This is a genomic window from Alphaproteobacteria bacterium PA2 (assembly GCA_002256425.1).
Taxonomy (GTDB): Bacteria; Pseudomonadota; Alphaproteobacteria; order Caulobacterales; family Caulobacteraceae; genus Phenylobacterium.
On record NKIZ01000001.1, the window covers coordinates 1,071,397 to 1,295,021 of the forward strand.

Consider the following 223,625-nt stretch of genomic DNA (forward strand, 5'->3'; position numbering starts at 1 on the left):
ACCGTAGCAGCGTCGAACTCATCGGGGGTCTGGGGACCAGTTCCGAAAATGAAGATCTGCTCGCGGAACCTCCGAAGGACAGCGTGAGCCACTTCCTGGCCCTGAAGCTCCGCCGCCTTGACCGCCTGGCCAGCCGGGTCGGTAGACTGCAACATCAGCTTCATGGGGTTGGGGTAGGGCATGCCGGTCAGATGCCAGACCCGCTTCCAGTAGGCGCGCATGGGTTCGGCGGCGCTGATCCGGTCCCATCCTTCCTTGCCGGTCGCGGCATTGCCGACGAGACCGCCCATGACCTTTCGCCAGGTCATGTGATGGCCGTGTCGCCAGTCCAGCAGCCTCAGTTGGGGTTCGGCGCCCCAGGCGGTGGAGCAGACGCAATCCGTGTACTCGACGACTTCAACCCTGGTCATGGCGGCCTCCCGATCCGGTTTTTCCTCTCCAGCCTCAACCGGTCATGGCGGCTTGGCAAGCGAATCCACACACTGTGTCCCGGCAGGAGACCATTCGGAATGTCGGGCTGGGTGATTGGCGTCATGGTGGAGATGGCGGAGGAGCCGGCGCCCGTGCGCTGCTATTTCGCGGTCGGCTTCGAGGACCGCGCTAAAGCTGAATGGACCGCCATTGATGGGGCGGCCGGGCTTGGTGACGTAACCTACAGCCCGGTCGGTGGACTGGAGCCTGTTCAGGCCCTGGCCGCCCTGACCCCCGCCAGGATGAAACGCCTGGGTCTGGCTTCGGGTGAGGTGCGGCCCCTTGGCCGTGTCCTGCCGCGCAAGTGGCTCTGACCAAGCAGCATTGACGGGGGGGGCTTGGGGCCCTATCTGCCCGGCCTTCGATCACGAGGGACTTGAGGTCCATGCGACGACTGCGACGAACGGCGCCCTGCGCTGCCTGATCCTCCGCCCCCGGACCGCCTGAGCGCGCCGGGTTCGTCGTCCTTCGGTTTTCGAGTTGCCCATGTCCCCTAACGCCAAGCCCGTTTCCGGGTTCGTCATTGTCCCTGAACAGATCTCGGACACATCTGCCATCGAAGTCCTTCTGGACCACGCCTTCGGGCCAGGAAGGTTCACCAAGGTCTCCGAGCGTGTCCGGGAAATGGCGCCCCTTCGCCGTGACCTTTCCTTCTGCGCCTGGGATGAGGGTCGACTGGTCGGATGCGTGCGGATGACCCAGGTCCAGGTCGGTGAGACACCGGTCATGTTCCTGGGGCCCCTGGCCGTCGAAGCTGACCAGAGGAAGTCCGGAACCGGCGGCGCCCTGGTTCTCGAAGCCTGTCAGGCTTCTGAGGCGGCAGGATTTCCGGTTGTCCTGCTGGTCGGCGACGAACCCTATTTCACCCGGTTCGGCTTTTCATCTGCCCCTACCGCAGCCGTGAAGCTGCCCGGCCCGGTAGATCAGCGCCGTGTGCTCGCCAGGGGGGCGACCGGGCCTCTTTCCGGCCCTGTGCGTCCCTGATGGCGGGAGGTGGTTGAGGCCAGCGCCGAGCAGGCCTAACCTGACGCCATGACGGAATCTCCCAAATCCCAGGGCCTGGATGGCGTGATCGCCGCGGCCAAGCAGGCGCCGGGGCGCGGCCTGCCGCCTGTACACCTGTGGAATCCCCCGCACTGCGGCGATATCGACATCGTCATCCGCAAGGATGGCCTGTGGTTCCATGAGGGCACGCCCATCGGCCGCGAGGCCCTTGTCAGGCTGTTCTCGACGGTGCTGCGCAAGGACCCTGACGGCTACCATCTGGTGACGCCGGTCGAGAAGATGAGGATCACGGTTGAAGACGCCCCGTTCATCGCGGTGCGGGTCGACCGGACGGAAACGGGCCTGACCTTCCTGACCAATGTTGGCGACGAGGTCACGGCTGGACCAGAGAACGCCATCCGTGTCGAAATGGACGGGAAGACCGGCGAGCCACGCCCTTACGTGCATGTGCGTCGGGGCCTTGAGGCGCTGATCGCCCGGCCTGTCTTCTATGAGCTGGTAGAGATGGCTGAAGAGCGGGAAACGCCCAAGGGTCCCGAGCTCGGGGTCATGTCCGGGGGCGTCTGGTTCCCCCTCGGTCCAGCCGGAGTTCATTGCCCGTGAATGGCGGCCTGCGGAACTGGATCAGCGACCGGCTGGATCCCCTGGAAGATCGACCGCCGGCCCTGATCACCTCGGACTATGACCTGTCGACAGCGGCGGTGCGACCCGACGACCTTGAGCAGCTGACTCCGGCCGCGGTGCTGATCGGTCTCATCGAGCGGGAGGAGGGGTATTCCGTCCTGCTGACCCGCCGGGTAGACACCATGCGTCGGCATGCGGGGCAGGTGGCCTTTCCAGGCGGGCGGCGTGATCCGGGCGAAACCCCCTGGCAAACGGCCCTGCGTGAGGCGGAGGAAGAGGTCGGGCTCAGTCCCGAGCTGGTTTCCCTGGTTGGCCTGTCATCACCCTATCAGACCGGGACCGGCTATCTGATTACGCCGGTGGTCGGATTCATCGCTCCCGGCTTTGACCTGATCCCCAACCCCGATGAAGTCGCCGACATCTTCGAGACCCCCTTCGACTTCCTTATGAATACCGACAATCACGAAGAACATGAAAGGACCCTGCCCAGCGGTGAGGTCCGCAGGTTCTACGCCATGACGCACGGCGACTTCTACATCTGGGGCGCGACCGCCGGCATGCTGAGGGCCCTCCGCCGCCGCCTTTATGATGGTCCCCAAAGCCTGGAGGCGGTCAGGTGACTGACACCGTCGGGGTGCAGTCCTGGATGACCACGCCTCAGGTCACGGCCCTGTTTGACGCCCTCGAGGCGAGGGGCCGTCGAGGCTGCGCGCGGTTTGTTGGCGGTTGCGTCCGCAACACCCTGCTGGGGGCGCCCATCGGCGACATCGACATAGCCACCACCCTGACCCCGGACCTTGTCACCGTCGCGCTCAAGGCTGCTGGAATCAGGGCGGTTCCGACAGGCATTGACCATGGGACGATTACGGCCGTGATCGATGGCCTGCCCTTCGAGGTGACGACCCTGCGCAGGGACGTTTCCACGGATGGTCGCCGCGCCGTGGTGGCCTTCACCCAGGATTGGGCACTGGACGCCCAGCGCCGGGACTTCACCCTCAACGCGGTCTATTCGGATCGGGAAGGTGTCCTTTTCGACCCCACAGGTCGGGGAATCCCTGACGGAAGGGCCGGGGCGATCATCTTCGTCGGTGAGGCCAGGACGCGGATCGAGGAGGACAGTCTCCGGATCCTGAGGTTCTTCCGGTTCCTGGCCTGGTATGGCCGGGGCGACCCTGATGCGGAAGCCCTCGAGGCCTGCCGCGCCCTGGCTGACGCCATCAGGAACCTACCTGCCGAGAGGACGTCGAAGGAGCTGCTCAAACTCCTGGCCGCCGATGACCCCCGAATGGCCGTTGATCTCATGGCCAGGACCGGGGTCCTGGATATCATACTGCCAGACCATCGGGATCTGGCTGACTTCAGCGCCCTGGTCTGTTTGGCGGTTGAAGGGCGGATACAGTCTGATCCGGTCCTGCGTCTCGCCGCCCTCCTGCCACAGGACAGGGAGGCCGTGCGCAGGACCGCGGACACAATGCGGCTGTCCAACGCGGAGCGCGGCAGGCTGGTGGCGGCGGCGGAGGCCTCATTGGACTTGCGCCCCGACATGTCCCCGAAGCTTGCCAGACAGGCCCTCTACCAGATGGGTGCTTCGACATTCGTTGACCGCGTGACCCTCGCCTGGGCGGCATCAGGCTCGACAACCAGCCGGGCGGCATGGGCCGACCTCCTGGAACTGGCTTCAGCCTGGGTTCCACCGGTTCTTCCGGTCAACGGTGATGACGCTGCTGCAGCAGGCCTTCCCCGCGGTCCCCTGATCGGCAAGGCCCTGGCCGAGGTCGAGGCCTGGTGGCTGGATCGTGACTTCACGGACGGCAGGGCGGAGGTTCTGGAAAAACTGGGCGTCGTTGCGGCGTCCCTGGGAGGCGCGCCATGAAGCTGGCCATTCTGGAGACGGGCCGCCCACCGGAAGATATTGTCGACCGGTTCGGCGACTATCCGTCCATGTTCCGCACCCTTCTGGGCGAGGGGGCGCATGACTATGCGACCTACGATGTCTCGGACGGGCAGTTTCCGGCCGAGGTCGAGGACCACAGGGCCTACATCATCACGGGATCCTCGGCAGGGGTCTACGAGCCCCATCCCTGGATCGATCCGCTCAAGGGCTTCCTTCAGGCCGCCAAGGGGCGCACGGCCCTGGTCGGCGTCTGTTTCGGGCACCAGATCATGGCCGAAGCCTTCGGCGGCAAGGTAATCAAGTCGCCCAAGGGATGGGGTGTGGGTCTGCATCGCTATGAGGTGGCGACCCGGCATGCCTGGATGGACACAGCCGCGACCATTGGTGTGCCGGCATCCCATCAGGATCAGGTGGTGGAATTGCCGCCTGGCGCGCAGGTTGTGGCCGCCAATGACTTCACGCCTTTCGGCATGCTGGCCTATGGGGACCAGAGAGCCATTTCGATCCAGTTGCACCCCGAGTTCACCCCCGACTACGCCAGGGCCCTGATCGAGACCCGCCGGGGAACGCGCTATACGGACGCCCAGGCGGAGGCCGCCCTTGCATCCTATGCCCAGGCCGACGACCGGTCCCGGGTCGGCGGCTGGATCGCAGAGTTCCTGGCCCGGAACGCCTAGCCTGCGGCCCGGGCCATCCAGACCGTCGCTCCGGCGTTTTCAATGTCCAGTCGGTCCCAGCCACAACCTTCGTAAAAGCGAAGGGCGCGATGATTGTCTGCGCTGCATCCAAGATGGACCCGGTCCGCCCCGGCCCTGGATACAGCCTTCATCCAGGTCTCCAGCAATGGACGCCCCAGATGCACGCCCTGTAACCTGGGCAGCAGGTTTATGTGCAGGTGGGCGGGGTGGTCGGCGACTACGGACTGAGGCGTGGGTGGGGGGTAGTGTATCTGGGCGGCCCGCCATTGATCAGCTGTCCAGCCACTTTGGGAGGCGCCTTCAGGATAGGGATACAGTTCGCGGACCCTGGGCCACCAGACTTCACGGCACTGGGCTTCAAAGGCCCGGGTGTCTTCGGTTCCCAGGACGTAGCCGCCTACGCCCAATTCATCCTCGACGACGAAGGTCAGGTCAGGTCGGAGCGTTGCATAGGGCGCTGCGTAGATCTCGCCGATGATCCTTGGATTTTCATAGAGGTGGGAACCGTCACGGCCGCTGTCCCCGGTCTTCAGACAAATCTCGTAAAGCGCGTCGATATCCTCGGGCCGAAAGGGTCGGATGTGAGGCATGTCGTGCGCTCCGCGATCAGGGCCAGGCGACCATGGGCGGCATGGAGCTGAGAATGCTCTCGATGTTTCCGCCGGTCTTCAGTCCAAACATGGTGCCCCGATCGTAGAGGAGATTGAACTCCACATACCGGCCGCGCCGCACAAGCTGCTCCGCCTTGTCTGAATCTGACCACCCTTCATGCATGTGTCCACGGGCAATGCGCGGATAGACATCAAGAAAGGCCTCACCCACATCCTGGGTGAACTGGAAGTCGCGCTCCCAGTCGCCGGAATTGTGGTGGTCATAGAAGATGCCGCCAATGCCCCGGGGCTCATTGCGGTGCGGCAGGAAGAAATACTCGTCGCAGCGGGCCTTGTACTTCGGGTGCCAGGTCGGGTCGTGCCGGTCGCAGGCGGCCTGCATCGCCGCATGGAAGGTGATGGCGTCGGGGGCTTCCTGCGTCCGCTGGACATCGAGGGTCGGGGTCAGGTCTGCCCCGCCGCCGAACCAGCTCTGGGTCGTCGCCAGGAACCGGGTGTTCATATGAACCGCCGGAACCTTGGGATTGTGCATGTGGGCGATCAAGCTGATGCCCGTGGCCGTGAACCGGGGATCCTTGTCGGCGCCTGGCATGGTCGCGGCCATTTCCGGCGTGAAGGTTCCATGCACCAGCGAGATGTGGACGCCGCACTTCTCGAAGAACCGCCCGCCGCGCATGAAGCCCATGACGCCGCCGCCGCCCGCCGGTCTGACCCAGGGCTTCAGCTCGAAGCGGCCGGGCGCGCCGGGGTAGAGGTCGGCGGGCGCCTCGTCCTCCATGGCTTCGAACTCAGCGACGATCCGGTCCCGGAGGGAGTCGAACCAGGCGCGGGCGCGGGTGTTGTAGCTTTCAAGGGTTGCGGCGTCGGTCATGGGACCACGGGATTAGGGAAAAGCGAGGTCTGACGCAACGCTTCGGAAAGTCCGATGGCGGCCGAGACCGTCACATTGAATGACCTGCGTCCCGGGCTGAGGGGAATGATGACCCTCGCGTCGGCGGCTTCCGCGACCTCGTCGGGCACCCCAAGGCTTTCCCGTCCGAACAGCAGGACGTCATCAGGCCGGAACCGGAAGTCATGGAGAGGCGTGGCGCCCTTGGTGGTGAACAGGATGATTCGCCCGAGGTCCGCCGCAATGAAGTCGGACCAGCCCGCATGGCGGGTAACTTCTGCCGGTTCGCCATAGTCCATGGCGGCCCGCCGGATGGCTTTGTCCGAGAGCGGAAAGCCGCAGGGCTCGATGACATGCACTTTTACCCCCAAACATGCCCCTAATCTGAGGGCTGCTCCAAGGTTTTGCGGAATGTCCGGTTGAAAAAGCGCGAGCAGCATTCTAAGCGGTCCAGCCACGGGATGCATGGGGCTAATCCGAATCATCGAAATGGTGGAGTCGCAAATTGCGGCGACGGCGTTTCCAAAGTTCGGGGCCGGCTCTACAATGTGTTTTGAGGGACCCAAGCCAGAATCTCTGACTGGGTCGAAGTCGGGCGGGAGCCATCCGGTTTCAGCCCCAACCGAAGGGTAGCTTAAAGGTGGCCAGCACCGTCATGGGCGCAACTCCCGAACACCATACCGGAGGGGAAGACCCCAACCGGCGTGATTTCATTCATATCGCCGCTACCGTCGCCGCCGTCGGCGCCGTCGGTGGGCTAGCGTGGCCGTTCATCGATCAGATGAACCCTGCCGCAGACACCCTGGCCCTGGCCTCGGTGGAATTCGACCTGTCCAAGGTCGAACTGGGGCAGCAGGTGGTGATCAAGTGGCGCGGAAAGCCGCTGTTCATCCGCCATCGCACCGGCAAGGAGATCGCTGCGGCGATCAAGGACGACAACGCGGCCCTGCGCGATCCCCAGACTGACGAGGAACGTCACAAGGCCGGCAAGGCCGAGTGGCTGGTCCTGATCGGCACCTGCACCCACCTGGGTTGCGTGCCGACCTTCGGCGGCGGCGATTTCGGCGGCTGGTTCTGCCCCTGCCATGGTTCGCACTACGACACCTCGGGTCGTATCCGGAAGGGCCCTGCGCCAAAGAACCTGGCGGTGCCCGAATACACCTTCCTGTCTGACAGCAAGGTCAAGGTGGGCTGAGGATCATGAGCGGACATTCAAACTACGAACCCAAGAGCGGCTTCGAGAAGTGGCTCGACGTGCGCCTGCCGATCATCCGGTTTGGCCATGACACCATTGTCGACTTCCCGACCCCGAAGAACCTGAACTACTGGTACACATTTGGCGGCATTCTTGCCCTTTGCCTCGGCATCCAGATCGTCACCGGCATCATTCTGGCCATGCATTATGTGGCCCATGTGAAGTTCGCCTTCGACAGCGTCGAGCACATCATGCGCGACGTGAACTATGGCTGGCTCATACGCTATGTGCACGCCAACGGCGCCTCGATGTTCTTCCTGGCCGTCTATGTCCACATGTTCCGCGGCCTGTACTACGGCTCCTACAAGGCCCCCCGCGAAGTGCTTTGGCTGCTGGGCTGCGTGATCTACCTGCTGATGATCATCACCGCCTTCATGGGTTATGTCCTGCCCTGGGGTCAGATGAGCTTCCACGGCGCGGTGGTCATCACCAACCTGATCGGCGCCATTCCGGTGATCGGCCAGTCCATCACCACCTGGCTGTGGGGCGGCTTTGCGGTGGATAACCCCACCCTCAACCGCTTCTTCTCACTGCACTATCTGCTGCCCTTCATGATTGCGGGCGTTGTCGCCCTGCACATCTGGGCCCTGCACGTCCCGGGCAACAACAACCCGACCGGCGTGGATGTGAAGTCCAAGGAAGATACCGTCCCCTTCCATCCGTACTACACGGTGAAGGACGGCTTCGCGATTTCGGTCTTCCTGCTGATGTTTGCGGCCTTCGTGTTCTTCAACCCGAACGCCCTGGGCGACGCGGTGAACTATGTTCCGGCAAACCCGCTGGTGACGCCTGCGCACATCGTGCCCGAATGGTACCTCCTGCCCTTCTACGCCATCCTGCGGGCCGTTCCGGACAAGCTGATGGGCGTGATCTTCATGGGCGGCGCCATCGCCATGCTCTTCCTGCTGCCCTGGCTCGACACCTCCAAGGTCCGGTCCATGCGCTATCGCCCGACGGCCAGGCTCTACTTCTTCATCTTCGTGGTGGTGACCCTGGTTCTGGGCTATTGCGGCGGCCAGCTGCCGGACAACAAGATCATTCCGGGACTTACGACGTTCCAGGTGATCGACGCAGACCTCAACTCGGTGGTCTGGTTGTCTCGCATGGCTACGGCCTACTACTTCGCCTACTTCCTGATCATCCTGCCGGTCCTGGGCCTCACCGAGACCCCTCTGCCCCAGCCGGAATCGATCAGCGAGCCTGTGCTTTCACATCCCGCCAATGCGCCAGCCGGTGCTGCGGCTTCGCCTGAAAAGAGGGGTTGAGCCTCGATGCTGCGCAAAGGTTTCGCTCTCGCGGCGCTGGGGCTTGCTTTCATCGGCGCCCCCGCCCTCGCGTCCACAACCGAGGAAGAGCCCAGGGAAGTTCACTGGAGCTTCCAGGGTCCGCTCGGCAAGTTCGACCAGGCCCAGCTTCAGCGGGGCTACAAGGTCTATCGGGAGGTCTGCTCGGCCTGCCACTCGATGAACCTGATGTCCTTCCGCAATCTGGGACAGAAGGGCGGGCCGTTCTACGACCCCGAATTCAAGAACCCGAATGACAACCCCTATGTGAAGTCCATCGCCAAGGAATATCAGGTCGACGATATCGACTCTGAAACCGGTGATGTGGTGAAGCGTGCGGCGACATCGGCTGACGCCTTCCCCAATCCCTTCCCCAACGAACCTGCCGCACGGGCTTCAAATGGCGGGGCTCTGCCGCCGGACCTGTCCACCATGGCAAAGGCACGGGAGGGCGGACCGGCCTATATCTACTCCCTGCTGGTTGGCTATGAAGAAGCGCCCAAGGGCATGACCGTTCCGACCGGCCAACACTACAATCCCTATATGCCCGGCGACATGAGCAGCTACTGGACGGGTGATCCGAAGAAGGTGCCGATCGGCGGCTTCATCGCCATGCCGCCGCCCCTGGCGCCGGACAAGGTCACGTTTGATGATGGCGCCAAGTCCACCATCGAACAGCAGGCCCTGGATGTGACGGCCTTCCTGACCTGGGCCAGCGATCCCAAGATGGAAGAGCGCAAGTCCTTCGGTCTGGCCGCCATGATCTATCTGCTGATCTTCTCGGGCCTGCTCTATGCAAGCTACCGGCGGATCTGGGCCAATGTCAGCCACTAGGCTGCCCAGGCTGCATTGACGACCGAAACAGAAAAGGCCCCGGTTTCCCGGGGCCTTTTTTTGGTCTGCCGATCTGGAAGCTGTCAGACGTTGAAACGGAAGTTCATGACGTCGCCGTCCTGGACGATGTATTCCTTGCCTTCCGAGCGCATCTTGCCGGCTTCCCTCGCGCCAGCTTCGCCGTTCAGCCGGACATAGTCCTCAAAGGCGATGGTTTCGGCCCGGATGAAGCCCTTTTCGAAGTCTGTGTGGATGACCCCCGCCGCCTGCGGCGCTGTGGCGCCCACAGGGATTGTCCAGGCGCGGGCTTCCTTGGGGCCAGCGGTGAAATAGGTCTGCAGACCGACAAGTTTGTAGGCCTCGCGGATCAGCTTGTTCAGGCCGGGTTCTTCCAGACCCAGGGTCTCCAGGAATTCCCCACGCTCAGCGGGATCCAGCAGGGCGATCTCGCTCTCGATCTGAGCCGAGATGACCACGCAGTTGGCGTGGTCCCGCGCCGCCCGCTCGGCCACTGTGGCGGAGTGACCGTTGCCGGTTGCGGCGGAACCTTCCTCCACATTGCAGACATAGAGGGCTGGTTTGGAGGTCAGGAGTTGAAGCATCTCCCAGGCCTTGCCGTCTTCCTTGGGAACCTGAACGATCCGGGCAGGGCGCCCCTCGCGCAGTTCGGCCAGGGCGAGATTGACCAGCTTGAGGGTGAGCGCACTTTCCTTGTCGCCGGTCTTGGCGCGCTTATCGAGATTGACCACCCGCTTTTCCAGACTTTCCAGGTCGGCGAGCATCAGCTCGGTCTCGATGATCTCGAGGTCTGAAATCGGGTCAACACGGCCTTCGACGTGGGTGATGTCGTCGTCCTCGAAGCAGCGGGCGACAAACGCTACGGCGTCACAGTCGCGGATATTGGCCAGGAACTGGTTGCCCAGGCCTTCGCCCTTGGACGCGCCGCGCACCAGGCCGGCAATGTCCACGAAGTTGATCCGGGCAGGCAGGATTTCCTTTGACCCTGCAACCCGCGCCAGATCGTCGAGACGGGGCTCGGGGACGGCCACGTCGCCCACATTGGGCTCGATGGTGCAGAACGGGTAATTGGCCGCCTGGGCGGCTGCCGTCTGGGTCAGGGCGTTAAACAGTGTCGACTTGCCGACATTGGGCAGGCCGACGATGGCGACTTTGAGGGCCATGGGGATTTCAGTTTCCTGGTACGGGGCCAGGGCGGACGCCCGGGCGGTTCAGATATGAGTTTAGCCGTTGATGGCTGATGCGGCGAGATCGCGCCACCTGCGGCCTTCCTTGCGGAATTGGGGGTTGGTCTTGGCGAGTCGGCGATCCATCTCGGCGAGTAGTTCCTGTGCCTGCGCCTTGCGGCCGGTTCGGGCCAGAAAGGCCGCCTGACGCCCCAGGCCTTCCAGGCCGGGCAGGCGGCCTGCAGCCCAGTCATAGGCCGCCTCAGCCTCGGAGACCCGCCCAAGGGCCTCATAGACCCTTCCCTGGGCCAGGGAGGCTGCCGGCGTGCGCCCTTCCGGATCCAGGCTCAGTTGCTGAAGCAGTCGCAAGGCCTCCTCGGCGCGATCAAGCTCCAGCAGGGCGTTGGCGCGGCCGAGGAGCAGAACAGGGTCTTCGGCATGGACTCCATGGGCGGCCTCGGCATAAAGCCGCTCGGCTTCGGCATAGCGACCAAGCTGGGCCTCTGCCGCGGCGAGGCGGGACTGGTTGCGCACGGTCGGCGTTTCAGCAAAGGCCGTCCTGGCCTCCCGGTACTCGCGGTGGGGATCCAGGGTTTCCCGGGCGGCTTCCCCGAACCGTCGCGCCGTCCGCCCGCCAAGCAGTTCTGGCCCAATGACCGCGACCAGATAGACCACACCGCCCAGCGGCTGGAACATCAGGATGATCCATAACCAGAAGGTCTGCTGGCCTGACCGCACCACGTGGACGCAGAGGCCTATGGAGAAGATCAATGAAAGGCCAAGAAGTTCCAGGGGCATGGGCTATTGGTCTCCCTGCTTGGGATCAGACTTCTCCGCCGGCGCCAGACGCAGGACTTCAGTCTGATAGCGTTCATCCTCGCCCGCCGCCATAAGGGGTGCGGCATCGGCAACTGCCGAAATCAGGGCCGAAAGCCAGTTCTGGTCGACCTTGTGGAAGTCGGAAAGAACATGGCCCTGGACCCGGTCCTTGTGGCCAGGATGGCCTACCCCCAGTCGGGCCCGGCGGAATTCGGCAGTGATATGGGCTGTGACCGAGCGGACGCCATTGTTTCCCGCGGCGCCCCCGCCTGTCTTCATGCGGAAGCGGCCCGGCGCCAGATCGATCTCGTCATAGAACAGCACGACATCACGGGGGGCCAGTTTGTAGAACTTCATGGCCTGGGACACGGATTGCCCGCTGTCATTGTAGAAGGTCTGCGGCTTGAGGATCAGGGCGCGCACAGGTCCTCCGGGGGTGGGGATGTCACCCTCCCGGATCAGGCCCTGAAACTTGGATCTCTCCGGGCCGAAGCCCCACCGGCGCGCAATGGCGTCCACGGCCATGAAGCCGATGTTATGCCGGTTGCCGGCATAACGCGCGCCGGGATTCCCCTGTCCCGCAAGTATGAGCATCTAGTCCTCCGGGGGCTGGAGGCAGCGGAGCCTTGATCAGGCGTCCGCGTTCTCTTCACCGGCGGCGGCCGAAGCCGAAGCCGAAGAACCAGCCACGGTCGCAATCACCAGATCAGCAGGCAGAGCCGCGCTGGTGCCGGCCGGCAGGGTGAAGGCCGAAACCCGGATGGCGTCGCCGATGTCCAGACCGGTCAGGTCGAACACCAGTTCTTCCGGGATATGGTCTGCCGGGCAGTTCAGGTCGATTTCGTGACGAACGATGTTGAGCGTGCCGCCGCGCTTCAGGCCAGGAGACGCTTCCTGGTTCTTGAAGTGAACCGGAATGGCGATCTTGATCTGCTGATGCTCATCAACCCGATAGAGGTCGAAGTGCCAGGGCTGATCGGTGACCGGATGCATGTCCACCGCCTTGGCGATGACCGGCTGGGTCTCGTCGCCGTACTTCAGGGTCACCAAGTGACCCAGAAGCTTGCCGGTGTAGAGCGCCTTGCGGAACTCGTTTTCCTTCACCGCGATGGCCACAGGATCCTTGGCGCCGCCGTAAAGCACGCCGGGAACCTTGCCGGAGCGGCGGGTTTCACGTGCGCCGCCCGTGCCGGTGCGGTCGCGGACTTCAACGTTCAAAATGATATCGGCCATGGCCTTGCCTCAAAACGAAGTCGCCGCGCGAATGTCACGCGCGGCGGCGGACGACCCGTCAGGGCCGAAAGGTGGCGGTTGATACACAAAACCTGCGCCCATGGCAACGGGCGCAAGCCATGAGTCTTAGCGACTCTTTGAAGTCTTCTTCCGAACAGGCTTCTTTGGCTGGTTGTAACCGATGTCGGAGCGCACCACCGGGATGAATTTCGCCTCGAAGGGCTCGGCCTGACCGGACGCCTTGATGACGCAGCGGCCGGTGTCCATCATCACATGCTGGCCCAGACAGAAGATGTCCTCATAGTTCGGTCGGGACACCGCAAGACACTGATAGAGATTCAGTTTCGACATGGTCATGCAGAAGCTGACATTGCGGTCTGCCATGACCGCATCGATCGAGGCCATGTCAGCCGTGTCGGCCTGATTGAGAACGGCGAGGGCGGCCACAGCCAGGCTGCGGACGACCACTTCCGTATTGGCCCCCGCTGCCGTGGCAGGCGTGAGTCCCAGATTGACGGCGCCGACAGAGGCCTGCTGCAGGCGCGCCGTGACAGCGGATTCCCCGGGAGGGAGGGCCGAAGACAGTTCCTTGGCCCTGGCCAGGCGACCTGGACGGTCTGCGACCTCGGCCTTGGACCAGGGTTGCTTCTGGAGATCATAAGCCGACTGCTTGACCGCCTTGCCCGCGTTGTAGAGGGCCTGGCCGTCGGCGTTCAGCGCCTGAACCACCAGACCCTGGGCGGAAATCGAGCCCGGCAGACCGAGCACATAGCTCGGATTGCGCAGGATCTCGTAGGCCAGCTGTCGCCGCTGTTCAGCGCCGCTGCCGAAGCTGCGGATACCGGCGACGAAGGCCTGATCCTGCAGGGCTGCGATGGCCCCATAGGCCATGGCGCCCCTCACAAGGGCGGTCGGCTCATAGGCGTCTGCAGATTGCAGGGCCGCGGCGATATCTTCGCCCGACTGGAAGCCGCCCGTAATGGCGCTGGTGCGGTCCATATAGGTCCGGTAGGCGCTGGCCTGTTCCAGAATGGCGGGCGCCAGACGCACGACGGCGGGCGGGGGCGATGGCGCCACGGCCAGGGGTGTTCCGGGGTCTGAAGCGCAGCCCGCCAGGAACAGGACGGCGAGGGCGGCGGACGAAGCGATCGACGCCTTGAAAGATTTACGCATTGCGGCGGTTTTCCCGGTTGGTCTGGGTCGGCCAGGGCGGCAGACGGGCGCGGACGATTTGGTAACCCTAGACCAGTTCGGTCAGGGACGGAATCCTTCGCAGACTGCGGTAAGTCCGTGTCGAAACTGCGGCCGGGAAGCCGTTCAGTCGAAGAGCTTGGAGACCGATTCCTCGTTGGCGATCCGGCGGATGGCTTCGCCGATCAGGGTGTCGCAGCTCACCTGGCGGATCTTGCTGCACTTGGCCACCAGATCGGACGCCTCGATGGAATCGGTGATGACAAGTTCCTTCAGCACCGAATTGGCCACTCGCTCATGGGCGGCGCCAGACAGGACGCCGTGGGTCACATAGGCCGAGACCTCGACGGCGCCGGCGTCCATCAGGGACTTGGCCGCGTTGCAGAGTGTGCCGGCCGAATCGACAATGTCATCGAACAGGATCAGTCGCCGGCCTTCCACGTCGCCGATGATGTTGGCGACCTCGCTCTTGCCCGGACCTGACCGGCGCTTGTCGACAATGGCCAGGTCGGCATTCAGGCGGCTGGCGACGGCCAGGGCGCGGACCACGCCGCCGACGTCGGGCGATACGATGAGCAGTTCGTGAGTGTTCTGGTAGTGGGCCTTGATATCGCCGGCCACCAGGGGCGTCGCCGCCAGGTTGTCTGTGGGGATATCGAAGAAGCCCTGGATCTGCCCCGAGTGCAGATCCATGGTCAGGACCCGGTCGGCGCCCGCCCGGGTGATCAGATTGGCGACCAGTTTGGCGGAGATCGGCGTCCGGCCTCCGGTTTTCCGGTCCTGACGCGCATAGCCGAAATAGGGCATGACCGCCGTGATCCGCCGCGCCGAAGCCCGCTTGAGAGCGTCGATGCAGATCAGCAGCTCCATCAGGTTGTCATTGGCCGGGTAACTGGTGGACTGGATGACGAAGACGTCTTCCCCGCGGACATTCTCGTCAATGGTGACGAAGACCTCATTGTCGGCGAAGCGTTTTACCTGGGCCCGGGTCAGGGGCAGGTCCAGATGGGAGGCGACGGCCTCGGCGAGGGTGCGATTGGAGTTGCCAGCCAGCAGCTTCATGGAACCCTCGAGGTCTTGATTTCACCAGATGGCGCGGCTTGTAGCAGCCCCTTGGCGGGGGGCAAGTGCTGGCAGTTCAAACAAGCGTAATAGCTGAGAGCAGGCGGCCAAAATCGGGTTCGCCGCGACGAAAGGCCCGTCGGTTGGAGTAGAATTGCTGCTCATCGGTGCAAGTGTCGGCTCCGATCCAGGCGCAGGTTTCGACTCCGCTGCGCTGAAGACGGGACAGGACGAAGCCCGGCAGATCGAAATGCCGTTTATCGGCCGACTCACCAGCCATGAAGAAGGTGGAATTGCCAGTGTCGGCTGCAATGAACCGGGCCTCGAACTCCAGGCCTACCTCGTAGGAGGTCTGGCTGATGCAGGGACCTACTATGGCGACGATGTTTCCAGCCCTGGCGCCCCTTGCGATCATGGCATCAACCGTGGCCTCGGCAATTCCCGCGAGCGCGCCTTTCCACCCCGCATGGGCGGCGGCGACGGTCCGCGACTCTGGATCAGCGAGCAGGATCGGCGCGCAGTCGGCCGCCAGGGCGCCGCAGATCACTCCGGTTGCGCCTGTCACGACGGCGTCGCCCTCAGGCCGTTCAAGGCCCCAGGGGGCGTCAGCAACAAGGGCTGTGGCTGAATGGATCTGGTAACAGTTTGAAAGGGCGTCTACCGGCAGATCGAAATGGGCGGCCGCCAGCCGGCGGTTCTCCGCCACGTCTTCGGGTCGGTCACCAGACCCCTGACCGACATTGAGACCTGCATAGATCCCTTGGGACACGCCGCCCTGACGGGTGAAGAAGGCATGGCGAACGCCCGGCAGATCCAGCAGCGGCGATGTCAGAACCTGCAGCATCAGAAGGCCTCGAAAGCAGGCGGCGTCAGTCCCGGCTGGGCCAGACAGACCACCTTGAAAAGGTCGCCCATTTCCTGTGGGGAGAGCAAGCGGTTCAATTGTCGCTCCAGGGTATCGAACCGCCCGGGCTGTGCCGCCGCCAGGGCTTCCGCCCGTTCCATGACGCCCATCTTCACCAGGAATGTCGCCTGGGTCAGGATCGGCCATTCCGGCAGGCCCTCGCTGGCTGCAGCGGCGACCACCGCCGGGAAGTCAGCATGAACCGTCAGGTCGGCGGCGCCCGGATCGGTCAGGGGGGAAACTTTTTCATGGGCCTTCAGGGCCTGAAGCGTGTCGCCAGGTCCCGGTTCTGAACGTCCATAGTCGATGAGCAGGGCCGCGCCTCCGTCTGCCTGGATCCGCTGGGCCAGGGTGCGGGCCAGCTCCTGCTGGGCGGCGGAGACTTCGATCAGAACCCCAGCTGGAGCGTCCGGAAAGGCGCCCGCCGGCAGGGAGCCCATCAGGCCGAAGGTCAGGTTTCCGGCATCATCCAGGCCGACCCCTCGCTCCGACCAGCCTGCAGGCGTTCGGACAAACTGGCTGGCAGGCAGGCAATCCAGCAATTCATTGGCGACAACCAGCAGGGGCGCACCGGTGGGGACCTCGGAAAGTGAGGCGGCCCAACTGCCAGCGTCGTCCAGCTTTTCAGCCTGCAGGAATTTCAGCGGGGTCGATGTCTCCACCAGCCACAGATCCTGGGCGGCCAGGAAGCCTGCGTCCGTCCTGACCGTCCTCTGGATATCGACCATGAGGGTTCCGTCCCCTGGCCCCATTTCCACAAGCCGGAAGGGTGTGGGCCGGCCCAGGCGGCGCCAGGTCTCGATCAGCCAGACACCGATGATCTCGCCAAACATCTGGCTGACCAGAGGGGCCGTGATGAAATCGCCCTGGGCGCCAAGGGCCGGACGGGTGGCGTAGTACCCCTCCTGCGGATCATGCAGGCAGAGGTCCATGTATTGCGGGATGCTGAGCGGTCCTGTGGCTGCGATCAGGGCCTTGAGCCGGTCAAGCAGGGCCATGGGGCGTCGCCGGGATTTCTTCCTTCATGCCGCGCCAGATCAGCCAGGCGCCGCCAAGGATCATGGGCAGGCTGAGGATCATGCCCATGGTCATGCCGAGGGGGAAATCAGGCATGCCCTCGTCGGGTTCACGGACATTTTCCAGGGCTGCCCTGAAGAGACCGTATCCCAGGAAGAACAGACCGGCGATGACGCCCCGCCGGCGCAGGAGCTTTGCCCCATGGGTTCCCCAGCGCAGGATCAGGAAGAGGAGCACCCCCTCAAGGGTCGCCTCATAGAGCTGGCTGGGATGGCGGGTCAGGGGGCCGGCCCCTGGAAACACCATGGCCCAGGGAACATCGGTCACCCGACCCCAAAGTTCGGGCTTGATGAAGTTCGCCAGCCGCCCGAACAGCAGACCGATCGGTGTGGCCGCGCAGATCAGGTCTCCGAGCTCATAGAGGTCGAGCTTGTTGCGCCAGGCAAACAGCAGGGTCGCGACGAGCACGCCAAGGGTTCCGCCATGGAAACTCATGCCGCCGTGCCAGACCATGAAAATTTCCAGGGGGTCGGCCAGAACGATCTGCGGTGTGTAGAACAGGACGTGGCCGATCCGGCCTCCGAGGATGATGCCCAGGGTAATCCAGAGAATCAGGTCGTCCAGCTGGATCGGACTCAGCAGGGGCTTGCGGCCGCCCCAGAGCTTCTCGGACTTCAACAGGTCGAGGATGTATCGCCAGCCCAGAAGTATACCCGAGATGTAGGCCAGGGCGTACCAGCGGATCGGCAGGGGGCCGATATTCACCAGGACAGGGTCAATCACCGGATAGGGCAGGGCCACCAAGAACTCTCCATCCACACGATGCTATGCGCTTTAGACGAGAACCCCCTCGCATTCATCCCCTGAAGGGCCATATTAGGGCCATGCAGACACAGAACCCCTTTCTCGACGAAATGGCCAAGCTGACCAACGCAGCCATGGGCCTGGCTCAAAGCGCTGGCGAAGAGGCCAGGGCGGCCTTCCGCGCCCAGGCCGACCGCATGGCGGCCGAGCTGGATCTGATCCGGCGCGAGGACTTCGACGCCCTGAAGGCCGAGGTGGCGGCGCTTCGGGCCGAGGTGGCGGAATTGAAGGCTGCCCAGGCTCCCGCCAAGGCTCCGGCCAAGCCCGCTGCAAAGAAGTCGCCCAAGGCCGGCGCCTAAACAGCGCCAAACACGCGATTGTGGCTCGCTTGCCGGAAGAAGCCGGTGACAGGGCGCGCGCGAAGCAGATTACTTTCACCATCGCACGGTGATTCGTGGGAAAGCCCACGCCCGCTGCGAGGAGACCCACGGTCTTATGGAAACGCCCCTTTCCGACGACGACATCATCCTGGCCCATGATCCCCTGGATGTGGTCGAGCATGTGCTTGCGGCAGAAAACCTCCAGTTCGACCGTACGGAGGAGGGCGACCTCGCCTTCACCCTTTCCGGCGACTGGAAGGATTTCGAGCTGTGGTTCGCCTGGCGGCCGGAAGCTGACTGCCTGCAGCTCTGCCTGTCTGTCGACCTTCAGGTGAAGCCGGATCAGCGGCCTGCGGCCTTTGAACTGGCCTCGACCATCAACCAGCGGGTCTGGCTGGGCCATTTCGAGGTCTGGGATGACGGCGAGATCGTCTTCCGCCACGCCATGGCCCTGACAGGCGGCGAGCGCCCAAGCCTGGCCCAGGCCGCGGCGATGATCGATGTGGCCATGGAGGCCGCCGACCGCTTCTACCCCGCCTTTGATTTCCTGACCCAGGGCGGCAAGACCCCGTCCCAGGCCATCGAGGCCTGTATGTTCGACACGGTCGGCGAAGCCTAGGGTCAGCCGGAGTTCCCGATGTCCGCAACGCCCATTCTGATGCTCGGCGCAGGCCGGATGGGCGGCGCCCTGATCGAGGGCTGGCGCCGGAGCGGGGCCTTTGCGCCCTCCGACCTGATCATCCGCGATCCCCACCTGTCGGAAACCGCCCGCGCTGCCGGCGGGCTGGGGGCCCTGCTCAACCCCGGGCTGGAAGACCTCGCCAGGGCAAAAACCGTCCTGCTGGCCGTCAAGCCGCAGATCTGGCGCGAGACCGCTATCGAGGTGGGCGATCATCTGGCGCCCGACGCCATCATGATTTCAGTGGCCGCGGGGGTCAGGTCCTCGGACATCTCCTCAGCTTTCGGCGGGCGCCGGACCGCCCGGATCATGCCGACCACAGCCGCCGCTATCGGCCAGGGCGTCGCCAGCATCTTTGCCGACGACCATGAAGCCCGGGCCAGAGCCCGCGCCCTGTTCGCCCCTGTGGGGACTGTGGTCGATCTGGACGACGAAGAGCTGCTCCACGCCGCAACCGGCGTCTCAGGGTCTGCTCCGGCCTATTTCTACGCCTTTGTGGAAGCTCTCGAGAAAGCAGGGGTTTCTGTGGGTCTGTCGCCGGAGGCGGCCCGGGATCTGGCGCGCGCCACCATGACCGGCGCGGCGGCCCTGCTGGCCCAGTCCGGGGAAAGCCCCGCCGATCTTCGCAGGCAGGTCACCTCGCCCAATGGCACAACCGAAGCTGCCCTCAGGATCCTGATGGGAGAGGGCGGACTTGAACCCTTGCTGCGGGACGCGGTTATCGCGGCGACCCACAGGTCTGTGGAACTGGGCGGCTAGAGCGCGTTCCCTTTAGACGGAACCGTCCAATGGGTAAAAGTGCGCTATAATTCAAAGGTTTATGGCACGTTCGTTGCGATAACCGGTTCCCACTTATCGCCGCGGCTCTAGTCCGCCGACGACCAGATCTGCCCCTGACAGACCACTGAAATGCAGCCTTCAACCTTCAGGGTTCCCTTCGGCGTCAGGGCGATCTTCGACACATAGGTCTTGCCCACCTTGGGATCATAGATGGTTCCACCGGTCCACTTGCCGTCGGCCGATGGTGAGAAGTTACGGAGCAGCTGCAGGCCGACAATGGGCCTGCTGCGAAGGCTGGGGTCTGGGTTCTTGCTGTCCACTGGTGGCAGGCCGGTCGCCTTGTCGATCTTGTCGCTGATCCAGACAACGGTCCCACACAGCTTCTGACCGCAGGGGGCGATGCGCACCTTGGCCGACCGGTCCTGAACATACCAGACGCCTTCGGGAGGGCTGGCGGCGACAGCCGGAAATGCAGCGACAAGGGTTGCAGCAAGGACAAGTTTCTTCAGCATTGCAGGTTCCGGCAGGTGTTGATCTCGGGGAGTGGAACCCCGCAGATGCCAAGGCCTCATGGCGATTTTGCGACAGTCAGAGGCGGGCTTCCACCGACCCTGGCAGGCGCACGGTCGCCTTCAGGCCGCCCAGGGCGGACCTGGCCAGCAGGATGTCGCCCCCATGGGCCCGGGCCACATCCCTGGCAATGGCCAGGCCAAGGCCCACGCCCTTTTCGTTCTGGTTCCTGGCCTCATCCAGGCGGTTGAAGGCCTTGAAGGCGTCCTCATAGCGTTCGGGGGCTATGCCGGGGCCATTGTCTTCCACCACGATCTGCACCCAGCCCTCCGGCAGGGGCGCGGCGGCGATATGCACCCGGTCCGCATGGGCGGCGGCGTTCATGATCAGGTTGGACAGGGCCCGCTTCAGGGCGTTGGGGCGGACCTGGACGGTCAGGGCCTCGTCCACGGTGACCCTGGCTTCTACCCCGGCCCGGCGAGCGCCTTGCTCCACATCATCGATCAACTGACCAAGGTTCACCGACTCGACGATCTCGCCGCCCTCGCCGCGGGCGAAGGCCAGATACTCGTCGATCATGTGCTCCATCTCGGCGAGGTCCCGCTTCATCTCAACGGTGCGGCTGCTGGGTTCGGCCAGGGCCAGCTCCAGTTTCAGGCGAGTCAAGGGCGTGCGCAGGTCGTGGCTGACCGAGGCCAGCAGGGATGTGCGCTGCTCGATGTGGCGCTGGATCCGGGACTTCATGGCCAGGAAGGCCCGGGCCGCCTGCCGCACCTCCCTTGCGCCGTGAGGCTTGAAAGCCGCTGAGTCCACGCCCCTGCCGAAGTCGTCTGCGGCGTCGGCCAGCCTCTCGATCGCCCGGACCTGGTTGCGGATGAACAGTATGGAGATGGCGGTCAGCAGAAGGGTGGCGATGGTCATCCAGAGAACGAAGATGTGGCCCTGGGTCGCCACGGCCCTTTCCCGCGGCGCCAGGACTCGCATGACGCCGTTCGGAGTCTGGACGCGGATGTCCACATAGGCTGGATAGCGGGTCGTATCGAACCAGAAGGGCGCATCCAGACGAGCGGCCAGGGCCTTGTCCACCACGCGGTCCACCACGCCGAAGGGGTTATGGCGGCGGCGTTCAGGCAGGGTGCGGCCAGGCTGCAGGGCGATGGAAAGGCTCATGGACCGTTCGGCCCGATCGGTCAGCCGGGCCAGGGCCGCCGGGCTGGGGTCGTCATTATAGCTCTCCACCGCCCAGGCGATGTCGCCGGCCAGGCCTTCGGACAGGCGGCTGGTCACGGTCTGCCAGTGGGCGTCGAAGAACACCCAGGTGACCGCGATCTGCATGATCGCCACTGGCAGTATGATGATCAGCAGGCTGCGGCCGAACAGGGTTGTGGGCAGGCTGCGCTTGATCAGCCTTTGCCAGCGCGCCGATGAAAAGACCCTCAGGCGCATCAGTCGGGTGCCAGCAGATAGCCCACGCCCCGCACGGTCTGCAGATAGCGGGGGGTCTTGGGATCGGTTTCGATCTTGCGGCGAAGGCGTGTGACCTGGACGTCCACGGCCCGGCCCGAGGCGTCGACGGTCTCCTTGGCCAGCTCCATCCGCTCCACCGGCTCATGGGGACTGCGGGCCAGCCGACGCAGGAGGGCGATCTCGGCTTCGGTCAGGCGGATGAGGACGCCGTCCCGGGTCAGTTCTCCACGGTCAATGTCGAACCGGCAGGCGCCCAGAGCCACCGGCCCGGCGGCGGCCAGGGTCGGGCGCGCGTCGGACCGGCGCAGGATGGCCTCGATCCGCAGCAGTAGCTCTTCGGGCTCGAAAGGTTTGGCCAGATAGTCGTCTGCGCCCAGCTTCAGGCCCTCGATCCGGTCGCTGGGTTCACCCCGGGCGGTCAGCATCAGCACCGGGGTGCGCCCCGCCGCGCCCTTGCGCTCCCGCAGCCAGCGGGTGAGGGAAAAGCCGTCCTCGCCGGGCATCATCACGTCAAAGACCGCCAGGTCGAAATCCAGGGAGTCCAGCAGGCCCCGCGCTGCGGCTCCGCCCGAGGCGGCGGAAACCCGGAACCCGGCCCGGGACAGGTATTCCTTCAGCAGCTGGCGAATGCGGTCGTCGTCATCCACCACCAGAAGGTGGCGGTCAGCGGCGTAGCTGGAGGTCATCGACATCAGGCCATGGCTCCAAAATGTTTGACGCGACGCGCCCGGAGGTCTGTAAGGGGATTTCCTTGAAAGGAGGAACTTTCCCCATGACTCTCGTTCCCTTCGATGATCGCGATGGTTGGATCTGGCTGGACGGCCAGTTTGTTGCCTGGCGCGAGGCGAAGGTGCACGTATTGACCCATGGCTTGCACTACGCCTCGGCGGTGTTCGAGGGCGAGCGCATGTACGGCGGAGAGATCTTCAAGCTGACGGCGCATACCGAGCGTCTGTTCAAGTCGGCGGAGATGTTGGATTTCGAAATCCCCTTTACCGTCGCCCAGATCGATCAGGCCTGCAAGGAGACCTGCGCCAAGAACGGCCTCAGCTACGCCTATCTGCGTCCGATCGCCTGGCGCGGCACGGAAATGATCGGGGTCAGCGCCCAGAATACCAAGATCCACGTGGCCATCGCCGTGTGGGACTGGCCGGACTATTTCAAGCCCGAGGAAAAGGCCAAGGGCATCCGCATGTGCTGGGCCAAGTACAAGCGCCCGTCGCCCGAGACCGAACCGGTCCACGCCAAAGCCACCGGCCTCTACATGATCTGCACCATCTCCAAGCACGCAGCGGAGAAGGACGGTTATACCGACGCCATGATGCTGGACTATCGGGGCTATGTGGCGGAATCCACGGGCTCCAACGTCTTCTTCGTCAAGGACGGCGCCCTGCACACCCCGACGCCGGACTGCTTCCTGAACGGCATTACCCGTCAGTCGGTCATCGAACTGGCCCGCAGCCAGGGCGTGACCGTGACCGAGCGTCACATCATGCCCGAGGAACTGTCGACCTTCACGGAATGCTTCGTGGTGGGCACGGCGGCCGAGGTCACCCCGGTCTCGCAGATCGGCGAGTACACCTTCACCCCGGGCGCCCTGTCCCTGGGTCTGATGAACGACTACGCCAAGATGGTCCGGCGCCAGCTGGTTCCGGCTTAAGTCGCCTTACATCGTCGAATGACATGGCGGGATGGGGCATGCCCCATCCCGTTTTTCGTCAGAGGATATAGTTCTGCGGGGTCGGATAGGCCTCGTTCTGCAGGGCCTTGAGCAGGCCGACAATGCAGCGCAGGCCATACCAGATTGAGCTCAGGCCGAAGACCAGCTTGCCCAGGATCAGCACCGGAATGCCGATCAGTATGACGCTGAGGATTGCGCCCCAGAACAGCATGGCGCCCGCCGCCAGCATGATGGCCGCCCCGATCCAGAAGGTGCGGATCAGGAAAGTATAGTGCGACTGGGCCCGCGGTGACGCCGAGCTGCGGTTGGCGTAGGCGAGGATCAAGCCGATGATCGCGCTGACCCCGCCGGAGACGAACCCCCCGAGAAACAGGGCGTAGGTCACGACCGTCATGGTCTTGTCCTCGACGGCAATCGTAGGGGCGCCTGCAGGGGTGACGCCCGAATGTTCGTCGGGGGCAGGGCTGCTGTTGGTCTGGTCGCTCACTGCGGCCTCCTGTGAAATAGTCCTACAGGATGTGGGGACTTTTTGCCGGATATCCAGCTTAATTCGGTGTCATGTTTGGGGGGCTGGGAAACGCACCTCACAGCAGATTACCTTGGTGACAAGGCGGGGGATGCGATTGATCTTTCAGATCTGCGGGCATCGAGCCAGGCCAGAGCCATCAAGGCGGAAATCGAAGGCGCAGGGGAGCACAACTGGATGTTTTCAAGTTCCGGGACGAACAACGCGCATCCCGATCCCGCAAGGCGAACACTGGCCGCCGGGCTTCTGGGGCTTGGCCTGTCGCCTGCCCTCGCCGGAGCCGGTCCAAAGGTCGTTCAGGGGGAACGGACCTGGAGCGAGTCCGCCATGGTTCTCTATTTTGACCCGGCAGTGGAAAACGGGTTCAGCCTGAGGATTTCCCGGTACCCGGAACGCAATGCGACTTGGGTCTGGTGTCATTTGCTTCTCGACGGAAGCCTGTACGCCTTCACAACCCGAATGGCGCCGTGTGAGTCCAGTCGCACCGATCCAGATCAGCCAACGGCATTCTATACTGCGCCAGGGTTGCGCGTGGGAATCTCCAGACTGGGGACTTCGGCCCATCTCCAGGCCCTGTCCTTTCAGGCCGATGTCCGGGCGCATCAGAACTCAGGCGGTCGGGACGGCGATGGCCCCAATAGGGTGAAGCTTGAGGGGATCTTCCGGCCCGGTCCGCTGAAGACCGGATCACCAAAGGGCCGATTTGAACGGACCGGCCGTATCGAGGCCCGCCTACAGGCGGGCGGCCGCATTGCGGAATTGTCGGGTGTCGGCAAGGCTCACGAGCAGACCCAGACCGACCCGAGGTTCACCGCGCCTTTCACCTACGCCATGCTCTGGGGTCCTTCGGCGTCCCTGGTGGGCCTGATGTCCCCCGAAAGGCAGTACGGCGACTTCGAATTCGCGGGTCTCGATACGAAGATGTCCAGCTTTCAGATTGGTCAATGGGCGCAGATCCGTAGGTTTGAAGCCTCTCTGGCTGATGGCCGCCGGATTGGGGGCGAGGCCGAAACCGTAAGACAATTCAAGGTGCCGATTTTCGGCCACCAGTGGCTCGGGCGCATTGTGCGGGCCAAGGTCGAAGGGCAGTCCATGGTAGGAATGATCAACGACTGGCGGCCTGAAGATCAGGCTTTCAGGTGATCCAAAGTGGAAGGCTCCAGCAATGACTGACCGCCCATTCTCCAGATTCCGTAACCCCCGCCGCCGGGACCTGCTGAAGGCTGGCCTTGCCTCGCCAATCTGGGCGATGTCGGTCGCAGGGGATGCAACCGCCGACAGCCTTGGCGCCTTCCAGACCGAAGTCGTGGACCTGGACCTTGCCGACCGCATCCGCAGCAGGATCGTGAAGACACGCTGCTACATTCCTGTCGGCGCTGGCAGGCGCCCGGTCATAATTTTCAGCCACGGCTTTGGCGGTTCATCCGAAGCCTTTCCCAACACCTGTCGCGCCTGGGCCAGCCAGGGCCATGTAGTGCTGGTCCCGACCCACTCCGACTCCATCACCGCCCAGGATGCGGACTCGGGCCAGCGCCGTCGCATGATCATCCAGAGCGTCATCGCGGCCCGACGCAGCGCCGCGGAAGGTCGGCAGCGGCAATTCAGAAGGTCGAATGCAGAGGCAGTCGACCGCGGAGCCTCCCTAACAGACATGCTGGAGGACCCCAAATATCTGTCCAGCAGGCTGGAGGATGTCGCCTTTCTCAAGGCCGCGTTGACCGATCCCAGGCTTGGTCTGGACGCAAGAGTTCTGGCTGTGGCGGACCCGTTGAGGATGGGCATGGCAGGGCATTCCTATGGCGCCTACACCACCCTGGTCATTGGCGGCGCTGAGCTGTCGCCGCAGCCTCAGGCGCCTGTCCCGAAGGGGTTCCTCGGGCATCTGGCGATCAGCGGTCAGGGGCCGGGGAGGATGGCCCTGACAGAGTCCAGCTTCAGGTCCATGACCGGTCCGCTCTTCGCCGCCACAGGTACAGAGGACTTCGGCGCCGCCGAGGAGACCCCGCCCTGGAGATTGACGGCCTTCCACAAGAGCCCGCCCGGCCACAAGTACGCAGCGGTGCTCAAGGGCTTCCGGCACATGGACTTTGACCCATCGCCGACCGACCCGGAGCATGGCGCCCAGGGCGAAGCCTTCAGGGCGCTTCAGATGGCGTTCTGGAAGGCGACGCTGCGTGGTGACAACTCTGGCTTTGCACGGCTCAACCAGGTTGCACGAGGTTCCCGGGTCACCGACCCTGTCTGGTTCAGGTCACGCTAGGGCTGACGGCGGCCAGCCCTGCACAACCGTGATCTCTACTTCCGGAAACTGGAGGCAGGGCATCACTTGCACAGCCAGCGCGCAGCCCGTATCCGCACGCCATGACTACGGACCCGGCCAAGCCGCGATCACCCCGCGCCCGGCGCGCTCCGCCCCCTGAACTGGACGGGCGCATGGCGCGGAGCCGTGTAACCCGCGGGAAGATAGTCGCCGCCCTGCTGGACCTCATTCGCGCGGGGAATCTCAGTCCGACGTCCGAAGATGTGGCTCAGTATGCCAAGGTCGGACATCGAACGGTTTTCCGCCACTTCCAGGATATGGAATCCCTGTTCGATGAAATGAACACCAAGGTCGGAACCCTGGTGCAGCCCTTGCTGACGCAATCCTCCTGGGAAGGGCCTCTGGCGCAGAGGATCGACCAGCTTGTTGCGGCCAGGGCGGCCATATTCGAGCAGATCACGCCCTATTTCCTATCCGGGGAAACCCGGCTCCATACTTCGCCGACCCTACAGCGCGCCAGGGCGCAGTTCGCGAAACAACAGCGCCGCCAGCTTCTCGCCTGTCTCCCAGAGGCCGGAGAACGGCCGGATGCCGCCGCAGCCATTGACCTGCTGACGTCCATGGAAGGTTGGCTGCGACTTCGTCGCGCGCAGGGCCTCAGCGCCGCCCAGGCCAAGCAGATCATCGTCGCCGCCATGAGCCGCCTCCTCGCCAGTTGAGCGTGATTTGAGGGGCGGCTCCCCTTGTCAAACCTCACCACAGCATATATTGACATAGATAGTGTCAATATATGCTGTGGGCGCGGGAGGCCGGGCAATGGTGGGTTTCGGGGTTTGGGCCGTCACACCCGCCGCAGCATTGGCGCCGAAGTTTCAACCTCATTTTCAGACCAGAGCAGCTTCATGAAAATCATCCGCACCCCCGATGAGCAGTTTGAAAACCTGCCTGATTTTCCCTGGGCGCCCCACTACCTGACCGTTCAGGATGAAGACGGAACGGACATCCGCATCCATTGCATTGATGAGGGTCCGCGCGACGCGCCGCCGATCCTCTTGATGCATGGCAATCCGACCTGGGCCTATCTCTATAGGCACATGATCCCCGGGCTGCTGGCGACGGGTCGCCGGGTCATCGCCGTCGACCTGGTCGGCTGTGGGCGGTCGGACAAGCCTGCGGCCAAGAGCGACTACACCCTGGCGCGGCACTATGACTGGATGGGCAAATGGCTCACCCAGATGGATCTGACGGACATCACCCTGTTCTGCCAGGACTGGGGTGGCAATATCGGCCTCTATCTCGTGGCGCAGCACCCGGAGCGCTTCGCCCGCGTGATCGCCTCCAACACCGGCTTGCCGCTGGGCGAGGGCGAAAGTGAATTCATGAAGATGTGGGTCGGCATGATGCGCGAAGCCACGGCCTTTCCCTGGCAGATGCTGGAAGCCGGCATGCAGCGCAAGCTCAGCGAAGGCGAACTGGCCGCCTATCACGCGCCTTTCCCGTCATCGGACCATGAAGCCGGGATCATCCAGTTCCCGGTCCTCATCGCCGTCCAGACCGACAATCCCGGCGCCCCGTTGAACCGCGCGGCCTGGGCGAAACTGGCGTCCTTTGACCGCCCTTTCCTGACGATTTTCGGAGACCTCGATCCGGTCGCCAGGGGGTGGGACAAGCGGGCCCAGGCGTATATTCCGGGCGCGGCCGGTCAGAAGCACCACAACATCCCCACGGCGAACCACTTCATCCAGGAAGACGCACCGGAGGAACTGCTCGCCCACATCATCCCCTTTCTTGACGTGAATTGAGGAGGCCGGTCCCATGGCCCTGCTGCCCCCCAGCACCAACGCCGACTATCGCGGCTCGCGCTTTTCCGCCTGGTTCCTCTGCCTCTCAGCAGTGCTGACCATCGTCCCGGGAATGATCCACTATTTCCTGCCCGACGGCGGCGCCGGGGTCATCGCCCACATGGATCTGACGACCCGTGCAGATGTCATAATCTCCCTGTTCGCCTGGAATGGCGCGCTACAGATCCCATACGGGATCCTCACCCTGGTCATCGCCTTGAGATACCAATCGCTAGTGCCCCTGGTCCTGCTCGCATTGATCCTCATGCAGTCCCTGGCCACCTTTTCCGCCTGGTTCTGGAAAGGCTCCCATGGCGGTCATCATCCGCCAGGGCACTATGGCCACGCCGTGTTTCTTGTGTTGAGCGTCATCTTCCTCATTCTTTCGCTGCGCCCGCAGCGCGCCCAATCGGAGTTGAGCGCATGATCACCCAGGTTCAGGTCCGTCGGGCCTCGTTTGCCGAAACCCGGGTCGTCTCCCTCGACACGCCGGATCTGGCGGAGGGTGAGATCCTTGTGGCCATCGACAAGTTCGCCATGACCGCGAACAATGTCAGCTACGCCCTTTCCGGCGATATGATCGGCTACTGGAAGTTCTTCCCGGCCGAAGAGCCCTGGGGGATTGTCCCTGTTTGGGGCTTTGCTGATGTCGTGGCTTCGCAGGCGCCGGGCATAGCCGTCGGTGAGCGCATCTGGGGATTTCTGCCCATGGCCAGCCATCTGGTCATGCGCCCGTCTGCAGTGACTGACCGATCCTTTTCGGACGGCGCCGCCCACCGTGCTGAACTGCCGGCGCTCTACAACAACTATCAGCGCACCAGCGGCGATCCGGCGGAGCTGACCGCCCTGGAAGACGAGCGGTGTGTGCTCTTCCCGCTCTTTTCAACCTCTTATGTCCTCTACGACTATCTGGTGGACAATGCCTTCTTCGGCGCAGGGCAGGTGCTGGTCGGCAGCGCCTCGTCCAAGACCGGCCTTGGCCTGACCAACCTGCTTGCACGGCACGGCGAAGGACGCCCCCGGGTGGTCGGCCTGACCTCGCCCGGGAATGTCGGCTTCGTAAAAGGCCTCGGGACCTGTGATGAGGTGGTGACCTATGACGCCATCGGCGCCATGGACCCGACCATCCCGACCGCCTTTGTCGACATGTCCGGTGCGGGCGAGGTCGTCAGCGCCATTCACGGGCAATTTGGCGCCCAGCTCAAACTCAGCTGCGCCGTCGGCGCGACCCATTGGGGCGCCGGCCGGTATCGCCCGGACCAGCCCGCCATACCACACGCCTTCTTCTTCGCCCCGGCCCAGTTCGCCAAGCGTGATCTGGATTGGGGACCCGGCGAAATCATGCGTCGCGCCCAGGCGGAGTCTGCCCGTATTTCGGCCGAAATGAAGGGCAGTCTGGAGACGCGTCACGAGCTCGGCCCGGACGCCGTGACAAGCGCCTGGCGTGGCCTCGTTGAGAACGCCATCGCGCCGAGCGTGGCGATCATGGCTTCACTGCGTTGATTGACAGACTCTCCGGTCGGCGCGGTCCGGACAGAGCGCCTAGCCGCGCACGACCGTAATCTCCACCCCTGCCGACTGGGCGTGTGGGGCCAGGGCCATGGGCTTTTCCACCCGCACCCTAGCGCGCAGGACCTTGGGGTCTGACAGGCAGGCGCGGGCCAGGCGTTCGGCGAAGGTTTCAACCAGGCCGATATGGCCCTCGGCCAGAATGGCCTGGGCGGCCTGGCCGACCATTTCATAGTTCACCGTGTCGGCCAGCCGGTTGAAGGCGGCGGTGGCCACATCCAGCTCGGCGTCGATGATCAGGGGCTGGGCCCGGCCCTTTTCGTGGGCGTAGACGCCGATATGGGCGTCAACCTTCAGGCCTGTGACGAAGATCTTGGTCATGACCATACGGCCGGGATCGGCGGTCACGGCCTCTGGCTCGTCGGGGCTTGCGGCGGTGTCCGGGGTCTGGGCCATGGGATCCTCAAGCCAGATGCTGACCGGCGTCGACGATGATCATCTGTCCGGTGACCGAAGGCGCGTCAATGAGATAGGCCATGGCCTGGGCGATCTCTTCAGGCGCCGCTGCTCTTTTGAGCGGCGTGGAGGCTGCTTCGTCGGCAAAGTCCTCTTCCGACTGGTGGATGGACCGCAGGACAGGTCCGGGGCCGACGGCATTGACCCGGATGCGCGGCGCCAGGTCCCTGGCCAGCATGCGGGTGGCGTCCCACAGGGCGCTCTTGGACAGGGCGTAGCTGAAGAAGGCCGGGCTGGGGTTCATCACCCTCTGGTCCAGCAGGTTGAGGATCATGCCGTTCCGGTCGGCTGGCAGGCGCCGGGCGAAGGCCTGGGCCAGGACCAGGGGCGCGCGCAGATTGGTCTCCATGTGGAGGTCCCAGGAGGCGCGGTTCATTTCGGAAAAGGTCTCGTCCTCGAAGACCGAGGCGGAATTGACCAGCAGGGTCACAGGGCCCAGCTCGGCTTCGGCCAGACCGACCAGGGGTGCGGTCTCGGCCTCGTGACGCAGGTCGGCGGTGAGGATCACGGCCTTGCGGCTCAAGGCCCGCACTTCAGCGGCTGCGGCGTGGGCGTCGTCATCGGCGCTGCGGCAGTGGATGGCCACGTCAAAGCCCAGGCCGGCACAGGCGCGGACAAGGGCCCGACCTATGCGGCGCGATCCGCCGGTGACCAGGGCCGCGCCGCGGCTGCTCATGGTTTGGACCTAGTCGAGACGACCAAAGTCCTTCCAGTTCAGGGCCAGCATGATGATGAAGAACGGGATGATGATACCAAGCGGGCTCATGGACGCCTCATAGGGATAGTGTTCGTCTCCGGCTTTAGCGGGGTCGGCTGCGTCGGGCAAGGAGTCACCGCCGCTTGCACGCCCCCGGCGGCGAAGGCAGTGTCGGGAAAAGACCAGAGGAAACGACCATGCCGCTTGCCCCCATCCCAGCCGAGGCCTTTACGAAGATCGCCGTTGGCATAGACCGTCCAGAGGATGTGGTGGTCTCGAAGACCGGGCGTGTCTTCGCCAGCGACCATCAGTGCGCCGTGGCCGAGATCTTTCCTGACGGGTCCTTCAAGCGGATGGGGCCAAGGGGCGGCGCGCCAAATGGCATCAACATGGATCCCCAGGGCCGCATCCTTATCGCAAATTTCGGCATTTATGACCGGGAGGAGGGGCCCCTGCAGAGGTTCGACCCCGCCACTGGCGCCCACGAGACCCTGGTCGCCGAGGTGGATGGCAAGCGTCTGACCAGCGCCAACTATCCAGTCATGGACCGGGACGGGAACATCTGGTGCGCCAATTCCACCCATGCCGAAACCTGGCCCCAGGCCCTGGACGGCCGGACCGATGGCTTCATCTTCGTCCTGCGGCCTGACGGCTCGACCAGCATTGTCGCCGAGGGCCTGAAGTTTCCCAATGGCATGGCGCTCAGCGCCGACCACAAAACGCTCTATTGCGCCCAGACCTCGGGCGCCGATGTCATGGCCTTTGACATAATGCCCGGCGGCAAGCTCGGCCCTGGCCGGCGCTATGGCCCCCAGCTGGGCGCACTTCAGGAAGCTGGTGCAGCCGCGGCCGATCCTCACACCCTGGGCTATACTGACGGCGTGGGCATGGACGCCGAAGGCAATCTCTGGGTCTGCCTGCCCGCCGCCGACAAGGTGGTGGCGATCACGCCGAGCCTTGAAGTGGTGACCGTGATCCACGACCTGAAGGGCGACACCGTCAATCACCCGACCAATGTCACCTGGGGCGGGCCGGACCTGAAGGACCTCTACATCGGCTCGATCCGGGCGGGATATGTGCTGAAGGCCCGCAGCCCGGTTGCAGGACTGCCTTTGGTCCACCAGCTATAGGAGCGGAATTCGCGCCTCTGTGGCGTGAATCCGGAAAAACGGCTTTCACAGTTATCAGCGATCACTAAAATGGTTCGCTGAAGCCCGGCGGGGCGCGTCCCGTCGGTGCGGCTTACCAACATCGATCCGGGAGGACGCCATGCGCGAGTACCTAAAGTTCTATATCGACGGCCAGTGGGTCGAGCCGACCGAGTTGAAGACGCTGGACGTCATCAACCCGGCTACGGAAGACGTCTGCGGCAAGATCGCCCTGGGCGGCGCTGCTGACGTGGACAAGGCCGTCATGGCCGCCCGCAAGGCCTTCGCCTCCTGGTCGCAGACCAGCCGCGAAGAGCGCCTGGACGTCCTGAACCGCATCCTGGCCGAGTACCAGAAGCGCTTTGGCGATCTGGCCACGGCCGTCACCGAGGAAATGGGCGCTCCGGCCTCCCTGGCCCAGCGGGCCCAGGTTCCGATCGGCATGGGCCACCTGGGCACCGCCGTCGCTGTCCTCAAGGACTTCAAGTTCGAGGAAGATCGCGGCCCGACCCGGATCGTCAAGGAGCCGATCGGCGTCTGCAGCTTCATCACCCCCTGGAACTGGCCGCTGAACCAGATCGTCTGCAAGGTGGCTCCGGCCATCGCCACGGGCTGCACCATGGTGCTGAAGCCTTCGGAAGTGGCGCCTTTCTCGGGTCAGATCTTCGCAGAAATCATGCACGCCGCCGGCGTTCCGGCTGGCGTCTTCAACATGGTTCACGGCGATGGCCTCGGCGTGGGCGTGCCCATGTCCAGCCACCCGGAAGTGGACATGGTCTCCTTCACCGGCTCCACCCGCGCCGGCATCGAAGTGGCCAAGAACGCCGCTCCGACCGTCAAGCGCGTGGCCCAGGAACTGGGCGGCAAGAGCCCGAACATCGTCCTGGACGATAGCGCCTTCGCCAAGGGCGTCGCCCGCGGCGTGGCCACCATGATGACCAATTCCGGTCAATCGTGTAACGCCCCGACCCGCATGCTGGTGCCTTCCAAGCGCATGGATGAAGCCATCGCCGTGGCCCGTGAAACCGCCTCCACCGTGACCGTTGGCGACCCCAACGGCAATTCGCAGCTGGGCCCCGTGGTTTCCGAAGTCCAGTTCAACAAGATCCAGAAGCTGATCCAGGCCGGCATTGACGAGGGCGCGACCCTGGTCGCCGGCGGCGTCGGTCGTCCGGAAGGCCTGGACAAGGGCTATTATGTGAAGCCCACCGTCTTCGCCAACGTGACCAACGACATGACAATCGCCAAGGAAGAGATCTTCGGCCCGGTCATCTCGATCCTCGGCTACGAAACCCTGGATCAGGCCATCGAGATCGGCAACGACACCGAGTACGGCCTGGCGGCCTATGTCCAGGCTGAAGACATCGCCAAGGCTCGTGAAGTGGCTTCCAAGCTGCGCGCTGGCCAGGTGTCGATCAACGGCGGCGGCGGCGACATGATGGCCCCCTTCGGCGGTTACAAGATGAGCGGCAACGGGCGCGAGTGGGGCGATTTCGGCTTCCACGAGTTCCTCGAAACCAAGGCCATCCTGGGCTATGCGCCCAAGGAAGCGGCTGAGTAAGTAAGACGGACCACCCCCTCCCTGGAAACGGGGAGGGGCAATCCCTCCGCGAGAGAGGGGCTAATGGGAGGGTAGATGGACATCCAATGTGTCGCCGATGTCGCGCGGGTTCATGCCCGGCAGCGACCAGACTCCCAGGCCCTCTGGTTTGAGGGCGAGGCCGTAAGCTATGGCCAGCTCGACGCCCTTTCCTCACAATGCGCCCAGGCCCTGATTGCGGCCGGCGTCCAGCCCGGCGACCGGATCGGCGTGCTGGCCAAGGGCAATGCCGACTTTTTCATTCTGTGGCTGGGCTGCGTGAAGGCCGGCGCCTGTCTGACACCGGTCAACTGGCGGCTGGCCGCGCCTGAGGTGGCCTTCATTTTGGGCGATGCCGGATGCCGTCTGGCGGTCATTGGCGCCGACTATGCGGGATTGGTCTCGAATCTGGACCTGCCCGCCCTGGCGACCCGGATCCAGTTCGAGCCCGGCCATGCCGAGTGGCCCGGATTCCGCGACTGGATCGCCGGTTTTCCCGCCAATGATCCCATGCGGGCAGTGGCGGCGGACGAAGACGTCATCCAGCTCTACACCTCTGGCACCACCGGTCTGCCCAAGGGCGTCCAGCTGACCGAGCAGAACTATGCCGCCTGCTTTGACGGGGCGGTGCAGGCCTGGGCCAGTTTTGAACCCGGCGATGGCGTGCTGGTGGCCATGCCGCTCTTCCACGTGGCGGGCGCCAATCTGGGCATGCTGGGCCTGTTGCAGGGCGCCCGGATCGTGGTCATGCGCGAGGTCGATATCGGCCAGATGCTGCGCCAGATCGAAGACCACAGGATCGCCCACGCCTTCATGGCGCCAGCCATCATCAACATGCTGTTGCAGCATCCCGACCAGGCCGGCGCTGACCTTTCCAGCCTGACCCATGTCTATTATGGCGCCTCGCCGATCTCGGAAGAGGTCCTGACCCGGGCCCAGGCGCGGCTGGGATCGCGGTTCATGCAGCTCTATGGCCTGACCGAAACCATTGGCGGCGGCACCTACCTGCCCCCAGAGGCCCACGACCCGGCCCTTGGCAAGCTGAGAGCCTGCGGCATTCCCAGCCCGGGATACGAGGTCCGTGTCATGGTCGAGGGCCGGATCGCCGAAGTGGGCGAAGTGGGCGAGATCGAGATCCGGTCGGCCGGCATCATGAAGGGCTACTGGAACCGGCCCGACGCCACCGCCGAGGCCATCGACGCCGAGGGCTGGTTCCGCAGCGGCGACGCCGGCTTCTTTGATCAGGATGGCTACCTCTTCATCCACGACCGGGTGAAGGACATGATCGTTTCAGGCGGTGAGAACATCTATCCGGCCGAGGTCGAGAACGCGCTGATGTCCCATCCGTCCGTCGCCGACGCCGCCGTGATCGGCGTGCCGGACGACAGGTGGGGCGAAGCCGTGAAGGCCATTGTCGTCCTGCGGTCAGGCGCCGAACTGGACGCGGCAGGGGTCATCAACCACTGCCGCACCCTCATTGCCGGCTACAAGACCCCCAAGTCGGTGGAGACCATTGCCGTCCTGCCGCGCAATCCCTCCGGCAAGGTCCTGAGACGTGAGCTCCGGGCGCCCTATTGGGAAGGTCGGACACGGCAGGTCGGCTGACCCCTATTCTTCAGGAAAGAGACCCCATGGATCCGCGCTTCAAGGCCCTGATGGACGCCCAGGCCGCCGCCGCTGCAGGACAGGAGGCGCCGCCCCTGGACGCCATTCCGCCAGACATGGTGCGGGCCGGCTATCGCATGGAGCGGACCAGCCAGAACCAGAATGCGCCCAAGGATGTGGAGGTCCGCGACCTTCAGGTTGACGGAGCCGCCGGCCCGATCGGCGCCCGGCTCTACACGCCCAGGGGCGCGGCGGCTGTGACCCCGGGACTGGTCTATTTCCATGGCGGCGGGTTCGTCATCGGCGATCTGGAGACCCATGACGGCCACTGCCGCCGGCTGGCCGCCTATTCAGGCTTCCGGGTCATGGCCATCGACTACCGCCTTGCGCCCGAGCATCCCTTCCCGGCCAGCCATGACGACAGCCTGGCGGCGACGAAATGGGCTTTCGATCACGCCGCCGAAATTGGTTTTGATCCGAAGCGCATCGCCGTGGGCGGCTGTTCCGCAGGGGGCAATCTGGCAGCCTCCATCTCCATCGACCTGAAGGACGATCCCCAGCGCCGTCTGGCCTGGCAGATGCTGCTTTATCCCTTCATCTGTCCCGATGAGGACACCCCGTCCCGTAAGGCCCTGGACGGGCCCCTTCTGACCAAGGCCGCCATTGCCTGGTTCGTGAAGAACCTGGCGGCTGAGGGCCATCCCCAGGCGGCTCGCGCCATTCTGGGCGCCAGGGCTGACGTATCGGGGACCCCAGCAGCCCACATCGTCACCGGCGGCTATGACCCGCTGCAGGACGAGGGCCGCGACTATGCTGACCGTCTGGCGACGGCGGGCGTGCCGGTCGAGCATGTGCATTACGCGGACCTGATCCACGACTTCTACGTCATGGGCGATGTCTCGCCGGCGGTGGAGGATGCGGCCCGGGAACTGGCCGCCGCCATGCAGAAGGCCCTGGCCTAATCCTCAACCGGGACGTGGCGGCTCTGGCTCCAGGTCAGGACCGCCAATCCTACAAGAGCTGAGAGCAGGGAACCTGCGACCACGCCCATGCGGACCTGGCTCTGGGCGGCGTCAGGCCCGAAGGCCAGGGCGCCGATATAGAGGCTCATGGTGAAACCGACGCCGCACAGGACGCTGACGCCATAGATGTCGATCCACTTCGCGCCGGTGGGGCGACGGGCGAGCTTCAGGCCCATGGCCAGGCTTGCGGCGCCGAAGACCCCGACCTGCTTTCCGACGAAGAGACCCAGAGCCACCCCCAGGGTGACCGGGCTGAAGACGTCACGCAGGGACAGGCCGCTGAAGGAAAATCCCGCCGCCACAAAGGCGAATGCGGGCAGGATCAGGAAGGCCACATAGGGGTGAAGGCTGTCCATGAAGTAGTGAAGCACCCCGACCTGACCCGTCCGGCGAGGCTCCAGCGGAATGGTCATGGCCGCCGCCACGCCGGCGAGAGAGGTATTGACCCCGCTCTTCAGGGTGAAGGCCCATGCTATGGCGAAGAGGACCGCATAGAAGAAGTAGGGCGCATTCCGCCAGCGGCCCATCAGGGCCATGATGGCGATGGCCGAGGCGGCGCCCGCCAGATCCCACATGGCGACGTGGTCGGTGAACATCAGGGCGATCAGCACTACCGCGCCCAGGTCATCGACTATGGCCAGGGTCAGCAGAAAGGTCCGCAGGGAGGGCGGCAGGTTCGGGGCGGCTATGGCCAGGGCCGCCAGGGCGAAGGCGATGTCGGTCGCCACAGGAGTCGGCCATCCGGCTGGAACCCCATCGGCGCCCATATTGAAGGCCAGGTAGACCATGGCCGGAACGATCATGCCCCCAAGGGCCGCGAGAATGGGCAGGGCCAGACGACGGGGATTTGAGAGTTCGCCCCGCAGGATCTCGAACTTGATCTCCAGCCCGACCACAAAGAAGAAGATGGTCATCAGGCCATCCTTGACCCACTTCAGGACGGACTCCGTTGCGCGGAACTCGCCGACCTGCAGGGTGAAAGGCATGGAGATGAAGTCGAAATAGCTGGCCGACCATGGCGAATTGGCCAGGAGGACAGCCATCAGGGCGGCAAGACCCAGAATGACGCCTGACGCCGCTTCGGTCTTCAGGAAACTCAGGGTGATGCGTCGGGCCATGGGCCTAAATTACCATGCGCTCTGTGATCGGAACATGACAATCGGCGCCTTGCGGGCGTTCTCCGGCCAGTCCATCTGAGGGGCATGAGCCTTTCTCCCGACTACCGCCCCGACCCCCGCCTGCCGCGCCTGGGACCCGACTTCGCCGATCCGGTTGAAGCTGCGGACTTTCCGGAGACAAGGCTGCGCTATCGCAATCAGAGGGCGGCGGCGACCGTAGGGCTGGATACCCTGAGCGATGAGGAATGGCGGGACCACTTCGGGCGGTTCAAGCCCCTGCCGGGCAATCTCGAAGCGCCTTTGGCCCAGCGTTATCACGGCCATCAGTTCCGTGTTTACAACCCGGATCTGGGCGACGGCCGGGGCTTCACCTTCGCCCAGATGCGCGAAGTCGGATCGGACCGCCTGCTGGACCTGGGGACCAAGGGTTCAGGGCCCACGCCCTGGTCGCGCCAGGGCGACGGACGACTGACCCTAAAGGGCGGGGTCCGCGAGGTTCTGGCCACCGCCATGCTGGAGGCCGTGGGGGTAAACACCAGCAAGACCTTTTCCCTGATCGAAACCGGCGAAGACCTTCAGCGCAATGACGAGCCGAGCCCGACCCGTTCAGCTGTGATGGTCCGGCTCAGCCATGGGCATGTCCGGTTCGGCACCTTCCAGCGTCAGGCCTTCCTGGAGCGGCCCGACCAGATCACCCGCCTGGTCGATTATGTGATCGAGACCTACTACCCCGAACTGGAGGCTGCTGCGGACCGTCGGGCCGCGCTTCTGGAGGCCGTGATTGTGCGGACCGCGGCCATGTGCACGGGCTGGATGGCGGCCGGGTTCGTTCATGGCGTGCTCAATACCGACAACATGAACATTACTGGCGAGAGCTTCGACTACGGCCCCTACCGCTTCCTGCCGCGCAATGACCCCAACTTTGTCGCCGCCTATTTCGACCAGAACGGTCTCTACAGTTTTGGACGGCAGCCCGAGGCGGTGTTCTGGAACCTGCAGCAGCTGGCGGGGTGCCTGGCCTTGGGCGAGGCGGACCAGGAGCCCTTGGTGGCGGCCCTCAACACCTTTGGCGGCGTCTACCGTAACGCTCTTGCTGCTTCCATGCTCCGTCGCCTGGGGATAGCGCCTGAAAGTCCGGAGGCTGATTTCGCCCTCGCGGGATCGGCCTTCCGGGCCCTGTCGGTGGGCGGCGATGTCCTGAGGTGGGAGCCCTTCTTCTTCGACTGGTTCTGTGGCGACACCGGTCGCGCCATGGCCAGTCCCCGGCGGGAGGTCTATGAGGCGCCGGAGTTCGCAGACTTCCGCGCCCTGATCCATGGCCGGACTGCCGACAGACCGGAGCGACTCGACGCTCCCTATTTTTCGAACCCCGACCCGCAGGAACTGATTGTCGAAGAGATCGAGGCGATCTGGGCCGATATTGCGGCACGGGACGACTGGTCGGCGTTTGATCAGAAGCTTGTGGATCTGGAGGCCACCCGCACGGCCTGGGCGCTCTAGGCCTTTGGTCGGGCCGACCATTGGGCCAGAACGACCCCGCACAGGGCGATGGCCCCGCCCAGGGCCTGCATGGGTCCGAAGACTTCACCGAATATGCTCCAGCCCAGCAGGGCCGCAACGACGGGCTGCACAAGAACGGTGACCGAGGCCGTGGCGGCGGGCAGGCGCCCCAGTGCCCAGGCGATGGAGCCCTGACCCGCCACGTGCATGACCCCAAGACCGATGCAGGCCGCCCAGCCGGTGAGGCTCGCAGGGATCAGTTGCTCATGCAGGCCCAGCCCCGCCAGGAGAAGAATCGGAGCTCCGGTCAGGCTTGACCAGAACATCAGCCTGGAAGCCCCCATGGTCCGCCGCGCAGAGCTGACCCCAAGGAAGTAGAGGGCGTACCAGAAGGCGGTCGCGGTGGAGAGGATGTCGCCCAGAAGGGGTGACTTGCCGGCGAACCCAGCGTCCCGCGCCATGGCCATGATCCAGGCGCCCGCCACTGCAAGGGCCACAGCCACCAGGAAGAGGGGGCTGGGCTTCTGTTTCAGAACCACCCAGGCCACGGCGGTGACCACAACCGGTGTCAGGTTGGACAGGACAGTCGCCTTGGCGACAGACGTGAAGGCGATGCCATAGTGCCAGAAGCCCAGGTCCAGGGCGAAGGCCAGGCCGGTGAGCAAGGCGATGGGGGCAAAGCCCGAAATGGCGCCTTCAGCCCGGCGGGTCAGGAGCGCCAGCAAGGGCAGGGCGAAGGTCAGTCGCCAGAAGCCAGCCATGACGGGTCCGACATCCGAAAGGCGGACCAGGATCGGGCCAACGCCTATGACGCAGGCGCCCAATAGCAGAACCAGCAGGGCCCGGCCTCGATCTGACTCGTGGGATTGCACAACGGTCTCAGTCAAACCCGAGGTCCTTTCGAAGGGTTCCGGGTTTCATCCCCGCAGTCCGGAGACTTTGCAGGGTCTCGGCGTTGTGGCGTTTTGCCAGACGCACGCCGTCGGCGCCACGCAAGAGTGCGTGGTGCCTGTAGACCGGGGTGGGCAATCCAAGCAGGGCCTGGAGCAGGCGCTGGATATGGGTAGCCTCGAACAGGTCTTCACCCCGGATGATGTGGGTAACCCCCTGCAGGGCGTCATCCACCGTCACGGCCAGATGGTAGGCGACCCCCACATCCTTCCGCGCGAGGATGATGTCGCCCGCCAGATCGGGCAGGGCGGTGATGAGTCCATGCTGACCTTCCGGGCCGGCGCCTTCCTCTTCAAAGGTCAGGTCTGTGAAGCTGCCGAGTTCTGATCTGGCGGCCTCGAGGGAGAGCCGCCAGGCAAAGGGTTCTCCCCGGGCGAGGCGTTCGGACTCTTCGGTTGGCGATAGGGCTGCGCCCCGAAATGCGGGGGCTGTCCCATGGGGCGCGCTGGCCATTTCCTGCGCCACTTCCCGACGGGTCCTGAAACATCGATAGGCCAGCCCCCTGTCGCAGAGCCTCTCCAGGGCGGCGTGATAATCGGCCATATGCTCGGACTGGCGGCGGACCGGCTCTTCCCAGCCCAAGCCCAGCCAGGACAGGTCTTCCAGAAGATCAGCTTCAAAGGCTGGACGACAGCGGGTGGTGTCGATGTCTTCAATTCGGAGAATGAATCGCCCGTCCGCCTCCCGGGCGGCGGACCAGGCTTTCAGGGCTGAATACGCATGCCCGCGATGCAACAGTCCCGTCGGGGAGGGTGCAAAGCGGGTTGTAAATCCGGGCACCTTGACGGCTATTTCGGGGTCAGGTCCGCAAACACCCGCATGTGGGAGAAGATCCCCCGGAAGAAGGCCTCTTCGCCGCCGACCGCGTCCTTCAGGTGTTCAAACTGTTTGAATGAGGCCATTTCCGCCAGGCCGTGGGCCGCGCACCAGGCTGCACTGGTGGCCAGTTCCAGACCGATTTCGTCACTGGGGTCAGCGCCAGCTTCGACCAGGGTGTCCCGCACCTGGCAGTAGGCGCTGTCATCCTGCATGCGGGCATGTTCGGGCAGGTCGTCCTTGTCCCGGGAGCCGTCATACATGACGCGGTACAGGCTTGGATTGTCCCGCGCGAAGCAGACATAGGCGACGCCCAGGGCCACCATGCGGTCACCAAGGGATGAAGCTTCCGCCCGGGCCTTGGTCATGGCCTGGTTCAGCATTTCCCAGCCTTCATGGGCTACGGCGTCCAGCAGCTCGCCCTTGTCCTTGAAATGATGATAGGGCGCCGCAGGGCTGACGCCGGCTTCCCGGGCGACAGCGCGCAGGGAGAGGGCGGAGGGACCGTCGCGTTCCAGCAGGCGACGGGCCGCATCAATCAGGGCGCGGCGGAGATCGCCGTGGTGATAGGGCCGGGCTTCGGCTGCGACAGTTTCTCTCATGGCTGGCACCGTAATTCTATATCGCTGCCCCGTAAAGGCATCTTGACAATGCTTAGATATCGGCTATCTTAGCATTGTTCAAATAACAGATCTCCCCACTCCCCTGGGGCTCAAACTGAAAGGTGTGTGTCATGTCTCTCGCCAACTTCGAGCGTCTCGTCGACCGGATCGTTCCGGCCTTCCTTCTGGCGCTGGGCCTCGGCGTCGCGGCCGCAATGGCCGGCGCTGTCTAGGCTCCTGAAAACTCCGCAAGGAACGGGGCCCCGAAAGGGGCCCTTTTATTGTCCACGAAATCGACCTCAGCCCATACAAAAATGCATGTCGTACATTGTAAAATGTAACTGTACACCGTTCAGATTGGCGCTATCCTGCAATTGTCCAGACGGACAAAGGGTTCGGATCCCCCGGCCCAACCCACAGGAGACTTCACATGACCAACCGTTCCATCCCCGCCTTCGCCCGCGCCGCCGATCTGCTCGTCGCCATTCTGTTCGTGTCCATGAGCCTGGCCATCGCCGGCGCCTCTACGATCATTGGCGCCTGATGCCGGAAGATTGTCCTCGCTTGCCCTATTGAGCGGCGGTCGCCAGGCAAGCGAGGACCTGATCTGCCAGGAGGTGAAATTTTGACAGACCGTCATTCAAGCGCCAAAGAATCAGGCCTATCCTGAACCAGGCTCAACCGGACACCGACTGTCCGGGACGCATATTGGACCTCGGGAGACCCGTCTTCAGGCACAGGCTTTCGTTCAACAGCGCGCCTACGCGCACCGGGAGGCCCAGCCATGGAGGTGCTTAGTCATCCGCCAACTGGGTGGCCGGCCCTTGTGCTGAACGCCGACTTCAGGCCGTTGAGTTATTATCCCCTGTCGCTCTGGCCCTGGCAGGATGTGATCAAGGCGGTGTTCCTTGATCGCGTTGACGTGGTCTCGACCTACGATCAGACCATCCGGTCACCGTCCTTTGAAATCCAGCTCCCCAGCGTTGTGGCGCTGAAGAGCTATGTGGCCCAGGACCGGGCTCCGGTCTTCACCCGATTCAACCTGTTTCTCCGGGACTCGTTCTGCTGCCAGTACTGCCGCAGGGCCGAGGACCTGACCTTTGACCATGTGACCCCCCGGTCACTCGGTGGCCGGACGACCTGGGAGAACATCGTCACCGCCTGCGCCCGGTGCAATTTCATCAAGGGCGGCAAGACGCCTGCCCAGGCCAACATGCATCCCTTCGTCAGGCCACGTCAGCCCACCACCTATGAGCTGCAGGAGCGTGGACGGAAGTTCCCGCCCAACCACCTGCACCGCAGTTGGATGGACTTTCTCTATTGGGACACTGAGCTGGAGGCCTGATCCTCTGATCAGGCGACGTCGAACCTGACGGTCGATCGCCCGAAGTCCAGGGCGACAGCATCAAACTGCGCCAGAAGGTCCACGCCCAGAATGATGGCGGGCTTGGTCGTGAGATCCCACACCTTGAAGACGCTGGCTTCGGAGAAGACCACCGGCACATTGCCCAGGGTCAGGCCGCCCAGCCGAAGGAAGGGCAGGTATCCCATTTCCCCAAGAAACTTCTCGCCCACCAGGGAGGTCAGTTCGACCTGTTCCACATGGGTCCTTCCCGCATCAGCACGGTTCAGAAGCCGCCGCAGCGCCGCATTGCCAATGGAGACCTGCGATCCCGAGTCGATCATGGCGCTGATCGGGGCGCCGCTCATGTCGGCGTCCACCATGGTCAACTGACCGGAACGTCGGCGGGCCGGCACCACAACCCGATTGAAGGAGCTGGTCTCGTGCTTAGGCGGGGCGATCTCGAGGCTCTTGCCCTTGAAGTCCAGGACCAGTCGGCGTGATTTCAGCCAGTCGACTCCCAGAACGCCCCGGGATTCCTGCGAAGGCATGGGCAGGACGGGAATATTGATCCGCCTCTGGCTCCTGCCGGCAATCTCAAGGCGCTCCACCCGCGCCGTTGGTCGGGGGTGACTGCTGACCATGGTGCGAATGGCGACCATGGGGCCCTCAGGAAGATCCAGTTCGTCGGCCAGCTCCCGGGAAATGCAGGAGCGGTTGGCCCCGGTGTCGACCAGGAAGTTGAAAGGACCCTTGCCGTTGATCAGGACCGGCGCCACCAGACGTGTCGCCTTGTCACGGGTAGCCGGAACCCGGCTGGCGGTTTCATTGGGCGAGACCTCGTCCTGCTCCTGGGCGAAAGCCGTCAGGGGCGCGAGGGCGCCTGTCGCTGCGAGCATGTGGGCGAGTGAACGTCGACTGATCGTCATGTCCGAAAACCCTTTTTGATACCGCAGCCTAACTTCGAATGGCCGACCATTCAAATTAAACTCCGGCAAGGCCGTGCGCTATGGCATCGCAGGCCGGGCCTCGCGCCACATGGCGAAGAGGGGAGGGGCGTCAGGTCGGGCCCTGTATTCCTCCACCACTTCAAATCCGTGGCGTTCGTACAGGGGAACATTGGCGGGGTTCGAGCTTTCGAGGAAGGCGTGACGGCCCTGGGCGTCGACCTCTCTCAGGCCCGCGGCCAGCAGGCGCGAGCCGACCCCATAGCCCTGGGCCTCGGGCCGGACACCCAGAAACCAGAGGTAGGCGTGTGGTCGGTCCTTTGGATGATGGGCCTCCATGGCGTTGCGCATGGCGATCATCCTCGGCAGGCGGGCGAGGCCTGTGAGGGCTGCGATCCTGGGCAGGCTGCGAAGGGATTCCAGCAAGGGGGTAGGGCCCAGAGCGTCAGATGGCAGCCAGATCGCTGCGGCGCCCCCTGTGGCAGGGCGCTGCACCACGCCGTCCGGCAGGGCTGATCCCAGCAGGAGCCCATAGAACAGCCGGAGCCTGGCGGTGTCATGCCCAGCATCTGGCCTGAGGAACCAGAGAAACTGCGGGTCCTGGGCGAAGGCTGCGGAGAGGTCGTCGGCGACCTGGCCAACCTGGTCGCGGCTAGCGCGAACCGGCGCTTCTGCGGCAAGTCGCAGGGCGACGATCTCCGCCTCGGTCACAGCTTTTCGCTGATCTTGATGGCGGTCAGGCAACCGGCCTTGATGACGGCCGCCAGCACCGGATAGCCGGGGGTCGACGTCGCCCCCTCGGCCATGGCGTGATCACGATGGGACAGTTCCTCATCGCGGAACTGACTGAGCTCGGCCGCGAGTTCGGGATCGGAACCCGAGATTTCGGCGATCTGTCCGGCATAGTGCTTTTCGATCACGCTCTCGACAGCGACGGTGCAGGCGTGGGCGGCCTTTTCGCCCATCAGGGCCGTGCCCGCGCCCAGGGCATAGCCAGCCAGTCGCCAAAGGGGCGCCATGAGGGTGGGCCGGACCTGATGGGAGTTCAGAAGGGCGTCGAAGCGGGCCAGGTGCACCGCTTCATGGCCCTCCATCTCGGTAAGCTGCTCGACAATGCGCGCCCGACCGGGCGCTGCCCCCAGCACGGCGCGTTGGCCGCGATAGATGTGGACGGCGGCCAGTTCGCCCGCGTGGTCAACTCGAAGCATCTCTGCCAGCCGGGCCTTGGCGGCGCCCCTTCCGGGGCGGGCTGGAATGGGCTTTTCAGTCATGCAAACTGCCGTCGGCTGGTGGCCGCCATCAAGCTCAGAATGGTGAGCTTCAGGGAAATCAGGACGTTGTATCCGGCCATGGAAATGCCGAAGAGCCGCCAGGCAGCTTCATCGCAGGACGGAGGCTTGATCTTCGCCGTGCCCTCGGCGATGGCCGCCAGGGCGCCCAGGTCGACCTTGCCGCCTGACGAGGCGCAGGTTGTCGGCCCTGGCCACCACTTCCATTCAGCGCCCGAATGGTAGATGGCGATGCCCATCCCAATGGCGAATGCGAGGGCCAGGGCGATATTGAAGGCCCAGCGGAAGCGTTTCATGCCTGGCCGGGAGGTCAGCACCATGCCGACCAGGGCTATGGCGCCCGCCGCCCAGTAAACCGTCCTCTGATGCAGGCAGAGCGTGCAGGGCGCATATCCGCCAAAGGTCTCAAAAGCATGGGCTATGGCCAGCATGAGGGCGGACGAAAACAGCGCCCACCCGAGCCAGCGATCAAGGAAATAGCCGATGAGTTTGGACATGATGCGATTAGACCCGAAAATGGCGCCTAGCCCAAGACCTTGATCGCAACCACGGCTCCGACCAACAGGGTGAGGCCGAGGATCGAATAGAAGGTCAGTCGCCTTTCAAACTCTTCCCGGATGGCCGGACCAAAATACTTCAGAAGGGCGGCGGCAAGGAAAAACCGGGCGCCGCGGGTAACCACCGAGGCCCAGACAAAAGTCACGAAGGAGAAGTGAGCAAGGCCCGAGGCAATGGTCACCAGCTTGTAGGGAATGGGCGTAAGACCCTTGATCAGTATGACCCACAGGCCCCACTTGCTGAACCAGGCCTGGAAGGCCTGCTGGCCATCGGCATGTCCCAGCAGGGCCAGAAGCCATTCGCCAAATCCGACCAGATAAAAGCCGATGGCGTAGCCCAGGCACCCGCCCAGGACGGAGGCGGCCGTGCAGATCCCTGCATAGACAAAGGCCCTCTCCCGGCGCGCCAGCACCATGGGCGCCAGCATGACATCAGGCGGTATGGGAAAGAACGAACTTTCCGCAAATGACACCACCGCCAGGGCCCAGGGGGCGCGGGGGGAACCAGCGAGGTTCATGACCCCGTCGTACAGCTTTCGAAACATCAGGATTCCGATTCCAACTCGCCTGCTTGCTAGCAGGACGGCGGCCCCTTGTCTCTTGTCGCGCACTGGGGCATTTAGTTACAAATGATACGAATTCACCCGATCAGGACCTGCCACTGATGAACGCCAATTCGCGCGACCTGTTTGAAAACCCCCTCGGCACAGACGGCTTCGAGTTTGTGGAGTTCACCTCGCCTGAGCCGGACAGGCTGAAGGCCCTGTTCGAGCAGATGGGTTTTACGGCGACGGACCGTCACCGTTCAAAGAACGTCCTGAGGTTCCGGCAGGGGGACATCAACCTGATCCTGAACATGGAGCCCAATGGCCAGGCTGCCGATTTCCGGCAGGTCCATGGCCCTTCGGCCAACGCCATGGCCTTCCGGGTCAAGGATGCGGCAAGGGCGCTGCAGCTGGCGGTCGAGCGCGGCGCCGAGGCGGTGCAGGGGCCGGTCGGGCCGATGGAGCTGAACATTCCCGCCATCAAGGGGATCGGGGGCTCGAACCTCTATCTGGTGGACCGGTACGGGGCCCAGGCCATCTATGATGTGGACTTCCTTCCGATCCCCGGCGCAGTGGAGCAACTGCAAGCCAACAGCCTGGGCCTGACCTATCTCGATCACCTGACCCACAATGTCTTCCGGGGCCAGATGGGCGCCTGGGCGGGCTTCTATGAGCAGATCTTCAACTTCCGGGAAATCCGCTATTTCGACATCGAGGGCGCCCAGACGGGTCTTGTCTCGAAGGCCATGACCAGCCCCTGCGGCAAGATCCGGATCCCCCTGAACGAGAGCCAGGACGACCACTCCCAGATCGAGGAGTTCCTGCGGGACTATGGTGGCGAGGGCATCCAGCATATCGCCCTGGGATCCGATGACATCCATGCCAGCGTCGAGGCGATGAAGGCTCGTGGCGTCCACTTCCAGGATACCATCGACACCTATTTCGACGGCATCGACGCCCGGGTTCCGGGGCACGGCGAAGACGTCGCTCGGCTGCGGGCCAACCGCGTCCTGCTGGATGGCGCGCCGACGGAGGGACAGGGACTGCTGCTGCAGATCTTTACCGAGAACATGATCGGCCCGATCTTTTTCGAACTGATCCAGCGCAAGGGAAATGAAGGTTTCGGCGAGGGCAATTTCAAGGCCCTGTTTGAGTCGATTGAACTGGACCAGATTCGCCGCGGGGTGTTGCCTAAGGCCGACGCGTAATCTCCCCCCCCTGCTTCTGGCGCTGCATCTGGATTCCCAATGACTGACCCGTCCTCACGCCGCTGGTCCATCGCCATCCATGGGGGCGCGGGCGCCATAACCCGCGACCGGCTCAATCCGGAACAGGACGCCGCCTATCGTCAGGCTCTTGCACGGGCGGCGGAAGCCGGTGCTGCGGTGCTGGCCTCTGGTGGGCCTGGTCTCGATGCCGTTGAGGCCGCCCTGCACGTCCTTGAGGATGATCCCCTGTTCAACGCCGGCCGGGGCGCTGCCTTCAGCGCCGGGGGTCGCAATGAAATGGATGCGGCCATCATGAATGGCGCCAATCTCCAGGCAGGGGCTGTCGCCGGAGTCACCGAAACCCGCCATCCGATCACCCTGGCCCGGGCTGTGATGGAAAAATCGGATCATGTCCTGCTCACAGGTGATCAGGCCGACGCCTTCGGCCGGTCCGTTGGCGTCGAGGCCATCGATCCGGCCTTCTTCTTCGTGGAGCGCCGCTGGCGCAGTCTGGAACGCTACCTGCAGGCTCAGGGCCTTGCGGTTCCACCTCGCCCGGCGGGCGCCAGCCCGGACGCCCAGGGCCATCTGGTTCATGACGAGGGAAAGCACGGCACAGTCGGCGCTGTGGTCCGGGACATGGAAGGCCATGTGGCGGCAGGCACTTCAACGGGCGGCACCACAGGCAAGCGCTGGGGCAGGGTCGGAGATTCGCCGATCATCGGCGCCGGAACCTATGCCGATGACCGGTCCTGCGCCGTCTCGGCCACTGGCGTGGGAGAATACTTCATCCGCCTGGCCGTCGCCCATGACATCAGCGCCCGCGTGCGGTTCGCCGGCATGAGTCTTCAGGCGGCGGTGGACGCGGTCATTCAGCAGGAACTCACCGACCTTGGCGGCGAGGGCGGGGTAATCGCCGTCGCGCCGAGCGGCGAGATCGCCTGGAGCTTCAACACCACGGGAATGTACCGGGCCAGCCAGACGGCGGGCGGGCCCCTGCAGGTCAGCATCTACAAGGACGAACCCTGATGGCCAGAAACTGGATCCCGGTCCGCGGCGCGCAGGGAACCCATTCCCGGCAGGCTCATGCCGACATGCCTCCGGGAACCTATGAGCGGGAAATGTCCAAGGAGGGGTTCTTCGGCCCGGCCGCCTTCCTGCATCACGCAAACCCGCCTACGGGCTGGGTGGATTTCCAGGGTCCCCTGAGGCCCCGGGCCTTTGATCTGGCCCGCCTGGAAGAAGGGGCGACCTCGCCCTGGTCTGCCCCGGTCATCCTGCACAATGCCGCCACCGAAGTCCGGTTCTGGAAACTCAGCGCGCCCATGGCTGACCTGGCCCGCAATGGCGATGGCGACCAGCTGCTCTTCATCCATCAGGGGCAGGGCGAACTGTTCTGCGACTTCGGCCGTCTGGCCTATGCCGCGGGAGACTATCTCTACCTGCCCCGTGGAACCATGTGGCGGCTGATCCCGGCAGCTCCCACAGCCATACTGATGATCCAGGCGACCAACACCCACTTCACCCTGCCGGACAAGGGCATGCTGGGCGGGCACGCCCTGTTCGACCCCGCCATGCTGGACATACCGCAGATGGATGAGGCCTTCCGCGCCCATCAGGCCCTGCCCGGGGCCTGTCGCATAGAGATCAAGAAGCGGGGTCAGGTCTCCGTCGCCACCTATCCCTACAATCCCCTGGACGCCGTCGGCTGGCACGGCGAGCTGGCGCCGGCGCGGATCAATGTGAAGGATCTGAGGCCGGTGGTCAGCCTGCGCTATCACCTGCCGCCCAGTGTCCACACCACCTTCGTCTCGGATCGCTTTGTGGTCTGCACCTTTGCGCCGCGGCCCTTCGAGACCGATCCCGGAGCCCTCAAGGTGCCGTTTTTCCATAACAATGACGACTATGACGAGGTCCTGTTCTACCACGCCGGCGACTTCTTCAGCCGCGACAATATCGATGCCGGCATGATGACCTTCCACCCTTCCGGGTTCACCCACGGGCCACATCCCAAGGCCCTGAAGAACATGTTGGTTCAGCCCAAGACCGCCACGGACGAGTACGCCGTGATGATCGACACCCGCGACCCGCTGGATGTGGGCGAGGCCGCAGGTTCGGTGGAGAACCTCGCCTATGTCGACAGCTGGAAAGCCTGATGTCCTTCATCGCCATTGACGCTGATCTGGCCGCTGCGGCGGACGAGGAACTGGACCGGGCCTGCGACCTGTCCTGGCGGGACCTGTCAGGCATCATTCCCTGGGGGGACAGCTATGAAGGCGTCACGCCTGGCGGACGGGATGCGGTTTTCGAGCGCAACTACATCTGGGCCGAGGCGCCGCGCGGCGACATCTGCGTCGAAGTCCTTGTCCACCTGCCACGCAATTTCGAGCAGGGCGCGAAACGCACTCGCCTGATCAAGCGTTAGGGGACATGCTCCTGCCAACAAACAAGACAGAGGAAACGCAATGAAGCTGGCGTCATTGAAGTGGGGGCGTGATGGCCGCCTCGTCGTCGTGTCCCGGGACCTGGCCTGGTGTGTCGAAGCCGGCGAGTTCGCGCCGACCCTGCAGGCAGCCCTCGACGACTGGGACCGCTGCGAGCCCCTCCTGCGCGGCCTGGCCGAGGGTCTGGAACACGGCTCCATCCCCCGGGTGCGCTTCCACGAACATGACGCCGAAAGCCCCCTGCCCAGGGCCTATCAGTGGGCCGACGGCTCGGCCTATGTGAACCACGTGGCCCTGGTGAGGCAGGCGCGGGCCGCCGACATGCCCGCCAGCTTCTGGACTGACCCCCTGATGTATCAGGGCGGATCGGACAGCTTCCTGGCGCCCCGCGACCCCATTCCCCTGGCCGATGAGGCCTGGGGCTGCGACATGGAAGGCGAGATCGCCGTGATCGTCGGCGACGTGCCCCAGGGCGCCACTCGGGAAGAGGGGCTGGCGGCGGTCCGTCTGGTCCTGCTGGCCAATGACGTCTCCCTGCGCAACCTGATCCCGGGCGAGATCTCCAAGAGCTTCGGCTTCTTCCAGTCCAAGCCGTCTTCGGCCTTTTCGCCGGTCGCGGTGACCCCGGACGACCTGGGCGCGGCCTGGAAGGACGGCAAGCTGCACGGCGCCCTCGAGGTCGAACTGAACGGCAAGCCCCTGGGCGAGGCGGACGCCGGTGTCGACATGACTTTCGACTTCGGAACCCTGATCGCCCACGCCGCAAAGACCCGCGCTCTCTGCGCCGGAACCATCATCGGATCGGGCACCGTGTCGAATCGCGGTCCTGACGGAGGTCCAGGGAAAACCGTCGCCGATGGCGGTGTTGGCTATTCCTGCCTCGCCGAGTTGCGGACCGTTGAAACCCTTGCCCAAGGCGCACCCAAAACACCCTTTCTCAAGATCGGCGATCGCGTGAGAATTGAAATGCGCGACGCCAAACGTCACTCAATATTCGGAGCGATAGAGCAGGAGGTTCAGGCTCCGTGACGATCACTTCGAGGGTTCCCGAGACGTCGGCGAGCGGCCTGCGGCTCGACGACTATCTGCCCTACAGGCTGTCGGTCGCCTCCAACGCCGTCTCGGGCCTGATCGCACGGGCCTATGAGGACCGGTTCGGCCTGACCATTCCGCAATGGCGCCTGATCTGTGTCCTGGCCGAAGACCTGGCCCTCAGCCAGGTGGACATTGTCGCCCGCACCGGCATGGACAAGGTGACCGTCAGCCGGGCGGCCCAGGGTCTGCTGAACCGGCGCATTGTCAGCCGCAGTGAGCACAAACGGGACGGGCGGTCGCACATGCTGGCCCTCACCAAGGAAGGCGCCCATCTGCACAGTGAGATCGCGCCCCTGGCCCTGGCCTATGAGGCGGCCCTGATCGCTGGCCTGGCCCCGTCCGAGGTCGCCATGCTCAAGCGTCTGCTGTCACGGCTGCAGGGCGCGGCCCAGGCTCTGGGGGGCTAGCCCCAGCCCAGCGCGACGGCGGTCTGGTAGACGATGAAGGCCGCCCCATAGGCCAGGGCCAGCATGTAGACGAACATGAAGATGGGCCAGCGCCAGGTATTGGTCTCCCGCCGCACCACGGCCAGGGTCGCCACGCACTGGGGCGCAAAGACATACCAGGCCAGGAAGGCCAGGCCCGAGGCCAGGGACCAGGACTGATGCAGGGTGGTCGCCAGGCTGGTCGCCGCATCCCCGCCCACCGCATAAACCGTGCCCAGGGCGGCCACAGCCACTTCCCGGGCCGCCATGCCGGGGATCAGGGCCACGGTCATCTGCCAGTTGAAACCGATGGGCGCGAAGATCGGCGCCAGGGCGTGGCCGATCATGCCGGCGAAGCTGTAGTCGATGGCCGGGCCTGTGGCCCCTGCAGGGGCATTGGGGAAGGTGGACAGGAACCAGACCAGGACCATCAGGGGCAGGATCACGCGCCCGGCCCGCTTGATGAAGATCTTGGCCCGGAGCCAAAGACTGCGGGCGACATTGATCAGCTCTGGCGCCTTGTAGGTTGGAAGCTCCATCATGAAAGGCTCGCTGACCCCGCGCCAGAACACCTTGCGCATGACCAGGCTGACGGCCAGGGCCGAGAAGATACCCGCCGCATAAAGGCCGAACATGACCAGGCCCTGCAGGCTGGCGAAGCCCCACAGGGTCTTCTGCGGCACCACGGCGCCGATGATCAGGGTATAGACCGGGATCCGCGCCGAGCAGGTCATCAGGGGCGCGATCATCATGGTGGTCAGGCGGTCGCGCTTGTTGTCGATGACCCGCGTCGACATGATGCCCGGAATGGCGCAGGCGAAGCTGGAGAGCAGGGGGATGAAGGCCCGGCCATGCAGGCCCGCTCCGCCCATGATCTTGTCCATCAGGAAGGCCGCCCGGGCCATGTAGCCGGAGTCCTCCAGCAGGATGATGAAGAAGAACAGGATCAGGATCTGCGGCAGGAAGACCAGGACACTGCCGACCCCGGCAATGATCCCGTCCGCCAGCAGCCCGCGCAGCAGGCCGTCCGGCAGGACCGCAGAGATACCTGCCGCTAGCTGGCCAAAGCTCTGGTCGATCAGGTCCATGGCCGGCGCGGCGCCCGTGAACACCGCCTGGAACATGACGAACAGCAGGGTCAGCAGGATGGTCATGCCCCACACCGGATGCAGCAGGACGCTGTCGATCCGCCCGGTCAGGGTGTCGGGGTGCTCGGGCGGGCGGACATAGGCCCGCATCATGGCCTGGGCCTTGCGGTGGGCGTCCTTGATCTGTGAGGCGTCCAGTTCGCGCCATTCGCTGGCCTGGACCGGCGGCAGGTCGGCCAGAACCTCATCGACCTTTGCCACCAGGTCCTCGATCCCCCGGCGGCGGGTGGCCACGGTTGTGACAATGGGCGCGCCAATTTCCCGCGACAGCCCCTCCAGGTCGATCTTCAGCCCCTGCCTCTGGGCGATGTCGTACATGTTCAGCGCCAGGACCAGGGGGCGCCCCACGGCCTTGAGCTCCAGGATCAGCCGCAGGACCAGCCGCAGATTGGTGGCGTCGGCCACACAGACCACCACGTCGGGGGCGATCTCTCCGGCCAGCCGGCCCAGGACCGCATCCCGGGTCACCGCCTCGTCCGGGCTGCGGGCCCGCAGGGAATAGGTGCCCGGCAGGTCCAGCACCTGGATCCGCCGGCCAGAGGCTGACACCACCGTGCCTTCCTTCCGCTCGACCGTCACCCCGGCATAGTTGGCCACCTTCTGCCGCGCCCCGGTCAGGGCGTTGAACAGGGCGGTCTTGCCGCAGTTGGGATTGCCCACAAGAGCGATGCGGGCTGGGGCGATGCGGGCCGGGGCGGCGAGGGCGGAAGTCATCTAGGCGTCCAGCTGGATCATCACATCGCCGGCGTCCCGGCGGCGCAGGGCGATGCGCATGTCGTCCAGCTTGACGGCTATGGGGTCATGTCCCACCCCGCCCTCATGGATCACCTCGATCCGGGCGCCTTCCACAAAGCCGAATTCCAGCAACCGCCTCTGCAGTTCAGCGGCGTCGACCCCGTGGTCCAGACCATCCCGATCGGCCTGCACGTCAACGATCACGCCCGCCGCGCCGACCCTGGCGTCCCGCAGCCTCACGCGCGCGCCCTCGCCCTGCCGGGCGGTGAGGTCCTTGGTCGGGAAAGGCGCGGTCATGGGAAGGGGAGGGAACCTGTCTCTGCGTACTTGCGAGTGATTATCATATACATATAGCGACCCGAAGGGCCCGACGCAATTCCGGGGCTTGCGGCCACAGTCGCCCCCTGATTTCAGCGCATGTCCGGTCCGATAACCGGTTCCCACTTCTGGGAACATGCCCTAGATTGCCCGCCCCGCTGGCGCCCCAGTGGCGAAATGGTAGACGCGGTAGACTCAAAATCTATTGCCGAGAGGCGTGCTGGTTCGAGTCCGGCCTGGGGCACCACGGGATAGGGTCAGTCAGGGTCGGCCAGGAAAGCGCGCTTGGCTTTGATCCAGGCCAAACTAGGCGGGGGGTTTGCCCCCGGGCTTCCAGGCCAGTGCCACGATCAGGACGGGAACAGTCAATTCCAGGCCCAGCAGGATGATGAACGGCAGTCGGGGTGGACCGCCAGCCAGCCAGGCCAGCGCCCTGCCAACCCCTCCAGCGAGAAACAGGCCGGCCAGGGGCACGATCCAGCGTCGGTGATCGTCAAGTCTGGCGGATGTCCAGATAAGCGCCGCGCCATAGGCGACCCAGAAAGGCGCGTAAAAACGAAGTTCACTGTCGGTGGTCGGCGAGAAGGTCTCTCCGCCCTCGAAGGGCAGACCCAGAGCAAAATCTGTCAGGCGTTCGGTCGTTGCAGCCGTGATCTGGGCGCCGAGGAAGAAGATCGACGATCCGATCAGGACGGCGGCTGCTCCAAGCAGGATCAGAAGGCTTCGGAGGATGTGGTCTCGCATGGCCATTTGCCTCCCCAGGTTCGGGCAGGAACTGGATGCCATGGTTCCGCAGGCGCGCACAGGTACTGAAGAGACGTGTGGCCCCGCGGCCTGCGAAAAGTTCCCGCAGGCTGCTGTGGTTGTGGCGTCGCAGGGCCTGAGAGGCTATGGCCAGCCATCTGGAGTCGCCCCTTGACCACCCCCGCCGCCCCCGCACCCCACGCCCAGGTCCAGAACACCGGTCTCGGGATCATCTTCCGGGTGGCGGCCATGTGTTGCATGGCGGGGCTGGGGGCGATTGTGAAGTGGACCTCCGGCAAGGGGGTGCCGGTCCTGGAGATTGTCTTCTTCCGCAACGCCTTCGCCTTCGTCCCGGTCCTGCTCTACATCAGCCAGACTGCGGGGTTGGGGGTTCTGAAGACCCGGCGGCCGGTGGGGCATCTGGTCCGCAGCACCATTGGTCTGTCAGGCATGGTGTTCGGGTTTTCGGCGGTCAGTCTTCTGCCCCTGACCCAGTCCACGGCCCTGTCCTTTTCCACGCCCCTGTTCATGACCGCCCTGTCGGCACTGATCCTGCGCGAGCCGGTGGGCGCCCACCGCTGGGCGGCGGTAGTGGTCGGGTTCATTGGCGTGGTCATCATGATCCACCCTGACCCGGCTCATTTCGCCGGTATTGGCGTGGTCTTCGCCCTGATCGCCGCCGTGTCGGCTGCGGGCGCCCAGATCGCCATCCGCGAGATCGGCCGGACAGAACCAGGCCCGACCATCGTCTTCTATTTCACCCTTGCCGGAACGGTGCTGGGCCTGGCCAGCCTGCCCTTTGGCTGGATCATTCCCGATCTGCCGGTGCTGGGCCTGCTGATCCTTGGCGGTCTGCTGGGCGGTGTCGGGCAATTGTTTCTGACCGAGGCCCTGCGCCGGGCCAATGTCGCCGTGGTGGCGCCCTTCGACTATACCCAGATGGTTTGGGCCACCCTGTTCGGGTTCTTCATCTGGCATGAGGTTCCCAAGGTCTTCACCTGGGTCGGCGCCCTGGTGGTGGCGGGCAGCGGGGTCTATATCCTGCTGCGGGAAACCCGCAGGTTCCGCCTGCCGCCAGCGTGATTTGACACCTCGCGGCTTTGGGGTGAGCCTGCCGCCATCAGGTCGCAGCCCAAGCAGGAATGTATCATGTCCAAGCTCTTCATCGCCGCCGGATTCGCCCCAATGGTTCTGGCTGCGGCGGTTCTCGCACCCCAGTCGGCCCTGGCGGCCTCCACCGTGTTTGGCGGAGGTATGGCCGAGGCCTGCTCCAAGGCGGCCATTCGTGGCGAGGTGGACGCACAATATGAAAAGGTCTGCACGGAGTCGCTCAAGACCGAATTCCTCGACACCCAGGACAGGGCGGGGACCTATGTGAACCGCGGTGTCCTGCGCCTGCGCCGGGCCAGCTATGACGACGCCACCCGGGACTTTGACGAAGCCGCCCGCCTCGCGCCCAATCTGGGGGAGGCCTATGTCAACCGGGGCGCGGCCCTGGTTGGCCGTCGCCAGTTCTCCCAGGCCCTGGTGGACATCAACCGGGCCATCGACCTGGGCGTCGATGAGCCGGCCAAGGCCTATTACAACCGCGCCCTGGCCTATGAGGGGCTGGACAACCTGAAGGCCGCCTATTTCGACTATCAGAAGGCCCAGGAGATCAGCCCGGAATGGGAGGCGCCGAAGAAGGAGCTGGCCCGGTTCTCGGTCTCCAAACCCTAGACCTTCCCGAACCCTAGACCTTTCACGGGTTTCGCCGCATGTTCCCGGCGAACTTGAAGAGGTATTCCCATGCGTTGGCAGGACGGTGACCGGGGCGGCAATATCGAGGACCGGCGTGGGCTCCATCCCGTTGCGGCTGGCGGCATAGGCGTCGGCGGCCTGGTCCTGGCGGCCATCGGCTATTTTGTCTTTGGTATCAGTCCGTCCGACACCCTGAGTGCTGTCAACCAGATCAACGGCGCCCAGGCCCAGCAGGAACAGCAGGCCGGCGCCAGGGGCACCCCCGGCGATCAGGACGCCCAGTTCGTCGACGTCATCGAGCAGTCGACCACCGATGTCTGGACGCCCATCTTCCAGCAGTCGGGCCGCGCCTATCAGCGGCCGGCCGGCATGGTCATCTACCAGCAGGCGACACCCACCGGCTGTGGCGAGGGCCAGAGCGCCATGGGGCCGTTCTATTGTCCGCAGGATCAGAAGGTCTATCTGGACTTGAGCTTCTGGCAGGAACTGGAAACCCGGTTCGGGGCCGGCGGCGAGGCCGCCCGGGCCTATGTCATCGCCCACGAGATCGGTCATCACGTCCAGCAGCTGACCGGCGCGGCCGAACAGTCCCGGCGCCTGGGCGCCCGTGGGGCAGATTCAGGGTCTGTGCGTCTGGAGCTGCAGGCCGACTGCTATGCCGGCGTCTGGGCGGCCCATGCGGCCGAGGTTTCCGGCGGTCGCGTCGCCCTGGACCCCAGAGATATCGAGGATGGCCTTGCGGCCGCCTCTGCCGTCGGCGACGACACCCTGCAGAAACAGGCCCAGGGCCAGGTGGTTCCCGACGCCTTCACCCACGGGTCCAGCGCCCAGCGCATGAAGTGGTTCCGGGCTGGGGTGGAGTCGGGCGACCCGGCCGCCTGCAACACCTTCGGGGCGGCGCGGCTTTAAGAAGAGCTGATCGGCGGCAAGGCCGAGCTTTATGAACTGGACCCCGGCCTCCGCAGGGGTGAGCGGTTGAAATGCTGCGGCATGCCCACCCCCGGTCATACCGGCGCAGGCCGGTATGCAGTTCGTAGGTCCCAGCCTTTCCGGGTCGGCGCTCTAGCCTTCGAGAACCGGAACGGGTTCCAGGCCCAGGCAGACATTGACGCAGCGCCGGGCCAGCAGTTCGCCGGCGTCAAGCAGGGGCACGGAAACCTCACCTGGGGTGAGGACCAGAGGCACTTCGGTGCATCCGGCGATGACGGCTTCGGCCCCTTCGCTGACCAGGATCTGGGCAAGATCGGCCATGCCCTGGCGGACAGAAGTGCTGCGGTCGCCAGCCTTGATCATGTTCAGCAGGGTCATGAAGCCTGTCTGCGCTTCAGGAGGCAGGGTGACCAGACCCATGCCCTGGGCCGCCAGATACTCGTGATAGAGCTTCACCGCGTCCTTCGTGCCCAGCACGCCTGCCCGCCGGGCGCCGGTGTCCCGGGCAGCCCGAGCCCCTGTGGCGATCATGTCGATCAGGGGAAGGCCTGAGGACCGGCTGATCAGGCCAGCGTGGACGTGGGCGGTGTTGCAGGCGATGGCCAGGACATCGGCGCCAGCGCCGCGCAGGGCGCCCGCCATCTCGGCCAGGATAGGGCCCGGCTTGGCGAAGGGGTCATTGCGGTCCGGCACCTGGGGGTTGATGTCGACGATGACCCGGATGTGGTCCTGATCCTTCTTGGCCGGGGTGAAGGCCTGGACCTTGGTCAGGAAGTCGAGGGTGGCGGCGGGCCCCATGCCCCCCAGAACGCCGAGCACCTTGCTCATGCCAGATGTCCTTCCAGAACCGTTGCATAGCCCGAGAGGCCCTGGGCCCCGCCGGTGTGCAGGAAGACCACGGTCTCGTCCTTGAAATGACCCTTCCGGCAGAGGTCGATCAGACCCTTCATGGCCTTGCCGGTATAGACCGGATCCAGCAGCAGGGCCTCGGTCCGGGCGGCGAGCTTCAGGGCTTCGATGATGGCCTCATCCACCAGGCCATAGCCGGCGCCCACATAGTCGCAATTGGCGACGGTCATGTCGCGGGTGACCCGGTCGCCATGGCCCAGCAGTTCGGCAGTCGCTACGGCCAGCTTGTGGACATTGGCTTCCTGGGTCTCCTTCGGCGCCCGGACACCTATTCCGAGGATCGGAATATCGGCGCCCACCAGGGCCAGGCCCGCCACCAGGCCCGCATGGGTTCCTGCGCTGCCAGTGGCCGTGACGATGCGGTCAATGACCAGACCCTGGGCATTGGCCTGGGTCACCAGTTCGATGGCGCAGTCCACATAGCCGAGCGCGCCTATGGTGTTCGAGCCGCCGCCGGGAATGACATAGGGCTTGCCGCCCTGGGCGCGGACTTCCTCGGCCACGGCGTCGAGCGCCGCATTCATGTCGGATCCAGCCGGCACATTGCGCAGCTTACCGCCCATCAGGCGATCCAGCAGGACATTGCCGCTTTCATTGTAGTCGGCGGCGTTGGTGGCGACCCGTTCTTCCAGGATGATCTCGCAGGCCATGCCATAGCGGGCCGCTGCGGCGGCGGTCTGGCGGACATGGTTGGACTGGACTGCCCCCTGGGTCACCAGGGTGTCGGCGCCCTGGGCCAGGGCCTCGCCCACCAGGAATTCCAGCTTGCGGGTCTTGTTGCCGCCGCCGGCCAGACCGGTGCAGTCATCCCGCTTGACCCACAGCTTCGGGCCCCCGAGCTCGGCGCTCAGCCTGGGCATGGGCTCCAGCGGCGTCGGCAGGTGGGCGAAACGGGCGCGGGGGAAACGGGCGAGATGCATGGGGAACTCCTGTCAGGACCGGCCTAACACAGGTCCTGACGCCGCGCCCATATGCTGGGCCCTAGGGGCGAAGCTTTTTCGGAATGGCTGAGGCCTGTTCGGGGCTCAGCTTTTCGATCCTGTCGATGATGCAGGCGCTGGCGCCACCCGTGGTCGCGATCTTGAGATTGAGATCAATGGGCTTGCAGATCGCCCCGCCGCCAAAGCTTTCCGTGATGATCGGATCACTGCGCATGGCGCCGCCCAGACAGGCGCCCTTCATGGACACCTTGTAGACATCCTGACGGCCGACAGCCAGGTACATGGTGTCCCTGTCGGCGATGGAATGGCCCCGGATCTCACTCATTCTGAAGCAAGCAGCGTTTGCGGAGCCGCTGGCGGCGGACAGGGCCAGTGCGGTGGAAAGGCAAAGGGCGAAGAGTCTCATGATCGTCTCCTGCGGGTCGCTTGAAGTCTGAAGCTCGCCTTGAATATGGGCCAAATTCCGGCCCGATCCAGAGGTGTCAAAATACCAGCTTTTCAGTGGCGAGACTCAGGCGTATTGCAGTGCAGCATGTTTCCTGGGGGGACGGCCCTTCGGGACTCAAGGAGCGCTTTCCCCATGACGGGTGAGAACAATCTCGCCGCGTCCGCAAAAGCCCAGTCGCCTTCCCCTGATCCCTCCACGTCCGCCCACAAGGCCGACGCGCGCTTCTGGACCCTGGCCCTTGGCAGTGTCGGCGTGGTCTTCGGCGATATCGGCACCAGCCCCCTCTACGCCTTCCGCGAAGCCCTGGCCCAGACGGGCGAGGCCAGCATGACGGTCGGATCGGTCATGGGGGTTACCTCCCTGGCCCTTTGGGCCCTCTTCCTGGTGGTGACGATCAAATACGTCTTCTTCCTGATGCGGGCCGACAATCGCGGGGAGGGCGGGGTCCTGTCCCTGGCGGCCCTGGCTCAGGGCGCCGTAGGCCGGCGCACGCCGCTGATCTTCTTCCTGGCCTGCACGGGCGCAGCGCTCTTCTATGGCGACGCCATCATCACGCCGGCTGTCTCTGTGCTATCGGCCGTAGAGGGCCTGCGGAGCATTCCAGCAATATCTTCGGGCGTCACACTGCCGGTGGTTCTGGTGTCCAGCCTGACCATTCTGGTGGTTCTCTTTGCCGTGCAGTCAAAGGGGACAACAGGCATGGGCCGCTATTTCGGCCCGATCTGCGTGGTCTGGTTCATGGTCATCGCCCTGCTGGGCGTAACCCATATTCTCCACGCTCCGGCGATCGCAGGCGCCCTCAATCCCATCCATGCCCTGCGCTTCCTGAGTAATCATGGCGTGGCCGGGCTCTTCGTTCTGGGGTCTGTCTTCCTGACGGTGACCGGGGCCGAGGCGCTTTATGCCGACATGGGCCATTTCGGTCGCTGGCCGATCCAGGCCTCATGGGTCGGGTTTGTCCTGCCGGCCCTCATGCTCAACTATCTGGGACAGGGCGCCTTTGTGCTGAACCTGATCGCCCAGTCCCACGGCAATCCAGTGCAAAACGACAACTGGTTCTTCCTGATGGCGCCGGAAGCCTATCGCGCGCCGCTGGTCCTGCTGGCCACAGCCGCGACCATCATTGCATCCCAGGCGGTGATCACCGGCGCCTTCTCCCTGACCAATCAGGCCATGCAGCTGGGTCTCCTGCCGCGGATGACGGTCCTGCGGACGTCCCCGACCCAGGCCGGTGAAATCTATATGCCGCAGATCAACCTGATGCTGGCCATCGGGGTCGTCCTGTTGATTGCGGTTTTCAAGACATCTTCTGACCTGTCCCATGCCTATGGGCTGGCGGTGACGGGGACCATGGCGGTCACGACTTCCCTGGCCTTCATTGTTGTTCGCCGGAAGTGGAAGTGGTCCCTCTGGCAAGCCCTGCTGCTGATCGGCCCGCTCTTCGCCATCGACATGATTTTCCTTGGCGCCAACGCCCTGAAGATCTTCTCCGGCGGCTTTGTACCCCTGATACTTGGCGCGGCGGTCTTCACCCTGATGGCCACCTGGGTCCGGGGCACCGAGCTGATCGCCGAGAAGGTGGCCGCCGAAAGCGTGCCCCTGGAAGACATGGTTCCGGTCTTCGCCACCTCTTCGGCCTATCGCGCCGAGGGGACGGCGGTCTTCCTGACCTCGGATCCGGACGTGACGCCGGCGGCCCTGCTGCACAATCTCAAGCACAACCGGGTCATCCACAGGAACAACCTGATCGTCAGCATCCGTACCGCCGATGTGCCCCGGGTCTCTGAGTTTGAGCGCGCCGCGATCCAGAAGCTGTCGGACGACTTTACGCGGATCTCCCTGACCTATGGCTTCATGGAAACCCCGAATGTGCCAAAGGCTCTGGCGGAGCTGCGCAAGAAGGGCGTGGCCTTTGACATCATGTCGACCTCGTTCTTCCTGGGTCGCCGGACCATTGTGCCCAGCGCCAGCTCGCGCCTGCCGAAGCTGCTCAACAACGTCTTCATCTGGATGACCCGCAATGCGGCCAATCCCACTGACTTCTTCCACATTCCTGCGGGCCGTGTGGTGGAGCTGGGCGGTCAGCTGGCCATCTAGGCGTGTTGACCCTTCCCCTGAGGCGCGATCAGGCCTAGGTTTTGATCCGTCCTCGGGGGGCCGCGCTTGAGCGGCTGAGAGGCGGGTGAGCCCGCGACCCGTAGAACCTGATCCGGGTCATGCCGGCGAAGGGAACGGACCGTTCGTACGGACCGACCCTTTGCGCATGGCCTCCTAACGCCAGGAGCTGCGCCTTGAATATCCAGACCCCCGTCGCCAACGCCATCCCCACGGGCGAGCGCCCCGGTTCGCGCAAGGTCTATGAGCCTGGCGTCCTGTGGCCTGACATCCGCGTGCCCTTCCGCGAAGTGGCTGTGCATCCCTCGGCCAACGAGCCGCCGGTGACCATCTATGATCCTTCAGGCCCTTACACCGACCCGACGGCGATGATCGACATCCACCGGGGCCTGTCGCGGACCCGGGAGCCCTGGGTGGTGTCCCGGGGGGATGTTGAGGTCGTCGAAAATCCGCGGGAAGTGAAGCCGGAAGACAATGGCGGCGCCACGGGCAAGCATCTGGCGCCCCAGTTCGACGCCCCCCGGCGGATCTATCGCGCAAAGGGCGACGCCGCGGTCACCCAGTTGGACTATGCCCGGCGCGGCATCATCACGCCGGAAATGGAATATGTGGCCATCCGCGAGAACCTGCGCCGCAAGGCCACGGATGCCTTCATTCGCGATGGCGAGGATTTCGGCGCCGAGGTGCCGGATTTCGTGACGCCTGAATTCGTCCGCGACGAGATCGCCCGGGGCCGGGCCATCATTCCGGCCAACATCAATCACACCGAACTCGAGCCGATGATCATCGGCCGGAACTTCCTTGTGAAGATCAACGCCAATATCGGCAATTCGGCCGTGCTCTCCACCATCTCCGATGAGGTGGACAAGATGGTCTGGGCGACCCGCTGGGGCGCCGACACGGTCATGGACCTGTCCACCGGCCGCAACATCCACAACATCCGTGACTGGATAATCCGCAACAGTCCTGTACCGATTGGCACGGTGCCGATCTATCAGGCCCTGGAAAAGGTCGACGGCGTCGCCGAGGATCTGAACTGGGAGGTCTTCCGCGACACCCTGATCGAACAGGCCGAGCAGGGGGTGGATTACTTCACCATCCATGCCGGTGTCCGGCTGGCCTATGTGCCCCTGACGGCCAAGCGGGTGACGGGCATTGTCTCCCGCGGCGGGTCGATCATGGCCAAGTGGTGCCTGGCGCACCACAAGGAGAACTTTCTCTACGAACACTTTGAAGACATTTGCGAAATCATGCGCGCCTATGATGTCTCTTTCAGCTTGGGAGATGGCTTGAGGCCGGGGTCCATCGCCGACGCCAATGACGCCGCCCAGTTCGCGGAACTGGAGACCCTGGGCGAGCTGACCCAGGTGGCCTGGAAGCACGGCGTGCAGACCATGATCGAGGGCCCGGGCCACGTGCCCATGCACAAGATCAAGGCCAATATGGACAAGCAGCTGAAGGCCTGTGGCGAGGCGCCGTTCTACACCCTGGGCCCACTGACCACCGACATCGCGCCCGGCTATGACCACATCACCAGCGGGATCGGGGCGGCCATGATCGGCTGGTTCGGCTGCGCCATGCTCTGCTATGTCACGCCGAAGGAGCACCTGGGTCTGCCCGACCGGGAAGACGTTAAGCAGGGGGTGATCACCTACAAGATCGCCGCCCATGCCGCTGATCTCGCCAAGGGCCATCCCGGCGCCCGCGCCTGGGACGACGCGCTGAGCCGCGCCCGGTTCGAGTTCCGCTGGGAGGACCAGTTCAACCTGGGCCTCGATCCGGAAACCGCCCGGGAATACCACGACGAGAGCCTGCCCAAGGAAGCCTTCAAGACCGCCCACTTCTGCTCCATGTGCGGTCCCAAGTTCTGCTCCATGAAGATCAGCCAGGAAATCCGCGACTCCGCCGCCAAACAGAATGATGTGGCGACCAGCGGCATGGCGGAAATGGCCGAGAAATTCCGGGCCGAAGGCGGCGAGATCTACATCAAGACCGAGGGCTGATCGGGTCCGATGGATCTCCGGTCCGGACAGTCTGTTTCGGGGGTCGACCTTTCAGGGATCGACTTCACCGACCTTGACCTGACCGACTGTGTCTTCACGGACTGCCGGTTCAGCGATCAGATCCTGTCCAGCACGGTCCTGGAGGGCGCGCGGTTCCAGGGGTGCGTACTTGAAGGCTGTCGCTTCACCCATGCCGACCTTCGGGAAGCTGTCTTCGAGGACTGCACCCTGTCTGCGCAGCAGTCAGGGTGCGGGTTCGCCTTCAGCCGGATGGACATGGTCCGGTTCATCCGATGCAACCTCTCCTTCGGGAGGTTCGACCGGATCGAGGCCTATGGCGCGGAGTTTGACACCTGCAATCTGCGCGGCGCGGTGTTCCTGAAGGCTGACTTCGGTCGGTCCTTCGGGCGAAGTGTCGTCAGGTCCTCAGGGCGTTTCAGGGCGTGTAATCTGGAACTGGCCGACATGGCTGAGCTGGCCCTGCCGGAAGGTGACTTCGGAGGATCAAGCCTGCGGGAAGCCGATCTCCGCTCGGCAAACCTGGAGAGGGCCGACCTGACGAATGTGGACCTGTTTCAGGCCCTGACAGAGGGGGCTAGGCTGGCTGGGGCCGACCTGCGTGGCGCAGAGGTGAGCGGTCTGAATCTGGCGGCCCTGGGCAGCTATTCCGGCGCCCGTTTCGCATCAGATCAGCAATACCGCCTGCTGTCGGCCCTTGGGGTGGAAATTTATTCTGACTAGCGCTTCTTGTTACTGCGGTCGGGCCCACTATATCGCGAAGCATGTTCGGAAACTCACCCATCAATAATCCAAAAATCCCCGCCTATTCACCGCGCAGGCTGGTGAGTGGCATCGCCGTCATTGGCGTGCTGTTTGGCGCCCTTCTGGTCCTGACCAACTGCTCCACCACGGTGCAGCCCGGCAATGTCGGGGTCCGGATCCGGACCCTGGGCACCAATGCCGGCGTCCAGCAGGAGCCGCTGCCGGCCCGTTGGTATCTGGTCGGGGTTGGTGAGCGGATCGTGCAGTATCCGGCGATCCAGCGGACCTATACCTACACCCGGGAAGCCGACCAGTTCGGCTCTGACGGCAACGAAGAAATCTCCTTCAGCGACAACAACGCCCTGCCGATGACGGCCGACGTCCAGGTGGTCATGCGGGTCGACCCGCAGGCAGCGCCGGTGCTTTACACCCGCTATCGTCTGTCCTTCGACCAGCTGTTCGAGGGGCCCATCCGCAACGACATCCGGTCCGCCATCGCCGCAGAGACCGAGCTTGTGCCCGTGGAGTTCCTTTACAGGGGCGGCCGCCAGCAGGTGATCCAGAAGGCCCTTGCCCGGGTCCAGAAGAAGTGGGGCCCCCAGGGCGTGGCGATCAGCCAGGTCGACTGGATCGGCAATATCCGCTACCCGCAGGTCATCCTCGACTCGATCCAGGCCAAGACCAAGGCCGACGCAGACACGATCGCCGCCCAGGCCCGGGTCGCCGTCGCCAAGGCTGTGGCGGAGTCCAAGGTGGAACAGGCCAGGGGTGAGGCCGAGGCCAACCGCCTGCTCGCCCAGTCCATTTCCAGCAGCCCGGAGGTCGTGCAACTGCGCGCCATCGAGAAGTGGGACGGAAAGCTTCCGACGGTCACTGGCGGGTCTGTACCCTTCGTGGATATCCGCGGGAAATAGCGCCTAGGCTTCGGCCTCGACGCCTTCCCGACGGGCTGCCTGCCAGACCTCTTTCGCTGCGTCGATGTTCATGGCGGCGATGGCCAGGCCGACGACCAGATCCGGCCAGAAGGCTTGGGTCACTGAGGTGAGCAAGGCGGCGCCGATGATGGCGATATTGGCCAGGGCGTCATTCCGCGCCGAAAGGAAAGCTGCGCGGGTCAGGCTTCCGGCGTGCTCACGATATCGGGCCAGCAGGAAGGCGCAGGCAAGATTCACGCCCAGGGCGCCCAGGCCGGTGATGGACAGGAGGCCCGGATCCGGAACTACCGGATGTGTAAATTTGGTGATGACTGTCCACAGGGTCGCCAGACCCGGCGCCAGCAGCAGAGCGGCCAGTCCCTTGCCGACTGTCGCCCTGCGACGGGCCGACCAGCCCAGGGCAGCCAGGATCAGCAGGTTCACTGAGGCGTCTTCCAGGAAGTCCACAGAGTCAGCGAAGAGGGATACCGACCCGATCCTTCGCGCGACGAAGAACTCCACGCCGAAATAGGCCAGATTGGCGAGGGCGACGATCAGGACGGCGCGGCGAAGGGCGTGGGTGCTGGGGGCTATCACGGCGGCGTCCTACCACAATTGTTCCGGAACAGGTGCGGCGTCGGAATTGTCACACATATATGTCAGATCGCTTGCCGGTAGCGGCGCATCTTGACCCGGCCTGCGGTGCGCTCTCTAGGTGAAATTCAACGGAGGACTTCATGCGGCTTCAGGATCGGCTCAAGCGGGATTGGCGTTTCTGGCGCGGTCTCAGCCGGACGCTGAAGCGTGTAAAGTCCATCTCGCCGGACAGCGAGAACCTGCTGTGCGATGACCTGCAGGAGGCCGTGGAAACCTGGCGGGATCGCCGCGCCCTGACCTTTGACGGCAAGACCCTCACCTATGCCGAGATGGACGCCCTGGCCAATCGCTATGCCAACTGGGCGCGCAGCCAGAACCTGAAGCGCGGCCAGACGGTCGCCCTCTTCATGCCCAACCGCATGGAGTATTTCCCGATCTGGTATGGCCTGACCAAGATGGGCGTCATCACCGCCCTCATCAACAATCAGCTGGTCGGCCAGGCCCTGGCGCACTGTCTCAACCTGTCGGGCGCATCTCATGTCATTCTGGACGCCGAGACCGCCCCCGCCTTCGAATCCGCTGAGAGCCTGCTTGAAAAACCCATGATGCAGTGGGTCCATGGTCTAGTGCATGGCGCCCAGCGCGACATGGTCCAGACCCTGCGCAGTTGCAGTCAGATCCCTCCGGACCGGTCGGTGCGCAGCGGCATGACGGCCAGGGACCCTGCGCTCTACATCTACACCTCGGGTACGACCGGTCTGCCCAAGGCGGCCAAGATCAGCCACATGCGGGCCCAGCTCTACATGCGCGGCTTCGCCGGTGCGACCGGTGCGACGGCCAATGACCGGATCTATGTGGCCCTGCCGCTCTACCATGCGACCGGCGGCCTCTGCGGCCTGGGCGCCGCCTTGCTCAATGGCGGATCCGTCGTCCTGAAGTCGCGGTTCTCCGCCACCCGCTTCTGGCCCGATGTGGTCGAGGAGGGCGCGACCATGTTCGTCTATATCGGCGAGCTGTGCCGCTATCTGGTCAACCACCCTCCTGGTGAGGATGAGCGCCGGCACAAGCTGCGCCTGGCCTTCGGAAACGGCCTCAGCGCCGATGTCTGGGCCGAGATGCGCCCCCGGTTCAAGGTGCCCGACGTGCTGGAGTTCTATGGCTCCACCGAGGGCAATGTTTCCATGTTCAACTTCGACGGCAAGGTCGGCGCCATTGGTCGCGCGCCCAAGTGGCTGGGCAAGCGCATCAATTTCAAGCTGGTTCAGTTTGACCTGGAAACCGAGGCGCCGGTCCGCAGCGCCGCCGGGCTTTGCGTGGCGGCCGGGGTCGGTCAGATCGGCGAGTGCCTGGGCAAGATCGCGGCGTCGGATCCACGCAGCGAGTTCACGGGCTATGTGGACAAGGCGGCTTCGGACAAGAAGATCCTGCGCGATGTCTTCGAAAAGGGCGACGCCTGGTTCCGTACCGGCGACCTGATGAAGATGGACGCCGACGGCTACTACTATTTCGTCGACCGGATCGGCGACACCTTCCGCTGGAAGGGCGAGAACGTCTCGACCGGCGAGGTCGCTTCCCACCTGCAATCGGCGCCCGGCGTTCTGGAAGCCAATGTCTACGGTGTCGCCGTCCCTGGGGCGGAGGGCCGGGCCGGCATGGCGGGTCTGGTGGTCTCGGAAGACTTCGACCTCAAGACCTTTGGAGACTATGTGGCCCAGGCGCTGCCCAGCTATGCCCAGCCTGTCTTCATCCGCATTCTGCCGGTCATAGCCACAACGGGCACCTTCAAGTACCGCAAGGTCGATCTTGTGAAGGACGGGTTTGATCCCGGGACGATCAAGGACAAGATATTCTACAGGACAGCGGCCAAGGGATATGTCCGCCTGACCCGCCCGACCTACGGCAAGATTCTGGAACAGGGCATCAAACTCTAGACTGGCATGTTGTGTGATCGGTCGTGGCGCTGTCTAAATGGGACTCTGTTCAGGAGATCCCCATGTCGCGCCACCTTCTCGTCGCCGGACTTTCAGCCCTAGCCCTCATCGCCGCAGGGTCGGCCCAGGCGCGCAGTGTCCCGGCCGACAAGGCGGCGATCGACGCCCAGCTGAACAAGTTCTACCCGCGCCTGGATGCGCTTTATAAGGACATCCACGCCCACCCGGAGCTGGGCTTCCAGGAAACCGAAACAGCGAAGAAGCTGGCCGCTGAAATGCGCGCCCTGGGCTTCACTGTAACCGAGAACATCGCCGGCACCGGCATTGTCGCCATCTACAAGAACGGCGCCGGCCCGACCGTCATGGTGCGGACCGAGATGGACGCCCTTCCCATGGAGGAGAAGTCCGGTCTGCCCTACGCCAGCCATGTGACCGCCACCTGGAACGGCAAGCAGACCCCTGTCGCTCATTCCTGCGGCCACGACATCCATATGGCGTCCTGGGTCGGGACCGCCCAGGCCCTGATCGCCATGAAGTCCAAGTGGCATGGCACCCTGATGTTTGTCGGCCAGCCGGCGGAAGAAACCACTGGCGGCGCCCGGGGCATGATCGCCGATGGCATTTTCACGAAGTTCCCGAAGCCTGACGTGGGTTTCGCCCTGCATGTTGGCCCGGCGGGCTATGGTGAGGTCACCTATCGGCCAGGCGTGAACAGCTCCAATTCCGACAGCATGGAAATCCTGTTCAAGGGCAAGGGCGGGCACGGTTCGACCCCCAGCATCACTATTGACCCGGTGATCGAGGCGGCCCGCTTCACCATGGATGTCCAGACCGTGGTCAGCCGCGAAAAGGACCCGGCCGCCTTTGGGGTCATCACCGTCGGCGCCATCCAGTCGGGCAATGCCGGTAACATCATCCCGGACACCGCCCTGCTGCGTGGAACCATCCGCAGCTATGACAGCGGAGTTCGCGCCAAGCTTCTCGACGGTATCCGCCGCACCGCCGCTGCTGTTGCGGCCATGGCGGGCGCCCCTGCACCGGACATTGACCTGGTGGTCGGCGGCCGCGCTGTCTTCAATGACGAGACGGTCACGGCCAGGACCGCTGAAGTGTTCAAGGCCGCCTTCGGCGCCAAGGCCACAGTTCAGCCTTCGCCCGGCCCGCAGAGCGAGGACTATTCCGAGTTCGTCATCGCCGGCGTGCCGTCCCTGTTCTTCGGCATTGGCGGCTATGATCCGGCCAAGATCGCCGAAGCTGCGGCAAAGGGTCAGACCCTGCCGGCCAATCACTCGCCCTATTTCGCCCCGGTTCCGGAGCCGACCATCCGTAACGGGGTCCAGGCCATGACCCTGGCGGTCCTCAATTACCTCGCCCCCTGATTTTCACTCCGGAGCTGCAATGTCCCTCAAGATTTCCGCCCTGATCGGCGCCCTTTCCCTGGCCATGGCCGGCGCCGCACAGGCCGCGCCGGAATACGCCGTCATCAAGATGACCCAGACCGTGGATCGTCCCGCCGCCGCCGTCTGGGCCAAGGTGGGCGGCTATTGTGATCTTGGCGTCTGGATGAAGATCGACTGCAAGATCACCTCGGGAGACGGGGGGATCGGCTCGGTCCGCGCCATTGCCGGCGGCCGGGTCACAGAGGTGATGGTCGGAAAGACTGACCTCTCTTACGGCTATGTGCAGCCGGCGGTGGAGGGCAGGTTCTACAACCTCTACCATGGCTTCCTGGAGGCCAAGGCGGTCACGGCCAGGACCTCGGTCCTGAACTACACACTGGTCTATGACGTCTCGAACCTGCCCGACCAGGCGGCCAAGGACGCCGACATCGCCCGCCGCCGGACCATGTTCATGGGCGCCCTGACTGCCATGAAGACCCTGGCGGAAGCCAAGTAGGATGGAAGGCCTGGCCCAGGCGCGGATGCAGACGGTCCGGGACCACATGGCCCTGGAATGCGCCTGCGACTGGGACGCCGTCATCGCAACCTTCGCCCACCCCCGATATGAAATGTACGGGACGGGTGCTGTCTTTGATGGCGAGGAGGCCGTGCGGGGTTACTTCAAGGCCTCGCGCACGCCCTTCCCGGACCAGGGCAACGAGATCATCGCCCTTGCCCATGACGGTGACACCGTCCTGGTGGAGTTCTGGCTGACCGGCACCCACCTTGGCCCCCTGCGCGTGCGCGGCAAGACCATTGAGCCTACCGGCAAGGCCTTCCGCGTGCGCATGACCGCAAGCTTCGAATTCCCGCCCGGATCCGACAGGATCATCTGCGAGCGCCCCTATTATGACAGCGGCGCTGTGTTGAGGGCCCTTGGGCTGGAGCCCTAGAACCGCTTCAGCATCACGCCCCGGATCGCCAGGTCTGACTCTGCCCGTGGCGTATGGGTGCGCCAGGTGAGGTCGGCCTGGAAATAGGTCTTCCGGGCCATGACCCTGGAATAGCTCACAGCCAGATCTGTTTCCGCAGGCCCGCCTGTGAGGGCGGTGTCCACTTCGGTGGTGTGGTTGTAGCCTTCATCATCGACCTCGGTCTGGGCCAGGGCCACGGATCCTGAGCGCAGTTGCAGGGGCTGGCTGACACTGAAGGTCAGGCGGTCTCCCCTGGCCGCGACGTCCGGAAGCGTCAGGGCCATGCCATAGCCCCGGGAATCCAGGTCGCTGACCCGGGAGATCAGGCCCTGTGCCACGTCTCGGCCTGGGGTTCGGGCATTGGCGAGGGTCAAGGCGAGGCTACGTCCAGATCCCAGGTCGATGACGGCGGTGACGTCGGCTTGGTAGGAGGCGCCTCCCTTGCCGAAATTGAGGGCGCTCTCGGGACCATAGGAGGCGCCGAGCAGGCCGGAGGTTTCGTTGAGGGCCGACACCATGACCCCCAGCAAAACGGGGCCGTCATCCTGATAGACGAGGCCAATCGTCTCTGAACGGGCGGAGCGCGCATTGGCGCCCCTGAGCGACAGGGGCTGGTCCGGCTCTGGTGTCTGAGACCAGCCGGCGGCCAGGCGCAGGTTTTCAGAGAGGGGTGCGGCGACCGTGGCTGAGTATCCGCCCTGGGCCAGGGCGCTCAGACCGCCGACCCCGGGGTCGGCGGCGGCAGTCGAGCCCCACAGCGCCCTGTCGAAGAAGCCAGCTGAGGCCAATCCATAACCCCCGGCGATCGAGATGCCCTCACGCGTGGTGTAGGCCAGATAGTTTATGGGGGCGCGCGGGGCGGTTGCCCCCATCCTGTAGGCGTCCCGGTCAAACCGGTCGTCCGCCAGGGTGCTGAGGGTGTCGCGATAGATCGAGATTTCGCCGCCCCCGGCCAGTTTCAGGGAGTTGGTCCAGACGGGGTTGTAGGTCAGGGACGACAGGCTGACGGCCGTTCCCGCGGGCTTGCTGATGAGGGTCGAAAGATTGGCCGAGAAGTTCCGGCTGTAGCCATCGAACACCGTGTAGGTGTTCAGGGCTGTTCCAAGGGACTTCAGTGTTCCCAGGGTGGTGCTGCTGATGGTCGCACTGCTGCTGGCGCCCAGGGAGATTGAGGTCCCGGTCGGACTCACGGCGCTGAGGGCGCCAACCGGCGAGAAGGCCCGGGAGAGGTTGAGCAGGCCGACGCCGTAGGTGGTGTCCGTTCCTGCCGCGCCAAGATTGGTGGCGGTGGCCAGCAGGACGGCCGGGGCGGCGCCATTCCGGATCAGGGCCGGCCAGGTTTTCTGCAGCAGGGCCACAGCTCCCGCCACGACGGGCGCGGCCATGGAGGTGCCCGACCAGGAGGCCAGGGCCGTCGGTCCGTACTTGATCCCCGGCGCAATGATGTTCTCACCCGGGGCCATGAGCCAGAGGGAAGAATAGGTGACGGACTTGGCAGGCGTCGTTCCGCTGGCTGCAGCGGTCGCCGAGCCGGTTCCGGGGGTGTTTGAGAAGCTGGACTTGACGTTGGCGCTGTTGACCGAGCCGACAAACAGCAGGCGGGAGAGGGCGGCCTGGGACAGGCCCAGAGAGTTCGCGCCGGCCAGCAGGGTCGTATTCTCATTGCCCCCTGCAAAGACCAGAACCGCCCCCTTGCCGGCGGCATAGTTCATGGCGGTGACGATCCGGTTGGTCGGCGCAAAAGTGAGGCTGAGATTGATCACCGTGGCGCCGGCATCGGCGGCCTTGGTGATGCCGTTCGCAATGTCGACATCATAGCCTATGCCGAGCGCGCTCATGGACTTCTGGGCGACGATGGTGACGCCAGGCGCCACGCCCGACATCATTGCCGTAGCGCCGGTGTAGGCGCCCGCCGCAATGGCGGCCACAGCAGTGCCGTGGCCCTGATCGTCTGCCGCGCCATTGCTGCACTTGAAGGTGATGGCGGCGCAGCTGGACAGGGCGGATACCCGGCCGGTCACCTCGAAATTGTTGGATATGATGCCGGTGTCCACAATGCCGAGGACGACGCCCTGGCCGCCTTTGGTGTTGGTCGTTGTGGATGTTGGCAGCGAGATCTGGTTGAGCCAGGGGGTCGAATAGTTTGTCGGCGTCGTCGCCAGTGTGGTGGCGAAGGGAGTCACCGTGTCAGTGATCTCCGAAGCAGCGTGTGCATGACCCGCCATCAGGGCGATGACGGCGCCTGTTCCCAGCCATATCGATTTCATTTGGTTTCCGTTCCGAATTCGGGCGGGAATTATCAACGCAAGGTAAATCGACCTGCCACCTAAGGGGGTAAATCCCGGTTCAGCATGTTGCCGACCCGGGGGGCAGACCCGGAAATCTCCACGGTCTGTTTAGGTGTGTGAGGCTCTCTGTTTCCAGATATGGCCGATTCGGCGACCGGCAGACTGGCGAGCAAAATGACCCTGGCGATCCCTGCCGCCCGTTCGGAAAACAAGCTTCTCGGCCTTGAAATCCTGCGGTTCATCACCGCCTTCGCCATACTGGTCTGGCACTACCAGCACTTTTCCTTTGTTGGCGAAGAGGCGACTGGCTTTGTCCGGAACCAGCAGCCGCTCTACGGATTGTTCAGGCCCTTTTTCGACTACGGCTTGAACGGTGTGCAGGTCTTCTGGTGCATCAGCGGCTTCATCTTTTTCCACAAATACCGCGACAGTCTGGCGGAACGACGGGTGGATGGCCGCAGTTTTTTTGTCCTGAGGTTTTCCAGGCTCTATCCGCTTCATCTCTTCACCCTGCTGGTCGTCGCAGGCCTGCAGGTCCTGTATGTCGGAAGCCATGGGTTCAGCTTTGTCTACGGCAACAACGACCTGAAGCACTTTGTCCTGCAACTCTTCCTGGGCTCCTACTGGGGTCTGCAGAACGGGTTGAGTTTCAACGGACCGATCTGGTCGATCTCCATGGAGGTCCTGGTCTATTTCGTCTTCTACGCCTGCCTCCGACTGTTCGGGCGTACCAACCTGGTGAACCTGGCCATGATCGGCCTGTTCCTGCTGGCCAAGTCCCGGGGAAGCGAAAGCGCCCTGGTCAATGGCGTGGGCTTTTTCTACGCGGGCGGCCTGGCCGCTATTTTCCGGGGGCGATTTGCCGGTCATCGGGCCTGGCCCTGGATCCAGATTGCCGTGCTGACCTGCCTCTCCTGCGCAATCTCCGCCGCGGCTGGTCTTGATGTGCTCAGCGACAGCGAAAAGACCAATAGCGCCCTGTTTGTCCTGACCCCTCTGGTTCTGGTGCTGGCGGCCGGCCACCTCCCTGCGCCCCCCGCTGTCGCCCGGGTGATCGAGGGGTTCGGGAATCTGACCTATGCCAGCTATCTCCTGCATTTCCCCCTGCAACTGGCCGCGATCCTTGGGTTTTCGGCGCTGGGTCTGGCTGTTCCCTTCTACAGCAGCAGTCTCTTTGTGGTTTATCTTGTGGTGGTCCTTGCCCTGTCCTGGGTTGCCTTCAGGTTCTTCGAGAAGCCTGCCCAGAACGCCATCCGCAGGGCCTGGCTGGCCTGATCCCTTCGGAAATCCGCTGCGCCGCGCCGGACTCGCCTATATGTAGGCCATGGCTTCGGACGTGACCGATCAACCCCTGCAAGGCGCGGCCCTGATCAAGGATCAGGTGCGCCGGCTCCCGGACTCGCCGGGGGTCTATCGTATGATGGGCGAAGACGGCGAGGTCCTCTATGTGGGCAAGGCCCGGTCCCTGAAGAAGCGCGTCATCCAGTATGCCCAGGGCCGGTTCCACACCCAGCGCATCGCCCTGATGGTCGACCTGACCCGGTCCATGGAGTTCGTCACCACCCGCACCGAGACCGACGCCCTTCTGCTCGAGATCAATCTGATCAAGCAGATGAAGCCAAGGTTCAACGTCCTGCTGCGGGACGACAAGAGCTTCCCCGAAATCGTCATCCGGCGCGAACATCCCGCTGCCCAGCTGCGCAAGCATCGCGGGGCCCATACCATCAAGGGCGACTATTTCGGGCCCTTCGCCTCGGCCCACTCGGTGACCAAGACCCTCAACACCCTGCAGAAGGCCTTCCTCCTGCGATCCTGCTCCGACAGCGTCTATGAGGCGCGGACCCGACCCTGCATGCTGCACCAGATCAAGCGCTGCGCAGCGCCCTGTACGGGCCTGATAAGTCTGGAAGACTATGCCGGGCTGGTTGACCAGGCCGAGGACTTCCTGCGGGGCCGGAGCCGGGCGGTGCTGGCGACCCTGTCGTCGCAGATGCAGGCGGCTTCCGATGACATGGAGTTCGAGCTGGCTGCCCGCCTGCGTGACCGGATCCGCGCCCTGGCCTCAGTCTCCCAGGAGACCCAGATCAATCCGGAGTCCCTGGAGGAGGCCGATGTCTTCGCCCTGCACGCAGAAGGGGGTCAGGCCTGCATGCAGGTCTTCTTCTTCCGCGCCGGCCAGAACTGGGGCAACCGCGCCTACTTCCCCCGGGTGGACAAGACTGATGGGGATTCTGAGGTCATGGCGGCCTTCCTGGGCCAGTTCTACGACGACAAGCCCATCCCCAAGCTGATCCTGACCAGTGTCGAGCCTGACGAGGCCGACCTGCTGACCGAGGCCTTTGGTATCAAGGCCGGCCGCAAGGTCGAGATCACACGGCCCCAGCGGGGTGAGAAGCGCCAGCTTGTCGATGACGCCCTGACCAATGCCCGGGAGGCCCTGGGGCGGAAGATGTCGGAAAGCTCGGCCCAGTCGAAACTGCTGGCCGGCGTCGCCGAGGCCTTTGGTCTGGACACCGACCCCGAGCGGATCGAGGTCTATGACAACAGCCACATCATGGGCACCAACGCCGTCGGCGGCATGATCGTCGCGGGCCGCGATGGCTTCCTGAAGAGCCAGTACCGCAAATTCAACATCAAGGGGACGGACCTGACCCCTGGCGATGACTACGGCATGATGAAAGAGGTCTTCCGACGCCGGTTCGCCCGATTGGTGAAGGAAGAGGAGTCCGGCGACAGCCGCGCCCGCCCGGACCTGGTCCTGGTGGATGGCGGCGCAGGCCAATTGGCGGCCTCCCTCGAAATCTTCGAGGAGCTCGGCATAGACGACATCGCCATTGTCGGTGTGGCCAAGGGCCCTGACAGGGACGCGGGGCTTGAGCGCTTCTTCCTGCCCGGCAAGCCGCCCTTCATGCTCGAGCCCAAGAGCCCGGTGCTTTACTACCTGCAGAGGCTGAGGGATGAGGCGCACAGGTTCGCCATCGGCACTCACCGCATCAAACGCTCGGCGGAAATGCTCAAGAACCCGCTGGACGAGATCGACGGCGTCGGTCCCGGTCGCAAGCGGGCCCTGCTGCACGCCTTCGGGTCTGCGCGGGGTGTGTCCCGCGCCTCGGTGGATGACCTGGCCAAGGTCGATGGCGTCAGCGACGCCCTTGCAGAACGCATTCACGCCTTCTTCCGAAAGGGCTAAGCTCAACCCATGAAGGCCATTCCGAATCTTCTCTCCTCAGGGCGGTTGGTGCTGACCCTGTTCATGTTCCTTGCCCTGGCTGCGGTCGGGGGCGGGATTCCGTTCCTGATGATCAGCCCCGAGGCCCATCAGGGCCTGGTCAGGTTCGCCTTCTGGGCCTTTGTCGTGGCGGCGGTGACAGACTTTTTCGACGGATGGCTGGCGCGAAAACTGGATGCGGTCACGGTATGGGGCGCCATTCTGGATCCGATCGGCGACAAGGTTCTGGTGTGCGGCGCCATTCTGGGCCTGCTGGCCATGGGCCCCCAGCCCATGGTGATCGTGCCGTCCGGCCTGATCCTGTTCCGCGAATTCACCGTCAGCGCCCTGCGGGAAGTGGGCGCCGGCAAGGGCATCAAGCTGCCTGTCACCCTGCTGGCCAAGTGGAAGACCACCTGCCAGCTCACGGCGCTGGGGGCGGAGCTTCTGCTGGCGGCCGGTTCGGCCTTCACCATGACGCCGGCCTGGCGCGAAGCCCTGGCCCTTTTCGCCCACGGCACCCTCTGGGTCGCCGCCGTCATCACTATCGTCACGGGGTTCCAGTACTGGGACCAGACCCGCAAGGCGCTGCAGGATTAGAGATCAGGGCAGGGGGATGAACTCGGCGTCATCGGCGTCGGGCAGTTTCATCCGGCCTGCCTTCCAGTCCGCCTTGGCCTGTTCGAGGCGCTCTTTCGAAGACGAGACGAAGTTCCATTCCAGGAACCGCGGTCCGACAGGCTCTCCACCCAGCAGCATGACCGTCGAGGTCGTGTTTGCGGTGAAGAGGACAGGCGCACCCGGTTTGAACACCAGCATGCGCCCGGCCCCGAAGGTCTGGTTGTCGACCTCGACCTCCCCCGAGACAACATAGGCCGCCCGCTCGGGATACTCCGCTGGCAGCTGGGCCTGGGCTCCGACCTGCAGAACCCAGTGCACATAGAACATGGGCGAGTGGGTCCTGACCGCGGCCTCTGCGCCAAACGCCTTGCCGGCGATCAGGCGGGCCCACATGCCGCCGCCCTCATAGGTCGGCAGGTCGCTGATGTCGTGGTGCGCGAAAGCCGGGTCGGTCTCCTCCAGATGGTCGGGCAGGGCGACCCAGGCCTGGATCCCGTGAATGGGACCACCCCGGGCCCGCAGGCCCTCAAACCGTTCCGAGTGTGTGATCCCCCGGCCCGCCGTCATCCAGTTCACTTCGCCAGGCACAATGACCTGGGTGGCGCCGACGCTGTCGCGATGGGTGATTTCCCCGTCGAACAGATAGGTCACGGTTGAGATGCCTATGTGGGGGTGAGGCCGGACATCGGCGCTGCGCGGCAGATCCCGGGGGAAATCCGACGGCCCCATGTGATCGAAGAAGACAAACGGGCCGACCATGCGCCGTTTTGCATAGGGCAGGACCCGACCGACTTCGAAGCCGCCGAGATCCTTGCGCTTCTGGTCAATGACGAGGTCGATCATGGTCGGTTCAGCCCTGGGTGCTCACATAGGCGCTGATCAGGCCCAGGGGCGCGGCGGTGGTGTTCTTCACGGCGCGGATGACAATGCGGCTTTCAATGTTCGAGACCAGGCCCAGACCCAGGATCTTCTCCCGCAGGAAGTCGTCAAAGGCGTGCATGTCGCGGGTGACGATCCGCAATTCATAGTCGGCTGCGCCGGTTACCGTAGCGCATTGCACCACTTCCGGCAGCTTGACGATGGCGGTCTCGAAGGCGTCGAGATTGTCCTTGGTCGGCAGGGACAGCTTGACCGTGCAATAGACCTCGAACCCCAGGCCCAGCTTTTCCCGGTCCAGAATGGTCACCCGGCGCTGGATGACTCCGGAATCCTCAAGGCGCTTGATACGCCGCCAGCAAGGGCTGGAGGACAATCCGACCCGGTCGGCGATCTCGGCGACGCTGAGGGCAGCGTCATGCTGGATAAGGTCCAGAATCTTGGCATCGACCGCGTCGAGGGGCTCGGACATGTTTTACTCGCGAAATAGGGGTAAAATGGCTTCAATCGTGCCGGATCAGAGGCTCTTGGGGCATGCCTTTGGCAAGCAATTGCGACAATCTTATATGATCTTGCAAGGACTTTGGCAGTCTCAAAAGGAAGGAATTTGCGATGCAGCGCCTGGAAGCGACGCTCGACGACAAGTTTCTGCTCAAAGAGGGCCGGGTGTTCATCACCGGAGTCCAGGCCCTTCTGAGGGTCATGATCGATCAGCGCCGCCTGGATGAGGCCGCCGGGCGTAACACTGCAGGCTTCCTGTCCGGCTATCGCGGCTCGCCACTCGGGGGGCTGGACCAGCAGGCGCACAGGGCGCGGAAACATCTGGACGCCGCCCAGGTGGTCTTCAAGGAGGGGCTCAACGAAGACCTGGCCGCCACGGCCGTCTGGGGCAGCCAGCAGGCCAACCTGTTTCCCGGCGCGCTCTACGATGGCGTTTTCGGCATGTGGTACGGCAAGGCGCCAGGGGTGGACCGCACCGGAGACGCCTTCAAGCACGCCAACTTCGCCGGAACCCATCCCACCGGGGGTGTGCTGGCCGTGGCCGGTGATGACCACACCTGCAAGTCCTCCACCCTGCCCAGCCAGTCGGAATACGCCTTCCAGGACTTCGAAATGCCGGTCCTGTCGCCGGCCGATGTGCAGGAGGTCCTGGACTATGGCCTGCTGGGCTATGGCCTCTCGCGGTTCTCCGGCCTGTGGGTTGGTCTCATCGCCCTGGCTGACACCATGGACTCCGGTGTCACCATCGACGTCTCCCTGGACCGCCACAAGATCATCACCCCGGCCAACTACGCCCTGCCGAGCGGGGGCCTGGGCATAAGGCTGAAGGACCAGCCGCTGGACAAGGAGCGCCGTCTCCGGACCCACAAGATCCCCGCCGCCCTGGCCTTTGCCCGGGCCAACAGGATTGACCGCGTGGTGCTGGGCGCGCCCCGGCCCCGCCTGGGCATTGTCTGCCAGGGTCAGGCCTACAAGGACGTGATCGAGGCCTTTGCGGCCATGCGGATCTCGTTTGCGGAAGCCGCAGACCTCGGGGTAGCCATCTACAAGGTGGGCATGCCCTGGCCCCTGGAACCCCAGGGCCTGAAGGCCTTCGCCGCCGGTCTCGAGACCCTGATGGTCATTGAGCACAAGCGGCCCCTGATCGAGGGCCAGGCCCGCGCCGCCCTCTATGACCTGCCGGCCCATGCCCGCCCGCGGATCATCGGCAAGACCGACGAGCAGGGCCATCCTCTGCTCTCGGAGCTGAGCTCCCTTTCCGTCGCCGAAATCGCCCTGGCCATTGCTGACCGCCTGCCGCCAGGCCCTCACATGGACCGGGTGCATGACTATCTGAGCCGCGTGTCGGCCGCCTCCATGGCCGCCGTCACCCTGGCGACCGACCAGCAGCGCAAGCCCTTCTTCTGCTCCGGCTGCCCGCACAATACCTCGACGCGACTGCCAGAAGGCTCCCGGGCCCTGGCCGGGATCGGCTGTCACTATATGGCCAGCTTCTCTGATCCCCAGACCGACCTGAACAGTCACATGGGCGGGGAGGGTTTGACCTGGGTAGGGTCCGCGCCCTTCACCTCGGAAAAGCACGTCTTCGTCAATCTGGGGGACGGCACCTATAACCACTCGGGCTCCCTGGCCATCCGCGCCTCGATCGCAGCAGGGTCGCACGTGACCTACAAGCTGCTCTTCAATGACGCTGTGGCCATGACCGGCGGACAGAAGGCAGAGAGCGGCTTTACCCCCGCTCAGATTACCCGCCAGCTGGCGTCCGAAGGCGTGGCCCGCACGGTGATCGTGGCGGCGGAGCCCGAGCGCTATCAGGGCGTCACCGACCTGGCGCCTGGGGTGGAGGTGCATCCCCGTTCGGAGCTGATGGCGGTCCAGCGCCTGCTGCGCGACACCCCCGGCGTCACGGTCCTGCTCTACGACCAGATCTGCGCCACCGAAAAACGCCGTCGCACCAAGCGGGGAACCCTGGCGGCTTCGCCCCGGCGGGTCTTCATCAATCCCCTGGTCTGCGAAGGCTGCGGGGACTGCTCGAAGGCGTCCAACTGCGTCGCGGTCGAGCCCTATGACACTGAATTCGGACGCAAGCGGCAGATCAACCAGTCCAGCTGCAATACCGACTATTCCTGCCTGCAGGGCTTCTGTCCGTCCTTCGTGACCCTGGAAGGGGCGGAAAACGCCCTGGGCGCCGCCCGTCCGGCCCTGAGCGCAGCATCGACTCCGTCACCGGCGTTCGAGCCCCTGACAGGCCTGCGGAACATCGTCTTCACCGGCATTGGCGGAACGGGGGTGACCACGACCGCCTCGATCCTGGCCATGGCCGCCCACCTGGACGGTCACGCCGCCTCGGTGGTGGACATGACAGGTCTGGCCCAGAAGGGCGGGGCCGTCTTCAGCCATGTGCGTATCGGTTCAGAGGCCGACAGCGTGGTCGGCGGACGGGTTCCCGCAGCCAGCGCCCACGTACTGATCGCCTGTGACATCCTCTCGGCCGCGGGCCCGGACGCCCTGGCCCTCTACGCCAGGGACCGCACCATGGCGGTGGCCAATTGCGACTTTGCGCCTACAGCTGATTTCGTCACGGACCGGGACGTCCGTTTCGACGCTGCGAACATGGGCAAGCGGATCGCCGCAGCCACGCATAGTTTTGACGAGGCCCCGGCCCACCATCTGGCGGAGAGCCAGTTCGGCGACGCCATCTACGCCAATATGATCATGCTGGGGTTTGCCTGGCAGAAGGGCCATGTGCCGGTTTCCAGTCAGGCCATGTACCGGGCCATCCAGCTCAATGGCGTGGCGGCTGACCAGAACTTTCAGGCCTTCGAACTGGGGCGCCAGGTCGCGCATGATCCGCGCCTTGCCCAACCTGCGCCGGCCCCCGATCCAGCCACCATCCCCCTGGACGATCTGATCGCCCGCCGGGCGGAAGACCTTAAGGCCTATCAGAACGCCGCCTATGCTGAAGACTACCGCGCGCGCGTCACCAGGATTGCAGGCCTTGGATCCGACGCCCTGACCCGTGCGGTCGCCGTCAATCTCTACAAGCTCATGGCCTGCAAGGACGAGTACGAGGTGGCGCGGCTCTATTCCGACGGAAGGTTCGCCGCCGAGCGGAGCAAGGCCTTCAAGGGCGGCCGGGCCAAGGTCTGGCTTGCGCCGCCCTTCCTTGCCCTCAAGGACGCCGAGGGGCGGCCGCGCAAGGTGGCCTTCGGTGGCTGGATGCTCGACGTCGTCTTTCCGCTGCTGGCGAAAATGAAGGGGCTCCGCGGGACCGCAATCGACCCGTTCGGCGCAACGGAAGAGCGCAGGATGGAACGTCGCATGGTTGCGGATTATCAGGCCGACCTTGCGAGGATTGAAGCCGAGTGGAGGGACCCAAGGGCAGGCTTGGCGCGTGAGCTGGCAGAGATTCCGCAACGGATACGTGGGTTTGGGCATGTGAAGGCCGCCAGCTTCAAATCTGCTGCAAGCCTGCGAGATGGCCTCTGGAAGGCATGGGAGAAAGCCTAGGACAAGTGTCCTCAAAGGCAGGAGGTATTGCTACTACTGGTAGGTATATCTCAATCTTTGCAGGTGAAGAACCTAGCAAGGGTTGGGCTTGGTGGGCTGTTCGAGCCTCCAGCCGCAGGGAGCAGAAGTGGTCGCTGCGAGACGAAATCTACGGACCAGAGGGGGCGACCGCTCCATCAGGAACCTTGACGCCCTAAAGCGTACGGCTTCGACGAGCCGTGTGCTGAATCTTCTTTCAGTCGCAGACGACCGTGACCCCGAGGACCGGACCTACGCGGCCCTGCCATTCTTCACCAATCCAATTCTGAACGAAGCGATTGTCCTGAAACACCGGGTCCGCCGGGACGAGCGCTATGTGTTCGACTATCCTCCGACTGTCGCCACGAAAGTCATCCTGCCCTTTGAGCGTAAGGATCTGCGCCTGGGCGGGCAGTCCTTTTTCGTTGGCCAGCGGGGGTGGTTGTCCCTTCTGGACGAATTCTCGCAGAACCAGGACTTCAACCAGCGCGACATTGCACTTCTGCAGGACCTGGACGAACTGCCCTCCCTCGACCCGTTCCTGCTGAAGGAACATCTTCATCGTCGGGGATATGCAATTTCGTCCACCTATTTTGCCATTTCAGACGCCGATATGCAGCGCATGCAGACCTTTGTTGGATCCCAGATCCAGGTGCTGATCGCGCGCGCATTTCCCAACCGCAACTCGAATAACAGTCAGCAGAAGATGGCCAGCCTCATCCTCTCCACGACGATAGACGAGCGCCTTGAGCCCCTTCGGCAGGTCATGCGGCTCGATGAGGAGAGCTACCGGGAAGGCATATTCAGCTGGAAGGGCTTTCTCTATTACAAATGGGCTCTGAATGACCTCATTCCGCGCCTGGTCGACGTCCTGGAAGAAATACCTCTGCTCAAGGCTTCCAACTTTGTGGACAAAGACCTTGCCCGAATGATCGAGACTTCAAAGACCGATCTGGTCCGCACAATCCAGTTACGCAAGCTGGAGGTGCAGGGCGCCCTGCTGGTCTATGATGACGCCTACCGGGACCTGACCCAGAACGACAAGCCCATGGCGTTCAGGGATTTTCTGATGAACGCGCCAAGCATGTTCCTCGTCCTGGGCGAACGCATAGGCGTGATCCAGCACATTGTCAGTTTCTGGCAGTATCGGTTCCCGCTGGCGACAGACCTGGTGGCGCCAACCGAGGAAATCGTCGATATTCTGCAGGACTTCTCGCAGAACCTTGAAACCTTCGAGCCGACCTTCGAGCAAAAGCGTCCGCCACCTCGCAGGAGGCGAAGCACCGCATCCGTCGAGGATGACAGCAATCCTTACATATCGATCGCCCCCTTGGCCTCGAGGCCAGGCGGGAAATGACTCCCGCAGGTGGCGTCGGGAGCCTGCGCCCCCGTATTCAGCTACCTCTGGTCGTTCTTTTTCAATCTTTAGGCCTGAAACTCCGTCCCGTGAAAATGCCCGGCTGTGATGGGTGTTTCAGCAAGGGAACTGTTCGGACGTGGCCGCCGTAAAACGCAATAACAGGACGCGAGGCGGGGATCGATCGATCCGTAATCTCGACGCCCTGCGGCGGACAGCCTCGACCAGTCGCGTCCTGAACCTGCTGGCGGTGGCCGAAGGGCGCGACCCTGAGGACGAGATCTATGTGTCCCAGCCATTCTTCGCCAACCCCATCCTGAATGAGAGCATTGTCCTGAAGCACAGGGTGCGACGGGACGAGCGCTTTGTGTTCGACTATCCGCCGACGGTCGCCACCAAGGTCATCCTGCCTTTTGAGCGCAAGGATCTGCGCCTGGGCGGTCAATCCTTCTTTGTGGGGCAGAGGGGATGGCTCTCGCTGATGGAGGAGCTGACCCAGGATCACGACTCCATCCATCGGGATGCGGCGCTCCTCCAGGACCTCAGTGAGTTGCCCTCGCTGGATCCCTTTCTCCTGAAAGAGCATCTGAACCGTCGCGGATATGTCATCGCACCGGCCTATTTCGCCATTTCCGACGCCGACATGCAGCGCATGCAGACCTTTGTCGGCACGCAGATCCAGGCCCTGATCGAACTGGCCTTCCCGAACCACACCAGCAATGCCAGCCAGCACAAGATGGCCGGTGTGATCCTCTCGACGACCATTGACGAGCGACTGGAGCCGCTGCGGCGGGTCATGCGTCTGGATGCTGAAAGCTATCGGGAGGGCATCTTCAGCTGGAAGGGGTTCCTCTATTACAAGTGGGCCCTGAACGATCTGATCCCGCGGCTTTCCGACGTTCTCGACGAAGTCCCGCTCCTGAAGTCATCGAGCTATATCGACAATGATCAGGCCCGGATGATCGAGGCTTCCAAGTTTCAGCTGATCAAGACCATTCACCTGCGGCGGCTGGAAGTGCAGGAAGCCCTTCAGGTCTATGACGACGCCTATCGCGACCTGACCCAGAACGACAAGCCCATGGCGTTCCGCGACTTCCTGATGAATGCGCCCAGCATGTTCATGGTCCTGGGCGAGCGGATTGGCGTGATCTCGCACATTGTCAGCTTCTGGCAGTATCGCTTTCCGACAGCCATCGACCTTATTGCCACCACTGAAGAGGTGGTCGACATCCTGCAGGACTTCCACTCCAACCTGGAAGCCTTTGATGTCGCCGCCATGGCGCCCACCCCACCGCGTCGCCGCAGGCCTTCGCCTTTGGGGTCTCAGGACGAGAACAATCCCTATGCGACCATGGGAATGCTTGCCCAGGGTTCGGCCGAATTGACAGAGCCCTAGGCGGGGACGATCTCGGCCAGGGCCGCCTTCAGCGTTGAATAGTGTGACAGGCCGGGAAACCGGCGATCGGCCCTCAGGTTTGGCAGGCGAGCGGCGAGGGCGTCGGCCATGTCCGGCGGCGTCCAGGTATCTGCCATCCCCTGCCAGAGGGTGACGGGCGCGGTGACCTTGGCGAGCCGGCCTTCTCCCGACCGGACAAAGGCCAGGATTTCCCGCCTGTATCCCCTGGCCCCATCGCGCAGGGAGCTTTCGAGCAGATCCATGATCATCTCTTCAAACCCGGCGGTCGCCGCCAGGTCACGGTCAGCGCCGGCGGCCTTGCTGAACAGCTGGCCATAAAGCACCTGCGGCGCCGCCGCAGCCAGCCGGCCCTGAAGCGTGGTCATGAACCCGAAAGCCCAGGGTGCAGTCCGGGCCAGGTTGAACACGACGCCACCAGCCATGCGCGGGAGGTAGTTTCCCGTTTCCAGAGGGGCTGGCGGTGAGATCAGGTCAAGAGTCAGGTCTCTCCCCAGGGCGCGTCCTGTCAGACGTATCGAGACCTCCATGGCGACAAAGGCGCCCATGGAGAAGCCTGCCAGGCGCAAAGGGCCGGAGGGAAACCGCCTCATGATTTCATCGGTCAGATGATCAATATAGGCGTCAAAGGCGAGGTCGGTGCGGTCTGATCCCCGATCCGGAGCAAAGAGGGTCATCGGGTCGGGCCGTCGGGCCGCCAGGGTCAATTCGGCCGGCGAGCCGGGCTGGCCATGGAAATAGACCAGGTTGGGTGTCGTCATTTCAGCGCCTCGAGGCCAGATCGAACCACCACGGCGGGCCCGATCGTCGGTACATCTCGAACCTCGGCCGGGCCCGCAGCACCTCCCGCCAGGTGTCGCATGAATGTCCCTCCCGCAGGCAAAATCGTCGGGCCCGACCCTAGTCCGCCCCTCAAGATTTGCATACGCCCCGGCATGGGTTAGTCCGGGGATATGAGCCAGTTTGATTTCGACGCCGTCGTGGTGGGAGCAGGAGCCGTAGGCCTGGCCTGTGGCTATGCCCTGAAGCGTCGCGGCCTGACTGTCGCCGTACTGGAGGCCGGCCCGATCATCGGGGAGGGCGTATCGGCCCGCAATTCCGAAGTTGTCCACGGCGGTCTCTACTATCCGACGGGATCGCTGAAGGCTCGGCTCTGCGTTCAGGGCCGGCGGGCCCTCTACGGGTTCCTGGACAGCCACAAGGTCGCCTATGACAAGTGCGGCAAGCTGGTTGTGGCCACCAGTGATGAGGAGGTCGCCAGGCTCGACGGCATCATGGCCCAGGCGCTCGCCAATGACGTTGAGGGCATGGCGCACATGTCAGGCGCCCAGGCCCTGGCCCTTGAGCCGGAACTCAACTGTATGGCCGCCCTGGTCTCGCCGGAAAGCGGGGTCTTTGACAGCCACGGCTATATGCTGGCCCTGCAGGGCGAGATCGAGGCCGGCGGCGGCGCGGTTGTCACCTCGACCCCCTTCACCGGAGCTGCGGCCCTGCCGGGCGGCGGCTGGCGGGTTCGGGCCGGAGGCGAGGAGCCGACCACCCTGGACGCCCGCCTGCTGGTCACGGCGCCGGGCCTGTCCGCCCAGGCGGTCGCCGCCACGATCGACGGCTTCCCGATGGAGACCATTCCGCCCCTTCACTATGGCAAGGGGGTCTATTTCCGCCTGTCGGGCAAGGCGCCCTTCGCCCGCCTGATCTATCCGCCGCCAATCCCGGGCGCCCTCGGCACCCACTATCGCCGGGACCTTGGCGGGCAGGCCGTGTTCGGCCCTGACCTGGCCTATGTGGATGAGCTGGACTACAGCGTCGATCCGGCGCGGGCCGGGGATTTCTATACCTATGTCCGCAAGTTCTGGCCTGGCCTGCCCGACGGTTCGCTGAACCCTGACTATGCCGGGATCCGGCCCAAGCTTCACGGACCCGGCGAGACCCAGCCGGACTTCCGGATCGATGGCCCTGCGGCCCACGGCCTGGAGGGACTGGTCACCCTGTTCGGCATTGAGAGCCCCGGCCTGACCAGTTCACTGGCCATTGGCGAAGAGGTCTGCGCCCGCCTGGGCCTAAAGGCGCCCGACGCAGGTCTCCAGGGCCTCTGAGGGCGACGCCCCTTCAAGGTGAATCTGCGACCAGACGGCAAGGAAGAGCAGGGGCCAGCCTTCGCCCGCTGTCAGGCTCGCGCGTGCGGCCTCTGGCGTCCGGACGGCTTTTACCGCTTCGAGTCGGCTGATCCGTTCAGCGATCTCATGGGCCTTCGGGGCAATCCATGTGGCCACCGGCACAGTGAAGCCCTGCTTGCGGGCCCAGGGATCAGCGGCGGGGCAGACCCCCTCCAGCCAGGTCCGCACCAGCCACTTTCCATACCGCCCACGCACCTTGAACTGGTCGGGCAGGGTGAAGGCGAAATCGGCGACTGCGGGATCAAGGAATGGGGTGCGGCCCTCCAGGCCATTGGCCATGAGGCAACGGTCCAGTTTGAGCAGCAGGTCATTGGGCAGCCAGGTGGCCACGTCGGCCCATTGCGCCTGCTGGAGCCGTGAGAGCCCCTTGGGCGCCTTCGCCTGCGCATTCCACCGGTCGACGGCGCCGGCATTGTCGGCCCTTGGCGCCGTGGAGCGACCGCCCAGCCAGCGAGGGCGGAGGGCTCGCCGATACCGGCCATAGCCGCCGAACAGCTCATCACCCCCTTCGCCCGTCAGGACGACGGTCAGGGTTCCCCTGGCCGCCTGCGCCAGCTTGTAGGTTGGCAGGGCGGCATAGTCTGCGGTGGGATCGTCCATGGCCCAGGCCACCTTGGGCAGGATTTCCCAGAAGTCCGCCTCGGTAAACAGGGTCTCGCGCCAGTCGAGGTTGAGCGCCAGCGCGACCCGCTCGGCCTTGGCCCGCTCATCCCTTGCGCCAGGCGCGTCAAAGCCGCAGGTGAAGGCGGTGACCGGCCGCTCATTCAGGCGCGACATAAGGGTGGCGACAGAAGCCGAGTCGACGCCGCCGGACAGGAAGAGGCCATAGGGGACGTCGGACCTCTGGTGGACCTTGATGCTGTCCTCCAGCACGGCGTCCAGGCGCTTCACCAGGGCCGACCCGTCGGTTTCCCGGCGGGGCGGCTGGGCGGGCAAGGCCGGGCGGCGTCCGTGGGGGATCAGCCTGCCGTCCACGACCTCGACAATGGCCCCGGGCGCCAGGCGCTGGACGCCTTCGAAGATCAAGCCCTCGCCAAGGGTATAGTTGAAGGCCAGCAGCTCCTGCACGGCGTCTTCCGAAGCCCTGGCCTCCACCAGCCCGGATTCCAGAAAGGCCCGGGGTTCGGAGGCGAACAGGACGGCGCCATCCTTCTGCAGGATGTAGAGCGGCTTGATGCCAAAGGGATCGCGGACCAGCCAGGTCCGGCCATCCGCCCCGATCAGGCAGAAGGCGTACATGCCCCTCAGCCGGTCAAAGGCCGCCGGACCTTCCTTCCCATAAAGGTGGAGAAGGGGTTCGAAGTCTGAGCCGGTGGTCAGGACGTCCTTGAGGCCGAATTGGTCAGCCAGCTCCAGATAGTTATAGACCTCGCCATTGCCGATGACGGTGGATCCCGCGGCATGCAGGGGCTGCCAGCCGCCCTCCAGATCGATGATCGACAGGCGGGCGTGAGCCAGGGAAGCGCCGGGCAGGTCTTCCACCCGAATGCCGTTCGGGCCCCGATGCTGAAGCGTGTCGATCAGGGCGCGGGCCGAGACCGACCCGTGCAGGACCCCGGCAATGCCGCACATCAGAGGGCGCCGAGATCAGAGAACAGGTCGCGCCACTGATGAACCACGGCGGCCTGGGAAAATTCCATGGCGACCCGCAGAACGCCTCTGGCGGCCAGCCGCCGGCGCAGGTCGCTATCATCCAGCAGGCGCTGAACGGCGGCGGCCAGGGCCTCAGCATCGTCTATGGGCGCCAGCAGGCCGTCCTCGCCATCGCGGATCAGGGCCGAGGGACCCTGACTGGCCGCAGCGACGACGGGCAGGCCATGAGCCCAGGCCTGGATCACCACATTGCCAAGGGGTTCATAGCGCGACGGGAAAAGGCAGATGTCGGCCGTGCGGTAGAGGGCCGAGGCGTCCGTGCGCCAGCCCAGGAACCGCACGCGGGTCTGGACGCCCAGGGCCTCGGCCATGGCCTTGAGCTTGGCTTCGAGGGGCCCGACGCCGGCGATCCAGAGAAAGGCGTCCGGGATCTGGGTCAGGGCCTGGAGGGCGACATCATGGGCCTTGGATTCATGCAGTCGGCCCATGGCCAGCAGCAGGGGGACATTGTCAGGGGTCCGCAGGGTCATGCGGTCCAGGGGTTCGGCCTCCGGCGGGGCGGCGGCGAAGTTGGGGATGTAGCGGACCTTGCCCGCTGGCCAGCCCTGACCCACCACCCACTCGGCGATGTCTTCGGTATTGGCCACCAGGGCGTCGAAACCCCGATAGTATTTGAGATTGTAATATCCGCCCAGTCGACCAACCCGGGCCCATGGGCCCTTCGGGGTATGGCGCGCGGCCCGGTTCATCCAGGCCAGGGCCAGCTTCACATCCTGCTGGCGGGCGAATCGCTTGATCTGCGGTCTGGTGAAAAGGTCGAGGGGGCCGCCGAATCGGAAGGTCTGCCGGGCCACGCCCAGGTCATCCAGAACCTCTTCCCGCCGTGCATTGCCCCGGATCGCCGCTGTTTGCGGGATTTCCGCCTGGGCGAGCGCCCGCGCAAGCTCGAGAAAATAGGTTTCCGCGCCGCCTTCGCCGGCCGTCCCGAGGAGATGGAGCACGCTCATTGCAAGAAAGAGACTAGAGCATGGTCCGATAAGTGGGAACCGGTTATCGGATCAAACCATGCTCTAAGCCCAAGACTTTGTGCGCAGTTTTTCCTTCAGACGATTGCGTCTGAAGGGAACGCGCACAGGCTTGAGAATCCTTATCGCCCAAGCCGCTTGATGCGGCGAAGGTGAAACCCTATAAACCGCCCCTCGCCGAATGGCCCGGCGGCTGGGTAGCTCAGATGGTTAGAGCGGTGGATTCATAACCCACAGGTCGGCGGTTCGATCCCGCCCCCAGCTACCAGGGCCTTCGGTGAATTCCCGACCTACAGCTTGATGCCGCCCAGGGGGCAGACGCTCTTGCCGTCGGCGATGAGGCCGTAGGCCTTGATCTCGCCGGTCGTCGCAACGGTGAAGGCCGACCAGCCGGGGGTCTTGGACGTGACCTGGGGCATGGCCTTGATCACGTCTTCCCGGGGAAGACCGGTTTCGCCGGCGCCGACAATGGCGCCCGCGGCGTCCACCAGCAGGATCCGTGATGCGACTGCCGCAGCGGCGGAATCCCAGCCCCAGCCGAGGATTTCGGTCCCGGCTTCGGTCTTGCCGTTGATGGCGTCCGTATTGCCCAGGCAGTCGCCGGGCGCGCCGGGGTAGGCGTCCTTGAAGGTCTTTCCAATCAAGCCAACGGCCCAGGCAGGCACAGCATGGACGCCCGGCGCCACAGGCACTTCGGGCCCGGCGACTGGCGTGGGGGCCTTTGCCATGGAAGGAGCCCGGTCTGCGGGCTTGTCGCAGGCCGACAGGCAGAGGGCGGCGGTTGCGGCGATCAGGGCGTGAGTCTTCATATCGGCCTCGCTGTTGATGGGGCGGTTTTCCGGGGCGCCTATGGCAAAGTCAAGGCGAAGGCGGGCAATGGCCTATTTGCGGCCTGCGGCGGCATAGATGGCGTCGATGACCGCCATGTTTGCGACACCGTCCTCGCCTCCCGTCAGCGGGGTGACGCCCTTGGTCATCACATCGACCACGTGATCCAGCTGGGCCTCATAGGTGGTGGGGCCATCCGTCGGGTGTTCGGTGGTGACTCCGTCGATGATTGTGGTGAAGCGGCATCCCCTCTGGGGCGCCAGGAAGTTGATGATCTCCATCCGCCCCTTCGACCCGCCAAGGGTCAGTCGGGCGCCGAAGTTTTCGACCTTCATGGCCGTAGCCATTTCCGCAACTATGCCGCCACCAAAAATCAGGGCCGCATTCATTTTTGCGTCGACGCCATCTTCGAAGAGGCCCCGGGCCTCGCGCACCTTGGGCTCTTCGCCGAAAAGGGTGCGAAGGGCATGGATGGGATAGCAGCCCAGATCCATCAGGGCCCCGCCGCCCAGGTCCCGCCGCCAGCGCAGTTCGTCTGGCGTTTTGCGGATGGGGGCGTCAAACATGGCGTAGCCGCGGTGCAGGGATCCCAGGGCGCCGGAGCGGACCATGTCCACCGCCTGCCGCATCACGGGATGGTAGCGATAGTGGAAGGCTTCGATCAGGGGCAGACCCGCCTTGGCGGCGGCATCGACCATGGTCCGGGCTTCGCCGGCGTTCATGGCGAAGGGTTTTTCACAGAGAACGGCCTTGCCGGCGTCCAGAGCCCTGAGGGTCCACTCCAGATGTCCCGAGGGAGGCAGGCCGTTATAGACAATGTCCACATCGTCCCTGGCGATCAGGGCGGCGTAATCCTCGGCTACGGCGGCAATGCCATGGGTCCCGGCATACTCAGCCGCCCGGGCCGGATCGCGCGCGGCGACGGCGGTGATGGTCACGTCGTCGCGCTTTGCGGCGGGCTCCATGACGGCGCCTGGCGCAATCCTGGAGGCGCCCAGAAGTCCAATTCTCAGCATGTCAGGTCCTTCAGTTCGGCCGGGCCGAGCCCCACTCCATCCAACCGGCGAAGCGGGGGGCCTTGGGCAGGTATTGCGTTTCCAGCCAGTCGGTCTTGAACCCGGCGGCCTCGATGACCGGTGAAACCGGGCGGGTCAGGTGGCACCCGCCTGCCAGGCGTTTCCACAGGGGCTCGATGCGTCTCTGCCATTTGGCGACGTCGGGATCAGGCGCCGCGCCGTGCTCGCAGAACAGTATGCGTCCGCCGGGCTTCAGTACCCGCCGGGCCTCAGCCAGGGCCGCCATCGGGGTGCAGACCGAACACAGGGTGAAGGTGCAGACCACAGTATCGAAGCTCTTGTCCTCGAAGGGCAGGGCTTCTGCGGTTCCTTCGTTGACCTCGACCTTGAGTCCGTCGGGGCGCGGGGCGGCCATGGCCAGGTTCCGAAGTTCCAGGGCAGGATCAACGCCGATGACTTCCCTGGCCTTGGCGGGATCATAGAAGCTGAGGTTGAGACCCATACCTATGCCCAGTTCCAGAATGCGGCCCTCAGCCTGGGGCACGATCTTGGCCCTCTGGCCCATGATTCCAGGCCCTGCACAGGCGGTCGACAGGAATTTCGGCAGGATATAGCGATCGTAAAGACTGGCCACGGATGTCCCCCTCGTGCTCGCCACACCATCCATCATGGCGGGCTGGAGGGCTAGACCCTAAAGGCCGGGATCAGGCCGCCTGGGTTACCTGGGCTTCGGAATCCAGATTGTCCTGCAGGGCCTTCAGCAGGTGCTCCGGCTTCATCGGCTTTTCCACGACGCCGTTCATGCCGGCCGCCAGATAGGCGATTGAGTCCTCGGGATCGGCATTGGCCGTGAGGGCGATGATTGGAACCATCCCGGCCTTGCCGGGCAGGGCGCGGATATGGCGCGTCGCTTCGACGCCATCCATCTGGGGCATCTTGATGTCCATCAGGATCAGGTCGAACCGGCCAGTCCTTGCCGCTTCAATGGCTTCCAGGCCGTCCTCGACAGCTTCGGTGGTGCAGTCGAACATGGTGCAGAGCGTTTCAGCGACCATGCGGTTGGTGGCGTTGTCGTCGACCACCAGAATGTGCGCGACCGTCTCATTCGGCGGGATGATGTCCGCCACTTCCGCCGACGCCTTGCGGGCAAGGATGTCGAAAGCCAGGGTGTCGCCACCCCCCTGATTGGCTTCTACCCTCAGGCCTCCGCTCTGGCTTTCCACGACCTGGCGGCTCAGGGCGAGACTCAGGGCCGTCTCCAGTCCGAACAGCGCCTCGACTTCCTGGATGTCCAGGGCCTGATCGCCCAGGCTGCGGTTGGCGCCGCCGCGCACGCGGCCTTCGAGCCTCAGAAAGTCGCCCTCGGTGCTGGCGTGCAATGAGGCCTCGATGGCGCCGCTGCGGGCGCCCGCCAGGCTTAGTCCGATCAGACCGTCAAAGGCCTGCAGAAGCCTTTCGCGGTCGATCTGGGCGGTTTCAAGGGGCCCGCCGTCATAGGACACAAGCAGGGTCAGGCCTGCCCGGGCGGCGCGGTCGCTCCACCGGCTCTGCAGGTCGTCGGCCACGAGGCGCAGGGCGACGGGTTCGCTGGAAAAAGTCAGGCCGCTCTCCGATGCCTGGCTCAGATCCTGGCTGGCGGAGACGATCTGCAGAACGGTTGCCGCCGCATCGCCAATCCCTGAAAGGCAAGCCTGGGCCTCGGTCTTCAGTCCCTGTCGAGACAGCCGGTCAACGAGAGCGAGGACGCCCTCCATCTGCTGACGGATTTCGCTGTTCACGCGCTCGACGAAGAACTTGGACTGGGCCATGCAAAAAATACCGCGTTCACTGGGGCAGACTCCCCCATCTTGTGCCCCCTGAGCAATTGCCTTGAGGTTAAGCCAGGCAATGAATTTGCACTGATTTCAGCAGGCCGGGCCTTTTCGATCGGACTGCAGACGCGCATATGGGGGCATGATTTCGTCAACCCGCGCCCTTGTCCTGTTTTCCGGCGGCCAGGATTCCAGCGTCTGTCTGGCCTGGGCGCTTGCGCGCTATCAGCAGGTTGAAACCGTAGGCTTTGATTACGGTCAGAGGCACGGTGTCGAAATGGCCCAGCGGCAGGTGGTGCGTCAGGAACTGGTGGCTAGGTTTCCTGATTGGGCCTCCCGTCTCGGGGAAGATCACGTGGTCGACATTCAAGGGTTTGGCGCCCTGGGCCAGACGGCCATGACCGAAGATCGCGCCTTCGAGGTCACTGAAAAGGGTCTGCCGAACACCTTTGTGCCCGGCCGCAATCTTGTTTTCCTGACCTATGCCGCCGCCCTGGCTGACCGTCGGGGTCAATCGGTTCTTGTTGGCGGCATGTGCGAAACCGACTTCTCTGGCTATCCCGACTGCCGACGCGACAGTCTGGACGCCCTGCAGACGGCCCTGAACATGGGCATGGCCCAGGACTTCTCCATCGAAACCCCGCTCATGTGGCTGACCAAGGCCCAGACCTGGGAACTGGCGAAATCTCTGGGTGGCGAGGCCCTGGTGGAACTGATCCTCGAGCACAGCCATACCTGCTATCGCGGTGATCGGGATGAACGAAAGCCCTGGGGATACGGCTGCGGGACCTGTCCGGCCTGTGAACTCCGGGTTCGCGGCTATGAGGAATGGAACGCGGCCGGCCGCGTGGCGACCCAGGCATGAGTTATGCGGTCAAAGAGATCTTCCTGACCCTTCAGGGTGAGGGCGGACAGGCCGGTCGGCCAGCCGTCTTCTGCCGGTTCGCCGGGTGCAATCTGTGGTCTGGCCGTGAAGAGGACCGCGCCACGGCGGTCTGCACCTTCTGCGATACTGACTTTGTCGGCATGGATGGCGTCGGGGGCGGCCGGTTCGCCGATGCCCGGTCCCTGGCCAGGACCATTGCCGCAAAGTGGGAGGGCGGCGATGAAGGCCGCCTGGTGGTCTGCACCGGCGGCGAGCCCCTCCTGCAGGTGGACGACGCCCTGATCGAGGCCCTGCATGCTGAGGGTTTTTCCATCGCCCTGGAGACAAATGGCACTCTGGCGGCCCCGGATGGCGTTGACTGGATCTGCGTCAGTCCCAAGGCCCAGGCCCCCGTGGTCCAGAAATCAGGACAGGAACTCAAGCTTGTTTTTCCGCAGAAGGGTGTCGATCCTTCGACCTTCGAATCCTGGGATTTCGAGCGTTTCCTGCTCCAGCCCATGGACGGCCCGGACCGCATTCCAAACACCCAGGCCGCGATCGCCTATTGCCTGACCCACCCCCGTTGGCGTTTAAGCGTCCAAACCCACAAATACCTTGGAATTCCATAGGCGTTCTGACGCCCGGCCTCATGACCCAATCCACCTTTGAAATCACCAAGTCCGCGACCTTTGACGCGGCGCACTATCTCGTGGATGGTCCGACGGATCGACCGTATTCGCGGCTGCACGGCCACTCTTTCAAGGTCGAGGCCAGCGTCCGCGGACCGACTCTCGATCCTGTCGGCTGGGTGGCGGATCTCGCTGATCTTGACGCCGCCCTGCGGGCTGTCGCCCTGGAACTGGATCACGGCCTGCTCAATGAAAAGCCGGGTCTCGAACGGCCGACTCTGGAGCATCTGTGCCTCTATTTCTCGGCGCGCCTGAAGGCTGAATTTCCGGGGCTCAGCAAGGTGGTCGTATCGCGACCGACCATTGGCGAGAGCTGCGCCCTCAACCTCTAGGCCTGCGCTTCGCCGCGCCGGCGTTTGGGGCCCGTATAGTTGGGGTCGCGCCTGCGCCGTCGATCCGGGCCGAAATAGTCAGGCGCCTGGATGAAGTCCCGGGGCCGCTCGATAATGGCTTCGAGGCGTTCCAGAACGGCCTTCACACTGATCGGCTTGGCGACGAACTCGTTGACGCCGACATCCCGAGCTTCCTGGATCCGGCTGAGGGTCATGTGCCCGGTTATCATCAGCACAGGCAACATGGGTTTGGCGCTGTCCGGTGACCGCCTGATCAAACGGACAAGATCAATGCCATCGAAGGGCTCCATGGCCATGTCCGTGATCAGTATGTCGATATCCTGATCGCGGATTGTCTGCAGGGCCTGGGCGCTGTCGCCCGCCAGGTGAACCTGGCCAATGCCTGTGGACTTGACGACCTGCAGCAACATGGACCGCATATGGGCGTTGTCATCGACAATCAGGACATTGAGGCTGGTCAGAGCCATGGAGTCAGCGCCCGACGCCCACCTGGCCGCGATGGCGCAGAAAGGCGTCGGCCAGGACGCAGGCCATCATGGCCTCGACAACCGGGACCGCCCGAAGGCCGACACAAGGATCGTGTCGCCCCTTGGTGCGCAGGTCGACGTCTTCGCCGGCTTCATTGAGCGTGCGTCGAAGGGTCAGGATGGATGAGGTCGGCTTGAAGGCCACCCGCGCAACAACGGGCTGGCCGGAGGATATCCCGCCCAGAATCCCGCCTGCCTTGTTGGACAGGAACAGGGGGCCGTCATTTCCGGCCCGCATTTCGTCGGCGTTTTCCTCGCCGGTCAGGGCCGCAGACCCAAAGCCGGCGCCGATCTCCACACCCTTGGCGGCGTTGATCGACATGAGGGCGCCGGCGAGCTCGGCGTCCAGCTTGCCATAGATCGGTGCGCCCCAGCCTGCGGGAACGCCGATGGCTTCCACCTCGACAATGGCGCCCGTCGATGAGCCCGCCTTGCGGATGGTCTCCAGGTGCTCTTCCCAGACCGGAACCATTTCGGGGTCCGGACACCAGAAGGGGTTTTCCTCGGTCTGGCTCCAGTCGAAGCGGTCACGATTGATGGCGTGGGGCCCGATCTGGACCACGGCGCCCCGGATGGTGACGCCCTCAAGGATCCTGCGCGCAATTGCGCCTGCGGCGACCCGGGCGGCGGTTTCACGGGCGGATGCCCGTCCGCCACCCCGATAGTCCCGAACGCCATACTTGGCGAAATAGGCATAGTCGGCATGGCCAGGCCGGAAGGCCTGGGCGATTTCCGAATAGTCCCGGCTGCGCTGGTCGACATTCTCGATTATCATCGAGATCGGCGTGCCGGTCGTGACCTGGCCATTTGTCCGGTCGTCTTCAAAGACGCCCGACAGGATCTTCACGGCATCAGGTTCCTGGCGCTGGGTGACGAACTTGCCCTGACCTGGGCGACGCTTCTCAAGCCAGACCTGGATATCGGCCTCGGTCAGCGGGAGCCCGGGGGGGCACCCATCGACAACACAGCCGAGCGCCGGGCCGTGGCTTTCGCCCCAGGTGGTGACTCGAAAAAGGTGGCCAAAGGTATTGTGCGACATTGCGTCGCTAATACCCTACCCGCCGTTGGCCGCAAAGAGCGCCAGGGTCCGATCCCGCGCAAGGATCGCGCTCTCGGGGTGGTAGTCCGTCCTGCGGTCGGAATTGAAGCCGTGCCCTGCCTCGTAAACATGCACGGCGACCTCAGGATGTTTGGCGGCGACGGCTTCCACCCCCTCCATGGGGATGCCGTGATCGTTGCGGCCAAAATGCAGGATGGTGGGGCACTTGGGGGTCTGGTCCGCCATGCCGGGGATCATGCTGCCGTAATAGCCGGATGCAGCGGCGAGGTCCGGGGAACGGCAGGCCATGGCCCAGGCCATGCTGCCGCCGTAGCAATAGCCCGTGATGAATACGGGGCCCGTGGATTTCAGGGCGTCTATGCAGGTCTGGACGTCGTTCATGGCCTGGGGGAAGGAGTGCAGTTCCCGCGCGACCTTGATGGCTTTCTGGATGTCGTCTGGCTCGTAAGTGGCCTGGAAATTCGGAGCGACCCGGTCGTAGAGAGCCGGGGCCAGGACCTCGTAGCCGTCTTCGGCATAGCCGTCGCAGAGCTCCTTGATATGGTCGGTGACCCCGAAGATTTCCTGGATGAGGACCAGTCCGCCCTTCCGGGTCCCCCTGGGGTCCACGTGGTAGACGCCGATGGATGCGCCATCGCTCATCGCCCTCGGGGTCATGGTTCCGCGCGTTGTCATTCCATCGTCTCCCTTTTGGCCAACCCTAGCGCCGCGCCGGGGCAGGGCAAGTCTTCTGCGACCTGTGGTCGCAATTCCTCAGAATGGGGAGCCCCAAGGGCGCCCTTAACCACAACTTAGGGCCTGCGACTGACAGCCTGAGGGTGTGGGGCAAATTGCGGCAGCCCTCAATCCAGGCGCGCGCAGGACCATCAGCGCAGCGACCGAACCGGGACGTGGTTATGAGCAGAGAATCCCTGGCGACCCAGCAGGCTTTTGTCGGCCTGGATCCAAAAGCCATAAAGTCGCTGCGCGGCAATCAGGACTTCATCAAGGCGGAAATCCCCGCTGCCCTGGACGCCTTCTATGCAAGGGTCCGGGACTATCCGCATACTCAGGCCTTCTTCAAGGATGACGGGCATATGGCGGCCGCAGCCGGCCTGCAGGAGAAACATTGGGCGACCATAGCCAGCGGTGTCTATGGGGCCGACTACGAAGCTGGCGTACGCGCCATAGGCCGCGCCCATGCCAGGATCGGGCTTGATCCCAGCTGGTACATAGGCGGCTACGCCAATGTCGCCGACCACATGGTTCGCGCCATGGTGAAGGCCCACTGGCCAGGTTCGGAGGACGGCCCGGTAGAGGGCGCAGACGAGGCCGGCGAGGCCGTGTCCAGTTTCATCAAGGCGGCCATGCTGGACATGAGCATCGCCATCACCGTCTACATGGACGCCCTGCAGGAGGAACGTGATCGGCTCGAGGCCATCCGGGCGGAGAATGAAGCCAATCAGTCAGCCCTGGTCCACGAACTGCGGGCCGCCCTTTCAAAGCTGGCGGGTGGTGATCTGACGTCGAGGATCACAAGGAAGGTCAGTCCGGAGTTCGAAGCTCTGCAGAATGACTTCAACGGCGCCACCGAGGCGCTGGACGGGGCCATGCTCAATGTCGCCTTGAATGCCCGGTCCATCTACCAGGGGGTGGAGGAGATCAGGGTCGATTGCGAAGACCTGTCCAGGCGCACCGAGCGCCAGGCGGCCACCCTGGAAGAAGCAGCGGCAGCGCTCGAGGAAATCACGGTCACCGTCAGGAGTTCCGCCGCCGGCTCAAGGAAGGCCAGCGATGTGGTCAGCGAAGCCAAGGCCCAGGCCGAACACTCCGGCGTTGTGGTGGATCAGACGGTCGCGGCCATGGGGAAGATCGAGACGTCGGCAGGACAGATCGCGCAGATCATCGGCGTCATCGACAATATCGCCCTGCAGACCAATCTGCTGGCGCTCAATGCCGGCGTTGAAGCGGCGCGGGCAGGGGAGTCCGGGCGTGGCTTTGCGGTCATTGCTTCGGAGGTCCGGGCCCTTGCCCAGAGGTCGGCGGATGCGGCGAAGGAGATAAAGACCCTCATTTCCCAGTCGGCCCGCCAGGTCGAGGCGGGGGTCGCCCTGGTGGACCAGACCGGCCAGGCCCTGCGGGGCATTGTCGATAAGGTCATGGAGATAGATCAGCTGGTCGGTGCGATCTCGGTCTCGTCCCAACAGCAGTCGGCGGCCCTGCAGGAGGTCAACCTGTCGGTCAGCGAGATGGACAGGGTCACCCAGCAGAACGCCACAATGGTCGACAAGACCACGTCCTCCACCCAGTCGCTCAAGGGGCTGGCCGTGGACCTTCGCACCCTGATCCGCGGCTTCGAGATTACGCGCCGAAGCGGCCCATCGCCGGCCCGAGAGCTCCAGAGCCAGTTGCAGGACCAGGTTCAGTCTGCCGGTTAGGCCAGAGGCCATTTGACTCTGCGGGTCAAACCCGGCCCACATGACATCCTGGCTTTCTTCAGGAGACGATCATGGCCCCCATCCCCAGGCGCGGAACCGTTGCGGTCACCGGAGCGGCCGGCTTCCTTGGCGGCTGGACAGTCAGACTCCTGCTCGAACAGGGGTTCCGGGTTCGCGCCTGTGTCCGCAATGTTGATGATCCAAAGCGGACAGATTTTCTGAAGGCCATGCCGGGCTATGCCTCCGGCCGCCTGACCCTCCATGCCGCCGATCTGGACCAGGACGGCTGCTATGACGAGATATTCAAGGGCTGCCACGGCGTAGCCCACATTTCCCACGTCAGCGGCTATGATGATCCGGCCTATGTCGCCCGGGTCTGCGATCACATCATCGCCAGCGTCAATGAATCAGGCAGCGTCTCGCGGGTCGTCGTCACATCGAGTATTGCCGCCATCATTTCCGAAATTGATCTGAAGGAAGTGGTCCGCCGCCCCGTCTTCTACGAGGACCGCTATCCTGACGAGATGAACCCCAAGCGGACGCCAGAGCGCGGGCAGGGATATTCCATGGGCAAGCTCATCGCCGAGCGGGCCTTTGCTGAAGCCGCCGAAAAGAATGGGAACTGGGACGCCATTACCTGCTGTCCCGGCGATAATGTCGGACCGATCCAGTCGGCCCACCAGAAGGACATGGGGCCCTGGCAACACTTCATCGAAACCATGCTGCTCGGCGAGTATCAGCAGAACGGCGCCTATCGCCCATGGATGACCGTGGACGTCCGTGATGACGCCCTCTGCCACATCGGCCTGCTGACCAGCAGTTCCGTGCGCAATGGCGAGCGGTACATCGCCTGGTCCACGGACGCCCGGAATGTCGAGGACATCTGCGCAGACATAGACCGGCTCCTGCCGGAAATCGGCCTGGCCCCGCCAGTTCTGATCGACCCCTTTCCAGAACGAATTCAGGCCCGGGAGGCTGAGTTCCGGGGAATTTGGGCCCAGGCGGAGCTGCGCAATGACCGCATCCGCAATGCCGTGGGGGTGACCTTCCGTCCCCTGGACGACTCGATACGCGATTGCGTTGAAAGCCTGATCGCCGTTGCGGGGGTCAGGCCCAAGGTCCGGCAGGCCACCTGACCTCGACCCCCTGTGTCACGGTGACATCATACAGTCTCCGGCTTGCAGATTGAGCCGGAGTCCGGCAGCCTCCCTGAAAAAGGAGCTGTTGATGCGCGTCTTCTTTCTGGCTGCAAGCCTTGCCCTGGTTGCGACGCCGACGCTGGCGGCCCCGAAATCCATACTCCAGTCTGCTCCGGAGTTTGCGGCCTGCAAGTGGACGACCGTCAAGGCTGGTCCAATGTCCCTGAGCGGCTTTGACTGCAGGCGTGATGCAACCGAAACCCGCCTGGTCGGAGACACTGGACTGCCCGGCTTCTGGCTTGAGACCAGGGGATCCGATGGCGTCGAGCGCCGGTTGGCCCTGAGGACCTTCGCCAAGCCCGTAAAGGCGGGACTTACGTCCATCCTTCCGGCGGTGAGGAAGGAGTCTCCGGGCTCCGCCACCGCAAGCTGCGCCTTTGTCGCCCACCCGGCCAGACCCTATCCCGGCGCCCGCGCCTATGCCCTCGAGCCGACCGGCGTCGCTGGAAAGGCCTTCCAGGCCGGGGAAGTGGACGAGCCCTGCGGCGCCCTGGGCGTGGGCCAGGTTGGTGACCGTTACTTCTATGTGGCCAAAGGCCGGCCAGACATGGTCGTGATGGTGGATATGGGCAGCGAAATCCAACCCTTCGACCCGGCGACGCTTACCTTTGGAGGAGCAGCGAAATGACGGCTACTGGAACCGGAACCAAAGACGATCCCTGGCTGTTGCAGACCCCGCCTCTGAGTTCCGACTTCACCATGCATCGCGATCACCGTGATGGACGGGACATACTGGTCTGCACCGTGGGCAAGACCATCCTGCACTATGACGCCCGGTGCCTTGAGGATCTCCACGCCATGCTCAAGGCGCATGGCGACTGGATGGAGCTGGGTTCGGCGGACGAGCAGAAGGACGCCAGGCCCGGAACCGTCGAGGCCTGGGGCCGTTCTTCCGACAATCCCGTCGGAGGCTGGTACGGCCTGAAGAAGGGCTTCCGCGGTCGTTTCGGCATGTATGTGCCGCCGCTGATGGAGCGGCTGGGACTGGCCGAGGTTGAGCACAACCCCCGCAATAACCGCATGCGGGCGATCTAGCCCCGGTCGCTAGTTGAGGTGCCCTGAAAAGGGGTAGACCGCATTGCGCCAGCTGGACCGGACAAAGGGTTTCCAGTCACCTTCCGGCTGGGCCAGACGATCGGCGATGGCGAAGAGAACGGCAGGGTTCACCCCAAGGCCGCAATGGCTGCCATAGACTTCGATATTGTCCGTCTGCGGGGCGGCCTTCTCGATGCAGTTGCGCCAGGGAACCACCCCGTCACCCTTGGAGTAGATCGAGGTGGAGGGCATGGGCGGCGGCTCTGCACTGGCCTTCAGCCTTTCCTCGAAGTCCTCGCCGAGTTCTCCCGTGATGAACTGGTAGAGCTTTGACGGCTTGGAGGCGAAGGGATCGCCCGTAAACGGCGAGCCCAGGGTTATGACCTGCCGAACCTGATCGGGAACCTGCTTGGCCAGTTCGCGGGCCATGACGCCGCCGAGGCTCCACCCCACCAGACTGACCTTGCCGTCAGAGGCTTCTGCAATGTCCCTGAACCGGCTCATGAGCTTTTCGCCCTCGCGGCCAATGGCGTGGGGGCCGAAATTGCGGCCCAGCTCCCAGGCGTGGGCGTCATATCCCAGAAATTTCAGATATCTCCGGAGCGGATCCGTCGAGGTGTCGCCTGCAACGAACCCGGGGAGGACAAGCACGGCGTGGCCATCACCCTTTGGGGCCTTGGACAGGAAAGGCGTCGCGATCGGAAGCGTGGAGAACTCAAACATCGCCCGGTGGAATTCGGTCAGGGTCAGAAAATTTGAGGGCGCCTTGATCGGATCAAACGGCGAAAACGCAGCGGGCATGAGATCTCCTTCGCGTCAGAACCACGGTCTGACTGCTACAAGAGCCTAGAATGCACCGAACCGTTGCGTAAACCCCAAATATCCCATCGACTTATGCTCAAGTCCGGGCTTCTATCCTTCAAACAATTGAGCGCTGGGAGGCCTCGGGGTGCAGCATTTAAGCAGTTTGGATGCGTCTTTCCTTCATCTGGAAACCCCTGAAACGCCCATGCATGTGGGCAGCCTGACATTGCTTGAACTGCCCGACGGCTATGCCGGCAATTTCTACGACGATGTGAAGGCGATGCTGATCAATCGCTCCAACATTTCGCGGATCTTCCAGCACAAGCTGGCCCCCATGCCCTTTGAACTGGCCGATCCTGTCTGGATCGAGGACGATGACGTCGACTTCGACTACCACATCCGCCACGTCATCCTGCCCAAGCCGGGAACCCGGCTCCAGCTTGAGGCCCTGGTCGCAAGACTGCATTCAAGCCTGCTGGACCGCAGCCGTCCGCTTTGGGAAGCCTATGTGATCGAGGGCCTCGAGGACGGGAAGGCCGCCTACTACTTCAAGGGGCACCACTCGGCCCTTGATGGTCAGTCTGGCGCCGAGCTGGCGCGGGCGATCTATGACCTGACGCCGGAAGTTCGCGTGTTTGATACGCCCCAGCGTCCCAAGCGCCATCAGTACCAGCTGGGCGTCACCGAAATGATGGAAGCTGGCGTCAGCAATGCCGCCCGCAGTTATTTCAACCTGATCAAGGCCTTGCCGGGCGCCGCCAAGGGCATTGGCGCCCTGGCCAAGGAAGTGGTCACCGGCGGCGATCTGAAGGGTCGCCTGAAGAGTCTCGCGCCGGCGCCGAGGACCCTGTTCAACGCCTCGATCACCAACCAGCGGTCCTACGCCACCTTCACGGCGCCGATTGCAGAGATCAAGGCCATGGGAAAGCGCCATGGCGGCACGCTGAATGACACGGTTCTGGCCCTGTGCAGCACGGCCATGAAATCGTTCCTGGACGAACGTGGTGGAGCGCCAAAAGGATCTCTCGTGGCCGCGGTGCCGGTCAGCCTGCGGGAAGCTGGCGACGCGACCATGAACAACCAGGTCTCGATGATGACCGTGAGCCTGGCCACGGACGTCAGTGATGTGGGTGAAAGGTTCAAGGCCATCAAGGCGTCTTCGACGGCAAGCAAGGGCGTAGTCAACAGTATCCGCGGCGCAATTCCCACCGATATGCCCGTGCTGGGATCACCCTGGATGATGGGAGGCTTTGCATCCCTTTATGGCCGATCCGGCCTTGCCGATCGCGCGCCGCCCCAGGCCAACGTCGTTGTCTCGAATGTGCCGTTTTCGCCGGTCACGCTCTATCTGGCGGGGGCGAAGATGCTGAGCGCCTATGCGGTCTCGATCCCCTACCATGGCATGGCCCTGAACGTGACGGTGCAGAGCTATGGAGAGTCGCTGGACTTCGGCCTCACAGCCTGCCGGCGGGCCATGCCGGTCAGCGAGATGCAATCCCTGGTGAAACATCTCTCAGCCGCCTACGAACTGCTCAAGGCGGCGCCTGCGACGGTGGAGACCAAGGCCAAGGCCTGAATTCGGCGATCCCGGGTCTAAACAGCCTGACGACCGCGATCAGACCTTCTATATCGGCCTCATGTCAGACAAACCCACCATTCCGCATTCGCCGACCGAGGACGAATATCTGAAGTCCGTGGCCGCTGCTGATCTGCCGCCCTTGACCGCAGAAGACCCCATGGACCTGTTCAGCCATTGGCTTGCCGAGGCGACAGCCAAGGAGGTCAATGACCCCAACGCCATGGCGCTGGCGACGGTGGATGAAACCGGTCTGCCGGATGTCCGCATGGTCCTGCTGAAGGACGCTGGTCCCGACGGCTTTGTCTTCTACACAAACCTCGGCAGCGCCAAGGGTCAGCAGCTTGCGGCCCAGCCCCAGGCCGCCCTGCTGTTCCACTGGAAGTCCCTGCGGCGGCAGGTTCGTGTTCGTGGCGCGATCACGCCGGTTACGGGCGAAGAGGCTGACGCCTATTGGGCGACCCGGGCGCGGCCTGCGCAACTTGGCGCCTGGGCGTCTGAGCAGTCGCGGCCCCTCCCTGACCGGCTGGCCTTTGAGCGGCGCATTGCAGAATTTGGCCTGAAGTTCGGTCTGGGCAAGGCGCCGCGGCCGCCGCACTGGTCGGGCTTCCGCCTGACCCCGCAGAGCCTTGAGTTCTGGCGGGATCGACCCTTCCGCCTGCATGAGCGGCTGTCCTTCCATCGCGCCGGCGCAGGCTGGACAACGGAACGGCTCTATCCGTGATGGATGCGGAAGAGGCGAGTATTGACCGGTGGTTCGCCGATCGCGCCGACCTTGCGATCGAGACCGCCTGTGCGCGGGTCTATCTGGCCGGGGAAGTCGCCTACAAGATCAAGAAGCGGGTGGATCTGGGCTATCTGGACTATTCAACCCTGGATCTGCGCCACTGGGCCCTGGAGCGGGAGCTGAGCTTCAATCGCGCCGCCGCCTCCGACATCTACCGCGCCGTCCGCAGGATTTCAGTGAGCCCTTCCGGTTATGAGCTGGATGGCCCCGGTGAGGCGATCGAGTACCTGCTGGAAATGCGCCGCTTTGATGAAACGGCCGTCCTCGCAGCGCGCCCATGGGCGGTGGATGGCCCCTTGGCAGACGCGCTGGGACGGGAAGTCGCCAACCTCCATGCCAGGGCCGACCTCAGGCCCAATGGGGGAGGGGGCGCGGCCCTGAAGTTCACCATCGACTCCAACGCCAATCTCCTGCGCGAACTCAAGCCGCGCCTTGGCGCAGATCTTGTCGAGGCGGTGATTGCTGCGACCGATGAGGAGTATCTCAAACGGGAGGCCCTGCTGGACGCCCGCCGGAGCGCAGGCTTCGCCCGCCACTGCCATGCAGACCTGCACCTGGGAAACATACTGCTCGAAGACGGCAGGCCGATCCTGTTCGACTGCATCGAGTTCAACGACATGCTCTCGGACATAGACGTCCAGTATGATCTGGCCTTCCTGCTGATGGATCTGGATTTCCGCCGCCGGAGGGACGCCGCTGTACGGGTGCTGTCGGCCTATCTGGACCAGGCGGCGCGGACCGAGCGGATGGGTCTGCACGAGGGCCTCAGCGCCTTGCCGCTGATGATGTCGGTGCGCGCCGGGGTCCGGGCCCATGTCCAGGCGCACAGTGGGGACGATGAAGCGGCCATCGCCTATCTGAACGCCGCCATTGATCATCTGACGCCCGTCCCACCCAGCCTCAGCGCTGTTGGCGGCCTGTCTGGAACCGGCAAGTCGAGCTTTGCCCGCATGATCGCCCCAGGCCTTGGCGCCGCCCCGGGGGCGGTTGTTCTCAGGACCGACGAAATCCGCAAGCGCCTGGCCGGTGTTGATCATCTGCAGGCGCTTGATGCAGCGACCTATACCCCCGACTTCTACGCCAGGGTCTATGATGTGCTCTTTGAAGAGGTGCACAGCCTCATCCGGGCCGGACGCGCCGTCATACTGGACGCCACCTTCATTGACCCGGTTCTTCGTCGACGGGCCGAAATCGCCGCCCGGGAGGCCGGGGTCGACTTCCATGGGGTCTGGCTGGAGGCGCCTTCCCACGTGCTGATCGACAGGATCGACGGGCGCGTCAGTGACTCATCGGATGCGACAGCTGAAACCCTGCAGATGCAGATGGCCAGGGATGTCGGTCAGGTCACATGGTCCCGGGTCGACGCCACAGGGCCGGTCGTCGATAGCGCTGAGGCCTGGGTCGCCCGGATCAAGGGTTAACGGCGGCGGTATCCGCCCTGGTCGCTGCCGGTCTGGAAATCTGTTCCGGGACCGCCATCGCGAACCGTCTTGTTCCGGTAGATGGCGGCGCCTATGGCGTTCGGCTTACGGTCGGTCTCGGTAAGGAATTGCGGCCACCATTCGCTGGGCACCCAGAGGCAGGGCGCGAATGGGTCTTCATCTATGGCGAGATCTGCGAAGGCTTTTGCGGTCAAGGCGACCTCTTGGCGTCTGAGGGACTGACCAGAAACGACGCGGCCCAGGACCGCCATTAGAGAGGGGCGAGCCTGGGCCGGTTTCGTGCAGAGACTGGAGATCTCCGGTTACGTGGCTTTGATCCCACGGAAAATCTGGTTTTGCAAGCCAAAATTGGGCGCACACAAAAGTGTGCACCCTTGGGGCGGGGCAGAACGGCCCTGACCGCTCTCTTCGGTCAGGGCCGCCTTCAGCTTGGTGGCGTTCGCGTCTCGGTTAGATCGCGATCGAGCCGACTTCGGCTGGCTGTTCCGACGTCCAGCCTCTCCAGATAGCTGCCGTCAATGATCAGACGGCGCTGCGGGCGGGGACCCCTATGTCGGGAACAAACTTTTTCTAGAAATTTGCAGAAAGTGAAACGCCGATCGTCCGGGGACGCATCGGAGTGGCCTGCTGGCCCTGACTGAAACTGAAGGGGTTGCCGAAGGCAAAGGTGTCTCCAGCCTCATTGGTCGGGTTGGTTATGAAAATCTGCCCATCCCATCGCGGGGTTCTCAGCTCAGCAATCAGCTTGGCCCTGGAATAGCCGCCCATGGTCGGCGAGTTTGCAGGATCAAATGTGACCCGCGACTTGCCGATATAGCTGACTTCGCCGACCAGGTTGAGCGTCGCGTTCTTCAGAACAGGTCGACGATAGCTGGCGATCAGGCTCAGGGCGTCCTGGGGTACGCCCGGCAGGCTTTGTGTAAGCCGGGGCGCATAGTCCGGATTGGCGTTGCTGGTCCGGGACCGCGCATAGAGCCCATTGGCTTCAAGGCTGAGGCCGAAGTCCCAGGCATAGGACCACTCCACTTCGAGGCCTGTGGTGGCCGCATCGCCGACATTGGTGGTGTAGGGAATGCCGGAGGGGCGAAACTGGTCGGTCTGGATATTTGTCCAGATGTCATGGAACAGGGCTGACCGCAATTCCATGTGGCGATCCAGGGATTTCAGCTTCAGTCCGACCTCATAGTTTTTCAGTCGGTCGGGGGCGAAGGTTTCGCGACTGGAGGGCAGGGGGCGGGCGCCGCCGGAGTTGATCCCGCCTGCCCTGTACCCTTCCGAAATCACTCCGTAGACCAGGATGTCAGAGGTCGGTTCGTATTGCAGTGAGAACTTGGGTGACACGCCGGAATAGCGGGCATTCCGCTCCAGTGATCTTGGTTCAAATCTTTCTGACGTCACCTCAGAATTGGTGTGGACCGCTGTGCTGAATATCCGGGCGCCAGCGGCGACTGTCCAGTTGGGGGTCAAGGCATAGGTCGCCTCGCCATAGCCCGCGAACTCCTGGATCTTGTCGGATCTGTCCTCACGATAGACCACATTCAACCGCCCGAGGGTGGGACCTGCATCAAGATGCGAAGGGGACGACTCGCGCATGTCCGCAGCGTAGAGGCCAACCACCCAACCGAACCGCTTCTGTCCGGGAGAGGCCAATACGAGATCCTGGACCAGCATCTGCGTGCGGGTCAGCTCGTAATAGACCCCGAGCGACGAGTTGTTCAGGGTGTAGATTCCCGCCACCGGCGTCGCATCATAGATGCTGGAATAGGCATGGCGCACATATCCCGTTGTGGAGGTCAGTTCCCCCCAGCCGAAATTGCCGCGGACAGATCCATTGACCAGCGAAATGTCATTGTCATGGGCCTCTGCCACGCCGCTGGTCCGGCCTGGCGCCTGGGTTGGCGTCGTATACTGGGTGTCATCTGTCTTCAGATGCTGGACGGTCGAGGTCAGGCCAAAGCTCCAGACCGAATTGGGTCTGTAGCTGACGGACAGTCGACCGCCGTCCCGAGTGGTCCGGTCCACATCTGATCGGCCCAGCCGCGTATTGTCCAGATAGCCGCCCTGCACCTCCCGATAGCCGGCAAGGCGGATTGCGGCTGCGCCTTCAATCAGTGGTGCATTGAGCACCCCTTCAATCGCGGTGCTCGGGGCGCCGCCCTGGGTCCAGCCAGTACTGGCTCCGACCCGCCCGGCCAGGACATCGAGCTTGGGGCTCTCCGTAACGATCCGGTAGAGGCCGCTAAGGCTGCCGGAACCATAGAGGGCGCCCTGTGGGCCCCGGATGACCTCAACCCGGGCCACATCAATCAAGCGCAGGTCAGGGTCCGGCGCGTTATAATTGATGGGCGTGTCGTCGAGATAGGTTCCCACGGTTGAGCGGGACCGTCCGGTAAAGGCTCCGTCCGACAGGCCCCTCAGCAGCAGCTTATCCCGGCCAGGCCCGAGATTTGTTGTCTGGACGCCAGCCAGCTGACCGGTGGTCTCAAGGGGGTCTGTGGTTCCCGTGGCGCGCAGTTGGTCTCCCGGCACGACACTGATCGCAGTTGCCAGACGATCAGCCCGCTGAACGCGTTTGGTCGCCGTCACCAGGACTTCTTCGATCAGGGTCGGGGGAGCGCCCACTTGCGCCGGTGGCTCTACAGACCTTTGAGGCGATGGCCTGGCGCTGATCTGCACAGCGTCCCGTCCGGCGAAGCGCCAGGTGCAGTTGGCGTCATCCAGAAGCCGGTCGAGGGCTTCATTCAGGGTGAATGATCCCTTCAGCCCGCCCCTTGAGTTTCCCTTGCACGTCGAGACGCCGAGCATGGAGATATTGGCCTGCACGGCCAGATCAATCAGAGCCTCGCTGTAGGTCTTGGGTGGGATGTTCAGATGAATTCGACCCATGGCGTAGCCAGGCCCGGGCGCGATGCAACCCGCCAGGGCAACCAGTCTCGTCCAGGTCTGAATACGCCGCCCGACCCTAAAGATCGCTTTGTCCCCCGTGAAGGGCGACTACTTCGACTGAAGAACGACCCCTTGGTCGGACCTTACCGTCTTGAGAGGCAGCATCAAGGCCAGTCGATCCAGGACCTGGTCCTGATTATCGAGAACCAGGACCCCGGAGACCTTTTCCTGAGCCAGTTTCTCGTCGGCAATGGTCACCTGTTCAGGGAATTGCCGGTTCAGGTCAGCCACCACTCGCGAAAGCGGTTGGTCTCGATAGACCATGTGTCCTGTACGCCAGCTCAGGGCTTCGGCCGGATTGCTGGTGCTGACCTTGGTCACGCCGCCGGGCGCCAGGTCCAGCCTGTCGCCCTTGCGAAGTGTGTAGGTCGAGCCTTCGCCACGGACCTGGACCACGCCACGGGATACGACGACCGAAAATCCTTCGGGTCGATTACGCACATCAAATTGAGTGCCCAACACATGAACCAGGTGATCGCCGGCTTCAATTTCGAAGGGGCGCGCCTCGTCATGCGCAACGTCAAACACAGCCTCCCCCTGACCCATGACCACGTGGCGCCCGCGGGGCGCCAAGGTCACCGAAAGTCCGGTTTCGGCATTCATGTCTATGGTGGAGCCATCCGCCAGCTTCACTGACCGGTGCTCGCCCTTTGTGGTCGCATAGTCCGAGGTCTGCGCGATGAGCGCGCCCTGGGGAAGTACGACTACGGCCAGCACAGCCGCCGCCGCCATGGCGCTGAAGCCGGCGCCCATCGCCCACTTCCGGCCAGCAAGGCGCTTGGCGGCGGTTTGCTGGGTGCGGCGGAGGCCGTCCAGGATCTCGGACTCTGCGCCGTCCATTTCCTCAAGCGCCGCAAGAACCTTAGCATAGGTCTGTTCGTTGGACGGGGCTTCTTCCAGCCAGGCGTCAAAGGCCAACCCATCCTCAACGGAAAGGGTTTCGCCCTGCAGACGCAGAACCCAGGCGACAGCCTGGTCCATTGTCGTCTCGGCGTTCTGAACGAGATGCACGCTCATGAACTCACCCGCCCGGCTTGCGGAATTGCAAGGGGCCTGGTGATCAGACTCCGCTGATCAGCCCTATCCCTATGTCTGGTGTGAAAAAATCGTCTGTTCATGGGGTGATTTTCACCACCAGGGCCTTGAGCGCCGCGCTGATATGTCCCTCGATCGCCTTGACCGAGATCCCCATCACCCGGGCCGCTTCGGCCTGTGTCATGCCTTCCAGCTTGTAGAGCCGGAAAGCCCTCTGGCGCTGGGGTGGCAGTTCCGCGATGGCGGCGATCAGCTGCGAGAGTCGCTCCCGCGAGATCACAACACGCTCGGCGCTGGGCTCATCTGCAACCTCTTCCCCGCCAAGGTCGGTCCGGACATCCTGGCGCCAGGCTGTGTCGCGCGCCTCTGAACGCCTCTGACTCCTCTGGGAGTCATGGGCCAGATTGATCGCCATTCGATAGAGCAGCGCACTCGGGCTTGTCATTTCCTGGGCCGGATCCAGAGCTGCGACCTTGAGGTACAGTTCCTGGACAAGGTCCTCGGCGGTGGCATGGGACCCGGTGCGCGAGGCCAGGAACAGCACAAGGTTTGCGCGTTTGGCGAAATAGGCCTCCACGAGGGCGCTTGCCTTCTCAGGGCGTTGCGGCGCCGCGTCGGTCAACCCAGTCCTCCAGGGATCCGCCCGATGGTGATCCGGGCTCAGAAGCCGACGATGCTTAGCCTCGGCGCGGTCGAGTTCAAGGTGAAATCTCGCGTGGCGATCATCCTTCGTGGAGCAGAGTGGCGCCTTTGCTTACAGGTGCATGAGAAAAACCAGACTGACGGACGGGCAATGAAAGCCTAAAGGGATCGCCAATGCCCGAGGAAGGTTTTCGATCCATGCTGAAGTCCGCCGCCATCGCCCTGTCCGCCATGCTGGCGTTCACTGCCCCTGCGCTCGCCAAGCCAGCGCCCAAGGTCAGCATTGCATCCTTCGCCCAGTTGAAGACCCCATTGCCCTATCCCTATGATGAAGCTGCCAACGCCGACAGGGTTGTGGCTGACGCTCGCGCCAAGGCTAAGGCTCAGAAAAAGCTTCTGATTGTCGATATGGGCGGGAACTGGTGCCCCGATTGCCGCATCCTTGCCGCGACCATGGAATTGCCGGAGCTCAAGGCCTTCATCAATCGCAACTTTGTGGTCGTAACGGTGGATATCGGCCGGCTGGACAAGAACCTCCAGGTGCCGGCGCACTATGGCATCACCAAGCGGCTCGAGGGTGTTCCGGCCCTGATGGTGATAGATCCGAAGACCGACAAGCTGCTGAATGCAGCCCAGATTTCACAACTGGCCGATGCCCGACACATGAGCCCCCAGGGACTCGCAGACTGGCTTGCGAGCTGGGCTCGCTAGGGTCCCGACACAGAAAAGCCCGCCCCGGGGCGGGGGCGGGCTCTGGGCGAGGCGGGGAGACCTCACGCGAGCTGGGAGGGGCCTAGCGCGATCCGGCGTTGGTCGTGGTCAAAGTGGCAAGCTTTTCCATGGCCTCAGCCCGCACGGCGCTTTCGCATGCCGCACGATTTTCGATCCGCGTGCCCGCTGGCGCGCCAAGGTCACTGCAGAGATTTGCCGCAACCGTGTTCACCCGCGCCTGCAGGATCGATTGTCCATTCGCATCGCTGAGATCAAGGTCGCTAACCTTGATGGCGTAGGCCGATGCATGGGCTGAATTGGTCAGGGCCAGGGTCGGCAGGGCGGCCATGGCCAGGGAAGCGATGGCGGTCAGGGTTTGCAGGGTCTTGGGCATGTCTTGTCTCCGGTCTGAATGTTAGCGCCGTTCTCAGCGGCTGATGTGACTGGAATACAGACCCGATATTGAGATGTCCCGTTAAGTCTAAGTCATGACTTCGAATTAAGACTATTGACTCCATGTAATATGGAAAGATGTACTGAAATTCACAATGTGAATTCTATGTAACGAATGGGATCGGTTCCAGGCCGAGCGCCTTGCGGAATGTATTGTGGTAGTGATGCAGGGGAGGCTCATTGCGGCCGAACAGGACCGTCTCCACAAGGCCCGACGCCATCGCCGTCTGGGTCGTTTCGCCGGTCGCATAGTCTTCGGCAGCGACGACATTCGTAAATCCCTGGGAAAACATCAGGGCCATTTCAGGATTCTCCGCCAGGACTCTCCGGTCGAAGTAATAGCTGACCTGGGAAATTGAGCGGCCAGGGTCCTTCGGATCAGGATAGGCCCGGACCACCGCAATACGGTGGTCTCCGACATTGATCACCACATTGGGAAACAGGAAATAGACCGGGAAGCCGCCGCCCTGGATGGTCCACTCCGACTCCGGACGCCCTCGCAGGTCATCAATGGCCTTCAGGCAGAGCACCATCCGGTGGTTCCGCTCATAGGACCTGTAGGACAGGACATCGCCGTGGAAGTTGTTGGCCAGGGTGTCCTTGTGAAGCCTCTTGAAGTGATAGGTTTCACCAAAGGTGTCTGTGGCCAGTTTCCAGTTCAGCTTCATGTCCAGGGTCTGTTCCAGCCCAAGGACATATTGGCCCCAGTCCCAGCTCTCCAGATCATCTCCTATGCCCTGGAAGAGGGTCTCGACATCAATCTGGCCTGCAGGATCTGGATGGACGATCAGGAATCCCAGATGCTCGATGCTGGGCAACTCCTTCAGCCCGAGACAGGCCTTGTCTATGGCCCCGAAGTGATCCTCCATCGGCACTGCGGCCAGGGTGCCTGTGCTGTCATAGGTCCAGGCGTGGAAGGGGCACGAGAACAGGGCTTTCTGACCTCTGCGGGCGGTCTCGACCATGGGGCCGCGGTGCCGACAGGCGTTCAGGAAGGCGCGGAACTTTCCGGACCTGTCCCTTGTCGCCAGGATCGGCACCCCCAGGTCATTGCTGGTGATGAAGCTTCCTGGCTCCGGTAGGTCACCGCTCATGCCGATCATCTGCGGGTGTCCGCGGAAGAACACCTCCCACTCCTGCCTGGCGATCTCGGGGCAGGTATAGGCGTTGGCGGGAAAGGCCCTGACGCCGCCGGCGTCGGCGTTCACCCCCCGGGCAAGCTGATCCATGAGTTCCCGAAGGACTTCGACTTGCACATCATGTTTCATCTATTCAGGCCTCTTTCAGGGCGGAATTCAGGGCTGACTGGAGCATGTCGAAGGTGACCGAGATCTGCTTCTGCTGGTCTGTGGTCGCCAGCCCCTGCCGGCTGGAAACCCGCAGACCCTGGTTCACAACCATCAGGAAGGCCGCGTAGTCCCTGGCCTGCGCCGGGCAAAAGCCAGCCTGTGACAACAGGGTCTCGAAGGCGGACTGGACGTCCATCAGGCGGCGGCCGGCATGGGCGCGCAAGCCTTCGTCGAGGTCCGCAAGCTCGACCACTGAATTCACAAGCAGGCAGCCCCAGCCGCGTTCCTCGGATGATCTGGCCAGGGACTCCTGCTCGAAGAACCCCCGGAGGGTATCCATGGCGGACCTGCCCGGGGCCTTGGGCGCCAGGGTGGATATTGTGCGTGCTGCAAACTGGTCGAGACACTCGATGAAGAGTCGACGCTTGTCTCCGAAGGCCGCGTAGAAGCTGCTTCGCCCGATTTCCATCCTGCCAAGCAGGTCTGTCAGGCCAGCGCCTTGATAGCCGCGGCTCCAGAAGAGCTTGAGCGCGCGGTCGCGCGCTGTGTCGCGGTCAAACTCAACGGGGCGAGACATGAAGCAATTATAGACTGATCAGTCCATAACTCAAGCCAATGGACCCACCGTGTGCTCATCAATCCCGGGAGCTGGTCTCTGTGAGGTCCAACCCTTCGCTCATGATGTAGCCAAGCCTTCCCCAATCGCTTCCAGCATGTAGGGTGATGGGAAAATGGGGACTGAACCCCCTTGGATATCGCCTGAAACGAGCAGGCGTTCGGGAGGACACGATGAATTCGCAAGACAAGACGAGTACGGCTTTGCCCGTTGGTCTGCTGATACTGCTTACCGCGACCAATGCCCTGAACTTCGTCGACAGGAACCTTCTGTCCAGTTTCGCGAACTTCCTGAAGCCGGAACTGCACCTTACCGACACCCAGTTCGGACTTCTGACAGGTCTGGTTTTCCTGATCTTCTACGCGGTAGCGGGCCTCTTCATGGGGATGCTGGCCGACCTGACACATCGTCCCAGGCTGGTTGCGGCCGCCATTGCGCTGTGGAGCCTGCTGACGGCCGTATCCGGCGCCGCGAAGGGCTTTGTGTCTCTCGCACTTCCCCGGGCCTTGATCGGGATCGGAGAGTCTGCGCTCAGCCCTGCTGCGATCTCGCTCCTGGCTGACCGTGTCAACCGTACACGCATGGGGCTCGCGACGGCGATCTACTATATGGGCGTGCCACTTGGCACCGGGATTGGACTCCTGGTCGCTGGGTATCTGGGCCCCGCACTGGGGTGGCGGAACTGCTTCTACGCCATTGGCGCGGTAGGCATTCTTCTTTCCCTGGCCTTTCTCTTTGTCAGGGAGCCCAGGGTTGTGCAGACATCCGAAGTCGAGAAGCGCCCAAGTCTGGCCTCCCAGATTTCCCACCTGGTCGAGGCTTTGAAGCGGTCGCCATCCCTCGCCGCGACCATGGCTGGCGGGGTGGCCCTCCATATCTCGGTGGGAGCCGCGCAGTTCGATCAGCTCTGGTTTGTTGCCGAGCGGGGTTTCGACAAGGCCGAAATTGCCAGACTGGCCGGATACATAACCGTCATTGCCGGCGTATCCGGCAATCTGTTCGGCGGCCTGGTTGGCGACTGGTGGCAGAAGAACATGAAGTCAGGGCGCCCCATGCTGATGGCCTGCCTCATGGTGGTCCTGATCCCGGCGGCCGTCCTCTACCGGCTGTCTTCACCCGGATCGGCGCTCTTCTATGTTGGAATGGGTATCGGGGTGTTCCAGCTGGCGGCCTTCTACGGTCCGACATTCTCGACCGTTCAGGATCTGGCTCCAGTCCGCGCCAGGGCGACGGTGACGGCTTTCTACATCCTTTGTCTGAACGTCATTGGTCTGGGGATAGGCAATACAGGCATGGGCATTGTGGTGGATCATCTGCGCAGCATTGGCGAACCTCAGCCCTACACCATCGCGATCATCATCTTCATTTGCGTCTCGGCCCTCGCGGTTCCCGCCTTCTACCTTGCCGGCATATGGTCCAAGCGCGACCGGGCCAGTCTGGAGGACGCCGGGGCCCAGGCCTAGGCCAGTATGGCTTCCAGGCTCCGCAGCAGGTCGTCGGGTCGAATGGGCTTGGCGACAAAGGCGTCGCATCCAGCTGCTTCTGCATCCTGGCGATGGGTGGACAGAGCGTTAGCACTCAGCATGGCGATCGGCGTGCGGGAGCGAGCTTCCGTCTGTTCCAGTTCCCGGATGGCGCGGGTCGCCGCAAGGCCATCCATCACGGGCATCTGCATATCCATCAGGACCAGGTCGAAGGCCTGCTCGCGGAAGGCGGCTACAGCCTGCCGTCCATCCTCGGCGGTCGTCAGATTCACGCCATAGGGCTCCAGGATCATCGAAACGATCTTGCGGTTGCCGGCATTGTCCTCCGCCAGCAGGATGTTCAGGGGTGCAGCCGCGGCGCCTATGCTCGATGTCGTTTCCGACGTCGTTCTGACGTTTCCATCCAGCAGTGTCCTCGCCAGCGGAAGGCGGACTTCGAACTGGCTGCCGCGACCCGGTGCGGACTCGATCGAGATGGTCCCGCCCTGCAATTCGACCAGGGATTTCACAATAGAAAGGCCAAGTCCCGAACCCCCATGAAGGCGTGTCGTGGAGCCGTCGGCCTGCTCAAACCGCTGGAACAGCCGGTTTTGTGTCGCCGCGTCAAAGCCGGGCCCGGTGTCCTTGACCAGGATTTTAAGGCCTGGAGGATCGGGGAAATCACCACATGTGACCCTGACCTCAAGCCCGCCGGTCTCCGTGAATTTCACGGCGTTGGACACGAGGTTTGAGACGATCTGCCTCAAACGTATGGAGTCACCCAGATAGGCTCCCCTGGCGGCGTCATCCACGGTCACGCTGAAGGTCAGGCCTTTATTCCTTGCGCCCGTCGCCATCAGGTTCGCCGCCGCGTGGACCTCTGTCGCAAGGTCGAAGGGCTCAATTTCGATATGCAGCTTGCCGGCTTCGATCTTGGACAGGTCGAGAATGTCGCTCAGCAACCGCTCCAGGGTCTCGCTGGATCCGCGGATCAGATCGACCATGCCCTGTTGCCGGCCTGTAAGGCGGGTTCTCGCCAGCAACTCGGACACGCCAATCACGCCATTCAGGGGTGTCCGGATCTCGTGACTCATATTGGCGAGGAACTGGGTCTTCATTTCCTCTGATTGCTCGGCCTGGTTCTTCAGGTGCTGGGCTTGGGCCTGGGCTGCGGCCAGGACTTCAGACTGGCCTCTGGTCCGCGAAGCGGCGAACCATCCCCCAAGGGCAGGTCCACTCAGGAGGAAGGCCAGGGAGACCGACAGGGGAGGGACATTGTTCGCCATGAGGATCAGGGCGCCACCGACCAGGGTCACAATGGAGGCGCCGGCCGCCCGGCCTGTCGGCGTCAGCATCGGAAAGGCCGCCAGCATGGTCGAGATATAATAGATCTGCTCCCGGTCGCCGACATAGACCCCGTGAAGGGTGATGTTCAGGGTGACAAGACCGACCATGGCGACCATCCAGGCCTCTGTGGCCCCTGGACCGCCCTTCCTGAGATGAAACCGGGCAGCAATGGCGATCACGGCGCTGGTCATGGCGACGCAATACATAAGCAGCCTCTTGCCCGGGGGCAGGACCGCCAGATGGGCCGCTGATATCAACAGATAGTAGATCGCCGCCACGAGCGCGAAGGTCCGCGCTGTCGCCTTCTGCTCTTCCCTGAGCATGGCGTCAGGTGGCGGCTGGTGCATCCCCGTGACTCATCCTCCGGGCGGTTGTGGCTGTCGATCTCATCACCGAGCCGAACATGGTTCGGGCAAGTACGCAACCAAGGGGTACCGTGCGGGTGGTGTGGCTCAGCGACGCACGGAGCTCAGCCCATCCCAAAGCAAAACGCCCGCCGTTTCCGGCGGGCGTCTGCAAGTTCAGTGAACCGTGGGGCCTGTTCAGGCGGCGACCTGGTTTTCCGAGGGATCACGAAGGACGTATCCGCGGCCCCAGACGGTTTCTATGTGGTGGCGACCTTCAGCGGCGGCGGCCAGCTTCTTGCGAAGCTTGCAGATGAAGACGTCGATGATCTTCAGTTCAGGCTCGTCCATGCCGCCATAGAGGTGGTTGAGGAACATTTCCTTGGTCAGGGTCGTACCCTTGCGCAGGGAGAGCAGCTCCAGCATCTGGTATTCCTTGCCGGTCAGGTGAACGCGGTTGTTGTTCACTTCGACGGTCTTGGCGTCGAGATTGACCAGGATGTCGCCGGTGCGGATGACCGACTGGGCGTGGCCCTTGGAGCGACGGATCACCGCGTGGATGCGGGCGATCAGTTCGTCCTTGTGGAAAGGCTTGGTCATGTAGTCGTCGGCGCCGCCGCCGAGGGTCTTGACCTTGGTGTCGATCTCGGCCGAACCCGAAAGGATCATGATCGGCGTGTTGATCTTCGCCACCCGGAGGGTGCGGAGCACATCCATGCCGCTCATGTCGGGCAGGTTGAGGTCCAGAAGGATCAGGTCGTAGTCGTAAATCTTACCCAGATCGACGCCCTCTTCTCCGAGGTCCGTCGTATAGATATTGAAACCTTCCGACTTGAGCATCAATTCGATGCTCTGCGCAGTAGCGCTGTCGTCCTCGATCAACAATACGCGCATCAAATCCTCCTAGGCCGCCCGCGCCGATATTTACAAGGATCCCCCAAGAATCCCTGCGAACCCGCTGCTAGATTGCCAGCGAGTTAATTTAAGACCGGTTAATGATGAAGGGTCTCTGTGCGAATCGTTAACTCGGTTCGGGATTCGCCAGCAAGAGTCGGAGTGAATCGGTGGACTCACGGCTGTTGAATCTTTTGTGATTGGACAGATGTGGCGAACAGCGGTCGCGCCTTCGCCACATTCCAAGCGCGATTTCCCGGTAACGGTCGGTCAAAGTGATTAGGGTATGACCATGTCCGGTAATCTGCGGAGATTTTGCGATGTTTGCTTCTGAATGGCCCGCCATGGCCGAGGCCGGCGCCGGACTGTCTGACGCGGAAGATGCGGCTGAGGCGGCGCGCCACGCCCCGAGTGAGCGGGCAAGGGCCCCGCGATTTGATATTGCCGATGATATCCGTCGCAGGCCGGTTACCTATTTCGGCTTCGGCGTTCTGATGGGCTTCGGGCTTGGCTTGCTGTTTCAGCAGGCCGGGCGGGAGAATCTTCACGCGGAGTTAAGGGCGTAGGGCCGACTCTGGAGGGGTCGCGAGTCAGGTCGATCTCGCCCCCGGAGTTTGCGTCCCTTGCAAAGCCTCGTCGCCGCTGTCGAGCACCTTGATCCCCTGACCGTTTCGGGTCGGGTCGCAGCGGTCAACGGCCTGCTGATCGAGGCCCGGGGCGGCCTCACCAGACTTTCAATCGGGTCCCGCGCTGAAATCCTGAGGCGCGGTGACAAGCCACTGGCGGCGGAAGTTGTCGGATTCCGCGATTCCCGGGCCCTCCTCATGCCATTTGGTCCCGTCGAGGGCGTCGCCCCTGGGGCTGAAATCCGCATTGATAACCTGGGCTCGGCGGTCCATCCCACCAAGGCCTGGCTGGGGCGGATCATCGACGCCTTTGGCCAGCCCATAGACGGCCTTGGACCCTTGCCACAGGGGCTGGCCGGTTACCCCTTGAGGGCTGCACCGCCGGCCGCCCATGCCCGCGGAAGGGTGGGCGAGCGCCTGGATCTGGGCGTCCGCGCCATGAACGTCTTCACCACCTGTTGCCGAGGTCAGCGCCTGGGCGTCTTTGCAGGCTCTGGCGTCGGCAAGTCGGTGCTGCTTTCCATGCTGGCCAAGCAGGCCGACTGCGACGCTGTTGTCGTGGGGTTGATCGGCGAGCGGGGCCGGGAAGTTCGTGAATTCATAGAAGAGACCCTGGGTCCGGAGGGCCTGAAGCGCGCCATTGTCGTGGTCGCGACCTCTGATGAGCCGGCGCTGAAGCGCCGCCAGGCAGCCTACATGACCCTGGCCATCGCCGAGTATCTTCGCGATCAGGACATGGAAGTCCTGTGCCTGATGGACTCCGTCACACGCTTCGCCATGGCACAGCGGGAAATCGGTCTTGCCGCCGGCGAGCCGCCCACGACCAAGGGCTACACCCCGACAGTCTTTACAGAACTGCCCAAGCTGCTTGAGCGGGCCGGCCCCGGCCCCATTCGTTCAGACGGAACGACAGCGGGTCCCATCACCGGCCTGTTTACGGTGCTGGTTGATGGTGATGACCACAACGAGCCCATTGCGGACGCGGTCCGGGGTATCCTCGATGGCCACATTGTCATGGAGCGGGCGATCGCCGAACGCGGCCGCTTCCCGGCCATCAATGTCTTGAAATCAATCAGCCGGACCATGCCAGGCTGTCACGAGCCGCACGAACGCGAAATCGTCAAGAACGCCCGCCAGACCCTCTCAGCCTACGCCAATATGGAAGAGCTGATCCGCATTGGCGCTTACCGCGCTGGCGCAGATCCCCAGGTCGATCGCGCCATTCAATTGAACCCTGCCCTGGAAGGCTTCCTCAGCCAGGACAAGGATGAGGCTACAAGCTTGCCCGACAGCTTTGAAAGTCTGGCGCGTATCCTGATGGGTGAAGCGGCGTGAGTTGGACTGACAGCCTGATCAAACTGGCCGGTTACGAGGTCGAGGTCCTGCAGAAGCGGCTGTCAGAGGTGGTCGATCGCCGCCTCCAGGCCGAAATGCGCCTGGTCATGCTGGAGGCGGAGGGTGAGTCAGAAGCCCTGCACGCCAGACAGAACCCTGAAGCTGCCCAGTATCATATGGCCTTTGTCGAGGGCCTGAGGGCGCGCAAGGCCATCGCCCAGATCGACATTGACCGCATTCTCCTGGAGGAGGCGGGCGCCCGCGACGTTCTGGCCCTGGCCTTTGAAGAGCAGAAAAAATACGAGCAGGTGGCCGAGGCCCAGCGGCTCGATCGGCTCAGGACGGCAAACCGCCTCGAAACCGCAGCCATGGACGAGATGGGATTGCGGAGGACGGCGAGGGCAGGGCGCTGATGTCGGGAAGGCTTGATCGACGGGCCGTGCTGGGTGGTCTTACGGCCCTGGCCGGCTGTGACAGATTGAAGCCTGCTGAGGCCAAGGCTGCAACCCAGGTTTCACCCCCGCCCCCTCCGCTGAAGAGCCTTGTCCCCTTCCGTATCGGAACCTGCGTGCAGGCAGCCCAGATGGCTGACCCTGTGTGGGCGGCGCTGGCCACCCAGAACTGCAACCAGCTGACCCCCGAGTGGGAAATGAAGATGGAGTACATCGTCGGCGACGATGGGAGACTTCGCTTCGACCGCGGCGACGCGATTTTCGACTTCGCCCGCCGCAACGGCATCAGTCTCTATGGAACAACCCTGGTCTGGTACGTCCAGAAGCCTAAATGGTTCGAGCAATTGCCCCCTGACAGGGCCAGCTTTGGTCAGGCCTACGACACCTACATCCGCAAGGTCATGCAGCGCTATCAAGGCGCTGTCGGGTGGGACGTCGTCAATGAGGCCGTGTCCGAGGACGGCAAGGGCTGGCGCGAAAGCCTCTGGGCTGAACGGCTGGGCGACCTCGACCACATGGTCCGGGCCTTCAAGGTGGCGCGCGAGACCGATCCCGAAACGGTGCTCTTCCTGAACGACTACAATCTGGAAAACATGCCCGAGAAACTGGATACCTTCCAGAAGCTGCTGGATCGGCTTTTGAGCGCAGGAGCCCCCGTAGGCGGCATTGGCACCCAGTGCCATATTGCAGCTGACCTGGCGCCCGGCGTCTATACGAAGACCCTTGAGACCCTCGCCCGGTTTGGCCTGCCGATCCATGTGTCGGAACTGGATGTCTCCCTGGTCAGGTCAGAGAAGAAATTCGCTTCCCCCGAGGCCAGACGGGTGGCGCAATCGGCCGTATTCACGGAAGCGGCCCACGCCTTCTCGGCCCTGCCAATGGCGCAGCAGTTTGCCTTCACCCTTTGGGGACTCCGCGACAGCGACAGCTGGCTGCACTCTGAAAATGCACAGGATTCCCCCAGCGCGTTTGACGCTGAAGGTCAGGCTAATCCAGCGGCTGGCGCCTTGGCCAAGGGCTTTGGCTGGAAGGGTTGAGGCCCGACCCAAGAGCGCGTTCCCTTTAGACGGAATCGTCTAAAGGGTAAAACTGCGCTCTGATTCAAAGGCTTAGAGCACGCTTATCGCGATAACTGGTTCCCACTTATCGCGGCGGGCTCTAGAGCGTGACCTGACCTCTGAACATGGGCGCACAGCCACCGCCCACCGTCGCGCGAATTCCATCGGCGCCCCGGCGCGCCGTAACATTCAGGATGCTCGGCCGGCCCATTTCAACACCCTGGCTGACCACATACTCCGCCTGATCCTCCGAGGTCAGGGACAGAAGCAGAGCGCCAAGTGTGGCGTTGGCGCTGCCGGTTGCTGAATCCTCGAACGTGCCGGTCAGTGGCGAGAACATCCGCGCCCTCACCTTGTTCCCCGATCGGGTATAAAGGTGAAGGGAGAGGCGCATGGAAAAGCCCTCCAGGCCTGCAGCCGTGGCCTCGAAGGCGGCGACATCCGGATTTGCCCGACCCAGGGCTTCCGAAGTCACTTCAGCAAAGACGAAATCGACGCCGACCGATCCCTTTACCGGACGGTGGGCGGACACAACGATGTCCTCTGGCGCCAGCCCCGCGCAACTGGCGATCTGCTCGGCGGTGAATTCCAACCCGAGGGAGAGGGGCTGCGGCGCGTCGATCACGGCGCCCACGAGGGCGCCTGCGTCGTCCCGGTCCACCTTCACCTTCACGATGCCGGCAAGTTCCTCGAACAGCAGTACGCCGTCTGTGTCACGCCCCATCTGGGCCAGGACATAGCCGGTGCCCACATTGGGATGTCCGGCGAATGGCATCTCTGCGGTGGTGTTGAAGATCCGGACCCTCGCCGTATGGCGGGGATCCTCCGGCGGCAGGACAAAGGTTGTTTCCGCCAGATTGAACTCAGTGGCCAGGGCCTGCATCTGGGCGTCGGTCAGTCCCCTGGCGTCGGTAAAGGCCGCCAACTGGTTGCCGCCGAACGGGCGGTCGGTGAAGACATCCACGGTTACGAAGTCATAGGTCGCCATGGGGCGCTCCCTGGAGTTGGACCCTGCCAGCAACTGACCGAAGTCAGGCCAGATCCTTGATCATGAAATAGCGGGGAAACATCGGCTTTGGCCCATCGATCTGGCCGAAAACCCGAAAGCCCAGCCTCTCGTAGAACGGCCTTGCCTGGAAGGCGAAGGTGTCCAGCCAGATGTTCAGGCACCCACGGGACCGTGCCTCGGTCTCCACCCGGGCCATGAGGTCACCCCCAAGGCCTGCGCCGCGCTGATCTTCCGGCGCAACGAGCATGTCCACATAGAAGGAGTCCCAGACAGAACGCCCCCAGACCCCGCCGACCACGGCCCGCGTTTCCGGATCCCGCAGCAGCACCGCAAAGGGATGGTTCTCGCAGTGACCGACGGCCTTGACGTTGAACGCCCTCAGAACTTCCCAGAGTTCCTGATAGGCGGCCTGCGGTGGTTCCGAACCGGCTTCGACCAGCAGGTCGGGTTTACTGGTGCCCATGACCGGAAGCGCCCTGCGAATTGCGGGCTGCCACATCGGCGTCCGTGGCGCGGCGGATGGCGTGCAGGTCGTCGCTCAGCCGGAAGAGGGCGACATAGAGTTCGCAGAAGGAACGCCAGAGCAGGACCAGGATTGTCACCACCAATGAGCCGCCGACGAGAACCGAGAGGGCCAGCAGAATGCCCATCAGGGGCTCTTCCCGGAAGGCCACGCCAATGGCGCTGCCAATGATGCCGAAGGCGATCAGGGCGATGATGCCCAGGCCAGACCAGTAGATCAGGTGGATCACCTGATTGGTCATCAACTTCTCAAAGGTCAGCAGGTCCCAGAACAGGGTCTTGGGCAGACCTTCGCGAATGGCAGTCAGTCGAGGTTGGCGCATAGGAGTCTCTAGGCTGGGACGCCACCATGGTCCCTAGGTGGAACCGCTATCAGCGCACGGGCTCCGCTGCAACGGGGGCCGGCGACTTAGATGGTTCCGACGGTCTTCAATCGCGCCCGGGGATGGACTTCATTCTGGCTCATGACAGGGGTCTGGCCGCGGAATCTTTCAATGATCGACCGGACATAGGGCCGGATCTGCGGGCTGGTCAGCAGGACCGGAGAATCTCCGGCCAGGGCGGCGCGCTCGAAGGCGTCGCGCACGGCCCGGATGAAGTCCTGCAGGCGGGAAGGCGCCATGGCCAGTTGCTTCTCATCGCCAGAACCAACCAGGGCTTCGGCGAAAGCATTTTCCCATTCGCCGGACATGGTGACGATGGGCAGGGCGCCTTCGTCGTCGCGGTGGGCGAAGGACAACTGGCGGGAAAGGCGTGAACGGACCTGCTCGACCAGAAGGGTCACCGAAGGTGTGTGCGGCGCCGCCTCGCCAATGCCTTCGAGAATGGCGGGTAGGTCTCGAATCGAGACCCGCTCCCGCAGCAGGGCCTGCAGGACGCGCTGGATTGTGGTCGCCGACACCACGGAGGGCACCAGGTCTTCCACCAGCTTCTTCTGTTCGCCGGGCAGGTCCTTCAGCAGTTTCTGCACCTCGGAATAGGAGAGCAGGTCGGGCATGTTCTCCTTGAGGATTTCCGTGAGGTGGGTGGTCAGCACTGTCGCCGGGTCGACAATGGTATAGCCGCGGAAGGTCGCCTCTTCCCGCAGGGCTTCGTCGATCCATGTGGCCGGCAGGCCGAAGGCCGGTTCGCGCATATGCTCGCCCGGGATCTCGACCTGACCGCCGCGGGGGTCCATGGCCATCAGGTGACCGAGACGCACTTCGCCCCCGCCGGCTTCCATCTCCTTGATGCGGATCATGTAGCCCTGGGAGTTCAGGCGCATATTGTCGAGGATGCGGACCGACGGCATGACGAAGCCGAAATCGGCCGCCAGGGTGCGGCGCAGGGCCTTGATCTGATCGGTCAGGCGGCGACCTTCCAGATCATTGATCAGCGGCAGGAGGCCATAGCCCAGCTCGATCTTGATTTCGTCAATGGCCAGGGTCTGGCTGATCGGCTCGTCCTGATCTTCGGCCTTGGGCTCGGGCGGCGCCAGGTCGGCCGGATCGATGATGGCGGGTGCATGGGATCGGCGCCAGGCCAGGGAGCCGGAAGCAATCGAGACCAGGGCGAAGGGAATGATCGGCATGCCCGGGATGAAGGCTATGACGCCAGCGGCGGCTGACACCATGCCCAGGGCCACCGGGTTCATGGCCAGCTGCGCCACCAGGGCCTTGTCCGCCGAGCCTTCGACCCCGGCCTTTGACACCAGGAAGCCGGCGGCGATGGAAATGATCAGGGCGGGGATCTGGCTGACCAGGCCGTCGCCGATGGTCATGATGGTATAGCTGGCGGCCGCTTCGCCAATGGGCATCTTGTGCTGCAGCACGCCGATCAGAATGCCGCCGATGATATTGATGGCCACGATGATCAGGCCCGCGATCGCGTCGCCGCGCACGAACTTGGAGGCGCCGTCCATGGCCCCGAAGAAGGTGGACTCCTGCTCCAGTTCCTTGCGGCGGAGCTTGGCGACGGATTCCTCAATCAGGCCCGCCGAGAGGTCGGCGTCGATGGCCATCTGCTTGCCGGGCATGGCGTCCAGGGTGAATCGGGCCGCCACTTCGGCGATACGGCCAGAGCCCTTGGTGATGACCACGAAGTTCACGATCACCAGGATGGCGAAGACGATGAGGCCGATGGCGAAGCTGCCTCCGGTCATCAGTCGGCCAAAGCTCTCGATGACCTTGCCTGCGCCGTGGGCGCCTTCGTGGCCGTGGCCAAGGATAAGACGGGTCGAGGCGACGTTGAGGGCCAGCCGGAACAGTGTCGTGACCAGCAGGACCGTCGGAAATGCGGTGAATTCCAGCGGACGCTTGATGAACAGCGAGGTCATCAGGATCAGGACCGCCGAGGTGATCGAGATCGACAGAAGCCCGTCCAGCATGAAGGCCGGAACAGGCAGGATCAACAATACGATGACGCCAATGACGCCGACCGCCATGGCGACCTCGCCCTGGGCCAGCCAGCCGAAGATCTCCCGGCCTGTGGGTCGCGAAGCCCCGAAGAAACTGGTGTCAGCCACAGATCACACTAAGCGGCGTGGAAGCCCATCTGCGGCGCCGGCACCGAGACGCCGGCGTCAGAATATTCCTTGAGCTTGTTGCGCAGGGTCCGGATCGAGATGCCGAGAATGTTTGCGGCATGGGTGCGGTTGCCCAGGCAATGCTCCAGGGTGTCGATGATCAGCTGCTGTTCCATCTCGGCGACGGTCTGGCCGACAAAGGCGCGGGTTGCGGCCTCCGCCGCCGAGGCCGCGGCCATGGCGGTGCGGGTTCCGACGTCGGCAGGGGCGAGGGGTTGGCCGTCCGGCAGGCGGATGGCGGTCTCCTCGATTTCGGCGCCTGAAGCCAGCAGGACCGCGCGGTGCATGGCGTTTTCCAGCTCGCGCACATTGCCAGGCCAGCGATGGCCTGCGAGACGGCGTTTGGCTTCAGCCGACAGGTCGCGTGTCGGTGTTCCGTTGGCGGCCGCATACTTCTTCACGAAGAATTCGGCCAGGGCCACGATATCGCCAGGACGCTCACGCAGGGGCGGCAGGCGCAGGTTCACGACATTGAGGCGGTAGAGCAGGTCTTCCCGGAAGGTCCCGTCCTTCACGGCCACGACCAGGTCGCGGTTGGAGGTCGCGAGGATCCGGATGTCCACCTTGACCGGTTTCGAGCCGCCGACCCGGTCAATTTCCCGCTCCTGGATGGCGCGCAGGAGCTTGGCCTGCAGGCGGGTGTCCATTTCCGAGATTTCGTCCAGCAGCAGGGTGCCGCCGTTGGCTTCCTCGAACTTGCCGATCCGGCGGGCCAGGGCCCCGGTGAAGGCGCCCTTCTCGTGACCGAAGAGCTCGCTTTCCAGCAGGTTCTCGGGGATGGCGGCGCAGTTCACCGAGATGAAGGGCTTGCTGGCCCTGCGGGACTTCTGGTGGACGTAGCGGGCGATGACTTCCTTACCCGAGCCGCTTTCCCCGGTGATGAGGATCGAAGCTTCAGAGGCGGCGATCTGGTCGGCCAGTCCGATGACGGCCTGCATGGCCGGGTCACGGACCACCATGGGCTTGTTGTCGTCCGAGACGGCGGCCAGGACGGCGGCGATCATCTCGGCTTCAGGCGGCAGGGGGATGAATTCCTTGGCGCCAGCGCGGATGGCGTCACCGGCCTTCTGGGCGTCAGGATCAACACCACAGGCGACAATGGGCACCCGGATGCGCTCGGCTTCATTGGCGGCGATCAGGGCCGCAATGTCGAGATCATAGTCGACCAGCATCAGGTCGGCGCCCTGGCCCGCCCGCAGGGCATGGGTCGCCGCTGCAATGGTCTCCACGTGACTGACCTTGGCGCCCGCCGCCATGGCCATTTTCACCGCAGAAGCCAGCTGTCCGTTCAATTGTCCGACGACCAGAAGCCGCATACTCGTCTCTCCTATGAACGCCCGTCCCTTAGGACTGGGAGTCCCCGTCCTTGATGATTTCAGTCATGGTCACGCCCAGGCGTTCATCGACGATGACGACCTCTCCGCGGGCGACCAGCCGGTTGTTCACATAGATGTCGATGGACTCGCCGACCTTGCGGTCCAGTTCCAGAACGCTGCCTGAGCTCAGCTGGAGCAATTGGGCGACACTCATGGTGGCGCGGCCCAGAACGGCGGAAATCGACACCGGAACGTCAAAAACCGGAGCCAGGTCGGTCGCCGTCCTGGCTTCGGACTCGCCTTCGGGCATGGAGGGGGCGTCACCCGGACCGAAGTCATCAAGCTTCAGGTCTGTATCGGTATCCGACATCAGGATTCGCTTTCGGTTGCAGGGAGAAGGGGTTCGGCGTGCAGGCCCTCGGACGCCAGGGCGGCGGCGAGGACATCGGCCACCCGTTGTGCTGCGGCATTGGGGTCAAAGGCGGCGGCGCCGTCGCCGAAATCGAGGGTGAAGGCGGCAAGCGGCAGGGAAGGATCCGAGCGCACCTGGATGGCGCCGGCGAAGCCGATAGCCTGGGCGGCGTCTTCGAGGACCTTGTTCAGACCATCCACCATGTCCGGAGACACCGAGATCAGCAGCCTGGGCGCGGACTCAAGTTCACGGGAAAGGGAGTCGATTGCTGACTTCAGGACGGCCTGGGGAAAGGCGTCGAGGGCGGCGTCAGCAATGGCGCGACTGCAGGCCAGGGCCAGGTCGGCGCACCCGACCCGGTGACGATGGGCAACCTCGGCCAGTGAAGACAGGGCCAGCTTTGCGTCCTGGGCGATGGACGCCAGCGCCTGGGCCTGGAGGGCTTCCATGCGGGCCAGGGTCTGCCGCTCCCCTTCATGAAGGGCCTGGCGCTCGAGGACCTCCACCTCATCAGAAGTGAAGGTGCGCTTTGGGCGCGGGGCGGCGAAGGCCACCTCGCCCTCACCGTCAAAAACGGTGTCGAATCCGAATTTTTCGACGGCGTGCTGGGTCATCAGTAGATCAGCTCATCGTCAGAGCCAGACCCGGCCAGCATGATCTCGCCCTTGGCGGCGAGGTCCTTGGCGACCTGGACCATGGCCATCTGCGCCTGGTCCACGTCCTTGAGGCGGACGGGACCCATGCTCTCCATGTCTTCGCGCATGATCTTCGCGGCGCGTTCGGACATGTTGGAGAAGAACATTTCCCGCAGGGTGTCGGAGGCGCCCTTGAGGGCCAGACCCAGCTGGTCCTTCTCGACGCCGCGCAGCAGGGTCTGGACGCCGCCGGGATCGAGCTTGGACAGGTCTTCGAAGACGAACATCAGGGCGCGGATCCGCTCGGCGGCTTCGCGGTTGCGTTCTTCCAGGGCGGCGATGAAGCGCGCCTCGGTCTGACGGTCGAAGGAGTTGAAGATGTCGGCCATCATTTCATGGCTGTCGCGCTTGGAGGTGCGCGCCAGGTTCGACATGAATTCGATCCGAAGGGTCTGCTCGATCTTGTCGAGGATTTCCCGCTGCACCGGCTCCATGCGCAGCATGCGGGTGACGCATTCCAGGGCGAAGTCTTCGGGCAGGGATGAGAGCACGCGTGCAGCGTGGTCGGCCTTGACCTTGGACAGGACGACGGCGACGGTCTGCGGGTATTCGTTCTTGAGGTAGTTGGCGAGAACGGCCTCGTTCACATTGCCCAGCTTGTCCCACATGGTCCGGCCTGCCGGACCGCGGATTTCCTCCATAAGACCTTCGACCTTGTCCGGGTCGAGGAACTGGGAGAGCAGGCGCTGGGTCTGTTCGTAGGAACCCATGATCGAGCCCGAGCCCGACATGTTGGATACGAACTCCACCAGCAGGGCTTCTACCACGCTGGAGGACACATTTCCGAGGCCGGCCATGGCCTGCGAGACTTCCTTGATCTCCTCATCATCCAGCGACTGCCAGATGGTCAGGTGATCTTCGCCGAGGGCCAGCAGGACGACGGCAGCCTTTTCGGGCCCCGTCAGGCGGGCTGGATCGGTAATCGCCTTTCCCTTGGATGCCATGGCCGTCAGACCGACTCATGTAGCCAGGTGCGCAGCAGCGCCACCGACTCTTCAGGATGCTTGTCGACGAACTCAGAGACACGCTTCACCGAACTGGCCTTCACCTGGCCTTCGATCCTGGCGATGTCGATGCGCTGTTCCATGTCGCTCTGGCCCGGGGCCGGGAGGGCCAGGGCTTCACCGGAGGAAGGATCGACCTGGATCTGGATGGTCTGGCCATCGGCCGTCGTGACGACGCGGGTCGCGCCCTGTCCGCCGGAAAGGGCGGGCAGATTGCCGTCCGTCGCCGTCTTCAGCAGGGGCCGGACGATGAAGAACATCATCAGAAGGGCGACGATGAACAGAATGCCCAGTTCGACGGCGCGCATGATGTCGTTCTTGTCAAAACCCATCAGCGGGCTGGCGGAGGTCACCCCGTCAGCAGATGCGTCGGTGGGGAACTGCACATTCACAACGGTCACCTGATCGCCTCTGGCCTGGTCATAGCCGACCGCCGTCCGGACAAGCTGCTCAATGCGCTGCATTTCAGCGGCGGGCCGCGGCGTATAGGCGCCGGGCTTGCCATTGACCGGATCGGCATGAATTCCATCTACGGCGACAGCGACGGAGATTTTCTTAACCTGGCCGGGATCCTTCACTTCAGTCCGGGTGGTCTTGGAGATCTCGTAATTGGTTGTGGACTCGGTCCGGCCACTGGCTGAGCCGGCCGCGCCGTCTTCAGACCCTGTTGTGCCGCCTGGAATGTTTGCGCTGGCCGTCACCGCGCCATTGGCGTTGGGACCGTTTTCCTTGGCGTTTTCCTCGGTAGTGGACTCCGAGCGGATCACCTGGCCATCAGGGTCATAGGTTTCCTGCTGTACTGTCACCCGCGAAAGGTCGAGCTCTGCGGCCACGGTGACCCGGGCCTTGCCGGCGCCGACCATGCCCTCCACCAGGGATTTGACGGTCTTGGCGATCCTCTGCTCGACTTCGCTCTTGCGCCCGTCCGCGGCGGCAGCGTCGCCTTCGGCGCCGCCAGACAAGGTCTTCGCGTGCTGATCGACCACAGTGACCCGATCAGCCTTCATGTTCGGCACGGCGCTGGAAACCAGGTTCTGGATGGCCCGCACCTGTTCGGCGCTGGGCTCACGGCCGCCAATATTGATGGTCACCGAGGCGGAGGGCTGCTGAGCCTCTTCTTCAAACAGCTCGCGCTTGGGCAGGACAAGGTGCACGCGGGTCGAAGTCACCCCGTCCAGACTCTGGATCGTGCGGCCCAGTTCGCCTTCCAGGGCGCGCTGACGGTTCAGTTGCTGAACGAAATCGGTCTGACCCATGGCGTTGGTCTGGTCGAAGATTTCATAGCCGACGGAAGCCGCCGTCGGCAGGCCCTTGCCCGAAAGCAGAAGCCGTGTGGAGGCCACCTGGTCGCGCGGGACCATGATGGTCGAGCCGTCGCCCTTGGCCTCGTATTTGATATTGGCCTGATCCAGGGCCTTGGTGATTTCACCGGCCTCTTTCAGATCCAGATTTGAGTAGAGCAGGGCCTTGGGCTGTCCAAGGGTCAGGGTCATGGCGAACAGGGCCGCTGCGACGCCGGCGCCTATGCCGATGATCGCGGCAAGACGTCCGAAACCGAACCTTTGCAATGCGGCGACAAAACCGTTCAACGCCCTGGGTCCCCACTACCAAAAAGCGGGGCACAAACTGATGTCACCCGCCGCTAGGCAGGATTTACCCACCACATGGTAAACGCCGCGTTTATGGATGGGGAGGTGGGCAAAATTTTCTCTGCTGCGCGGTCAGCTTGCCCAGGGGGTCAAAGCCCCCCAGCGGTAGAGCAGGATCGCAAAGACAGCGAAAATGATGACCGTCGCCAGATACCCGGCCTTTCGGGCAACAGACCAGCTGTCCACCCGGCGTCCGCCCCGAAGGACTGCCGGCGCAATCAGGGCGGAGAGCAGTGTGAATCCCGCCGCCGCCACAGCACAGGCCGAGCCCAGTAGGATGAACGGGCCGGGCCAGCTGTACATGATGTTGGCGACATCCCCGGTCTTGGCCACCCAGATCAGGAACAGGACAAAGGCAGCAATCCAGAGGACTGCCTGAAGTCCCTGAATCAGGCCTGCACGGCTCTGGATCGACGTTTCGCGGAAGTCCCGGCGATTGCGGATCAGTCCGCCAAGCAGGGTTGCGACGGAGGCAAGGACGGTCAGGATCGCGCTCGCCAGAATTGTATTCGGGCGATCCCAGATTTGCGCCCTCGTGAAAACCTGGGTGTTCAGGGAGGTGACAATGGCGCGGGCACGGCCATTGGATACTGCGAAAACCAGATGGTCGACGCCATTGTCGGCCACAAAGCGGCCCTTGGCAGGATCCCCTTCAGGAACCCAGCTGCGCACCTGCCCGGCATGGGTCAGCAGTCGCCCATCCTTGGTCACCTCGACCTTCATTCCGCCGATCAGCCGGCCGACGAAAGCCTCGAGTCCGCCATATGCCCGGCGCGAGCCGAGATAGTACCCGTCGTACATTGACCGCACATCAAGCAGCCGCAAATTGCCGGCGCGGGGATAGTGGGTAGGCGTTGCATAGAACTGCTCAACAATCCTCTGGGCCAGCCGATCGGTCAGGGCCTGGCCGGTGTCGGAATTGGTCGAGATGAAGACCCCCAGTCCCAGATCCGGAACCAGGACCATGTTGGACATGAAGCTCAGGGTCGCGCCGGCATGGCCAAAACCCTTGTATCCGCCCGGCAGGTTGTACTCGATGAATCCGTGACGCCAGCCATTGATCCCTTTGGGGGTCCGGCGGATTGGCGTGCGGAAGGCGTTGGCCGTCGAAGGGCCGTAGATCGAGACGCCATCCAGGGCGCCGTCATTGAGAAGGGCGGCCATGTAACGCCCCATATCTCCAGCTGTAGAGGATGCTGAGCCCGCCGGGCCGGCGTGACCGATCAGCTCATAGGGGCGCTTCACAAAGCTGGATCCGGCCCAGAAATAGCCTTCGGCAAGGTCAGATCTCAGCCTCTCGGGCATGGGGGCGGGCAGGCGGCTCAATACAGGACGCTCTTCGCGGAAGGTCGTATGCCCAAGGCCCAGCGGCGTGAAGATCTCGTCTTCCACCAGCCGTTCAAAGGGGCGGCCGCTGGAATAGGAAACTGCCGCTCCAGCGAGGGCGGCGCCATAGTTCGAATAGGAGGCCATGGCTCCGGGGGCGGCGATGCGCCTTGGGCGTTCCTGCCGGAGATAGTCCACCAGGCTCCGCTCGCGGGATGGATAGCGTTCCATCAACTGGCCAAGGGCGCGGTCCTCGAACCCTGCAGAGTGCTCCATGAGATTCCGAACGGTGACCGGGGTCTCATAGCCCTGATTACGAACCTGAATACCTTCAGGAAGATAGAGGTTAATCGGACCATCAATCCTGATACGCCCGGCCTCAACCTCCCGCATCAGGGCGATCCAGGTGAAGGTCTTGGAGATCGATCCAATTCTGAACAGGGTGGTGTCCGGATTGACCCGCCGGAGAGGCGAAAGAGAGGCCGCGCCATAGCCCTTCTTGAGGACGATCTGGCCGTTCTGCACCACAGACAAGGTAACGCCGGCCACATGTTCCCGGTCCATGGCGTCGCGGACCAGTCCATCCACATAGGCTTCGAGTTCCCCTGGGGGCAGGGTCAGTCCGGGCGTCAGGCGGGCGCCGACCTGGGTAGGGAGCGCCGGGCCTGTCAGGGGTTGCAAGGTACTGGCTGTCGCCGTGGCGGCGGCGCGGACGCCGCTGGTGGGGGCCTTCGGTTTGGGCTTCTTCACCAGGGCCGAATAGGGGATCGGTTTGCTGGGAAGCGCCGGCGTCGACTGGGCGGCGGCAGAGCCCGCTGTCAATGACAGTCCGGCCAGGAGGACGACCAGGGTCTTTGCGAAGGTCATTGTGGAAGGCCGGCTCTTTTCGAAAGGGGACGGCGATCTTTTAGGGCGTCAGACTGCTTTCGCTAACCCCCTTTTGTCGCTCCCGGCGGGGGAAGTGGATAAAGTGGCAGCATGGGGCGCAATTGCGGGCCGATGTAGAGTTGTGGTTCCGAAGGCGGCGCCATTTTCTCTTTAATTTCCCTGTCGGCGACGCAGGCCTGGATCTGGCTCCCGAGGCTGGGAAAGTCCTTTGCCTGTGGGGTCGTCTGCAGGAAGCAGTCATCGAAATAGGGATACTTGTCCGACTCCCCGCAACCAAAGGAGGTCCGATCCGGCCTCGCTGCCGTCAGGACCATGCGATTGTCGCTGCCAAGTTCAGGCACGAAGATACCGGAATAGCAGGCGGAAATGACGACAATGGTCGGCCGCGGGCCGCAGGTCCTGTCCAGCATGGTCCCCAGAATGCCAGGGGGCAGGATACTCTGGTCGACGACCACACCGGTCGGTGCGCCGTGGGATGTGAAATAGACAAGGCAACCGTCCGGCGCCTTGGCCGTCAATGAAACCAGGGCGTCATAAATGACCTTGGGTTCGGTCTTGGCGGGGTTGGTGTCCTTGTATCGTTCGGGCCTGACCGAGAACTGTTTGAGGTTCTCTGGCGCAAAGCCCATGCGGACCAGTTCCTTCGAGACATCCCGCCGGGCATTGTCAAAGGCCTCAGAAGGACCGCCGGAATGGGCGTGCCAGTCGCCTGCCACCACAATGGCGGCCCAACGGCTGAAGGGCGATTCCGCCATGGCCGGACTTACGCCCAGCAGGAGGACGCCGAAAACCAGGGCGACAAGGCGCCGAACGCGATCGGCGGAGGCCATTACTTCTTGTAGCTCTGGAAGGGTGTGGGTACGGCGGTCCCGGTGGCCTTGGCCAGCAGGCGACCTTCCGGATCATAGAGTTCGCCCTCCGTGAAGGCGATGGTCCTGCCCCATTTGACCACGCGTCCAATGCCCTTGATGGGGCCTGGCTGGGCGGGGCGGTAGAAGCTGGTCTTCATCTCGGCGGTTGGCGCCACGTGCGTCATGCCGGAAGCCACCATGCAGGCAACCGACATGGCCTCGTCCAGCATGGCGCAGAGGTAACCACCCTGAATCTGCTTCATTGGGTTGAGCAGAAGCTCGGCCCGGGCGTCAAAGGCCACTTCCACCATCTTCTGGGCCTGGCTCACCGAAATGATGGCGAACCCAAGGGTCTGGGAGCCCGTTGGCTGGTTCTTGGTGCGCTGGAACCTGGCCAGAATGGCCTCGTCGGTAAGTTCCTCTGGGGTGGTCGACGCAACGTCGGTCATTGGTCTTGAAACCTATTTCTTCCGGAAATGATCGAGGGACACGACATTCGGCGCGTCGGGATCCACTGGCGCTTCCGGCTCGGCTGCGGCCGGCTCGGCTTCGACAGACGGGGTTGCTTCAAACTGAAGCAGGAACTGTACGCTCGGATCGTAGAAGCGCGTCAATGCGGCATAGGGCACCGAGAGGGCCTTGGGCTGGCCGCCAAACTTGAGCGTCACCGAGAAGAAGGTTTCGCCGGGAGCCAGGTCCCAGAACTGATGCTGCAGGACGATCGTCATCTCGTCCGGATATTTCGAGAGCAGGTCAACGGGCCCAGTGACCCCCGGCGCCCGGGTCTTGAAGGTAATGTAGAGATGGTGCGCACCGGGCAGGCCTCCGGGCAGGGCCGCCTTGCGCAAGGCAGACTTGACGACGCCACGCAGGGCTTCCTGCGCCATGGCGTCATAGTGCATCAAGTCTTCGACAGGCGGATCTTGAGCCATGGGGTCTCCAACAGTCAGGCGTGTACTGAACCTAGCGTTTCATTCGTAGGGCGCAAGGATCGCTCTTCGATAGTCGCATACCCGAACCCATTGATACCCCAAAATCTATTGCCTTATCCCGCGGAGCCCGGGGCCTAGCGGGTCACGATCGGAAAGTCCGGCCTGGGCGGGTCGAACCAAGACATCAGCCGGGCCAGGGCGCCAGTGTCGCCGGCGACCTTTACCTCGCCCCTGGCGATATGCGGGCCCAGGGGCTTACCGCCAACCAGTGCGTTGAGCAGGATCTGGCGGTTCAGGGTCAGGGTGGCGTCTGCGGGCGCGCCCTCTGCCGAAGGCTCTGCGGTCAGAACCCCATGTTTGACCTGCAGGACGAACCTCTCCCTGCGTTCAGGGAAGACAAAGGCCACGCGCAACTGGCTTTCACCGGCCCTGGCCGGATTGATCCTGACGGCGAGCAGATCGAAGATCATCGATGAATTGAGCGCGCCAACCACATCGCTGGATCCAGCGCCCTGGATTCCTGAAGCAACGCCATTCCTCAGCTCGCCCACCGCTGTCAGGTACATGTTGCGCCAGATGGCGCTCTCGGCCTGATAGCCAAGCTGCTCATAGGTCCTGGCGAGCAGGAGCCTTGCGTCCGTCGCCTTGTCATCGGCCATGACCACATTGTTGAGCAGGGTCGCCGCCCATCCATAGTCGCCCTTGTCGAAGGCGGCCTGAGCCAGACCGACCACCTTTTCCGAGCCGCCCATGGCGTCGACATAGCGGCGGCCCTCCTCGGCCGGGGGCAGGACGGCAAGATGCACCGGGTTGGCGTCGTACCAGCCCATATAGCGCTGATAGACCGCACGGCTGTTGAAGCTCATGGTCCCGTAATAGCCCCGGTTGAACCAGTCCCTGGCCAGGACCGGCGGCAGGGAAATCTGGCTCGCGATCTCGGAGCCGACCAAGCCGCCGTTCATCAGTCGAACGGATTGGTCGTGCAGGTATTTGTAGGCGTCCCGGTGATCGGCCAGGAATGACTTCACGACCGGCTGGCCGAAGCGTGGCCAGCCGTGGCTTGTGAACATGACGTCGCTGCGGTCAGCAAAGAGGTTGATGGACTGTGTCAGGTCGTCAGCCCATGCCTTGGCGTCCCGCACGAGGGCGCCCCTGGGGGTCAGGACATTGTGCATGGAGACATTGGCGTTCTCCGCCATGCAGAGGACCCGCCAGTCCGGGAAGTACAGGTTCATCTCGGCCGGCGCTTCGGTCCCCGGCGTCATCTGGAAGACCATTTTCACCCCGTCGACCTGCAGGGTCTGGCCCGTGTGATCTATGGTCACCGTCGGCGCGATCAGGGTGATGGTCCCTTTTGGTATGCCCTGGCCAATGCCTGAACTGACCTGGCCGGTCGGGCCGGGGGGCAGCGTGTAGCCGAACTGGTACTGCGCCCTGCGGTTCATGGCCGGTCCGGCGATGACGTTCTCGCTTACGGCCTCCTTGAGGAACCCTTCCGGTGCAATGACTTTCACCTTGCCGGCGTCAACCTCGGCCTGGGTGACAATGCCCCGGACGCCGCCGAAATGATCGCTGTGACTGTGGGTGTAGATGACCGCGACAATCGGCCTGGCGCCGAGCTTTTCGGTAACCAGGTCAAGGGCGGCCCTGGCGGTCTCAGCTGTCGTCAGGGGATCAATGACGATCCAGCCCTTCGAGCCCTTGATGAAGGTGATGTTGGAAACGTCAAATCCCCGGACCTGCCAGATATTGTCCGACACCTGGAAGAGACCATTTTTCGCCAGCAGTCCTGCATGGCGCCAGAGGCTGGGATTTACCGTGTCGGGCGCCGGGCCCTGGAGGAAGTCATAGGCCTTCAGATCCCAGGCCACTGCGCCATCAGCACGTTTGATCAGCGGGTCCGCTCTGGTTCCCAGAAATCCATGGTCTGCAAAGTCGAAATCCTGGCGGTCTTCAAAGGGCAGGGTCGCCTTCAGGGCCTCCTGCGCCTGGACGGTCGCTTTCGTCGCAGGTTCCGCCGCCTGGGCGCTACCTGCGGCCAGCAGCCCCATGGCCATGAATGCAGCCTTGCCCCAGGACATTGGCGTCTCTCCCCTTTGATGCCTTTCCGCGACCATGATTTGGGTCGGACAAGGGCGCAAGACGGGATGTCGTGAAGGTGGAGGGCTTCTGTTGCAAGGCGCCCTCCGGGCCCCGCCTAACGCTGCTAAGACGTTAGGAGTTTAGGTCGAAATCTATCGGGTCGCTTACGCGGCCAAACGGACTTCTTCAGCGAAGTTATCGTTCGCATTTACATTAATGGCCCGAGACGGTGAGCCACGCCGGAAGAAAGCAACACCTTTACACGTCTGTCGATGCTGATCGGCCCCGCACTTTCCGGCGATACCCGGGGGAAGATTGGTGGAGCCGCCGGGAATCGCACCCGGGTCCAGTCCGCTTATTACGTGCGCGTTTATCCTCATAGTCCGGCAAGCCGGACCCCATGGATATAGGCCCAAAGCCGTCGGGATTGAAGGGGTCGTGTGAGATTGGCGGTCCAGACCCCTCCTGGCCGCCTGTTCGTCATGAATCGACGGATAAATTCGCGGATGAACTGGGTGATCTGCGTGCGGGGTTCTAGGCTGGGACCGCAATCATCCCCGGGACTGCCGATGAACCATTTCCTCTATTCCGTCAGACCTCTGGCCCTCGACCTCGCCGCCACCCTGTTCTTCTACCTTGTGCTGGTCACCACCCACAGCGTCCCCCTGGCGACCGGGCTGGGCATGGCCCTGGGCGCCGGACTCGTGGCTTTCAAGCTTCTCAGGGGTGAGGCCGTGGCGCCCATGCAATGGACCAGCCTGGCCCTTGTGGTGGTCATGGGCGGCCTGACCCTGATTACCCACGACGCCCGGTTTGTCCTCGTCAAGGCGACCATTGTCTATGTTGCGATCGGCGCAACCATGCTCGAAAGGGGCTGGATGTACCGCTATATCCCGCCCATCGCGGTTGACCATGTCCCCCGCTCGCTGGTGGTCGGGTTTGGCTATGTCTGGGCTGCGCTGATCTTTGGCTCGGGCATACTGAACCTCTACCTGACCTTCACGGAGGCCCCCCAGACCGTAGCAAAGGTCATGGGGCTGTGGGCGCCGGGATCGAAGATTGCGCTCTTCCTGATCCAGTTCTTCCTGATGCGGGCCATTGCACGCCGCAACTATTTTGCCGCAGCTGCTGCGACTGACGGAGAGCCAGCCCGGACCTAGATGGCGCTTCCGCCCCGGGTGATCGACAGGACGCCAGTGCGGGAGAGTTCCACCAGGCCAAGCGGCCGCATCAGATCCACAAACTTGTCGATCTTGGTCGAGGCGCCGGTGATTTCGAAAATGAAGCTGTCTATTGCGGTGTCGAGCACCTTGGCGCGGAAGATCTCGCCAATACGCAGGGCTTCAACCCGGTCAACACCGGTTCCCTTGACCTTCACCAGGGCCAGTTCGCGTTCCAGGCCATTGGGGTCGCGGCTGACATCCTGAACGTCACGGGTCGCAACCATCTTCTGAAGTTGGGCCTCGATCTGCGTGAGAACAGCGGGCGCGCCACGGGTCACGATGGTGACGCGGCTGGTGTGGGAGTTGCGATCGGTTTCCGCAACCGTCAGGCTTTCAATGTTGTAGCCACGGGCTGCAAACAGGCCGACAAGCCTGTGGAGCACTCCGGGTTCGTTCTCCACAAGTATGGCGTATGTGGCCTGACGGTCAGCCTCATCGGTATGGGCCAGATCATAGACAGATGCAGGTTGGGCGTCGGACATGGCGCTCTCGTTGGATTGATTGTCGCTGGACGTCTCATATGCGGAGGCAGGGGGCAAGAGGCGTCATAATCGTCCGGATACGCACTATTTGTGACATATGGCGTGAATCACTGTCTTTGGGGCGCTAGCACGAGGCGAATTCGGATTGGCGGCTGCAACTAAAAAATCTGGGGTGGCAAAGCGTTCTCTTCGCGCGGAGATCGATCGCGAGCCCAGGAGCCAGTACGCCGCCTTGCCCTGGCGTCGTGCGGAAAACGGCCAGATCGAAATCCTCCTGATCTCATCCCGGGAAACACGGCGCTGGGTCATTCCCAAAGGATGGCCAATGAAGCGCGTGAAATCTCCAGATTGCGCCTCCCGCGAGGCCTTTGAGGAGGCCGGTGTGGAAGGCGATATCCGTCGCAAGAAGGTCGGGGTCTTTCATTATGAAAAGCGCCTGGCCAGCGGCCGGGTCCAGCCGGTCAGGGTCACTGTCTTTTCCATGCTGGTTCGCCGGGAGTGTGAAGACTACCCGGAGAAGGGTCAGCGCGACCGCCTCTGGACTACCCAGCTGGAGGCCTCCGTCCTGGTTGACGAACCGGAACTCAAACTGCTGATTGCGGCGTTCCGGCCGGGCTAGGCCGCCCTGGCGGTCTCATCCAGCATGCCCATCACACCGCTGAAGAGTTTGGCCATGGCGCGCGGCTTGTACGGGTAGAGTTCAGGGCTATCGAGGGCGTGGATGATCATGGCCACGTCAGCCTCGAACAGCAGCAGTCGTCCGTCGGGCAATTCGGCGCAGTCGATGGCGAAGTATTCCAGTCCGAACGCCCGGTAGAGTCCTTCAAACGCCTTGCTGTGGCGAAGGGCGAAGCCCTGGTCAAAGCCATCCATGAAGGCGGCCTCCTCATCCCGGCGCTCGGGCTTCTCGTCCATGCTGGCGTTCAGATAGTGAACCATCCAGTGCTCGGACACGGCCATGTGACTGATGAAGGGCTTGCCCTTCAGGAAGGCCACACGCTGCTTGCGGAACAGGCCATCCGGACCGGAATAGTCAATGAATTGGGTGATGTAGAAATTTTCCCCGGACTTGGCGGCGAGATAGGCCTTGAGGTCTGCCGGTTCGTTCATCTTCTCCAGGTCCCGGCCGGCATGGGAGTCGATGGGCCGTATGATGATCGGGAAGGTCCCCGGCTCAAGAAAGTCGGAAAGCGGAGCCAGTCCTTCGGCGATGGCCTGAACGCCTTCCCGGAAGACCTGGGCTGTGGAAGGGGCAAGGACTTCAGGAATGCCTGCGCACATCTCGCAGACTCCATCCCTCGTCAGGCCGGCGATTGTCAGGGCTGAGCCGTTGATAATGGGACGCCGCCAACCGGCCAGGGCAGGGGCCACACCCAGCAGGGTCTGATAGTTGGCGGTGGATTCACCGATGGCGAAGAAGGCGACATCGTGATCTGGAACTTCTTCCGGGAGCTCGCCGTCCGGGGTTGCGTAGACGAAGTAGGCCGTCGCGTCAGAGCCGCTGAGCAGGAAGTCCAGCGGCGTATTGGCCATGAAATCCCCGGGGGTCACTATGGCCAGAATGCGCAGGCCGCTTCCATCGCCGTGGGTGCGTTTGAACATGCGCGTCATGGCGAGGGCTTGGGTCTGCAGGTCCAGGCCGGGCTCTGGCTGGCCTGTCAGCTGAAGTAACATCGACATGTTCAGCAAGGCGCCAGGATCTGGCGGATCATTGCTGGCGGCTTCGACCAGGATGTTCCAGACCGGGTTGAGGTCCTGCTGGTTGAAAATCATCTGGGCGAAAACCGCCAGACCGAAAACGGGTGCGACGCCCAGGTCCGCGTCCGTCCTGCCAGTGATCTTCATGGGTCGCCCGATCTGGTCTCGCGACAGAGGCGTATTCGGACGCCCGGGTCGTACATTACCTGAGGCGACCGCCTACTGCGCACCCAGACCGAGGCTTATACGTCACAACCTTTAATGGTGGTTAACAGCGCCGCCATGAGCCTGCGGCATAGCGCCTTGGGCCTATGGATGGTTCAGGCCCGGCGGACCTTCATTGGCAAGGGATTGCGGATCATTTCGCCCTTCATCACCCCGATCCCGCCATTGGCGGAGAGGGGCAGGGCCATGATCTTCTTCACCACATCAAGGCCCTCGGTCACATAGCCGAAACACGCAAACCCCTTGTTGTCGCCTTTCTGCGCGGGATCAGCATCGAGATAACCTTGATCTCCTACGCAGATGAAGAAGTCCGAGGTTGCCGTGCCAGGCGCGCGACGGCCCATGGAAATGGCGCCATTGGTGTGTTTCAGGCCGGTCCGGGTCGTCGACTCATGGGCGATCGGCTTGAGGAGATACCGCGGGTCATTCTGCAGGCCGCCCTGCACCACGCCGAAATCGAAATCCGTTGCGCCTTCCGGGCGTGAGGACCGATAGAAGGTGGCGTGGTCCATCAGCTTCCGGTCGACATAGGCCAGGAAGTTGGCGGTGGTGACCGGAGCCTTGTCGGGTCGCAATTCCAGGCCGAAATTGCCCAGGCGTGTGACGATCTGGATCTTGACCGGGCCAGGCGCCGCCAGGGCGCTTCCCGCGGCGGCGAGGGTCGCGCCAGCGCCACCCAGAAATCCTCGTCTCAGCATTGAACGCCCCTTAGACTGATGACCTCCCGGACCAAGCTCTTGCGCCTTCCCGCATCTGGCAACCAGATCCTTTGGGAAGGGTTTGACTCGCAAGGTCCAAATAGGTGGCCCATGTTTCACACGGCGGCTCTAAAGTGCAATCTGCTTACCGCCAGCGCCAACCTCTTTCGGAGACAATCATGAGCCGGCTGCATTCCGAACGCCATCTTGTCTCCCGGATTGGCTGGCTGAGGGCCGCCGTCCTCGGCGCCAATGACGGAATTGTCTCCACAGCCAGTCTGATCGTCGGCGTCGCCGCCGCAGCGGGAAAGCCGTCGGAAATCCTTGTGGCGGGCGTAGCCGGTCTGGTGGCTGGCGCCATGTCCATGGCCGCAGGCGAGTACGTTTCCGTCAGCTCCCAGGCCGATACGGAAAAGGCTGACCTTGCCCGTGAGCGCTTTGAGCTTGCGACCGATCCTGCAGCGGAGGCCAGGGAACTGGCCGCCATCTACATGAAGCGGGGCCTGGAACCTGAAACGGCCGCCAAGGTCGCAGAACAGTTGATGGCGAAGGACGCCCTGGGCGCCCACGCCCATGACGAACTGGGGATTTCGCAGATGACGGCGGCGCGGCCCATCCAGGCGGCCCTGACCTCAGCGGCGACCTTTACGGCTGGTGCTGCGGCGCCATTGCTGATTGCAGCCCTCGCCCCTTTGTCCCGGGTTACGCCCCTGGTCAGCATAGGGTCCCTGATTTTCCTGGCAGTCCTTGGCGCGATCGGTTCGGCCGCCGGTGGTGCGCCTGTCATCAAGGGCGCTTTGCGGGTAACTTTCTGGGGCGCCCTGGCCATGGCCGCGACAGCAGGAATCGGGGCCCTGGTGGGCACCAGCGTCTAGGCTGCGGAGCGGGCCAGATCGGTGTCGAAGGTGACGCTGGCCTCGAAGTCGTTCAGCAGGTCGATCATTTCCTCGATCGAGATGTGGTTTTCAGCGTCCAGCGGGAACCTGAACCGCCAGAAGCTGATGATGTGCTGCAGGGCGCCTAGCCGTTCGCCCAGTTCATGGAACATGCTCGGAGCCGCCATCAGGAAGGCGCGGAAGGACTGTGGTCGCCCCTTGTGGGTCAATTCAAGGTAGGCGTCATCATAGACCCTGAGTGTTTCGCGCACTGTGTCGCACGCTGCGTTGATCGCCCGGGTGAGGCGGGCCTGGCTGCGGCGGACATAGATGGTCTCGTCGCTGGTAAGCATGCCCATGGGCGTCAGCCTGGCCACTTCGTTGATGATCGGACCGATCTTGGGGAGCAAGTCCGACAGCAGCCATTTGTAGTAGATGAAGCCCTTCCAGCAGAACATGCCTTCCAGGAAATCGGCCTTGTTCATACCCATGCTGTTGCGCAGGGGCGCCAGCTCTATGTCGGACACATCCCCCAGCAGTTTGGCGGCAAGTTTGCGGGTCTTTTCGCTCATCCGGGCGCCACCCGAGCCGAAGGAGACGCCGACCAGTGGTTCCACCTCCCGGCGGGCGAAATCGATCATGCGGCGCAGGTCGGCGTCGGCCAGTTCGAAATAGCATCGGTCAGGACTGAACCCGGCTGATAGCACCCGCTCACGCAGGAGGAAGGGGTCAAGGGACGGAACCCCATCCAGCAGTCTGAGGAGTTCATCGTCCGGATCTCCGGGCTGGACCCGGATTTCCGCCAGAAAGTCGTTGTAATTTCGTTCGCCCACGAAGAAGGCCCGCGCGCCGGCCTTCAGGTCGTCCAGGTCCATGGGCAGTATGACCTTGGTGGCTACAGGCTGGCCGTATGGCAGGAGCTCACGTTCGTGCGGCCGCAGCTTGTGTTTGACGATGATGCTGCGGTTCAGAGTGTAGTTCTGGAAAAGCGGGCGGGTGCGATAGCCCTCTTCGTTACCGTTGACTTTCCAGACAGCAATCAGATTCAGGGCGCGGGATGACGAGCCGTTGGCTTGCAGATTGGCAAGATTTCGGACGGATCTGTCGACCACCTGGCTGTTCCGTTCCCAACGGCTGCGGCGCGTTCTGCTGCGCAAGCCCTGAAACTAGACCCAACTCCCCATCGTCCGGTTAACAGCTGCCCGGCGTCGACGAATTCTTTGACCTGACCCGCCCCAGAGGTGAAACTGCCGCTTCAACTTGGGGAGTTTCCAATGGCTGTTTCGCTCTATGACGTCAGCGTCGCGTCTTTCACCCAGTCCCTTGCAGGCGTTGCGGGCTTTCTTGAGAAGGGCCGGGCCCATTGCGAAGCCGCGGGCGAGAGCGCTGATGATCTTGTCGGCGTAAAGCTGGCGCCCGACATGCTGCCCTTCTCCTTTCAGGTGGTGTCTGTGGCCCACCATTCCCTGGGCGCCATCCAGGGCGTGAAGGCCGGTGTCTTCACCCCTTCCGGCCCAACCCCGGAGCCCGGCTATGCTGGTCTGCAGAAGCTGATTGCAGACGCCAGGGCGGGCCTGGCTGCCCTGACCCCGGACGAGGTCAATGGCCTTGAGGGCAAGGATGTCATCTTCAAGCTGGGAGAGATGCAGATGCCGTTTACGGCCGAGGGCTTCCTTATGAGCTTCTCAATTCCCAACCTGCATTTCCATGCCACCACAGCCTATGACATCCTGCGCCAGAAGGGCGTGGCCCTGGGAAAGCGCGACTATCTTGGCCAGCTGCGCATGAAGCGCTGATCGCTCCGGATCATGTGCAACGAGTATCAGCTGAAGCTCAATCGCGGGGCCTATGACGTCACCTTCCGTGAAGTCAGAATACCTTTTGCCTGGGCTGACGCCGAGCCGAACCGGGACCTTGAAGACCCGTATGGGCCGACCAATCGCGCGCCCATGATCCGCCCTGTCGACCCGGCCAATCCCTCGGCCGGGCTCGAAGGGGTGGAGCGGCGGTGGTGGATGGTGCCGCACTTTCACCGCGGGCCGGTTTCGGCCTGGAAGTCCATGTGCACTAACGCGCGGATCGAGACGGTTGATACGGCGCCGACCTTCCGTGAAGTCTATCGCCTGCGTCGCGCCCTGATCCCCCTGACCAGCTTCATCGAATACGACGCGCCGCCAGGCTGGAAGAAGGGGCAACCCAAGAGGCGCTGGGAGATCAGCTGGGAGCCTCAAGGTCCGGAAGACCAGGTGCGGTTCTTTGCCGGGCTTTGGGATCAGTCCCGCCCCAGTGACCTGGACGAGCCTCTTGAGAGCTTTACCTTCATCACCGGCCCCAATGGGCCCGATGTCGCCGCCATTCACGATCGGCAGCCTGTGGTGCTGACCCTGCAGCAGGGTCTGGAATGGTTACAGCTGGACGGTGCGGGAAAGGCCGGCCTTGTGACCGACCCGCCAGAGGGGACCTATCAGGTGAAGGAGAGCCCGCGGGCCAGCGTCATCTCCCGGGAACTTCGCCTGGCGCTCTGATCGCGAGGACTGGTGATCCCGCAACGGAATTTGGTATCCTGATGCGCTATTCCCAGGAGATCAGCGCCATGATGCTCATCGGCCAGTATGACTCGCCCTTCGTCCGCCGCGTCGGCGTCGCCTTGACGCTTTACGGCATGGCCTTTGACCATCAGCCGTGGTCGGCCTTCGGGGATAGCGACAAGATCGCGCGGTATTCTCCTCTCCGCAGGGTGCCGACCCTCGTCCTGGATGATGGAATCGCAATTTCCGACAGCTGGGCGATCATCGACACCCTGGACCAGATGGTCGGGCCTGAGCGCGCCCTGATTGCGCCGTCAGGCCCCGACCGGCGGGAGGCCATGCGGATCATCGCCCTGGCGGCAGGGGCGGCCGACAAGTCGGTGGCTCTGGTTTATGAGCGGGTCCTCCGGGATCAGGCCCTGGAAATCTGGGTCGAACGCTGCCGCAGCCAGATTTCCGGCGCTCTGGACGCCCTGGAAGCCGCGCGGAGCGTCTCGTCGGCGCCCTGGCTGTTCGGCGACCAGATCGGCCACGCCGACATTCTGATGGCCACCTATCTGCGGTTCGCCAGCGAAGCCCTGCCGGAAGTCTTCGACCTCACCGGGCGGCCCGGCCTGGCCGCCCACGCCGCCCGGGCGGAGGCCCTTCCGGTATTCCGCGCCATTTGTCAGCCCTTCATCATCAATCCTCCCACCTAAGGCTTGCACTGGGCTGCGGACGGCATCAGTTAGGCGAAGGCAGAACCTTGTCTGCCGTCACCGTCAGAACAGGCGTGTCTTGAAGCCCCCGTCAGAGTCTCCCCCGGACCCCGTTTCCGAACCCGTTTCCGCCAAGATCCGCAAGCGGATCCAGAAGGCGCGGAAGCGCTTCAACGCCAATGACAATATCGCCGCCTTCCTGGAGCCGGGCGATATGGACGCCCTGCTGTCCGAGGTCGCCGACAAGTTCAAGGGCGTCCTGGAAAGCCTGGTGATCGACACCGAGACCGACCACAACACCCATGACACCGCCCGGCGCGTAGCCAAGATGTATGTCACCGAGGTGTTCCGTGGGCGCTATATGGAGCCGCCGGCCGTTACGGAGTTTCCGAACGCCGAGGCGCTCAATGAGCTGATGATTGTCGGCCCGATCACGGTGCGCAGTGCATGCAGCCACCATTTCTGCCCGATTATGGGGCGGCTGTGGATCGGCCTCATGCCCAATGAGCATTCCAACTTGATCGGCCTGTCCAAGTACGCCCGTCTGGCGGAATGGATCATGTCGCGGCCCCAGATTCAGGAAGAAGCCATCGCCCAGATGGCCAATGTCCTGATGGACAAGGTCCGTCCCGACGGTCTGGCCATTGTCATGGAGGCTGATCACTTCTGCATGCACTGGCGCGGGGTGAAGGATACCGAGACCAAGATGATCAACAGCGTCATGCGCGGATCCTTCCTCATGGACCACACGCTCCGTAGCGAATTCCTGTCCCTCCTCAATCAGAGAAAGTGAGGCTCAGATGCTCGTCCGTTGCCTTTACGCCAGCCGTCCCGTCGCCAGTGCTTCCGCCTCTGATCTCGACAAGATCGTGGAGGAAGCCCGCAAGAACAATCCCGCCCAGGGGGTGACAGGCATGCTTTGCGCTTCCGAGAAGCTGTTCATTCAGGTTCTCGAAGGGGGTCGCAATGAGGTCTGCGATCTCTATTCCACCATTGTCCGGGATCCTCGCCATGAGCAGGTTCGCCTGCTGGTCTACGAAGAAATCAGTGAACGCAAATTCGGCGCATGGACCATGGGTCTGGTCAGCATAGCCAAGCTGAACCCCTCCCTGGTCCTGAAATACTTCAAGCATGTGGAGTTGAACCCGTTCGAGTGTTCGGGGCAGTCCACCCTTGCCCTGCTGTCCGAATTGATGGCCTCAGCCTCGGTGGTCAATCGGGGCTGATGCTCCTTTGACCTCGCTCAAGGCGGAGGGGCGGCGGTAGACGACACTCGGTCCATGATGACCGATCCAGCGTCCACAACCGCGTCCGAGCCAGAAACACTCTACGAAGCCATAGGCGGTGCGCCCACAGTGCGGCGCATCGTCAACCGGTTCTACGATCTGATGGACTTTGATGCGTCCTATTCGGAATTGCGGGAAATCCACGCTTCGGATCTGACGCCCATGCGCGAGTCCCTGGCGGGGTTTCTTGACGGTTGGCTGGGCGGTCCCCGCGACTGGTTCGAGGCCCATCCCGGCAAGTGCATGATGTCCATGCACGCCGCTGTACCGGTCAGTCCCAGCTCTGCAGGTCAATGGGTCGAGGCCATGAGCCGGGCCCTCGATGAGGCCGAGGTGGAGCCAACCCTCAAGGCCCTGATCAAGCAGGCCTTTGGCAATATGGCCCGCAACATGGCGGCGCGCGGCTAACCGTCGCCTTGCAGGTACGCCCTGACCGCCCCAGACTGGCGCAAGATCAGGAGTCTTTCATGCGGCGCAAACTCAGTTTCCTTGTGGCCATCGGCCTGGCGACGTCCAGCGCCGCCATGGCCCAGACCAGCCAGGACGCCCAGAAGGTTCTCGGACAATTGCTGGGCGGATCGGCGGCGGTGGCTCCGTCCGCCGGGCCTGCCTCCAGGGTCACAAGCACGGAAGCTTCCAGTGGCCTGAAACTGGCCCTCAGCAAGGCCGCGGATGTTGTGGTGGGCCAGTTGGGGGCGCCAGGCGGCTTCGCCAATGATCCCAAGGTGCGGATCGGTTTGCCGGGCAAGCTGGCCAGATATGATCAGGTCCTTACCCTGCTCGACAATGCGGGCGTGACCGACAACCTGTCAGGCAAGTTGAACTCGGCGGCTGAGGGCGCTGTCGGCAAGACCCTGCCCCTGTTGAAGACCGCCATTTCGAAGATGACCGTTACCGACGCCATTGGTCTGGTGACCGGTGGTCCGACCTCGGCCACTGACTATTTCAAGCGGACGATGGGTCAGAGCCTCCAGGCCGAAATGCGACCCGTAGTCGCAAAGTCGCTTGGCGGGGTGAACGCCTTCAAGGCCATGGACGCCTACGCCGCCCGCAATCCTGCCCTAGCCGGTCAGTTCGGCGCCACCGACCTAACCGGCTATGTGACGCAGAAGGCCAGCGACGGCGTGTTTCTTTACATGGCCGAACAGGAAAAGCAGATCCGCGCCAATCCGGTGGCGACGGGCAGCGCCTTGCTCAGCAAGGTCTTCGGGACCCGCTAGACTCCGTTCAGGTATCGCTTCCCGACCTGTCCAGTACGCGGACGGCCGCAGCTGCTCGGACTTCCAGTGGCATCAGGCGGGCATTGACGCCCATCCGGTCATAGTCCGGATCCTTGTCCGCCCAGTGTGTGACGCAGCCGCAGGTCTGGCAGCGGTGGAAGGTGATCATGTGATCACCCCACTCATAGGTGTCGGTTGGACCCTTGGGGTCGAGGAAGGTCACGGCTGTGGGGGCGTAATAGGCCCAGATCACCCCATAGCGTCGGCAGATCGAGCAGTTGCAGTCCGTCACGGTCTCGGGCGCCGCCTCAAGGGCGATGCGGACCGAACCGCAGTGACAGGACGCCTCTACTGTCATCCTAGACCAGCCCCTTGCCTTCTTCGCCGATGACGCTGCCGATGTCCTGCCCATCGTCGGCCAGGATCATCTCGTTGTGCGCCTTTCCGGACGGGATCATGGGCAGGCAGTTCTCCTCCTTGGTCACCCGGCAGTCGAACAGGACAGGCTTGTCGCTGTTGATCATTTCCAGAATCTTGGCGTCCAGCTCGTCGGGGGTTTCCGCCCGGATGCCCACGGCGCCGAAGGCTTCGGCCATCTTCACGAAGTCAGGCAGGCTGGCGGAATAGGAGTGGGAATAGCGCTCGCCGTGCAGCAATTGCTGCCACTGGCGGACCATGCCCATCCATTCGTTGTTGAGGATGAAGATCTTGATGGGCAGGCCGTGCTGAACGGCGCAGCTCATCTCCTGCATGGTCATCTGGACGCTGGCGTCGCCGGCGACGTCGATGACCAGGCTGTTCGGATGGGCCAGCTGGACGCCGATGGCGGCGGGCAGGCCGTAGCCCATGGTTCCAAGGCCACCGGAGGTCATCCAGCGATTGGGCTCTTCAAAGTGCAGGAACTGGGCGGCCCACATCTGATGCTGGCCAACCTCGGTGGTGATGTAGGTGTCGCGGTCCCGGGTCAGGGCCTGCAGGCGCTCCAGGGCGTACTGCGGCTTGATGTGCTTGGCGTCCGGGCTGTAGCGGAAGGACTTCCGCGCCCGCCACTTTTCGATCTGCGCCCACCAGTCGGTCATGGCCGCCTTGTCCGACTTGTACTTCTTCGCCTTCCAGACGGCGATTAGGTCTTCCATGACGCTGCCGGCGTCGCCGACAATGCCGATGTCAGCCCGGACATTCTTCGAAATGGACGAGGGGTCTATGTCGATGTGGATCTTCTTGCTGCCCGGCGAGAAGGCGTCCAGGCGGCCCGTGACCCGGTCATCAAACCGTGCGCCGACGCAAATCATCACATCGCAGTCGTGCATGGCGTTGTTGGCTTCGAAACTGCCATGCATGCCCAGCATACCCAGCCACTGGGGATCGCTGGACGGGAAGGCGCCCAGACCCATCAGGGTCGAGGTCACCGGCGCGCCAGTCAGGCTGGCCAGTTCCCTCAGCAGGGCGCTGGCGCCCGGGCCAGCATTGATCACGCCGCCGCCCGTGTAGAAGATCGGCCGCTTGGCGCTGGCGATCACGGCCGCCGCCTGGGCGACCTTGGCGGCATCGCCCTTGGTGCGGGGGGCGTAGTTGTGGGCGTGCTTGACCGCCTGCGGGCCCTGATAGACCCCCTTGGCGAACTGGACGTCCTTGGGAATGTCGATGACCACCGGGCCCGGCCGACCGCTGGTGGCGATGTGGAAGGCCTCGTGAAGGATGGCGGGCAGATCGGCGACGTTCTTGACCAGATAGTTGTGCTTGGTCACCGAGCGGGTCATGCCGATGGTGTCGCATTCCTGGAAGGCGTCAGTGCCTATCAGGTGGGTGGCGACCTGGCCGGTAATGACCACCATGGGAATGGAGTCCATCAGGGCGTCGACAATGCCGGTAATGGCGTTGGTCGCTCCGGGACCCGAGGTGACCAGAACCACGCCAGGCTTGCCGGTGGACCGGGCATAGCCTTCTGCGGCGTGGGTCGCGCCCTGCTCGTGGCGCACCAGAATGTGTCGCAACTTGTCTTCGCGATCGAAGAGGGCGTCATAGATCGGCAGGACTGCGCCGCCCGGATAGCCGAACAGGACTTCTACGCCCTGGTCGATCATGGCCTGGACCACCATTTCGGCGCCCGACATGATGTTCTGATCGGCGGTGGCCGCTTCGGCGGCTTGAAGGGTCTGATGGACGGTCATGGTCTTGGCCTGGGGAAGAGGGCATTAAAAAAGGCCCGCTGGGGGCCCGGTTGCAAGCGACCTTTCACGGACTGGCATCAGTCCGCGGCGGGTCGCCTTACGAGTACGAGGGTCTGACGCAAAGGTCTTCTCCGAAAACTAAGGCCCTTGAAATGCCATGCCCCGCAGGGGCCGTCAACCCGCTGGCGGGGGGTTGAATTCACCCAATCCAAAAATTGAGGGCCTCAAGCTGGGCTGCCGGGTCAAGGTCGGTGATCCGTGGCCAGTCCGCCATCTGACCCCGGGCCCAGGTGGTCTGCCGTTTGGCGTATCTGCGGGTTTCCATCTGGGCGGCCGCGATGGCGGCCTCCAGGGTGAGGTCCCCCCGTAGATGGGCGGCCAGTTCCTGATAGCCGACGGCCTTCAGGGCAGGCAGGGCCGGCGGCAGGCCTCGGGCGGCGAGGGCTGCAACTTCCTGCAGGGCCCCTGCCAGAACCATGTTTTCGAAGCGGGCGTCGCACCTCGCATAGAGGGGCGCCCGGGGCGGTTCAAGGACCACCCCCCGCCAGGAACCGGCAGGCAGGGCGCCAGTATTGTCTGCCTGCCAGTCCGTGAGGCTGCGTCCGGTCCCGGCCCATACCTCCCAGGCCCTGGACAGGCGCTGGCGATCCCGGGCCATGATGCGCGCCTCTGCGTCGGCATCCACCGCAGCCAGCCGGGCGCGGAAGGCCTCCTCACCCATGGCGTCATACTCAACATGCACCTGATCCCGGATTCCGGGGGGGAGGGAAGGCATTTCGGCCAGACCCTGGGTCAGGGCGCGGAAATAGAGGCCGGTGCCGCCGACCACCACAAAGGGCCTGTCCTGCTCGAGTATGGCGTTGGCGGCCGCCTGCCAGCGTCCGACCGACCAGCCGTCGGCCGCGTCCGCCACGCCCACCAGATGGTGCGGAACAAGGGCGAGTTCCTGGCGGGAGGGGGCTGCGCTGAGGATGGGCAGGTCGGCATAGAGCTGCAAGGCGTCAGCGCCGATGATGTCAGCGCCCAACTTCTGGGCCAAAGCCAGGGCCAGGGCCGACTTGCCGCTTGCCGTCGGACCGGCGATCAGCCAGATGCGGGGCGTCATGCAGATCGCTCTCACCCTTGTCGGTCCGAACGCCGACCTCGTCACCGCCGCCATCGGCGATATCACCCCACGGCTCGCAGCGCTGGGGGCCCGCGTCAAGGAGCCAAGAACCCTTGGACCCGGCGCGGTGGATCTTTTGCTGGAGGGCGGCGAGGTCGCAGTGCTCCGGGACGAGGTGAACAGGACCCTCGGCGAGCGCCCTATCGACGCCTGCGTCCAGCCCTGGGAGGGCCGTCGCAAGGGCCTGCTGATCGCCGACATGGACTCCACCATCATCGGCTGCGAGTGCCTGGATGAACTGGCGGACTTTGCCGGAGTGAAGGATCAGGTCTCCGCCATCACCGAGCGTGCCATGCGTGGCGAGCTGGAATTCGACGCCGCCCTGCGTGAGCGGGTGGCCATGCTGAAAGGCCTGTCCATCGACGCCCTTCAGGCGACCTATGACCAGCGCGTTCAGCTCAATCCCGGCGCCCGGACCCTGGTGCGGACCATGGCCCATCACGGCGCCCGATGCCTGCTGGTCTCGGGAGGCTTCACCTTCTTTACCGAGCGGGTGGCTGCAGCGGCGGGCTTTCACGGCCACAGGTCCAACACCCTGATCGTCGAGGGCGATCGCCTGACCGGGCAGGTGGCTGATCCCATTCTCGGTCGGCAGGCCAAGCTGGATTCCCTTCTGGGCGAGGCGGCGGATCTGAAACTGGATTCCTCACGCACCATGGCCCTGGGCGATGGCGCCAACGACCTGGCCATGATCGAGGCGGCGGGGCTTGGCCTGGCCTATCGCGCCAAGCCGATTGTAGCGGCCCAGGCCGACGCCAAGCTGGACCATGCAGATCTGACGGCGGGGTTATACTTCCAGGGCTATCGGTTCGAGGACTTCATCATCGACTGATCGCCCATTGGGTGTTTTCTCTGGCCTAACGCCCGCATGTTCGGTCATGGCTTGAGGGCAAAGAGGAGACACGCCCAATGATGTGGCTGAACATGATCGGCGCTGCAGGGACGGCTGTCCTGGGCTTTCTGGGCCTGATCTTCCCTGACCGCGCGGCCAATCTGGTCAATCTGCGGGCGGTCACCCCGGCAGGCATGTCTGAGTTCCGCGGCACCTATGGCGGGCTGTTCCTGGCCATGGGCGTCATACCCCTGATCAGCCGCAATCCAGGCTTCTTCGCCTTCGCGGGCATACTCTGGGCCGGCATAGCCGTCGGTCGCGCCATCTCGATCTTCGCCGACCGCGCCGGAACCCGGGCCAACTGGGGCGCTCTGGCGTTCGAGGCCGTCATGGCCTTCGCCCTCCTGGCCTAGCGCTTCCCTTTCCGCCAGCGCTCGGCGGCCTCGGCCCGGGCCTCGGCCTTGACCTGTTTCACTGCACCCCTGTCGACCTCTTCGCCTGGCGCCGTCAGGGCGTCGTTGGCGAATTCCAGGTCCATGAGCTTGAGACGCTTGATCTCGTCCCGAAGGCGGGCGGCGGTCTCGAATTCCAGATCGGCGGCGGCCTGACGCATCTTCGCTTCGAGGTCGCGGAGGGTCGCCTTGAAATTGTCTCCCAGGAAGGGCTTGGACTCTTCGGCGACGGCCGAGACCTCCTGCATCCGCCGGTCCTTCTCATAAGGACTGGCCAGGATTTCCTTGATGCTGGACTTGATGCTTTCCGGCGTAATGCCGTGCAGGGCGTTATAGGCTTCCTGCTTCTCCCGGCGCCGGCTGGTCTCGGCCATGGCCCGTTCCATGGAACCGGTGATCCGGTCGGCATAGAGGATGACCTTGCCGTCCACATTCCGCGCCGCCCGGCCGATGGTCTGGATCAGGCTTGTCTCTGACCGCAGGAAACCTTCCTTGTCGGCATCGAGAATGCCGACCAAACCGCATTCAGGAATGTCGAGTCCTTCCCGCAGGAGGTTGATGCCGATCAGGATGTCGAAGGCGCCAAGCCGCAGGTCGCGGATGATCTCGATCCGTTCCATGGTGTCGATATCGGAGTGCATGTAGCGGACCTTGAGGCCCTGCTCGTGCATGTACTCCGACAGGTCCTCGGCCATCTTCTTGGTGAGGACGGTGATCAGGCAGCGATAGCCCTTGGCGATGGTCTCGCGGGCTTCGGCGATGACGTCGTCCACCTGGCTGTGATTGTCCTTCGAGACCGGGCGGACCTCCACGGGCGGGTCGATAAGGCCGGTGGGGCGGATGACCTGTTCGGCGAAGATCCCCTGCGCCTTCTCCATTTCCCAGGGACCCGGCGTCGCCGAGACACTGATGGTGTCGGGGCGCATGGCCTCCCACTCCTCGAACTTGAGGGGGCGGTTGTCGAGACACGAGGGCAGGCGGAATCCGTATTCCGACAGGGTGAACTTCCGACGGTAGTCGCCGCGGTACATGCCGCCGATCTGCGGCACGCTCTGGTGGCTCTCGTCGATGAAGAGCAGGGCGTTGTCTGGAATGTATTCGAAGAAGGTCGGCGGCGGCTCGCCGGGGCGGCGACCGGAGAGATATCGGCTGTAGTTCTCGATGCCGGCGCAGGAGCCCGTAGCCTCGATCATTTCCAGATCAAAGGTGGTGCGCTGTTCCAGGCGCTGGGCCTCCAGCAGCTTGCCGTTCTCCACCAGCCAGGCCAGGCGCTCCTTCAACTCGGCGCGGATGTTGATGATGGCCTGGTTGAGGGTTGGCCGGGGGGTGACGTGGTGGCTGTTGGCGTAGACCTTCACCGAGGTCAGGTCGGCGGTCTTCTTGCCGGTCAGGGGATCGAACTCGGTGATGGTCTCGATCTCGTCCCCGAACAGGGAGATCCGCCAGGCCCGGTCTTCATAGTGGGCGGGGAAAATTTCCAGACTGTCCCCCCGGCGGCGGAACATGCCGCGCTCGAAGGCGGCGTCATTGCGCTTGAACTGCAGGGCGACCAGGTCGGCCATCAGCTTCTTGTCATTGACCTTCTGGCCCACCTCCAGGGTGAAGGTCATGGCGGTGTAGGTCTCGACAGAGCCTATGCCGTAGATACAGGACACCGAGGCGACGATGATCACGTCATCCCGCTCCAGGACCGCCCGGGTGGCCGAGTGGCGCATCCGGTCGATCTGCTCGTTTATGGACGAGTCCTTCTCGATATAGGTGTCGGTGCGCGGGACGTAGGCCTCGGGCTGGTAATAGTCGTAATAGCTGACGAAGAACTCGACGGCGTTCTCGGGGAAGAAGGCCTTGAACTCGCTGTAGAGCTGGGCGGCCAGGGTCTTGTTGGGCGCCAGGATCAGGGCAGGGCGCTGGGTCTGTTCTATGACCTTGGCCATGGTGAAGGTCTTGCCCGAGCCAGTAACCCCCAGCAGGACCTGATCGGACTCATGGCCCTCCAGTCCGGCCACCAGTTCAGCAATGGCCGTGGGCTGGTCGCCTGCCGGTTCATAGTCACTGACCAGTTTGAACCGGCGTCCGCCTTCCGACTTCTCCGGCCGCGAGGGACGGTGAGGCGTCCAGAGCATGGGCATGGACTCGGACGGGTCGTGATCGAACATCGCCGAAATGTCGGTGACGCCGGATGTGGACGAACTGGGCATGCCTAGAACCTAGGATCGAACCGGCGCCGATACTAGGGGCGCCTGCTGACAGGGTGTGGCGGCAGTGCGCCATTCGGCTTGAAGTCTTCAGCCTTCAGGCTTCTATGAATTGGCGTCGAATGTGGTCGGCGGTCCAGGGTTTGTTGCATGCGCCGATGGTCCAAATCTGATTTGAAGACCCTCATGGCCAAGGCGACGCCGCTGCGGTCGGGCGACCAGCTGGCGGGGCTGGCCGCGACATCGGCTGAAGAGTCGATCACGGCGAAGATGGCTCTGGCGGACCAGCCGCTGACGCGGTTCCTGAACGAGCCACTCGTCCCATATGAGGCAGACGAAGTCACCCGGCTCATCCTGGACACCCACGATCGGGAAGCCTTTGCGCCCATCTCGACCATGTCCGTGGGAGAGTTCCGGGACTGGCTGCTGTCCGACGCCGTGGATGAGGCCGCCCTGAAGTCCGTCGCGCCGGGTGTTACCCCTGAAATGGCGGCCGCAGTTTCCAAGATAATGCGCAATCAGGATCTGATCCTGGCGGCCTCCAAGGTCAGGGTGGCGACACGGTTCAGAAGCACGGTGGGCCTGCGCGGACGACTGTCCAGTCGACTGCAGCCCAATCATCCAACCGATGACCCGGCGGGAATTCTGGCGTCCATGGTCGATGGCCTGCTGCTTGGATCCGGTGACGCCGTGATCGGGGTCAATCCGGCCAGCGACAATCTGCAGGTCCTGGGCGGACTGGTCGAAATGATGGCTGAAGTCATTGCCCGGTTCGAGATCCCGACCCAGTCCTGTGTCCTGACCCACGTGACGTCCAGTCTGGCGCTCATCGAGCAAGGTCGGCCGGTAGACCTGGTCTTCCAGTCCATTGCCGGAACCGAGGCGGCGAACACCGCCTTCGGGATCAACCTCAGCCTGCTGAATGAGGCCAACCTGGCTGCGCGGGAACTGAGGCGTAATCCCCATGGCGGTCAGGTCATGTACTTCGAGACAGGGCAGGGGACTGCACTTTCTTCCGGCGCACACCATGGAGTGGATCAGCAGACCCTCGAGACGCGGGCTTATGGTGTCGCTCGCGCATTTGATCCCTTTCTCGTCAACACCGTCGTCGGTTTCATCGGCCCGGAATACCTCTTCGACGGCAAGCAGATCATCCGCGCAGGTCTCGAGGACCACTTCTGCGGAAAGTTGCTCGGCCTGCCGATGGGCTGCGACGTCTGTTACACCAACCACGCCGAGGCCGATCAGGACGACATGGATGTCCTGCTGACCCTTCTGGCAGCGGCCGGGGTCAATTTCATCATGGGCGTGCCCGGGGCCGACGACGTCATGCTGAACTACCAGTCCACGTCATTTCACGACCTGCTTTATGCCCGGCAGGTTCTGAACCTGCGTCCGGCGCCGGAGTTCGAGGCCTGGCTGGCCAAGGTGGGTCTCACGGATGACAAGGGGCGGCTTTCAGCGCCCAGACCGGGCCATCCCCTGCTTCAGGTCCTGAAATGACGGATGACGTCGAAAAACCTCAGGCCTTGCCCAGGCTGACGGCGGCCCGCATCGGGCTTGGCCGGACCGGCGCCAGCCTGCCCACCCGAGCGGTTCTCGACTTCGCCCTGGATCACGCCCGCGCCCGGGACGCCGTCCACGCGACGCTTGATGTGGAAACCCTTGGCGACCAGGTCCGAAGGCTGGGATTTGAGGCGCTGAGCGTCACAAGCGCAGCGCCTGACCGGCATACCTATCTCTCCAGACCGGATCTCGGCGCGAGACTTTCCCCGGCTTCCCATGCAGCACTTTCGGACCTGAGCGGGTCCGGACCTGACCTGACCATCGTGCTGGCCGACGGACTCTCGAGCCGGGCGCTCGATCATGCGGGCAGTCTACTTGCTGAACTGAAGTCAGCCATGGTCCCGGACAGTTGGATCGTTTCGCCCGTCGTGATCGCGACTCAGGCGCGGGTCGCCCTCGGAGACGAAGTCGGCGCCAGTCTCGGAGCGTCCATGGTGCTCATCCTGATCGGCGAGCGGCCCGGCATGTCGTCTCCGGACAGTCTGGGCGCCTATCTGACCTGGAATCCCGTGGTCGGCCGCTCCAATGCGGAGCGCAATTGCGTCTCGAACATCCGGCCGGCAGGACTGAAGCCGGAGGATGCAGCCAGGACCATCTTCTGGCTCATGAAGGAGGCGCGACGCCTCAAGCTGACCGGGGTCGAGCTGAAGGACCTGAGCGGACTTGGGGCTATTTCTTCTTCCCGGGCCTTGCCTTGAGCGCGGCGGCGTAGGCGGCTTCCAGTTCCTGGAAACTCATTTCCCCCTCTTTGACCTTGACGCCATTGAACATGAAGGTGGGCGTTGAGGTGATCCCGGTGTCAATGTTCGCCTGGACCCGGGCGGTAAGGGCGTCGAGGGCCTTCTGGTTCTGCAGGCAGGCGCCTACGGCGTCTTCGCTCAATCCTACGGCCTTGCCTGCCGCCATGATCGGCCCGCGGAGGTCCTGGGTTTCATAGATCCGGGCCTGACGACGGAACATGTCGTCGACCACCTGGTAGTATTTCGAAGGGGGCACGCAACGGGCGAGCATGAAGCCAGCGACCGCCACCTGCTCCGGGGGCGTTATGAACTCGTGGAGCACATAGGCGACCTTGCCGGTGTCGATGTACTTCGCCTTGAAGGCCGGGAAGACCTTGTTGTTGAATTCGGCGCAATGGGGGCAGCTCAGGGATGCGTACTCATCCATGCGAACCTTTGCCTTTGGATTGCCGAGAATTATGACGTCCGAAGCCGGTGTCGGCGGCTTCCGCGGTGCGGGCTTTTCAGCAGCCTCCGCAGGCAGGGTCAGAGCGAACAAGAGCGCAAGGCCGAGAGAAAGTGCACGCACGGCGAAATCCTGTGGTTTGAACCGTTGCAGGACACTGCACGCAGGCGACTTGTCAATCTCAAGGATGATCAGTGCGCCGTCGTCATGACGGCAATGGCGGCGGCAAGAGTCAGAATTGCGAAGAAAAGCGTGAATACGGCCTTCAGGCCCATGGGAGGCTCCTACTGTAGGTAGCCCTTCTGCCAAGCGTCTTCCCGTCCTGCATGACGCACTTGGACTAGACCGGGAACCATTGCCAGGCCACGACGATGGGTGTGACCCTGATCCCACAATCGCATGAAATTTATGCTGCAGTGCGGCATGGGGTTGCGAATCTCTCCTGTTACGGGCATACACAGTTCAACTTCGCCGAAGCCTACGCCCCAACCTGTCCGGGGTAGGCCCGTCGCGGAGCGCCGCCAGCAAGAGCAGGGGCGCCGAGCGACAACGATGTCTGGGGGCGTTTCGCCCTCGCCACACGGGACGCTACTCTTTGTTAAATAACACCCAAACCCGCGCCGATAGGCGTGCGGTGAGCCGGGCTGTTTTGCTGGGATCTGCGGTCGGACTGGCGCTGGGCGGCGCCTATCTGGCTGGCGGCATGGCACGCAGCGCGACAGACCACACAAGAGCAACGCGGCTCGCCAGCGCTGCAACAGAGGGCTTTTCAGAAGCTGTGCTGCTGCGGACGGCAGCCGCCATGGATCCGGGCGTCGTTCGTCTTGCCCGGCCTTTTGACACCCAGGGTTCCGCCCGCTCCAGCGAGCAGGATCGCAAGATGGCCATTCTCGAGGCCAGCCTGCGACGGCATGAACCTGACAGCGGCGCCATGGACATGCCCCGGGTCCTTCGGGTCTCGTACTCAGCGCCAGCAGCGCCTTTCCGGCTGGTGGGCGCCCTTGAATCCTCCCGCGAGCTCGATTGCCTGACCCAGGCCGTTTATTACGAGGCCCGTGGTGAATCCGCAGCCGGGCAGGCAGCAGTGGCGCAGGTCGTTCTGAACCGCGTCCGCAGCCCGATTTTTCCGAAGACGGTTTGCAGCGTCGTCTTCCAGGGCGCGGCGCGCAGCACCGGATGCCAGTTCTCATTTGCCTGTGACGGATCCCTCCGCCGGGGCCGCGAGCCAGTGGCCTGGCGGCGCGCTCAGGCCGTTGCCGCTGACGCCTTGTCTGGCGTCGTCATGGCGGCCGTTGGCAATGCGACCCACTATCACAACCTGACTGTGTCTCCGAACTGGGGCGCCAGCCTTCTCAGGGTCGCCCAGGTAGGGTCACACCAGTTCTACCGTCCGGGCTACAATGCCGCGCGCGGCCTGGTCGGTGATCTCCCCAACATGACGGCTCAGCCCATGGCGCCGGAGGCCGAGGCGCCTGACCTGCGTATGGCGTCCCTGGTTCTGGTGGAGAGCCCGGCCAAGACGGCCGGCGTCGGCGGTCCCATGGTCGCCGGACCTGAGCCGGCTTCTGCGCCGGCGGATCAGAAGCCCACAGCGGGTGAAGCCGGCAAGGCGCATACCGAGACTTCGCCTCAGCCCGCAGGGTCCTCGAACTAGCCCCTCGCCATGCGTCGCAGGGCCTGGGGGGCCTGCCCGTAGGCGCGGACAAAGGCGCGGCGCATGCGCTCGGTATCGCCAAATCCGCTGCTGCGGGCCACCTGGTCCATGGGCTCTGCGCTGCCCTCGACCCGTTCCCGGGCGACTTCCAGCCTCAGACGCTCGACCGCCTTTGCCGGCGTCATCCCGGTTTCGGCTGTGAAGGCGCGCGCAAAATTGCGCGGGCTCATTGCGGCCTGATCAGCTAGGCGGTCCACGGTCAGGGCTTGGGAGATGTGGCTGCGCATCCAGTCGAGCAGGGTGGCGAAACGGCCCTCGGGTCCGCCCATCTCTATCAGTGCGGAGAACTGGGACTGCCCCCCGGGGCGTCTGTGGTAGACCACGAGCTGCTGGGCCACGCTTCTGGCGACATCCTCTCCGAGGTCTTCAGCTATCAGGGCCAGGGACATGTCAATTCCCGCAGTGATCCCTGCCGATGTCCAGATTGCGCCATCGCGGATATAGATGCGGTCGGCCTCCAATCTTACCTTCGGATAGCGACGGGCGAAGTCCACAGACCTTACCCAGTGGGTCGTCGCACGCTTGCCGTCCAGAAGTCCGGCCTGGGCGAGGACATAGGCGCCTGAGCAGATGCTGGCTGTTCGTCGGGCGGTCGCGGCCTGTCTTCTCACCCAGGCAATGAGGGTCCTGTCCAGGGCGGCCGAACGGGTGCCTTCGCCACCTGCAATCAGGATTGTATCGAAGGTCTGCTCGCTCAAAGGCTCGGCAATCATTCTGGCGCCCGAAGAGCTGACGACCTCGCCAGGCGTGACCGCCATGATCTTCTGGACATAGGACCCCGGTGCATAAGCCTCCGCGATCTCAAACGCGGAAATCGGCCCCGCAGCATCCAGCAACTGGAAGTCGGGAAAGATCACCATGCCCAGGGAGCGTGTCATGTCAGAAAGTGAGGGAAACTTGTCATTTCAGCCGAACCCTATTCGTATCATTGTGCACGCGTCAAATGCGGAGATTGACCCATGAGCCAGCTCGACATCGTTTTCGTCCTCTACCCCGAAGTGACCCATCTGGACTTCACGGGACCGCATCAGGTCCTCTGCCGCGTGCCCGGCGCCCGGGTGACTGTGGCCTCCATGGGCGGTGTCGATATTGTCGGCGATGGCCTGACCTTCACTAACCTTTCCGACCTGAGGGAGGTGACCGCCTGCGACATCATCTGCATTCCGGGCGGTTTCGGGACCACTGCGGCCATGCTGGACGAAGCCTTCATGGCCGAGGTCACCCGGTTGGCCAAGGGCGCCAAGTACCTGACCAGTGTCTGCACGGGTTCACTGATCCTGGCCGCGACAGGCTTGATCGGCGGGCGCCGCGCGGCCTGTCACTGGGCCTGGCGCGAGCTCCTGACGCCCTTTGGCGTGATCATTGACGAAAGCCGGGTGGCCCGTGACGGCAATCTGATCACCGGCGGCGGCGTCACGGCGGGGCTGGACTTCGCCTTTACCCTGGCGGCGGAACTGGCTGGGGAAACCTTCGCCCAGTCCCTGCAACTGGGTCTGGAATACGCCCCGGCGCCGCCGTTCACCTCTGGGCGCCCTGAAACGGCGCCGCCTGAAGTTCTGGCCGCCATGAGGGCCGCCATGGATCCGGCGGCAGGAGGGCGTCGGGAGGCTGCGCTCGAAGCAGCGCGGCGTCTGGGACTGGGTTAGACGCGCCGCCTATGGACACCGGACCCTGGCTGAAGTCAGATCATGCAACCCTGATCTCGGGAAAATGGAAGCTCGCATGACTGAAAACGCCAGGGCGCCGCTTGAGGACTATCGGCTGCCCGTAAAGATCAAGCTGGCCCTGATGTGGACGGCTCTGATGTTCCTCTACATCTATAATGACTATTTCAGCCTCTATCTGCCCGGCACGATCGCTGACATGACGGCCGGTCGTATGGGCCCGTTGGGTCCTGCAACGCCACAAATTCTGATCGGGGTCTCGATCATGCTAGCGACGCCGTCCCTGATGATCGTCCTCTCGGCTGTCCTGCCGCCTGTGATCAGTCGATGGCTGAATGTCCTGCTGGGCGGCGTTTACACGGCGATCCAGGCGATGACGTTTCCCGGATCACCCCCGTTCTACCAGATCGTGGTCGCCCTTGAGGTCGCCCTTACAGTCGCGGTGATCTGGACGGCGCTGAGGTGGCCCCGAACCCCGAACTAGACGGCGTCCAGTCCGATATCCAGGACCGGCGCCGAATGGGTCAGGGCTCCGACGCTGATCACCTGGACGCCTGTCTCGGCAATGGCGCGGACCGTGATCAGATTAACCCCGCCCGAGGCCTCAAGGGTCACTGCGCCCTTCGCTATCGCCACAGCGCTCCGCAGGTCTTCCAGACTGAAATTGTCCAGCATGACCACATCAGGTCGATGAGGCAGGGCTTCCTGCAACTGGATCAGGCTGTCGACCTCAACCTCGATCTTTGTCAGATGGCCCGCAAACGCCCTGGCCCGGGTCAAGGCCTCGCCAACACCGCCGCAAGCGGCCACGTGATTGTCCTTGATCAGGATGGCGTCATCCAGCCCGAAGCGGTGATTGACGCCGCCACCACAGCGAACGGCGTACTTCTCAAGATGGCGAAGGCCGGGCGTGGTCTTTCGCGTATCCACGATCCGCGCGCCGGTTCCGGCGACGGCGTCCACATAGGCCCGGGTCAGGGTTGCAACGCCAGACAACCTGCCCAGAAGGTTCAGGGCCGTCCGCTCGGCCGAAAGCAGGGCGCGGGCCTGGGCTGATACCCTCGCCAGGACGGTTCCCGGTTCCAGGAGTCCGCCGTCTTCCACCAGGGTTTCAAATCGGGCCGATGGATCCATGGCGAGAATGGCCAGCCGGGCGCAGGCCAGTCCGGCTGTGACACCTTTCCCCCGGACGGCGAACACGGCATCGAGGCGAGCCTCAGGCGCTATGCAGGCCATGGCCGTTATGTCGCCGGCGCGGCCGAGGTCTTCAGCCAGGGCTGCACGGACAACCGGTTCGATCAGCAGGTCCGGAAGGGGCGCGATCATGCCGCAAGGCTCTCCATGACGCCGCCCTTCAAGGTTATCAGGGTCCGGGCTGGCGGAATTTGTCCGGGATAGTCGCTGCGATAGTGTCCGCCCCGACTTTCCCGGCGCGACAGGGCGCAGGCGGCGACCAGACGTGCAGAGACTAGAGCTCCGCACAGACCATGAACAGCCTCAAGCCTGTCAATCAGGGCCAGCAGACGAAGCAGGCCGTCCGCATCGCGAAGCACGCCTGCATCGCGACTCATCGCCTGACGCAGGTCCTGGAGGGCGCTGTCAGGCAGAGCATTGAGCAGGATGCGTTTCAGGCTCTTGGCAGCCGCTGTCGGGATGCGGTTGGCGGCTGCTCGGCCCGCGCGGGACCCGAATACGGCAGCCTCCACCAGAGAGTTCGAGGCCAGTCGGTTGGCCCCATGGACACCCGTAGAGGCGCATTCTCCCGCAGCGAACAAGCCCGGAAGGGTTGAGGCTCCCTCCGCATCCGTGACGATCCCGCCCATGTGATAGTGGCAGGCCGGGACCACAGGAATGGGTTGGGTGCGGGGATCAACGCCCCCTGACATGCAAGCTGCAAAGACCGCCGGGAAGGCCTCGGGAAAGTGATCGCCTACAGCCTGCCGGGCGTCGAGAAAAGCGCCTCGGCCAGCCGCCCGTTCGGCGTGTATGGCCCGGGCCACCACGTCCCTGGGGGCGAGCTCAGCGTCCGGATGGTAGGCCGCCATGAAGGTTTCGCCGACGCTGTTGATCAGTCTGGCGCCCTCGCCACGCAATGCTTCGGTGGCCAGGGGCGCAGGATCACGGCCGATGTCGATCGCGGTGGGGTGAAACTGCACGAATTCCGGATCGCCGATCTGGGCGCCCGCCAGGGCGGCCAGGGCCAGGCCATCGCCCTGCAGTTCTGCTGGTGTGGTGGTGACGCCATAGAGCCCGCCAATACCGCCGGTCGCCAGAATGACGGCGTGACCGGTGATCTCGATCAGGCGGCCATCCATCTGGACGACAACGCCGGCGATTGCGCCGGAAGTCTGCTGCAGAAGCCCCCGCAGGATAGCGCCGCTCCGGACTTCAACATGGCCGGAGGAGAGGACGGCCTTGACCACAGCGTTCATGATACCGCGCCCGGCCTGATCACCCTTCACCCGGGCGACCCTGGCCCGGCTGTGGGCGGCTTCCAGGCTTTGGGCGAAGTCTCCGTCTTCAGTCCGGTCAAACGGCGCGCCGAGATCCGCCAGGTGGCGGACCGCCTCGGGCCCCTCCGCCGCCAGCAGGGCCGCCATGGCTGGATCGACCAGACCGGCACCCGCCTGGACCGTATCTTCGGCGTGCAGGGAAGGGCGGTCATCTGCACTCAGGGCCGCCGCCATACCGCCCTGGGCCCAGGCGGATGAGCAGCCCTGGGCCAAAGGCGCGCCGGTCAATACCAGGACCCGCGAAGGCGCGGCCGCCAGGGCGGCGGACAGACCCGCCAGCCCCGCGCCGACAATAATCACGCCGTCGAACTGACGCCGTTCGGCCATCAGATCAGCTCCACGTCGACATGGTGGCGCGCCTTGACCAGATCATACCGCGCCGGAACCAGTGGCGGCGGCAGGTCGACCATGCGCTGCACGGCCAGTCGCGCCCGCTCGGCTATGGCCGGGTCGACCGTCACTTCATACTGGTCGTGCAACAGGGCCTCGTAGATGTTTTCCAGGCTGATCCGCTTCATGTGCGGGCACAGGTTGCAGGGGCGGATGAACTGGGTGTCGAGGGCGTCGGCAGCCACATTGTCGGCCATGGAGCACTCGGTGATCAGCACCACCTGTTTGGGCTTCCGCGTCAGGACGTAATCATTCATCGCGGCCGTTGAGCCGGTGAAGTCAGAAGCTTCGATGACCTCTGTCGGGCATTCCGGGTGCGCCAGGATCTCGGCGCCAGGATAGGCCGCCTTGAGGTCCCTTATGTCATCGGCATTGAAACGTTCGTGGACTTCGCACCGACCCTTCCAGGCGATGATCTTGATCTCAGTCTGCCGGGCGACATTCCGCGCCAGGAATTCGTCCGGGATCAGGATGACCCGATCTACGCCCCACTCCCGCGCGACGTGCTCAACCACCTGAACGGCGTTGGCGCTGGTGCAGCAGACGTCGGTCTCGGCCTTAACGTCGGCGGTGGTGTTCACATAGGTTACCACGGGCAGGCCGGGGAACCGTTGCTTGATCAGCCTGACATCGGCGCCGGTGATGGAAGACGCCAGGCTGCATCCGGCGCGCAGATCCGGGATCAGGACGGTCTTGTCCGGCGACAGGATCTTTGAGGTCTCGGCCATGAAGTGAACGCCGGCCTGGACGATGATGCTGGCGTTCGACCGTGCAGCTTCCTTTGCGAGGCCCAGACTGTCGCCCACGAAATCGCCCACTCCGTGGAAGATTTCCGGCGTCATGTAGTTGTGAGCCAGAATGACCGCGTTCTTTTCCCGCTTGAGACGGTTGATCGCCTCGATAAGGGGAGCCTGAACCCGCCATTCCATCGGCGTGATGTGGGTTTTGACCTTTTCCCAGGCCGCATGGGTCGAGGCCTCAACCTCGGGCGTGAACGTCAATTGTACCACGGGGTCCTCCATATGCTCACAGTGAGCAAATCACCCGCCTCAAAAAAGCGCCTGGGATTTTTGTCCTTTGGCGCCGCAGATATGCTCGAATTGAGCAAAACTGTCCTGAGGAGATATAAACCTGTGTCTGACGGACGCCAAGACGTTTTTTTGGCCAAGGTCCGGGGCAGTATGGCTGCTCGGTATGGTAAGGCCATGTGCTGACGGCAGAGGAAGTCCGAATCCTGTTTCTTTCCCGACAACTTGTGGCCTTGACCGTACTCGTCCTGGTGCTTGTCGGGTGCTCCCCTCAGGCAACCCGCAAGTCTGGTGAGGACCTGGCGCGTGACGCCTATCCGCAGCCCTTTTCAGAGTCCTGGCTGGACCGTGAGACGGCGCACATGTCGGTCAGCGCCCTGGCGCTGGCGGCGCGACACACCCCAGGTCGGCGTACAGACTTCTGGGGACGACCCACCGGGTGGGCGGTTCTGGATCTCTCAAAGGCTCCGGATCTGGGCTTCATGCTGGATCCGACCCCGGACATCGCCGAGGACATCAATGCCCTGCGACCGTTCTCGACCCTTCCGATCCTTCCCATGCGCCCCTTTGTCCTGGCGGCCTCCATGGACGATACGGCCCGGGCCCTGACCTGTCTGACCCAGGCCGTCTATTATGAGGCCGGGCAGGAGCCGAAACTCGGACAGGAAGCCGTCGCCCAGGTCATCCTGAACCGGCTGAGGCATCCAGCCTATCCCAAGTCGATCTGCGGCGTCGTCTATCAGGGGGCTTCAAGATCCACGGGGTGCCAGTTCACCTTTACCTGTGATGGCTCCCTGGGCAGACCGCCCGATCCACTGATCTGGCGCCAGGCGGAGGCTGTGGCCCGTCAGGCCCTTGGCGGCCATGTGGTCAAGGAGATCGGGACAGCCACCCACTATCATGCCGGCTATGTCGCGCCGTACTGGGCGCCAACCCTGGTCAAGATGGTTCGTATCGGGCAGCACATCTTCTACCGCTGGACTGGCCCTGGCGGCCAACCGGCGGCCTTCAAAGGGCGGTATGCCGGTGCGGAATTCTATGTTTCCCCCGACATACTGGGCAGTCTGGACGCGCGCACCCAGGGCCTGTTCAATCCGGAAGTCCAGGGCGTTCCTGCCGGTCGGCAGGTCACCCTCGGCGTGGCCGGAGACGTGCGGACCTATACGGTCGCGGACCCGCTTGCCGTAGATGGCGAGCGGACACGGGTTCAAGGCGCCCTGATTCCAAGTCGACGCAAGCCGACGCCGGATGAAATCCGCCAGATCAACGCCGCCCTTGAGAAGATCGAGAAGGGCGAGGCCGATGCGGCGACAACGACAGCGCCCCAGCCCTGATCCACCCGAAGGTGAACGGGGCGTTAGGACTCTCGTGATACGGACCCTCGACGTTTGACCTTGGGGGGCTCCATGTCCGATTCAAATTCCGGCCGCGTTTCCAGCCATAATCAGGGTCGCCGGAGGCTGGTTCTCGGTCTTGGCGCCAGCTTCCTTGGACTTGCAGCCGCCCTGGCCGAAGACATTCCCGGGCACGCTCCCGCCCAACATTCCGCTCCGGCCAGGAAGAAGGCCAGGGCGCCGGCAGCCCGCTCCGCCCAGGCGTCCCATGCAGCGCCTGTAGAGCAGGCGCCCCAGGCCGCCCACGTGGTCGAAGCCGGCCTCGATCCGGAAGTCGCCATGAGCCGGCTGATGGATGGCAATGTGCGTTACATGTCGGGCTTCGCGACCCATCCGAACCAGGAATTGTCGCGGCGGGCTGAAGTCGCCAAGGGCCAGAAGCCCTTTGCCTCCATCCTGGCCTGCGCCGACAGCCGGGTCGCCCCGGAAATCCTCTTTGACCAGGGGCTGGGCGACCTGTTTGTCGCCCGCGTCGCCGGCAATGTGGTTGATGACGCCATCCTGGCATCCCTTGAGTACTCGGTCATCCACCTTGGCTCGACCCTGATCATGGTCCTTGGCCATGAACGCTGTGGCGCGGTGAAGGCGACCATAGACGCCCTGGACGGTCATGGATCTGAAGAGGATGTCGGCACCAAGATCGGCGCCCTTGCGGCCCTGATTGCACCGGCCGTGGGCGCTGTTCCCAAGGGCGCCAGCGATCGCCTGGACTCTTCGGTGTCCATGAACGCCGCCATGACCGCCGCAGAAATCTTCGCCCGCAGCCCGCCGCTTCGCTCGCGGGTCCTGGCCGGGAAACTCAAGATCGTCGCAGCCCGCTATGACCTGGATGACGGACGGGTTACCCCCGCTCGCAGCTAGACCCCGAAGGCGTCTGGATAGACGACAGTCAGGGGCTGATCCAGGGCGCCCGGCTCAATGGCCTTCGCCATAAAGGCTGGTGAGCCGGAAAAGGCGCACTTCAGGTTCCTGGCTGCTTCTGTGCTGAACCCGAACCTTGGGTAATAGGCTGGGTGTCCCAGCAGGATGACTGCGGCGGCCCCAAATTCCTTTGCGGAATCGAGGCCGGCGCGGATCAGCCGCCCCCCGGTTCCGCATTTCTGCAGGTCAGGCCTCACCGAGACCGGCGCCAGAGCCGCATAGAGGTTAAGGCTGTCGGCCCACATACGACTGAACAGTATGTGGCCAACCAGGGTTTCGCCGTCGATTTCAACCAGCTCGAACATGGCGTCGCCGTCGGCTCGCAGACGCTCCACCAGATCGGCCTCATCGGTGCGCTCAAAGGCGGCCGCGACCACATTGCGGATGGTCGGGTGATCGGAAGGCTTTGCATAGCGGATCATGCCGCAAGCATAGGGAAATCTCACCTCAGGGGAAGGCAGAGCTCGGTCAGCAGATCCTCAGGCGCGGTCTGCCTTGGATCGTTGAGATTGATCTCGCAGCAGGGCAGGGGCGCTGGCGCCTCGCCGCTGGTCGACAGCCAGCCAAAGAGCTCCTGATACCCCTTGCCGATCTGGGCATAGGGTCCCTTGTAGAGCAGGACGGCCTGCTTCCCGCCCGGAACCTGATGGATTTCAACCACATCGTCTCCCTCAACATCAGGCCCCACCGTCAGTCCGGCAAGGGCTTCCTGGTCCTTGGGCGGTACGGTCGTCATGTCGCTGAGATAGACAGCGACGCCCACCGCCGGGGGCATGACAACTCCCTTCGGACCGGCCCAGGCCATAAGCCTGTCGAAGGCTGCGCCGATTTCCTGGGGCGGGCCCTTGTGACGGACCGCAGCAATGCGCAGGGCAGGGCGATTGAGGATGTGAACAGGCATGGCGGAGGCTCCCGGGATTTCCCTGCTGAAGGGCCTGAAGTCGGCCGGGCCTGATCCTGGAGCCCGATCCCCCAATCATGCCGGACGGCGATCCTAGCCTCAACAGCCTTTACGTCATTCTGGTCTCTGACGCCTGAAGTCGGCTTGACCCGGGGAGCGGGAGACTAATCCCCGGCGACCCAGGAAACATCAGCCCCCAGGGCGTTCAGGTTTTCCACGAACTTCGGGTGGGCCCGCTGGATGGGCGCCGCGTTCAGGATCATGGATTCCCCCTCAATGCTGGCGGCCAGCATGAAGAGGGCGATGGCGACGCGGATGATGTAGGGGCTTTCAACCGTGGCAGGCATGAGCGGCTTGCCGCCATAAATGATCAGCCGGTGCGGGTCGCACAGGACCGCATGGGCCCCGAACTTGCCCAGTTCCGAAGTCCAGCCCAGGGCGCCTTCATAAACCTTGTTCCAGTACATCACTGACCCCTCGGCGCGGACGCCCAGGGCGATGAAGATCGGCAGGAGGTCAGCCGGGACATAGGGCCAGGGCGCCGCCTCGACCTTGGTCAGGATGTTGGTTGTGAAAGGCTCGCGGATCTTCAGTCGACCGTCGATCCGGGCGCTGGAATAGCCGTCCTTGTGGGTCACTTCGACGCCGAACTTGGCGAAGGTGCGGTCCAGCAGGGGGAATTGCTCCACAGCGCCGTTCTTGATCTTCACCTCGCCGCCCGTGATGGCGCCCATGGCCAGGAAGGTGGCGATCTCGTGGAAGTCGTCGGCGAAGGTGAACTCGACGCCGTGCAGGGCCTCGACGCCGGTGACGACGATACGGGATCCGCCAACCCCTTCGATCTTCGCGCCCATCCGGGTCAGGAAGGTGCAGAATTCCTGGACATGGGGCTCGCAGGCCGCGTTGGTGAGCTGGGAGCGACCCTTTGCCGTGGCCGCGCAGAGGATGAAGTTCTCGGTCGTTGTGACCGAGGCATAGTCCAGCCAGTGATCTGCTGCTGTGAATCCCGCCGGCGTTGCGATGTGCAGGGCGTCCGGTTCGCGATCGACCTGGGCCCCGAAGGTCTGGAAGACTTCGATATGTGGGTCGATTTCCCGGGCGCCGAGGGTGCAGCCCGTCGCATCCTCCTCGATGCTCGCGGCGTTGAACCGGTGCAGCAGGGCAGGGATCAGCATCAGGGTCGAGCGCATGCCCAGGGGCAGGTGGGCCGCCTTTGGGTCAAGGCCAGCCGAGTGCTTGACCACCAGGGTGCCGGTCTCGAAATCCATGGAAACCGAGCTGCCCAGATTTCTGAAGAAATCCAGGATCTTGCGGACGTCCGTAATATCCGGAACCCGGTGCAGGGTGACGGTCTCTTCCGTCAGCAGGGTCGCGCACAGTATGGGCAGGACCGCATTCTTGTTGGCTGAGGGGCTCAGGGTCCCGCGCAGGGGACGACCGCCGCGCACGATCAGATTGGTCATGGTCGCGTCCTATTCGGCTGCGGATGCAGGGACGGCGCCCCTGTGTTCATGGTCTTCTTCGGCCAGCAGACGAACAGCCTCAAGGGCCGCCATACAGCCCATGCCTGCCGCCGTTACGGCCTGACGGTAGACGTCATCAGTGACATCACCAGCCGCAAAGACCCCCTGGATGGCTGTGGAGGCCGAGCCCGGGCGGACCTTGAGATAGCCCGAAGCGTCCATTTCCAGCTGGCCCTTGAAGAGTTCCGAGGCCGGGGCGTGGCCAATGGCGATGAACACACCATCGGCGGAGACGTCCTGAATCGCGCCGGTCTTGACGTTCTTCAGCTTCACGCCGGTCACGCTCATGGGGTCGGCCGAGCCCACGACTTCCTCAACAGCGCTGTCCCAGATGACCTCGACCTTGGGATTGGCGAAGAGGCGTTCCTGCAGGATCCTCTCGGCCCTGAACTCGGCCTTGCGGTGGACGACCGTGACCTTGGCCGCGAAGTTGGTGAGGAATAGGGCCTCTTCCACGGCGGTGTTGCCGCCGCCGACCACGATCACGTTCTTGCCGCGATAGAAGAAGCCGTCGCAGGTGGCGCAGGCCGAGACGCCGAAGCCCTGGAACTTCTGCTCGCTTTCCAGACCCAGCCACTTGGCCTGGGCGCCCGTGGCGATGATCAGGGTCTCGGTCAGCCAGACCGCGCCGCTGTCGCATTCCAGCCGGAAGGGGCGCTGGGACAGGTCGGCCTTCAGCACGATGTCCGTGATGATTTCGGTCCCCACATGCTCGGCCTGGGCCTGCATCTGCTCCATGAGCCAGGGTCCCTGAATCACCTCGGCAAAACCGGGATAGTTCTCGACATCGGTTGTGATGGTCAGCTGGCCGCCGGGCTGGATGCCCTGGATCAGAACGGGTTTCAGCAGGGCGCGGGCGGCATAGACCGCTGCGGTGTATCCGGCGGGGCCAGATCCGATGATCAGGCAGCGGGCAGTGCGGGGCGTCGTGGTCATGTCTCACATGTAAGAGAGATTCTGGTCCTGCGCGATGCCGTACGCCCAGATTCAGCGCGGCAAAAGCTCAATCAGCTTTTGCGCGATCCTGCTCGCTCCGGTTCCGTCGGTCAGGGCTGCCGAATTGGCGCTGAGTTTCGCGCGCAGGGTCAGGTCTGCGACGAGTCTGACAAAGGCGCGCTCCAGGCGGCTTTCGAAATTCGGGTCCTCTGAGTCAATACAGATGGCGGCCTCAAGTTCGGTCAGCCTGATGGCGGTTTCCCTGTCCGATGGCCGGACTGCCACAGCGATCAGGGGCAGACCCAGGGCTGAGGCCTCCCAAAGTCCGGCACCCATTGCAGATATGGCGAGATCGGCCCGTGCAGCGATCCTTGGACGCTCCAGAGGATGGTTGTTCAGGGTAAGGCGTGGGTCACGGGCTGAGATCCGGTCAAGGCCGCGCCGACCTTCGAAATCCTCTGGCAGGAGCACTTCCAGGGTTGCATCCCCGAGCCGGGGTCTCAGGTGGTCGACCATGCGCACGGTCAGGTCGGTTGGCGTATCAGCATCAATGGAAAGCAATAAACGCCGGACAGATCCGGGCTCGAAAACACGGCCAAGCCGCTGTTGCGCATACTCGCTGCTCATAAGGGCGAAGATCGGTCCCGTCAGGATTTCCGCGCTTTCGGGCGCCAGCGCCTTGTAGTTGGCCGGATCAGAGTTCATGGCCGGATTGACAACGATCCGGCCGCCAATTTCCCGATCGGCGGCGTCGTCAAGAATGACCGAAGGACGGTCCTTGGCCAGAGCCTCGTGGTCTGTTCGCCCCAGTCCCGGATGGTCAATGACGACAGCGTCATACTCCACACGGGCCGCCGCCCTGCATATCTCGTCTGAGGTGTCGCCTGCCGAAGTGGTTCGGGCCATGGCAGGCGAAAGGCCGTTGAGGCGCTGGGTGTTTTCCGGGGTTGCAATGAAGGTGCAGGCGCCGCCGCAATCCGCCAGGGCCTGGGCAAGGATCAGGCTGCGGGCCAGATGATCAATGCCATGGCCTGCGTGACCTGAAGCGACGAACAGGAAACGGGAATTGGTCTGAAGCATCCGCCTTCAGACCTCCAACTGGGCGTCGATCGCAGCCTTGTAGATCACGAAGAAGATTTCGGGATCATCCGGATCCAGGTTCTCCACCATGCCGGTGATCCGGTAGCCCCGCTGGACCAGCAGGTCTCTCATGATGACATTGGACTCATTGGCGGACACAAAGAAGCGGTCGTCAGTGAGGCCGATTTCAATATTGGATAGCAGGGCCGACGCTATGCCCATCCTGCGCCGGTTGGTCGCTGTTGCGATCAGTTCGAGAAAGGGGTGGCCGAAAAACTCACCCAGGACGGCGAAGGCTGTGATCCGATCATCCAGAAGCAGAACCTTCACGGTTCGGCCCATCTCGCCCCTAATTGCATTGCTGATGTAGTCGTAGCGGCGCTCCTCACGCTCAGCGACGGCGTCGACCCGGAGTATGTCCGGGACATCGCTGAGGGCCGCGAAGCGGATTTCGACACTCATAGTCAGAACGCCTTGCAGGTCTTGGGTGCGCAATAGGGGTGGCACGTTCCGAGGTCGGAATCACGTTAACGATTAATTGCGGCAGAATGCCGCAGGTGTCACCCCTGTCGTTGAGGCAAGAGGCGGTCGGCGCGAGCAATCACCTCGTCAGCCGCCTTATCGGTTTCCGCCAATGGGGGATAGGTCCAGGCGTGCAGGTCGCCCTCAAAGGGTCGGGCTATGCCAAGATGCTCGAGGTCCTGGTGGAAGAGCCTGAATTTCAGGCTTCCGCCATCCATTCTGGCAATGAACACCGGCTTGCCGGTCGCGGCGGCCTCGGTCGCCATGTTTGTTGAGTCTTCGGTGACCAGAACGGCGTCTGCAGCACCAAGAAAGGCAAAATAGGGGTTCTCGCCCTCCCCATCCCAGATGACCCCGGGCAGATGCCCCAGGCGGGCTGAAAGTATGCGGCGGGCGTCTGGCGGGGTGCGGCGGGAAAAGGTCGCCATGATGGATCCACCAGAATTCGCGATGGCGTTTTCTATGTCCCGGGCCAGGGCAGAGGCGCGCTCTGGCGAAAGGTCATGCGCCTTGGATTTTCCGCCGATCAGAACGGCCAGCCGCGGATGGGCAAGGGGTTCAAGCACGGAGGCGAACCTCGCCAGCTCCGATCTCAGTCTGTCTGGCGTCACGCGATGGGGCGACCCCGTTATGGGCAGGACGTTGTCGCCGTGGGTTCGATCGTGCTTGGGAGCTACCACCAGGTCAAATGGCGAGGTTGGCATGCGCGGGTCCTGGATCTGGACCACAAGACATTTGCCCTGGGACCAGCGCCGCATTCTGACAGAAAGGGGCAGGGTGGCCCGCCCCGCAGCTATCCAGATGTCAGGCCAGGGCGCCGAAATGTCGCTGTCAGGAGTCAGGGCCTGAACCGGAAATGGATTCAGGAACCAGGGTAAACGCCCGATCCTGCCCTTCCAGGCGATCGTCTTCACCTCAATTTCCGCAGGTGTGCGGCGGGAAACGGCTTCAGCCAGACCGAGGGCCGGCCCGGCATTGCCGGCCCGTCCGTCGGACACCGCCCAGATGCGAAGCGGGGCTAGACCCACTCGACCTTGAGGATCTCGTAAGCCTTGACGCCGCCAGGGGTGTTTACTTCCACCACATCGCCGGTTTCCTTGCCGATCATTGCGCGGGCGATCGGGGAGGTGATGGACACCTTGCCAGCCTTCACATCGGCCTCGTGCTCGCCGACGATCTGGTAGCGGGCTTCATCCTCGGTGTCTTCGTCCACCACCGAAACGGTCGCGCCGAACTTGACCTGGGTGCCGGACAGTTTGGAGACGTCGATAACCTGGGCGCGAGCCATCCGGTCCTCGATGTCGGCAATCTGGCCTTCAATCCAGCCCTGACGTTCCTTGGCCGCGTGATACTCGGCGTTCTCGGAAAGATCTCCATGCGCCCGGGCTTCCGAGATCGCAGCGATCACGGCCGGCCGTTCGATGGTCTTCAAACGCTTCAAGTCGTCGTCGAGAGCTTGATAGCCCTCGGCGGTCATCGGGACTTTTTCCATGGCAGATGGGACTCGGGTTCGCCCTGGGAATACAGGTTCGACCGTTGGGCGTGAGCGGCCGGGGGGAAGAAACTAGTCGAAACTGCTGGCTAATTCAAGGCCGTGCGGCGCACAACGCCTAGCTGCGGCCTTTGCCCTTTCCGCCACGTCCTGAGGAGGGCAGGCAGGATCTTGCGTCTATCCCATAAAGGGTCTGACCGAACTCGAATATGCCCCGTTCCACAAGTGTGCGCACGGCCATATGCAGAGGTTCCATACTGCTGGTTCCCCCGGACAGGTCAAAAATTGTTCCGTTGGCGAAGCCGAAGACCCCGGCCTTGATCTCCCGGCCAATGACCTGCTTCTGATAGGAGACGATGTCGACCACTTCCTGGGTCCGGGTGTTCACCAGGCGCAGATCGATGGCGACATTGATGACATAGTTGCGGGCGCGGAACGTGCCCTTGGGCGAGGTGACATCAAGCGCTCCAACCCCCAGGTCGACGCCGTTGGAACTGATATTGGAGTTCAGCTCGGTGACGCCGCCGACGATGTAGTAGTCGGACCCCGCCACCTGACCTTCAAAGATCCGCCGGTAGTTGTCGGCGGCCTTTCCGGCCAGTTCCGGGCTGTCTGAAAGGGTGTGCGCCTTGGCATAGGCCAGTTCAATGTCTGAAACGGTGGTGTCGTAACGTTCCACCACCCTGAATCCGGCCCGGCCCAGGGCCGTCAGGGCGAACAGGGTTGACCCCTGGCCGATCTGCGATCCCGTCTGAAGGTCATACTTGCCAGTCAGGTCGGCTATGCGACCAACCGTAACCCTCGGCGAGGCCAGACCCCGGTCCGCCGCCATTTTCAGTTCGCAAGTAAGCGCATCGGTATAGCTGGAGACATTGTCAGTGGCCGGCGCGCCGCCTGTGGGCCTGGCATAGAGACCGGTCTTGGAGTCCAGGGTCGTGCAGCCAGACAGGGCCGTAAGGCAGACCCCTGCAAGGCAGGCGGCCACCAATGGACGTTTAGGCGATCGGCCAGATTCAAACGGCATGGAGGCCTCGACTTGTTTCCCTGGGCCCAGAGCGCTCTCGGGGCATGGAGCCGACTTAAACCGGCAGCCCTTAAGACATGGTATGCGCTACCCGCAGTGGTGTTTCATTGTGGGAGTCTTCCAATGGATGTTCTCCCCAAGATCTGTTTCCAAACGACCGGACACCCCCTGGGATTCACCCTAAATTCCAGGTCGGAGCGAATACAATACAATAAAAACAATAGATTATGGATGGTGCGGCGAATTGGCACGGTGTCTGCAGTCGGAGGTCCAAGGCCGCTGTGGTCTCGGTTTGAAAAAGGAATTCAAAATGCTTCGCTACATGTCCGCCATTGCCTTCGCCGCTGGCGCCCTGTCCATCGCCGGTTCCGCCCAGGCCCAGTGCTCCGCCTGCGAACTGTTCCCGCCCATCAACAACACCCAGACCTTCACCCACGCCGTCCTGACCAATGCCGTCAACGTCAAGGTCGATGGCGTCCACGGCGACCTGAAGGTCTCCGGCACCGCAGTCGCCAACAACCTGTCGATCGACGCCGGCGAAGGCACCACGGGCACCATCAACAACAACCAGTCCTTCGCCTCTTACGGCACCAACATTTCGTCGACGGTCAATGTCGGCGCCAAGACCGCCGGTCTCGGCGATGTGGGCGGCGCTCTCGACGTCGAGAACACCGTGGTCGCCAACAACGCCAGCATCAAGCTCGGCGCCTGCTGCACCACCGCTCCCACGGTCAACAACGTCCAGACCGTGTCCTACGACCCGACCGCCATCGCCAACGTCAACCTGAACACGGTTGGTGGTGATGTCGACGTCGCCAACACGGCCGTCGCCAACAACCTGAGCATCGAAGGCCGCGTGGCCCAGATCAACAACACCCAGACCTCGTCCTGGGCTCCGGTCAACGCGACCGCCAACGTCAACCTCGGCTATGCCGGCGCCAACGTGAACGTCAGCGGCTCGGCCATTGGCAACAACCTGAGCTGGAAGCTCACCCCCGGTTCCTAAGAGCCTGGCCGCCCCGATCCGGTTCGCCGGGTCGGGGCGCCTTCCTTTGCTCAGTGTCTTTGTATTTCCACCTTTCCAGGAAGCAGGTGCAACCATGGTGAAGATCATCCTTCTGGGCGCTGCGGCGCTCTGCCTGATCGGCACTTCCGCCCAGGCTGCTGGTGCTGGCGGGATCAGCGCGACGCCAAGCCTTGAAGCGGGATATGGCAATGCGCGCGGCAGTGTTACGGGCGCGTTCAATCCCTCGACCCGGGACGCCAACAATAACCGCGTTGTCCAGGATGGTCTGATCCAGACCGGCCAGGGCGGCTCGCAGTTCCTTACGGGCGGCATGTCCGGAGGGGCGGCGACGCTCCAGAGCGGCGCGATCAGCACGACCAACTATGCGGTTGGCAATCTGATCAATCTTCAGGTCGGCGGGAACTGGAACACCATCGTTCTCAACACCACCCAGATCAACAATGGCGCCCTGTCGGCGGTCACCACCATCAATGGCGGGACCCAGACCAGCACAGGCCAGCTGAACTAGTCATTCCTGTTTACGGGGCGCTCGCTCCGAATTCGCCTGGAAGCCCGGCGCCCGTTGCAAACGGGCGTCGGGCTTTTGGCGTTTGCCGGCCTGTCTCAAAACAAGACGATGCTTCAGGTGAAATTGGCACAGGCTGTTCGCCTGGCGCGGGAAGTCGAGGCTGAAGCGCCGCGGAAAATTACCCAACACATTGAAGATAAAAAGAAAAAATCGTCCTCGCCCCAGGGGTGCGCTCTGGCCTCGCCCTTGCAAATCCGATGGACAAGAAACCCTGACGCACAAGGCGGTCGGGAAAGCAGATACAGAAACGGACCTGCGATATGAATACGGTGACGACGTTCAAGACCCTGCTGAAGACCACAGCCATGGTTGGTCTTCTGTTTGGCCCGCAACTGGTAGCCTCCGAAGCGCAGGCCCGCGACGCCGGCAACTATGTCTCCACCACAGGAGACGCGCTCGCAACGGACAACCAGACCGCCTATTCCGGCTCGCTGTTCTGTCTTGCCGATACCGCCCATCGCCGCGGATGGACAGCGCCTCGCATGGCGGTCGGCCGCATTGCCGACATGACCGGCAAGAGCAATCTCGATGAAGGGGCGAAGGTGACCCAGGGCGCCTCGCTCTTCGCCATCACAGCCCTTGGCAAGGCCGGGCTGCCTGTTGTTGAGCGCCTGGACTCGTCAGTTTCCGAGATCGAACTCAACTATGCCAAGCAGCATCTGCTGTCTGACACCCCTGAGCGGGCCGGCATTGACCCCAACAACTATCGCAAGACCCTGGCCGGTCAGATCGCTGGCTCAGGCTACTATATTGTCGGCGGGGTCACCGAACTGAACAACAACATCAAGTCGTCCGGCTTCCAGCTGGTTGGCAGCAGCGCTGCTTCCAACCCCCTCAATCCGGCTGGCCAGGGCCAGATCACCAACCGCAACTATGTCCTGAATGTTGGCGTCGACCTGCGGCTTGTGAACTCGACCACCCAGGAAGTGGTGAAGACGGTCTCCTTCCAGAAGCAGATCATCGGTCATGAGAACGAGGCCACACTGGGCGGCAGCAAGTCGCGCAAGATCCTCGGCCTGACCGGCGGTGTCAGCGCCATTGAGCCGATCCAGGCTGGCGTCCGCGCCCTGATCGAACTGGGCGTCTATCAGCTGGCCGACTTCGTCTATACCGGGGAAAACGGTTCAGGCTGCATGTCGGACACCAGCCGGAAGTACGCCGCCATGGACTCGGTCCGCCCGGTCTATAATCCGCCCGTCTATGACGAGCCCCGCCCGATGCTGCGCCAGGCTGAGCCCTCCTATGTCCGGCCGACCTATAACCCTCCGGCCTATGACAACCGCGACATTGCGCCGACCTATGCGGCGCCCCAGCCCCAATACCAGCCCCAATACCAGCCCCAGTACCGGGACAGCTATTCGTCGCAATCCCAGTATCAGTCACAATATCAGGGCCGATACGAAGAGCCCCTTCCGCAGGTCAGTCAGGCTCCCCAGTCGCAGTATCCGGGGGCATATCAAAGCCAGGTTGAGCCCCAGTACGCGCCCCAGCAGTACGCGCCCCAATACCAGGAACAGTACCAGCAGCAGTACCAGCAGCCCTATCAGGGTCAGCCTCAGGACCTGCCCCGTTACCTTCGGGACAGCTGGCGGCGCTAGCCGAGGGGCGCCGAAGCGGCGACGGAAGGTTTGGGCTCCGGAGAATCCGGCTCAGGTGACAGAGGTTCAGGTGATAAAGGCCCAGGCGACTGGGCCTTTGTTTCCGTTTGAGCGGGCGCTGCAGGATTGAGCGGGGCGACTTCAGGAGGCGGGGGCAGGGGAACGACTGACGGCGGTCCGTAGGGAATGGCAGTTACGGGTATGCGTCTGACAGCGACGCCCATGACCCCTTTCCAGATTTCGGCCGGCACACTGCCACCGGTCACCCGGACCATGGGCTTTGAGTCATCTCTCCCGACCCAGACCACAGTCGTCGCCTGGCCGGTATAGCCTGCGAACCAGGCGTCCCGGTAATCTGAGGTGGTGCCGGTCTTGCCGGCCACGTCATAGCCCTTCAGCGCCGCCTTGGTTCCGGTGCCCGACGTGACCACGGCGCGGAGCATGCGGTTGAGCTGGCTGAGGGCGGGATTGCCGGCGGCGGGAACCCCGGCGACCGCTGGCCGGGCATAGATCACGCCGCCCGACGCGGCGCGGATGCGCAGCAGACCATAGGCGTTCACGCGATTGCCGCCATTGGCGAAGGTCGTATAGGCCTGGGCCATCTCGAGCGGGGTGACCAGGGTCGTCCCCAAAGCCATGGCAGGATCTGTATTCACGGTGGAAACAATGCCGACCCGGCGGGCGAGCGCCGCCACATTGGGCCGACCGACCTCGTCGGCCAGCCTTGCGGCGACTGTATTGACCGACTTGGCCAGGGCGACCTCCATGGAGATCGGGCCCAGATTGCCCGGTTCGTAATTGCTGGGGGACCAGCCGGATATGGTCACAGGCTCGTCGACGACCAGGTCATCCGGGCTGCGCCCGGTTTCGAGGGCGGCAAGGTACACAAACGGCTTCCAGGCCGACCCCGCCTGGCGGTGGGCGTCGACCACACGGTCAAAGGGGCTTTTGGCGTAGTCGGCCCCGCCCACGAAGGCGCGGACAGCTCCGGACCCATCCAGTGTCACAACGGCCGCCTGCTGGACGCCCTGCTTGTAGTGGGTGCTGACGGCGCCTCGCACAGCGTCTGCAGCATCGCTTTCCAGGCGCATGTCGAGGGTTGTTTCGACGATCAGGTCGGACTTCTGCGCGCCGATCCGGGCCTTTGCCTGGGTGTCGATCCAGTCGACAAAGTACTGGGCAGGCGCGGTGGGTGATGTTTTCCAGACCCGCGGCTTCTCGGCCAGCGCCTTGGCATGCTGAGCCGGGGTGATGGCGCCGGTCTCGACCATGGCGTTCAGGACCAGAGCCGTGCGGTCCGCCGACTTCTTGGGCTGATCGACAGGATTGTAATTGCTGGGCGCCTTCAGGATCGCAGCCAGCATGGCCGCTTCGCGCACAGACAGTCTGGACGCCGGCTTGTTGAAGTAACGCTGGGCCGCCGCCTCAAGTCCATAGGCGCCTTCGCCGAAATAGACCCGGCTGAGGTAGAGCCCCAGGATCTGCTTCTTCGAATAGGTCTGCTCCATCTGCATGGCCATGACCGCTTCCCTGGCCTTGCGCTCCACCGTCTGCTCAGAGGTCAGGAAGACGTTCTTCACGGTCTGCTGGGTGATGGTCGAGGCGCCCTGGCGTTTGCCGTCGGCAATATCAGCGACAATGGCTCTGGCGATCCCCATCGGATCAACCCCGCTGTGCTCGTAGAACCGCCGATCTTCAATGGAGACGAAGGCGGCGGGGATATGGGCGGGGAGGCGCGAGATATCGACGGGCGGAGCATAGCGTCCCCCGCGAACGCCGATAACCTGACCATTCCGGTCCAGATAGGTGATCTGGGGGTCGCGCCGTATGGCGGGCAGGGGCGGTATGTCCTGCAGGCGCGGCAGATCCGAGAGGGCGCCTGTGATTGAAACGGCTGCGACTAGTCCAATCACGGGAAGGCTCCTCTAACCGGCCTGCAAATGCCGACGAATGAGGGCGATCTTGTGTCGTGCTCCCGGCTCCAGGCCAAGATAATTCGCGGTAATCTAGTTGCTCTCAGAGACGATGGCGCCCTGCAGTTCATCGGCGTCCGGCGCCTCGTAAATGCCCTCCATGAAGTCGAACATCTGCGGCGTGACGACCATGGAGAAGGTCTCACCCTTCACTTCGTTGCGGGACAGCACCCGCGCCCGGCGGATGTCCCTGGGCGCCGTTACAAAGTGGAACTGCAAGGGCAGCTCGCAGGCCTGGGCGATTTCAGCCACCCGTGCCCTGTCGCCCTTGCGGGTGAGGCCCAGGTCAAGGACCACACTGGTTCCTGCTGCCATGGCCCCTGCCGCCACCGACCAGATCTGGGCCTCGCAGCGCTCAACCCGCTCCATGACCCAGGTGAACTCGATCGGATCAGGCATGTCTGCAGCGAAGAGCCGGGCCATCCAGTCGTCGATCGCGAAATGGACGGCAGGCTCCCGACGAGCCAGGCTCTGGGCGTAGGTGGACTTGCCGGCGCCAGAGGGGCCGAAGATCACATGCAGTGTGGCGGTCATGGGACTGCGGCTACTTGACGGAGAAACCCCCGTCAATGACCAGCTCGGCGCCGGTGACATAGCGACTTTCCGCACTGGCCAGCCAGAGAATGCCATTGGCAATGTCCTCCGGCAGCCCCTTGACCCCCAGGGGAACGGCGTCGGCGGTCATGGCGTCCAGGGTGGCGCTACGGGGTGCGCGGGCATTGTCTCCGGGTTCACCCGTCCCGATGATGGTGTCCCAGATCGGGGTCTCGATGATGCCGGGGTGGACCGAATTGCACCGTATGCCGTCCTTGGCGTTGGCGCATTCCATGGCGACGGACTTGGTGAAGAGCCGGACTGCGCCCTTGGTGGCGCAATAGCCCGCGAGAATGGGCGAGCCCTTCAGGCCTGCGACGGACGAGATGTTGATGATGCTGCCGCCATCGCCGCTGGCCCGCATCAGGGGAATGCCGTGCTTGCAGCCCAGGAAGACGCCGTCGACATTGATGGCGGTCTGTCGCTGGAAATCGGCCAGGGTCATATCCAGGACTGAAGCGGAAATGCCGATGCCGGCATTGTTGACCAGGACGTCGAGGCGGCCGTGTCGCGCCTTGATGGCGGCGATCACGTCGATCCAGGCCTGTTCCTGGGTGACGTCATGGTGGTGGTACTCGGCCTTGCCGCCCATGGCCTGGATGGCGGCGACGACTTCAGCGCCCTTGGCGTCCTGCAGGTCGGTGACGACAACCAGGGCGCCTTCCTGCGCCAGGCGCTCGGCTGCGGCGCGGCCGATGCCGCTGGATCCGCCTGTGACCAGGGCCACCATGCCTTGAACTCGACCCGCCATGTGAAGTCCTCCCTTATCGGCGTTAAGTTGGTTGGCGACATGCCTAGCCGAACGACCATGGCATGCAAGCGGCGAGCACGGCCCAGCCGGAAAATTGGCACACGACTTGCCGATTTCAGGGGGAACAGTCCCGATTTGAGACCCTGAACATGAAATCGATCTTTGTTTCCGACCTGTCTGCCCTGGCTTCGAAGCTGAACCGCGACGAGGGCGGCGCGACCGCCATTGAGTACGCCCTAATGGCTTCTGTGATGGGGTTGGTGATCCTCGGTGCTGCCTCGCATCTTGGGGCGTCTCTCGAGCAGACCTATAACGGGATAGCCGCCGCCCTGAGCGACGAGCCCAACGTGTCGGCCACCACCCGGTAGTCAGACCGTGTCGGCAAGTCCCAAGCGACCACTCTGGAAGACCTTGCGGGTGGCCTTGCCGCTCGCCCTGGCCATCTGGTGCCTGAACCCCCTGGTTCGGGTCGACCGTGCGGTGACCGACCTCTTGCTGGCGAGAGGGCAGGTTGCTGTTTCGGACAGGTATGTCTTTGTCAGGATGACCCAGGAGGACCTGGTTCGCCTTGAGCATGTATCCGCCCAGAGATCTGCGATTGCCGACGTGGTCGACAGCGCCCGAGCCGGCGGCGCCCAAAGACTTCTGCTGGACTTTATCTTCAGTGGAGAAGAAGCCAACCAGGGTGATCGGGACCTGGAAGGCGCGATCAGGCGCTTTGGTGAAGACCGGGTGGCTATTGCTTCGAACAATCGACAGGACCTGCCCAGACCCAAGGGGTTCTATGAGTCTGCGATACAGGTTGAAGGCGCCTTGACGCCCGATGTGGATGGCCGTTTCCGGTCGGTTGCGAGCCCGGCTGGAGCCCACTTCGCCAACGCCGCTCTCTGGCTCTCGTCAGGAAACATCGCAGCGGAATCCACTCCACTGGACCTTTCCATAGCGCCCGGGTCCGTCAGGACAGTGACCCTGGATGCAGCCCGAAACCCTGAGAATGTGGCGCAGTTCAAGGACAAGGTTGTCGTTGTCTCTCTGACCCGCGTGGCGTCCAGGGCCCGCGTCGCCATGCCCGTTTATGGACTGACAGATCGTGGTCCCTTCTTCCTGGTTGGCGCCCAGTCTGTCGACAGGGAGGCGTCCGCACGCAAGGTGATCGCAGGATGGACCGGCGCGGGGCTCGCCCTGGCCTGTGTCGCAGCTGGCCTTTGGCTGGGAGCCTTCCTGCGCACCGCCTGGACATTGACGGCGTCATGCCTGGCGGCGTCAGGCGTCGCCATTGCAGCCGGGCTCCTTGCCACAGAGATAGCTGGACAGGCGGTCTATCCCCTGGCGCTGGCGCTCATCCTGACAGGGTCCTTGCTGACGGCGGTTGCACTCCGCCTGCAACTGCATGAGCTGGTGAAGACCTTCCTGGCCGGCGACCTGAGCCCTGAAGAGGCCTGGGCCTGGCGCAGTCAGGCTCAGGTTGACCAGCCGGTCCTGCTGCTGGGCGTCGGCGGCGTCATCAAGCGCGCCAATGCCGAGGCTGTTCGCGCCTTCGGTCTGACCAGGGCGCCCAGAGCCTGGATTGGCCCGGAAGTGTCCCGATACTGCATGTCATCGCTTGCGCACGGCGGCCTGCGTGGGGTTCAGAAAGACTTCGGCGGGACAACCTGGCGGCTGGAATGGCTGAGCGGCGACATGGCGCTGGCGGTTTTCCGCGATGTGACCGACCAGACAGTTCTGGTGGATGACCTTGAGCGCAAGCTGGTGACGGATCCGCTTACGGGCGTGCGCAATCGCCTGGGATTTGACCGCGCCATTGGCGAGGTCCGACTGGGCGCCGGAGAAAAGTGCGGTGTCTTCTTCCTTGACCTCAACGGGTTCAAACAGATCAACGACACCCACGGGCATGCGGTCGGCGACGAGTTGCTGAGGGTTGTGGCCAAACGGTTCTCTTCGGTCACCCGCTCACAGGACGTAATCGCGCGGTTGGGGGGCGATGAGTTCGCCATTCTGACCCGTGGTGACATTACCTCCCTCAAGGCCGTGCGTACGGTCGACAACCTGGAATCCTGCCTGGATGAGGTCATCCGGCTGAATGGCCTGGCCGTGAAGGTCGGCGTGGCTGTCGGCTTCGCCCTGAGCACCGAAGAGGACACTGACATCATGGCAGTGGTGGAGCGGGCGGATCAGGACATGTATGAGCGCAAGAGGATCCAGAAGTTGTCGCCCCGCCGCAATGCCCAAGGGGCTGACCATTTCGTCTACCCGGCGTCAGCGGACGGCATGAGGGCCTGATTTAGGCCTGCCAGACCGTCGCTATTCGACCTCTTTCAGAATGGCTTCGATGCGGGCGATGCGGGCCTTGAGATCCCCCAGTGTGGTGGCCGCCTCGGCCTGGGCCGCCGAGGATTGCTCGGCCATTTCCCGATAGCTCAGCTCCTGGGCGATCCGGGCTCTCGCCTGGGCGAGTGACGAAAAGTAACGCATGGCGAAGATGATCACGACTGTGCCCATAAACAGGCTCAGGGTCAGAAAATACACGGGCGTGGACATGGTGCTTCTCTAGGCTTCAGGTTTCGGGGTGAGGGTGGCCGCCGCCGCTGCGATGGCTTCCGGGGTAAGCTCGACAGCGAAGTCGGTCAGGTCGAAGAAGTTCAAGGCCTTGCCGTCCGGAGACAGCTCCAGCTGACTGACCACCAGTCCCGCATCCTCCAGCTTCTGCAGGTGCAGATGCAGCAGGGGGCGGCTGATGCCGATCTCGCGCGCCATGGCGCTGATGTACTGGCGGCCGCCGGCCGAGAGGGAAGCTATGATCCGCAAGCGGTGTGGGTTGGCCAGGGCTGACAGCATGGCCAGCAACTGGTCTCCGGTCGGTGGGATTCGATCCATGCGTCAGGAATAACTTACGCATGTCAGATGGTCAAGTCTTGCTTGGGGCGGGCCAACCGTTAGGACAGGTCACCATGACCATACTGATCCGACCCTGCGTGCCGAGCGACGCCCGGGTGCTCTCCCTGCTGGGGCAGGCCACCATGTTGGCGACCTATGCGGAAACCGTGCCGGTAGAGGACATTCTCCAGCACTGCGAAGGTCCGCACAGCATCGCGCGCTATGTCGACTTCCTGTCCCGGCCTGATCACCGACTCTGGCTTGCCGAGTATGAGGCGACCTCGGCCCCGGTGGGCTATGCCGTCATGGGCCCCTGCGAACTGCCGGTTGATCCCCTGGCGGGCGATGTGGAGCTCAAGCGGATCTATGTCCTTCAGGGCTTCCATGGATCCGGACTTGGCGCCCGGCTGGTCTCCACCGTGGTCGAAGCCGCCATGTCAGCGGGCTTCAGACGCCTGCTGCTGAGCGTCTACTCCAGGAATGAAAACGCCATCGGCTTCTACGGCCGTCAGGGCTTCATCCAGGTCGGCGAGCACCGGTTTCCCGTTGGCGCCAACGACTATGACGACTTCATCCTGGCAAAGGCGCTTCAGGCGTAACTCTGCAGCGGCCGCACGTCCAAGGCCCCATTGGCCATTTCCACAATGGCCTGTGACGCCGCGAGGGCCCCGGCTGTCGTGGTGTAGTAGGGGATCTTCATCATCAGGGCGGTGCGGCGGATTTCATAGCTGTCGGCCAGGGACTGCTTGCCCTCTGTGGTGTTGAACACCAGCTGGACGTCGCCATTCTTCATGGCGTCGACAATATGCGGGCGGCCTTCGAGGACCTTCTTCACCGTCTCGACATTCAGGCCCTGGGCCGTCAGGTGGGCGGCGGTGCCGCTGGTCGCCAGGACCCTGAAGCCCTGTTCCAGCAAGAGGCGCACGGGCTCGACCACCCAGGGCTTGTCGGTTTCCTTCACCGAGACAAAAACCGTCCCGGCCTCGGGCAGGATGGTGCCGCCGCCCAGCTGGCTCTTGGCGAAGGCCCGGGCGAAGGCCGCGGCCTTGGTGCCGCCGGGGCGCTGCCAGTCCAGGCCCATGACCTCGCCGGTAGAGCGCATTTCCGGGCCCAGAATGGTGTCGACACCGGCGAAGCGGGCGAAGGGGAAGACGGCTTCCTTGACCGCCACGTGATCATAGACCCGCTCGGTCAGACCGAAACTGGCCAGGCTCACACCCGCCATCACCTTGGCGGCGATTGCGGCTATGGGCGCACCAATGGTCTTTGCCACGAAGGGCACGGTCCGGCTGGCCCGGGGATTGACCTCCAGCACGAAGATCCGTGGGCTTTCCGAGTGCGGCTCTTCAATGGCGAACTGCACATTCATCAGGCCGCGCACATTCAGGGCGAAGGCCATGGCCTCGGTCTGGCGCTTCAGCTCGTCGATGGTTTCCGGCTTCAGCGAGAAGGGGGGCAGGGAACAGGCGCTGTCGCCTGAGTGGACCCCGGCCTCTTCGATGTGCTCCATGACCCCGGCCACAAAGACGGTCTCGCCATCGCACAGGGCGTCGACGTCCACTTCGGTGGCGCGGGACAGGTACTGGTCGATGAGCACCGGGCTGTCGCCGCTGACCTTCACCGCATGGGTGATGTAGCGCTCCAGCTGCTCGTCATCGCGGACGATTTCCATGGCCCGGCCGCCCAGGACGTAGGACGGACGGATGACCACCGGATAGCCGACCTGATGTGCCGCCGCGAAGGCTTCATCCCGCGACCGGGCGATGGCGTTGACCGGCTGGGCGATCTCCAGCTTGTGCAGCAGCTGCTGGAACCGCTCGCGGTCCTCGGCCAGGTCGATGGCGTCAGGGCTGGTGCCGAGGATCGGAATGCCGGCGTCTTCCAGGGCCTGGGCCAGCTTGAGCGGCGTCTGGCCGCCGAACTGGACGATGACGCCCAGCAGGGTTCCGGCGCGCTGCTCGACGGCGATCAGCTCGAGGACGTCTTCCGCCGTCAGGGGTTCGAAATAAAGGCGGTCCGAGGTGTCATAGTCGGTGGAGACGGTCTCGGGATTGCAGTTGACCATGATGGACTCCACCCCGATGTCGGCCAGGGCGAAGGCGGCGTGGCAGCAGCAATAGTCGAACTCGATCCCCTGGCCGATCCGGTTGGGTCCGCCGCCAAGGATGATGGCCTTGCGGGCGCCCGATGGCTCGCTCTCACAGTCGGGAGTCTGGCCCAGGACACCGGTCTCATAGGTGGAATACATGTAGGGCGTCTCGGCGCGGAACTCGCCGGCGCAGGTGTCGATGCGCTTGTAGACCGGGCGGACCCCAAGGGCCTGACGGGCGGCGCGGACCTGTCCCTCGGCAATGCGGGTCAGCATGGCCAGGCGGGCGTCGGAGAAGCCCTGGGCCTTGAGGGCGCGGAACCCCTGGGCGGTGGTGGGAAGGCCGCCGGCGCGGATCAGGCCTTCCTCCCGGACCAGTTCCTGGATCTGACGCAGGAACCAGGGCTCATAGGAACAGGCTGCGTTGACGTCCTCGACGCTCAGGCCGTGACGGAAGGCCTGGGCGATGACCCGCAGTCGGTCAGGGGTAGGGTTGCCCAGGGCGCGGACCACGGCGGCGTGGCCGGTCTCGGGATCGGCGGAGCCTTCGATATCCACCTCATCCAGGCCGCTCAGGCCGGTCTCAAGCCCACGCAGGGCCTTCTGCAGGCTTTCCTTGAAGGTCCGGCCAATGGCCATGACCTCGCCCACCGACTTCATGGACGTGGTCAGATGGGGTTCCGAACCTGGATACTTCTCGAAGGCGAAGCGCGGAATCTTGGTGACCACATAGTCGATGCTGGGCTCGAACGAGGCCGGCGTCGCCCCGGTGATGTCGTTCATCAGCTCATCCAGGGTGTAGCCGACAGCAAGGCGGGCGGCGACCTTGGCGATCGGGAAGCCTGTAGCCTTGGAGGCCAGGGCCGAGGACCGCGACACTCGGGGGTTCATCTCGATGACCACCATCCGGCCGTCAGCAGGATTGACCGCGAACTGGACGTTGGACCCGCCGGTCTCGACGCCGATCTCACGCAGGACGGCGATCGAGGCCGACCGCATGATCTGGTATTCCTTGTCCGTCAGGGTCAGGGCAGGCGCGACGGTGATGGAATCGCCGGTGTGGACCCCCATCGGATCAATGTTCTCGATGGAGCAGACGATGATGCAGTTGTCCGCCTTGTCGCGGACGACCTCCATCTCATACTCCTTCCAGCCCAGGACGCTTTCCTCGATCAGCACTTCGGTGGTCGGGGACAGGTCCAGGCCGCGTTCCACGATCTCGCGGAACTCTTCCATGTTGTAGGCGATGCCGCCGCCGGTCCCGGCCAGGGTGAAGGAGGGACGGACAATGGCGGGCAGGCCGACGAATTCGAGGCCTTCCAGGGCTTCATCCATGTTGTGAGCGGCCTTGGACTTGGGGCTTTCGAGACCCAGCTTGTCCATGGCGTCGCGGAACTTCTGGCGGTCCTCGGCCTTGTCGATGACATCGGCCTTGGCGCCGATCATCTCGACTCCGTACTTCGCCAGCGCCCCTGAGGCCTCCAGGGCAAGAGCGGTGTTCAGGGCCGTCTGTCCGCCCATGGTCGGCAGAAGGGCGTCGGGCCGCTCCTTGGCGATGATCTTTTCAACCATCTCCGGGGTGATGGGCTCGATATAGGTCGCATCGGCCACATCAGGATCGGTCATGATGGTGGCGGGATTGGAATTGACCAGGATGATCCGGTAGCCCTCGGCGCGCAGGGCCTTGCAGGCCTGGACCCCGGAATAGTCGAATTCGCAGGCCTGTCCGATGACAATGGGACCCGCGCCGATGATCAGGATCGAAGAGATGTCGGTGCGTTTGGGCATCAAATTCCGTTCGCGCAAATGGGCGGCCGCGCTGCTGGCGCGCCGTGCCCGGTCAATCTGTAGGTTAAGACGCCCGTTTAGAGACGGAGTCGGGATGGCGCAAGCGGCGAGGGCGCCTTCTGAGGGCATCGCGACAAAAAGAAACGGGCCGGTGTCGCCACCGGCCCGACTTAAGCCGCCAAAAGAAAACGGGCCGGTGTTTCCACCGGCCCGTCATGGTCTTTCATCCTTTGGACTTTTTGGGTCCGCCGGTCGCGGTTGCTAGACCTGCAGGTTGCCCGCGGACATCTTGCCGCTGCGCTTGTCGCGCTCGAGCTCGTAGGTGACCTTCTGGCCTTCGTTCAGCGAACGAAGTCCGGCGCGTTCCACGGCCGAAATATGAACGAAGACGTCCGCGCCGCCTTCATCAGGTTGAATAAAGCCGTAGCCCTTGGTGCCGTTAAACCACTTCACGGTGCCGGTAGACATAGAGATATGAGTCCTTGGATAGATTTGCCCGAGGGCCAAGCTCGACCGAACGGGATCAAATTTCGAGGGGGCAGGTCCGGTGCATCGGAATGAAGCGTCGAAAGTCAGCCGAACCTACGAGTTTGACGTGTGCACATTGGATCAAGAAAAAGCCATTGGCAAGACTAGGATTCTTACGTTGCTGTAACAGAGTTTCTACAATTGCCGCTTGCTGGTCAGGGGGGATGCAGGCAGCTTCCCCGTTGCTCTGTTCCTGAAGGCCCCCGTGTCCCCCACTGCAACCTCCGATCCCCTGGCCCTGCTCATTCCCCGCATTGCCGGTGGGGACCGCGCCGCCCTGCGCCAGCTGTATCAGGCGACCTCTGCGAAGCTTTTCGCCGTCTGCCTACGTATCTTGTCCAACCGGGATGAGAGCGAAGACGTGTTGCAGGAGGTTTATCTGACGATCTGGCGTCGCGCCGACCGCTTCGAAGCGGGACGGGCCAGTGTCATGACATGGATTTCGACCATTGCCCGCAACCGCGCCATTGACCGGTTGCGCGCCCGCGGGCCCCTGGCTGTTGCGGCCCAGATCGACGACATGGAGATCGCCGACAAGACACCCGGCGCTGAATCGATCCTCGAAGTCGCCGAGTCTGTAGAAGCCCTGAACGACTGCCTGGCGCAACTGGATGACCGCACCCAGAGCGTCATCCGCACGGCCTTCTTCGAGGGCGTTACCTATGAGGCCCTGGCCCTGCGACTGGATACGCCTCTCGGGACCATCAAGAGCTGGATCCGACGGGGTCTGCTCAAACTGCGCGGGTGTCTCGAGTCATGACCGACCAGACCGAACTTCCCGAAGATGAAGCCCTGGCGGCGGAGCATGCCCTGGGCGTACTGAACGCGACCGACCGCGCCACCGCTGAAATGCGCATGGTCCAGGACTTCGCCTTTGCACGCATGGTCGTGGCCTGGCGCTACCGGTTGGCCCCACTGGCCGCCATGCTGAAGCCGGTCTCGCCGTCTGACGATGTCTGGACCCGTATCGAACGGTCCATCCCGGCCAATGACAACCGGGCTCTGCGCTTCTGGCGTGGGGCGGCGCTCAGCGGGCTGGGCCTGGCGGCCGCCAGCATGGCGGCCGTAGCCGTCATCGTCCTGCAGGGTCCCCTGGCGCCCGCGACGCCGCCGCCCATGCTCAGCGCCAAGCTGGACACCAGCCAGGGTCAGCACCTGTTCGTTGCGGCCTATGATCCCCAGAGGCAGGCGGTGGTGATCTCGTCGCTGGTGCCGCCTGGCACGGATCCCGGTCATGTCCATCAGCTCTGGCTGATCCCGGCGGACGGCAAGCCCAGGGCGCTGGGCTTCGTGCCCGTCGGCGCTTCGGTGAAGATCCCTCTGGCCCCACCGGCCGCTGGCCTGACGGACACCCAGGCGACACTCGCCATTTCAGTAGAGGCGCCCGGCGGCTCAAAAAAGGTCGGGCCCACGGGGCCGGTTGTGGCCAAGGGCGCTCTGACCAAGATTTAATTTCAGGTCTGATGCATCCACCCAAATAGATCCCGCGTATTTCGTACATCGCCACCGTGGCGACGCAGAAATTCAAGGACTCCATACATGTCTATAAAGATGATTGCGGCTGTTGCCGCCGGGATGACGCTTGCCTTGACGGGAGCTAACGCCAGTCTTGCTGGAAGCATGCATGAAAAAACTGTGACAGTAGGTGGATCCGCAATGTATCCGTCAAAGAATATTATTCAGAATGCGGTGAATTCAAAGGATCACACGACTCTGGTCGCGGCGGTCAAGGCTGCCGGGCTGGTGGATGTGCTGTCGAGCCCGGGCCCCTTCACCGTCTTCGCCCCGACCAACGCCGCCTTCGCAAAGCTTCCGGCCGGCACCGTCGAGACCCTGGTCAAGCCCGAGAACAAGGCTCTCCTGACCTCGATCCTGACCTATCATGTCGTCGCCGGGAAACTGTCGTCCTCGACCCTTGCAGCTCAGGTCAAGGCTGGCGGCGGCAAGGCCATGCTGAAGACCGTTCAGGGTGAGACCCTGTCCGTGGTCGCGAAAAATGGCGGCCTGTGGCTGGTGGACGCCAAGGGCGGCATGTCGATGATCACCATCGCCAACGTCAATCAGTCCAACGGCGTGATCCACGTGATCGACACCGTACTGATGCCGTAGGTCTAACGCGGCGGGCTCCTCCCGCTTCGTCGCGAAGCGTGGAGGGGTCAGGCCGGCGCCTTGGCCCCTGCCATCAGGTCAGCGAAGCGCTGGAACAGGTAGAGGGAATCCGTCGGGCCCGGCGAGGCTTCCGGGTGATGCTGAACACTGAACACCGGCTTGCCCTTCAGACCCAGGCCCGCATTGGTCCCGTCAAACAGGGAGACGTGGGTCTCTTCAACACCCTCAGGCAGGCTGTCGCGGTCCACGGTGAAGCCGTGGTTCATCGAAACGATCTCGACCTTGCCGGTGGTCAGGTCCTTCACGGGATGGTTGGCGCCATGGTGTCCCTGTTCCATCTTCACGGTCCTGGCGCCCAGGGCCAGGGCCATCATCTGGTGGCCCAGGCAGATGCCGAAGACGGGCACACCGCTGGCGACCAGTTGCCTGATCTCCGGCACGACATAGACGCCCGTGGCGGCCGGATCGCCCGGCCCGTTTGACAGCATGACGCCATCCGGCTTGCGGGCCAGAATGTCTTCCGCCGAGGTCGTGGCTGGAACCACAGTCACTTCTGCGCCGATCGAGACCAGGGAGCGCAGGATGTTCCGCTTCACCCCAAAGTCCATGACCACGACCTTGAACTTCGTCTCGCCGGGCTTGGCATAGCCTTCCGGCCAGGAATACAGGCCCTCGGTATAGGTGAAGGCCTGGGTGCAGGTGGCGTCCTTGGCCAGGTCCAGGCCTTCCAGCCCTGACCATGAAGCGGCCTGGGCCTTAAGGGCCGGAATGTCGAATTTGCCATCCGGCGAGTGGGCGATGACCCCATGGGGCATGCCGGTTTCCCGGATCACCCGGGTCAGGGCGCGGGTGTCGACCCCGGCCAGGCCCACAACGCCACGACGCTTCATCCAGCTGTCCAGGTCGGAGTCAGCCCGCCAGTTGGCCGGGGCCGTCGGCACGTCGCGGAAGATGGCGCCCCGGGCGGCGGTGTCGGCAGCGCCGGACATCTGCTCCAGGTCTTCCAGATTGGTGCCGACATTGCCCACGTGGGGGAAGGTGAAGGCGATGATCTGGGCCATGTAGGACGGATCGGTCAGGATTTCCTGGTAGCCGGTCATGGCGGTGTTGAAACACACCTCGCCAGGCGCCGTTCCTTCGGCCCCGACACCAACGCCCTGCAGGACGGTTCCGTTGGCCAGAACCAGGACTCCGGTGACCCCAGGCAAGAGTTCGCTCATGGTCGGAGTCTCCTTCAAGGCGCCCGGCGTCTCAGGTGAGACCTTCTGGGCAAACGGCGGCGTAGGTAGAGTTTCACGTCCCCCGGGTCAATGAGTCGCGAAACCGCGCGAGCTATGCCATCAAATCGCGGGAAGCTGAGGGAGGTCCATCATGAGCCATATTGATCCTGACCGCGAGGCCTGGGCGCAATTTCGTAGTCTGGCGTCTGATCAGCCCATCCACATGCTCAATCTGGTCAAGGTCAAACCCCTTGCGACCTACCCGGAGGATCATCCAGACCATGGAAAAGGCCTGACAGGCCTTGAAGCCTATCGTGCCTATGGCCGGACAACGGCGCATATCCTCAAACGGGTCGGTGGCAGGCAGGTCTGGTCGGGCAAGCCCCAGGTCATGGTGACCGGCCCCCAATCGGAAGCCTGGGACATCGCCTTCATTGCCGAATATCCGTCCCCGGCGGCCTTCATCGAAATGGTCCGCGATCCGGAATACCGGGAACTGGTCAAGCACCGGACGGCCGGCGTGGAGGATTCCCGTCTCCTGCGCCTTGATCCCGTCGCGCCGGGGGAAGGCTTCGGAGAATAGGGCGCCTCGCCTTCAGGCTTTCTCAGGCTTCCGTGCCGCCAGCCAGGCGATGAGGCCCAGGATCGCGGTGGCGCCCAGCAGGACCGCCCAGAGGATGAGGGTCTTTGTTGAATAGGCCCCGCCGCCATCGGTCATGGAGGCCACAACCGGAATCGATGGCGACGCCTCCATATGGGGCAGGTCAACGGCCCTCAGTCCGGGAGACGCCGCCATCAGATTGTCCAGGGGAAGGTAGTTCGCCTTGGCGCCCTTCAGGCCTGCCGCAATCGTGTAGGGCGGCGCGCCGGTCAGAAGCACCGCCACCTCCCGGGGTTCAAACTGGACCTGAATTCGTGGAGGCGCTGAAAATCCCGTAGTCCGTTTGTCAGCTTCAATCTGGATGAACCTGAACCGGCCGGCATTGAGCGGAATGGCCGGGCCGGTCTTTGTTTCTGCCGCGCCCTGCATTCGGTAAACCGTCCCTGAGCCCAGCAGGGTCCAGGACTGCTCGCTGTTCTCCCGCCCGAGAATGCGGACTGGAAGTATGGCGTTCTGTCCGGCCAGGGTCAGTTGCAGTGCTGTCACGGGTGTTGCGAACGGCAGACCGAATTCCAGGACGTGGGATCCTGTCAGCTTCGCGCCGGTGATCTCGGCACGGTTGACCTTTGCTGCCGCTGACCGCTCAGTGGTCAGGCTGGCGCCTCGGACGGTGACCGGCGCCAGGAGCCTGGTGGACGATCCCCAGGTAACCCGCAGATACCTTCCTTTTACAGAGACCCGGTCCAGCGGAAGAAAGACCTTTGCAGCATCATCCGGCGACCGGTAGGCGACCACTTCCGTAACTGGCGCCCATCGCGACAGATCCGCGCTGGAGTCCAGGCTGAAGGTCACGGGCTGCTGGGCCGGAATGTCGGCCGACAGGGTGAGGCCGGAGGCGAAATCCGCCACGGCCCGGGTATCCAGCAGGACTCCCAGAACCTCTGTCGTTGCTGAGCCCGGCGCGCCGCTGAGTCCGATGACTCGTGCTTGGCCGCCGTCATCCACACGGAGGCTGACGCCGGTTACGGTCAGGGACCCCGGCGCCCCCAGAACCGGCAAGGGTTTCAGGTCAACCATCCTGCGCTCTGACGGTGATGATTGTAGCGGCAGCAGGGCCATGGGCAGGGCCTGACCCTGGGCGTTGAAGATCCTCAGGTCGGCTTGGTCTGCTTCCTGCAGCCTGACCAGGACCTGGGGAGGCACGCCTATCCTTTGCAGGGGCGCGCCGGCGACCACAGGCAGGGGCGCCCTGTAGGCGTAGGAGGCCTCAAGCGCATCATCAGCCGCCAAAGATGGCGTCGAGACCAGCAGGAGCCCCAGTGCAATTCCCAATCCGTTGGCTTTCATTGGACTTGATCCTTGCTGGAGGCTGCAGGGGGCAGGGGCGCGAAGTAGCCCGTTATCAGCATCAGGACACCGACCGCCATGAAGGTCACCACCCGCTCGCCCCCGCCGGCATTGGCCAGGTCGATCAACAACAGCTTCACGACGACCAGGGCCAGAAGGCCAGCGCCAACCAGCCACAGACTGCGCTGCAGCCGCCTATGGGCCAGGATCATCAGGGCCAGGGCCAGGCTGGTCCAGAGGATGGCAAGTCCGGTCTGGACAATGAAGTTCTCAGTCAGGCTTTTCCCGGTCCACGGCACGTCGAGATAGTGATGGGCGATGCGCAGCCAGACCGTGCTGGCCATCACGAAGGCCATGAGGGCCAAAGCGCCTAGGGCCATGCGGGACCTCAGCCAGGCTGACCCTTCAGCACCCTTGGCCAGGACTGTCCGACGCCAGAGCACGAGCGCAGCCAGCCCAATACCCAAGGCCAATTCCAGAGGATTGATCAGCGGAACATATGGCAAGGGCGCAGTCCGGCCGGAATCCAGCAGACTGGCCCCAAGCCCGCCCAGGAATACAAGCACGGCGAGCGGAATGGCCGCGGTCCAGTAATAGGCCTGTCCATGTTGCTTCAATGGCCAGATCCCCGAGCCCCGGTTCGCAGTCGCCGTCAGGCCAGCCAGAACCAGGCTGGCGCTGAACAGCATGATGACCCCCGCCCAGGACGTCCCCCAGAGCTTGGCCTGGTCTATGCCCAGGACGAGGCCGTCAGCCAGCCAGAGGGTCAGCATCCAGAGGCTGCCAATGTGGACTCCCCTCCGCCATCCTGCGCTGGCCTGATCGTCCCTGTCGCTGGCGTAGAGGGCCGCGAAGTGAGCGCCCAGGGTCACCAGCCATAACAGCAGATCCGGCAGGTAGAGGACATGCTCGCCGGCTCCCATCTGACGGACCAGGACAAGGACGATCGGCAGGAGCGTCAGTTGGGCTGGCCAGGTGGCCACCCGCCATTTGACCCACCGCCCGAACGCCGCTGCGAGAACGGCGCTGACCACAAGACCGGTCATGAACAGCACGCGCTGGAGGCCGTCAGAAAGGACAGCGACTGGCAGGCCATCGGCCAGGGGGGCCGGGACCTGGCGGCCAGCCTCCAGCCCGAGTGCGATCGCCCAGAAGCCGAACCCTGCCAGAAAGGCCGGGGTCGCCAATTTGACCTCGGCGGCGGCATAGGCCCTGGCGAAGACTGAACCGCTGTGTGGCAGGGGCTTGCGAAGCCACCAGGCCACGGCCAGCAGGGGGCCAGCGATCAGAACCGCGCCCATGAAGGCCGGATTGAGGAAGGCCAGGGCGGAGGGCTGTGTATCCAGGGTCGACAGGAAAACCATGGCCGCGACGACCATAAGCACCAGACCAAACGCCCGGGGCATCCAGCGCGCCTGGCGGCTACCGACCCAGAAGGCGCCTGCGCCCTCCAGGGCCCAGGCCGATGAGGTCCATTTGGCGCCCAGGGCAAGGGGAATGGCCAGGGTCAGGAAGCCCAGGGCGATGGCCAGCAGGCACTCGGCCAGTAGCGGGTTCTGGGCATAACCCTTGCGCCGCGCGAAGAAGACAAGGGCGAGATAGGCCGCGCCAAATCCAAGGGCGGAATAGGCGCTGCCCATTTCCATGTGACGGACCAGCCCCACCTGCAGGCCGAAGCCGACAAGGGCGGGACCAAAGAGCAGGGTGCTGTCCACAAAGCTGGTCAGCTTGCCGGCCGTGTTCCGGGCGTAGAGCAGGGCGGCGATGATGTAGTTCAGCACAAAGCCGATCAGGAAGGGCTGGGCCATGGCGTACTCAGCGGGTTTGTAGCTGAGCGCGCCCCAGGCGGTCGCCACGCCGAAGGTTGCGAAAAAACCCACCAGATTGACCAGCCGCCAGGCCCGGAAGTGGGCGATGGCGAGCACGGCCAGATTGAGCACGGCGTAGTAGCTGAACAGGATGAGGCTGTTTCCTGACCCATCGGACAGGAGGATGGGAACCGCAAACCCGCCCACAAAGGACGCAAGGGCCAGGGTCTGGGCGTTCTGCAGTATGGCCAGGGCGCACCCGAGGGCGCAGACTACGACCATCAGGCCGAACGCCGCCAGTGGCGGGATGACGTGGAACAGTCGCGCTCCGGCGAAGAGGGCCAGATAGATCGCCGCAATACCTGTCCCCTGCAGGGCCAGGGCGAAGGCGGGGCGGCTTTCCCGGCGCGAATAGCCGAAGCCCAGAAGTGCGACGCCTACCAGGGTGACCAGGGCCAGGCGCAGTTCCACCGGGAAGAGATCGTGCTGGGCCGCCCATCGGGCCAGGAAGGACAGGCCTATGAACAGGATCACCAAGCCGGCGCGGACAATGGTGTTGCCGCCCAGCAGCCATGTCCTGGCCGCCGTAAAGCCGGCGTCAAACGCGCTTTCCCTTACGGGCGGAGCGGGATGGAATACCAGCGGCTGGCTGCTCTCCTGCAGGACGGGGGCCGCCTCCCGGATCATGGCGGGTGCTGGCTTCGGCGGTGAGGCGGCAGGTCGGGCGGCAACAGGGGAGGGAGCCGTCTCGCGGGACGCCAGGTCCGGGCCTTGTCGACCCAGGGCGGCCTGTTTTTCTTCCTTCAGTATGGCCCGGATTTCGGTCTGGATGGCGGCCCGTAGCCCCAGTCCCGCAGGACCGCCCACAAGGGCTCCGACCAGCAGTCCGGTCACTCCGAAATCGCCGGCGATCCAGCCGAACAATGCTCCGCAGACAAGGCCAAGCCAGACCATGATTTCGCCACCCCAATTTCTGGGTAACAGGTTAGCCTCGCAACCTGATGCTGAGAAGTAGGGATACCTCTCCCTCTCCAGCCTCCCGGCAGGGCAAAGGATTCGTGGCGCAATTCGAGGGTTCTTCGTCATTTCCGCGGCCAGCGACGGACGTTTATGGTCAGCATGACCCAAGGAGGCGCCCATGCTCGCCCTGAGACCAAACTGCGAATGCTGTGACCGGGACCTGCCGCCGGAGAGCCCGGAGGCCCGGATCTGCACTTTTGAATGCACCTTTTGCGCCGACTGCGTTGAAACGAAACTTGGCGGAGCCTGTCCCAATTGCGGCGGAAACTTCAGCCCGCGTCCGATCCGGCCCGCCGCACTTCTGGCCAAGTATCCGGCCTCGACCGAGCGGGTTTTCAAGCCGCGCTAGGGCTGCATCCCGGCGCGAACCGCGCTAGGACTGGCCCATGCTCATCACCACGGTCGGCCTCGACGCCGATGACACCCTTTGGCACAACGAGACCATATTCCGTCTGACCCATGACAGGTTCTGCGGACTTCTGGCCGATGTCACGGATCCGGAAACGGCCAAGGCCCGACTGTCAGAGGTCGAGCGCCGCAACCTGAGGCTCTACGGCTATGGGGTGAAGGGCTTCACCCTCTCCATGATCGAAACGGCCATGGAGCTGTGCCATGGAGAGGCGCCTGCCTCGGTCATCCGGGAGATCCTAGCGGCGGGTCGGGAAATGCTGAATGAGCCGGTGGAGCCCCTGCCAGGGGTGGATCTGGCCCTGGCCGAGCTTTCCAATCGGTACCGCCTGGTCCTGATCACCAAGGGTGACCTGCTGCACCAGGAGCAGAAGCTGGCGGCCTCGGGCCTTGGCGACCTGTTCGCCGCCGTCGAGATTGTCAGCGAAAAGGACACCGACACCTATCGTCGGGTCTTCGAGCGGCATGGCACAGGCGCCGACCAGGCTGTCATGTGTGGAAACTCTCCGCGCTCGGACATCCTGCCGGCCCTGGAAGCCGGGGCCTGGGCCGCCCATGTACCCTATGTCCTGACCTGGGAGCACGAGCTGGTGGACCTGCCCATGGACCATCCCCGGTTCCGGGAACTGGGTTCGATCTCTGAACTGCCGGCCTGGGTCTCAAGCCTGGGCTGAGACAATCCAGGTGGCTGAGGGCAGCTTGACCCCGTCCGGGCCCTCATGGGGAGCCAGGGCGGCGCGGACGGCCTCAATGACCGCATCGCGCTTGTCAGGATTTTCCCGCAGCACGGCGCCAAGGGGACCCACCTTCAGGGATGTGGCCAGGGTCTGTTCCAGATCGCCGCTGCCGATCTTCTGATCGTGGGGCGTCAGGGTGACAGCCGAGAAGCCAGCGGCCTCGAGAATGCCCTTCAGCCGGTCGCCGTCCGCAAAGGCGAAGGGCCCCGGCGCATGGGGGACCGGCGGCGGACCCGGCGGCAGGAGGTGAGCCACCGCCTGGGCGGGCAGGGACATGAAGACGTTTTCCGCCGGACTGCGCCAGCAGACAAAGGCCAGCCGGCCGCCGGGTTTCAGGGCCTTGCGGATATTCACAAATGCCGCTGTGGGGTCTGCGAAGAACATGACGCCAAAGCGCGAGAAGACGCCGTCGAAGGATCCGGGCTCGAAGGGGCAGGTCTGGGCGTCAGCCTCCATGAACCGGGCCTGATCCAGTCCCGCCGCTTTGGCGCGGCCTTCGGCGACAGTCAGCAGGGGGCGGGAAATGTCGAGCCCTTGCGCCAATCCTGATGATCCTACCGCCGCAGCCAGGGCCAGGGTGGATTGCCCGGCGCCGCAGCCGATATCCAGGAGTCGTTCCCCTGGCTTTGGCGCCAGGGCCTCTATGGCCCTCAGGCCGAGGGGCTCCAATTGCTGGTCCAGGCGCGCCTGCATGGCGGCCCAGGTTTCCCCGGCGCCGGCGTTCCAGTAGGCGATCTGATCGGCGTTGGCTTGCGTCATGGCGCGATCGGGGCGCAGGCCCCCTCCAGCCAGGCGCGCAGGTCGGGTTCAAGGCGCGGACCGACTTCTGCCACCACCCGGGCGTGATAGGCGTCCAGCTGGTCCCGCTCGTCTTGCCTCAGCAGGTCAACGGCGATCAGGCGCCGGTCGATGGGGGCCAGGGTCAGGGCCCTGAAGCCCAGCATCTTCCGCTCGCCGCCCGGGATTTCCTGGGGCTCGGTCACATATTCCAGGTTCTCGATCCGGATGCCGTAGGCGCCTTCCTTGTAATAGCCCGGCTCGTTGGAGACGATCATGCCGGGGCGCAGGGCCACCAGATTGGGCGCCTTGGCGATCCGGTGCGGGCCTTCATGGACACCCAGATAGACCCCGACCCCGTGGCCGGTGCCATGGTCATAGTCAAAACCCTGAGCCCAGAGCGCTGTCCGGGCCAGGGCGTCCAGGGCCGAGCCCGTGGTGCCAGGCGGGAACCTGACGGCCGCAAGGGCCAGGTGCCCCTTCAGCACCAGGGTGAACCGCTCGCACATTTCCCGGCTGGGGGTTCCCATGGCCATGGTGCGGGTGACGTCCGTGGTGCCGTCCAGATACTGGGCGCCGGAGTCCACCAGCAGGAGGGAGCCTGGCGTAGTCTTCTTGTTCAGGCGTTCTGTGGGCCGGTAGTGGGGCAGGGCGGCGTTGGAGAGGGCGCCGGCAATGGTGTCGAAGGAAAGGTCCTTCATGGCGCCGCTCTCGGCCCGGAAGGCCTCCAGACGGGTGACCACCTCGATCTCATCGGGGAAGGTCGTCTGGGCCTCGGTGTCGATCCAGTGCAGGAATTTGGCCAGTGCCACCCCGTCGCGGATGTGGGCCTCGGTGGTTCCGGCGATCTCCACGGCGTTCTTGCAGGCCCGGGGCAGGGCGCAGGGATCATCGCCCCGCACCACCTGGGCGCCGGCGGCGCTCAAGGCCTCGAAATACCATGCGGAAGACAGGGCTGGATCCACCAGAACCCGCTTGCCCTTCAGGGCCGCCAGGGCGGGATCGAGATCAGCTGGGGTCTCCAGGGAGACCTGATTGCCCAGCCAGGCGGGCAGGGCCTCGGTCACCTTGGCAGGCTCCATGAATAGGCGCGCCGTCCCGTCCTTGTTCAGCACGGCCTGGCTGATGGGCAGGGGTGAGCGGATCACATCGCCGCCACGGATGTTGAACAGCCAGGCGATGGAGGCCGGGGCGGTGATGACGGCGGCGTCGGCGCCGAGCTTGGCAAGGGCCGCGCCCACCCGGGCCCGCTTGTCGGCTGAGTCCTCGCCGGAATAGTCCAGGGGCTGGGGAACCACAGGCGCCATGGGCTGGGCAGGGCGGGCCGCGCCCCAGGCCTGATCCAGGGGGCTGATCTCCACAGGCTTCAGGACAGCGCCGGACCTGGCGGCGGCGTTTCGGAGGTGGCCCAGGGCGTCGGGGCTGTGCAGGCGGGGATCATAACCCACGACCTGTCCTGCCTTTACGGCGGTCTCGATGTAGAGCGGCACCCCGCCCTCCACGAGGTCGCGGATTTCGAAGACCGACTGATCCACCTGGTCGCGGACCTGCAGGGTGTAGCGGCCATCAACGAAGACGGCGGCCCTGTCCTTCAGGATGACGGCGGCGCCGGCCGATCCGGTAAAGCCCGTGGCCCAGGCCAGCCGGTCATTGGCCTGCGGCAGGTATTCATTCTGGTGCTCGTCCTCATGGGGGACGAGGAAGCCGTCGAGGCCCTGGCTGGCCATGGCCTGACGGATCAGGGGCACGTGCCGGGGGCCAAAGGTCGGATCTGTGGATTCTGAAAAGGTCTGATGCATGGCGGACATCTAAGACCTTCGGCGGTGGGCCGCAAAGGGGGCGGTCTTGCCGGATCGCCGATTTTCAGGCAGTTTTCCCCCATGATCGCGATCGCCGCCCGCGCCTGCTCCAATTCCAACGGTCCCACCGGGATCGTTCGTCGGCGCGCGCCTTAAGGCCCCAGCCAGACGATCAGATCCCGCCCAACCGGACGGGATCGCTGAAGAAGCCCGTCCGAAATCCCAGAAATCGGAGAGCTTCCATGACTGACCCCAAACCCTGGTTTCCCATTGAGACCGAACGATTACGCCTGCGGGAATTCCGCCTGGGGGATGAGGCGGATGTGCATGCCTATGCCAGCATTCCAGCAGTCTCCCGCTACATGGTCTGGGGACCGAATACGGAGGAAGAGACCAGGTTCTTCCTGGGCAAGAGCTTTGAGAGCCAGACCCGTTGGCCACGAACCGATGTCAGCCTTGCCATGGCGACGAAGTCCGGGGACAGGGTTATCGGCGCCATCCGCCTGTGGGAGGTGGACACTGAAAACCGCACAGCCGAGATCGGCTACAGCCTGCATCGGGACTTCTGGCGTCAGGGCCTGACCTTTGAGGCAGCCCGGGCGCTGATCCAGATGGGCTTCGAAACCCTGGGCCTGCACCGCATTGTCGCCACCTGCGATGTCCGCAACCGTGGCTCCTGGGGAGTCATGCGCAAGCTTGGCATGCGCCGGGAGGGTCACTTCCGGCGGGACAAACAGGTCAAGGGCGCCTGGCGCGACACCTATGCCTATGGCCTTCTGGCGGATGAGTGGCGCGCCGCCCAATCATAATTTCATCCGGATATAAATTGACGGGGGCAGGAAAGGGCGTACAAGCCGCCTCCGTCAGTTCGGATCAGGATCATGGAAAAGCAGCGCAAGCGCGAAATCACCGAAGCCTACAAGGAGCGCAAGACCCGGCCGGGAATCTTCCGGGTGGACTGCGCGGCTTCTGGCGCCTGCTGGGTGGGGATCAGCCGCAATCTGGACTCGGCCCAGAACTCTGTCTTCTTCCAGCTGCGGATCGGCGGCCATCGCAACAAGGCCATGCAGGCCGACTGGGCCACCCACGGCGAGGCGGGCTTTGCCTGTTCCGAGCTCGAGGTGCTCGAGGTCAAGGACGTCAGCCCCTACATCCTTGATCGTTTGCTGAAGGAACGCCTGGCCCACTGGCGCGGGGTCTTGGGGGCCGGGTCGGTCATAGGCTAGACTGGGAATTGGTTTCCCAAGGATCATCCATGCCCCATTTGCGTCTCGCCGCCGGTCCATTTGACTTCACCGGCCGGCTGGAAACTGAAATCGCGCCAAAAACCTGCGCCGCCATCCTCGACCGGCTGCCCTTCGAAACCAGACTGGTCCACGTGCGCTGGAGCGGGGAGGCGGTCTGGGCGCCGCTGGGGGATCTGGATTTCGGGGTCGAGCCGGAGAACGCCACCAGCTATCCGGCGCCAGGCCAGATGCTGCTCTATCCGGGCGGGATCAGCGAGACCGAGCTCCTGTTGGCCTATGGCCCCGTCCGGTTCGCCAGCAAGGCTGGTCAGTTGGCGGGCACGCCCTTCCTGACTTTGACCTCTGGAATGGAACAGCTGCACGAGCTTGGCCGAATGACCCTCTGGCAGGGAGCGCAGCCTCTTCGACTGTCGGCGATCTAGGCCCGTCGGATCACCAGGGTCGCCCAGGCGTCTCGGTGGATGCGACGGACCAGGGTGAAGCCCTTGGACCGATAGGCACCCAGCACCCGGCGTTCCTGCGACCGCAGCAGGCCAGACAGAATGGCCAGACCGCCGGGCTTCAGGGCCATCTTGATGTCCTGGCTCAGGGCCACAAGGGGCGGGGCCAGGATGTTGGCGAAGACCAGATCATAGGGCGCCTGGGCCCGGACGCTGACGTGGCCAAGCCCCGAAGCCAGCAGGAACTTGGCCCTGGCCTTGTTCAACTGGGCGTTCTCGCCGGCGATCCTCACAGAGGGCGCGTCTATATCGGTTCCGACCGCAATCGGGGTCCCGGTTCGCGCGGCGGCGATAGCCAGGACGCCGGTGCCCGCGCCCACATCCAGAACCCGGCCAAAGCGCCTGGCCTTGAGCAGGTCATGATAGGCCTGGAGGCAGCCCACCGTCGTGCCGTGGTGACCGGTGCCAAACGCCGCGCCCGCCTCGATCCGCAGGTTCACAGTGTTGAGCGGCGCCTTGCCGCCGTCATGGGCGCCGAAAACGAAGAACCGGCCGGCGCGCACGGGCGGCAAACCTGACAGGGCCATGGCCAGCCAGTCGGCGTCGGCCAGCTTGTCCACCACGGTCTTCATGGGCGGGAATTTCGCCAGCAGGGCGCTCAGGCCCTCCACCTCTTCCGGCGTCGTTGGGAAGGCGTCGATCCGCCAGACATCCCTGTCCTCGTCTTCCTCGAGGATGGAATAGGTGGCCGCTTCCAGGGCTGGATCGGCGTCAATGGCCACGGCGGCGGCTTCGGCCACGGCGCGCGGGCCCCGGGAGACAATCTGATAGGCGTCATCACTCATGCCCCCTCCTGTAGTTGCAGGAGGGGCGAAAGGCGAAGGGGTTTTCGTCAGGCTGCGGCTTTTGCCCTTGCGACAGCCCGCTCGATCAGGTCGCCGATCTTCGGGATCAGGCCCTTGGGCAGGTTGTGTCCCATGCCCGGCAGGACGTGCATTTCAGCGCCCGGCACCACGGCGGCGGTGTCATGTCCGCCTTCGACCGGAACCAGGGGATCGTCGGCGCCATGGATGACCACGGTGGGCGCCTTGATGGTGGCTATCGCCGTCCGGCGGTCGCCGCTGCCGACAATCGCCGCGTACTGGCGCAGGAAGCCAACCGGATAGAAGGACCGCTCGAAGTTGTCGCGGATGATCTTGCGCTGGGCGTCCTCGTCAATGGGGTTGTCGGCCCCAGCCATGACCTTCGCACCGGCGACGCCGTGTTCAATAAAGGCCTCAAGATCCTGGCGTGGATCAGGCCCGCGGTCGGTCAGTCGGGCCATGGCTTCAGGCTTTGCCGGGGGCAGGGCGGGGTTGCCGGTAGTGGACATGATGGAGGTCAGGGACAGGACCTTGTGCGGATGCTCGGCCGCCAGCATCTGGGCGATCATGCCACCCATGGAGGCCCCGACAATGTGCGCCTTGTCCCAGCCCAGGGCGTCGACCATGCCCGCAGCGTCCTTCGCCATATCGGAAAGGAAGTAGGGCACGGCAGGCTTCTGGCCGGACATCAGGGCCTTGAAAACCTCGGTCATGTCCGGAGCGCCGTGCTCCTCGAACTTGTGCGACAGGCCCACATCGCGATTGTCGTAGCGCGCCACCCGGTAACCCCGGGCCGTCAGGTCCTGGACGAAATCCATGGGCCAGGCGGTCATCTGGGCGCCCAGGCCCATGATCAGCAGGATGGGCTCGCCGGTCTCCGGACCATGGATGTCGTATTCCAGCGGAATGCCGTTGGCGGTGATCTGGGGCATGAGGTCTTCCTGAGCGGGGGATTTTCCGCACTTTGCGGCGCCGCTCCCTCCGGAGCAAGCAGGCCTCAGGCCTTTTCCAGGAAGCTGTCTATGACCTTCTTCTCGCCCGCCTTGTCGAAGGCGACGGTGAGCTTGTTGCCCTCCACCGCCTTGACCGCGCCGTAGCCGAACTTCTGGTGGAAGACCCGGTCGCCCCGGGCATAGGCGCTGACATGGGCCGTGTCAGAAGTGGCGATCAGGCGACCTTCGCCCTCGATGACGGTCTGCCGACCAGGGTGGCTGCCGCGATAGTCCTTGGCCTGGGCCCGCCGCCAGCCGGGGGAGTCATACCCCGAGCCGAAGCTGGGGCTCTCGTCCCAGCGGCTTCCGTGCTGCTGCATACCGGGGCCGCCACCGTAATAGCCGGTCTCGGAGCTGGCCTCGACATTGGCCAGGGGCAGTTCATCCACGAACCGGCTGGGCAGCTGGCTGGTCCACCGTCCATAGACCTGACGATTGGCGACGAAGGAGATCCGCGCCTCTTCCCGGGCCCGGGTAATGCCCACATAGGCCAGGCGTCGCTCTTCCTCGAGACCCTTCTCGCCGCTTTCGTCCATGCTGCGCTGGGAGGGGAAGACCCCTTCTTCCCAGCCGGGCAGGAAGACCAGGGGGAATTCCAGGCCCTTGGCCGAGTGCAGGGTCATGATCTGCACGGCGTCGGCCTGGGGGCCGCGGTCCATGTCCATGACCAGGGAGACGTGCTCAAGATAGGCCTGCAGGGTGTCGAAGGCGCCCATGGACTGGACCAGCTCCTTCAGGTTTTCCAGCCGGGTCTGGGCGGTGGGCGTCTTGTCCAGACGCAGGGCGTCGGTATAGCCGCTCTCCTCCAGCACCTGCTCCATCAGCCGGGCATGGGCCACGGTCTGGGCCTGGGCCCGCCAGCGGTCCAGGTCGCGGATGAAGTTGGAAAGCGACGTCCTGGTCCTGGCGGGGAGTTCGTCCGTTGCGGCGGCGTCCCGCGCAGCTGTCATCACCGACACTCCGCCCAGCCGTGCGATCTGCAAAAGTTTCTGCACCGAGGACTCGCCGATCCCGCGCTTGGGGGTGTTGATGATCCGCTCGAAGGCCAGGTCGTCGTCCGGTGACTGGATCAGGCGCAGATAGGCGTGGGCGTCACGGATTTCCGCCCGCTCGAAAAACCGCGGTCCGCCGACCACGGTGTAGGGAATGGACAGCAGGACGAACCGCTCTTCAAAGGCCCGCATCTGGAAGGAGGCCCGGACCAGGATTGCCACGTCGCGGTACTTGCGCGGGTCTTTCTCGGTGGTTCCCTTGCGGGCCCGCTCGATCTCGTCGGCGATCAGCCGGCTCTCGGCCTCGCCGTCCCAGACGCCGCGGACAATGACCTTCTCGCCGCCATTCTGTTCGGTCCACAGGGTCTTGCCCAGCCGGCCCTTGTTGGCGCTGATCAGGCCTGACGCCGCCGCGAGGATGTGGCTGGTTGAACGATAGTTCCGCTCAAGGCGGATCACGGTGGCGCCCGGGAAGTCCCGCTCGAACCGCAGGATGTTGTCCACTTCGGCGCCCCGCCAGCCATAGATCGACTGGTCGTCATCGCCCACGCAGCAGACATTCTGGCTGGCCTGGCCCAGCAGGCGCAGCCACAGATACTGGGCGACATTGGTGTCCTGGTATTCGTCCACCAGAATGTAGCGGAACCGCCGGTGGAACTCGGCCAGCACGTCCGGCTTGGTCATGAATATGGTCAGGTTGTGCAGCAGCAGGTCGCCGAAGTCGCAGGCGTTCAGCACCCGCAGGCGCTCCTGATACAGGCGATAGAGGGTCTGGCCCTTGTTGTTGGCGAACTGGGCGCCCTCGGCCGGGGGCAGCTTGTCCGGCGTCCAGCCCCGGTTCTTCCAGTGGTCGATCAGGCCGGCAAGGGTCTTGGGCGTCCAGCGCTTGTGATCAACGCCCTCGGCCTCCATCACTTGCTTGAGCAGGCGTTCCTGATCATCGGTGTCGAGGATGGTGTAGTTCGACTTCAGCCCAACCAGCTCGGAATGCCTGCGCAGGATCTGGGCGGCGACGGAGTGGAATGTGCCCAGCCACCTGAGCCCCTCGGCCTCCGGGCCGATGATGTGGGTGATGCGCTCGCGCATTTCCCGTGCGGCCTTGTTGGTGAAGGTCACCACCAGCAGTTCCCAGGGCTTGGCCTTGCCGGTCGAGAGTATGTGGGCCAGCCGGGTGGTCAGGACCCGGGTCTTGCCGGTTCCGGCGCCCGCCAGGACGAGCACCGGACCCTCGGTCGCCTCGACGGCGGCGCGCTGTTCCGGGTTCAGGCCCTCAAGATAGTCCGGCCCCCGAACGCGCGCGAGGTCGCTGATGCGGGGTGAGGGCAGGGGTGATTCAGGCGCGGACATGGGAACATATGTAGCACAAACCCCGCCCTGCTTAAGGGGGGCGATGCCGAAAGGGCTTCAGGCCCTCAGCGCTGTCCGGCGTAAGCCAGGGCGGTGACCCGACAGGCTGACGCCAGCGGGCTTTCGCCCCGGCCCTGATCGACCTTTGCGATCAGTCCGGCCATGCTGAGGCCTTCGGATTTCGCCATGTCCTCAAGCACGGCCCAGAACTCAGGTTCCAGGGCCATGGAGGTCGCGTGGCCAGCGAGGAGAATCGATCTTTTACGAAGTCTGGGCATCACAAGTGCACACGCCCTAATTGCGAGAAGAAGGCAAGCCCAATTTTACCGAGTTAACGTTAAGGCAATTTCACTTGCATAAAAGTGACGCTGTCGTCATCTTTCGATCAAGTCAGCTTTTCAAGGTCCTCCCCCCAATGACCGCCGACATTGTCAGTCTCAATCCTTCGAAACCCAAAGCCAGCCTTGCGCCACGGCTTGAATGGGGCAAGGCCCTGGCCGCCCTTCGTCGCCTTCTGGCCGACAAGGAAGACACAACTGCCGTTTTTGAAATCATGCGCGCCCTGAATGGCGACACCATCAAGAAGGGCTATGACCGTCTTCTGACCGTCCCGGACGGCGGCCGCATGGCTTATGAGGCAAGAGAGTTGGCGCCCAGACTTATGGATGACGCCTGGCTGGACAGCTTCGCACCCGGGTCGGTCGGTGCAGCCTATCGTGACTTCATCAGGTCGGAAAACCTCTCGGCCGAGGGTCTCGCCGAAGTCAGCCGCACCACGGGCGACGACATCGAGGTCAAGCATCCCTATGCCTGGTTTGGTCGTCGCAACCGCGATGTCCATGATCTCTGGCATGTTCTCAGCGGCTATCATCGCGACGCCCTCGGCGAGGCCTGTCTGGTGGCGTTTTCCTATGCCCAGACCAAGGGCCTCGGTTGGGCCCTGATCGCTGTCGGCGCAGTCCTGCGCAGCCGCAAGGGCGACTATCCCTATCCGAAAGCGATCTGGCAGGGCTATCAGCGGGGCAAGGCCGCAGCCTGGCTGCTGGGCGAAGACTATGAGCGTCTGATGGCGGAACCCCTTGAGGCCGCCCGCAAGCGCCTGAACATCACCCCGGCCACCCTCTACAACGCCATTCCGCCCGAAGCCCGCGATACGGTCCTGCCGGCGACCCAGATGGCGGCCTGATCTGAAGCCGGCATCATGCTGTATCGGCCGGGGCTTCGCCCGGCCGGTTTTGGCAGTTCATTAATCTAAAGAACCTAGCCTTCCCGGCGCATAGCTGAAGGTTAGTCTGGTCGTGACCATTGCATCTGATACCGCGGATTCACAGGCCGCGCTGCGGCCGAAACTCCGCCTCGGCATGCTGGCTGTGTGCTGCGCCTATGCGGTCTTCGTGGCCCTGGTCGTCAAGTTTCTGCCGGCCCTGCTGCCCGACCGGGTGAGCCTGGATTTCCTGTCCCATCAGCTGGTGATTGATCGCATCCACACCAGATTGCTGGACAATCTCTACATGCTGGTCGCCTTCCTGCCCCTGGCCTTCCTGATCGAGGGCATTCTGGTCGGCTGGGAAACGTGTTCCTTCCGCCAGATCTTCCTCTCGCCCACAGCTTCGGTGAAGAGCGACATCGCCGTACTGGTCCTTGACCAGCTGCATCTGTTTTCGATTGTCGGTCGCATACTGATGTTCGGCGCCTCCATGATCTCCTGGATGTGGTTGCGCCAGCTCATCGCCGACAAGACAGGCTTCGCCGTCGACCCCAGCGGGATACCCCTGCCCATTCAGGTGGTCATTTTCTTCTTCATTTCCAGCTTCTTCGACTACTGGACCCACCGGGCGTCCCACTCGGCGCTGCTCTGGCCCATTCACCGCTATCACCACTCGGCGGAGGATTTCTGCATCCTCACCAGCGGGCGGCAGCACCCGGCCAATTTCGTGCCGATCTTCTTCATGAACCTGCCCATGGCCCTGCTGGGCGCCCAGCCGGAGGTCATGATCTATGTGGTTGTCCTGACCCAGCTCCCCGGCCTTCTGATCCATTCGAAGATCAACTCGGACTGGGGCTGGATCGGAAAATACCTTCTGCAGTCGCCGGTGCATCACCGCATGCACCACAAGCTCGACATGACCCACCCGACCATCCACTTCTCGACGGTTCCGATCTGGGATCGGCTCTTTGGCACCTGGGATGACTACTACAATCCCGACGAGCCGATCGGCGTCGATACCCGTTACCGGCATGGGTTCTGGATCGTTCCGGACATGGTCCGTGACTATATCGACCTCTGGAAGGGCTTTTTCGCCCTGGTCTGGAAGCCAGCCAAATAGCTGTCATCCCGGCCCATAGCCGGATGGACGGCCTGACTTTGACGCCTGGCCGGATTTGTTCCTATCCTCACCCGCAACAGCCGTCAGGCGGCGGCCATTGGGGTCAGGAGCAGGGTCATGTCTGAAGTCGTCGTCGAAGATCGCGGTCCTGTCCGCTGGATCATCCTCAACCGCCCCGAAGTGATGAACGCCATTACCGGCCGGATGCTGGGCGAACTGAATGACGCCCTGAAATCGGCTGACGATACCGACTCCGTCCGGGTGGTGGTCCTGACCGGCGCAGGCCGCGGCTTCTGTTCCGGGCTGGACCTCAAGCAGGCGGCTGCCGGGGAGGGGATTGGCGGCTCGGGCCTGGCCAGCGCCGGCGCACGGCACCACTCCACCCGCGAGATCTGCACCGTCACCCTGCAGCGCATGGACAAGCCGGTGATCGGCGCCATCAACGGCGTAGCGGCAGGCTATGGGCTGGATCTGGCCCTGGGCTGCGATATCCGTCTGATGTCAGACCGCGCCAGCCTCATGCCCGGCTTCACCAGGCGCGGCGTCATCCCCGAAAGCGGCGGCACCTGGTACCTGCCCCGTTTGCTGGGCTGGGCAAAGGCCTGCGAGGTGGCCATGCTTGGTGAGACCCTGAACGCCGAGGCCTCGGTCAGTTATGGCCTCGCCAACAAGGCTGTCCCTGCGGACGAATTCGAAGCTGAGGTCACAGCATGGGCCGAAAAGATCGCGGCCAACGCGCCCCTGGCTGTCACCGAGATGAAGCGACTGTTCCGTCACGGGCTTACCCAGGACTTCGAAAGCCATTCGCACCATGTGCTGATGAGCCTGCTGAACCTGTTCCGGTCCAACGATTTCAAGGAGGGCGTCCAGTCCTTCGTCGAGCGGCGACCGCCGGTCTTCAACGGGGACTAGGCCCGGCCCCGCCGCATCAGAAGCGGGTGTTCAGGGTCATGCTGAGAATGTGATCCACCCGGTTGGCGCCACGGCGGACAACCACCTGGTTTATATATCCGGGTTCGAGGGTCACTGTCGGGCTCAGGGGCGTCGCCACACCGACAAAATTGCGCCAGTTGGTGACATCCCTTTGCTGGAAGCTGGTCTTGTTGAGCCCGACAAAGGGCTCGGTCCAGACGACGCCGGTGAGCTTGTCATTGATCGGCGCCGTCAGGCGCAGCTGCTGGCGCAGCCGCCAGCCGACGCCATCGCGGTCCACCACCCACCTTTGCTCAAGCCGGGTGCGCGAAGACAGGGTCAGCCCCTTGCCATCGCCCATCAGCCGGACGGACAGTTGCTGGAACACTCTGTGCTCTTGGGTGGAGGCTGCGCCCTTGGGTGCGTTGAGGGTATAGACATAGCCCAGATAGGCCGTGGTGGTCGGCGTGAACTTGTAGCCGATCATCGGGCGCAGCTGGAACTGGCCCAGCCTGGAGGAGTCACTGGTGAAGCGCTCCTGCGCCTCCAGCCAGAGCACGCCCTTTTCACCAACCCCGATGGACGCGGTCTGCGCCAGCCAGGTGTTGAAGTCCTCATCCGTGGCATGAGCCGAGCCAGCGGCGGTCACAGTGAGCGCCAGGGCGATCAGGGCGGCGGATTTCATGGGCGAGTTCCTGGATTGGCATCGAAAACAGCTGCAGACCGTCAGGCCTGCCTTGCTCCGTGCACGTACAATGAGTCGGCGGCGGTCGGCTCCAGGATATAGAGCCGGGTCATTGTAGCCGAGACCCTGACGAGGTTTCCAGATGGTGCGATGTCGGAAAACGGAGGCAGGATCCTGTCCGGCCTGAAGGGGGCGTTCAGGCCGGACAAGGTCCCCGGATCATGCGCCGATTGGGGGGGGGCGGTAATCGGCGTAAGACATGATCCGTCGCTTGGGATGAGCTTTTGTCATCCCGGGAAGCGATTTGGCCCTGCGGGGTAGCAAGGGCCGTCAATCGCCTATTCGGATGGCGCGACCACAAGCCGGCCATGCAGGGGCTGCAGGGGCCGGGCATTGTCGCCCATGATCTTGTGGAGGGCGGCGATCTGCTCTTTGGAGGCCGTGGCTGGCTGCTTGATGACGTGCCAGTTCACACCCTCGCTGCAGGGCGGCGTCGTCAGGGAACCCTGGAACCGGTAGACCGAACGGGATGCCGGAAGCAGGCCCGCCGGATCAATGGTCACCGAACTGACAAGCTTGGGGTCCGCCTTCTTGGACGGGGCCGTATCAATGATCTTGGTCAGCTCCGGATTGGCGGCGCCCTCTTCGAACAGGACGCCCAGAACCGCCAGCTTGCCTGACCCGTCTGCGTGGACCAGATGGGCGACCATGGGATAGCGCTTGCCTGCGACCGCCTCTTCAGAGGGGGTGTGGAAATGCACCTGGAGCAGCTTGAATTCCGCCTTGCCGCTGGTCAGGGAGGACCCCTCGGCGAAATTGGCCTGCACCGTGTGACCATTGTTCAGAATGGTCAGGGGGCCAGAGGTGTAATTGGTCTTGATCGGAATTTCGCCAAGGGCATTGGCCTCAGCCAGGTCGATTGGCGACTGCTGGAGGCCTGCCTTGCAAAGGTGATAGTCCGCCGAGAGTTCGCCCCACTTGTTGGGGCCCGTCGGGCCGGCATAGCTCCAGCCTGATTTTTCTGCCGCAAAGGCTGAGGAGGCGATGGATGCGAGGGCGAGGGCCGCTACAGTTGTCTTGAGGCGTGTGGTGATCGTCATCGGGTCTTTCCTGTCATGCCTTGTCGGCCCACCCGAGATGGGCGGTCAGGTGCGGGTCTGAAAGATCGATATGATGGAAAGTGTGATCGTCTTTTAATTGGTTTTATCTATCGACGTGGAGAGGGTCGCATGGGCCTTGTCGGCGATCGCCCTGGCGATCAGGCCGTAGGACTGGGCATAGGCCGAGCCCTGACGCCAGATGGCGGCGATGGTCCGGCTTGCCCGCCAATCCTGGATCTCCAGTCGTCGGACCATGTCCTCCCCGCCCACCTCGGACCGCAGATACAGTTCCGGCAGCAGGGCCAGGCCGATATTGGACCCGGCCATCTGACGAAGGGTGTCCAGGCTGGTCCCCTCATATTCACGCATGACCGTGGCCTTCAGCTCCAGGCAGATGCTCCGGGTCTGCTGATGGAAGGGATGCCTTGGGTCCAGGCTGAGAACCTGGGCGCCCTCCAGGTCCGCTCGCTGGATTACCCTCTTGCGGAAGAGGGGATTATCGGGCGCGGCGACCATGTGAAGGGGTTCCTGGAACAGGGGCTCGATGTCCAGGTCGGCGCCACCCACGGGAAGCGAGGCCAGCACCATGTCCAGGCCGCCACGGCGAAGGGTGGAGGTCAGGTCCTCCGGAATGCCTTCACGGATGTAGAGCCGCATGTCCGGATAGGTCTTGTGCAGGATCGCGACCACGGCGGGCAAAAGGTAGGGCCCAAGGGTCGGGGAGACCCCCAGTCTGATGGTCCCGGCCAGGGCGTTGACGCTGCGCTGGGCGAGGGCCTGCAGGTCATTCATGTCCTGAAGGACCCGCCGGGCCCGCTCGGCGATTTCCCGGCCTATGGGGGTCAGCTGAACCGGATTGTCGCCCCGTTCCACCAGAATAACGCCCAGGCTGGCTTCCAGGGTCCTGATCTGCTGGCTGAGGGTGGGCTGGGCGGCATGGACTGCCGTCGCCGCCCTGCCGAAGTGCCGCGCGTCCGCAAGGGCCACCAGGTATTCCAGTTGACGCAGTGTCGGCACGCTCTTGGCTCCATGGGTCCCGCCAGGCGCGACAGATCAGTCCGTCCGCTTGGCGCCGTCCAGCAGTTCCCGGGCCTTTTGCGCGATGGACTTGACCAGGGTCTTCTCGCCCTTGGTCTGACCATGCTTGGCGCGGTTGGCGGCGGCCAGGGCCTTGGCGTTCGCCGCCTCCCTGGCCTTCTTGGCCTGGTTGAAGTTGATGACCGTCATGGCCTGCCTACTTCACCGAAGCGCAGAACCGCTGGATGCGGCCGCAGGCGTCTTCCAGCACGGTGTTGGAGGTCGCATAGCTGATGCGGAAGAAGGGAGAGAGACCAAAGGCCTCGCCGAACACCACTGCTACGCCCTCGGCGTCCAGCAGCTCATTGGCGAAGTCCTTGTCTGAGGCGATCAGCTTGCCGGACGGGGCGGTCTTGCCGATCAGGGCCTCACAGCTCGGATAGACATAGAAGGCGCCTTCCGGGACGGGGCACTTCAGGCCGGTGGCCTGGTTCAGCATGGACACGACCAGATCGCGGCGGTCCTGGAACAGGCGGGCGTTGGGCTTGATGAAGTCCTGCGGGCCGTTCAGGGCCTCCACCGCCGCATACTGCGAGATGGACGAGGGGTTGGAGGTGGACTGGCTCATGACCTTGGCCATCAGCTTGATCAGGGGTTCTGGGCCCGCCGCATAGCCGATCCGCCAGCCGGTCATGGCATAGGCCTTTGACACGCCGTTCATGGTCAGGGTGCGGTCATAGAGGGCCGGCTCCACCTGGGCGATGGTGCAGAACTCCATGTCGTCAAACAGCAGATGCTCGTACATGTCGTCGGTGAGGATCCACACATGGGGATGGCGCAGCAGGACGTCGGCCAGTTCCCGCAGCTCGGCCTTGGTATAGGCCGCGCCGGACGGGTTGGACGGCGAGTTGAGCAGCAGCCAGCGGGTCTTCGGCGTAATGGCCCTTTCCAGATCGGCCGGGCGCAGCTTGAAGCCCGTTTCGGCGGTGGTCGGCGCAAACACCGGCGTGCCACCGGCCAGCAGGACCATGTCGGGATAGCTGACCCAATAGGGGGTCGGCACCACGACCTCGTCGCCGGGGTTCAGGGTGGCCATCATGGCGTTGAAGATCACCGGCTTGCCGCCGGGGGACACGTTCACCTGGCTGGTCTTGTAGGTCAGGCCGTTCTCACGGGCGAACTTGTCGACAATGGCCTGCTTCAGCTCGGGAATGCCGTCCACCGTGGTGTACTTGGTCTTGCCGTCGCGAATGGCCTTGATCGCCGCTTCCTTGATATTCTCCGGGGTGTCGAAATCGGGCTCACCGGCGCCCAGGCTGATGACGTCCTTGCCCTGGGCTTTCAGTTCACGGGCCTTCTGATCGGTGGCCATGGTGGCCGAAGGCTTCACGCGGGCGAGCGTAGACGACTCAAGTGACATGACGGGCGGACTCCCGGTCGGAGGTGAAAGGAAACGCGCGGGGTTTAGCTGAAGCCGGGCCTCAGGCATAGGGGCGCCTTGACCGCAGGCCCTCAACAGGCGAGGCAGGCCCATGCGCAGGCTGATGACCTTCCTGACCACAATGGACCGCCAGGCCTGGCGGAGCCTGGCCATATCCTTCGTCCTGTTCGGCGGCGTGGGGATGGTCTTCCTGTTCGGGGCCCAGGTGCTGGGCTTCAATGGCGAGGCGACGGTGGAGCGCTGGCTGGGCTCGGCCACCGGCCCCTGGGCCCTGCCGGCCGCGGTCGGGGCCTTCGCCGGTCTGGCCTTCCTGGGCGTGCCCCAGTTCGTGCTGATCGCCGCGGCTGTTGTGGCCTTCGGCCCCTGGGATGGTTTCGCCTACAGCTGGATCGGCACCATGGTTTCGGCCCTGGTGGGCTTCTATCTCGGCCGGGCGGCGGGGGCGCGGCCCCTCAAGACCCTGTCTGGCGAGAGCATGACCCGGTTCATGGATCTGGTGGGCCGCAATGGCTTCCTGGCCAGTCTGATCGTCCGGCTGGTGCCCTCGGCGCCCTTTATCGTCATCAACATGGCCGCCGGCGTCACCCCCATGCGGGTGGTCGACTTCGCCGCCGGCACCGCCCTCGGCATTGTGCCCAAGATCGCCCTGACCGCCTTTGCCGGAAATTCCATCGTCAGGGCCCTGAAGGGCGGAGGCGTTGAGAGCCTACTCACCCTGGGTCTGGGCCTGGCGGTCTGGATCGGCATAGGCTGGTTCGCCCGCAAATGGCTGCGCGCCCGGGAGGCGGCCGATCCCAAGGAGTCCTGAAATGATGAAGCTCTATTACCACCCCGCCACGATTTCCTTCGCCGTCCAGGTCGCCCTGGAGGACGCCGGTGCGACATCCGAGGCCGAATTCGTCGACTTCCGCACCAACGCCCAGAGGACGCCGGAATTTCTGGCCATCAATCCCAAGAGCCGGGTGCCGGCCATGGTCACCGACCGGGGCGTCCTGACCGAGACCCCGGCCATCATGGAATACATCGCCCGGACCCATCCGGCCGCGAACCTGGCGCCCCTGGATGATCCGTTCGCCATGGCGGAGATCAACGCCTTCAACATCTATCTCTGCAGCACGGTCCACGTGGCCATGGCCCACCGCTATCGCGGCTATCGCTGGGCCGACGACCCCGACGCCATCAAGGCCATGACCGCCAAATCCCCCGAAGTGGTGGCCGACTGCTTCCGGGTGATCGAGGAGGAATACTTCCGGGGGCCCTTCGTGATGGGGCAGGCCTATACGATCTGCGACCCCTATCTCTACGTCCTCTCCGGATGGCTGGACCGCGACGGCATTGACCGCGCGCAGTTTCCCAAGGTGGACGCGCATTTCCACATGATGCGCGAGCGGGAGACCGTGAAGAAGGTGTCGGCGGACTGGGGGCTGTAAGGGAGAAAGTGACCTCGACAATATCCATACCCGCATATTGGATATGGGTTGAAATCAGTCCGGTTCAAGACTTGCCACACCCGTAGCCCGACGCGATGCTCACGGTCATCTCTGGAAAAGTCTGGTGACCAATATGGTGTTTGAAAGCGCCACTCTACGAGGGACGCGGCGGTATCGACTCTACTCCGACTTGGTCGGCGAGACGTTCCAAATTGACGTAGCTCTACCGAATGGATTTGCTTCAGATGGACCTCCCTTGCCGGTGGCCATTGTCACGGACGCAAATACGAAATTCGGCATGGCCGTCGAGACTGCCAGATTTCTCCAAAGTGGCGATGGGGCAAGGCCAGCAATCCTGGTCGGCGTGGGATACTGTCTCGATGGCTTAGTTCGCCCCAGAGACGCCTATGGAGCTCTGCGCACGCGAGACTTTACCCCTCCATTGATCAAGCCTATCTGGACCGAGTGTCAGCGGCACGAAACGGAAGTCCTGTTCCTAAGGACATTTTGCCTGCAGGCGGTGCTGACAAATTTTTGGACTTCCTTGTCCATGAGCTTCGTCCCTTCATTGAAGAGCGCTACAAAGTCGACCCGGCAGACCAGACACTGGTCGGCAGTTCACTTGGCGGCTTGTTCGGCATCTATACCTACTTTCGACACTCAGACGCCTTTACAGGCTACGTCATCAATAGCCCCTCACTTTGGTGGAACAATAGCGAAATCATGGACTTGGCCGAGCGGATTGCGCTGGTTCCGGACACTTCAACAACAATGTTCGTGTCTGTTGGCGGAGCTGAGCCCAACGATGCCCCATCGCTCATGGTGGACAATTTCCATCGGCTAGTTGGATGCCTTGGGAAGATCCAGGGGCTGGAACTCGCGTCTCATATCTTTGATGGAGAAACCCATACCTCTGTTATCCCAGCTGGGCTCAGTCGGGGCCTCCGAACAGTATTTGGACCGCGGCCCTAGGCCCCATCCCGCGATTGGATTTGGCCGAGATCACCGTGCTGCAACCAAAGTGAAGGTTCCCGGCCGCAAGGGGACATTCCAGTCCGGATGTTCTTCAAGTCGCTTGATAGTCAACCCGGCCTCGATGGCGGCAGTGACGATTTCGCCAAGCGTCCAGAAGCGATAGGCGCATTGGGCCACCAAATCATTTCCAGAAGCATAGGGAACGTCTCCCAGCACCAGATCGGACTTGAAGTAGTCGCCATCGCCATTGGGCTGTGAGAAGACTTTGCGTTCCATGGGGTGGAATTCGTTCAAAACCACGACGCCAGTCTCACTGAGCAAGAAGCGGGTAACGCCGAAAAACCGGATCAGGTCGGTGTGATAGTGGAGGATGCCGAGTTCCGTCAGCACAAGGTCGAACTGGCCCCCCAGGTCCAAGCCGACCACCCGCATTACATCGCTGACAATGTATTGAAGGCCGACGCCAGCATGCCTGGCTAGGTCGAGAGCGTAGCGTTGGTTCTCGCTAGCGAAATCGATGACGGTGACATCGGCGCCTTCTAGGGCGAGGGCAACCGCTAATCGACCATGGGAGCCCTGGAGGTTGCAGATCCTCTTGCCCTTTAAGTCGCCCAAATGGTCTCGGAAGCGACGCATCATGCGGCCGGGATCTCCGGCAATCTGCCGAGCGACCACAGATGGTTCGCCGTACATTCGGACCCAGGCCTCATAAGGCGAGGCATTCCAGGCGGTGCGATTGATTTCAGTCAGGTCGGTGGTGCTATTTAAGTCCGGCATTGTGGGCGATCTCCTGCCTGGAGTGTCCATCGTCATTGCCGCACCGGCAAAGCGAATTCCCTGGATACACCAACCTATGCGATTTCTCGCAGCCGCCCAATGGTGCGTTCCAATTCCACACCAAAGGACCCTCAACCCCGGTCACCCCGGCGGAGGCCGGGGTCCAGTTCATAGGGCTCGGGGCTGGTTTGTTGTCCCAGGAGCGACCTCTCCGGGAATGGCGTGACCTGGGAACTGGATACCGGCCTCCGCCGGTATGACAGGTGTGGGGTCGGGTCGCGCAATATTCGCCCCCATCGCGGCCATCAGCGCCCCCTTCACGCAAGACTGTTGCGCGAGACCCCCGGAATCTGTACACACCCTCCCATGCGCACCGCCTCGCACCTCTTGCTCCTTGAGCTTCGGCTTAGCCGCCCCTGGGCGCCTCTTTAGGCTGCGCGACTTCGCGGCCGGGCGTTTCAGGGGATGACCCAAGAGCCCGACCTCACTAAAAGCCCCCGCGAAGCAAGAGATTTCCAAATGACCCAATCTGCAAACGACGCCCAAGGCGTGACCCCTGTCCGCGATCCCAAGGATCGCGTCATCGTCTTCGACACCACCATGCGCGACGGCGAGCAGTCGCCTGGCGCCTCCATGTCCCTGGACGAGAAGCTGGAACTGTCCAAGATCCTCGAGGACATGCGGGTCGACGTGATCGAGGCCGGTTTCCCCATCGCCTCCAACGGCGACTTCGAAGCCGTGCACCGGATCTCCCAGATCGTCACCGAGAGCACGGTCTGTGGCCTGGCCCGGGCCGGCGTCGCCGACATCGAGCGCTGCGCCGAGGCCATCAGGCCCGCCAAGCGCGGCCGCATCCACACCTTCCTGTCCACCAGCCCTTCCCACCGCGACCACATCCTGCGGGCCAGCCAGGAAGAGATCCTGGAAATGATCACCAAGTCGGTGACCCATGCCCGCAATCTCTGCGATGACATTGAATGGTCGGCCCAGGACGCCACGCGCACCGAGCAGGACTTCCTGCGCCGTTGCGTTGAGGCCGCCATCCGCGCCGGCGCCAAGACCATCAACCTGCCTGACACGGTGGGCTATTCCTATCCCAGCGAATACGCCGACATCTTCCGCGATATTCTCGAGCATGTTCCGGGCGCCGACGCCGTCGTGCTGTCGACCCATTGCCACAATGACCTGGGCCTGGCGGTCGCCAACAGCCTGGCGGGCATTCAGGGCGGGGCCCGTCAGATCGAAGTGGCCGTCAACGGCATTGGTGAGCGGGCCGGCAACGCCGCCCTGGAAGAAGTGGTCATGGCCCTGAAGGTCCGTGGCGACCGCCTGCCCTATTTCACCGGCATCGAGCCGGCCCATATCACCCGGGCCAGCCGCTATGTTTCGGCCATCACCGGCTTCCCGGTGCAGTTCAACAAGGCGATCGTCGGCAAGAACGCCTTCGCCCACGAGAGCGGCATCCACCAGGATGGCATGCTGAAGGATCGCGGCACCTACGAGATCATGAGCCCCGAGACCGTGGGGCAGGGCGCTTCCAACCTGGTCATGGGCAAGCATGCTGGCCGGGCGGGCTTCCGCGAGAAGCTGAAGGAGCTGGGCTACGAGCTGGGCCAGAACGCCTTGAACGAAGCCTTCCAGCGCTTCAAGGACCTGGCCGACAAGAAGAAGCACGTCTTCGACGATGACATCATCGCCCTGGTGGACGACGCCCTGGCCTCGGGCGCCGACCGGATCCAGGTCAAGCACCTGAAGGTCATCGCCGGCACCGAAGGCCCGCAGCAGGCCGAGCTGACCGTGACCGTCGACGGCATCGAGAAGTCGGACTCCGCCACCGGCGATGGTCCGGTGGACGCGGTGTTCAACGCCATCCACAAGGTCGTGCCCCACGCCGCCACCCTGCGCCTGTTCCAGGTGCACGCAGTGACCGAGGGCACGGACGCCCAGGCCCAGGTCTCGGTCCGTCTGGAGGAAGAGGGCCGGATCGCCACCGGTCAGGCCGCCGACACCGACACCCTGACCGCCTCGGCCAAGGCCTATGTGAACGCCCTCAACAACCTCTTCGCCCGCAAGGAAAAGACAGCGCCCGACGCCATCGCCAGCGGCTTCTAAAGCCGCGCTCCTAAACAGGAGGGCGTCATGCTCTGGATATTGCTGACCGCGGCGGCCGCGCCCCTCCAGGTGGCGCGGAACGTGTTTCAACGCGGGCTGATCGGCGATGCAGGACCGTGGGGGGCGACCCTTGTGCGGTTCCTGTTTGGCCTGCCGTTTTCCATCCTGATCTTCAGCCTGGTGGCGGCCCTGACGCCACAGGCGGCGCCCCATGTCTCGACCCGGTTCTGGCTGGCCATTTCGGCTGGAGCCCTGGCGCAGATGGGGGCCACCGCCGCCCTGCTGGTGGCCATGCACAGGTCAGGCTTCGCCGTGGCCACCTTCATGCAGCAGGCCTCCCTGCCGTTGGGGGCCATTGTCGGCTGGCTGGCCTTTGGCGACCACATGGACATCCTCCAGTGGCTGGGTCTGGCGGTGACCAGTCTGGGTCTGACCGTCCTGTCCTGGCCGAAGGTGGACGACGCAAAAGGCGCCATGGTCGGGTCAGCCTTCGGCCTCGCCTCCGGCGCCTGCTTCGCCGTGGCCCTGAACGGCTATCGACAGGCAGGCCTGGCCCTGGATCCTGCCCATCCGATCTATGCGGCGACAGCCGGAGTGGTGGTGGCCCAGACCCTGCAGTCGGTCCTGCTGGGTGGCGCTCTGGCGTTCCTGCGGCCCTCGGCCCTGCGCGCTGTGGCCTCGTCCTGGCGGGCCTCCTTGGGCGCTGGCTTCTGCGGGGCCCTGGCCTCGGCCTTCTGGTTCTCGGCCCTGGCCATGGCGCCGGCGGGTCCGGTGCGGGCTGTGGGGGTCATAGAGGCGCCCATCGCCGCCGCCGCCGGTCGCCGCCTGTTCAAGGAAAAGCTGACCCTGCGCCAGACCCTTGGCGGCGCAGCCACCGCATTGGGGGTGGTGATGACCGCCCTGGGCTGAGATAGTCCGATCATCGGAGGAAGTTTGATGGCGACATTCGACCTTGAGGCCCACGCCGCCCGGCTGGCCGCCGACGGCTATACCGTCATCGAAGACTTCCTCTCGCCGGACGCCCTTGCCGCTGCCAGGGCGGGCCTGGAGCGGCATCTGGGCGCCCATACCGGTCGCAACAATTTCGAGGGCTTCAGGACCGAGCGGGTCTACACCCTGGTGGCCCGGGCCAAGGTCTTCGAGGACGTCACCGAAGATCCCCGGATACTGGCCCTCATGGATCGCTGGCTATTGCCCGGCTACCTGCTCACCGCCAGCCAGGGCATCTGCATCCATCCCGGCGAGACCGCCCAGGGCGTCCACATGGATGACAGCTTCTATCGCCTGCCAAGGCCCAGGGGCGCGGCCAGCCTCAGCGTCATTGTCGCCGTTGACGCCTTCACGGCGACCAATGGCGCTTCAGAGATCATTCCCGGCAGCCATGCCTGGGACCAGGCCCAGGTGGACGCGGTGATGGCCAGTGGCGCGGCGAAGCATCTGCAGCCTGTCATCATGCTGGCCGGCGGCGCCATCGTCTTCCAGGGCCACCTCCTGCACCAGGGCGGCGCCAACCGCAGCGACGCCTCGCGGCTGGCCTTCACCAACCAGTACTGCCAGCCCTGGGGCCGGACCCAGGAGAACTTCTTCCTCGGCGTGCCGCAGGACAGGGTCCGGGCCATGTCCCCCCGGCTGCAGCGCCTGCTGGGCTATGACATATGGCCGCCCTTCATGGGCCATGTAACGGCGTCACATCCGCTCAAGGCTCTGGATCCGGACTGGGTGCCGCCGGTGGTGGCCGATGAGCTGAAGGCGGGGACCTAGTGGATAGGTTCACAGGTTAGGGGTCCGGCTGTCGGCTGATGCGCGTGTCGATAACCGGGTCTGATTTCTCGCCCGGGGCCAACGGTGAGATTCGACCCAAAGCCGACGCTCGACAAACTGGACTCATTCTGCTTAGCGGCTCTAGTTTGAGGGTGGATCTTTCGCGGTGGAGGCGAGGATGGAAGACCTGCCGCTGGGGATCGTTTCCAAGACAGTCGATGGGTCCTACGAACTAAGGTTCGAGCGCGACCTTCCGCACGCCCCGCACCAGGTGTGGAAGGTGATCTCCTCCCAAGAAGGACTCGCTCGCTGGCTCTCGGAAGCCGCGATCGAACTTCGTCCGGGAGGGTCTTTTCGACTTTGGGGGCAGTGCAGCGTCGAGGGCCAGGTCGTGGAGGTAAAGCCCCACTGCCTCCTCAGTTGGACATGGCCTCATCCCGACCACCCGCTGTCAGAAGTGAGGATCTCACTGACTGAGCCCAGCGACGGTCGCTCCCACATCACCCTCGTGCAAACTGGGTTGCCACAGCAACATTTGCTGGATGTCGCCACCGGCTGGCACACTCACCTTGACGCGCTGCCCGGGGCAGTGGTCGGAAGGGCCACCCAGTTCGATATTAAGCGCGCGGCAATGCACTACCGAACGTATGCTAAGGCCCTTAGCGATTATGTCCGTTTTCCCCCCATCTCAGAACTTCCCAAGGTCCGCTAGCAGGCAACGTACGCACCCAGCCTTGTAGCCTGGAGCCCACTTCCGGCCAGGCGCGAAACGTCATCTTCCATCCCCTAGAACCCCGAAGTCTGGGCGTCGAAGAAGTCTTCGGGGTCTTCCACTTCCACCAGCTTGCCCTTGCGGATTTCCAGGAAGCGGTTGGCGGCGGTGCGGGTGAAGTAGCGGTCGTGGCTGACGAAGAGGCAGGCCACCTCGGCCTGCTCCAGCTCGGCCTCCAGGTCTTCCTGGCCTTCGATGTCCAGGTGGTTGGTGGGTTCGTCCAGCAGGTAGAGGTTGGGCTTGGCCAGTTTCAGCTGCAGGAAGACCAGCCGGGCCCGCTCCCCATGGCTGAGGTTTCCGATGGGTCCCGTGACGCGGACGGCGGGAAAGCCCGCCTTGGCCAGCAGAGCCATGCCGTCCTTCAGGCTGACCTCCTCGGCCTGGCGCACATAGTCGATCAGGCTGACCTTGAGGGGCAGTTGCGCCATACGCTGGTCGAAATAGACCATGCGGCATTGCGGGTTGAAGCGGATGGCGGCTGACTTGTCATAGTGCAGGGCCTCTGGGTCAAAAGCGTCCCGCAGGGCGTTGAGCAGGGTGGACTTGCCCGAACCATTGATCCCCAGCAGGGCGATCCGGTCGCCGGCGCCCACAGTCAGACGGTCGACTTTGAACAGGGTGCGACCGCCCCCCGGGACCATGACGGAATAGTTCTCGAGCCGCAGAACAGCCTTGGCGCCGATATCGCCATTGTGCAGGTCCAGGGCCCGGGCCTTGGGGACATAGACCTGGGTCTTTTCGGCCTCGATCCTGTCAATGCGCTTTTCCGTCGCCTTGGCGCGCTTGTCGAACTTGTCGTTCTTGATCCCCCAGACCCGGTAGCGGGCGGCCACTTTCTGCAGGCGGTCGATCTCCTTCTCCTCCAGCTTTCGCCGGCCGGCGTCGGCGGCGTCCCTTTGCAGCAGGGCCTGGCGGGCCTCGACAAAGGGAACACTGAAGCTGTGAGCCACATCCCGACGCAGGAACAAGGTGCGGCTGGTGGCCCTCTGCAGGAAGGCCCGGTCATGGCTGACAATCAGCATGGGCAGGCGGGTCTCGGCGTCCAGCCAGGATTCCAGGGTATTGATATTGCCAAGATCCAGATGGTTGGTCGGCTCATCGAGGATCAGCAGGTCGGGTTCGGACAGGCGGGCCGCCGCGGCGATCAGCAACAACCTCTGCCAGCCACCGCTCAGGGACCCGAAGGTCTGTTCGGCTGTCTCGTACGACATGCCGATCTCGTCGAGCATGACGTCGACCTTCCAGGCCTCGGAGCCATCGTCCTGGGGGAGGGCCTTTTCCAGCACCTCGCGGACCGGCAGGTCGCCAAGGCCGTCCGGAATGTCCTGGGGCACATAGCCGATCTTCAGACCCCGGGACTTGATGATCTTGCCGTCGATCAGGGTCAGTTCCCCCAGCAGGCATTTGATCAGGGTGGACTTGCCGGCGCCGTTCTCGCCCACCAGGGCCGTGCGGGCGTCGTCCAGCTGGAAGGTCAGGCCCGCGAATACCTGGGTGGAGCCATAGGAAAACTCTGCATTTTCAACACCCAATACGGCCTTGCTGGACATTTCATTCTCTGATCGTCGTGGGGGTCTGGGGCCGGGGCGATCACCCTGACCGAGGCGAAAAGACCGGTCCTGAATTCAATTGACGGAACCGCCGGGCGCGTCAAATCTCGGTTTGTCTTTATTTCCCGGCATAAGACGATCTGGGCTCAAGAATAGGCCTTGAAATCAACCCATTGCCGGGGCACACGGGCGCCAATCTTGCACGCGGGGATTGGAGTCCATGCGAGTCTTGCGGTCGTGGCCCGAAATGGCGCCGACCCGGGATGAACCAGGGCTTCCGTTTCCGTTTTCGATCCCCCAAGGGCAATCATGATTTCGTCCCTCTTCGGCGCCATCTCGAACGACATCGCCATCGACCTCGGCACGGCTAACACCCTGATTTACATGAAGGGTAAGGGCATTGTGCTCAATGAGCCCTCCGTGGTCGCCCTGCGCAATGTCGGCGGTCGGAAGATCGTCCACGCCGTGGGCGTCGACGCCAAGCAGATGCTGGGCCGGACCCCGGGTCACATGGAAGCCATCCGCCCCCTCCGGGACGGCGTGATCGCCGACTTCGAAGTGGCCGAAGAGATGATCAAGTACTTCATCCGCAAGGTTCACAACCGCAAGGGCTTCGTGAACCCCAAGATCGTGGTCTGCGTGCCCTTCGGCGCCACCGCCGTGGAACGTCGCGCCATCAATGACAGCTGCCTGAACGCCGGCGGCCGTCGTGTGGGCCTGATCGATGAGCCCATGGCTGCCGCCATTGGCGCCGGCCTGCCCATCCATGAGCCCACCGGCTCCATGGTCGTCGACATCGGCGGCGGCACCACCGAGGTGGCCGTGCTGTCCCTGTCGGGCATTGTCTATTCCCGCTCGGTCCGGGTCGGCGGCGACAAGATGGACGAAGCCATCATTTCGTACATGCGCCGTAACCATAACCTGCTGATCGGCGAAACCACTGCTGAACGGATCAAGAAGGAAATCGGCACGGCCCGGGCTCCGGCCGAGGGCGATGGCCTTTCCATCGAGGTGAAGGGACGCGATCTGATGCAGGGAGTTCCCAGGGAAGTGCGGGTGTCTGAGCGTCAGGCCGCCGACGCCCTGGCCGAGCCCGTGGGTCAGATCATCGAGGCGGTGAAGATCGCCCTCGAAGCCACGCCTCCGGAGCTGGCTTCCGACATCGCCGACAAGGGCATCATGCTCACCGGCGGCGGCGCCCTGCTGCGCGGCCTGGACGCCGAGATCCGCGACCATACCGGCCTGCCGGTGACCGTGGCCGATGATCCCCTGTCCTGCGTCGCCCTGGGTTGCGGCAAGGTGCTCGAGCATCCCAAGTGGATGAAGGGCGTCATGGAAAACACCTTCGCCTGATCATTGGCGGTGACATTACGAGGTCTCGTTGGCGCTTCGCGATAACCCCTTCAGCGAACTGAGGTTGCCGTTGCTGCTCAGTGCTGCGGCGGCCCTTGTCATCGCGCTGGTGGTTGGCGTGACCATGCTGCTTTCGGATCGCCGGGAAACCCTGCAGACCCAGGCCTATGGTGTGACGCGCAGGATGGGCGATCGTGTCGTCGCGCCGGTTTCCAGCTGGATTTCGGCGCCCTCACGGTGGGGTCAGGCGGGCTCCGGGGCGATCAGCCAGTACTTCTTCGCCGTCTCAGAAAACCGCCGCCTGAGAGCTGAACTCAAGGCGGCCCAGTCCTGGCGGACAAATGCGATTGCGCTGCAGGACACCAATGACCGCTATCGCGCCCTGCTGGGACTCAAGGTCAATCCGCCCATCGACATGGTGTCCGGTCTCGCGGTCGCTGACTCCCGGGGGCCCTTCGCCAATTCCCGCCTGATCAATGTCGGGTCCGAGGCCAGGGTCGAGGTCGGCAATCCGGTCATGAACGAGAATGGCCTGGTGGGGCGTGTCGTGGGCGTCGCTGAAGGGGTCAGCCGGGTCCTGTTGTTGACAGACGTCGCCTCGCGGACCCCCGTTCTGGTGGATCGGACCAATTCCAGGGCCATACTGATCGGCGATGGCGGCCCGAACCCGCGACTGGACTATCTTCGCGGCCAGGACCCGGTGAAGGAAAACGATCCCATTCTGACCTCTGGCGATGGCGGGGTCCTGCCTCGGGGCATTCCGATCGGTCGGGCGGTGAAGGGTCTGGATGGTCGCTGGAGGGTGGTCCTGGCGGCGGATTCAGGGTCCATCGACTATGTCCGCGTCCTGCTGTTCAAGGATTTCCGGCAACTGGCCAATACCCCACGGCTCGATGAACCGCCTCCACCGCCGCCGCCGACAACTCCGGCTGTTGCAGCTGCGCCTGTCGCCAGCCCGCCCACAGCGGCGCCTGCTTCGCCAACGACCACCTCCAGCCCGTCGCTCCCTGCGGCCCTGAAGCCCGCGGCGGTCGTCAGGCCAACCACGCCAAAGCCTGCCGCCCCCAAGCCCCCCACGGTCAAACCCGCCGTAAATCCGCGGCCCGCTGCGGTCGCGGCGACGGCTGCTCCTGCGGCGGATGAAGGGGACATACCCCATTGAGTATGACCCTGGCGCAGCCCCTGACACCGCTTCGCTGGATTGTCATTCCGGCCCTCCAGGTGGTCGTCGCCACCTGGCTTTTCACCATGCCCCTGCAGTTGTTTGGCCTGCGGCCTCCGGAACCGGTCTTCGCCATGGTGCTGGCCTTTGCCTGGGCGGTGATCCGGCCCTCTGTCCTGGCGCCTTTCTGCCTGCTGCTTCTGGGCATTGGCATGGACCTTCTGTGGGGCTCACCCCTGGGCCTGTGGTCTGTCGCCATGCTGATCCCCTATGGCGCGGTCCTGTCGGTCA

General features: G+C 63.8%; 224 protein-coding genes, 2 tRNA genes, 1 other RNA gene, 5 pseudogenes and 1 riboswitch (2 of these 233 only partly in view). Of the genes and pseudogenes, 114 read left to right on the forward strand and 118 right to left on the reverse strand.

Features of this window, described 5'->3' with window-relative positions:
- Positions 1-410: the 5' end (the start) of a hypothetical protein gene (locus tag CFE28_05150; GenBank protein OYU69443.1), read on the reverse strand. The gene continues 487 nt to the left of window position 1, outside the view; only the first 410 of its 897 coding nucleotides appear in the window; the start codon lies at positions 408-410; its stop codon lies off the left edge, out of view.
- A 99-nt stretch (positions 411-509) separates the two neighbouring features.
- On the opposite strand from CFE28_05150, the gene CFE28_05155 reads away from it, so the two are divergent.
- The 6 genes from CFE28_05155 to CFE28_05180 all read left to right on the forward strand — a co-directional run bounded on the left by CFE28_05155 (position 510) and on the right by CFE28_05180 (position 4,671).
- Complete coding sequence (locus CFE28_05155) at positions 510-785, forward strand: hypothetical protein (GenBank protein OYU69444.1); 276 nt, start codon at positions 510-512, stop codon at positions 783-785.
- A gap of 172 nt (positions 786-957) precedes the next feature.
- Positions 958-1,455, forward strand: coding sequence for a GNAT family N-acetyltransferase (locus CFE28_05160; protein OYU69445.1), 498 nt, complete (start codon positions 958-960; stop codon positions 1,453-1,455).
- A 48-nt stretch (positions 1,456-1,503) separates the two neighbouring features.
- Positions 1,504-2,079 (forward strand): hypothetical protein, encoded by a 576-nt coding sequence (locus CFE28_05165; GenBank protein ID OYU69446.1) that lies wholly within the window; start codon positions 1,504-1,506, stop codon positions 2,077-2,079.
- On the forward strand, positions 2,040-2,720 hold the full coding sequence (locus CFE28_05170; protein ID OYU69447.1) for a CoA pyrophosphatase: 681 nt from the start codon (positions 2,040-2,042) through the stop codon (positions 2,718-2,720). Before CFE28_05165 ends, CFE28_05170 begins: the two co-directional genes overlap by 40 nt.
- Positions 2,721-2,746: 26 nt before the next feature.
- Complete coding sequence (locus CFE28_05175) at positions 2,747-3,973, forward strand: CCA tRNA nucleotidyltransferase (GenBank protein ID OYU71565.1); 1,227 nt, start codon at positions 2,747-2,749, stop codon at positions 3,971-3,973.
- Positions 3,970-4,671: a GMP synthase gene (locus CFE28_05180; GenBank protein OYU69448.1), complete on the forward strand. Its 702-nt coding sequence runs from the start codon at positions 3,970-3,972 to the stop codon at positions 4,669-4,671. Before CFE28_05175 ends, CFE28_05180 begins: the two co-directional genes overlap by 4 nt.
- Here CFE28_05180 and CFE28_05185 read toward each other — a convergent pair.
- From CFE28_05185 to CFE28_05195, 3 genes are read right to left on the reverse strand one after another with little or no spacing between them, the layout of a single operon-like run.
- Positions 4,668-5,282 (reverse strand): GNAT family N-acetyltransferase, encoded by a 615-nt coding sequence (locus CFE28_05185; GenBank protein OYU69449.1) that lies wholly within the window; start codon positions 5,280-5,282, stop codon positions 4,668-4,670. The genes CFE28_05180 and CFE28_05185 overlap by 4 nt on opposite strands.
- 16 nt (positions 5,283-5,298) lie before the next feature.
- Positions 5,299-6,174, reverse strand: coding sequence for a coproporphyrinogen III oxidase (locus tag CFE28_05190; protein ID OYU69450.1), 876 nt, complete (start codon positions 6,172-6,174; stop codon positions 5,299-5,301).
- The gene (locus CFE28_05195; GenBank protein OYU69451.1) at positions 6,171-6,632 is read right to left on the reverse strand and encodes an rRNA methyltransferase; all 462 of its coding nucleotides are present in this window, start codon (positions 6,630-6,632) and stop codon (positions 6,171-6,173) included. Before CFE28_05195 ends, CFE28_05190 begins: the two co-directional genes overlap by 4 nt.
- Positions 6,633-6,847: 215 nt before the next feature.
- Here CFE28_05195 and petA point away from each other — a divergent pair, with 215 nt between their 5' ends.
- The 3 genes from petA to CFE28_05210 are packed head-to-tail and all read left to right on the forward strand — an operon-like array spanning position 6,848 to position 9,564.
- Positions 6,848-7,387 (forward strand): ubiquinol-cytochrome c reductase iron-sulfur subunit, encoded by a 540-nt coding sequence (petA, locus tag CFE28_05200; protein ID OYU69452.1) that lies wholly within the window; start codon positions 6,848-6,850, stop codon positions 7,385-7,387.
- 5 nt (positions 7,388-7,392) lie between these two features.
- A complete protein-coding gene (locus CFE28_05205; protein OYU69453.1) occupies positions 7,393-8,712 on the forward strand; it encodes a cytochrome b in 1,320 nt (439 codons plus the stop codon).
- Between the two features lie 6 nt (positions 8,713-8,718).
- Positions 8,719-9,564, forward strand: a complete 846-nt coding sequence (locus CFE28_05210; GenBank protein OYU69454.1) for a cytochrome c1 — start codon at positions 8,719-8,721, stop codon at positions 9,562-9,564.
- A gap of 83 nt (positions 9,565-9,647) precedes the next feature.
- Here the strand turns inward: CFE28_05210 and ychF are convergent, their stop codons facing one another.
- From ychF to CFE28_05255, 9 genes are all read right to left on the reverse strand, one after another.
- Entirely contained in the window at positions 9,648-10,745 is a 1,098-nt protein-coding gene (gene ychF, locus CFE28_05215; protein ID OYU69455.1) for a redox-regulated ATPase YchF, read from the reverse strand.
- A 60-nt stretch (positions 10,746-10,805) separates the two neighbouring features.
- Entirely contained in the window at positions 10,806-11,546 is a 741-nt protein-coding gene (locus tag CFE28_05220; protein ID OYU69456.1) for a hypothetical protein, read from the reverse strand.
- A gap of 3 nt (positions 11,547-11,549) precedes the next feature.
- On the reverse strand, positions 11,550-12,161 hold the full coding sequence (locus tag CFE28_05225) for an aminoacyl-tRNA hydrolase (protein OYU69457.1): 612 nt from the start codon (positions 12,159-12,161) through the stop codon (positions 11,550-11,552).
- A 36-nt stretch (positions 12,162-12,197) separates the two neighbouring features.
- Positions 12,198-12,800, reverse strand: a complete 603-nt coding sequence (locus CFE28_05230) for a 50S ribosomal protein L25/general stress protein Ctc (protein ID OYU69458.1) — start codon at positions 12,798-12,800, stop codon at positions 12,198-12,200.
- A 126-nt stretch (positions 12,801-12,926) separates the two neighbouring features.
- Entirely contained in the window at positions 12,927-13,973 is a 1,047-nt protein-coding gene (locus CFE28_05235) for a hypothetical protein (protein OYU69459.1), read from the reverse strand.
- Between the two features lie 144 nt (positions 13,974-14,117).
- Positions 14,118-15,053 carry a phosphoribosylpyrophosphate synthetase gene (locus CFE28_05240; GenBank protein OYU69460.1) on the reverse strand — a complete coding sequence of 312 codons (936 nt, stop codon included), beginning with the start codon at positions 15,051-15,053 and terminating at the stop codon, positions 14,118-14,120.
- Between the two features lie 76 nt (positions 15,054-15,129).
- On the reverse strand, positions 15,130-15,897 hold the full coding sequence (locus CFE28_05245; protein OYU69461.1) for a polyphenol oxidase: 768 nt from the start codon (positions 15,895-15,897) through the stop codon (positions 15,130-15,132).
- Positions 15,897-16,955, reverse strand: a complete 1,059-nt coding sequence (locus CFE28_05250; GenBank protein OYU69462.1) for an SAM-dependent methyltransferase — start codon at positions 16,953-16,955, stop codon at positions 15,897-15,899. The genes CFE28_05245 and CFE28_05250 overlap by 1 nt, the downstream gene beginning before the upstream one ends.
- Entirely contained in the window at positions 16,942-17,769 is an 828-nt protein-coding gene (locus CFE28_05255) for a prolipoprotein diacylglyceryl transferase (GenBank protein ID OYU71566.1), read from the reverse strand. The genes CFE28_05250 and CFE28_05255 overlap by 14 nt, the downstream gene beginning before the upstream one ends.
- 89 nt (positions 17,770-17,858) lie before the next feature.
- On the opposite strand from CFE28_05255, the gene CFE28_05260 reads away from it, so the two are divergent.
- The 3 genes from CFE28_05260 to CFE28_05270 all read left to right on the forward strand — a co-directional run bounded on the left by CFE28_05260 (position 17,859) and on the right by CFE28_05270 (position 19,596).
- On the forward strand, positions 17,859-18,137 hold the full coding sequence (locus CFE28_05260; GenBank protein ID OYU69463.1) for a hypothetical protein: 279 nt from the start codon (positions 17,859-17,861) through the stop codon (positions 18,135-18,137).
- A 136-nt stretch (positions 18,138-18,273) separates the two neighbouring features.
- On the forward strand, positions 18,274-18,777 hold the full coding sequence (locus CFE28_05265; protein OYU69464.1) for a hypothetical protein: 504 nt from the start codon (positions 18,274-18,276) through the stop codon (positions 18,775-18,777).
- Positions 18,778-18,795: 18 nt separating this feature from the next.
- The gene (locus CFE28_05270; GenBank protein ID OYU69465.1) at positions 18,796-19,596 is read left to right on the forward strand and encodes a pyrroline-5-carboxylate reductase; all 801 of its coding nucleotides are present in this window, start codon (positions 18,796-18,798) and stop codon (positions 19,594-19,596) included.
- Positions 19,597-19,703: 107 nt separating this feature from the next.
- Here CFE28_05270 and CFE28_05275 read toward each other — a convergent pair whose 3' ends face one another.
- From CFE28_05275 to CFE28_05285, 3 genes are all read right to left on the reverse strand, one after another.
- Positions 19,704-20,129, reverse strand: a complete 426-nt coding sequence (locus CFE28_05275) for a hypothetical protein (GenBank protein OYU69466.1) — start codon at positions 20,127-20,129, stop codon at positions 19,704-19,706.
- 76 nt (positions 20,130-20,205) lie between these two features.
- On the reverse strand, positions 20,206-21,573 hold the full coding sequence (locus CFE28_05280; GenBank protein ID OYU69467.1) for a two-component sensor histidine kinase: 1,368 nt from the start codon (positions 21,571-21,573) through the stop codon (positions 20,206-20,208).
- A complete protein-coding gene (locus tag CFE28_05285; protein ID OYU69468.1) occupies positions 21,573-22,286 on the reverse strand; it encodes a DNA-binding response regulator in 714 nt (237 codons plus the stop codon). The genes CFE28_05280 and CFE28_05285 overlap by 1 nt, the downstream gene beginning before the upstream one ends.
- Before the next feature lie 80 nt (positions 22,287-22,366).
- Between CFE28_05285 and CFE28_05290 the strand changes: the two genes are divergently transcribed.
- The gene (locus CFE28_05290; protein OYU69469.1) at positions 22,367-23,254 is read left to right on the forward strand and encodes a branched-chain amino acid aminotransferase; all 888 of its coding nucleotides are present in this window, start codon (positions 22,367-22,369) and stop codon (positions 23,252-23,254) included.
- Positions 23,255-23,312: 58 nt separating this feature from the next.
- Here the strand turns inward: CFE28_05290 and CFE28_05295 are convergent, their stop codons facing one another.
- Positions 23,313-23,669, reverse strand: a complete 357-nt coding sequence (locus CFE28_05295; GenBank protein OYU71567.1) for a hypothetical protein — start codon at positions 23,667-23,669, stop codon at positions 23,313-23,315.
- Between the two features lie 168 nt (positions 23,670-23,837).
- On the opposite strand from CFE28_05295, the gene CFE28_05300 reads away from it, so the two are divergent.
- The 6 genes from CFE28_05300 to CFE28_05325 all read left to right on the forward strand — a co-directional run bounded on the left by CFE28_05300 (position 23,838) and on the right by CFE28_05325 (position 29,405).
- Positions 23,838-24,944, forward strand: coding sequence for a hypothetical protein (locus tag CFE28_05300; protein OYU69470.1), 1,107 nt, complete (start codon positions 23,838-23,840; stop codon positions 24,942-24,944).
- 22 nt (positions 24,945-24,966) lie between these two features.
- Complete coding sequence (locus CFE28_05305; GenBank protein ID OYU69471.1) at positions 24,967-26,061, forward strand: hypothetical protein; 1,095 nt, start codon at positions 24,967-24,969, stop codon at positions 26,059-26,061.
- A gap of 101 nt (positions 26,062-26,162) precedes the next feature.
- Positions 26,163-26,780 carry a transcriptional regulator gene (locus CFE28_05310; protein OYU69472.1) on the forward strand — a complete coding sequence of 206 codons (618 nt, stop codon included), beginning with the start codon at positions 26,163-26,165 and terminating at the stop codon, positions 26,778-26,780.
- 183 nt (positions 26,781-26,963) lie between these two features.
- The gene (locus CFE28_05315; protein OYU71568.1) at positions 26,964-27,863 is read left to right on the forward strand and encodes a haloalkane dehalogenase; all 900 of its coding nucleotides are present in this window, start codon (positions 26,964-26,966) and stop codon (positions 27,861-27,863) included.
- 13 nt (positions 27,864-27,876) lie between these two features.
- Positions 27,877-28,329 carry a hypothetical protein gene (locus CFE28_05320; protein ID OYU69473.1) on the forward strand — a complete coding sequence of 151 codons (453 nt, stop codon included), beginning with the start codon at positions 27,877-27,879 and terminating at the stop codon, positions 28,327-28,329.
- Positions 28,326-29,405, forward strand: a complete 1,080-nt coding sequence (locus CFE28_05325; GenBank protein ID OYU69474.1) for a hypothetical protein — start codon at positions 28,326-28,328, stop codon at positions 29,403-29,405. Before CFE28_05320 ends, CFE28_05325 begins: the two co-directional genes overlap by 4 nt.
- 39 nt (positions 29,406-29,444) lie before the next feature.
- On the opposite strand, the gene folB is transcribed toward CFE28_05325, so the two are convergent.
- Together folB and CFE28_05335 are read right to left on the reverse strand one after the other, a co-directional pair.
- Entirely contained in the window at positions 29,445-29,792 is a 348-nt protein-coding gene (gene folB, locus CFE28_05330) for a dihydroneopterin aldolase (protein ID OYU71569.1), read from the reverse strand.
- An 82-nt stretch (positions 29,793-29,874) separates the two neighbouring features.
- Positions 29,875-30,603 (reverse strand): short chain dehydrogenase, encoded by a 729-nt coding sequence (locus CFE28_05335; GenBank protein OYU69475.1) that lies wholly within the window; start codon positions 30,601-30,603, stop codon positions 29,875-29,877.
- A gap of 218 nt (positions 30,604-30,821) precedes the next feature.
- On the opposite strand from CFE28_05335, the gene CFE28_05340 reads away from it, so the two are divergent.
- The 4 genes from CFE28_05340 to CFE28_05355 all read left to right on the forward strand — a co-directional run bounded on the left by CFE28_05340 (position 30,822) and on the right by CFE28_05355 (position 35,918).
- Positions 30,822-31,754: a gluconolaconase gene (locus CFE28_05340; GenBank protein OYU69476.1), complete on the forward strand. Its 933-nt coding sequence runs from the start codon at positions 30,822-30,824 to the stop codon at positions 31,752-31,754.
- A gap of 139 nt (positions 31,755-31,893) precedes the next feature.
- Positions 31,894-33,333, forward strand: coding sequence for an aldehyde dehydrogenase family protein (locus CFE28_05345; protein ID OYU69477.1), 1,440 nt, complete (start codon positions 31,894-31,896; stop codon positions 33,331-33,333).
- A gap of 75 nt (positions 33,334-33,408) precedes the next feature.
- Positions 33,409-34,956 carry an acyl-CoA synthetase gene (locus CFE28_05350; GenBank protein OYU69478.1) on the forward strand — a complete coding sequence of 516 codons (1,548 nt, stop codon included), beginning with the start codon at positions 33,409-33,411 and terminating at the stop codon, positions 34,954-34,956.
- A 26-nt stretch (positions 34,957-34,982) separates the two neighbouring features.
- Positions 34,983-35,918, forward strand: a complete 936-nt coding sequence (locus tag CFE28_05355) for an acetyl hydrolase (GenBank protein ID OYU69479.1) — start codon at positions 34,983-34,985, stop codon at positions 35,916-35,918.
- Here CFE28_05355 and nhaA read toward each other — a convergent pair.
- Positions 35,915-37,096: a Na+/H+ antiporter NhaA gene (nhaA, locus tag CFE28_05360; protein OYU69480.1), complete on the reverse strand. Its 1,182-nt coding sequence runs from the start codon at positions 37,094-37,096 to the stop codon at positions 35,915-35,917. The two genes, CFE28_05355 and nhaA, sit on opposite strands and share 4 nt — an antisense overlap.
- 84 nt (positions 37,097-37,180) lie before the next feature.
- On the opposite strand from nhaA, the gene CFE28_05365 reads away from it, so the two are divergent.
- Positions 37,181-38,596: a selenoprotein O gene (locus tag CFE28_05365; GenBank protein OYU69481.1), complete on the forward strand. Its 1,416-nt coding sequence runs from the start codon at positions 37,181-37,183 to the stop codon at positions 38,594-38,596.
- Here the strand turns inward: CFE28_05365 and CFE28_05370 are convergent.
- From CFE28_05370 to CFE28_05380, 3 genes and pseudogenes are all read right to left on the reverse strand, one after another.
- A pseudogene (locus CFE28_05370) lies at positions 38,593-39,438 on the reverse strand (EamA family transporter). The gene CFE28_05365 and the pseudogene CFE28_05370 overlap by 4 nt on opposite strands.
- A 37-nt stretch (positions 39,439-39,475) precedes the next feature.
- Complete coding sequence (locus CFE28_05375) at positions 39,476-40,327, reverse strand: tRNA glutamyl-Q(34) synthetase GluQRS (GenBank protein ID OYU69482.1); 852 nt, start codon at positions 40,325-40,327, stop codon at positions 39,476-39,478.
- Between the two features lie 8 nt (positions 40,328-40,335).
- Complete coding sequence (locus CFE28_05380) at positions 40,336-40,965, reverse strand: TetR family transcriptional regulator (protein OYU71570.1); 630 nt, start codon at positions 40,963-40,965, stop codon at positions 40,336-40,338.
- Between the two features lie 784 nt (positions 40,966-41,749).
- Here CFE28_05380 and CFE28_05385 point away from each other — a divergent pair.
- Complete coding sequence (locus CFE28_05385) at positions 41,750-42,310, forward strand: HNH endonuclease (GenBank protein ID OYU69483.1); 561 nt, start codon at positions 41,750-41,752, stop codon at positions 42,308-42,310.
- A gap of 8 nt (positions 42,311-42,318) precedes the next feature.
- Here CFE28_05385 and CFE28_05390 read toward each other — a convergent pair whose 3' ends face one another.
- The 5 genes from CFE28_05390 to CFE28_05410 form a co-directional block, all read right to left on the reverse strand.
- Positions 42,319-43,236 carry a hypothetical protein gene (locus CFE28_05390; GenBank protein ID OYU69484.1) on the reverse strand — a complete coding sequence of 306 codons (918 nt, stop codon included), beginning with the start codon at positions 43,234-43,236 and terminating at the stop codon, positions 42,319-42,321.
- 78 nt (positions 43,237-43,314) lie between these two features.
- Entirely contained in the window at positions 43,315-43,965 is a 651-nt protein-coding gene (locus tag CFE28_05395) for a GNAT family N-acetyltransferase (GenBank protein ID OYU69485.1), read from the reverse strand.
- Complete coding sequence (locus CFE28_05400; GenBank protein OYU69486.1) at positions 43,962-44,525, reverse strand: demethoxyubiquinone hydroxylase family protein; 564 nt, start codon at positions 44,523-44,525, stop codon at positions 43,962-43,964. Before CFE28_05400 ends, CFE28_05395 begins: the two co-directional genes overlap by 4 nt.
- Entirely contained in the window at positions 44,522-45,040 is a 519-nt protein-coding gene (locus CFE28_05405) for a disulfide bond formation protein B (protein OYU69487.1), read from the reverse strand. The genes CFE28_05400 and CFE28_05405 overlap by 4 nt, the downstream gene beginning before the upstream one ends.
- A 26-nt stretch (positions 45,041-45,066) precedes the next feature.
- A complete protein-coding gene (locus CFE28_05410) occupies positions 45,067-45,645 on the reverse strand; it encodes a cytochrome B (GenBank protein OYU69488.1) in 579 nt (192 codons plus the stop codon).
- 119 nt (positions 45,646-45,764) lie between these two features.
- Here CFE28_05410 and hppD point away from each other — a divergent pair, with 119 nt between their 5' ends.
- Genes hppD through CFE28_05440 form a run of 6 tightly spaced genes read left to right on the forward strand, consistent with a single transcriptional unit; the run spans position 45,765 to position 50,799 of the window.
- A complete protein-coding gene (gene hppD / locus CFE28_05415; GenBank protein OYU69489.1) occupies positions 45,765-46,853 on the forward strand; it encodes a 4-hydroxyphenylpyruvate dioxygenase in 1,089 nt (362 codons plus the stop codon).
- A 39-nt stretch (positions 46,854-46,892) separates the two neighbouring features.
- A complete protein-coding gene (locus tag CFE28_05420; GenBank protein ID OYU69490.1) occupies positions 46,893-47,882 on the forward strand; it encodes an isoaspartyl peptidase/L-asparaginase in 990 nt (329 codons plus the stop codon).
- A complete protein-coding gene (locus tag CFE28_05425; protein ID OYU69491.1) occupies positions 47,882-49,009 on the forward strand; it encodes a homogentisate 1,2-dioxygenase in 1,128 nt (375 codons plus the stop codon). Before CFE28_05420 ends, CFE28_05425 begins: the two co-directional genes overlap by 1 nt.
- The gene (locus CFE28_05430) at positions 49,009-49,278 is read left to right on the forward strand and encodes a hypothetical protein (protein ID OYU69492.1); all 270 of its coding nucleotides are present in this window, start codon (positions 49,009-49,011) and stop codon (positions 49,276-49,278) included. Before CFE28_05425 ends, CFE28_05430 begins: the two co-directional genes overlap by 1 nt.
- 40 nt (positions 49,279-49,318) lie before the next feature.
- The gene (locus CFE28_05435; GenBank protein ID OYU69493.1) at positions 49,319-50,326 is read left to right on the forward strand and encodes a 2-keto-4-pentenoate hydratase; all 1,008 of its coding nucleotides are present in this window, start codon (positions 49,319-49,321) and stop codon (positions 50,324-50,326) included.
- Between the two features lie 56 nt (positions 50,327-50,382).
- The gene (locus CFE28_05440) at positions 50,383-50,799 is read left to right on the forward strand and encodes a MarR family transcriptional regulator (GenBank protein OYU71571.1); all 417 of its coding nucleotides are present in this window, start codon (positions 50,383-50,385) and stop codon (positions 50,797-50,799) included.
- Here CFE28_05440 and feoB read toward each other — a convergent pair.
- Together feoB and CFE28_05450 are read right to left on the reverse strand one after the other, a co-directional pair.
- Positions 50,796-52,679 (reverse strand): ferrous iron transport protein B, encoded by a 1,884-nt coding sequence (feoB, locus tag CFE28_05445; protein ID OYU69494.1) that lies wholly within the window; start codon positions 52,677-52,679, stop codon positions 50,796-50,798. The genes CFE28_05440 and feoB overlap by 4 nt on opposite strands.
- On the reverse strand, positions 52,680-52,997 hold the full coding sequence (locus tag CFE28_05450) for an iron transporter (GenBank protein ID OYU69495.1): 318 nt from the start codon (positions 52,995-52,997) through the stop codon (positions 52,680-52,682).
- 184 nt (positions 52,998-53,181) lie between these two features.
- Here CFE28_05450 and CFE28_05455 point away from each other — a divergent pair.
- Positions 53,182-53,265, forward strand: a tRNA-Leu gene (locus CFE28_05455).
- Positions 53,266-53,324: 59 nt separating this feature from the next.
- On the opposite strand, the gene CFE28_05460 is transcribed toward CFE28_05455, so the two are convergent.
- Positions 53,325-53,804 (reverse strand): hypothetical protein, encoded by a 480-nt coding sequence (locus tag CFE28_05460; GenBank protein OYU69496.1) that lies wholly within the window; start codon positions 53,802-53,804, stop codon positions 53,325-53,327.
- Between the two features lie 129 nt (positions 53,805-53,933).
- On the opposite strand from CFE28_05460, the gene CFE28_05465 reads away from it, so the two are divergent.
- The 3 genes from CFE28_05465 (at position 53,934) to CFE28_05475 (ending at position 56,411) form a co-directional block, all read left to right on the forward strand.
- Positions 53,934-54,845, forward strand: a complete 912-nt coding sequence (locus tag CFE28_05465; GenBank protein ID OYU69497.1) for a hypothetical protein — start codon at positions 53,934-53,936, stop codon at positions 54,843-54,845.
- A gap of 66 nt (positions 54,846-54,911) precedes the next feature.
- Positions 54,912-55,481 (forward strand): hypothetical protein, encoded by a 570-nt coding sequence (locus tag CFE28_05470; GenBank protein OYU69498.1) that lies wholly within the window; start codon positions 54,912-54,914, stop codon positions 55,479-55,481.
- Between the two features lie 69 nt (positions 55,482-55,550).
- Positions 55,551-56,411, forward strand: a complete 861-nt coding sequence (locus CFE28_05475; protein ID OYU69499.1) for a flagellar biosynthesis protein FlgM — start codon at positions 55,551-55,553, stop codon at positions 56,409-56,411.
- Between the two features lie 153 nt (positions 56,412-56,564).
- Here the strand turns inward: CFE28_05475 and CFE28_05480 are convergent, their stop codons facing one another.
- From CFE28_05480 to CFE28_05490, 3 genes are all read right to left on the reverse strand, one after another.
- Positions 56,565-57,260 carry an aspartate racemase gene (locus tag CFE28_05480; protein ID OYU69500.1) on the reverse strand — a complete coding sequence of 232 codons (696 nt, stop codon included), beginning with the start codon at positions 57,258-57,260 and terminating at the stop codon, positions 56,565-56,567.
- A complete protein-coding gene (locus CFE28_05485) occupies positions 57,257-58,261 on the reverse strand; it encodes a D-cysteine desulfhydrase (protein ID OYU69501.1) in 1,005 nt (334 codons plus the stop codon). Before CFE28_05485 ends, CFE28_05480 begins: the two co-directional genes overlap by 4 nt.
- 61 nt (positions 58,262-58,322) lie before the next feature.
- Positions 58,323-58,688 carry a hypothetical protein gene (locus CFE28_05490; protein ID OYU69502.1) on the reverse strand — a complete coding sequence of 122 codons (366 nt, stop codon included), beginning with the start codon at positions 58,686-58,688 and terminating at the stop codon, positions 58,323-58,325.
- A gap of 174 nt (positions 58,689-58,862) precedes the next feature.
- On the opposite strand from CFE28_05490, the gene trkD reads away from it, so the two are divergent.
- From trkD to CFE28_05510, 4 genes are all read left to right on the forward strand, one after another.
- On the forward strand, positions 58,863-60,827 hold the full coding sequence (gene trkD / locus CFE28_05495; GenBank protein OYU69503.1) for a potassium transporter Kup: 1,965 nt from the start codon (positions 58,863-58,865) through the stop codon (positions 60,825-60,827).
- A gap of 43 nt (positions 60,828-60,870) precedes the next feature.
- Positions 60,871-60,979, forward strand: a riboswitch (TPP riboswitch).
- A 42-nt stretch (positions 60,980-61,021) separates the two neighbouring features.
- Positions 61,022-62,848, forward strand: coding sequence for a phosphomethylpyrimidine synthase ThiC (locus tag CFE28_05500; protein ID OYU69504.1), 1,827 nt, complete (start codon positions 61,022-61,024; stop codon positions 62,846-62,848).
- A gap of 9 nt (positions 62,849-62,857) precedes the next feature.
- Positions 62,858-63,589, forward strand: coding sequence for a hypothetical protein (locus CFE28_05505; GenBank protein OYU69505.1), 732 nt, complete (start codon positions 62,858-62,860; stop codon positions 63,587-63,589).
- A 41-nt stretch (positions 63,590-63,630) separates the two neighbouring features.
- Positions 63,631-64,524, forward strand: coding sequence for a stomatin/prohibitin-like protein (locus CFE28_05510; GenBank protein ID OYU69506.1), 894 nt, complete (start codon positions 63,631-63,633; stop codon positions 64,522-64,524).
- Between the two features lie 3 nt (positions 64,525-64,527).
- Here the strand turns inward: CFE28_05510 and CFE28_05515 are convergent, their stop codons facing one another.
- A complete protein-coding gene (locus tag CFE28_05515) occupies positions 64,528-65,118 on the reverse strand; it encodes a cobalt transporter (protein ID OYU71572.1) in 591 nt (196 codons plus the stop codon).
- 143 nt (positions 65,119-65,261) lie between these two features.
- Between CFE28_05515 and CFE28_05520 the strand changes: the two genes are divergently transcribed.
- The 4 genes from CFE28_05520 (at position 65,262) to CFE28_05535 (ending at position 69,384) form a co-directional block, all read left to right on the forward strand.
- Positions 65,262-67,052: a long-chain-acyl-CoA synthetase gene (locus CFE28_05520; protein OYU69507.1), complete on the forward strand. Its 1,791-nt coding sequence runs from the start codon at positions 65,262-65,264 to the stop codon at positions 67,050-67,052.
- Between the two features lie 62 nt (positions 67,053-67,114).
- Positions 67,115-68,431: a peptidase M20 gene (locus tag CFE28_05525; GenBank protein ID OYU69508.1), complete on the forward strand. Its 1,317-nt coding sequence runs from the start codon at positions 67,115-67,117 to the stop codon at positions 68,429-68,431.
- A 19-nt stretch (positions 68,432-68,450) separates the two neighbouring features.
- The gene (locus CFE28_05530; protein OYU69509.1) at positions 68,451-68,948 is read left to right on the forward strand and encodes a polyketide cyclase; all 498 of its coding nucleotides are present in this window, start codon (positions 68,451-68,453) and stop codon (positions 68,946-68,948) included.
- A gap of 1 nt (position 68,949) precedes the next feature.
- Positions 68,950-69,384 (forward strand): hypothetical protein, encoded by a 435-nt coding sequence (locus CFE28_05535; GenBank protein OYU69510.1) that lies wholly within the window; start codon positions 68,950-68,952, stop codon positions 69,382-69,384.
- On the opposite strand, the gene CFE28_05540 is transcribed toward CFE28_05535, so the two are convergent.
- On the reverse strand, positions 69,381-71,672 hold the full coding sequence (locus CFE28_05540) for a hypothetical protein (GenBank protein ID OYU69511.1): 2,292 nt from the start codon (positions 71,670-71,672) through the stop codon (positions 69,381-69,383). The two genes, CFE28_05535 and CFE28_05540, sit on opposite strands and share 4 nt — an antisense overlap.
- Positions 71,673-71,831: 159 nt before the next feature.
- Between CFE28_05540 and CFE28_05545 the strand changes: the two genes are divergently transcribed.
- The 3 genes from CFE28_05545 to pgsA are packed head-to-tail and all read left to right on the forward strand — an operon-like array spanning position 71,832 to position 75,501.
- Complete coding sequence (locus CFE28_05545; protein ID OYU69512.1) at positions 71,832-72,968, forward strand: acyltransferase; 1,137 nt, start codon at positions 71,832-71,834, stop codon at positions 72,966-72,968.
- A gap of 49 nt (positions 72,969-73,017) precedes the next feature.
- Entirely contained in the window at positions 73,018-74,883 is a 1,866-nt protein-coding gene (locus tag CFE28_05550; protein OYU69513.1) for an excinuclease ABC subunit C, read from the forward strand.
- Positions 74,884-74,892: 9 nt separating this feature from the next.
- Complete coding sequence (pgsA, locus tag CFE28_05555) at positions 74,893-75,501, forward strand: CDP-diacylglycerol--glycerol-3-phosphate 3-phosphatidyltransferase (protein OYU69514.1); 609 nt, start codon at positions 74,893-74,895, stop codon at positions 75,499-75,501.
- 3 nt (positions 75,502-75,504) lie between these two features.
- Here the strand turns inward: pgsA and CFE28_05560 are convergent, their stop codons facing one another.
- Together CFE28_05560 and CFE28_05565 are read right to left on the reverse strand one after the other, a co-directional pair.
- On the reverse strand, positions 75,505-76,365 hold the full coding sequence (locus CFE28_05560) for a hypothetical protein (GenBank protein OYU69515.1): 861 nt from the start codon (positions 76,363-76,365) through the stop codon (positions 75,505-75,507).
- A 7-nt stretch (positions 76,366-76,372) separates the two neighbouring features.
- A complete protein-coding gene (locus CFE28_05565; protein OYU69516.1) occupies positions 76,373-76,870 on the reverse strand; it encodes an AsnC family transcriptional regulator in 498 nt (165 codons plus the stop codon).
- Positions 76,871-77,010: 140 nt separating this feature from the next.
- Between CFE28_05565 and CFE28_05570 the strand changes: the two genes are divergently transcribed.
- From CFE28_05570 to CFE28_05580, 3 genes and pseudogenes are all read left to right on the forward strand, one after another.
- Positions 77,011-80,409 (forward strand): indolepyruvate ferredoxin oxidoreductase, encoded by a 3,399-nt coding sequence (locus CFE28_05570; protein OYU69517.1) that lies wholly within the window; start codon positions 77,011-77,013, stop codon positions 80,407-80,409.
- Between the two features lie 127 nt (positions 80,410-80,536).
- Positions 80,537-81,640, forward strand: a pseudogene (locus CFE28_05575) (hypothetical protein).
- Between the two features lie 283 nt (positions 81,641-81,923).
- Positions 81,924-83,039, forward strand: a pseudogene (locus CFE28_05580) (hypothetical protein).
- 137 nt (positions 83,040-83,176) lie between these two features.
- On the opposite strand, the gene CFE28_05585 reads toward CFE28_05580, so the two are convergent.
- Positions 83,177-83,959: a hypothetical protein gene (locus CFE28_05585; GenBank protein ID OYU69518.1), complete on the reverse strand. Its 783-nt coding sequence runs from the start codon at positions 83,957-83,959 to the stop codon at positions 83,177-83,179.
- A gap of 192 nt (positions 83,960-84,151) precedes the next feature.
- On the opposite strand from CFE28_05585, the gene CFE28_05590 reads away from it, so the two are divergent.
- Complete coding sequence (locus CFE28_05590) at positions 84,152-85,294, forward strand: FAD-dependent oxidoreductase (protein OYU69519.1); 1,143 nt, start codon at positions 84,152-84,154, stop codon at positions 85,292-85,294.
- Here CFE28_05590 and asnB read toward each other — a convergent pair.
- Both asnB and CFE28_05600 read right to left on the reverse strand, forming a co-directional pair.
- Positions 85,259-86,947 (reverse strand): asparagine synthase (glutamine-hydrolyzing), encoded by a 1,689-nt coding sequence (gene asnB / locus CFE28_05595; GenBank protein OYU69520.1) that lies wholly within the window; start codon positions 86,945-86,947, stop codon positions 85,259-85,261. The genes CFE28_05590 and asnB overlap by 36 nt on opposite strands.
- The gene (locus CFE28_05600; GenBank protein ID OYU69521.1) at positions 86,947-87,975 is read right to left on the reverse strand and encodes a glycosyl transferase; all 1,029 of its coding nucleotides are present in this window, start codon (positions 87,973-87,975) and stop codon (positions 86,947-86,949) included. Before CFE28_05600 ends, asnB begins: the two co-directional genes overlap by 1 nt.
- 209 nt (positions 87,976-88,184) lie before the next feature.
- Between CFE28_05600 and CFE28_05605 the strand changes: the two genes are divergently transcribed.
- Positions 88,185-88,261 (forward strand) — tRNA-Met (locus CFE28_05605).
- A 22-nt stretch (positions 88,262-88,283) separates the two neighbouring features.
- On the opposite strand, the gene CFE28_05610 is transcribed toward CFE28_05605, so the two are convergent.
- From CFE28_05610 to CFE28_05625, 4 genes are all read right to left on the reverse strand, one after another.
- The gene (locus tag CFE28_05610; GenBank protein ID OYU69522.1) at positions 88,284-88,802 is read right to left on the reverse strand and encodes a hypothetical protein; all 519 of its coding nucleotides are present in this window, start codon (positions 88,800-88,802) and stop codon (positions 88,284-88,286) included.
- A gap of 72 nt (positions 88,803-88,874) precedes the next feature.
- The gene (locus CFE28_05615; GenBank protein OYU69523.1) at positions 88,875-89,837 is read right to left on the reverse strand and encodes a dehydrogenase; all 963 of its coding nucleotides are present in this window, start codon (positions 89,835-89,837) and stop codon (positions 88,875-88,877) included.
- 10 nt (positions 89,838-89,847) lie between these two features.
- The gene (locus CFE28_05620; protein ID OYU71573.1) at positions 89,848-90,504 is read right to left on the reverse strand and encodes an SAM-dependent methyltransferase; all 657 of its coding nucleotides are present in this window, start codon (positions 90,502-90,504) and stop codon (positions 89,848-89,850) included.
- A 37-nt stretch (positions 90,505-90,541) separates the two neighbouring features.
- Complete coding sequence (locus CFE28_05625) at positions 90,542-91,645, reverse strand: hybrid sensor histidine kinase/response regulator (GenBank protein ID OYU69524.1); 1,104 nt, start codon at positions 91,643-91,645, stop codon at positions 90,542-90,544.
- Positions 91,646-91,790: 145 nt separating this feature from the next.
- Between CFE28_05625 and queC the strand changes: the two genes are divergently transcribed.
- The 3 genes from queC to CFE28_05640 are packed head-to-tail and all read left to right on the forward strand — an operon-like array spanning position 91,791 to position 93,534.
- Complete coding sequence (queC, locus tag CFE28_05630; protein ID OYU69525.1) at positions 91,791-92,513, forward strand: 7-cyano-7-deazaguanine synthase QueC; 723 nt, start codon at positions 91,791-91,793, stop codon at positions 92,511-92,513.
- On the forward strand, positions 92,510-93,142 hold the full coding sequence (gene queE, locus CFE28_05635) for a 7-carboxy-7-deazaguanine synthase (protein ID OYU71574.1): 633 nt from the start codon (positions 92,510-92,512) through the stop codon (positions 93,140-93,142). The genes queC and queE overlap by 4 nt, the downstream gene beginning before the upstream one ends.
- A 20-nt stretch (positions 93,143-93,162) precedes the next feature.
- The gene (locus CFE28_05640) at positions 93,163-93,534 is read left to right on the forward strand and encodes a 6-pyruvoyl tetrahydrobiopterin synthase (protein OYU69526.1); all 372 of its coding nucleotides are present in this window, start codon (positions 93,163-93,165) and stop codon (positions 93,532-93,534) included.
- Here the strand turns inward: CFE28_05640 and CFE28_05645 are convergent.
- The 3 genes from CFE28_05645 to CFE28_05655 are packed head-to-tail and all read right to left on the reverse strand — an operon-like array spanning position 93,531 to position 95,799.
- On the reverse strand, positions 93,531-94,022 hold the full coding sequence (locus tag CFE28_05645) for a two-component system response regulator (protein ID OYU69527.1): 492 nt from the start codon (positions 94,020-94,022) through the stop codon (positions 93,531-93,533). The genes CFE28_05640 and CFE28_05645 overlap by 4 nt on opposite strands.
- A 4-nt stretch (positions 94,023-94,026) precedes the next feature.
- Positions 94,027-95,121 (reverse strand): chorismate synthase, encoded by a 1,095-nt coding sequence (locus CFE28_05650; GenBank protein ID OYU69528.1) that lies wholly within the window; start codon positions 95,119-95,121, stop codon positions 94,027-94,029.
- 15 nt (positions 95,122-95,136) lie between these two features.
- Positions 95,137-95,799 carry a carboxymethylenebutenolidase gene (locus CFE28_05655; protein OYU71575.1) on the reverse strand — a complete coding sequence of 221 codons (663 nt, stop codon included), beginning with the start codon at positions 95,797-95,799 and terminating at the stop codon, positions 95,137-95,139.
- Positions 95,800-95,900: 101 nt separating this feature from the next.
- Here CFE28_05655 and CFE28_05660 point away from each other — a divergent pair, with 101 nt between their 5' ends.
- The 4 genes from CFE28_05660 (at position 95,901) to CFE28_05675 (ending at position 99,793) form a co-directional block, all read left to right on the forward strand.
- Complete coding sequence (locus tag CFE28_05660) at positions 95,901-97,559, forward strand: globin-coupled sensor protein (protein ID OYU69529.1); 1,659 nt, start codon at positions 95,901-95,903, stop codon at positions 97,557-97,559.
- 71 nt (positions 97,560-97,630) lie between these two features.
- Positions 97,631-98,695: a hypothetical protein gene (locus CFE28_05665; GenBank protein OYU69530.1), complete on the forward strand. Its 1,065-nt coding sequence runs from the start codon at positions 97,631-97,633 to the stop codon at positions 98,693-98,695.
- Between the two features lie 91 nt (positions 98,696-98,786).
- The gene (locus CFE28_05670; protein OYU69531.1) at positions 98,787-99,386 is read left to right on the forward strand and encodes a hypothetical protein; all 600 of its coding nucleotides are present in this window, start codon (positions 98,787-98,789) and stop codon (positions 99,384-99,386) included.
- Positions 99,383-99,793: a hypothetical protein gene (locus CFE28_05675; GenBank protein OYU69532.1), complete on the forward strand. Its 411-nt coding sequence runs from the start codon at positions 99,383-99,385 to the stop codon at positions 99,791-99,793. Before CFE28_05670 ends, CFE28_05675 begins: the two co-directional genes overlap by 4 nt.
- Before the next feature lie 9 nt (positions 99,794-99,802).
- Here the strand turns inward: CFE28_05675 and CFE28_05680 are convergent, their stop codons facing one another.
- Positions 99,803-100,594: an alpha/beta hydrolase gene (locus CFE28_05680; GenBank protein OYU69533.1), complete on the reverse strand. Its 792-nt coding sequence runs from the start codon at positions 100,592-100,594 to the stop codon at positions 99,803-99,805.
- A 133-nt stretch (positions 100,595-100,727) separates the two neighbouring features.
- On the opposite strand from CFE28_05680, the gene CFE28_05685 reads away from it, so the two are divergent.
- From CFE28_05685 to CFE28_05695, 3 genes are all read left to right on the forward strand, one after another.
- Entirely contained in the window at positions 100,728-102,173 is a 1,446-nt protein-coding gene (locus tag CFE28_05685) for a wax ester/triacylglycerol synthase family O-acyltransferase (protein ID OYU69534.1), read from the forward strand.
- A 61-nt stretch (positions 102,174-102,234) separates the two neighbouring features.
- A complete protein-coding gene (pdxH, locus tag CFE28_05690) occupies positions 102,235-102,897 on the forward strand; it encodes a pyridoxamine 5'-phosphate oxidase (GenBank protein OYU69535.1) in 663 nt (220 codons plus the stop codon).
- Positions 102,897-104,381 (forward strand): gluconate kinase, encoded by a 1,485-nt coding sequence (locus tag CFE28_05695; protein OYU69536.1) that lies wholly within the window; start codon positions 102,897-102,899, stop codon positions 104,379-104,381. The genes pdxH and CFE28_05695 overlap by 1 nt, the downstream gene beginning before the upstream one ends.
- On the opposite strand, the gene CFE28_05700 is transcribed toward CFE28_05695, so the two are convergent.
- The 4 genes from CFE28_05700 to CFE28_05715 form a co-directional block, all read right to left on the reverse strand.
- Positions 104,378-104,653, reverse strand: coding sequence for a hypothetical protein (locus tag CFE28_05700; protein OYU69537.1), 276 nt, complete (start codon positions 104,651-104,653; stop codon positions 104,378-104,380). The genes CFE28_05695 and CFE28_05700 overlap by 4 nt on opposite strands.
- Positions 104,654-104,972: 319 nt before the next feature.
- A complete protein-coding gene (locus CFE28_05705) occupies positions 104,973-107,288 on the reverse strand; it encodes a TonB-dependent receptor (protein OYU69538.1) in 2,316 nt (771 codons plus the stop codon).
- 108 nt (positions 107,289-107,396) lie between these two features.
- Positions 107,397-108,365, reverse strand: coding sequence for an iron dicitrate transport regulator FecR (locus tag CFE28_05710; protein OYU69539.1), 969 nt, complete (start codon positions 108,363-108,365; stop codon positions 107,397-107,399).
- 97 nt (positions 108,366-108,462) lie between these two features.
- A complete protein-coding gene (locus tag CFE28_05715; GenBank protein ID OYU69540.1) occupies positions 108,463-108,960 on the reverse strand; it encodes an RNA polymerase subunit sigma-24 in 498 nt (165 codons plus the stop codon).
- 263 nt (positions 108,961-109,223) lie between these two features.
- Between CFE28_05715 and CFE28_05720 the strand changes: the two genes are divergently transcribed.
- Positions 109,224-109,736, forward strand: coding sequence for a thiol reductase thioredoxin (locus tag CFE28_05720; protein ID OYU71576.1), 513 nt, complete (start codon positions 109,224-109,226; stop codon positions 109,734-109,736).
- 82 nt (positions 109,737-109,818) lie between these two features.
- On the opposite strand, the gene CFE28_05725 is transcribed toward CFE28_05720, so the two are convergent.
- The 3 genes from CFE28_05725 to CFE28_05735 all read right to left on the reverse strand — a co-directional run bounded on the left by CFE28_05725 (position 109,819) and on the right by CFE28_05735 (position 112,055).
- Positions 109,819-110,130 carry a hypothetical protein gene (locus CFE28_05725; protein ID OYU69541.1) on the reverse strand — a complete coding sequence of 104 codons (312 nt, stop codon included), beginning with the start codon at positions 110,128-110,130 and terminating at the stop codon, positions 109,819-109,821.
- Positions 110,131-110,293: 163 nt separating this feature from the next.
- Positions 110,294-111,457 carry a hypothetical protein gene (locus CFE28_05730; protein OYU69542.1) on the reverse strand — a complete coding sequence of 388 codons (1,164 nt, stop codon included), beginning with the start codon at positions 111,455-111,457 and terminating at the stop codon, positions 110,294-110,296.
- A 4-nt stretch (positions 111,458-111,461) separates the two neighbouring features.
- On the reverse strand, positions 111,462-112,055 hold the full coding sequence (locus CFE28_05735; GenBank protein ID OYU69543.1) for a hypothetical protein: 594 nt from the start codon (positions 112,053-112,055) through the stop codon (positions 111,462-111,464).
- A 146-nt stretch (positions 112,056-112,201) separates the two neighbouring features.
- Between CFE28_05735 and CFE28_05740 the strand changes: the two genes are divergently transcribed.
- Positions 112,202-113,557 carry a hypothetical protein gene (locus CFE28_05740; protein OYU69544.1) on the forward strand — a complete coding sequence of 452 codons (1,356 nt, stop codon included), beginning with the start codon at positions 112,202-112,204 and terminating at the stop codon, positions 113,555-113,557.
- On the opposite strand, the gene CFE28_05745 is transcribed toward CFE28_05740, so the two are convergent.
- Positions 113,554-115,251: a hybrid sensor histidine kinase/response regulator gene (locus CFE28_05745; GenBank protein ID OYU69545.1), complete on the reverse strand. Its 1,698-nt coding sequence runs from the start codon at positions 115,249-115,251 to the stop codon at positions 113,554-113,556. The two genes, CFE28_05740 and CFE28_05745, sit on opposite strands and share 4 nt — an antisense overlap.
- A 195-nt stretch (positions 115,252-115,446) precedes the next feature.
- Positions 115,447-116,142 (reverse strand): DNA-binding response regulator, encoded by a 696-nt coding sequence (locus CFE28_05750; protein ID OYU69546.1) that lies wholly within the window; start codon positions 116,140-116,142, stop codon positions 115,447-115,449.
- A 320-nt stretch (positions 116,143-116,462) separates the two neighbouring features.
- Between CFE28_05750 and CFE28_05755 the strand changes: the two genes are divergently transcribed.
- Genes CFE28_05755 through CFE28_05770 form a run of 4 tightly spaced genes read left to right on the forward strand, consistent with a single transcriptional unit; the run spans position 116,463 to position 119,592 of the window.
- Entirely contained in the window at positions 116,463-116,708 is a 246-nt protein-coding gene (locus CFE28_05755) for a hypothetical protein (GenBank protein ID OYU69547.1), read from the forward strand.
- A 57-nt stretch (positions 116,709-116,765) separates the two neighbouring features.
- The gene (gene fliI, locus CFE28_05760; protein OYU69548.1) at positions 116,766-118,103 is read left to right on the forward strand and encodes a flagellum-specific ATP synthase FliI; all 1,338 of its coding nucleotides are present in this window, start codon (positions 116,766-116,768) and stop codon (positions 118,101-118,103) included.
- Positions 118,100-118,516 carry a flagellar export protein FliJ gene (locus CFE28_05765; protein OYU69549.1) on the forward strand — a complete coding sequence of 139 codons (417 nt, stop codon included), beginning with the start codon at positions 118,100-118,102 and terminating at the stop codon, positions 118,514-118,516. The genes fliI and CFE28_05765 overlap by 4 nt, the downstream gene beginning before the upstream one ends.
- Positions 118,516-119,592 (forward strand): 1,4-beta-xylanase, encoded by a 1,077-nt coding sequence (locus tag CFE28_05770; protein OYU69550.1) that lies wholly within the window; start codon positions 118,516-118,518, stop codon positions 119,590-119,592. The genes CFE28_05765 and CFE28_05770 overlap by 1 nt, the downstream gene beginning before the upstream one ends.
- 121 nt (positions 119,593-119,713) lie before the next feature.
- Here CFE28_05770 and CFE28_05775 read toward each other — a convergent pair whose 3' ends face one another.
- The 15 genes from CFE28_05775 to ssrA form a co-directional block, all read right to left on the reverse strand.
- Positions 119,714-120,601 carry a phenazine biosynthesis protein PhzF gene (locus CFE28_05775; GenBank protein ID OYU69551.1) on the reverse strand — a complete coding sequence of 296 codons (888 nt, stop codon included), beginning with the start codon at positions 120,599-120,601 and terminating at the stop codon, positions 119,714-119,716.
- A 43-nt stretch (positions 120,602-120,644) separates the two neighbouring features.
- A complete protein-coding gene (locus tag CFE28_05780) occupies positions 120,645-121,085 on the reverse strand; it encodes a GNAT family N-acetyltransferase (protein ID OYU69552.1) in 441 nt (146 codons plus the stop codon).
- Positions 121,072-121,467 carry a hypothetical protein gene (locus CFE28_05785; protein OYU69553.1) on the reverse strand — a complete coding sequence of 132 codons (396 nt, stop codon included), beginning with the start codon at positions 121,465-121,467 and terminating at the stop codon, positions 121,072-121,074. Before CFE28_05785 ends, CFE28_05780 begins: the two co-directional genes overlap by 14 nt.
- A gap of 86 nt (positions 121,468-121,553) precedes the next feature.
- Positions 121,554-123,566, reverse strand: a complete 2,013-nt coding sequence (gene flhA / locus CFE28_05790) for a flagellar biosynthesis protein FlhA (protein OYU71577.1) — start codon at positions 123,564-123,566, stop codon at positions 121,554-121,556.
- Positions 123,567-123,655: 89 nt separating this feature from the next.
- Positions 123,656-125,023: a sigma-54-dependent Fis family transcriptional regulator gene (locus tag CFE28_05795; GenBank protein OYU69554.1), complete on the reverse strand. Its 1,368-nt coding sequence runs from the start codon at positions 125,021-125,023 to the stop codon at positions 123,656-123,658.
- A gap of 28 nt (positions 125,024-125,051) precedes the next feature.
- The gene (gene fliN / locus CFE28_05800) at positions 125,052-125,393 is read right to left on the reverse strand and encodes a flagellar motor switch protein FliN (GenBank protein OYU69555.1); all 342 of its coding nucleotides are present in this window, start codon (positions 125,391-125,393) and stop codon (positions 125,052-125,054) included.
- Positions 125,393-126,049: a flagellar assembly protein FliH gene (locus CFE28_05805; protein OYU69556.1), complete on the reverse strand. Its 657-nt coding sequence runs from the start codon at positions 126,047-126,049 to the stop codon at positions 125,393-125,395. The genes fliN and CFE28_05805 overlap by 1 nt, the downstream gene beginning before the upstream one ends.
- The gene (locus tag CFE28_05810; GenBank protein OYU69557.1) at positions 126,049-127,074 is read right to left on the reverse strand and encodes a flagellar motor switch protein FliG; all 1,026 of its coding nucleotides are present in this window, start codon (positions 127,072-127,074) and stop codon (positions 126,049-126,051) included. The genes CFE28_05805 and CFE28_05810 overlap by 1 nt, the downstream gene beginning before the upstream one ends.
- A 5-nt stretch (positions 127,075-127,079) precedes the next feature.
- Entirely contained in the window at positions 127,080-128,723 is a 1,644-nt protein-coding gene (fliF, locus tag CFE28_05815; GenBank protein OYU69558.1) for a flagellar M-ring protein FliF, read from the reverse strand.
- Between the two features lie 132 nt (positions 128,724-128,855).
- Entirely contained in the window at positions 128,856-130,976 is a 2,121-nt protein-coding gene (locus tag CFE28_05820) for a serine hydrolase (GenBank protein ID OYU69559.1), read from the reverse strand.
- 62 nt (positions 130,977-131,038) lie between these two features.
- On the reverse strand, positions 131,039-131,827 hold the full coding sequence (locus CFE28_05825) for a peptidase C13 (protein OYU69560.1): 789 nt from the start codon (positions 131,825-131,827) through the stop codon (positions 131,039-131,041).
- The gene (locus CFE28_05830) at positions 131,827-132,297 is read right to left on the reverse strand and encodes a thioesterase (protein ID OYU69561.1); all 471 of its coding nucleotides are present in this window, start codon (positions 132,295-132,297) and stop codon (positions 131,827-131,829) included. The genes CFE28_05825 and CFE28_05830 overlap by 1 nt, the downstream gene beginning before the upstream one ends.
- 12 nt (positions 132,298-132,309) lie before the next feature.
- Positions 132,310-132,780, reverse strand: a complete 471-nt coding sequence (locus CFE28_05835) for a stringent starvation protein B (GenBank protein OYU69562.1) — start codon at positions 132,778-132,780, stop codon at positions 132,310-132,312.
- A gap of 134 nt (positions 132,781-132,914) precedes the next feature.
- Positions 132,915-134,861: an alkyl/aryl-sulfatase gene (locus CFE28_05840; GenBank protein OYU69563.1), complete on the reverse strand. Its 1,947-nt coding sequence runs from the start codon at positions 134,859-134,861 to the stop codon at positions 132,915-132,917.
- 76 nt (positions 134,862-134,937) lie between these two features.
- Positions 134,938-135,298: a transfer-messenger RNA gene (ssrA, locus tag CFE28_05845) on the reverse strand.
- A 46-nt stretch (positions 135,299-135,344) separates the two neighbouring features.
- On the opposite strand from ssrA, the gene CFE28_05850 reads away from it, so the two are divergent.
- Positions 135,345-136,022, forward strand: coding sequence for an intracellular septation protein (locus CFE28_05850; protein OYU69564.1), 678 nt, complete (start codon positions 135,345-135,347; stop codon positions 136,020-136,022).
- Here the strand turns inward: CFE28_05850 and CFE28_05855 are convergent.
- The gene (locus tag CFE28_05855) at positions 136,019-136,567 is read right to left on the reverse strand and encodes an acetolactate synthase small subunit (protein OYU69565.1); all 549 of its coding nucleotides are present in this window, start codon (positions 136,565-136,567) and stop codon (positions 136,019-136,021) included. The two genes, CFE28_05850 and CFE28_05855, sit on opposite strands and share 4 nt — an antisense overlap.
- 172 nt (positions 136,568-136,739) lie before the next feature.
- Here CFE28_05855 and CFE28_05860 point away from each other — a divergent pair, with 172 nt between their 5' ends.
- Positions 136,740-137,186, forward strand: a complete 447-nt coding sequence (locus CFE28_05860) for a DNA mismatch repair protein MutT (protein ID OYU69566.1) — start codon at positions 136,740-136,742, stop codon at positions 137,184-137,186.
- On the opposite strand, the gene CFE28_05865 is transcribed toward CFE28_05860, so the two are convergent.
- On the reverse strand, positions 137,183-138,412 hold the full coding sequence (locus CFE28_05865) for a glutathione synthase (GenBank protein OYU69567.1): 1,230 nt from the start codon (positions 138,410-138,412) through the stop codon (positions 137,183-137,185). The genes CFE28_05860 and CFE28_05865 overlap by 4 nt on opposite strands.
- A gap of 173 nt (positions 138,413-138,585) precedes the next feature.
- A complete protein-coding gene (locus CFE28_05870; GenBank protein ID OYU69568.1) occupies positions 138,586-139,188 on the reverse strand; it encodes a peptidylprolyl isomerase in 603 nt (200 codons plus the stop codon).
- 179 nt (positions 139,189-139,367) lie between these two features.
- Here CFE28_05870 and CFE28_05875 point away from each other — a divergent pair, with 179 nt between their 5' ends.
- Entirely contained in the window at positions 139,368-140,063 is a 696-nt protein-coding gene (locus CFE28_05875) for a hypothetical protein (GenBank protein OYU69569.1), read from the forward strand.
- Here the strand turns inward: CFE28_05875 and CFE28_05880 are convergent.
- A complete protein-coding gene (locus CFE28_05880; protein OYU69570.1) occupies positions 140,060-141,175 on the reverse strand; it encodes a hypothetical protein in 1,116 nt (371 codons plus the stop codon). The two genes, CFE28_05875 and CFE28_05880, sit on opposite strands and share 4 nt — an antisense overlap.
- A gap of 162 nt (positions 141,176-141,337) precedes the next feature.
- Between CFE28_05880 and CFE28_05885 the strand changes: the two genes are divergently transcribed.
- The 7 genes from CFE28_05885 (at position 141,338) to CFE28_05915 (ending at position 145,795) form a co-directional block, all read left to right on the forward strand.
- Positions 141,338-141,859: a hypothetical protein gene (locus CFE28_05885; protein ID OYU69571.1), complete on the forward strand. Its 522-nt coding sequence runs from the start codon at positions 141,338-141,340 to the stop codon at positions 141,857-141,859.
- 12 nt (positions 141,860-141,871) lie between these two features.
- Complete coding sequence (locus tag CFE28_05890) at positions 141,872-142,588, forward strand: hypothetical protein (GenBank protein OYU69572.1); 717 nt, start codon at positions 141,872-141,874, stop codon at positions 142,586-142,588.
- A gap of 68 nt (positions 142,589-142,656) precedes the next feature.
- Positions 142,657-143,289, forward strand: coding sequence for a glutathione S-transferase (locus CFE28_05895; protein OYU71578.1), 633 nt, complete (start codon positions 142,657-142,659; stop codon positions 143,287-143,289).
- Between the two features lie 79 nt (positions 143,290-143,368).
- Positions 143,369-144,082, forward strand: a complete 714-nt coding sequence (locus CFE28_05900) for a GTP cyclohydrolase (GenBank protein ID OYU69573.1) — start codon at positions 143,369-143,371, stop codon at positions 144,080-144,082.
- A gap of 7 nt (positions 144,083-144,089) precedes the next feature.
- Positions 144,090-144,515 (forward strand): blue light sensor protein, encoded by a 426-nt coding sequence (locus CFE28_05905; protein ID OYU69574.1) that lies wholly within the window; start codon positions 144,090-144,092, stop codon positions 144,513-144,515.
- A gap of 57 nt (positions 144,516-144,572) precedes the next feature.
- The gene (locus CFE28_05910) at positions 144,573-144,983 is read left to right on the forward strand and encodes a globin (protein ID OYU71579.1); all 411 of its coding nucleotides are present in this window, start codon (positions 144,573-144,575) and stop codon (positions 144,981-144,983) included.
- Positions 144,984-145,042: 59 nt separating this feature from the next.
- The gene (locus CFE28_05915) at positions 145,043-145,795 is read left to right on the forward strand and encodes a hypothetical protein (protein ID OYU69575.1); all 753 of its coding nucleotides are present in this window, start codon (positions 145,043-145,045) and stop codon (positions 145,793-145,795) included.
- Between the two features lie 70 nt (positions 145,796-145,865).
- Here the strand turns inward: CFE28_05915 and CFE28_05920 are convergent.
- The 3 genes and pseudogenes from CFE28_05920 to CFE28_05930 form a co-directional block, all read right to left on the reverse strand.
- Positions 145,866-146,153: pseudogene (locus CFE28_05920) on the reverse strand (aldehyde-activating protein).
- A gap of 1 nt (position 146,154) precedes the next feature.
- Positions 146,155-147,966: an acetolactate synthase 3 large subunit gene (locus tag CFE28_05925; protein ID OYU69576.1), complete on the reverse strand. Its 1,812-nt coding sequence runs from the start codon at positions 147,964-147,966 to the stop codon at positions 146,155-146,157.
- A gap of 199 nt (positions 147,967-148,165) precedes the next feature.
- Complete coding sequence (locus CFE28_05930) at positions 148,166-149,071, reverse strand: tRNA (adenosine(37)-N6)-dimethylallyltransferase MiaA (GenBank protein ID OYU69577.1); 906 nt, start codon at positions 149,069-149,071, stop codon at positions 148,166-148,168.
- Here CFE28_05930 and serB point away from each other — a divergent pair.
- Both serB and CFE28_05940 read left to right on the forward strand, forming a co-directional pair.
- Positions 149,070-149,963 (forward strand): phosphoserine phosphatase SerB, encoded by an 894-nt coding sequence (serB, locus tag CFE28_05935; GenBank protein ID OYU69578.1) that lies wholly within the window; start codon positions 149,070-149,072, stop codon positions 149,961-149,963. The genes CFE28_05930 and serB overlap by 2 nt on opposite strands.
- Positions 149,964-150,040: 77 nt before the next feature.
- A complete protein-coding gene (locus tag CFE28_05940; protein OYU69579.1) occupies positions 150,041-150,376 on the forward strand; it encodes a hypothetical protein in 336 nt (111 codons plus the stop codon).
- On the opposite strand, the gene CFE28_05945 is transcribed toward CFE28_05940, so the two are convergent.
- A complete protein-coding gene (locus tag CFE28_05945; GenBank protein ID OYU69580.1) occupies positions 150,373-152,613 on the reverse strand; it encodes an excinuclease ABC subunit B in 2,241 nt (746 codons plus the stop codon). The two genes, CFE28_05940 and CFE28_05945, sit on opposite strands and share 4 nt — an antisense overlap.
- Positions 152,614-152,760: 147 nt before the next feature.
- Here CFE28_05945 and CFE28_05950 point away from each other — a divergent pair, with 147 nt between their 5' ends.
- Both CFE28_05950 and CFE28_05955 read left to right on the forward strand, forming a co-directional pair.
- Positions 152,761-154,113: an ethanolamine ammonia lyase large subunit gene (locus CFE28_05950; protein ID OYU69581.1), complete on the forward strand. Its 1,353-nt coding sequence runs from the start codon at positions 152,761-152,763 to the stop codon at positions 154,111-154,113.
- The gene (locus CFE28_05955; protein ID OYU69582.1) at positions 154,110-154,874 is read left to right on the forward strand and encodes an ethanolamine ammonia-lyase; all 765 of its coding nucleotides are present in this window, start codon (positions 154,110-154,112) and stop codon (positions 154,872-154,874) included. The genes CFE28_05950 and CFE28_05955 overlap by 4 nt, the downstream gene beginning before the upstream one ends.
- Here CFE28_05955 and CFE28_05960 read toward each other — a convergent pair.
- Positions 154,846-155,343: a disulfide bond formation protein DsbA gene (locus CFE28_05960; GenBank protein ID OYU69583.1), complete on the reverse strand. Its 498-nt coding sequence runs from the start codon at positions 155,341-155,343 to the stop codon at positions 154,846-154,848. The genes CFE28_05955 and CFE28_05960 overlap by 29 nt on opposite strands.
- A gap of 721 nt (positions 155,344-156,064) precedes the next feature.
- On the opposite strand from CFE28_05960, the gene CFE28_05965 reads away from it, so the two are divergent.
- On the forward strand, positions 156,065-157,015 hold the full coding sequence (locus CFE28_05965) for a cell wall hydrolase (protein OYU71580.1): 951 nt from the start codon (positions 156,065-156,067) through the stop codon (positions 157,013-157,015).
- Here the strand turns inward: CFE28_05965 and CFE28_05970 are convergent.
- On the reverse strand, positions 157,012-157,953 hold the full coding sequence (locus CFE28_05970; GenBank protein ID OYU69584.1) for an AraC family transcriptional regulator: 942 nt from the start codon (positions 157,951-157,953) through the stop codon (positions 157,012-157,014). The two genes, CFE28_05965 and CFE28_05970, sit on opposite strands and share 4 nt — an antisense overlap.
- 81 nt (positions 157,954-158,034) lie before the next feature.
- Here CFE28_05970 and CFE28_05975 point away from each other — a divergent pair, with 81 nt between their 5' ends.
- Positions 158,035-158,721 (forward strand): thiamine biosynthesis protein ThiJ, encoded by a 687-nt coding sequence (locus tag CFE28_05975; GenBank protein ID OYU69585.1) that lies wholly within the window; start codon positions 158,035-158,037, stop codon positions 158,719-158,721.
- 76 nt (positions 158,722-158,797) lie between these two features.
- Positions 158,798-159,223 carry a hypothetical protein gene (locus tag CFE28_05980; GenBank protein ID OYU71581.1) on the forward strand — a complete coding sequence of 142 codons (426 nt, stop codon included), beginning with the start codon at positions 158,798-158,800 and terminating at the stop codon, positions 159,221-159,223.
- On the opposite strand, the gene nadC is transcribed toward CFE28_05980, so the two are convergent.
- The 3 genes from nadC to CFE28_05995 are packed head-to-tail and all read right to left on the reverse strand — an operon-like array spanning position 159,220 to position 162,664.
- Positions 159,220-160,065, reverse strand: coding sequence for a nicotinate-nucleotide diphosphorylase (carboxylating) (nadC, locus tag CFE28_05985; GenBank protein ID OYU69586.1), 846 nt, complete (start codon positions 160,063-160,065; stop codon positions 159,220-159,222). The two genes, CFE28_05980 and nadC, sit on opposite strands and share 4 nt — an antisense overlap.
- Positions 160,062-161,579, reverse strand: coding sequence for an L-aspartate oxidase (locus CFE28_05990; protein OYU69587.1), 1,518 nt, complete (start codon positions 161,577-161,579; stop codon positions 160,062-160,064). The genes nadC and CFE28_05990 overlap by 4 nt, the downstream gene beginning before the upstream one ends.
- Positions 161,579-162,664: a quinolinate synthase gene (locus CFE28_05995; protein ID OYU69588.1), complete on the reverse strand. Its 1,086-nt coding sequence runs from the start codon at positions 162,662-162,664 to the stop codon at positions 161,579-161,581. Before CFE28_05995 ends, CFE28_05990 begins: the two co-directional genes overlap by 1 nt.
- A gap of 185 nt (positions 162,665-162,849) precedes the next feature.
- Between CFE28_05995 and CFE28_06000 the strand changes: the two genes are divergently transcribed.
- Together CFE28_06000 and CFE28_06005 are read left to right on the forward strand one after the other, a co-directional pair.
- Positions 162,850-164,004 carry a cell wall hydrolase gene (locus CFE28_06000; protein ID OYU69589.1) on the forward strand — a complete coding sequence of 385 codons (1,155 nt, stop codon included), beginning with the start codon at positions 162,850-162,852 and terminating at the stop codon, positions 164,002-164,004.
- Positions 164,005-164,076: 72 nt separating this feature from the next.
- Positions 164,077-164,925, forward strand: a complete 849-nt coding sequence (locus CFE28_06005) for a carbonic anhydrase (protein ID OYU69590.1) — start codon at positions 164,077-164,079, stop codon at positions 164,923-164,925.
- Here the strand turns inward: CFE28_06005 and CFE28_06010 are convergent.
- The 9 genes from CFE28_06010 to CFE28_06050 all read right to left on the reverse strand — a co-directional run bounded on the left by CFE28_06010 (position 164,922) and on the right by CFE28_06050 (position 172,463).
- On the reverse strand, positions 164,922-165,407 hold the full coding sequence (locus tag CFE28_06010) for a hypothetical protein (protein ID OYU69591.1): 486 nt from the start codon (positions 165,405-165,407) through the stop codon (positions 164,922-164,924). The genes CFE28_06005 and CFE28_06010 overlap by 4 nt on opposite strands.
- Before the next feature lie 20 nt (positions 165,408-165,427).
- Positions 165,428-165,886, reverse strand: coding sequence for a hypothetical protein (locus CFE28_06015; GenBank protein ID OYU69592.1), 459 nt, complete (start codon positions 165,884-165,886; stop codon positions 165,428-165,430).
- Positions 165,887-166,050: 164 nt separating this feature from the next.
- The gene (locus CFE28_06020; GenBank protein OYU69593.1) at positions 166,051-167,349 is read right to left on the reverse strand and encodes a UDP-N-acetylglucosamine 1-carboxyvinyltransferase; all 1,299 of its coding nucleotides are present in this window, start codon (positions 167,347-167,349) and stop codon (positions 166,051-166,053) included.
- Between the two features lie 9 nt (positions 167,350-167,358).
- Entirely contained in the window at positions 167,359-168,345 is a 987-nt protein-coding gene (gene trxB, locus CFE28_06025; protein OYU69594.1) for a thioredoxin-disulfide reductase, read from the reverse strand.
- Positions 168,346-168,396: 51 nt separating this feature from the next.
- Positions 168,397-169,425 (reverse strand): hypothetical protein, encoded by a 1,029-nt coding sequence (locus CFE28_06030; protein OYU69595.1) that lies wholly within the window; start codon positions 169,423-169,425, stop codon positions 168,397-168,399.
- 6 nt (positions 169,426-169,431) lie between these two features.
- The gene (locus CFE28_06035; protein ID OYU69596.1) at positions 169,432-169,887 is read right to left on the reverse strand and encodes a hypothetical protein; all 456 of its coding nucleotides are present in this window, start codon (positions 169,885-169,887) and stop codon (positions 169,432-169,434) included.
- Positions 169,888-169,985: 98 nt separating this feature from the next.
- Complete coding sequence (locus CFE28_06040; protein OYU69597.1) at positions 169,986-170,975, reverse strand: nucleoside-diphosphate sugar epimerase; 990 nt, start codon at positions 170,973-170,975, stop codon at positions 169,986-169,988.
- Positions 170,966-171,439 (reverse strand): transcription elongation factor GreA, encoded by a 474-nt coding sequence (locus CFE28_06045; protein OYU69598.1) that lies wholly within the window; start codon positions 171,437-171,439, stop codon positions 170,966-170,968. The genes CFE28_06040 and CFE28_06045 overlap by 10 nt, the downstream gene beginning before the upstream one ends.
- 118 nt (positions 171,440-171,557) lie before the next feature.
- Entirely contained in the window at positions 171,558-172,463 is a 906-nt protein-coding gene (locus CFE28_06050) for a curli assembly protein CsgG (GenBank protein ID OYU69599.1), read from the reverse strand.
- A 310-nt stretch (positions 172,464-172,773) separates the two neighbouring features.
- Here CFE28_06050 and CFE28_06055 point away from each other — a divergent pair, with 310 nt between their 5' ends.
- The 3 genes and pseudogenes from CFE28_06055 (at position 172,774) to CFE28_06065 (ending at position 175,170) form a co-directional block, all read left to right on the forward strand.
- Positions 172,774-173,469 carry a hypothetical protein gene (locus CFE28_06055; protein OYU69600.1) on the forward strand — a complete coding sequence of 232 codons (696 nt, stop codon included), beginning with the start codon at positions 172,774-172,776 and terminating at the stop codon, positions 173,467-173,469.
- A gap of 94 nt (positions 173,470-173,563) precedes the next feature.
- Positions 173,564-173,998, forward strand: a complete 435-nt coding sequence (locus CFE28_06060; protein ID OYU69601.1) for an endonuclease — start codon at positions 173,564-173,566, stop codon at positions 173,996-173,998.
- A gap of 365 nt (positions 173,999-174,363) precedes the next feature.
- Positions 174,364-175,170, forward strand: a pseudogene (locus CFE28_06065) (curli assembly protein CsgG).
- A 482-nt stretch (positions 175,171-175,652) separates the two neighbouring features.
- Here the strand turns inward: CFE28_06065 and CFE28_06070 are convergent.
- From CFE28_06070 to CFE28_06080, 3 genes are all read right to left on the reverse strand, one after another.
- Positions 175,653-177,569, reverse strand: a complete 1,917-nt coding sequence (locus CFE28_06070) for a penicillin-binding protein (protein OYU69602.1) — start codon at positions 177,567-177,569, stop codon at positions 175,653-175,655.
- A gap of 93 nt (positions 177,570-177,662) precedes the next feature.
- Entirely contained in the window at positions 177,663-178,259 is a 597-nt protein-coding gene (locus CFE28_06075) for a kinase (protein ID OYU69603.1), read from the reverse strand.
- A complete protein-coding gene (locus CFE28_06080; GenBank protein OYU69604.1) occupies positions 178,174-178,974 on the reverse strand; it encodes a dehydrogenase in 801 nt (266 codons plus the stop codon). The genes CFE28_06075 and CFE28_06080 overlap by 86 nt, the downstream gene beginning before the upstream one ends.
- 62 nt (positions 178,975-179,036) lie before the next feature.
- On the opposite strand from CFE28_06080, the gene CFE28_06085 reads away from it, so the two are divergent.
- A complete protein-coding gene (locus tag CFE28_06085) occupies positions 179,037-179,342 on the forward strand; it encodes a hypothetical protein (GenBank protein ID OYU69605.1) in 306 nt (101 codons plus the stop codon).
- A gap of 7 nt (positions 179,343-179,349) precedes the next feature.
- Complete coding sequence (locus CFE28_06090) at positions 179,350-181,254, forward strand: hypothetical protein (protein ID OYU69606.1); 1,905 nt, start codon at positions 179,350-179,352, stop codon at positions 181,252-181,254.
- A gap of 21 nt (positions 181,255-181,275) precedes the next feature.
- Here the strand turns inward: CFE28_06090 and CFE28_06095 are convergent, their stop codons facing one another.
- Positions 181,276-181,512: a hypothetical protein gene (locus CFE28_06095; GenBank protein OYU69607.1), complete on the reverse strand. Its 237-nt coding sequence runs from the start codon at positions 181,510-181,512 to the stop codon at positions 181,276-181,278.
- Between the two features lie 9 nt (positions 181,513-181,521).
- A complete protein-coding gene (locus CFE28_06100) occupies positions 181,522-181,809 on the reverse strand; it encodes a transcriptional regulator (GenBank protein OYU71582.1) in 288 nt (95 codons plus the stop codon).
- A 59-nt stretch (positions 181,810-181,868) separates the two neighbouring features.
- Between CFE28_06100 and CFE28_06105 the strand changes: the two genes are divergently transcribed.
- Positions 181,869-182,447: a GNAT family N-acetyltransferase gene (locus tag CFE28_06105; GenBank protein ID OYU69608.1), complete on the forward strand. Its 579-nt coding sequence runs from the start codon at positions 181,869-181,871 to the stop codon at positions 182,445-182,447.
- Here the strand turns inward: CFE28_06105 and CFE28_06110 are convergent.
- Together CFE28_06110 and CFE28_06115 are read right to left on the reverse strand one after the other, a co-directional pair.
- The gene (locus CFE28_06110) at positions 182,438-185,725 is read right to left on the reverse strand and encodes a carbamoyl phosphate synthase large subunit (protein OYU69609.1); all 3,288 of its coding nucleotides are present in this window, start codon (positions 185,723-185,725) and stop codon (positions 182,438-182,440) included. The two genes, CFE28_06105 and CFE28_06110, sit on opposite strands and share 10 nt — an antisense overlap.
- Positions 185,726-185,986: 261 nt before the next feature.
- Positions 185,987-186,193, reverse strand: coding sequence for a cold-shock protein (locus CFE28_06115; GenBank protein ID OYU69610.1), 207 nt, complete (start codon positions 186,191-186,193; stop codon positions 185,987-185,989).
- Between the two features lie 265 nt (positions 186,194-186,458).
- On the opposite strand from CFE28_06115, the gene CFE28_06120 reads away from it, so the two are divergent.
- The 3 genes from CFE28_06120 to CFE28_06130 all read left to right on the forward strand — a co-directional run bounded on the left by CFE28_06120 (position 186,459) and on the right by CFE28_06130 (position 188,362).
- Complete coding sequence (locus CFE28_06120) at positions 186,459-187,013, forward strand: RNA polymerase subunit sigma (protein ID OYU71583.1); 555 nt, start codon at positions 186,459-186,461, stop codon at positions 187,011-187,013.
- Positions 187,010-187,705 carry a hypothetical protein gene (locus CFE28_06125; protein OYU69611.1) on the forward strand — a complete coding sequence of 232 codons (696 nt, stop codon included), beginning with the start codon at positions 187,010-187,012 and terminating at the stop codon, positions 187,703-187,705. Before CFE28_06120 ends, CFE28_06125 begins: the two co-directional genes overlap by 4 nt.
- Before the next feature lie 123 nt (positions 187,706-187,828).
- Positions 187,829-188,362, forward strand: coding sequence for a fasciclin (locus CFE28_06130; GenBank protein OYU71584.1), 534 nt, complete (start codon positions 187,829-187,831; stop codon positions 188,360-188,362).
- 47 nt (positions 188,363-188,409) lie between these two features.
- Here the strand turns inward: CFE28_06130 and CFE28_06135 are convergent, their stop codons facing one another.
- Positions 188,410-189,582, reverse strand: a complete 1,173-nt coding sequence (locus CFE28_06135; GenBank protein OYU69612.1) for a carbamoyl phosphate synthase small subunit — start codon at positions 189,580-189,582, stop codon at positions 188,410-188,412.
- Positions 189,583-189,733: 151 nt separating this feature from the next.
- Between CFE28_06135 and CFE28_06140 the strand changes: the two genes are divergently transcribed.
- Positions 189,734-190,165: a DUF1330 domain-containing protein gene (locus tag CFE28_06140; protein OYU69613.1), complete on the forward strand. Its 432-nt coding sequence runs from the start codon at positions 189,734-189,736 to the stop codon at positions 190,163-190,165.
- A 12-nt stretch (positions 190,166-190,177) separates the two neighbouring features.
- On the opposite strand, the gene CFE28_06145 is transcribed toward CFE28_06140, so the two are convergent.
- Complete coding sequence (locus CFE28_06145; GenBank protein ID OYU69614.1) at positions 190,178-191,530, reverse strand: hypothetical protein; 1,353 nt, start codon at positions 191,528-191,530, stop codon at positions 190,178-190,180.
- A complete protein-coding gene (locus CFE28_06150; protein OYU71585.1) occupies positions 191,527-194,295 on the reverse strand; it encodes a hypothetical protein in 2,769 nt (922 codons plus the stop codon). The genes CFE28_06145 and CFE28_06150 overlap by 4 nt, the downstream gene beginning before the upstream one ends.
- A gap of 181 nt (positions 194,296-194,476) precedes the next feature.
- On the opposite strand from CFE28_06150, the gene CFE28_06155 reads away from it, so the two are divergent.
- Both CFE28_06155 and CFE28_06160 read left to right on the forward strand, forming a co-directional pair.
- Positions 194,477-194,707: a hypothetical protein gene (locus tag CFE28_06155; GenBank protein OYU69615.1), complete on the forward strand. Its 231-nt coding sequence runs from the start codon at positions 194,477-194,479 to the stop codon at positions 194,705-194,707.
- Positions 194,708-194,744: 37 nt separating this feature from the next.
- Positions 194,745-195,440: an HAD family hydrolase gene (locus CFE28_06160; protein ID OYU69616.1), complete on the forward strand. Its 696-nt coding sequence runs from the start codon at positions 194,745-194,747 to the stop codon at positions 195,438-195,440.
- Here the strand turns inward: CFE28_06160 and CFE28_06165 are convergent.
- Positions 195,426-196,262, reverse strand: a complete 837-nt coding sequence (locus CFE28_06165) for an SAM-dependent methyltransferase (protein OYU69617.1) — start codon at positions 196,260-196,262, stop codon at positions 195,426-195,428. The two genes, CFE28_06160 and CFE28_06165, sit on opposite strands and share 15 nt — an antisense overlap.
- Positions 196,259-198,079, reverse strand: a complete 1,821-nt coding sequence (locus CFE28_06170; protein ID OYU71586.1) for an X-Pro aminopeptidase — start codon at positions 198,077-198,079, stop codon at positions 196,259-196,261. Before CFE28_06170 ends, CFE28_06165 begins: the two co-directional genes overlap by 4 nt.
- A gap of 242 nt (positions 198,080-198,321) precedes the next feature.
- Between CFE28_06170 and CFE28_06175 the strand changes: the two genes are divergently transcribed.
- The 3 genes from CFE28_06175 to CFE28_06185 all read left to right on the forward strand — a co-directional run bounded on the left by CFE28_06175 (position 198,322) and on the right by CFE28_06185 (position 199,748).
- Complete coding sequence (locus CFE28_06175) at positions 198,322-198,888, forward strand: GNAT family N-acetyltransferase (GenBank protein ID OYU69618.1); 567 nt, start codon at positions 198,322-198,324, stop codon at positions 198,886-198,888.
- Positions 198,889-198,960: 72 nt separating this feature from the next.
- Complete coding sequence (locus CFE28_06180; GenBank protein OYU69619.1) at positions 198,961-199,305, forward strand: hypothetical protein; 345 nt, start codon at positions 198,961-198,963, stop codon at positions 199,303-199,305.
- A 29-nt stretch (positions 199,306-199,334) separates the two neighbouring features.
- Positions 199,335-199,748, forward strand: a complete 414-nt coding sequence (locus CFE28_06185; protein ID OYU69620.1) for a cyclophilin-like superfamily protein — start codon at positions 199,335-199,337, stop codon at positions 199,746-199,748.
- On the opposite strand, the gene CFE28_06190 is transcribed toward CFE28_06185, so the two are convergent.
- The 4 genes from CFE28_06190 to CFE28_06205 all read right to left on the reverse strand — a co-directional run bounded on the left by CFE28_06190 (position 199,745) and on the right by CFE28_06205 (position 204,238).
- Positions 199,745-200,611, reverse strand: coding sequence for a 50S ribosomal protein L11 methyltransferase (locus CFE28_06190; protein OYU69621.1), 867 nt, complete (start codon positions 200,609-200,611; stop codon positions 199,745-199,747). The genes CFE28_06185 and CFE28_06190 overlap by 4 nt on opposite strands.
- A 47-nt stretch (positions 200,612-200,658) precedes the next feature.
- A complete protein-coding gene (locus tag CFE28_06195; GenBank protein ID OYU69622.1) occupies positions 200,659-201,561 on the reverse strand; it encodes an alpha/beta hydrolase in 903 nt (300 codons plus the stop codon).
- A 65-nt stretch (positions 201,562-201,626) separates the two neighbouring features.
- Complete coding sequence (locus CFE28_06200) at positions 201,627-203,960, reverse strand: DNA helicase II (protein OYU69623.1); 2,334 nt, start codon at positions 203,958-203,960, stop codon at positions 201,627-201,629.
- A gap of 65 nt (positions 203,961-204,025) precedes the next feature.
- Complete coding sequence (locus tag CFE28_06205) at positions 204,026-204,238, reverse strand: aryl-sulfate sulfotransferase (GenBank protein ID OYU69624.1); 213 nt, start codon at positions 204,236-204,238, stop codon at positions 204,026-204,028.
- A gap of 137 nt (positions 204,239-204,375) precedes the next feature.
- Here CFE28_06205 and CFE28_06210 point away from each other — a divergent pair, with 137 nt between their 5' ends.
- From CFE28_06210 to CFE28_06220, 3 genes are all read left to right on the forward strand, one after another.
- Complete coding sequence (locus CFE28_06210) at positions 204,376-205,146, forward strand: ubiquinone biosynthesis protein (GenBank protein ID OYU69625.1); 771 nt, start codon at positions 204,376-204,378, stop codon at positions 205,144-205,146.
- Between the two features lie 112 nt (positions 205,147-205,258).
- Positions 205,259-206,287, forward strand: coding sequence for a hypothetical protein (locus CFE28_06215; GenBank protein OYU69626.1), 1,029 nt, complete (start codon positions 205,259-205,261; stop codon positions 206,285-206,287).
- Positions 206,288-206,404: 117 nt separating this feature from the next.
- Positions 206,405-207,199 carry an enoyl-CoA hydratase gene (locus CFE28_06220; GenBank protein OYU69627.1) on the forward strand — a complete coding sequence of 265 codons (795 nt, stop codon included), beginning with the start codon at positions 206,405-206,407 and terminating at the stop codon, positions 207,197-207,199.
- Between the two features lie 16 nt (positions 207,200-207,215).
- On the opposite strand, the gene CFE28_06225 is transcribed toward CFE28_06220, so the two are convergent.
- From CFE28_06225 to CFE28_06245, 5 genes are all read right to left on the reverse strand, one after another.
- A complete protein-coding gene (locus tag CFE28_06225) occupies positions 207,216-207,884 on the reverse strand; it encodes a hypothetical protein (GenBank protein OYU69628.1) in 669 nt (222 codons plus the stop codon).
- 338 nt (positions 207,885-208,222) lie between these two features.
- The gene (locus tag CFE28_06230; protein ID OYU69629.1) at positions 208,223-208,984 is read right to left on the reverse strand and encodes a hypothetical protein; all 762 of its coding nucleotides are present in this window, start codon (positions 208,982-208,984) and stop codon (positions 208,223-208,225) included.
- A 93-nt stretch (positions 208,985-209,077) separates the two neighbouring features.
- Entirely contained in the window at positions 209,078-210,001 is a 924-nt protein-coding gene (locus CFE28_06235) for a DNA-binding transcriptional regulator OxyR (GenBank protein ID OYU69630.1), read from the reverse strand.
- 36 nt (positions 210,002-210,037) lie between these two features.
- Positions 210,038-210,211, reverse strand: coding sequence for a DUF4169 domain-containing protein (locus CFE28_06240; GenBank protein ID OYU69631.1), 174 nt, complete (start codon positions 210,209-210,211; stop codon positions 210,038-210,040).
- 7 nt (positions 210,212-210,218) lie between these two features.
- Positions 210,219-211,421 (reverse strand): aspartate aminotransferase, encoded by a 1,203-nt coding sequence (locus tag CFE28_06245; GenBank protein ID OYU69632.1) that lies wholly within the window; start codon positions 211,419-211,421, stop codon positions 210,219-210,221.
- 112 nt (positions 211,422-211,533) lie between these two features.
- On the opposite strand from CFE28_06245, the gene CFE28_06250 reads away from it, so the two are divergent.
- The 3 genes from CFE28_06250 (at position 211,534) to CFE28_06260 (ending at position 213,844) form a co-directional block, all read left to right on the forward strand.
- A complete protein-coding gene (locus CFE28_06250) occupies positions 211,534-212,250 on the forward strand; it encodes a TVP38/TMEM64 family protein (GenBank protein ID OYU69633.1) in 717 nt (238 codons plus the stop codon).
- 1 nt (position 212,251) lies between these two features.
- Positions 212,252-212,872 (forward strand): glutathione S-transferase, encoded by a 621-nt coding sequence (locus CFE28_06255; GenBank protein OYU69634.1) that lies wholly within the window; start codon positions 212,252-212,254, stop codon positions 212,870-212,872.
- Between the two features lie 234 nt (positions 212,873-213,106).
- Entirely contained in the window at positions 213,107-213,844 is a 738-nt protein-coding gene (locus tag CFE28_06260; GenBank protein ID OYU69635.1) for a hypothetical protein, read from the forward strand.
- A 30-nt stretch (positions 213,845-213,874) separates the two neighbouring features.
- On the opposite strand, the gene CFE28_06265 is transcribed toward CFE28_06260, so the two are convergent.
- The gene (locus tag CFE28_06265; GenBank protein OYU69636.1) at positions 213,875-214,624 is read right to left on the reverse strand and encodes an SAM-dependent methyltransferase; all 750 of its coding nucleotides are present in this window, start codon (positions 214,622-214,624) and stop codon (positions 213,875-213,877) included.
- Between the two features lie 519 nt (positions 214,625-215,143).
- Between CFE28_06265 and CFE28_06270 the strand changes: the two genes are divergently transcribed.
- From CFE28_06270 to CFE28_06285, 4 genes are all read left to right on the forward strand, one after another.
- Entirely contained in the window at positions 215,144-216,736 is a 1,593-nt protein-coding gene (locus CFE28_06270) for a 2-isopropylmalate synthase (GenBank protein OYU69637.1), read from the forward strand.
- Positions 216,737-216,763: 27 nt separating this feature from the next.
- Positions 216,764-217,645 (forward strand): multidrug transporter, encoded by an 882-nt coding sequence (locus CFE28_06275; GenBank protein ID OYU69638.1) that lies wholly within the window; start codon positions 216,764-216,766, stop codon positions 217,643-217,645.
- 27 nt (positions 217,646-217,672) lie between these two features.
- Positions 217,673-218,497, forward strand: a complete 825-nt coding sequence (locus tag CFE28_06280; protein OYU69639.1) for a phytanoyl-CoA dioxygenase — start codon at positions 217,673-217,675, stop codon at positions 218,495-218,497.
- Between the two features lie 166 nt (positions 218,498-218,663).
- Positions 218,664-219,209: a hypothetical protein gene (locus CFE28_06285; GenBank protein ID OYU69640.1), complete on the forward strand. Its 546-nt coding sequence runs from the start codon at positions 218,664-218,666 to the stop codon at positions 219,207-219,209.
- Between the two features lie 74 nt (positions 219,210-219,283).
- Here CFE28_06285 and CFE28_06290 read toward each other — a convergent pair whose 3' ends face one another.
- Positions 219,284-220,819: an ABC transporter gene (locus CFE28_06290; GenBank protein ID OYU69641.1), complete on the reverse strand. Its 1,536-nt coding sequence runs from the start codon at positions 220,817-220,819 to the stop codon at positions 219,284-219,286.
- 309 nt (positions 220,820-221,128) lie between these two features.
- Here CFE28_06290 and CFE28_06295 point away from each other — a divergent pair, with 309 nt between their 5' ends.
- The 3 genes in view from CFE28_06295 to CFE28_06305 are tightly spaced (at most 28 nt apart) and all read left to right on the forward strand, a layout consistent with a single transcriptional unit that may run on beyond the window.
- On the forward strand, positions 221,129-222,172 hold the full coding sequence (locus CFE28_06295) for a rod shape-determining protein (protein OYU69642.1): 1,044 nt from the start codon (positions 221,129-221,131) through the stop codon (positions 222,170-222,172).
- 28 nt (positions 222,173-222,200) lie between these two features.
- Positions 222,201-223,334 carry a rod shape-determining protein MreC gene (locus tag CFE28_06300; protein ID OYU69643.1) on the forward strand — a complete coding sequence of 378 codons (1,134 nt, stop codon included), beginning with the start codon at positions 222,201-222,203 and terminating at the stop codon, positions 223,332-223,334.
- On the forward strand, positions 223,331-223,625 hold the 5' portion of the coding sequence (locus CFE28_06305) for a hypothetical protein (GenBank protein ID OYU69644.1). The gene runs 221 nt beyond the window's last position; only the first 295 of its 516 coding nucleotides appear in the window; its start codon is at positions 223,331-223,333; its stop codon lies off the right edge, out of view. Before CFE28_06300 ends, CFE28_06305 begins: the two co-directional genes overlap by 4 nt.

Coding starts and splice junctions, on each gene's coding strand:
- CFE28_05340 (OYU69476.1), top strand. CDS start 30,822: ATGCCGCTTGCCCCCATCCCAGCCGAGGCCTTTACGAAGATCGCCGTT.
- CFE28_06130 (OYU71584.1), top strand. CDS start 187,829: ATGACGCTTGCCTTGACGGGAGCTAACGCCAGTCTTGCTGGAAGCATG.
- CFE28_06100 (OYU71582.1), bottom strand. CDS start 181,809: ATGCTGTCAGCCCTGGCCAACCCACACCGCTTGCGGATCATAGCTTCC.
- CFE28_06250 (OYU69633.1), top strand. CDS start 211,534: ATGCGCAGGCTGATGACCTTCCTGACCACAATGGACCGCCAGGCCTGG.
- CFE28_05895 (OYU71578.1), top strand. CDS start 142,657: ATGATGCTCATCGGCCAGTATGACTCGCCCTTCGTCCGCCGCGTCGGC.
- CFE28_06255 (OYU69634.1), top strand. CDS start 212,252: ATGATGAAGCTCTATTACCACCCCGCCACGATTTCCTTCGCCGTCCAG.
- feoB (OYU69494.1), bottom strand. CDS start 52,679: ATGACTTCCGCCCTCGCCGCCCCGGCCCGCATCGCCCCAGCCCGCATC.
- CFE28_05230 (OYU69458.1), bottom strand. CDS start 12,800: ATGGCCGATATCATTTTGAACGTTGAAGTCCGCGACCGCACCGGCACG.
- CFE28_06095 (OYU69607.1), bottom strand. CDS start 181,512: ATGTCCACGCCCGTGTATTTTCTGACCCTGAGCCTGTTTATGGGCACA.
- CFE28_05430 (OYU69492.1), top strand. CDS start 49,009: ATGTCCTTCATCGCCATTGACGCTGATCTGGCCGCTGCGGCGGACGAG.
- CFE28_05775 (OYU69551.1), bottom strand. CDS start 120,601: ATGGCGACCTATGACTTCGTAACCGTGGATGTCTTCACCGACCGCCCG.
- asnB (OYU69520.1), bottom strand. CDS start 86,947: ATGTGCGGCATTGCCGGGGTCCTGCACGGGTCGGTCTCGGCCCGCGCC.
- CFE28_06290 (OYU69641.1), bottom strand. CDS start 220,819: ATGTCCAGCAAGGCCGTATTGGGTGTTGAAAATGCAGAGTTTTCCTAT.
- CFE28_05175 (OYU71565.1), top strand. CDS start 2,747: ATGACCACGCCTCAGGTCACGGCCCTGTTTGACGCCCTCGAGGCGAGG.
- CFE28_06210 (OYU69625.1), top strand. CDS start 204,376: ATGACCGCCGACATTGTCAGTCTCAATCCTTCGAAACCCAAAGCCAGC.
- CFE28_06190 (OYU69621.1), bottom strand. CDS start 200,611: ATGAGTGATGACGCCTATCAGATTGTCTCCCGGGGCCCGCGCGCCGTG.
- CFE28_05295 (OYU71567.1), bottom strand. CDS start 23,669: ATGACGGTCGTGACCTACGCCCTGTTTCTCGGGGGGTTCGTCTCCGGC.
- CFE28_05270 (OYU69465.1), top strand. CDS start 18,796: ATGTCCGCAACGCCCATTCTGATGCTCGGCGCAGGCCGGATGGGCGGC.
- CFE28_05510 (OYU69506.1), top strand. CDS start 63,631: ATGTTCGGAAACTCACCCATCAATAATCCAAAAATCCCCGCCTATTCA.
- CFE28_05770 (OYU69550.1), top strand. CDS start 118,516: ATGTCGGGAAGGCTTGATCGACGGGCCGTGCTGGGTGGTCTTACGGCC.
- CFE28_06085 (OYU69605.1), top strand. CDS start 179,037: ATGCAAGCGGCGAGCACGGCCCAGCCGGAAAATTGGCACACGACTTGC.
- CFE28_05820 (OYU69559.1), bottom strand. CDS start 130,976: ATGACCTTCGCAAAGACCCTGGTCGTCCTCCTGGCCGGACTGTCATTG.
- CFE28_05955 (OYU69582.1), top strand. CDS start 154,110: ATGACGGATGACGTCGAAAAACCTCAGGCCTTGCCCAGGCTGACGGCG.
- CFE28_06060 (OYU69601.1), top strand. CDS start 173,564: ATGGTGAAGATCATCCTTCTGGGCGCTGCGGCGCTCTGCCTGATCGGC.
- CFE28_05855 (OYU69565.1), bottom strand. CDS start 136,567: ATGTCCGACGCCCAACCTGCATCTGTCTATGATCTGGCCCATACCGAT.
- CFE28_05460 (OYU69496.1), bottom strand. CDS start 53,804: ATGGCATCCAGTTCCTGCCCGAACCTGGGGAGGCAAATGGCCATGCGA.
- CFE28_06185 (OYU69620.1), top strand. CDS start 199,335: ATGCCCCATTTGCGTCTCGCCGCCGGTCCATTTGACTTCACCGGCCGG.
- CFE28_06045 (OYU69598.1), bottom strand. CDS start 171,439: ATGGAAAAAGTCCCGATGACCGCCGAGGGCTATCAAGCTCTCGACGAC.
- CFE28_05535 (OYU69510.1), top strand. CDS start 68,950: ATGGAAGGCCTGGCCCAGGCGCGGATGCAGACGGTCCGGGACCACATG.
- CFE28_05710 (OYU69539.1), bottom strand. CDS start 108,365: ATGAGCGTGCATCTCGTTCAGAACGCCGAGACGACAATGGACCAGGCT.
- CFE28_05870 (OYU69568.1), bottom strand. CDS start 139,188: ATGCTGAGACGAGGATTTCTGGGTGGCGCTGGCGCGACCCTCGCCGCC.
- CFE28_05850 (OYU69564.1), top strand. CDS start 135,345: ATGAATCGACGGATAAATTCGCGGATGAACTGGGTGATCTGCGTGCGG.
- CFE28_06140 (OYU69613.1), top strand. CDS start 189,734: ATGAGCCATATTGATCCTGACCGCGAGGCCTGGGCGCAATTTCGTAGT.
- CFE28_05470 (OYU69498.1), top strand. CDS start 54,912: ATGTCCAAGCTCTTCATCGCCGCCGGATTCGCCCCAATGGTTCTGGCT.
- CFE28_05750 (OYU69546.1), bottom strand. CDS start 116,142: ATGCGCGTATTGTTGATCGAGGACGACAGCGCTACTGCGCAGAGCATC.
- CFE28_06110 (OYU69609.1), bottom strand. CDS start 185,725: ATGCCCAAACGCACCGACATCTCTTCGATCCTGATCATCGGCGCGGGT.
- CFE28_05610 (OYU69522.1), bottom strand. CDS start 88,802: ATGAAGACTCACGCCCTGATCGCCGCAACCGCCGCCCTCTGCCTGTCG.
- CFE28_05530 (OYU69509.1), top strand. CDS start 68,451: ATGTCCCTCAAGATTTCCGCCCTGATCGGCGCCCTTTCCCTGGCCATG.
- CFE28_06015 (OYU69592.1), bottom strand. CDS start 165,886: ATGCCTGTTCACATCCTCAATCGCCCTGCCCTGCGCATTGCTGCGGTC.
- petA (OYU69452.1), top strand. CDS start 6,848: ATGGGCGCAACTCCCGAACACCATACCGGAGGGGAAGACCCCAACCGG.
- CFE28_05410 (OYU69488.1), bottom strand. CDS start 45,645: ATGTTTCGAAAGCTGTACGACGGGGTCATGAACCTCGCTGGTTCCCCC.
- CFE28_05350 (OYU69478.1), top strand. CDS start 33,409: ATGGACATCCAATGTGTCGCCGATGTCGCGCGGGTTCATGCCCGGCAG.
- CFE28_05520 (OYU69507.1), top strand. CDS start 65,262: ATGCGGCTTCAGGATCGGCTCAAGCGGGATTGGCGTTTCTGGCGCGGT.
- CFE28_05840 (OYU69563.1), bottom strand. CDS start 134,861: ATGTCCTGGGGCAAGGCTGCATTCATGGCCATGGGGCTGCTGGCCGCA.
- CFE28_06020 (OYU69593.1), bottom strand. CDS start 167,349: ATGACCAATCTGATCGTGCGCGGCGGTCGTCCCCTGCGCGGGACCCTG.
- CFE28_05890 (OYU69572.1), top strand. CDS start 141,872: ATGTGCAACGAGTATCAGCTGAAGCTCAATCGCGGGGCCTATGACGTC.
- CFE28_06265 (OYU69636.1), bottom strand. CDS start 214,624: ATGCCGGACTTAAATAGCACCACCGACCTGACTGAAATCAATCGCACC.
- CFE28_05540 (OYU69511.1), bottom strand. CDS start 71,672: ATGAAATCGATATGGCTGGGAACAGGCGCCGTCATCGCCCTGATGGCG.
- CFE28_05480 (OYU69500.1), bottom strand. CDS start 57,260: ATGAGCAAGGTGCTCGGCGTTCTGGGGGGCATGGGGCCCGCCGCCACC.
- CFE28_05245 (OYU69461.1), bottom strand. CDS start 15,897: ATGCTGCAGGTTCTGACATCGCCGCTGCTGGATCTGCCGGGCGTTCGC.
- CFE28_05725 (OYU69541.1), bottom strand. CDS start 110,130: ATGCCCAAGACCCTGCAAACCCTGACCGCCATCGCTTCCCTGGCCATG.
- CFE28_05290 (OYU69469.1), top strand. CDS start 22,367: ATGACTCTCGTTCCCTTCGATGATCGCGATGGTTGGATCTGGCTGGAC.
- nadC (OYU69586.1), bottom strand. CDS start 160,065: ATGATCGCGCCCCTTCCGGACCTGCTGATCGAACCGGTTGTCCGTGCA.
- CFE28_05285 (OYU69468.1), bottom strand. CDS start 22,286: ATGTCGATGACCTCCAGCTACGCCGCTGACCGCCACCTTCTGGTGGTG.
- CFE28_05450 (OYU69495.1), bottom strand. CDS start 52,997: ATGACCGCGCCTTTCCCGACCAAGGACCTCACCGCCCGGCAGGGCGAG.
- CFE28_05910 (OYU71579.1), top strand. CDS start 144,573: ATGACCGATCCAGCGTCCACAACCGCGTCCGAGCCAGAAACACTCTAC.
- CFE28_05335 (OYU69475.1), bottom strand. CDS start 30,603: ATGAGCAGCCGCGGCGCGGCCCTGGTCACCGGCGGATCGCGCCGCATA.
- flhA (OYU71577.1), bottom strand. CDS start 123,566: ATGGCGGTCGGCGTCATTGGCGTCATCGTATTGTTGATCCTGCCTGTT.
- CFE28_05675 (OYU69532.1), top strand. CDS start 99,383: ATGACGGCTACTGGAACCGGAACCAAAGACGATCCCTGGCTGTTGCAG.
- CFE28_05825 (OYU69560.1), bottom strand. CDS start 131,827: ATGGCCTCCGCCGATCGCGTTCGGCGCCTTGTCGCCCTGGTTTTCGGC.
- CFE28_05660 (OYU69529.1), top strand. CDS start 95,901: ATGGGGAGCCCCAAGGGCGCCCTTAACCACAACTTAGGGCCTGCGACT.
- CFE28_06035 (OYU69596.1), bottom strand. CDS start 169,887: ATGAGTGTCGAAATCCGCTTCGCGGCCCTCAGCGATGTCCCGGACATA.
- CFE28_06280 (OYU69639.1), top strand. CDS start 217,673: ATGGCGACATTCGACCTTGAGGCCCACGCCGCCCGGCTGGCCGCCGAC.
- CFE28_05240 (OYU69460.1), bottom strand. CDS start 15,053: ATGAAGCTGCTGGCTGGCAACTCCAATCGCACCCTCGCCGAGGCCGTC.
- queC (OYU69525.1), top strand. CDS start 91,791: ATGATTTCGTCAACCCGCGCCCTTGTCCTGTTTTCCGGCGGCCAGGAT.
- CFE28_05975 (OYU69585.1), top strand. CDS start 158,035: ATGAGCCAGCTCGACATCGTTTTCGTCCTCTACCCCGAAGTGACCCAT.
- CFE28_05310 (OYU69472.1), top strand. CDS start 26,163: ATGACTACGGACCCGGCCAAGCCGCGATCACCCCGCGCCCGGCGCGCT.
- CFE28_05545 (OYU69512.1), top strand. CDS start 71,832: ATGGCCGATTCGGCGACCGGCAGACTGGCGAGCAAAATGACCCTGGCG.
- CFE28_05260 (OYU69463.1), top strand. CDS start 17,859: ATGCAGACACAGAACCCCTTTCTCGACGAAATGGCCAAGCTGACCAAC.
- CFE28_06030 (OYU69595.1), bottom strand. CDS start 169,425: ATGCTTCAGACCAATTCCCGTTTCCTGTTCGTCGCTTCAGGTCACGCA.
- CFE28_05940 (OYU69579.1), top strand. CDS start 150,041: ATGATGTGGCTGAACATGATCGGCGCTGCAGGGACGGCTGTCCTGGGC.
- hppD (OYU69489.1), top strand. CDS start 45,765: ATGAACGCCAATTCGCGCGACCTGTTTGAAAACCCCCTCGGCACAGAC.
- nhaA (OYU69480.1), bottom strand. CDS start 37,096: ATGGCCCGACGCATCACCCTGAGTTTCCTGAAGACCGAAGCGGCGTCA.
- CFE28_05165 (OYU69446.1), top strand. CDS start 1,504: ATGACGGAATCTCCCAAATCCCAGGGCCTGGATGGCGTGATCGCCGCG.
- CFE28_06240 (OYU69631.1), bottom strand. CDS start 210,211: ATGACGGTCATCAACTTCAACCAGGCCAAGAAGGCCAGGGAGGCGGCG.
- queE (OYU71574.1), top strand. CDS start 92,510: ATGAGTTATGCGGTCAAAGAGATCTTCCTGACCCTTCAGGGTGAGGGC.
- CFE28_06050 (OYU69599.1), bottom strand. CDS start 172,463: ATGCCGTTTGAATCTGGCCGATCGCCTAAACGTCCATTGGTGGCCGCC.
- CFE28_05180 (OYU69448.1), top strand. CDS start 3,970: ATGAAGCTGGCCATTCTGGAGACGGGCCGCCCACCGGAAGATATTGTC.
- CFE28_05905 (OYU69574.1), top strand. CDS start 144,090: ATGCTCGTCCGTTGCCTTTACGCCAGCCGTCCCGTCGCCAGTGCTTCC.
- CFE28_06245 (OYU69632.1), bottom strand. CDS start 211,421: ATGTCACTTGAGTCGTCTACGCTCGCCCGCGTGAAGCCTTCGGCCACC.
- CFE28_06230 (OYU69629.1), bottom strand. CDS start 208,984: ATGACGATCACCACACGCCTCAAGACAACTGTAGCGGCCCTCGCCCTC.
- CFE28_06155 (OYU69615.1), top strand. CDS start 194,477: ATGCTCGCCCTGAGACCAAACTGCGAATGCTGTGACCGGGACCTGCCG.
- CFE28_05670 (OYU69531.1), top strand. CDS start 98,787: ATGCGCGTCTTCTTTCTGGCTGCAAGCCTTGCCCTGGTTGCGACGCCG.
- CFE28_05810 (OYU69557.1), bottom strand. CDS start 127,074: ATGGCATCCAAGGGAAAGGCGATTACCGATCCAGCCCGCCTGACGGGG.
- CFE28_05655 (OYU71575.1), bottom strand. CDS start 95,799: ATGACCCCGAGGGCGATGAGCGATGGCGCATCCATCGGCGTCTACCAC.
- CFE28_05505 (OYU69505.1), top strand. CDS start 62,858: ATGGATCTCCGGTCCGGACAGTCTGTTTCGGGGGTCGACCTTTCAGGG.
- CFE28_05235 (OYU69459.1), bottom strand. CDS start 13,973: ATGCGTAAATCTTTCAAGGCGTCGATCGCTTCGTCCGCCGCCCTCGCC.
- CFE28_05380 (OYU71570.1), bottom strand. CDS start 40,965: ATGAGAGAAACTGTCGCAGCCGAAGCCCGGCCCTATCACCACGGCGAT.
- CFE28_05565 (OYU69516.1), bottom strand. CDS start 76,870: ATGTCCGAGCCCCTCGACGCGGTCGATGCCAAGATTCTGGACCTTATC.
- CFE28_05950 (OYU69581.1), top strand. CDS start 152,761: ATGCGCCGATGGTCCAAATCTGATTTGAAGACCCTCATGGCCAAGGCG.
- CFE28_05830 (OYU69561.1), bottom strand. CDS start 132,297: ATGACCGACGTTGCGTCGACCACCCCAGAGGAACTTACCGACGAGGCC.
- CFE28_05320 (OYU69473.1), top strand. CDS start 27,877: ATGGCCCTGCTGCCCCCCAGCACCAACGCCGACTATCGCGGCTCGCGC.
- CFE28_05650 (OYU69528.1), bottom strand. CDS start 95,121: ATGTCGCACAATACCTTTGGCCACCTTTTTCGAGTCACCACCTGGGGC.
- CFE28_05385 (OYU69483.1), top strand. CDS start 41,750: ATGGAGGTGCTTAGTCATCCGCCAACTGGGTGGCCGGCCCTTGTGCTG.
- CFE28_05755 (OYU69547.1), top strand. CDS start 116,463: ATGTTTGCTTCTGAATGGCCCGCCATGGCCGAGGCCGGCGCCGGACTG.
- CFE28_06175 (OYU69618.1), top strand. CDS start 198,322: ATGACTGACCCCAAACCCTGGTTTCCCATTGAGACCGAACGATTACGC.
- CFE28_05490 (OYU69502.1), bottom strand. CDS start 58,688: ATGAGACTCTTCGCCCTTTGCCTTTCCACCGCACTGGCCCTGTCCGCC.
- CFE28_05390 (OYU69484.1), bottom strand. CDS start 43,236: ATGACGATCAGTCGACGTTCACTCGCCCACATGCTCGCAGCGACAGGC.
- CFE28_05405 (OYU69487.1), bottom strand. CDS start 45,040: ATGTCCAAACTCATCGGCTATTTCCTTGATCGCTGGCTCGGGTGGGCG.
- CFE28_06220 (OYU69627.1), top strand. CDS start 206,405: ATGTCTGAAGTCGTCGTCGAAGATCGCGGTCCTGTCCGCTGGATCATC.
- CFE28_05780 (OYU69552.1), bottom strand. CDS start 121,085: ATGGGCACCAGTAAACCCGACCTGCTGGTCGAAGCCGGTTCGGAACCA.
- CFE28_05785 (OYU69553.1), bottom strand. CDS start 121,467: ATGCGCCAACCTCGACTGACTGCCATTCGCGAAGGTCTGCCCAAGACC.
- CFE28_05970 (OYU69584.1), bottom strand. CDS start 157,953: ATGACACGCTCCCTGGGCATGGTGATCTTTCCCGACTTCCAGTTGCTG.
- CFE28_05570 (OYU69517.1), top strand. CDS start 77,011: ATGCAGCGCCTGGAAGCGACGCTCGACGACAAGTTTCTGCTCAAAGAG.
- CFE28_05435 (OYU69493.1), top strand. CDS start 49,319: ATGAAGCTGGCGTCATTGAAGTGGGGGCGTGATGGCCGCCTCGTCGTC.
- CFE28_06200 (OYU69623.1), bottom strand. CDS start 203,960: ATGTCCGCGCCTGAATCACCCCTGCCCTCACCCCGCATCAGCGACCTC.
- CFE28_05665 (OYU69530.1), top strand. CDS start 97,631: ATGGCCCCCATCCCCAGGCGCGGAACCGTTGCGGTCACCGGAGCGGCC.
- CFE28_06135 (OYU69612.1), bottom strand. CDS start 189,582: ATGAGCGAACTCTTGCCTGGGGTCACCGGAGTCCTGGTTCTGGCCAAC.
- CFE28_05865 (OYU69567.1), bottom strand. CDS start 138,412: ATGAAGATCACTGGCAGGACGGACGCGGACCTGGGCGTCGCACCCGTT.
- CFE28_05740 (OYU69544.1), top strand. CDS start 112,202: ATGGGAAAATGGGGACTGAACCCCCTTGGATATCGCCTGAAACGAGCA.
- CFE28_06105 (OYU69608.1), top strand. CDS start 181,869: ATGTCAGATGGTCAAGTCTTGCTTGGGGCGGGCCAACCGTTAGGACAG.
- CFE28_05700 (OYU69537.1), bottom strand. CDS start 104,653: ATGGCGGTCCTGGGCCGCGTCGTTTCTGGTCAGTCCCTCAGACGCCAA.
- CFE28_06205 (OYU69624.1), bottom strand. CDS start 204,238: ATGCCCAGACTTCGTAAAAGATCGATTCTCCTCGCTGGCCACGCGACC.
- CFE28_05195 (OYU69451.1), bottom strand. CDS start 6,632: ATGCTGCTCGCGCTTTTTCAACCGGACATTCCGCAAAACCTTGGAGCA.
- CFE28_05695 (OYU69536.1), top strand. CDS start 102,897: ATGGATGCGGAAGAGGCGAGTATTGACCGGTGGTTCGCCGATCGCGCC.
- CFE28_05485 (OYU69501.1), bottom strand. CDS start 58,261: ATGCATCTCGCCCGTTTCCCCCGCGCCCGTTTCGCCCACCTGCCGACG.
- CFE28_06275 (OYU69638.1), top strand. CDS start 216,764: ATGCTCTGGATATTGCTGACCGCGGCGGCCGCGCCCCTCCAGGTGGCG.
- CFE28_05835 (OYU69562.1), bottom strand. CDS start 132,780: ATGGCTCAAGATCCGCCTGTCGAAGACTTGATGCACTATGACGCCATG.
- CFE28_05930 (OYU69577.1), bottom strand. CDS start 149,071: ATGACGCCCCGCATCTGGCTGATCGCCGGTCCGACGGCAAGCGGCAAG.
- CFE28_05210 (OYU69454.1), top strand. CDS start 8,719: ATGCTGCGCAAAGGTTTCGCTCTCGCGGCGCTGGGGCTTGCTTTCATC.
- CFE28_05625 (OYU69524.1), bottom strand. CDS start 91,645: ATGGCCCAGTCCAAGTTCTTCGTCGAGCGCGTGAACAGCGAAATCCGT.
- CFE28_05995 (OYU69588.1), bottom strand. CDS start 162,664: ATGGAGGACCCCGTGGTACAATTGACGTTCACGCCCGAGGTTGAGGCC.
- CFE28_05980 (OYU71581.1), top strand. CDS start 158,798: ATGACTGAAAACGCCAGGGCGCCGCTTGAGGACTATCGGCTGCCCGTA.
- CFE28_05275 (OYU69466.1), bottom strand. CDS start 20,129: ATGCTGAAGAAACTTGTCCTTGCTGCAACCCTTGTCGCTGCATTTCCG.
- CFE28_05805 (OYU69556.1), bottom strand. CDS start 126,049: ATGACCCAGCACGCCGTCGAAAAATTCGGATTCGACACCGTTTTTGAC.
- CFE28_06195 (OYU69622.1), bottom strand. CDS start 201,561: ATGCCCCAGATCACCGCCAACGGCATTCCGCTGGAATACGACATCCAT.
- CFE28_05600 (OYU69521.1), bottom strand. CDS start 87,975: ATGAGCGTGCTCCATCTCCTCGGGACGGCCGGCGAAGGCGGCGCGGAA.
- CFE28_05315 (OYU71568.1), top strand. CDS start 26,964: ATGAAAATCATCCGCACCCCCGATGAGCAGTTTGAAAACCTGCCTGAT.
- CFE28_05365 (OYU69481.1), top strand. CDS start 37,181: ATGAGCCTTTCTCCCGACTACCGCCCCGACCCCCGCCTGCCGCGCCTG.
- trxB (OYU69594.1), bottom strand. CDS start 168,345: ATGACCACGACGCCCCGCACTGCCCGCTGCCTGATCATCGGATCTGGC.
- CFE28_06055 (OYU69600.1), top strand. CDS start 172,774: ATGCTTCGCTACATGTCCGCCATTGCCTTCGCCGCTGGCGCCCTGTCC.
- CFE28_05645 (OYU69527.1), bottom strand. CDS start 94,022: ATGGCTCTGACCAGCCTCAATGTCCTGATTGTCGATGACAACGCCCAT.
- CFE28_05720 (OYU71576.1), top strand. CDS start 109,224: ATGCTGAAGTCCGCCGCCATCGCCCTGTCCGCCATGCTGGCGTTCACT.
- CFE28_06180 (OYU69619.1), top strand. CDS start 198,961: ATGGAAAAGCAGCGCAAGCGCGAAATCACCGAAGCCTACAAGGAGCGC.
- CFE28_05185 (OYU69449.1), bottom strand. CDS start 5,282: ATGCCTCACATCCGACCCTTTCGGCCCGAGGATATCGACGCGCTTTAC.
- CFE28_05355 (OYU69479.1), top strand. CDS start 34,983: ATGGATCCGCGCTTCAAGGCCCTGATGGACGCCCAGGCCGCCGCCGCT.
- CFE28_05795 (OYU69554.1), bottom strand. CDS start 125,023: ATGCGGCTTCTGGTCGTCGGACAATTGAACGGACAGCTGGCTTCTGCG.
- CFE28_05160 (OYU69445.1), top strand. CDS start 958: ATGTCCCCTAACGCCAAGCCCGTTTCCGGGTTCGTCATTGTCCCTGAA.
- serB (OYU69578.1), top strand. CDS start 149,070: ATGCAGATCGCTCTCACCCTTGTCGGTCCGAACGCCGACCTCGTCACC.
- CFE28_05425 (OYU69491.1), top strand. CDS start 47,882: ATGGCCAGAAACTGGATCCCGGTCCGCGGCGCGCAGGGAACCCATTCC.
- CFE28_05280 (OYU69467.1), bottom strand. CDS start 21,573: ATGCGCCTGAGGGTCTTTTCATCGGCGCGCTGGCAAAGGCTGATCAAG.
- CFE28_05550 (OYU69513.1), top strand. CDS start 73,018: ATGGCTTCGGACGTGACCGATCAACCCCTGCAAGGCGCGGCCCTGATC.
- CFE28_06005 (OYU69590.1), top strand. CDS start 164,077: ATGTCCGATTCAAATTCCGGCCGCGTTTCCAGCCATAATCAGGGTCGC.
- CFE28_05585 (OYU69518.1), bottom strand. CDS start 83,959: ATGACGACACCCAACCTGGTCTATTTCCATGGCCAGCCCGGCTCGCCG.
- pdxH (OYU69535.1), top strand. CDS start 102,235: ATGTCAGACAAACCCACCATTCCGCATTCGCCGACCGAGGACGAATAT.
- CFE28_05155 (OYU69444.1), top strand. CDS start 510: ATGTCGGGCTGGGTGATTGGCGTCATGGTGGAGATGGCGGAGGAGCCG.
- folB (OYU71569.1), bottom strand. CDS start 29,792: ATGACCAAGATCTTCGTCACAGGCCTGAAGGTTGACGCCCATATCGGC.
- CFE28_05960 (OYU69583.1), bottom strand. CDS start 155,343: ATGGATGAGTACGCATCCCTGAGCTGCCCCCATTGCGCCGAATTCAAC.
- CFE28_05885 (OYU69571.1), top strand. CDS start 141,338: ATGGCTGTTTCGCTCTATGACGTCAGCGTCGCGTCTTTCACCCAGTCC.
- CFE28_05400 (OYU69486.1), bottom strand. CDS start 44,525: ATGACTGAAAAGCCCATTCCAGCCCGCCCCGGAAGGGGCGCCGCCAAG.
- CFE28_05560 (OYU69515.1), bottom strand. CDS start 76,365: ATGATCGACCTCGTCATTGACCAGAAGCGCAAGGATCTCGGCGGCTTC.
- CFE28_05220 (OYU69456.1), bottom strand. CDS start 11,546: ATGCCCCTGGAACTTCTTGGCCTTTCATTGATCTTCTCCATAGGCCTC.
- fliN (OYU69555.1), bottom strand. CDS start 125,393: ATGTCGGATACCGATACAGACCTGAAGCTTGATGACTTCGGTCCGGGT.
- CFE28_05875 (OYU69569.1), top strand. CDS start 139,368: ATGAGCCGGCTGCATTCCGAACGCCATCTTGTCTCCCGGATTGGCTGG.
- CFE28_06145 (OYU69614.1), bottom strand. CDS start 191,530: ATGAAAGCCAACGGATTGGGAATTGCACTGGGGCTCCTGCTGGTCTCG.
- CFE28_06115 (OYU69610.1), bottom strand. CDS start 186,193: ATGTCTACCGGCACCGTGAAGTGGTTTAACGGCACCAAGGGCTACGGC.
- CFE28_06125 (OYU69611.1), top strand. CDS start 187,010: ATGACCGACCAGACCGAACTTCCCGAAGATGAAGCCCTGGCGGCGGAG.
- CFE28_05590 (OYU69519.1), top strand. CDS start 84,152: ATGAGCCAGTTTGATTTCGACGCCGTCGTGGTGGGAGCAGGAGCCGTA.
- CFE28_05730 (OYU69542.1), bottom strand. CDS start 111,457: ATGAAACATGATGTGCAAGTCGAAGTCCTTCGGGAACTCATGGATCAG.
- CFE28_05250 (OYU69462.1), bottom strand. CDS start 16,955: ATGGCCCTGCTTGACCGGCTCAAGGCCCTGATCGCAGCCACAGGACCG.
- CFE28_06165 (OYU69617.1), bottom strand. CDS start 196,262: ATGACGCAAGCCAACGCCGATCAGATCGCCTACTGGAACGCCGGCGCC.
- trkD (OYU69503.1), top strand. CDS start 58,863: ATGACGGGTGAGAACAATCTCGCCGCGTCCGCAAAAGCCCAGTCGCCT.
- CFE28_05945 (OYU69580.1), bottom strand. CDS start 152,613: ATGCCCAGTTCGTCCACATCCGGCGTCACCGACATTTCGGCGATGTTC.
- CFE28_05925 (OYU69576.1), bottom strand. CDS start 147,966: ATGACCGTCCATCAGACCCTTCAAGCCGCCGAAGCGGCCACCGCCGAT.
- CFE28_05620 (OYU71573.1), bottom strand. CDS start 90,504: ATGGATGGTGTGGCGAGCACGAGGGGGACATCCGTGGCCAGTCTTTAC.
- CFE28_06225 (OYU69628.1), bottom strand. CDS start 207,884: ATGAAATCCGCCGCCCTGATCGCCCTGGCGCTCACTGTGACCGCCGCT.
- CFE28_05705 (OYU69538.1), bottom strand. CDS start 107,288: ATGGGTCGAATTCATCTGAACATCCCACCCAAGACCTACAGCGAGGCT.
- CFE28_05525 (OYU69508.1), top strand. CDS start 67,115: ATGTCGCGCCACCTTCTCGTCGCCGGACTTTCAGCCCTAGCCCTCATC.
- CFE28_05265 (OYU69464.1), top strand. CDS start 18,274: ATGGAAACGCCCCTTTCCGACGACGACATCATCCTGGCCCATGATCCC.
- CFE28_05915 (OYU69575.1), top strand. CDS start 145,043: ATGCGGCGCAAACTCAGTTTCCTTGTGGCCATCGGCCTGGCGACGTCC.
- CFE28_06075 (OYU69603.1), bottom strand. CDS start 178,259: ATGGCATTCTCTGGCTGGCCAGTGCGGAAAGTCGCTATGTCACCGGCG.
- CFE28_05345 (OYU69477.1), top strand. CDS start 31,894: ATGCGCGAGTACCTAAAGTTCTATATCGACGGCCAGTGGGTCGAGCCG.
- CFE28_05205 (OYU69453.1), top strand. CDS start 7,393: ATGAGCGGACATTCAAACTACGAACCCAAGAGCGGCTTCGAGAAGTGG.
- CFE28_05225 (OYU69457.1), bottom strand. CDS start 12,161: ATGCTCATACTTGCGGGACAGGGGAATCCCGGCGCGCGTTATGCCGGC.
- CFE28_06170 (OYU71586.1), bottom strand. CDS start 198,079: ATGCATCAGACCTTTTCAGAATCCACAGATCCGACCTTTGGCCCCCGG.
- CFE28_05615 (OYU69523.1), bottom strand. CDS start 89,837: ATGCTGAGAATTGGACTTCTGGGCGCCTCCAGGATTGCGCCAGGCGCC.
- CFE28_05190 (OYU69450.1), bottom strand. CDS start 6,174: ATGACCGACGCCGCAACCCTTGAAAGCTACAACACCCGCGCCCGCGCC.
- CFE28_05475 (OYU69499.1), top strand. CDS start 55,551: ATGCGTTGGCAGGACGGTGACCGGGGCGGCAATATCGAGGACCGGCGT.
- CFE28_06295 (OYU69642.1), top strand. CDS start 221,129: ATGATTTCGTCCCTCTTCGGCGCCATCTCGAACGACATCGCCATCGAC.
- ychF (OYU69455.1), bottom strand. CDS start 10,745: ATGGCCCTCAAAGTCGCCATCGTCGGCCTGCCCAATGTCGGCAAGTCG.
- CFE28_06080 (OYU69604.1), bottom strand. CDS start 178,974: ATGGCGGGTCGAGTTCAAGGCATGGTGGCCCTGGTCACAGGCGGATCC.
- CFE28_05325 (OYU69474.1), top strand. CDS start 28,326: ATGATCACCCAGGTTCAGGTCCGTCGGGCCTCGTTTGCCGAAACCCGG.
- CFE28_05990 (OYU69587.1), bottom strand. CDS start 161,579: ATGGCCGAACGGCGTCAGTTCGACGGCGTGATTATTGTCGGCGCGGGG.
- CFE28_05680 (OYU69533.1), bottom strand. CDS start 100,594: ATGCCCGCTGCGTTTTCGCCGTTTGATCCGATCAAGGCGCCCTCAAAT.
- CFE28_06010 (OYU69591.1), bottom strand. CDS start 165,407: ATGATCCGCTATGCAAAGCCTTCCGATCACCCGACCATCCGCAATGTG.
- CFE28_05735 (OYU69543.1), bottom strand. CDS start 112,055: ATGTCTCGCCCCGTTGAGTTTGACCGCGACACAGCGCGCGACCGCGCG.
- CFE28_05305 (OYU69471.1), top strand. CDS start 24,967: ATGACTGACCGCCCATTCTCCAGATTCCGTAACCCCCGCCGCCGGGAC.
- pgsA (OYU69514.1), top strand. CDS start 74,893: ATGAAGGCCATTCCGAATCTTCTCTCCTCAGGGCGGTTGGTGCTGACC.
- CFE28_05640 (OYU69526.1), top strand. CDS start 93,163: ATGACCCAATCCACCTTTGAAATCACCAAGTCCGCGACCTTTGACGCG.
- CFE28_06270 (OYU69637.1), top strand. CDS start 215,144: ATGACCCAATCTGCAAACGACGCCCAAGGCGTGACCCCTGTCCGCGAT.
- CFE28_05420 (OYU69490.1), top strand. CDS start 46,893: ATGACTGACCCGTCCTCACGCCGCTGGTCCATCGCCATCCATGGGGGC.
- CFE28_05745 (OYU69545.1), bottom strand. CDS start 115,251: ATGCACCAGCCGCCACCTGACGCCATGCTCAGGGAAGAGCAGAAGGCG.
- CFE28_06160 (OYU69616.1), top strand. CDS start 194,745: ATGCTCATCACCACGGTCGGCCTCGACGCCGATGACACCCTTTGGCAC.
- CFE28_05965 (OYU71580.1), top strand. CDS start 156,065: ATGGCACGCAGCGCGACAGACCACACAAGAGCAACGCGGCTCGCCAGC.